The sequence below is a fragment of the Halomonas garicola genome (genome assembly GCF_031935715.1).
Taxonomy (GTDB): domain Bacteria; phylum Pseudomonadota; class Gammaproteobacteria; order Pseudomonadales; family Halomonadaceae; genus Vreelandella; species Vreelandella garicola.
Genome location: NZ_JASSZF010000002.1, coordinates 1 through 170,278, shown reverse-complemented (window position 1 = coordinate 170,278; position 170,278 = coordinate 1). Strand labels below are relative to the sequence as shown.

Sequence of the window (170,278 nt, the reverse complement as noted above, 5' to 3'; positions counted from 1 at the left end):
GGGCGACGGTCACCGCTCTCCTTGGCTTCACGCAGTTGCCGGTACCAGGTGCTGAGCGAGCCGAGATAGATCCCTTGCTGCAGCAGGTCGTGGTAGATCTCATAGACCGGCTGATCCCGGTAGGCCTCACTATGCGCGATCTCGAGCATTTTTGCTCGCTCCTCGGCCGATAGGGCTCTGGGCTGCGGACAATGCCGACGCGACGTAGATGCCTCTGTGGCGGGCTCGTGGCGCCGTTTTCGCCAGGCATACACCGTGCTGCGGTTGATGCCCAGTGCTCGGCAAGCCATGGCCAACGGGAGATGCGCCGGGCGTTCTTCGAGCACCGTGATCATGGTTCGCTCCCATTGTTCATGCGATCGAGCATCGATAACGCTTTTTTTGGAGCGAGAGGCAGTCTTCGGCGGTCGAGAGCTTCTGCTGAAGACGGGCGTTTTCACGCTCCAGTGCCTCGATACGCTTCTGCTCCGGGGTCTTGCTCGGGGGCGGCCCCGGGGCGGTCTTGTGAAGCTTCTCCACGCCGTTCTCGGCGAGTTCCTTGCGCCATGCGGTCAACTGGCTGCTGTACAGCTTTTCTCGGCGCAACAGTTCTCCGAGCTCGCCATGCCGGCAGGCATCAGCTTCCGCCAGGATGCGCAGCTTGTACTCCGTCGAGAACTGGCGACGTGTGCGCTTCTCCAGCTTGGGATTCGGCGTGACCTGGTGATCGGGCAGCTCGGTTGGCGGTTTAGGCATGATATGGGCTCCTGAACCTCGGGCTCTGAAATCGAGTTTAACTCACTGAGCCGGTGTATGGATTCAGGTTGACACACAGGGCGGTTTGCCGGCAGGTGACGCGCTGGTGGCTGACAAAGGCTATGACAGTGAACGTATCCGTGAGCAGGTCGAAGCCAAAGGAATGGCTGCCGTCATTCCACGCAGGCGTAACTCGAAAAAAGGAAATGCCAATCTGGACAGAGGGTTATATCGCTACCGGCATCTGGTTGAGAATGCCTTTGCTCGATTGAAACCGTATCGCGCCATTGCGACGCGCTACGATAAGCTCAAACGAAATTACGAAAGCATGGTGGCCTTGGCATGCGGCTTTTTATGGCTACCAATGTGAAACGTCAACAGGCCCTACTCTGCTGCCAATTTTCTGTTTCCACCTTCGCCTGAATCTTCATAGCGATGCTGACTAGGGAGGGCAGCGAGAGCTGGGCAAGCGTCAAAGCGGTTCTGGATCATGCGCAATCCGGACACCTGCACAACATTCCTCTTGTAAGAAACCGATCAAATTCTCTAGGTGCCCATACTCGGGTATACAGACAATCGTGCGGCTGTGTTTCTCCTGCCGGATCAGCCCTACCTTGGCCATGCGCGCAAGGTGATGTGATAGCGTCGAAGCAGGAATACCCAGCCCCTTCTGGATATCTCCGACCGAAGCCCCATCATGGCCAGCTTTGACCAGAAAGCGGAACACGGACAGTCGGTGACTATTCCCTAGCTCAGCTAAGCTGGCTGCAACCTTTTCGTGATCCATAGCACACTCCAATAATTCGATATTTCTAGAATTGTAGTTTACAGGTCGAGTAAACGCAATTAGACTGTGTGCATCATTTCGATAAAACTAGAAATATAGGAGTAATATTGAATGTCACCTCAACTGCAAGACGCTCTAAGCATGTTCGCCTTTCTCGCTATCGAGCTATCGGTTTTATTCATTGGCATTAGCTTGCTGGTCGGAGTTCTTCAACGTCACATCCCACCATCCAAGGTGGAAACGTTACTGACTTCCAGTGGGAAGCGAGGCTATTTTCTTGCTGCTGGTTTAGGAGCTATAACGCCCTTCTGTAGTTGCTCGACAATCCCCATGTTGAAAGGGTTGATTCGGGCACGGGCCGGGTTTGGGCCGATGATGGTGTTTCTTTTCTCATCTCCGCTGCTGAATCCTATCGTCGTCGGCCTGCTGGTTGCCACGTTTGGATGGACACTTACTGCTATTTATGTGCTCGCCGCTTTGGTAGTCGCTGTAGGTGCCGGATGGCTGCTTCACACGCTTGGCTTCGAGCGTTATGTGCGCCGGACTGCAACACAAGAGAACGGTGAATGTAGTTCATCAGCAAGTCCGTGCGGTGCTACACCGACCGCATCGAATTGCGGTACTAACAGCTGCGACACCACTCCGAAGACGGCTTCTTGCGGCGCTGATGAGAAGACAGTCTCTACGTCCAGCGGATGCTGTGACATTCAATCTCCTGTCACGGTTAAGAAAAAAGGGAAGTACAGTGGTGTGTGGTGGGAAGCCTGGTCGGACTTTGTCGATGTTTTGCCTTACCTGCTTATCGGTATTGCGATTGGCAGCGTGATCTATGGCTTCATGCCCACTGATTTATTGGAGCAGTATGCAGGCCCACATAACCCCTTCGCCATTCCGGTTGCCGCTGTCATCGGCGTGCCGTTGTATATTCGCGCTGAAGCCGTCATACCACTGGCAGCGGCTCTGATGGCCAAAGGCGTGGGTGCCGGGGCGGTGCTAGCGTTGATCATCGGCAGTGCCGGAGCCAGCCTGACTGAGCTCATTCTGTTGCGCTCTTTGTTCACGCTGAAGCTTTTAGCGGCGTTTTTAGCAGTCATCTTTGCTATGGCGATGATTGCCGGTTACGCCACCTACCTGTTTTTTTGATTAAGGCGGGAGATGATTAATTCGTTAAGCCTTCCTGGGTACCAGTTGGTGGATTCTAAGGAGCAGAATGACGACATACATTTTCGGCTTGAGGCACCTACACCAATAGCCTGCGAGGGGTGCGGCGTGCAGGGTGAATTCGTACGGTTCGGCAAGCGTGATGTTCCCTATCGTGACCTGCCCATCCACGGCAAGCGGATCACCCTCTGGGTAGTTCGTCGCCGGTACACCTGCCGGGCCTGCAAGACCACCTTCAGGCCCCAGCTACCGGAGATGGTGGATGGCTTCCGCATGACGCTGCGGTTGCATGAGTACGTGGAGAAGGAAGCCTTCAATCACCCCTACGCCTACGTGGCTGATACCACGGGCCTGGACGAGAAGACGGTACGTGACATTTTCAACGCCCGCGCCGAATTCCTGGGGCGCTGGCACAGCTTCGAGACGCCTCGCATTCTCGGCATTGACGAGTTGTACCTTAACAAGCGCTACCGCTGTATCCTGACCAACATTGAGGAGAGAACCCTGCTAGACCTGCTGGCCAGTCGCCGTCAGGACGTGGTGACCAACTACTTGATGAAGCTGAAAGACCGGCAGAAGGTCGAGATCGTCAGCATGGACATGTGGAACCCCTACCGGACTGCGGTCAAGACGGTGCTGCCACAGACCCGCATCGTGGTCGATAAGTTCCATGTGGTGCGCATGGCCAATGATGCCTTGGAGAAGGTACGCAAGGGTCTCAGAAAGGAGCTGAAACCTTCCCAGAGCCGAACCCTCAAGGGAGACCGGAAAATCCTGCTGAAACGCGCTCACGAAGTCTCAGACCGAGAGCGACTGATCATGGAGACCTGGACAGGCTCATTTCCGAAACTGCTGGCCGCCTACGAGCATAAGGAACGCTTCTACGGCATCTGGAACGCCACCACACGGCCCCAGGCAGAAGCCGCTCTGGACGAGTGGATAGCCATCATTCCGAAGGGCCAGAAGGAAGTCTGGAGCGATCTGGTCAGGGCTGTGGGCAACTGGCGCGAAGAGATCATGACCTACTTCGAGACGGACATGCCCGTCACCAACGCTTACACGGAGTCCATCAACCGACTGGCCAAGGATAAGAACCGTGAAGGGCGTGGTTACTCCTTTGAGGTGATGCGGGCACGAATGCTCTACACCACGAAGCACAAGAAGAAGGCCCCGACAGCAAAGGTCTCTCCGTTCTACAAGAAAACCATCGGTTACGGACTGCCGGACTTCGCAGAGGAACTCAACTACGGAGTCGATCTATCAACCATCTGAGGGTGGTATCAAGTTGGTGGGATGTATGTGCCCCATCAACCATTAAATCCGTATACCCTTTTTATACTGCTCTTGCCGCAGCGATTGTCGCCAGCGGCTTTCGATGTTTTCAAGCTCTGCCGGGCCGTATACGGCTCGATTCTCACCGCGGTAGTGGGCCCATAGCTGGTCGCCGTAGTCAAAATGCCACCATTCGCTGGGCAGGTTAGTGAAGCCCCGGGCGCGCATGGCGTGGTACAGCAAACGGCGGTTATCCCGAGCCTGGGAGGGCGGCTGGCTTTCCAGCGCTGCGGCGTGGGAGGCGGGCACGGCTTCGTCAAAACGCGTGCCCATGTCCAGCGGCAGGCCGTCAGCGTCGCACAGGGTAACGTCCACCGCGCCGCCGGTCAGGTGGGGGCTTGGCGCCTCAGGCGAGGTGCTGGGCAGCGAGACGAATTCCCGGGTGCGCTTGACCAGCTCCTGTTCGTCGATGCTCGGGTAGGCGTCGCGAATGGCTTCGGACAGCGTTTCGAACAGGTATTGCTGCACTCGCCAGGGCCGCCAGCCATCGAACACCAGCAGCGTCAGCTCTTTGGGCAACGAACGGGCTACGGCCAGCAGGCGACGATACACGCCTTCGCGCAGGTAGCACTCGTTGACCGCCCCGGGAACGCCCATCCGCGCGTAGGCGGGGAATACCCGGACCGGCGGTGGCGCCAGGCTGACGGGCACCAGCCGCTCGGAAGAGCCGGTGATCGGGATCTGGGTCAGCGTCGCCCAGTCGGGCTCGCTCATCGAGGGAATAGGCGTTGTTTGCCAGGTGGCGGGTTCGGTCATGACGTTATCCAAGATGGGCGGGCAGCCACAGGGCCAGCGAGGGGAGCAGGATCAGCGCTATCAGCACGACAACGGCGGTGGCGACAAAGGGCCAGATGGTACGAAAAAGCGCGGTGATCTCAAGCTTGCTCACGGCGGCCGCGACAAACACACAGGCTCCCATGGGCGGGGTTATTAGCGCGATGGTGATGTTCAGGGTAATGATAATCCCCAGATGAACCATATCGATACCGGCGAGCTCGGCAATGGGAACGAAGATCGGCGTGAGCAGCATCAGCGCGGAGACTTCTTCCATGAACATGCCGGTAATGAAGGTGATCAGGCTCAGCAGTAGCAGAATGATCACCGGGCTATCGCTATAGGGCGTGAGCAGCTCGACGAGCTGGCTGGGTACCTGGGCGTAGGACAGCAGCCAGCTAACCGTGCTGGAGGCGGCCATGATGACAAAGATGGCCGCGGTCAGCTTGGTGGTGTCGACTATCGCCTTCCATAGCCCTGCAGGGCTCAGATTACCGGCAACCACGCCGAAAAGCGCTACGTAAAGCGCGGTGAGGGCGCCGGATTCCGTCGGCGTGACCAAGCCCATGACGATGCCGGTCACAATGATAAAGGGCGCAATCAGCGCCGGCAGCGCCCTCAGAAATGCGCCCGTCAGCTCGCCTCGGCTGGGCCAGCTGACGCGCTTGGGCAGCCGGATACGCCAGGCATAGCCGGCGTTCATGGCCATGAACGCAACGCCCAGCAGCAGGCCGGGAATCACGCCGGCAAGAAAAAGATCCCCCACCGACGTATTGGTCAGCGAGGCGTAGAGGATCATGAAGATGCTGGGCGGAATGATGGGGCCGATCAGCGAGCTGCCGGCAGTCAGCCCGGCAGCAAAGGCGGTGGAGTAGCCTTCCTTGCGCATTGCCGGCACCAGCAGCGAGCCCAGCGCCGAGGTGTCGGCCACCGCCGAGCCGTTGACGCCGGCAAAGAACACGCTGGAGACCACGTTGACGTGGCCGATGCCGCCGCGCAAATGGCCGACGAGCAGCCGCGCCAGGGCCATTAACCGGTCGGTCAGTTGGCTTGCGTTCATCAGGTTGCCGGCGAGGATAAAAAGCGGAATGGCCATCAGCGAGAAGGCGTTGATACCGCCGAAAAACTGCTGCGGCATCATCCGCGGAATCATGCTCGGGTCAACAAAGAGAAAGCCGACCCCGGCAGTGGCCAGAAGCGACACGAACAGCGGCAGCCCGAGCAGCACGTGGACCAGGAACACTGCCAGCATGGTCAGCGTCATGGCGCATTCTCCGGGCCGGGGCTGTCCGCGGTGTTGTGCTCCTCGTGGGGAGTTGGCAGCGGCCTGGGGCCGTGGCTGGCGGTGAGGAGAGCCAGCAGGGCAAAGCCCACGGGCAGCGCCATGGCCGGTACGGTGCGGCTGATGCCGAGCCCCTGGCTGGTGAACATCGCTACCGACAGGGCGTAGCGATAGCCGAGCCAGGCGCCGGCCAGGGCGATGGCCAGAGTCAGCAGCCACTGGTACCAGGACAGCAGCCGGCCCAGTCTGCGCGGCAACAGCCGCTCGATGAGCGCCACGCGCATGTGGGTACCTTCAATCCATACCGCTCCCATGGCCAGCATGACCGTGCCAATAATCAGGTAGCGGCCCAGCTCGTCGGTCCAGATCGGCGCGCCGCCGGCGACGTAGCGCGTGAATACGCCGTACAGAATGGCCGCCAGGTTGACGGCCAGCATGCTGCTGGCAAGCCATAGGGAATATTGTCGAATCAGCGCGGCCGGCCTGCGCAGCAAACGAGTCATTGGGTGTTGCTGTCGTCGCCATCGTCAAAGCCTGCATCCTGCAGTGCCATGTCGATGTAGGAGGGCTCAATGTCCTGCTTTTTAAGCCAGTCAAGATAGGCGGGCTGGCCGAGCTCGCGGAAGGCAGCCAGCTGTTCGTCGTCGGGGCGGATCACCTCCATGCCGTTGTCGGCGAGATAGGCAATGCGTTCCTCTACCTTGCTTTCGTTGTAGTCGCGGGCTTTGTCCTTGGCTTCCTCTACGGCTTCCAGGAAGCTATGGCGCAGCGCTTCGTCCCAGCAATCGATCATGGCGGCGTTACCCACCAGGAATTGGTCGGAGTACTGGATGTTGGCGAGCGTCAGGTAGTCCTGCACCTCGTTGAGGCTGCCGAGGATGATGTACATCGGCGGGTTCATCTGGCCATCAGCGACGCCGGTCTTCAGCCCCATGTAGGTATCTGTCCAGGGAATCGGCGTGCCGGAAGCGCCAAAAGCCTCATAGAGCGCCACCTGGCTTGGGTCCATGGCGCGAAAGCGCAGACCCTCGAAGTCGTCCGGCGAGGCGATCGGACGTTTGTTGTTGGTAAACGCCAAAAAGCCGCCTTCTTCGACCACCGCGAGCAGTTCCAGTCCGGTACGCTCGCGCAGGTCCTCTTCTACCTGCTGCCAGTACTCCCCTTCGTCGAAAAAGGTGCGCGCGTCCTCGAAGTCATCGAACAGGAACGGAATGGCGCTGACAAAAATTTCCGGCACCACCGGCGACATGCCGGCAAAGGAGGCAACGTTCAGCGAGGGGCTATTCATCGTCTGCTCCATGCGCTCCTGCTCCTCACCCAGCATGCTGTTGGGGTAGAGCTTCAGCTCGATTTCGCCGTCGGTCTTTTCCTTGACCAGGGTCTGCAGGTTAGCAGCAAACGCATGCACGGCGTTCTTGTCCGGGTCGGGCGCCCCGTTATAGCTCAGGTTGACGGTAGTCGCGGCCTGGGCGGTGGTCAGTAGCGGGCTCAGCAGCATGGCTGCCACCAGGGGCTTGAGGCAAGACGCTTTCATGGGGTAACTCCTGAGGCCGTTATCGTTATTGGATCAGGCAAAGCGGTGAGCGGGACTCTCTTTACTGTAGGCAACCACTGCATCGCGTATATGAGACGTTCGTTGCATATAGGTGGTGCGGCTATGGCGAAAGGGGACGGCGACAGCCGAGCCACAGCGCGCCATTATTAGGCTGCAAGAGGCTGAAAGCGTTGCCATCTTCAATTATCCGGGGCGAAGGACACCGTCAGCGTGGTATTGTGCCCTCCGCTCGGCTTGATAGGAAAAGCGAGCCGTGATTCTGCTAAAGTCGCGATTACCATAGCGCCGGCATCAGCGCGCCACGGCCGGCGGTTTCCAACGTGGAGGGAGAGACGATGAGCGCCGAACAGGTTGGTTTTTCTCTGCTCATGCTGGCGGTGCTGCTGTACGTCGGCAAATGGGTACGCATGCACTGGCGGCCGGCGCAGCAGCTGTTTCTGCCGGCCTCTATACTGGCCGGCGTTGTGGGTCTGCTGCTCGGCCCCGACGTGCTCGGCGCGCTGGCGCGTCTGATCGGCGGTGAGGGGGCGCCGCTTGCCCAGGGCGTGATTCCGGAAACCATGCTCGACACCTGGAGCAAGCTGCCGGGCCTTCTGATCAACGTGGTGTTTGCCACGCTGCTGCTCGGCGTACCGCTGCCCCGCTGGAAGCGGGTATGGAACCTGGCGGGCCCGCAGCTGGCGTTTGGCGTCACCCTGGGCGCCGGCCAGTACGTGATCGGCATCCTGATCACGGCGCTGATCCTGGCGCCGTTCTTTGGCGTGCCGCTGATGGCCGGCGCGCTGATCGAGATCGGCTTTGAAGGCGGCCACGGCACCGCCGCCGGCCTGCAGGAGACCTTCGGCGAGCTGGGCTTTGCCGACGGCGCCGACCTGGCCGTGGGTATGGCCACGGTCGGGGTGATTTCCGGCATCGTGTTTGGCATCGTTCTCATCAACTGGGGCGTACGCCGGGGCAAGAGTGCGGTGCTCGACCAGAGCGTGGGCAGCATCCCTCACGATCAGCGCCGCGGCCTGGTCGCCCATGAAAACCGCCCGGTGTCGGCGGGGAGCATGACCGTGCGCGCCGAGTCCATCGAGCCGCTGACGCTGCATTTCGCCTTTATCGCCATGGCGATCCTTGTCGGCCTGGGTATCCTTGAGGCCATGGCATGGGTTGAAAGCGTGACCTGGGGCGCCGGCGACGACGGCGTCCAATTGCTGGGCGCGGTGCCGCTGTTCCCGCTGGCGATGATCGGCGGGCTTATCGTCCAGCAGCTCCTCACCCGCTTTGACAAGAATAACCTGCTCGACCGCGATCTCATGCTGCGTATCCAGGGCTTTGCGCTGGATATACTCATCGCTGCGGCGATCGCCAGCCTGTCGCTGACCGTGATCGCCGATAATTTCGTGGCCTTCCTGCTGCTGGGCGTGGCCGGTGTTGCCTGGAACATCAGCTTGTTTCTGTGGCTGGCGCCGCGCGTCATCCCCAAATACTGGTTCGAGCGCGGCATCGGCGATATCGGCCAGTCCATGGGCGTGACCGCGACCGGCCTGATCCTGATGAAGATCGCCGACCCGGATAACAGAACGCCGGCCTACGAGGCCTTCGGCTATAAGCAGATGGTATTCGAGCCGTTCTTCGGCGGCGGCTTGATCACCGGTCTTGCGCTGCCCATCATCTACAACTTCGGCCCCTGGCCGCTGTTCGCCGCCATGCTCGCGCTGGTGGTGCTGGGCCTTGCCTCCGGCCTGTTCTACTTCGGGCGGCTGAAGCACGACGACTAGATCACATTACTGACTCAGCCTACTTCAGCACGTAGCAGGGCGTGTAGGGCTGGCCGTCGAGCTTCATGCGGCCCTGGGCGACAAAGGAGGTGAGTAGGGCGTCGAGCTTTTCCATGAGTTCGGGCTCGGCGGAAAGCTCGAAAGGGCCGTGGGCGGCAATGGCGCGGATGCCCTCTTCTTTGACGTTGCCCGCGACGATGCCGGAAAACGCCCGGCGTAAACTGGCGGCAAGCTCGTGGGTGGGCTGCTGGCGGTGAAGCGCCAGGTCTTTCATGGCGGCGTGGGTGGGCTCGAAAGGGGCCTGGAAGTTGCGCGCCACTTTCAGCCGCCAGTTGTAGTGAAAAGCGTCCTGATGGTGGCGGCGGAACTCGGTGATATCGTCGATTCCCTGACGCATCTGCCGGGCGACGTCGGCCGGGCTGCCGGTGAAGATGTGGTAGTGGCGACGCACGTCTTCGCCCAGGGTGTACACCAGAAACTCGTCGATGGTGTTGAAGTAGTCCGCCGAGCTTGCCGGCCCGGTGAGAATCAGCGGGTAGGGGGTATCGGCGTTGTCCGGGTGGAGCAGAATGCCCAGCAGGTAGAGGATCTCCTCGGCGGTACCCACCCCGCCGGGGAAGACGATAATGCCGTGGCCCAGGCGCACAAAGGCTTCCAGGCGCTTTTCGATATCCGGCATTACCACCAGCTCGTTGACGATGGGGTTGGGCGCCTCGGCGGCGATGATGCCGGGCTCGGAAATGCCCAGGTAGCGGCTGTCGCTGCGGCGCTGCTTGGCGTGGGCGAGGTTGGCGCCTTTCATCGGACCTTTCATGGCGCCGGGGCCGCAGCCGGTGCAGATGTCCAGGTCGCGCAGGCCCAGCTGGTAGCCGACGTCCTTGGTGTAATCGTATTCTTCCCGGGAGATGGAATGCCCGCCCCAGCAGACCACCAGACTAGGGTCGCGGTTGGGCTGGAAGGCGCCGGCCTTGCGCAGGATGTGGAAGACGGCGTTGGTGGTGCCTTCGGCGGTGGAAAGGTCGAAGCGGTTGTGCTGCTGTATCTCGTTGTAGACGTAGACGATATCGCGGATCACCGCCGATAGATGCTCGCGGATGCCGCGGATCATGCGGCCGTCAACGAAGGCCTCGGCCGGGGCGTGGGTGAGCTTCAGGCGGATGCCGCGGTCCTGCTGCATCACCTCGATGTCGAAGTCCTTGTAGGCTTCGAGCAGGGCGATGCTGTCGTCGGTGGGCATGCCGCTGTTGAGCACGGCCAGCGAACAGCGGCGCAAGAGGTCGTGCAGCCCGGTTTTCGAGGTGCGCTTCAGCCGGTTGACTTCGTGTTGGGAAAGCACCTCAAGGCTGCCTTCCGGCGAGATGATGCTGGTGATCGTCGGGCGTTGGCTGGGGGCGTGGGTCATCGTGGGAGGCTGTCCGTGCTGACGTAAATGAATGCGCCATAATAGCATGCTGACCCCGCCGTTACAGGGCGGCGTGCCGGCGTGCGCTCGGGATGTGCTGTGCTAAGATGGGCGCTATTTGGGCAAGCCGGACCGTTATGTTCAACGCGCATTATTTCCGCACCTACATCACGCTGGTGGAGACCGGGAGCTTCACGCGGACGGCCAAGCGGCTGGAAATGACCCAGCCCGGGGTCAGCCAGCACATTCGCAAGCTGGAAGACTACCTGAAAAAGCCCCTGCTCGAGCGCCACGGCCGGCGCTTTATCCTCACCGAGCAGGGGCGGCGCACCTACGACTACGCGCTGAAGCTGTTTGCCGAGCACGAGCAGTTTCGCCACGGCCTGGACGACGACTCTCTGGACAGCGGCGAGTGCCGCCTTGCCTCGCCGGGAAGCGTGGGGCTGATGCTTTATCCCTATATTCTCGGCCAGCAGCAGATGCACTCCAACCTGACGGTGAACTACAGCTTTGCCTTTAACCACGAGATCGTCGCCGATCTGATCAGCGGCCGCCACGACGTAGGCATCGTCACCGAGGCGGTGAAGAGCCCCGACCTTGAGTGCACCCTGTGGCACCGGGAGCCGCTGTGCCTGGTAGTGCCGGCGGACTTTGCCGGCAGCACGCTGTCCGATCTCATGGGCATCGGCTTTATCAACTACTACGACGGCATCAACCAGGCAACGGCGCTTTTGCGCAAGAACTACCCCGAGGCGTTTCGCTCGATGACGCACTTTCGCCACCAGGGTTTTACCAACGAGGTGAGCATGGTGCTCGACGCCGTGGCCCGGGGGCTTGGGTTTACCGTGGTGTCGCGGCTGGTGCTGGAAACCTCGCCCTGGCAGCGCCAGGTAAAGGAGCTCGGCCTCGAGCACTCGGTCGACGAGCTATTGTATCGGGTGCATCGCCGCGACGCTGCGCTGCCCCGGCGCTATACCAAGCTGCTCGACGGCTTCAGAGAGCAGCGGCTGGGATAAGCCGGAAAAAAAACGCCCCGCCAGCATCTAGCCGGCGGGGCGTTTTGGGTCAGTCGCGATACTCGTCGATGGGCGGGCAGGAGCAGATCAGCTGGCGGTCGCCCAGCACGTTGTCCACCCGGTTGACGGCGGGCCAGTACTTGGCCGCCTTGACCGCTTCGGTGGGGAAGGCGGCCAGCGCCCGGGAGTAGGGGTGATCCCAGCCGTCATCGGCGAGGTCGGCCATGGTGTGCGGGGCGTGTACCAGGGGGTTGTTGTCCAGCGGCCATTCGCCGCTTTCGACCCGTCCGATTTCTTCGCGGATGGCGATCATGGCGTCGCAGAAGCGGTCGATCTCGTAGCGCGACTCGGACTCCGTGGGTTCGATCATCAGCGTGCCGGGCACCGGGAAGGACATGGTTGGGGCGTGGAAGCCGTAGTCCATCAGGCGCTTGGCCACGTCCTCCTCGCTGATGCCGGAGGCGGCTTTCAGCGGGCGCACGTCAACGATGCACTCGTGGGCCACGGTGCCGTTCTCGCCGCGGTAGAGGACCGGGAAGTGGTCTTCCAGCCGCTTGGCGATGTAGTTGGCGTTGAGGATGGCAAGCTCGGTGGCTTCGCGCAGCCCGCGCGCGCCCATCATCTTGATGTAGGCCCAGGAGATCGGCAGGATCGAGGCGCTGCCGAACGCCGCGGCGGCCACGGCGGTGCTTGCCGGGTCCACGCCGTCAATGGGCGTGACGCAGTGGTTGGCGACATAGGGCGCCAGGTGCGACTTGACGCCGATGGGCCCCATGCCCGGGCCGCCGCCGCCGTGGGGAATGCAGAACGTCTTGTGCAGGTTTAAGTGCGAGACGTCGCCGCCGAAGTCGCCGGGGCGGGAAATGCCGACCTGGGCGTTCATGTTGGCGCCGTCGACGTACACCTGGCCGCCGTTCATGTGGACGACGTCGCACACCGCGCGGACGTGGGTTTCAAACACGCCATGGGTCGACGGATAGGTGAGCATCACCGCGGACAGGCGTTCGCTGTGCTCTTCGGCCTTGGCGGTAAGGTCGTCAAGATCGACGTTGCCTTCGGCGTCGCACTCGGTGACCACCACCTTCATGCCGAGCATCGCCGCCGAGGCGGGGTTGGTGCCGTGGGCGGAGCTGGGGATCAGGCAGACGTCGCGGTGCGCCTGGCCCTGGGCGGCCTGGTAGCGGCGGATGGCCAGCAGTCCGGCGTATTCGCCCTGGGCGCCGGAGTTGGGCTGCATGGAGATGTGATCGTAGCCGGTGATCTCTTCGAGAAACGCCGCCAGCTCGTCGATCATCTGCTGGTAGCCGGTGACCTGCTCCCGGGGGGCGAAGGGGTGCAGGTGGGCAAACGCCGGCCAGGAGATGGGCAGCATCTCGCTGGTGGCGTTGAGCTTCATGGTGCACGAGCCCAGCGGAATCATTGCGTGGGTGAGCGACAGATCCTTGTTTTCCAGCCGCTTGAGGTAGCGCAGCATTTCGGTTTCGCTGCGGTAGCGGCGGAAGGTCGGATGGGTGAGGAAATCGCTTTCGCGCCGGCAGGCGGCGGGAATGGCGCCCTTGCCGGCCTCGATATCGGCGGCGACGGCCTCGTCCAGGGCGCTGATCGAAAGGTCGTGATCGTCACCCAGGATGACGTCCCACAGCAGGGCGACGTCCCGGGCGGTGGAGGTTTCGTCCAGGCTGACGCCGATATCGCCGCCGCCGTTTCCTCCAGCACTGTCCTTGGCAAAGTAGCGCAGGTTGACCCCGGCGCTCAGCGCCCGGCCGTGAACGCTTCCGGCATCCACGCCGGTGAGGCGCAGGGTGTCGAAAAAGCTGTCGTGGGCAAGCGTCACGCCCGCCTGCTTAAGGCCCCGGGCGAGAATCGACGTCAGCCGGTGGACGCGGCCGGCGATTTTCTCAAGGCCTTCGGCGCCGTGATAGACGGCGTAGAAGCCGGCAATGTTGGCAAGCAGCGCCTGGGCGGTGCAGATGTTGGAGGTCGCTTTCTCCCGGCGGATGTGCTGCTCCCGAGTCTGCATGGCCATGCGCAGGGCGGTTTCGCCGCGGCTGTCCTTCGAGACGCCGATGATGCGTCCGGGAATGGAGCGCTTGAGCTTGTCGGTGGTGGCAAAAAACGCCGCGTGGGGGCCGCCAAAGCCCATGGGCACGCCGAAGCGCTGGGCGCTGCCGAGCACGATGTCCGCGCCCAGCGCGCCGGGCTCCTTGAGCAGCACCAGGCTTAGCAGATCGGCGGCCACGCAGGTCATGGTACCGCGCGCGGCGGCGGCCTCGAGCAGCGGGGCGATGTCGCGGACTTCGCCGCCGTTGCCGGGGTACTGCAGCAGAGCGCCGAAGACGTCGTGGTCGGCGACGGTGTCCGCCGGGGCGACGATCAGCTCGAAGCCGAAGCAGTCGGCCCGGGTCCTGAGCACGTCAAGAGTCTGCGGGAAGACGTCATCGGCGACGAAAAAGGCGTTGGACTTGTTCTTCTTGTTGGCGCGTTTGCACAGCGCCATGCCTTCGGCGGCGGCGGTGGCCTCATCCAGCAGCGACGCGTTGGCAAGCGCCATGCCGGTAAGGTCCATGACCGTCTGCTGAAAGTTCAGCAGGCCTTCGAGCCGGCCCTGGGAAATTTCCGGCTGGTAGGGAGTGTAGGCAGTGTACCAGCCGGGGTTTTCCAGCACGTTGCGCTGGATAACCGCGGGCAGGTGGGTGCCGTAGTACCCCTGGCCGATGAAGTTGCGCGCTACGCGGTTCTGGTCGGCGAGCCCGGCGAGGTAGTCCAGGGCCTCGACTTCGCTGCGCGGGTCTTCCATGTCCAGCTCGCGGCCCAGGCGAATGTCGCTTGGCACCGTCTTGTCGATCAGCGCGGCCATGTTGGGCAGGCCAAGGGCGTCGAGCATGGCGCTGGCGTCCTCGGCATCGGGGCCGTTGTGCCGCTGGATAAAGGCGTCGTGGTCGGCCAGTTGCGCCAGGCGGGGGGCCGCCTGGGAGCGCTGTGAATCAGGCCGCGATGCAGAAAACTCGGACATAGGGCATGTTTCCAGAGAAGAGTTCCAGAGAAGGATTCCAGACAAAAAAGAAAAGCCAGACAGGAAGGCGTGCCCGCGCGGTGGCAGGCACGTAGGTACGGGCTGGGCAAGCGTAAAGGCTTTGCCGGTCGTACGGACGCTAGGCGTCGGCTTCGATGCTTGCCTGATAGGCGTCGGCGTCCATCAGGCCTTCGATATCGCCGTCGAGACGGACCTTCATGATCCAGCCGTCCTCGTAGGGCGACTCGTTGACGCTTTCCGGGGCGTCTTCGAGGTCTTCGTTGACCTCGACCACCTCGCCGCTGATCGGCGCGTAAAGGTCGGAGGCGGCCTTGACCGACTCGATCACGCCGAACTCGTCGCCCTTGGCCAGGGTCTGGCCGACTTCGGGCAGCTCGACGAAGACGACGTCGCCAAGGGATTCCTGGGCGTGGTCGGAAATGCCCACGGTGACGGTACCGTCGCCGTTGTCCTGCACCCATTCGTGGCTTTCGGCGTAGTGGATATTAGCGGGAACCTGGCTCATCTGATTTCCTGTTTTTCGTCGTGGGAGTGGTGGTGAGAGTCGTCGTTGGAAACGTCGCGCAGCGTGCGGCTAACAGTGACGCCCATGTTACCGCGTTTGCCGGTGGAAACAAATTGCCGGCAGCCCCTGTAAAAAGGGGAGGTGCTAGCTCGGAATTAGCGGCAATTCCGGCCCATGCGACATAGGTCGAATAGGCGGTAATTCAAGCCGTTATCGTGCATAACAGGACGTGACAACGCCGGCGTAGACACTCAGAATAAGCGCGCGTCGGCGGCGCTTGCCGCCCGTATTTCAACGCCAAATGCTCGTCAATAAAGCCAAAGCCGCCCGGGGCGACCCGGGCGGCGTGCCATCGGGCACTAAGGAGAACAAAATGGAAACGTTGAACAGCCTGTTCCAGGCGATAAACGGGGTCGTATGGGGGCCCTTGATGCTGCTTTTGCTGCTGGGGGTGGGGCTTTACCTCCAGGCGGGGCTCAAGCTGATGCCCATCCGCAAGCTGGGAACCGGCCTTAAGCTGTTGTGGCAGGGGCGGGACGCAAAGTCCACGCCCGGTGGCCGCCAGAAGTCCGAAGACGACGGCGAGATTTCGCCGTTCAACGCGCTGATGACGTCGCTCTCGGCGACCATCGGCACGGGTAACATCGCCGGGGTGGCCACGGCCATCGCGTTGGGCGGCCCCGGGGCGGTGTTCTGGATGTGGATTACCGCGCTGGTGGGCATGGCAACCAAGTTTGCCGAGGCGGTGCTGGCGGTGCGTTTTCGCGAAACCGACAGCACCGGCTACCACGTCGGCGGGCCGATGTTCTACATCAAGAACGGCCTGGGGCGGAAATGGCTATGGCTGGGCGGCGCCTTTGCCTTCTTCGGCGCGGTGGCGGCGTTCGGCATCGGTAACACCGTTCAGTCCAACTCCGTGGCCGACGCCATGAACTCTACCTTTGGCATTCCCGCCTGGCTCACCGGCCTTGTGATCATGGGGCTTTCCGGGGCGGTGATCCTCGGCGGCATCAAGCGGATCGCCAAGGTGGCGGGCAAGCTGGTGCCGATCATGGGGATTGCCTACATCGTCGGCGGTATCGTGGTGCTGGTGATCAACGCCGACCAGCTGCTGGGCACTCTGGGCATGATTTTCTACTACGCCTTCAACCCTCACGCGGCGGTGGGCGGCTTTGCCGGCGCGGCGGTGACCATGGCGATCCGTTTCGGCGTCGCTCGGGGCGTGTTCTCCAACGAGGCGGGGCTGGGTAGCGCACCCATTGCCCACGCCGCGGCCAAGACCAAAAACCCCGTGCGCCAGGGCCTGATCGCGATGCTCGGCACCTTCATCGACACCATCGTAGTGTGCACCATCACCGCGCTGGTGATCCTCACCGCCTCGGTGTGGGAGACCGGCGAAGAGGGCGCCTCGCTCACCGCGATGTCGTTCGATGCCGCTCTGCCGGGCATGGGCAACGAGATCGTTTCCATTGTGCTGGCGGTATTTGCCTTTACCACGATTCTGGGCTGGGCGTTTTACGGCGAGAAGTGCTGCCAGTTCCTGTTCGGCGCGCGCTCGATCCCACTGTACCGGGTGGTCTTTGTGCTGGCCATTCCGCTGGGAGCGGTAGCCAACCTGGGCCTTATCTGGCTGATGGCGGATACCTTCAACGCCATGATGGCGATTCCCAACCTGATCGCGCTGGCGCTGTTGTCGCCGGTGGTGTTCAAGCTGGCGAAAGCCTACTTCAGCGGGGAAGACATAAAGCCCGGTGAAGAGCTGGATCACGACCGCTCGTAATGCCGCGCTATGTCCAGCGGAGCCGGGGACAGGTCGAAGAGGGGGTTCTACGCCACGGATGGCGTAGGGTAGCGTCCAGGGACGGATTTATAGCGCCCCTCGGAGACCTGTTGACGGCTCAACCTGGGTTGGTACGTCAACCAAGGCGCGTGGCAATGTTATGCTGGACGCAGCCTGACGCCGGGGAGCCATCCGAGGGTGGCTCCCCGGCTTTTTTATGCATTACGTTTAACCCCTGCCAGATGAGGAAGCCGCATGAATAATCCCAAACACACGCCGCTGTATGACCTGCACTGCGAGCTGGGGGCGAAAATGGTGCCCTTTGCCGGCTATGAAATGCCGGTGCAGTACCCGCTGGGCGTCAAAAAGGAGCACGAGCACACCCGGGCCCGCTGCGGCCTGTTCGACGTGTCGCACATGGGCCAGTTTACCGTGGCCGGCGACGACGTTGCCGAGGCGCTGGAAACCCTGATGCCGGCGAACCTGGTCGACCTTAAGCCCGGCGCCCAGCGCTACGGCATTTTTACCGGCACCGAGGGCGGCATTCTCGACGATCTGATGCTGGTCAACGCCCGCGATCATTTCTATCTGGTGGTCAACGCCGCGTGCAAGGACCAGGATCTGGCCCACCTGCGCGCCACCCTGGGCGAGACCCACACCATCGAAAGTCTCGACCGCGGCCTGCTGGCGCTCCAGGGCCCCGACGCCAACGCCGTCATGGCGCGGCTGTGCCCGGCGGCCTGCGAGCTGGTGTTCATGCAGCACGCGCGCTTTGATATCGACGGCGAAGACGTGTGGATCAGCCGCTGCGGCTACACCGGCGAAGACGGCTTTGAGCTTTCCATGCGCGCAGAGGCCACCGAGGCCATTGCCCGGCGCCTGCTGGCGGAGCCCGAAGTCGAGGCCATCGGCCTTGGCGCCCGGGATTCGCTGCGTCTGGAAGCCGGCCTGTGCCTCTACGGCCACGATATGACCGCGGAGACCACGCCGGTAGAGGCCGGCCTGATCTGGGCGGTGAGCAAGCCCCGCCGCCACGGCGGCGAGCGCCCGGCCGGCTTTCCCGGGGCGGACGTGATTCTGCATCAGGTGGACGCCAAGGATCACGAACGCAAGCGCGTGGGCCTGGTCGCCGAGGGCAAGGCCCCGGTGCGCGAGGGCGCGGTGCTGGTCGACGACGATGAACGGGAAATCGGCGTGGTGACCTCCGGCGGCTTCGGTCCCAGCGTGGGCAAGCCGGTAGCCATGGGCTACGTCAAGCGCGACTTTGAGGCGCCGGATACCCGGGTGTTTGCCCTGGTGCGCGGCAAAAAGCGCGCCATGACCGTCACCAAAATGCCGTTCGTGGCGCCGGGGCACTATCGTGGCTAACGGTTAACGGCTATTTCAGCAGGCGGCCGGGGTCCATGGGCTTGCCGTTGCGGCGCATGTCGAACAGCAGCACCGGGCCCTGGCCGTCGTCGCCGTCGGCCAGGCGACACAGCGCATCGCCGGCCTTGACCGAGTCGCCGGTATTGACGCTTGGCGTATCGCACAGCGCATAGACGCTCTGCAGATTGTTGGCGTGATGGACGATAACCACCTGATCGAGCTGGCGCATGGTGTCGGCAAAGCTGACCTCGCCTTCGGCCACGGCCTTGGCCGTCTTGCCCTGGCGGGCGGCGAGCAGCATGGGCTGCAGCCGGCCGCGGTCATCCTTGCCGTAGGGGCGCATGACGCGGTAGTCGTCGAGCGGCCAGGGCCAGGTACCGGCGGAGGCGGGCAGGTCCGGCGTGCTGGCGGCCGGCTTGGCCGACGCCGTGGCACTCGAAGCCGGGCGGGCCGGGGCACCGCCGCCGCTGAGCGGCACCTGGATCAGCTGGCCCACGCGCAGCGCGCTGGCCGAGGCGTCGGCGTTGGCCGCCTGGATACGGCCCGCCCGAGTGCCAAAGTGCTGAGCAATGCCGCTGTAGGTGTCGCCCTTGCGGATGCGGTAGCGGTAGGGGCCACCGGAGGGCGCGCGCTCTTGGCGGCCGGGCACCAGAATACGCTGGCCAACCGCCAGGTGGCGGGCGCGCACGCCGGGGTTGAAGCGCTTCAGGCGCACCAGCGGTACCTCGGCACGCCGGGCAAGCTTACCCAGGGTGTCGCCGCGCTGGATGCTCACCCACTCGCCGCCGCTGCCGGCGTCGCCGCCATCCGTTGGGCTTCCGGCGCAGCCGGCCAGCAGCCAGAGCAGCAGCGCAAGCGTGATGATCAGGCCCGGCGTTCGGCGGCGTCCAGCCAGCGGTCCTTGTCTTGCCAGAGTGCGTTGATCCATGAGTGGAAGCGTTCCTTTTGCTGCGGGTCGGCGTGGTAGGGCACGCGGTGCATCCATGCCGGTATGTCGAGCCGGCGGGCGGACAGCGTAATGGGCCCTTCCCGGCCGCACAAGAAGCGCCAGAAGCTCGGGTCGGGATCGGCGTAGTGGATGGTGACGTCTACCATGCCGTCCAGGCGGTCGCCGAGCAGGCTTAGCACCTGGGCGACGCCGCCGGCCTTGGGCTTGAGCAGGTGGCGATACGGACTGCCCCGGGCGTCGCGCTTGGCCGGGGTGAAGCGGGTGCCTTCGACAAAGTTGAAGATGGTGATGGGGCGGTGGCGGGCGCGCCGGCACATGCGCTCGGTGGCGCGGCGGTCAATGTCGGCAAGCCGCGGGTTTTGCGCCATCTGCTCCCGGGTGTAGCGGCGCATGAAGGGAAACTCCAGCGCCCAGAACGCCAGCCCCACCACGGGGATCCAGATCAGCTGGGCCTTGAGGAAAAAACGCGGCATGGGCACCCGGCGGTGAAGCACCGCGAGCAGCATGAAGATGTCGGTCCAGCTGCGGTGGTTGGAGATCACCAGCCACCACCTGTCCGGGCTTAGACCCTCGGGCACTCGGGTATCAAGGGTCGGCCTGAGCCAGCGGCGCATCCACCAGAGGTTGAAGCCGATCCAGTTGAGCGCGATGGCGTTGAGGCCGTTGAGCACCGCCGGCTGCCACCGTCGGGGTGACACTACTTTGACAAGCGTCAGCGCCGTTAGCGGCAGCGTCCAGAACAGCGTGTTGCCGGCCAGCAGCAGGACGCTGACCAGCCCGGTGATCGTCGGCATTGGCGCTGGTCTCTCAGGCGCTGAGCGCGGGGTGGCGGCTGACGAACGCCTGAAACTCGCTGAAGCCGCCGATGTGCTCCTGGTCGACGAAGACCTGCGGCACCGTGTGCACCGGCTTGCCGGCGGTCTTGGCGATGTCTTCCTTGGTCACGCCCTCAGAGGGCATATCGACGTAGCGCACGCCGTCGATGCGCCCGCTTTCTTCCAGGCGTTCGGCGAGCATTCTGGCCTGTACGCAGAAGGGGCAGGACATGCGGCCGTAAATCACTACGAACATAAAAGGTCTCCTCTTGGATAAACGATAAACAGAGTGTTTCGCCACCGCCCATTGTGGCGCGCCGGCGGCCGGTATGGCCAATAGCGCGCCGCTACGCGGCCCATCAAGTCGCGTTATGATGGCAGCCGTTTTCCTCAACCGTTGTCCTCAACCGTTGTCTTCAACCATTACCTTCAACCGTTGTTTTTCAGCCTCGCAGGGAGCAAAGCTATGCAGACCGCAACGCCGAGCGGCGACGACTACGCCATGCTGGCCGCCGTGGCCCGTGAATACCGCGACGTACACCTGGTGGCGCTCAAAAAGCTTGCGCACTACAACCCGCACCTGGGCGTGGACGCGCTGTGCTTTCAGCGCTTGACCTCTGACGAAGGCGAGGCGCTGTTGGTGGGCGCGCTGATTACCCCCTGCTCGCTGTGGCTGGTGGCGCTATGGCCCGACGAACACGCCGACGCCGCGGCGGATGAATACCTGCTGGCGCTGCCTTCCGGCAGCTATCGGCTGCACCGCCACGCCTTTGGCATCCGGACCTGGTACCAGCGGCGCATTCTCGACGACTTAAGCGAGCTTGGCAGCATGCAGGAGGCCGCAAGGCTCGCCCAGCAGCTCATGACCCGACTGTTCGAGCCGCCCGCGCCGCCGTCAGACGATGAGGCCTAGCGGCGCACCGGGCGCTTTTGCAGCTTGCGCTGCAGCGTGCGCCGGTGCATGCCCAGGGCGCGAGCGGTGGCGGAGATGTTGCCATCGTGTTCCTGGAGCACCTTCTGGATGTGTTCCCAGGTAATGCGGTTGACCGAAGGCGGGTTGTCGGCCACTTCGGTGTCCGGGTCGCCCTGCTGCTGTTCGAAGGCGCTGAGCACGTCGTCGGCGTCGGCGGGCTTGCACAGGTAGTTGACCGCACCAAGCTTGATGGCCTCCACTGCCGTTGCAATGCTCGAATAGCCGGTGAGTACGACGACGCGGCACTGGGGGATCGTTGCCAGCAGGTCGGGCAGCAGCTTGAGCCCGGAGCTTTGCTCGAGCTTGAGATCCAGCGTCGCCATGGTCGGCTTGTGCTCCACGGCGAGCGCCAGCGCTTCGTCGGCGTCGTGGGCGACGCTGACCTCGAAGCCGCGCCGGCCCAGCGCCCGGCTGAGCACGTGGCAGAACATTTCGTCATCGTCGATGATGAGCAGGCGTTGTGCAGACGTTGGCATAAAGTCCTCGACAGATGTTTTTACCGGCGTCAGGCCGCGGGCGGCTTGCTGCGGGGCAGCGTCACCTCGGTCAGCGTGCCGCCGTCGGGATGATTATACAGGCTGACGCCGCCGCCGAAGCGGTTGATGGTGGCGTGGGTCAAAAACAGCCCGATGCCCATGCCCTTGCTCTTGGTGGAAACAAAGGTCTCGCCCAGCTGGTCGGCAATGGCCAGCTCCACGCCGGGGCCGTGGTCGCGAATGTCGATCACTACGCTGTCGTCCTGCCAGTCCAGGCTGATGGTGACGGCCTCGGGGTTGGCGTCGGCGGCGTTGTTGAGCAGGTTGGTCAGCGCCTGATCCAGGGTGGCATCCACCGCAAGCCAGGGGCGCCCCCGACGCTCGGCAACGTTAAGCCGGTGGCTGACGTCCGGGCGCAGCACCAGCCAGCGCTGCACCACGCCGTCAAGCCATTGGGCGGCGTCGCACACCTCGGGCTCGGCCATGCGCCGGCGATCGGCGCTTTCTACCAGGTGCTGCAGGCGCGACTTGCACAGGCCGACCTGCTGGCGCAGCAGAGCGATGTCTTCGCGCAGCGGCGTCCCGGCCTCGGCGTCGGCTTCCATTTCGTTGAGCAGAATTGCCATGGTGGAAAGCGGCGTGCCCAGCTCGTGGGCGGTGCCGGCGGCCTGGGTGGCCACGGCCAGCACCTGCTCATTGCGCAGGGCGGCCTCCCGGGTGCGCGACAGCGCGCGGTCCCGGCGGCGCAGGGCGTGGGCCATCTTGTAGATGAAAAACGTCACCAGCCCCGCCGACAGCCCGAAGTTCAGCCACATGCCGAGAATATGCAGGCTCAGCGTGGTGTTGCCGATCATGTGCAGCTGGGGAATGGCGTGATAGTAGAACAGCAGAAAGCTGTAGCCGCCCATGGCGCAGGCGGCGATGACCCAGGTGTGCCACCAGGGCAGGGTGGCGGCGGCAATGGTTACCGGCACCAGGTAATAGGTGATAAACGGATTGGTGGCGCCGCCGGTAAAGTAGAACAGCAGCGTCAGCCCGGCGATGTCCGCCAGCAGGTGGAGCAGGTATTCGGTGTGCTCGACGTCCCGGGGGCGGCCCAGCCGCCACCAGGTGGCAATATTCAGCGCGCCCATGGCGATGACCACGCCGACCACCGCGGGCACGGTCATGTTGAAGCCGAGCAGCTCCACGCCGACCACGATGGCGAGCAAAAAGCCCGTCCAGGTAATGCCGCGCACGATGGTCAGGCGCACCAGGTTGCGGTTGGGCGTGGATAGCGGCAGGGGAAGTTCGGCGGGCATAGCGGTTAACTCGCGCTAGGGTCGTGGTGACTGTCAGCGGCCTCGTTTTTAGCGCTGTGTTTTCTGGCCCGTTTGCGCTTCACGTCGTGGATGACGTATTTGATGAACAGCGTCAGCAAAAAGGTCAGCCAGCCGGCGCTGGCGAGTACGTTGACCAGCAGCATCTTCGGCGGCAGCCAGGTATCGCCGAGCACGGCGTCAATTATCAGGTGGAAGGCCATGGCCAGAAGCAGCGGCAGCACCAGCAGGTGCATCCACATGTCCGTGCGCCGCTTGCGTACCCGGAAGCGGCGCAGCAAAAAGCGCAGCGGCCGGTGAACCCAGCTGAACAGCATCACGGTGCCGGCCAGCAGCACGGCGGCCAGGATCGGCTCGTTTCTGCCCAGCCAGGCCGACAGCGAAATCGACCAGCCCAGGCCCAGCCACATCAGGCCCTCAAGCCCGGCGACGACGTCCGCTGCGCGACGCACTTTTTGCATAAGTCATTTCCCAAGACCCGAACGGCTGCCCATGATACGCCACATTTCGCCCGAATGCCGATGGGTTATACTGCGGCCGGCGATGTCGCCAACGCTGGATCATTCACTGCCCGAGAGGAAAGCCTGTGGACGCCATTACCCTGACCCGCCCGGACGACTGGCACCTGCACCTGCGCGACGGCGCCGCCCTTGAGGCCACCGTGGGCCATAGCGCCGCGCAGATGGGCCGAGCGATCATCATGCCCAACCTGACGCCGCCGGTGACGACCACGGCCGACGCCCTGGCCTACCGCGAGCGCATTCTTGCCGCGCTGCCGGCAGGGGCGGCGCTCGACCCGCTGATGACGCTGTACCTGACCGACACCACGCCGCCGGAAGAGGTCGAGCGCGCCCGTCAAAGCGGGATGGTCAAGGCGGTGAAGCTCTACCCGGCCGGGGCGACCACCAACTCGGCGTCCGGGGTGACCGATCTTGCCCGCTGCGACGATACCGTGGCGGCGCTGGCGGAGTCCGGCATGCCGCTGCTGGTTCATGGCGAGGTGACCGACCAAGGGGTAGATATTTTCGATCGCGAGGCCGAGTTTCTCGAGCGCGTACTCAAGCCGCTGCTTGAGCGCCACCCCGCGCTCAAGGTGGTCTGCGAGCATATCACCACCGCCCAGGCGGCGGACTTCGTGCTAGACGCCGGCGATAACGTCGCCGCGACCGTGACGCCCCAGCACCTGCTGCTCAACCGCAACGACATGCTGGTGGGCGGCATTCGCCCGCACTATTACTGCCTGCCGATCCTCAAGCGCGAGCGCCACCGTCGGGCGCTGCTGAAAGCGGTTACCTCGGGCAGTCGGAAGTTTTTCCTGGGGACCGACAGCGCCCCCCACGCCCAGGACGACAAGGAATCTGCCTGCGGCTGTGCCGGGGTGTTCAGCGCGCCGGCGGCGGTGGAGCTCTACGCCGCGGCGTTTGCCGAGGCCGATGCGCTGGACAGGCTGGAAGCCTTCGCCAGCCACAACGGCGCCGACTTCTACGGTCTTGAGCGCAACGCCGATACGGTCATCCTTGAGCGGCGCGACTGGCAGCTGCCGAAAAGCTACGCCTACGCCGACGGCCGGCACATTGTGCCGATGAAGGCCGGCGAGACCCTGGGCTGGAAGCTGGTCACCGGCTAGCGCCTCAGGCGCCGGCCAGCTGGCGTAGCATCTGGTCGACCATGCGCGACGAGCGCCGGGCGGCCAGCTCGAGAAACTCCTCGAACGAGAGGTGGTTGTCGCCGGCGCCGGGCAGGTCGGAAAGCGCCCGCACCACCACAAACGGGCAGCCAAACAGGTGGCAGGCCTGGGCGATGGCGGCGGCCTCCATGTCCGCGGCGAGCATGGCGGGAAACGCCGCCCGGGTGGCGCTGACGCGCTCGGGGTCGGCCATGAAGCTGTCGCCGGTAGCAATCATGCCTTCGCGCACGCGCATTTCACCGAGCGCCTCTACCGCGCTGCGGGCGGTCTGGCGCAGGCTCTCGTCGGCGGCAAAGGCGGCGGGCATGCCCGGCACCTGGCCGAGCTCGTAGCCGAAGGCGGTGGCGTCGACGTCGTGGTGGCGCACCTCGTCGGAGACGATGACGTCGCCGATGTGCAGGTCGTCGGCAAAGCCGCCGGCGGAGCCGGTGTTGATGATGGCGCGGGGGCGGTGGCGTTCGAGCAGGGTAGCGGTGCTCACCGCGGCGTTCACCTTGCCGATGCCCGACTGCAGTATGACCACCTCGACGCCGTGGCGGCGGCCGGTATGAAACACGCCGCCGGCGTGCTCGTGGCGCTGGTGGGATTCCAGCTGGCCGGCAAGAATGCTGACTTCCTGCGCCATGGCGCCAATAATACCGATAGGCTGCAAAGCGGTACCTCCTGGGTTAGCGATCACTGGGTTAGGACTCAAGAAAAACGGGAAGCGAGGATGGCTCAGGCCGCGCCGGAAGGGGCGTGGTGCTCGGCGGCTTCCAGGGTGTTTTCCAAAAGCGTGGCCACGGTCATGGGGCCGACGCCGCCGGGCACCGGGGTGATGTGGCTGGCAAGGGAGGAGGCGGTATCAAACTCGATGTCGCCGGCCAGCTTGCCGTTTTCCTGACGGCTGATGCCCACGTCGATGACGATGGCGCCGGGCTTGGTCCATTCGCCCTTGACCAGCCCCGGCTTGCCCACCGCAACGACCAGCACGTCAGCGCGGCGCACGTGCTCTTCCAGGTTGTGCGTGAAGCGGTGGCACACCGTGGTAGTGCAACCGGCAAGCATCAGCTCGAGCGCCATGGGCCGGCCGACGATGTTGGACGCGCCGACCACCGTGGCGTCCAGTCCGCGTACTGCCAGGCCGCTTTTTTCCAGCAGCGTGATGATGCCCTTGGGCGTGCAGGGGCGCAGCGCGGGGATGCGCTGGGCCAGGCGGCCGAGGTTGTACGGATGGAAACCGTCGACGTCCTTGTGCGGCAGAATGCGCTCGAGAATCGGCCGAGCGTTGAGGTGCTCGGGGAGCGGCAGCTGAACCAGGATGCCGTCGACTCGGGGGTCGTCGTTCAGCCGATCGACCAGGTCTTCCAGCGCCTGCTGGCTAGTATCGGCGGGAAGCTCATGCTGAAAGGAGACAATGCCGGCCTGTTCGCAGGCGCGGTGCTTGCTGTTGACGTAAATCCGCGAGGCCGGATCGCCGCCAACCAGCACCACCGCAAGCCCGGGAGCCCGGGCGCCGGCGTCAAACCGGGCCTGGACTTTTTCCGCCACCCGTTGGCGTACGTCAGCGGCAATGGCTTTGCCATCGATCAGTTGAGCGGTCATCAATGCGGTCCTTGTGGTGTGAGTCGCGTTGTGCAATAACGTCGGATGAATAGCGCCGCGCGGCGTCGCTGTGGCCGTGATTTTCGCATGCGGGGGCGGGAAGGCAAAGCGTCGGTCGATGGCGTGACCGATCAGGCGCTATCAGGAGTTGACTTTGAGAAACAAAACAGTAGTATATGCCTCGCTTGAGACGGGCCGTAAGGCAGTGTCTTGCTTTCTAGGCTTCGGCCCTGAAGGCAGCGTCGGTTCGGGATGTAGCGCAGCCTGGTAGCGCGCCTGCTTTGGGAGCAGGATGTCGGGGGTTCGAATCCCTCCATCCCGACCATATCGACAAGACATCGGCCGGCCGTTGACGGCTTGTTTACCCGGGCTTGTGTCCGGTGCTCGACGGGGTTGAGGCTCGATGCAGGCGGGCAGTTTTGCTCCGGCAAACGGTTTGCTTTGGCAAACAGACAGCGCGCTCATAGCTCAACCGGATAGAGCAACGGCCTTCTAAGCCGTAGGTTGCAGGTTCAATTCCTGCTGGGCGCGCCAATTCATGCGCCGCCAACCAGACGCGGTAAACAAGAGTCATATGACTCACGTCAAACGTGTATTGGCAGTTTTTGCTTTGACAGCGGTGGGTGTAGCTCAGTGGTAGAGCCCCGGATTGTGGCTCCGGTGGTCGTGGGTTCGATCCCCATCATCCACCCCAGCAAGGCAAATCAGCCAGGAAGCGCCCTACAAGCAGCGCTCCCGGCGCGCTTGAGCAAAACGGTTATGGTGGGTGTAGCTCAGTGGTAGAGCCCCGGATTGTGGCTCCGGTGGTCGTGGGTTCGATCCCCATCATCCACCCCATTAACCGTCTGCAATGTTGTGTATCTCCTCCCTTCTCCGCTTGTTTTGTCTCCCGCTCCACTTATACTTCTTGGTTGCCTTTCCGCTATCCGTGCCCTGATCGTTTTGCGTGGGTCGTTTTTGTGTGGGCAAGCCGCCGGACGCTCTGCCGCATGGCGTTTTGCCTAGTCTTTTCTCCTCGATGCCGCTTTTTCGCAGCTTTTTCTTTTGTATTAGTGCTTTAAATTAGAGCTTATGTCTGTGTTAAAGCGCTGTATTTGGTGATATTTTTGACCTCTATCCGCGCAGCGTTTTTGCGCGGCCAGCCGCAACGATATCGCCGTCGTCCCATGCCGGGCGCCGGCATCAAGGAGTAGGAAAATGGCGCGTCGAACCCTGGTACTGGGCGCAGGAATGGTAGGGGTCAGTATTGCCTGGCACCTGGCAAAGCGCGGCCGCGACGTCGTGCTGATCGACCGCCGCGAGCCGGGGCGCGAAACCTCGTTTGGCAACGCCGGTATCATCCAGCGCGAGGCCGTGCGGCCCTATGCGTTTCCTCGCGATATGAAAACGCTGCTTGGCGTGCTGCCCAACCAGCGGGTGGATATCCGCTACCGGCCCGTGGGCATGCTGCACGCGGCGACGCCGCTGCTGCGCTATTGGCACAATTCGGGGCCTTCTGCCTACCGGCATATCGTGCCCGAGTACGCCGCGCTGATCATGCGCTGCCTGGAGACCCATACGCCGATGATCGAAGCCGCCGGCGCCGAAAAGCTGATCCGCAAGGACGGCTTTCTCGAGCTGTTGCGCAGCCGACGCCACTTTACCCAGCGCCAGGCCGAGGCCGAAGACAACTACCGGCGCTTTGGCGTACGCTATGAGGTACTCGACCGTGAGGCCCTTGCCGCCAAGGAACCCGACCTGAGCGACGATATTATCGGGGCGATTCACTGGCTTAATTCCTGGACGGCAACCGACCCCGGCGAGCTGGTCGCCGCCTACGCTCGGGCCTTCGAGGCCGAGGGCGGGCAGTGCCTGCAGGACGAGATTACCGATGTGGCCCAGACCCAGGACGGCTGGCGCGTGACCACGGCGACGCAGACCCTGGACGCTGACGACCTGGTCGTAGCGCTGGGCCCCTGGGCCGGACGCTGGCTGAAGCCGCTGGGCTACCATTTTCCGACGTTTGTGAAGCGCGGCTACCATATGCACTACGACGAGTCGCAGCGGGGCCGGCTGCGCCACTGGGTCATGGACGCCGATGTGGGCTACCTGCTGGCGCCGATGAAAGCCGGCGTGCGCTTGACCACCGGCGCCGAGCTTGACGACCTGGACGCGCCGCCCCATCTGAATCAGCTGGCGGCGGCGGAGAAGGTGGCGCGGACCCTGGTGCCGCTGGGCAAGCGCCGGGATGCCGAAGTGTGGAAGGGCGCGCGCCCCTGCCTGCCGGACATGAAGCCGATCATCGGCCCGGCGCCGCGTCATGACGGGTTGTGGCTGGCCTTCGGCCACGGCCACCAGGGCTTTACCTTAGGCCCACTCACCGGCGAACTGCTGGGCGCGATGATGGACGGCGAGCCCACAAGCATTGATATGCGCCCTTACCGCGCCGACCGCTTTTGATCGGCCGGCGGGCGCGCAGCATCACAACGCCGGCAGAAAGCCGGCGTTTTGCCATATGCCTTGTTTCATCGGCTCGCATCATGCGCTTGCCTATCCCTGCCGTGGCCGGGGCGGGTATAATCCGTGCCAACGCTATTTCTGCTCGGCGACGCGGGTCGCGCCCGGCGAATGAAGCCCGAGCCCACACGATTTGCGAGGCACGATGAGTCAAGCCCAACAAGTCGCGCAGGAGGCGCAGCTGCGCCGCACCTTCGCGATCATTTCCCACCCCGACGCGGGTAAAACCACCATTACCGAGAAAATGCTGCTGTTCGGCAACGCCATCCAGATGGCGGGCTCGGTGAAGAGCAAGCGCAACGATCGCAGCGCCACTTCCGACTGGATGAAGATGGAGCAGGAGCGCGGCATCTCGGTGACTACCTCGGTGATGCAGTTTCCCTACGGCGGCCGGGTGGTCAACCTGCTGGATACCCCGGGCCACGAAGACTTTTCCGAAGACACCTACCGCACGCTCACCGCGGTAGACTCGGCGCTGATGGTGATCGACGCGGCCAAGGGCGTTGAGGCCCGGACCGTCAAGCTGATGGAGGTCTGCCGGCTGCGCACCACGCCGATTTTGACCTTCATCAACAAGATGGACCGCGACACCCGGGACCCCATCGAGGTGATGGACGAGGTGGAAACCGTGCTCAATATCCAGTGCGCGCCGATGACCTGGCCCATTGGCATGGGGCGCTATTTCAAGGGCGTTTACCACCTGTATAACGACGTTATCCATCTCTATACCCAAGGGCAGGGCCAGCGCATTCCCGAAGACAGGCGCATCGAGGGGCTGGACAGCCCCGAGGTGGACGAGGTGTTGGGCGAAGACCTGGCCGAAGAGCTGCGCATGGAGGTGGAGCTGGTACGCGGCGCGTCCCACGAGTTCGACCTGGAGGCCTACCGCCGCGGTGAGCTGACCCCGGTGTACTTCGGCACCGCCATGGGCAACTTCGGCGTGCGCGAAATGCTCGACGGCTTTGTTGAGTACGCCCCGGCGCCGCAGCCCCGGGAGACCGACGTGCGCGAGGTCGCCGCCGACGACGAACGCTTTACCGGCTTCGTGTTCAAGATCCAGGCCAACATGGACCCCAAGCACCGCGACCGCATCGCCTTTTTGCGGGTGTGCTCGGGCAAGTACGACAAGAACATGAAGATGCGCCACGTGCGCATCGGCAAGGACGTCAAGATCGCCGACGCCTTGACCTTCATGGCATCGGACCGGGCCCACGTCGAGGAAGCCTGGCCGGGGGATATCATTGGCCTGCACAACCACGGCACCATCCAGATCGGCGATACCTTTACCCAGGGCGAGGACATGCGCTTTACCGGCATTCCGCACTTTGCCCCGGAGCTGTTCAAGCGCGTGCGCCTGAAGGACCCGCTGAAAATGAAAGCGCTGCAAAAGGGCCTGCAGCAGCTCTCCGAAGAAGGCGCGACCCAGGTATTCATGCCGCTGGATAACAACGACCTGATCCTTGGTGCGGTGGGCACGCTGCAGTTTGACGTGGTCGCCCACCGGCTGAAGGAAGAGTACAAGGTCGACTGTGTCTACGAGGGGATCAACGTGCATACCGCGCGGTGGATCTACTGCGACGATGCCAAGAAGCTTGACGAGTTCAAGCGCAAGGCTAGCACCAACCTGGCCATCGACGGCGGCGGCTATCTGACCTACATCGCCCCCACCCGGGTGAACCTGCAGATGACCGAAGAGCGCTGGCCCGACGTGCGCTTCCGGCCCACCCGGGAGCACTAACTCATTGGATACACGCTGGAGCTTGTCTGGCGATAGGCCTGCGAGGAGGCGCTGTAAACCCATCCCTGGGCGCTACTTTTGCCATCCATGGCAAAAAATCTCCTCTTCGGCCTATCCCCGACGCTCCAGGATCGGTAGGACCGTTTGATGCCTTTGTGAATAGGTTGTTTCCATGCTGATTGACGCCCACTGCCATCTGGACTTTGCCGACTTCGACGCCGACCGGGGGGCGGTGTTTGACCGCGCTCGGGCGGCGGGGGTGCGCCACTTTGTGGTGCCGGGAACCACCCGCGATGCCTGGCCCGACGTGCTGGCGCTGGGCAAGCGCGTAGACGTTAGCCTGTGTCTTGGGCTGCACCCGTATTTCATGGACGCCCACCGGCTGGAAGACGACGCCGACGTCAAAGCGCTGGAGACTTTGCTTGACGCGCATCCGGACGTGGTGGCGGTGGGCGAGTGCGGCATCGACGCCCGCTTTGCAAAAACGCTTGAGGCCCAGTGGGCGCTATTTGACGCCCAGCTGCGCCTGGCCAAACGCCGCGAGCTGCCCGTAGTGATTCACTGCGTTCACGCCAATGACGACGTCGCCAAGCGGCTGCGTCAGCTGGCGCTGCCCCAGGGCGGGCTGATTCACGCCTTCGCCGGCTCGCCGGAGCAGGCCCAGCGCTTTCTCGAGCTGGGCTTTACCCTGGGCCTGGGCGGGGCGCTGACCTATCTGCGGGCAAAAAAGCTCCACCGCGTCGTCCAAAGTCTGCCGGCAACCGGCTTCGTGCTGGAAACCGACAGCCCCGATATGCCGCTTTGTGGTAAGCAAGGCGAGCGCAACGAGCCCGCTAACGTCGCCCGGGTGTGCCAACACGTCGCCGAGCTGCGTGATGAAGAAGCGGCGGCCGTAGCCGCGCAGTCCACGGCCAACGCCCGAGCGCTGTTTGGGCTGGCGCTTTAAGCCGGCGGCATCGCTTACTGTTTTCAAGGAGTCCCCGTGCTGTCCAAACAGATCACTGCCGTTGCCCTGCGCCTGATGGCGCTGTGGCTGCTGGTCAAGCTGATACTCAGCCTGCCAACGTATGCCATGATGCTGGGGGCCGCGGGAACCGTGCCCGAAGACAGCGCGCCGGCGCTGCTTTTGCTGCTCATCGGCGTTTTTTTGCTGGTGGGGTTGCTGGCCGCCTGGCTGATCCATCGAGCCGCGAACGCAGCGCTGGCCCGAGTGGAGCAGGCGGCACCCGACGCTACGGCAGCGCTGGGACCGCAGGATCAAAAGCTGCTGTTTCAGCTGCTCGGGCTCTATTTTCTGATTGCCGCGCTCGCCGGGCTGCCCGATGCGCTGGCGTTTTTACCCTACTGGCCACAGGCTTCATGGCAGTCGTTCCTGCGCCCGGCGGGGCTGCTCTTTCAGCTGGGAATGGGCCTGTGGCTGGCCGCCGGTGCTTCCTTCTGGTGCAGGCTGTTTCATAGGCTTCGTGGCCACTAGCGGCTAGGCGCTAGCCGCCGAAGCTTGTTCCTTCGCCAGATCTTCCGGATCCACGCGTTCGATGGCGTAGGGTAGATCGGTAAGTGTGAGCGTCGTACCCTCGATATCCAGCGCCGGATTCTTTTCCAGCGGCCGGGTATTGAGTACGGCGAGCACCGCCGTCTGGCCGTTATCGGCAGCGGCGCTGGCAACGACTTCGCCGATGTTCTTGCCGTCTTCATCGCCGTCGTTCGTGGCGGTAACGCCGGTACCGTTGGCCGGCGGCGTGGCGGCGTCCAGGTAGCCCAGGCTCAGGCGCTTTTTCACCTGGCCGCGAAAGTGCGCCCGGGCGACGACTTCCTGGCCGGTATAGCAGCCCTTCTTGAAGCTGATGCCGCCCAGCGCCTCCCAGTTGACCATCTGCGGCAGGTAGCTGTCCTGCTGCTCGGCGTCAAGCCACACCAGCCCCCGGCGCACGTCGGCCAGCGGCCAGCGCGCGGTGTCGCCTTGGCAGCTGAGCTTTTCCGCCTCGGCGGCGGGCAGGATGAATAGCCAGCGCCAGGTATCGTTGCCGGCGTCGCTTTCTTCCGGATAGCAAACGGCGATGGCAGCGTCATTGGCGGCCTGGCTTTGCTGCCAGGCCGATGTCGGCAGCGTAAGGTCAAAGGTGTCGGCCAGGGTCTCGGCGTCGCTGCGGCTGGCGCCCAGCAGTACGGCGTCGGCGGCGTCAAGACTGACCTTGTAGAACGGCGCGAATTTTTTCAGGTGTGCCATCAAAGGCTCTACCAGCGAGGCGTGCACGATCAGGCGGTAGTGGTTCTCTGCCATACGCGCGAGCTGACCGTTGGCCAGCATGCGGCCCTTGGGGGTGCAAAAGCAGGTAAGCGCAGCAAAGCGGCCGTCGGCCAGGTTGACCTGGGCGCTGGTCTGCCCCTGCAGGAAGCCTTCGGCATCGTCGCCCTGGATGTCCAAAGCCGCCAGGTGCTCGAGGGGCGCCGTGGCGGAAAGCGTGACGGGGGAGTCGGGGGAAGCGTGCGTTGTCATGTCATGTCCTCGCGTTGAACGCTTGAAAACTGCCCCCGAGCCTACCATGTATCCCGGCAGCGGCTTAATGGTAGATGCCCGGCGTGTGCTACACTCGCCGAGGCTGCACTGAAGCTATATGTTTTTATTTTTTGTATAATATTTGAATAGGAAAGGGCATGGCGCAGCACACACTGACGTTCAAGGGCGTGGCCAATACCGACCAGGTCAACCGGATCACCACGGCGCTAATGACGCTCGACGGCGTGGACAGCGCCGAAGTCGGGCGCCACGGCGCCGAAGTGGAAGGGCGCGCCCGGCGTGAGGCGCTGATCCGCGCGGTCGAGGCGCTCAACCTGGGTATCAGGGTATCGTAAGCACCGCCTTTCAGGAGACGACATGAGTAAAGCGTTCCGCCTGCAGTCGAAGTTTTCCCCCGCGGGCGATCAGCCAAGCGCCATCCAGGGGCTGGTCAACGGCCTGGAGTCGGGGCTGGCCCACCAGACGCTGCTCGGCGTGACCGGGTCGGGCAAGACCTTCACCATGGCCAACGTCGTCGAGACGCTGCAGCGTCCGACCATCGTCATGGCGCCCAACAAGACGCTGGCGGCCCAGCTGTACGGCGAGTTCAAGGCATTTTTCCCCGATAACGCCATTGAGTATTTTGTCTCCTACTACGACTACTACCAGCCCGAGGCCTACGTGCCGTCCTCGGACACCTTCATCGAGAAGGACGCCTCGATCAACGATCACATTGAGCAGATGCGTTTGTCGGCGACCAAGGCGCTGCTGGAGCGCCGGGACGCGCTGATCGTGGTCTCGGTCTCGGCGATCTACGGTCTGGGCGATCCCGATCAGTACCTGAAGATGCGTCTGCACTTCAACCGCGGCGAGGAGATCGACCAGCGCGCCTTTCTGCGCCGCCTGGCCGAGCTGCAGTACACCCGCAACGACGTGGACTTTACCCGGGGCACCTACCGCGTGCGCGGCGACGTCATCGACATCTTCCCCGCCGACGCCGAGGACGAAGCGGTGCGGGTGGAGCTGTTCGACGACGAGATTGACACCATCCGCTTGTTCGACCCGCTCACCGGCGACGTGCGCGGCCAGGTGCCGCGGATGACGATCTATCCCAAATCGCATTACGTCACCCCCCGGGAAACCATCCTCGAGGCCATCGAGTCGATCAAGGAGGAGCTTGCCGAACGGCTCAAGCGCCTGCGTCAGGAAGAGCGGCTGGTAGAGGCCCAGCGCCTCGAGCAGCGCACCCTCTACGACATCGAAATGATGCTGGAGCTGGGCTACTGCAACGGCATCGAGAACTACTCGCGCTATCTTTCCGGGCGCAACCCCGGCGAGGCGCCGCCGACGTTTTTCGACTACCTGCCCGACGATGCGCTGGTGTTCATCGACGAATCCCACGTCAGCGTGCCCCAGGTGGGCGGCATGTACAAAGGCGACCGCTCGCGCAAGGAAACCCTGGTGGAATACGGCTTCCGCCTGCCGTCGGCGCTGGATAACCGGCCGATGAAGTTCGAGGAGTGGGAAGCGGTGTGCCCCCAGACGGTGTTCGTCTCGGCCACGCCCGGCCCTTACGAGGCCGAGCACGCCGGCCAGGTGGTGGAGCAGGTGGTGCGGCCCACCGGGCTGCTGGACCCCGAAGTGGAGGTGCGTGCGGCGAGCACCCAGGTGGACGACCTGCTGTCGGAGATTCGCCGGCGCACCGCGGAAAGCGAGCGGGTGCTGGTCACCGTGCTGACCAAGCGCATGGCCGAAGATTTGACCGAGTATCTTGACGATCACGATGTCCGCGTGCGCTACCTGCACTCCGACATCGACACCGTGGAGCGGGTGGAAATCATCCGCGACCTGCGGCTGGGCAAATTCGACGTGCTGGTGGGTATCAACCTGCTGCGCGAGGGGTTGGATATTCCCGAAGTCTCGCTGGTGGCGATCCTCGACGCCGACAAGGAAGGCTTCCTGCGCAACGAGCGCTCGCTGATCCAGACCGTCGGCCGGGCGGCGCGTAACGCCCAGGGCAAGGCGATTCTCTACGGCGATCGGGTCACGGCCTCCATGCAGCGCACCATCGATGAAACCGAGCGCCGCCGCGCCAAGCAGATGGCCCATAACGAGGCCCACGATATTACTCCGACCACGGTGTCGCGCTCGGTGGCCGATATTCTTGAAGCCGGTCAGGCGCCCGGGGCGAAGAAGGCCAACCGCCGGGGCAGCGAGCGCAAGGTAGCCGAGCCCGCGTCCCTTTACGATCCCGCGGGTATGAGCCCCGCAGAGCTGACCAAAGCTATCGGCAAGGTAGAAGACGCGATGTTCGAGGCGGCGCACAGCCTGGAGTTCGAGCAGGCCGGCAAGCTTCGCGACCAGCTCCACGTGCTCAAGGAAAAACAGCTGGAGATAAGCTGACATGCCCGAAGGGCCGGAAATCCGCCGCGCCGCGGATCTTGTACAACAGCAGCTGGCAGGCGGGCCCGTCGACGAGGCCTGGTTCGCCTTTGCTGACCTCAAGCCCCACGCCGAGACGCTCATTGGCCGGCGGGTCGAGCGCGTCGAGACCCGGGGCAAAGCCATGCTCACGCGCTTTGACGACGGCCGGGTGCTGTATTCCCACAACCAGCTGTACGGCCTGTGGAAGCTGCACCCGGCGGGGGCGCCGCCCGACACCGGGCGCTCGCTTCGCGTCAGGCTTGAAGTCGGCGATCGCGCGGCCAGTCTCTACAGCGCTTCGGACGTGAGCATGTGGCGCGACGCCACCATTGAGAAACATCCGTTTCTTGCCCGGCTGGGGCCGGATCTGCTCAGCGAGGCGGTCACCGTTAAGGACATTGCCGAGCGCCTGGCGAGCAAGCGCTTTGCCCGCCGAGGCCTGGGCGGGATGCTGCTGGACCAGAGCTTTGTCGCGGGGCTTGGCAACTATCTGCGCAGCGAGATCCTGTTTTTTGCCGGGCTGCACTACAGGCTTCGTCCCCAGGATCTGGGTGACGACGAACGCCAGCGGCTGGCGCGGTACATCCTTGAGCTAACCTGGCAAACCTACCGCAGCGCCGGCACTACCAACGCGCCGGAGTGGGTAGTAAAAGCCAAAGCCCAAGGGGAAGCCCAGCGCCAGCAGCGCTTTGCCGCTTTTGAGCGCGAGGGATTCGGCTGCCACCGCTGCGCCACCCCCATCGAGCGGGTCTCGGTGGGCTCCCGGCGGCTGTATTTTTGCCCGCGGTGCCAGCCGTCGCCCTGATTGCGCTGGCGCGGCAAGGGCTTTTCGTCGTAAAAATATTTATACCGTTATATTGCTTTCAGCTCTTAATCTTTTCACTCCGATCGCTCCTCGCTGCAGGGCAGGGTGGCGATGCGCTATAATGGCGCAGCGCCGGGGTGCTGGGTCTGATATCGCCCGCTTTACCGCCGGCCGTCACCCCGCTATACCAGGAGCCGTTTCTCCATGACCGCGATTGCCCAGGACGACGTGATACAGAGCGTCGCCGATGCGCTGCAGTACATTTCCTACTATCACCCCAAAGACTTCATCGACGCCATGGCGCAAGCCTACGAGCGCGAGGAGAACCCGGCGGCGAAAGATGCCATCGCCCAGATCCTGATCAATTCGCGCATGTGTGCCTTTGGCCATCGCCCGATCTGCCAGGACACCGGCATCGTCACGGTCTTTGTTCTCGTGGGCATGAACGTCCGCTTTGCCGACGCCAGCATGAGCCTTGACGACATGGTCAACGAAGGCGTGCGGCGAGCCTATAAACTGCCCGATAACGTGCTGCGCGCCTCGGTATTGGCCGACCCCGACGGCAAGCGGGAAAACACCCGGGACAACACCCCGGCGATCATTCATCACCACCTGGTGCCCGGCGACAGCGTCGAGATCCACGTCGCGGCCAAGGGCGGCGGCAGCGAAGCCAAGTCGAAATTCGCCATGCTGAACCCTTCGGACAGCGTCGCCGACTGGGTGCTGGAGCAGCTGCCCAAAATGGGCGCCGGCTGGTGCCCGCCGGGCATGCTGGGCATCGGCATCGGCGGCACCGCCGAAAAGGCCATGATGCTGGCCAAGGAGGCGCTGCTGGACCCCATCGATATCCAGGCGCTTCGCGAGCGGGGCGCGCAAAACCGCAGCGAAGAGCTGCGCCTGGAGCTTTTCGACAAGGTCAACCAGAGCGGCATCGGTGCCCAAGGGCTGGGCGGGCTGACCACGGTGCTGGATATCAAGGTCAAGGACTATCCCACCCACGCGGCCAACAAGCCGGTGGCGATCATTCCCAACTGCGCGGCCACGCGCCACGCGCACTTTACCCTGGACGGCTCGGGCCCGGCGGTGCTGCCCGCGCCCAGGCTCGAAGACTGGCCGGAAATCACCCGGGAAGCCGGGGATAACGTCAAGCGCGTCGACCTGGACAGCATCACCCCGGACGACGTCAAGGACTGGGCGCCCGGCGATACGCTGCTGCTCAGCGGCAAGCTGCTCACCGGCCGTGACGCCGCCCACAAGCGTATGCTCGACATGCTGGCCAAGGGCGAGACGCTGCCGGTGGATCTGAAAGGGCGGTTCATCTACTACGTCGGCCCGGTGGACCCGGTGGGCGACGAAGTGGTGGGGCCGGCAGGGCCGACCACCGCCACGCGCATGGACAAATTCACCCGCACCCTGCTGGAAGACACCGGTCTTCTGGGTATGGTGGGCAAGGCCGAGCGCGGCGAGGCGGCGATCGAGGCCATTCGCGACAACCAGGCCGTGTACCTGATGGCGGTGGGCGGCTCAGCTTACCTGGTGGCCCAGGCGATCAAGCATTCCCGGGTAGTGGGCTTTGAGGATCTAGGGATGGAGGCCATCTACGAATTCGAGGTGGAGGACATGCCCGTCACCGTGGCCGTCGATACCCAGGGCACGTCGATCCACCAGACCGGTCCGGCAAAATGGAAAGCGATCATCGCCGAAAAGGCGTAGTAGAAGGCGTAGTAAAAAGCATAGTGTAGTATAGTGCCGCTATGCCACGGTGTCGCGGCAAAAGCCCCGCCAAGCGGGGCTTTTTACTGCCTCGCGGCATCGTTTTCTTGTTGATGGAGCCTTTATGACGTCTTCGCTATTGGGTCTGGCCATTGCGCTAAGCTATGTGTTGGGCATTATCTCGGCGGTCATGGCGCTGATGTCGAGCCGTACCTCCCAGGGGGCAGTGGCGTGGATCATTTCCATTTTGACGTTTCCCTACGTTGCCGTGCCGGCCTATTGGATGTTTGGCCGACCGCGCTTCTACGGCTACGTATCGGCTCGGGGGGCCCGGGACAGCGTGCTGCGCCAGGTGCTATCGCGCTATCGCGACAACGTCACGCCGCACCTGGCCGAGCCCGGCAGCGCCGAAATCCAGGCGGTAGAAAAGCTTGCCATGATGCCCCTGACCCGGGGGAATCAGGCCGACCTGCTGATTGACGGCAAGGCCACTTTCGATAGCCTTTGCGCCGGGCTTGACCGCGCCCGGAAATATATCCTGATGCAGTTTTTCATCGTTCGCGACGATGAGCTGGGGCGACGGGTGCAGCGGCATTTGATCCGGGCGGTGGAGCGTGGCGTTCGGGTGTACTTTCTCTACGACGGCATTGGCAGCCACTCGCTGAATGAGGGCTACCTGCGCGACCTGGCTGAGGCCGGCGTGGCGGTCAGCGCGTTTCGCTCCTCCCGGGGAGTGCGCCATCGCTTCCAGCTCAACTTCCGCAACCACCGCAAGATTACCGTGGTTGACGGCCAGCAGGGCTGGGTCGGCGGGCTGAACGTGGGCGTGGAATATCTTGGGCAAAGCCAGCGCCACGGCGCCTGGCGCGATACCCACCTGGCCCTGGAAGGGCCCAGCGTGCTGGGGCTGCAGGAGGCGTTCTGGGAAGACTGGCACTGGGCCACCGAAGAGGTGATCGAACTGGAGTGGCAGCCGGAAGCGGCCGGAACGGCCGACCACCGGGTGGTGATTGTGCCTTCGGGCCCGGCCGACCAGCAGGATACCGCAAGCCTGCTGGTGCAGAACCTGATCCATAGCGCCCGGGAGCGGCTGTGGGTAACCAGCCCGTACTTCGTGCCCGATCAGGGCGTGCAGGACGCGCTGCGGCTGGCCGCCATGCGCGGGGTCGACGTGCGGGTGATGATGCCCGAGCGGCCGGACCACTTGCTGGTGTACCTGTCGGCGCTAGCCTTTCTGCCCGACATGCTGCGGGCCGGGATAAAAATATACCGTTATCTTCCAGGCTTTCTCCACCAAAAAGTCATTCTTGTCGATGACAGCGCGGCAAGTGTGGGGACCGTGAATTTGGATAATCGCTCGTTTCGGCTCAATTTTGAAATCACCGCCTTTATTCCCAGCGCCAACTTTGCCGCGGACGTTGATGCCATGCTGCGCGAAGACTTCAGCCGCTGCCGCGAAGTCAGCCTTGACGAGCTGCGCCAGCAGCCAATGTGGAAAAAAGTGATCTCCCGAGCGGCCTATTTAACATCGCCTATCCAGTAGCCGGCGTGGCAAAATAGCGCCGCTGTGACAGACCTTTGTGACAGACCTTTGTGACAGAACTTTGTGACAGAGCTTGTTGCCGGTAGCAGCTGATGCCAGCGATCGGCAGCTATCGGAAAAACTGTCGGGGCAAAAGGAGACGCAGGTGAACCTGGAAACGAAGTGGCTGGAAGATTTTGTCGCCCTGGCCAATACGCGCAGTTTTTCGGCATCGGCGCGCCAGCGCCACGTGACCCAGCCGGCGTTCAGCCGGCGCATTCGCGCGCTTGAGCACGCCGTTGGGGTGACCCTTGTCGATCGCTCCACCACGCCCATCGGCCTGACCTCGGAAGGGCAGCTATTTTTGCTGACGGCGCGCCACCTGGTGGAGCAGCTCAACGAGTCGCTGGGGCATTTGCGCGGGCTTTCCATCGCCAACGAAGCGTTGGACATCGTGGCGGCCCATTCCCTGGCGCTGAGCTTTTTTCCGCCGTGGATATCTCTCCTGCAAAAGGGTCTGGGCGAGCTGCCCACGCGCCTGGTGGCGATGAACGTGGGCGAAGCCATCCATGTGCTGCGCGAAGGCAACTGCGACCTGATGCTCGCCTACTACGACCCCTTTGCCACCATGCAGCTGGATCAGGCCGTGTTTCCGTCGTTCTCCGTCGGCGAGGTCAAGATGCTGCCGGTGACGCTGCCCGACAGCAGCGGGGCGCCGCGCCATTCGCTGGCGGATGACGGGCCGATACCGTACCTGACCTACACCCAGGGGGCGTTTCTGGGGCGCAGCGTGCGTATGCTGCTGAAAAACGATCCGCTGCGCCTGCGGCTGCGCACCGTCTATGAAACGGCCATGGCCGAAGGGCTAAAAGGCATGGTGATGCAGGGTTTCGGGATGGCCTGGATTCCCGACTTTTGCATTCGCGAAGAGCTTAGGGACGGCTACCTGGTGCGCGCCGGCGATGAGACCTGGGATATTCCGCTGGAAATCCGTCTATACCGCTGCTCGCTGGTGCACAAGCCCGGCGTGGAAAAGCTCTGGCGGCAGATGATGGAGCTGCCGAGAGATTTCCTTCAAGCCTGATACGGATACAGGTAGAGCGATTGATATTGCCCCGCCGAGCCAGGAATAGGTCAAAGAGAGGGTTCTACGCCATGGATGGCGTAGGTAGCGTATAGGGACGGATTCACAGCGCCCTCTCGACGACCTGTTCCTGGCTCAAACAAAGTGGTTGAACTACTAACTGCCATCCCCTGCGGTGTCAGACACCGCTGCCAAAATCGGCGGGCAGGCCAAGAAAATTTTGGATGATGAAGAAGTGGTCTTCAAAGAGGCTCTCGGGCTCCAGGTCGGCAAGGGCCACCCAGCGGGCGTGATCGCCCCCCTTCACCGGTTTCAGCCGCGGCAGCTGCTGATCCGGCCGCAGAGCAAAGTAGAAGGCTTCGGCCAGGGTGCGCCCGCGCCAGCTGCGGTGAGGCTCATCGAACAGCTGCTGGCCGCGCAGCGAGCCCTTTAGCACGGGCTCGGGCACCTTGAGGCGAATGCGCTCGCGCAGCTCGCGCAGGCAGGCGTCCAAAAGCCGCTCGTTGGGGCTGATAAAGCCGCCGGGCAGCGCATACAGACCTTTACCCGGCGCTGCGGTGCGGCGCGCCAGCAGAATATGGCCCGACTGCACCACCACGGCGTTTACGGTAACGAAAATCGGCGGATAGGGGGCATCGGCCCAGGCTTTGCGGTACTGATCCAGCAGGCGCTGCTCTTCGATCAGCTGCTGGTAGGGCGCTGTCTGGCAAAAGGCTTTGATGCGCTCCACCACGCCCGGCGGCAGCTCATGGAAAGCACCGGTGCTCAGGTAGTCGGCGCTGGACTCCGGGGCGCGGAAGACACGCTCGCGGATGTGGCTTGCCGAGATGCCTTCCACCAGCGGCACGCTGACCGACTCCCACTGGGGGAACAGCGACAGATAGTAGCTGGACTGGCCGCGACTCGCGCCGATCAGCCCGATGCGCGGCAGGCGCGCGTTGGCCGCGACGGTAAGATCGCGCACGCGGCTTTGCACGTCGCGCACCCAGACGTCGTCGTTATACAGCGCGTCCAGCAGCGGGCTGATTTCCAGCCGCTGGTTGTCGGCGTCGTCAAAGCCCGAGCGCAGCATGGTCTGGCGTTCGTCGAATCGCCAGGGGTTGCGCAGCGAGCGCGCCTGCCAGGCGGAGCCCACCAGCACGATCACCTGGCGGGCGCGCTTCAGCGCTTCGCGGATCACCGCGAGATGCCCCAGGTGCGGGGGCTGAAAGCGGCCGATGAACACCAGGCAGTCAAAGTCAAAGCGAGTCGCGACCGTGCGACCTTGAGGCATGTCGGTTTCCTTTCTGGTTGAGGCGCGGGGCAGCCCGGGACCGACCATTATGGCAGCCGGCGTCCTGCATGTAATCTGGCGACTCGGCGAAACGCCGCCGGGTCAGGTATGCTGAAAACGCCCGCATGAATCACAACTCAGGCGCACCATAGCCAACCAGAGCGCACCACCACAACGGGAAGACAAATAATGAAAAGCACGCTTCTATTCTGGTTCAGAGTGTTGCAGGACGCTGTCAGCGTATGGCTTGAGCGTAACGCCTTCAGCTATGCCGGGTCGCTGGCGTTTTATACGCTGTTTTCCCTGGCGCCGACGGTGATTATCGCGGTGACCGTCATCGGCGTGGTCCTGGGCGCCGACGCCGCCCAGGGGCAGATTGTGGCCAGGCTTCAGGGCACGCTTGGCCCCGAGGTGGCGGCGGCGATCCAGCAGGCCGTGGCCCAGTCGCGTATCGAAGAAGCCGGCATCCTGCCCACGCTATTAGGTATCGGCACCTTGATGGTGGGGGCAACGACGGTGTTTGCCCAGATGCAGTTTTCCCTGAATACCATCTGGGGCGTTACCGCCAAGCCGACGTCAAACAGCCTGCTGGTGTTTTTAAAAAATCGCCTGCTGTCGCTGACGGTCGTGCTGTCCATCGGCTTTATCCTGCTGGTGTCGCTGGCGTTGGGCGTTATCGTGCGTACCATGCTGCACGCGGCCAACAACCTGTTTCCGTATGCCGCATTGCTGACCCAGGGCGCCGAGGCGCTGGTATCGCTGGTCGTGGTGGTGCTGCTGTTCGCTACCATCTTCAAGGTGCTGCCCGACGTGGTGCTGAGGTGGAAAGATGTGCTTATCGGCGCGGCGGTGACCGCGGTTCTATTTACCCTCGGACGCAGCGTCATTGCGATGTATTTGGCGTATACCGCCACGGCGTCCACCTACGGCGCGGCGGGGTCGGTGGTGATGATTCTACTCTGGGTATATTACTCTTCACTTATTCTTTTGTTTGGCGCGGCGTTTACCCGCTCGCTGCTGCTGCGCCGGGGGCATTCGCTGATACCGCGCAACAGTGCCGTGCTGGTCAAGCGTGAGCTGGTTCAGAACTGACCCCGCGGCTTCAAGGCAAAAAAGGAGGGCTGCCATGACGCAGTGTTACAGAGCAATGGTGACCGGTAAGGTGCAGGGCGTGAGCTTTCGCCAGGCCGCTCGGGAACAGGCGCTGCGGCGCCAGATTACCGGCCACGCGGTGAACCTGGCCGACGGCCGCGTCGAGGTGGTGATGTACGGCCGCCGCCAGGCGCTTGCCGAGCTGTGCGAGTGGCTATGGCAGGGCCCGACCGCGGCCCATGTGACCCACGTCGGGCTTGAGCCCCTGGAAGTGCCGGCCGAGGGGCATGCGCCGGCGGATTTTACCACGCGCTGAGTGCTGGCTCAGCGCCGGTCGCGCCACTCGGCGAGGTTATCGGCGGTCAGCGCCACGATTTTCTGCCGCGCCTCGGGGGTAATCCAGGCGGTATGAGGGGTGACGATCAGGTTCAGCGGCTTGTCAAGCGCCTCGAGCAGAGCATGGCCGTCCCGGGGCGGCTCCTGCGGCAGGGTGTCAACGCCCAGGCCCCCGAGCCGGGCGTCGCGCAGCGCTTCAAGAGCCGCGTGCTCGTCGATGATGCCGCCCCGAGCGCAGTTGATCAGCAATAGCGAAGGCTTGGCCCGCTGTAGGGCGTCGCGGCCGATCAGGTGGCGGGTGTCGTCGGTCAGCGGGCAGTGCAGGCTGAGCACGTCGGCCTCGGGCAGCAGCGCCTCAAGGGCCGGGCGACGGTCGTCGGCTTCGTTGCCCGGGCGGGCGCAAAAGCTTACGCGCATGCCGAAGGCGTCGGCGAGGCCGGCCACGGCGCTGCCCAGCTCGCCCTGGCCAACGATGACCAGATGTTTGCCGGTAAGTTCGAGCGTCGGATGGTGCTGCAGGCAGAAAAAGTCGCTTTGCTGCCACTGGCCGTCGGCGACGTCGCGCTGATAGCGGGGCAGCCGGTTGGCCAGCGCCAGCATCAGCATCATGACGTGCTGGGAGACGCTGCCGGTACCGTAGCCGGCCACGTTTTTCACCGCGATGCCCCGGGCGCTGGCGGCGTCCAGGGCGATGTTGTTGAGGCCGGTGGCCAGCACGCAGATCAGCTTGAGCCGGGGCAGGGCGTTAAGCGTCTCGGCGTCGAGTACGACCTTGTTGACGATGGCAACGTCGGCGCCTGAGAGCCTGTCGCCGGCGTTTTGGGCATTGCTTTGGTCATACACGGTCAGGCGGTCGACCCGGTCGCGCAGCGGCGTCAGGTCCACGGACTCGCCCAGGCTTTGTGCGTCCAGCAGGACGGCGTGAGTCATGGTATTTCTCCCCTGAAATGGGGCCCCGGGCGTTTTATGCCGGCGGCCTTGCTCGCCAAGGGTAACAAAAGGGTATAATGACCGCCTTGAAAACAAGCGCTGAACTGCTTGCCGACTGCCCGGCAGGCAAGCGTGAAGCGCGCTTGCGCCTGGCCGGTGTCCGGTGCCACACAGGTTTATTTGCCACGTAACACAACAGGATTTGACATGCGCAGCCATTATTGCGGCCAGCTGAACGAAACATTGGTGGATCAAACGGTGACCGTTTGCGGGTGGGTACATCGTCGCCGTGACCACGGCGGCGTGATTTTCCTCGATATGCGCGATCGCGACGGCATTGCCCAGTTCGTGGTCGACCCCGATACCGCTGAGGCGTTTGCCAATGCCGATCGTTCGCGTAGCGAATACGTGCTGCGTATTACCGGAAAGGTGCGCCTGCGCCCCCAGGGGACGCAAAACCCGGAAATGCCCACCGGCATGATCGAGGTGCTGGCCAGGGAAGTCGAGGTGCTCAACACCGCCGCTACGCCGCCGTTCCAGCTCGACGAGCACGGCAAGGTAGGCGAAGAAGTGCGTTTGAAGCACCGCTATATCGATCTGCGCCGGCCGGACATGATCGAAAAGCTGCGTCTGCGCTCGCGGATTTCCCACAGCGTGCGGGCGTTTCTCGAGCAGGAAGGCTTCCTCGACATTGAAACCCCGATGCTCACCCGGGCCACGCCCGAAGGCGCCCGGGACTACCTGGTACCCAGCCGCACGCACCCGGGCGAGTTCTTTGCGCTGCCCCAGTCGCCCCAGCTATTCAAGCAGCTGCTGATGATCTCGGGCTTCGATCGCTACTACCAGATCGCCAAGTGCTTCCGCGACGAGGACCTGCGCGCCGACCGCCAGCCGGAGTTTACCCAGATCGATATCGAGGCCTCCTTCGTCGAGGAGCGCGATATCATGGCGATCACCGAGTCCATGATTCGCCAGCTGTTTACCGAGGTGCTTGACGTCTCGCTGCCCGAGTTTCCGCGCATGACCTGGCACGACGCCATGCGCCGCTTCGGCTCGGACAAGCCCGACCTGCGCATCCCGCTAGAGCTCACCGACGTTGACGACCTGATGAAAGACGTCGACTTCAAGGTGTTCTCCGGGCCGGCCAACGCCGACGACGGCCGCGTCGCCGCGCTCAAGGTGCCCGGCGGCGCGTCGCTTTCGCGCAAGGTCATCGACGAGTACACCGATTTCGTCGGCATCTACGGCGCCAAGGGCCTGGCGTGGATCAAGGTCAACGATCGCGCCAAGGGCATCGACGGGCTGCAGTCGCCCATCGTCAAGTTCATGGGCGGCATCATCGAAGACCTGCTCGAACGCCTGGAGGCAAAAGACGGCGACATCATCTTCTTCGGCGCCGACAAGGCCGACATCGTCAACGAAGCCATCGGCGCGCTGCGCGTGCGCCTGGGCGGTGACCTTAAGCTTTACACCCGGGAATGGGCGCCGCTGTGGGTGGTCGATTTCCCCATGTTCGAAACCGACGGCAGCGGCCGCCTGACGCCGCTGCACCACCCCTTCACCGCGCCGGCCTGCACCCCGGACGAGTTCAAGGCCGATCCGGCCAACGCGCTGTCCCGGGCCTACGACATGGTGCTCAACGGCACCGAGCTTGGCGGCGGCTCCATCCGTATCCACGACCAGCAGATGCAAAGCACGGTGCTGGAGATTCTTGGCATCGGCGAAGACGAGGCTCAGGAAAAGTTCGGCTTTCTGCTCGACGCCCTGCAGTACGGCGCGCCGCCCCACGGCGGGTTGGCCTTCGGCCTCGACCGCCTGGTGATGCTGATGACCGGCGCCAACACCATCCGCGAAGTCATCGCCTTCCCCAAAACCCAGAGCGCGGCCTGCCTGATGACCGACGCCCCGGGCGAGGTCACCGCCGAGCAGCTCAAGGACTTGAACATCCGCCTGCGGCAGAAAGCCCAAAAGGCGGCCGACGCCGGCGAATAAACCGCGCCGGATGGCGTAAGCCAACTGCCTGCACCGGCGCCTTCGGGCGTCGGTGTTTTTGTCTTGGGAGGCATGATCATGAGCCAGGCAAGCCTGATGGTCACGCGCATTCTCGGCGTGGATCCCGGCTCGCGGATTACCGGCTACGGCGTGATTGACGTGGTGCAGGGCAAGCCGCGCTATGTGGCCAGCGGCTGCATTCGCACCGGCGACGGCGAGCTTGCGCAGCGCCTGGCGCGGATTTATGCCGGCCTGGCCGAAGTGGCGGGCGAGTATCGCCCGAACGGCGCCGCCATCGAGCGGGTGTTTCTGGCCAAGAACCCGGATTCGGCGCTGAAGCTTGGCCAGGCCCGAGGGGCGGCGCTGGTCTGCATGGCCAACCATGGCCTGGCAGTGGCCGAGTACGCCGCTCGCCAGGTCAAGCAGGCGGTGACCGGCCAGGGCGGAGCCGACAAGGCCCAGGTGCAGCACATGGTCGCCGCCGTGCTGCGCCTGTCCGCCACCCCTCAGGAAGACGCCGCCGATGCGCTGGCCATCGCCCTGACCCATAGCTACGCGCAGAGCGGGCCGCTGCCCGGCGCCGGTGCCCGGCGCGGCCGCCGCGCCGGCGGGCGCTGGCGGCTCTAGGTGCGAGGCCTGGCCGGCAGACACTGGTCAGACGTACAGAGGGGCATTATAGTAAGGTTCGTTCGCTGTGCCCGGCCCGTAAAGGGGCCGCTGGCAGGCGGCAGGCAGACTGGCGATAACAGGATTCCTCCATGATCGGACGTTTGACCGGGCAGCTGCAGGAAAAAAAGCCGCCCTGGCTATTGCTTGACGTGAGCGGCGTTGGCTACGAAATTGAAGCGTCGATGACAACGCTGGTAGCGCTACCCGCGGTGGGCGACACCGCCATGCTTTATACGCACCTGACCGTGCGCGACGATGCCCACCTGCTTTACGGCTTTGTCCGCGAACGCGAGCGGGCGCTGTTTCGCGCGCTGATCAAGGTCAACGGCGTGGGCCCCAAGCTTGCGCTGGCGATACTCTCGGGGATGGACGAAGACGCCTTCATGCGCTGCGTTCACGATGACGACACCAAGGCGCTGACCAAGCTGCCCGGCGTGGGCAAGAAAACGGCCGAACGCTTGATCATCGAAATGCGCGACCGCTTTCCCGAGTGGCAGCAGGGCGAGTCGCCGCTGCCGCTGGAAGCCGCCGCCGCGCCCGCCCGGGACAACATCGCCGAGGCCGAGGCGGCGCTTACCAGCCTTGGCTACAAGCCCACGGAGGCGGCGAAAATGCTCGCCGACCTGGACCGCGGCGAGACCACCGAAGCGCTGATCAAGGCGGCGCTGACCCGGCGGATGGGCCGCTAGTCTGAGTCGCTGCCAGGGCTGAAATCTTCATGAAAAGAGCGTCTTTATGATCGAGCATGACCGGCTGATTGCTGCCGAACCGGAGCAGGGCGAAGTCAGAATCGACTATGCTATCCGCCCCAAGCGTCTTGTCGACTACATCGGCCAGCCCCGGGTGCGCGAACAGCTGGAAATTTTCATCGGCGCGGCCCGCCTGCGCGAGGAAAGCCTGGACCATACGCTGGTATTTGGCCCGCCGGGGCTGGGCAAGACCACCCTTGCCAACATTATCGCCGCGGAGATGGGCGTGGGGCTCAAGTCGACGTCGGGGCCGGTGCTGGAACGTGCCGGCGACCTGGCGGCGATACTTACCAATCTCGAGCCCGGCGACGTGCTCTTCATCGACGAAATCCATCGCCTTTCGCCGGTGGTTGAAGAAGTGCTGTACCCGGCCATGGAAGACTTCCAACTGGATATCATGATCGGCGAGGGGCCGGCGGCGCGCTCGATCAAGCTCGACCTGCCGCGCTTTACCCTGGTCGGCGCCACTACCCGGGCCGGGCTTTTGACCTCGCCGCTGCGCGACCGCTTCGGCATCGTTCAGCGCCTGGAGTTTTATGACCTGGAGGAGCTTGCCACCATCGTCACGCGCTCGGCAGGGCTGCTGGAGGTGGCGGCAAGCAACGACGGTGCGGCCGAAATTGCCCGGCGCTCCCGGGGCACGCCGCGCATCGCCAACCGGCTTCTGCGCCGGGTGCGCGACTACGCAGACATCAAGGGCGATGGGCATATTGACGTCACCATGGCCGATGCCGCGCTCAACATGCTCAACGTCGATCACCACGGTCTTGACCACATGGATCGCCGGCTGCTGCTGGCGATGATAGACAAGTTCGACGGTGGCCCGGTGGGGGTGGATTCGCTTGCGGCGGCTATCGGCGAGGAGCGCGACACCATCGAAGACGTTATTGAACCCTACCTGATCCAGCAGGGGCTGATGATGCGTACGCCGCGGGGGCGAGTCGTCACCCGCCAGGCCTGGTCGCACTTCAGCCGCGTACCCCACGAAAACGCCGCGGAAGCGGCGGGGGAGATACGCCCGTGAGCCAGGCTACCGCCCCCGCCGATAGCTTTACCCTGCCGGTGCGCGTCTACATCGAGGACACCGACGCCGGCGGCATCGTCTATTACGTCAACTATCTGAAGTTCATGGAGCGCGCCCGCAGCGAGTGGCTGCGCGAGCGCGGTTTTACCCAGGCCTCCCTGCTGGCCGAGCAAATTCAGCTGGTGGTCTACCGGCTGGACTGCCACTATGCCCGCCCGGCAAGGCTTGACGATGCCCTGGCGGTTACCGCCAGAGTGGTAGCGCAGAGCCGCTGCCGCATGACGTTTGCCCAGGAAGTCTGGCATGACGGCACGCGGCTGTGCGACGCCAACGTCGAGATTGCCTGCCTGGATGCGCGCCGGCTGCGCCCCCGGGCCTGGCCCGAGGCCCTTGCCGGGATTGCGCAAGCAACATGAAAATAGCCTGGATACAGGCGTTTTTGTCGGCGCCAACGTTTAAACTCGTGACGTTTTGCCTGGATGATCGGCCCGTCGCCGGACCAAACGGACACCGTATTCAACACCCCCTGGAACTGGAAAGAGGACGACCGTGAACGAAACGACCCTGTCCATCCCCCACCTGATTGCCAACGCAAGCCTGGTGGTGCAGCTCGTCATGCTGCTGCTGATTGCGGCATCGCTCGCTTCCTGGGTGGTGATCTTCCAGCGTAGCTTTGCCCTGCGCCGCGCGGCCAAGGCCCATGAAACCTTCGAAAACACCTTCTGGTCCGGCGTGGATCTCAACGAGCTGTACGGCGAGATTCCCGCCGACGACGCCCGCCAGGGCGGCGAACACATCTTCCAGGCCGGGTTTCGCGAGTTTCATCGCCTGGCACCCAAGACCTCCCGCGCCGACACCGTCCTTGAAGGCGTGCAGCGCAGCATGCGCGTCGCCTGGTCCCGGGAAGAAGAGCGCCTGAATCGCCACCTGGTCTTTCTTGCCACGGTAGCCTCGGCAAGCCCCTATGTCGGCTTGTTCGGCACCGTGTGGGGCATCATGGGCTCGTTTCAGTCGCTGTCCATGTCCCAGCAGGCGACTCTTGCCACCGTTGCACCCTGGATCGCCGAGGCGCTGATCGCCACCGCCATGGGCCTTCTGGCAGCGATTCCAGCAGTGATCTTCTATAACCGTCTGGCAAGCCAGGCAACGACCTTGCTCGGCCGCTATGAAGACTTTGCCGAAGAGTTTTACGCCATACTGCATCGCAATCTGCAAGGGCGCGGTGACGCCTCCGCCCGTTAAACCCGCCCGTTAAAGAGGGGGCCTTCCATGCAGGGACCTTTTAACCGCAGCGGCCAGCGCCGCCCGATGGCGGAAATCAACGTGGTACCGTTCATCGACGTGATGCTGGTACTGCTGGTCATCTTCATGATTACCGCACCGATGCTCAATCAGGGGGTTGACGTCGAGCTGCCCCGGGCCACCGCCGAGCCCATCGATACAGAGGACGACACCGAGCCGGTGATTGTCTCGGTCGACAAGGCCGGCGATTATTACATTACCCTGGGGGAAGACAGCACCGCGGTGGCCCCGGACGAGCTTTCCAAGCGGGTCACCGCGATTGTTCAGCGCCGCCCGGATACGCCGGTCATGGTGCGCGGCGACCGCCACGTCGCCTACGGCCAGGTGGTGACGCTGATGACGACGCTGCAGCGCGCAGGCGTTGCCAATGTGGGCTTGATCTCCGAGCCGGGCAGCGATGAGTAAACGCCCCGCGGAAAGCTATTTCTGGCCGACGGTGCTGGCCGTTGCCCTGCACCTGGCGGTGGTGCTGTTCAGCCTGGTGAAGTTTCCCTGGGGGGAAGAGGAGCCGCCGTCCTCATCGGTGGTGCAGGCCACCCTGGTGAGCACCGAAACCCGCACGGATCAGGCCCAGCAGGTGGATGAGCAGCAGGCCGCCGCCGGCGCCCCAAAGCCCGAGCCAAGGCCTGAACCCGCGCCCAACCCCGAGCCGGAGCCCGAGGACGAAGCCCCGGACGAGCTGGAGCAGGCGGTCGTGGACCAGGCCGAGGAGATGGCCGACGCGCGCGAGCAGCAGGCGCTGGAGGAGGCCCGCGAGAAGGAGCAGGCCGAGGCCGAGCGCCGCGCGGAAAAGGCGCGCCGGGAAGAGCAGGAGGCCGCCGAGCGCAAGGAGGAGCGCGCCCGCCAGCGGGCCGAGGAAGAGGCCCGGCGCGCGCGCGAAGCCGAAGAGCAGCGCAAGAAAGAAGCCGCGGAAAAGGCCGCAGCGGAAAAAGCGGCCAGGGAAAAGGCCGAAAAGGAGCGCGCCGCGGAAGAAAAACGTAAGCAGGAAGAAGCCGAGCAAAAACGCGCCGAGGAAGCCCAGCGGAAAAAGGAAGCCGAAGAGCAGCGCAAGAAAGAAGAGGCCGAGGCAGAAGCGCGGCGCGAGCGCGAAGCGGAGGAGAAGCGCCAGCAGGAAGAGGCCCGCAAAAAGCGCGAGGCGGAACAAAAGCGCCAGCGGGAAGAGGCCGAAGCCGCGCTGCAGCGTAAAATCGAGGGCCAGCAGGAAGCGGCCGCCAAGGCCAAGCAGGCCCAGGAAGCGGCCAACAGCTTTATTGCCATCGTGCGCAGCGCGGTGGAGCAGGCCTGGCGCATTCCGCCCCGGGCAGGCGACAGCATGAGCGCGAAACTGAACGTGCGTCTGGGGCCCTCGGGCGAGGTGCTGGCGGTGACCGTTGCCACCTCGAGCGGCGACGGCGGCTTCGATAACTCTGCCGTTCAGGCCGTGGAAGCCGCCGCACCGTTTACCGAGCTGCTTGACTTACCCTCGGCGCAGCAGTCTGAATTACGTCAGTTCAACCTACGTTTCACACCGGGAGAGATTCGCTGATGACAACGCCAGGAAGTACCCCCTTGCGCCGCTCATTGTACGCGGTTCACGCCGCGCTACTGCTTGCCCTTGTGCTGTTCAGCACGACGGCGAGCGCCAACCTGACCATCGAGATCACCCGGGGCAGCGACAGCGCCCTGCCCATCGGCGTGGTGCCGTTTGACGGCGCCGAGGGCATGTCGGAAGACGTGGCCCAGATCGTCCAGGATGACCTTGAGCGCAGCGGCTATTTTGACCCCCTTGAACGCGGCGCCATGTTTGCCCGGCCGCACCGCGCCGACGACGTCGCCTTTGGCGAGTGGCGCTCGCTGGACGTGCGCTACCTGCTGGTCGGGCGCGGCGAAAAAACCGCCAACGGCTATGAAATTGGCTACGACCTGCTGGACGTCAGCGGCGGCCGCCCGGTGCTCCAGGAGCGGATCACCGCGGGCGGCAACCAGCTGCGCGGTGCGGCGCACCGCATCAGCGACGCGGTATTTGAAGCCATCACCGATATTCCCGGGGCGTTTTCCACCCGTATTGCCTACGTCACCTCCCGCGGCGTGGGCGACAACATCGACTACGGGCTTTACGTAGCCGACGCCGACGGCCACAACAGCCAGGAGGTGCTGACCTCGGACGAGCCGATTCTTTCGCCGGCCTGGTCACCGGACGGCGAAAAGCTGGCCTACGTGTCGTTTGAAGGCGAACGCCCGGCCATTTACGTGCAGCAGATGGCAAGCGGTAATCGCATCCAGCTCACCGACTTTGAAGGCATCAACGGCGCGCCGGCCTGGTCACCGGACGGGCGCAAGCTGGCTATGTCGCTGTCCAAGGACGGCCAGCCGGAAATCTACGTGATGAACCTGGCCGACCGCTCGCTCAACCGTCTGACGCAGAATTCGAGCATCGACACCGAGCCCGACTGGGCGCCGGACGGCCGCAGCCTGCTGTTTACCTCGGACCGCAGCGGTGGCCCCCAGCTGTATCGCTACCGCCTTGGCAGCGGCGAAGCCGAGCGGCTGACGTTTACCGGCAAGTACAACGCCCGCGGCCGGTTCGGCCCGGACGGCGAGCAGATCCTTATGGTGCATCGCTCCCAGGACGGCTATCAGATCGCCCGCCAGGAGCTGGAATCCGGTCGCCTGGTGGTTCTCAGTGAAACCACTCACGACGAGTCGCCCAGTGTTGCGCCCAACGGCACCATGATACTCTTTGCTACCCAGCAGGGCGGGCAGGGCGTATTGAGCGCGGTGTCCGCCGACGGTCGCTCCTCGTTCCGCCTGCCGGCGGCCCGCGGAGACGTGCGTGAACCCGCATGGTCACCGTTTTTATAACCTGATCCCCCAGCCAATGGAGTGACACCATGTTCCCATCTACCCCGACTTTCTTATCTCGGCGGTACGCACCGCTGGTCCGCACCTTTGCCGTCGCGCTTTCCCTTGCGGTCATGGCCGGCTGTTCCAGCACCGGCGGCACCCAGACAGGTGAGTCTTACGGCGACGGCACCCGCGGCGACGGTACGGCCGGCGGCGCCAGCACCGCGGGCACCGGCAGCGGCGGCCAGTACGGCTCGGGCACCGGCACCAGCGGTACCGGCCAGCAGGCCGACTCGCGTATTCCCGAGGTGCGCACGATCTACTTCGACTTTGACCGCGACACCATCAAGGACGAGTACGAGTCCGTGGTCATGGCCCATGCCCGCTACCTGCGCGCCAACGGCAATGCCAACGTGGTGCTGAAGGGCCATACCGACGAGCGCGGCACCCGGGAATATAATCTGGCGCTGGGCGAGCGGCGGGCCAACGCGGTGAAGCGCTTTTTGCGCGTGCAGGACGTGTCAAGCTCCCAGATCAGCGTCGTGAGCTACGGCGAAGAGCGCCCGGCCACGCGTGGCTCGAACGAGTCGGCGTATTCCGAGAACCGTCGTGTCGAATTCAGCTACTGAGTTGCCGCCGCGCCATAGCGCGCATTGAGCACGGGAGCCACCATGACATCTAGTTGGGTAACGGCCGAACCCGCCATCGCCAGATGGCGCGGCGCGGCGCTGAAAAGTCTCTGCTACCTGGCGCTTGCCGGCGCCCTGGGGCCGGGGCAGGCCCTGGCGCAGGGGCCTTCTGTGGATGATTTGTCCGGCTCGCCGGACGGGTTTTATGATCAGACCGAAACGCGCTCGTCGGGCAGCCTGGTGCTGTTTAATCAGGTTCAGGAGCACCAGCGCGAGCTGAAAGAGCTGCGTGGCGACGTCGAAGAGCTGCGCCACGAGCTCAAGCAGCTGCGCCGCCAGTCGCAAAAGCGCTATCTTGACCTTGACGAGCGGCTGGCCAACGCGGCCAGTGCTTCAACGGCCGCGCCGGCGAGCGGCGAAGACGAGGCGGCAGACGCAGACGATGAGCCAACCGCAAGCGATAGGGCCAAGGCGGAAAGCAACGCCGAGGCGCTGTCCGACTCCGCCGGCGCTGAGTCTGCCGGCGCCGAACAGGCAGCCGGTCAGGCAGACAACAAGGAGGCCCAAAAAGCGTATCAGCAGGCCTTCGCTCACGTTCAAGCCCGGGAGTTTGACGAAGCGACCGCCGCCTTCAAGCAGTTCGTCAGCGACTATCCGGACACCCGGCTGACGCCCAACGGCTATTACTGGCTGGGCGAGCTGTACGCGGCGGGGGATAACCTCGACGCGGCGGATCAGGCTTTTACCCGGGTCATCGAAGAGCATGCCGACAGCAGCAAGGTGCCCGACGCCATGTATAAGCTGGGGCTGATGAAGGCCCGGCAGGGCGACAGCGAGCGCAGCCGCGAGCTGCTCGAAAAACTCAGGGACGACTACCCCCAAAGCAGCGCCGCCGGGCTCGCCGGCGATTTCCTGCGCCAGTCGCAATGACGGAAGGCATTGACCCCGAGGATTACCATGCTTTGCAAAATCGATTATCAGCCCGCAGCTGACCTGCTGCAGGGGCGCACCATCCTGGTCACCGGCGCCGGAGACGGCATCGGCCGAGCCGCCGCGCTTGCCTATGCTCGCCACGGGGCAACGGTCATTTTACTGGGGCGCACCATCGCCAAGCTGGAAAGCACCTACGACGCCATCGAGCAGGCCGGCGGCCCCCAGCCGGCGATTTTTCCGCTGAACCTGGAAGGCGCCACCCACGCCGACTATCTGGATATGGCGGAAACCCTGCACCAGGAGTTCGGCCGCCTGGACGGCGTACTGCACAATGCCGGGCTGCTCGGGCGTATCACGCCTTTCGAGCAGTACAATCCCGAGCTCTGGGAGCAAGTCATGCAGGTCAACGTCACCGGGCCTGTGTGGATGACCCAGGCGCTGCTGCCGCTGCTCAAGGAGTCCGCCGACGCCTCGGTGGTGTTTACCTCGTCCGGGGTGGGCCGCAAGGGGCGGGCCTACTGGGGCGCCTATGCGGTGTCCAAGTTCGCCACCGAAGGTTTCGTCGAAGTGCTGGCCGACGAAGTGGAGAACCAGCACGCCATCCGCGTCAATACGCTGAACCCGGGAGCCACGCGGACCCAGATGCGGCGCACGGCGTTTCCCGGCGAGGATCCGGAGGCGCTGCGCACCGCCGAGGACATCATGCCCACCTACCTGTGGCTGATGGGGCCGGACAGCCAGGGCGTCAACGGCGAGAAGATCGACGCTCAGCCGCCGCGCCAGTAGCCGACGCGCCCTGGCCGGCGCTCAGCGCCTTCACCAGGGCCGCGCAGTCGTCAAACCAGACGTCGGCCGGCCACTGGCGGTAATCTTCCTCTTCGGCGATATAGCCGTAGCCCACGGCCACCGCGGTCATGCCCGCGGCCTTGGCCGCCTGCATATCGCGCACGTGATCGCCGACGTACCAGCAGGCCTTCGAGGCCGTATCCAGCCGTTTGGCCGCTTCCCACAGCGGCTCGGGGGCAGGTTTTTTCGTCGGCAGATCGTCGGCGCACAGCAGTACGCCCGGGCGCAAACCGAGCGTCTCGATGAGCGGAGCGGCGTAGCGGCGGGGCTTGTTGGTGACGATGCCCCAGGGGCGCTTCTCGCGATGCCAGCCGTCGAGCCAGGTATCCAGCGGGGCGAACACCCGGCTGTGGGTGGCAAGGGCCTGCTCGTAGGCGTCGAGCAGAATCACCCGGGCGGCGCTATGATCCGGGTGTTCAGCCTCGAGCCCCAGCGCCAGGGTGACCAGGGCGCTGCCGCCGTTGGAGACCTGGCCGCGAATCACCTCGAACGGCAGCGGCAAAAGGCCGTGATGGCGGCGCAGGGCGTTGGTCGCGGCGGCCAGGTCTGGGGCGGTGTCGACCAGGGTGCCGTCAAGGTCGAACAGCACGGCCTCGGGGGCAGCCATGGGCGTCATGCGTCCTCCTGCTTGCGGCAGGCCATCATATAGTTGACCGATACGTCCCGGGGCGCCAGGCGGTAGCGGCGCGTCAGCGGATTGTAGGTCAGGCCGGTCTGTTCGCTGACGTCAAGCCGGTGGCGGCGGCACCAGGCGGCCATTTCCGACGGGCGGATAAACTTGGCGTAGTCGTGGGTGCCCCGGGGCAGCAGGCCAAGAATGTACTCGGCGCCGACAATCGCCAGCGCCCGGGCCTTGGGCGTGCGGTTCAGGGTGGAGAAGAACACCGTGCCGCCGGGGCGCACCAGCCGCGAACAGGCCTCGACGATTGATGCCGGGTCGGGGACGTGTTCGAGCATTTCCATGCAGGTGACGACGTCAAACTCGCCCGGCTGCTCGTCGGCCAGGGTTTCCACGGCCACGTTGCGGTAGCGAACGTCGACGCTGTGCTCGGCTGCGTGGCGCCGCGCCGCCTCGAGGGGGGCTTCGCCTAAGTCGATGCCGGTGACCTCGGCGCCGCGGTGGGCCATGGACTCGCTCAGAATGCCGCCGCCGCAGCCCACGTCCAGCACGCGCTTGCCGGCAAGCCCGGCCCGGGCATCGATAAAATCCAGCCGCAGCGGGTTGATATCGTGCAGCGGCTTGAACTCGCCGTCGCGGTCCCACCAGCGCTCGGCCAGCGCTTCAAACTTGGCCACTTCCGCGGCATCCACGTTGCCGCGGGGGGTATCCTGGGCGTTGGCATGCATGTATCGGCTCCTTGGGGACAGTGTGTCGTGTATGATGGCCATTCTAACCACTCTCGGTTCGTAAAGCATGAACGATAAGCATCAATAAGGACCGCTATGATTCGCAAGGCTGTACTTCCCGTTGCCGGATTCGGCACCCGCTGCCTTCCCGCCTCCAAGGCGATCCCCAAGGAAATGATTACCGTGGTCGACCGCCCGGTGATCCAGTACGTGGTCGAGGAGGCGGTAGCGGCGGGCATTCGCGACATCGTGCTGGTGACCAGCGCCAGCAAGGGTGCGATTGAAAACCACTTTGATACCCAGGCCGAACTGGAGGCCAGCCTTGAGGCCAAGGGCAAGCAGGCGCTGCTGGAAAGCATTCGCGATATCGTCCCGGACGACGTCAATATCATCAGCGTGCGCCAGGGTGAACCCCTGGGGCTGGGCCATGCGGTGCTTTGCGCCCGCCCGGTAATCGGCGACGACGAGCCCTTTGCCGTGCTGCTGCCGGACGTGCTGGTGGACTCAGCCGAGGGCCAGGCCCACGGTGCCAGCGATTTACGCGGCATGCTGGCGGCGTTTGAGCTCACCCGGAAAGCCCAGCTGATGGTAGAAGAGGTCGACTGGGCGGACGTCGAGCGCTACGGCATCGTTTCGCCAAGCGACGCTGCCCCCGCACCGGGCGAGGCGGCAGCGCTTGCCGGCATGGTGGAGAAACCCGCCCGGGACAAGGCGCCGTCCAACCTGGCGGTGATCGGTCGCTACGCGCTCTCCGGGGCTATTTTCTCGCTGCTCGCCGAGACGCCGCCCGGAGCGGGTAACGAAATCCAGCTCACCGATGCTATCGAGGCGCTGCGCGTTCGCCAGGGCGTTCAGGCCTACCGCATGCAGGGCTTGACCTACGATTGCGGCCAGCCGCTGGGCTACCTGGAAGCGACCCTGGCCTTTGGCCGGCGCCACCCGACGCTGGGCGAGGACTTTCGCGCGCTGCTGTCGCGCTACCGGGGGAAGTAAGTTGGGCAAAGTAAAGTGAGGGAAGCACGATGAGGGAAGTATGATGAGGAAAGCAAGATGAAGGTTCTGGTTTACGGCAGCGAGCTGAGCGCCGCCACCGCCGCCGCCGCGCTTGCCTGGGTGGGGCACGAGGTAAGCTGGCTGCCCCACGCGGGCCAGCCCTGGCGGATGCTGCGCGAGGCCGACTGGCTGCGCCGGGAGCCGCAGCTGTTCGAGCAGATCGAGCATAGCCGGGCCGACGGCCACCTGACGCTGGTGGACAGCGCCGAGTCGGTCGCCGACATCGATGCGCTTTGGCTCGGGCTATCGTCGTCCCAGCGGGACGACGCCGCCACGCTTCTGCGCCACCCGGCCGTAGGGCGCAAGGCGCGTCTGGTGCTGGTCAACAACTCGACGTTTCCCGTGGGCGAAACCGAGCACCTTGAGCGCTGCCTGGGCGACCCCCATATCGGGGTCGCCTTGCCCGACATGCTCGAGGAAGGGCGCGCCTGGACTACCTTTACCCGGCCCACGCGCTGGCTGCTGGGCTGCGACGATGCCGATGGCGAACGCCAGGTGCGCGAACTGCTGCGCGCCTTCAACCGGCGCAGCGAGGTGTTTCAGTGCATGCCGTGCCGGGACGCGGAGCTGACCAAGCTGGCGATCAACGGCATGCTGGCCACCCGCATCAGCTACATGAACGAGATCGCCGGCCTTGCCGATACGCTGGACGTCGACGTGGAGCACGTGCGCCAGGGCATGGGTGCGGACACCCGCATCGGCTTTGAGTATCTTTACCCCGGCTGCGGCTTTGGCGGGCCGAGCTTTTCCCGGGATCTCATGCGCCTGGCCGATGCCCAGCTGTCCAGCGGCCGCGCCTCGGCGCTGCTGGACCGGGTAATGGACATCAACGAGCAGAAAAAAGAGACGCTGTTTCGCAAGCTCTGGGCGCACTTTAGCGGCGAGCTGCAGGGCAAAACGGTGGCGATCTGGGGTGCTGCCTTCAAGCCCGGCACCGTGCGTATTGATCACGCCCCGGTGCTGACGCTGCTCGAAGCGCTGTGGGCCCAGGGCGTGCATGTAAAGCTGCACGATCCCGCCGCCATACCGGCGCTTATCGATACCGTCGGCGAGCGCGATGACCTGACGACCTTCAGCGACGATCCGTACCGCGCCTGCGAAGGCGCCGACGCGCTGATGCTGGTGACCGAATGGAAAACCTACTGGAATCCGGATTGGGAACGGCTGGCCGGCACGTTACGCGCTAAGCTGATACTCGACGGGCGCAATATTTATGATCCCGACTTTGTGGCAAGCTGTGGGCTATGCTACCGGGGCATCGGCCGCCGCGCAGACCCGGCTCCCCCCGGGGCCTGGGGGTCGTCACCGCAGGAAGCGTAAGCGCCGGGGGATACCAGGAGCGCAAGGAGAGTTCATGTCAGAGAACGCCGCATCTTCGCGTATTGTTCCCGACGCCGGCCAGAGCCTGGGGCCGGCGCGTCGCCGCCCGCCGCCCCGGCCGCGCCTGTGGCCGCTGTGGCTGTTGATCGTACTGCTGGTGGCTGCCATGGCCGCGCTGGCTGCCGGCGCCTGGTTCGAGCGTGAACGGCTGCTGGACGAGCTTTCCCAGGTCAAGGGCGAGGTCTCCAACGTCCACGCGCGGCTGGCCTCGGGGGACGGCGAGGTACAGGACAGGATCACGCTGCTCCAGGCGCAGCTGAGGACGCTGTTCCAGGAGCAGGATCAGCTGTCGGTACGCTTCAACGGCATGCGCGAAGAGCTACTGGACCTGGTGCCGGCAAGCGAGGATATTGTCTCGGCCGAGGCCATCGAGTCGCTGTTGGTGCAGGTCAGGGAACAAGAGCAGGCGGCAAGCCTGCGTGACGATCGCCTGGCCGCCCTCGGCGCCTCGCTCGAGTCGCTCGAAAGCGCCGCCGAAAGCGAACACGAGCAGCTCGACGACGACATCGTCCACCTGGAATCCACCATCGCCAGCCGCCTTGAGCGCCAGGCGCAAGCCTACGATGAACGCCTGACCGCGCTCAGCGAGTCGGTGGCGGCGCTGGCCGACGATATAGCCGCGCTCGACCAGGGGCGCGACGGCGGCCGGGAAACGCTGGACAAGCGGCTCAACGCTCTGGAAAGCGACATACGCCAGCTACGCCAGTCCCAGCTGGCGTTCAGTGCCCAGCTGGAAATGCTGCGCTAATTGATACGGCTACGCTTTCGACGGAGCACAAGACACGTAATGGAAAAATACTCCCGAAGCCCCGGCGCCGGCCGGCTTGCGCGCTATGCGATGGTGCCGCTTCTGTGCGCCGCGCCGCTGGCATTTGGCCTGAGCGCGACGATCAAAGGCGTTGACGGCGAGCTGGATGAAGACCTCAAGGCCAACGTCGAGGCGTATCTGGAAAACGTCGACGGCGAGGCCTATACCAGGGCGCGCCTGGCCGGCGAGGTCAAGCGGCGCAGCGGCGAAGCCATGCGCGTCTACGGCTATTACGAGCCCGAGATCAACGTCACCGTTGACGAGCCGAAAGGCAAGCAGGTCGTCAGTATCGCCATCAAGCCCGGCGAGCGGGTGAGCATTGAAACCCTGTCGATTACGCTTGAGGGCGATGCCAAAAACGATCCGCCGTTTCAGGAAGCGATCGACGACTTTCCGCTGAAGGAGGGCGACCCGCTGCTCCACGCCCCTTGGGACAAGCTGCGCGGCAGCCTTTCGGCCTCGGCGCTCGAGCGCGGCTATTTCGACTGGCACTTTGCCCAGCGGCGCATGGGAGTGCGCCCCTATAAGCAGAGCGCACGGCTGTATCTGGATTTTGACAGCGGGCCGCGCTACCGCTTCGGCGACGTCGTCGTCAGCGGCAGCCATATCGAGCCCGAACGGCTTGAGTCCATGCGCACCTTCGAACCCGGCAAGCCCTATCTGGCGCGCTCGATTGCCGAGTACAACCAGCGGCTGGCCGAGACCGGGTGGTTTGGCTCAGTGATGGTACGCCCAAGGCTTGACAGCGCCCGGGAACTTGCCATGGCGCCGTCGGACGGCTCGCAAAGCTGGTGGCACCGCGCCACCGCGACCCAGCCGCAGACCGCGTGGCTTGAGCGCGACGCCCTGGGCAGCGCCATGCGCGTGCATCGCCACAATAATACCCGGCTACCGGTGGACGTGGTGGTGACGCCCGCCGAGCGCCACCAGTTCGAGGTCGGCGTGGGTTACGCCACCGACGTAGGGCCGCGCACGCACTTCTCCTGGAACCAGCCCTGGGTCAACCGCTACGGCCACAGCCTCGACCACGACCTCTATCTTTCCGGCCCCGAGCAGCGCTTTTCCGGCACCTACAACGTACCCCTGGAGGATCCGCTGCGCGACAGCTACCGCCTGCAGTACGGGGTCAGAAACCTCGACGACGGCGATACCCACTCCCTGGAAAGCACGGTGGAGCTGGCCCGGCGCTGGAAGTTTGACAACGACTGGGTGCAGTCGGTCTACGTGCGCACCACCTACGAAGACTTTACCCAGGGCGGCGAGAGCGAAAAAGTCTGGATCTATTACCCCGGCATTCAGTGGTCGCGCACCCGCACCCGGGAGCAGCGCTTTCCCGTTTGGGGCGACCGCCAGCAGCTCTCGCTGGAGTATTCGGATACCGCCTGGGGCTCGGATGCGCAGTTCTTCCGCGCCACCGGCGATAGCGAGTGGATCCGCATGCTGGGCGAAAAAAACCGCTTTGTCGGCGGGGTGAGCGTAGGCGCTATCGAAACCGACGATTTCAGCAAGATTCCGCCGTCGCTGCGCTTTTTTGCCGGCGGCGACAACAGCGTGCGCGGCTATTCCTATGAAAGCCTGTCGCCGCGCAACGCCAAGGGCAAGCGCCGCGGCGGCCAGCAGATGTTCACCGCCAGCGCCGAGTACCAGCGTAACGTTACCGGCAACTGGTGGGGTGCTGCCTTCGTTGACACCGGCGATGCCTTTGACAGCTGGGGACCCGCCGATCTGAAAACCGGCGCCGGTCTGGGCGTGCGCTGGGTCTCGCCCGTGGGCCCCATCCGCTTCGACGTCGCCCACCCGTTTGACGATGATGACAGCGACTTTCGGATTCATTTCTCCATCGGACCGGAATTCTAGGAGGCGCGCGTGCCTGATACTCGACCCCCGTCGGCCGGGCGCCGCCGGATGAGCGGCCGGCAGCGCGCCGGTCAGACCGCCTGGGCGCTGGTGCGCCTGCTGTTCTGGCTGCCGCTATGGCTTGTGGCCCTGCTGCTGCTGGTTCTGGGGCTTGCCCTTGCGCCTTTCGGCACCGGCTTTCTGCTGTCCCAGGCGGAGAAACACGAGCTGATCCGCGTTGAGCACCACGAAGGCGGGCTGCTGGACGAATTTCGCCTGCAAGGCTTTGCCATGGACGCGCTCGGCGTGCATGCCCGGGTGGACGAGTTCGAGCTTGCCTGGGCCGACGACTGCCTGCTGTCGGGCCGGCTGTGCCTGGACATCCTGCGCGTGGTAGGCGCCGATATTCGCCTGGATCCGTCAGAGAAGGAGGCTCCTGCGTCCGAGCCCGAGGACGACGCCCCGGCCGGGGAGATCATCCTGCCGTTTCCCGTGGAGCTGCGCCGGCTTGTGCTGGACGACGTCAGCGTCCAGCTGGGCAACGGCACCCGCCTTGGCTGGGCGCATTTTGACAGTGCCCTGACCGCCGAGGGCGGCCAGATCGAGGTGGCGCCGTCCAGGCTGCAAAAGCCGCGCCTGTACCTGCCGCCAAGCCCCGGGGTGCGCCTGACCCAAAGCGTGGACACGCCGCTTTATGCCGAAGGCATCGACGCCGCCATTGCGGTGCAAACGCTGCCCGAGGCGCCGACGGAAGCCGCCGATGCGTCTGTCCCTCTGGACGAAGCCCTCGCCGCGCGAAAGCCCCTGGAGCTGCCCGCGATCAGGCTGCCGGTCAACGTCAACCTTGAGCTACTCGAAGTCGAGGACTTCGTGGTCAGCGGCGTGACCGACTATACCGTCAACGAGCTGCGCCTGGGGTTCGAAGGCGACGGCGATCGGATCACCCTGACCCGGTTCAACCTGGTCACGCCGGACGCCAGCGCTCGGCTTGACGCCAACACCACCCTGAGCAATGCCTATCCGCTATCGGCCAGGCTTCACCTGGTGCTGTTTTTGCCCGAGCTCATGCCCGAGCTCAGCGGCGAAGAGCTGACGCTTGAGCTTTCCGGCGCGCTCGACGATCTGCACGCCGAGCTCAACGCCAGCGGTACGGTGAACGCGCGCCTTAGCGCCAGCGCCGATCTTCTGGCTCCGGCGATTCCGTTCGAGCTGCGCCTGCAAAGCGAAGCGCTGCAGTGGCCGCTGCCGCCTAGAGATGCCGCCGCGCTTGCCGAGAGCACGGCGGTGAATGCCGGGGCGGCGGTAGAAGCGGCGCCCGCACCCGCCCCCGAGCCGCCGGCAAAGGCGGAGGAAGACGTCCGCCCGTATCACCTGCGCGCGCTGGATCTCGCCGCCAGCGGCAGTCTGGAAGGCTATCGAGCGACGCTCAGCTTTCAGGCCGAAGGGCCAGAGGTGCCTAAAACCGACGTGGCGCTCGCCGGCAGCGGCGATATCACCCGCTTTGCCTGGGATTCACTCGACGTCGACACCGGTGACGGCCGGCTGAGCAGCCAGGGGCAGGTGGAGTGGCAGGCGCCGTTTCGCGTCGATGCCACGCTTGCGCTGGACGACTTTGATCCCCACCGCTTTGTCGACGCGCTGGAAGGCCGGCTGAGCGGCAACGCCGAGTTCAGCCTGCGCCAGCTCGACGACCAGTGGGCGGTTGACGTGCCGAGGCTGAACATCGACGGCACGCTCCAGGGCTATCCGCTGATGCTTGACGCCGCGCTCGAGGCCAACAGCAACCTGAACCTGAATATCCGCCGGCTCGACTTCGCCCAGGGCGACAACCGCCTGAACGCTCGCGGCCGGGTCAGCGAGAGCGATATCGACCTCGACGCCGATATCGACCTGCGCGAGCTGGACAGCATTTCCGCGGAGCTTGGCGGTACTCTGACCGGCGACATCACCGCCCGGGGGAGTTTCACCGCGCCCGAGGTCACCGCCAAGCTGAACGGCGACGCGCTGCGCTTTGCCGACAACACCCTGCGGCGGCTGCGCCTTGACGCCGACGTGCGCGGCATTGACGATCCCGCGCTCGACGTGGGGCTGGAGCTTGCCGGCGTTGATGCCGGCGGGCAGGCCCTCGAAAGCGTGATGCTCGACCTTGACGGCAAGCTGTCTCGGCACCGGCTCACGCTCGAGGCCCGGGGCGGAGCGGACAACGATACCCTGAGCCGGGCGCGACTGGCCTTGTCCGGCGGCCTTGATCAGGCGCGTAGCCGTTACCAGGGCACGCTCTCGACGCTGGAGGCCGATTCAAGCGCCGGGGACGTGCGCCTGGAATCGCCGGTGGATATCCGTTACGCCCTGAGCCGCGGCGAGCTTGAGCTCACGCCGTTCTGCCTGCGCCGGGAGCAGGGCGGCGTGGTGTGCTCACAAAAGCCGCTGACGGCCTCCGCGCAGCAGGGCGAAGCGTCGCTTTCCCTGCGCGAAGTGCCCATGGACGCCGCCGAGCCGTTTCTGCCCGAGGGCTGGCAGCTTGACGGCGATACCACCGCGGACTTGACCGCCTCGTGGTCGGCGGGCGGAGCCCGCTGGCAGGCCGACGGCCAGCTGGCAAGTCGGCTATCGATCACCGCGCTCAACGACTACGGCCAGCCGGTGGAGCTTCCGCAGCTCAGCCTGGACGCCGACCTGGACGCCGATACCGCCCGGGCGGGCGCCGATATTACGCTGTCGCTTGCCGAGGCCGGAGACGCCCGGCTGCAGGTGGCCGTGGACGATCCGCTGGGCGCCGGCACTCTCGACGGCGCGCTGACGATCAACGGGGTCACGCTGGAGCCGTATCGGCCGCTGGTGGTAGGGATGGACGAGCTTGCCGGGACGCTGCACGGCCAGGTCAACATCGGCGGCTCCACGCGGCAGCCCGATTTGCAGGGCGCGCTTGAGCTAACCGGCATCAACGCCTCCGGGCCGGATATCCCCGTCTCCGTGCCCGACGGCGAAGTGAACGTCTCGTTCAACGGCGAGCGCGGCAGCATCGACGGCTTCCTCAACGCCGAGCGCGGCCGGCTGGATATTGACGGCGACGCCGTATGGCCGAGCGGCGATGCCTGGCGGGTTAGCGTTAACCTCAACGCCGCCTCGCCGCTGCTGGTGACGCTGCCGGCGTTTGGCCGCCTGGAGGCCTCGCCGGATATCCGCATCCGCGCCACGCCCGAGCAGCTGCAGGTGCGCGGCGACGTCAGCGTGCCCTGGGCCCGGCTGGAAGTCGGCGAAATCCCCCGTTCGGCCACGGCCCCAAGCGCCGACGAAGTCATCATTACCGAGCGCGAGGACAAGGAAGCCGAGCGTGCAGCCCGGCAGCGTCGCCGCAACCCCGACGCGCCCAGCGCCGCCGACGAGCTGGAAAGCGCCGGTATGGCTATGGACGTGCACCTGACCGTTACCCTGGGCGGCGATATGGAGATCTCCGCCTACGGGCTGGAGTCCGGCCTTGCCGGTTCGCTGGAGGTGCGCCAGGACAGCGGCGGGCTGCAGCTCTTTGGCGACGTCAACCTGGAAGACGGCCGCTTCAAGGCGTTCGGCCAGGACCTGCTGATCCGCCGGGGTAAAATCTACTTCAGCGGCCCGCCGGGGCTGCCGTCGCTGGATTTCGAAGCGATTCGCAACCCCGAGGTGACCGAAGACGATGTGATCGCCGGGGTGCGGGTGACAGGGATTGCCGCCGAGCCCAATATCGCCATCTTCTCGGAGCCGGCCATGGACGAAACCCGGGCGCTGTCGTACCTGCTGCGCGGCCGCGCGCCGGATGCCTCCGGTGGCGGCCTGGACAGCGCCCTGACCACCGCGCTGATCGGCATGTCGCTTGGCCGCGCCGGCGGCGCGGTGGGCTCGGTGGGCGAAGCCTTCGGCATCGAGGATTTGACCCTTGATACCACCGGTGCCGGGGACGACAGCCAGGTGGCGGTTAGCGGTCAGCTGAGCGACAGGCTGCGGGTCAGCTATGGCGTGGGTATTTTCTCGCCCATTGCCGAGCTCACGCTGCGCTACACCCTGTGGCGGGATCTGTACCTGCAGGCGGTGTCCGGCACCAGCCAGGCGGTGGATCTGATCTACCAGTTCAGCCGCAAGGGCAATCCTCGGGTGCTTGAGGACGACAATTGAACATCGGCGCCCGAGCAGGAGTCAGACGTGAGAGTAAGCCTTTAGAAGACGGAGGAAAGACAGTATGACGCTATTTTCCGGCGCGCTTACCGGGCGCGAAACGCCGATCAGCACCAGCGAAACCCACGCCGTCAGCGGCGCGCCGCTGCACCCGCCGTTCCCCGAAGGGCACGGAGTCATCGTGGTGGGCATGGGTTGTTTCTGGGGCGTAGAGCAGCTTTTCTGGGAGCTGCCCGGGGTGTTCGTCACGGCGGCGGGCTATGCCGGGGGGCAGACGCCCAACCCGACCTACGAAGAAACCTGCACCGGACGCACCGGCCACGCCGAAACGGTGCAGGTGGTGTATGACCCCGCGGTCTTCGGTATCGGGACGCTGCTCAAAACGTTCTGGGAAAACCACGATCCGACCCAGGGCAACCGCCAGGGCAACGACATCGGCCCCCATTATCGCTCGCTCATTCTGACGACCACCGAGGCCCAGCGGGCCGCGGCCGAGCAGAGCGCCGCGGCGTTTCAGGCCTCCCTTGAGCAGGCGGGGCGCGGCGACGTAACCACCGAGATCCGCCCGCTGGAGTACTTTTACTACGCCGAGGGCTATCACCAGCAGTATCTGGCGAAAAACCCGGGCGGCTACTGCGGCCTGAAAGGCACCGGCGTCAGCTGCCCGGTGGCGTAGCGGGTAGCGGCCGGCTCAGTCGCTCGGCGCCAGGCGATCGATGCGGTAGAGGGTCTCTACCTGATCGAGCCCGGAGACGGTGCAGTTGAGGTTTTTCACTCGGCCGTCGCTGAGCCCGTAAACCCAGCCGTGAACCGCCACTTCCTCGCCGCGCTGCCAGGCGCGCTGGAGGATCTTGGTGCGGCACAGGCTGTTGACCTGGGCCTTGACGTTGAGCTCGCACATGCGATCCACCTGTTCGCTCATCGGCAGGTGGTCGAGGGAGTCGCGGTGGCGGTTATAAAGCTCGCGCACCGAGTGCAGCCAGTAATCCACCATGCCGCACTCGCCGCCCTCGATAGCGGCCTTGATGCCGCCGCAGCCGTAGTGGCCGACGATGAGGATGTGCTTGACGTTGAGCACGTCCACGGCGTACTGGACCACGGAAAGCGCGTTCATGTCGGTGTGGTTGAGCAGGTTGGCCACGTTGCGGTGGACAAACACTTCCCCCGGCGGCAGGGCGATGATCTGGTTGGCCGGTACGCGGCTGTCCGAACAGCCGATCCACATGTAATCGGGATTTTGCTGGCGGGACAGGCGGGCAAAGTAATCGGGGTCTTCCTCGCAGATGTGCTCGGCCCATTCGCGGTTGTTGTCCAGAAGGTGGTTCAACGAGTCTGGCATGAGAATCTCGGCTAATAGTCTCGGTAGGTAGCAAAAATGATAGAACGGCAGCAGAGGGCGGGCCTGGCGCCCGGAATACCCCGTGACGTTCCCGGCATACGCTGCTAGCGTAGCGGCAGCATAAACGCCGGTACGGTCGCTGGTGTCGACCAGCAGAAAGTATCGACAAGTGCCATCGCACAGGAGCATATAATGGCAGACGCAGCATCCTATGAGTATGATCTTTTTGTTATCGGCGCCGGCTCCGGCGGCGTGCGCGCCGCGCGCATGGCCGCGGCGGAAGGGGCGAGCGTAGGTATCGCCGAAGACCGCTACCTGGGCGGTACCTGTGTCAACGTTGGCTGCGTGCCCAAAAAACTGTATTCCTACGCCGCGAACTTCCACGACAGCTTCGACGATGCGGCGGGCTTTGGCTGGGAGCTCGATACGCCGGCGCGCTTTGATTGGCCCACCCTGCGGGAGAACAAGAAAGGCGAGATCAAGCGGCTGAACGGCATCTATCAGCGCCTGCTGGAAAACGCCGGCGTGGCCCTGTTCAACGCCCGGGCCACGGTAGTCGATGCGCATACGGTCATGCTGGTCAGCGATCAGGGCGAGCAGCGCGTGACCGCGGCGAAGATCCTCGTAGCGACCGGCGGCTGGCCCTGGGTGCCGGACTTCCCCGGCTGCGAATACGTCGTCGATTCCAATCAGGTCTTTGATCTGGACACCTTTCCCGAGCGCTTCCTGGTGCTGGGCGGGGGCTATATCGCCGTGGAGTTTGCCAGTATTTTCAGCGGGCTTGGCAGCGACACGCACCTGATCTACCGGCGGGATTTGTTTCTACGCGGTTTTGACCACGAAGTGCGCGAATTCACCCGGGACGAAATGCAGCGTAAGGACGTCCAGCTGCACTTCAACGTCAATATCGTTCAGATCGAGAAGGGCAGCGGCGGCTACCGCGTGACGCTCACCGACGGCGAGGTGCTCGAGGTAGACACGGTGCTTGCCGCCACCGGCCGCCACGCCAATATCGAGGGGCTGGGGCTCGATACCCTGGGCATTACCCCCGACGCCCAGGGCAAGGTGCCGGTCAACGAGCGGTTTGAAACCGCCGTGCCCTCGATTCTGGCCCTGGGCGACTTGATCGATACGCCGGAGCTTACGCCGGTGGCGCTGGCGGAGGCTATGCAGCTGGTGGATATTCACTTCAAGAGCGAAACGCCGCCGCCGCTGGACTACTCGACCATTCCCACGGCGGTATTCTGCCATCCCAATATCGCCACCGTGGGCCTTTCGGAAGAGGCGGCGCGAGACGCCAACGACAATATTCGCGTGTATTCCACGGATTTCAGGGCCATGAAGCACACGCTCTCGGGGAGCGGCGAGCGCACGCTGATGAAACTGGTGGTCGACGATGCCAGCGACGTGGTCGTCGGGGCCCACATGGTGGGCGAGGATGCCGGCGAGCTGATCCAGGGCATCGCCATCGCCGTGGGCGCCGGCCTGACCAAGGCCGACTTCGATCGCACCGTGGGCATTCATCCCACCAGCGCCGAAGAGTTTGTCACGCTGCGTACGCTGAGCCGTCGCTGAGACGGCAGGGCGATAAAACGTCGCGGCAAGCTATAAAATAAAATTATGGAAAAGGTCGTGGTGAATAATAGCGCTTTTGAACTCACCACAAGCGACTGTTATCATTGACTCGACATCGCAACAGCGAAGTAACTACATGAATAAACCAATACAGCCCTTTACGCCCTCCGCCGATCTTGTGAAGCCCACCGTTGCCGATGCCGTGGTGGGCCGGGCGGAAATGCCGCTGTTTATCCGCAAGCCCAACGCGGCAGACGGCTGGGGGATTTATGAGCTGATCAAGTCCTGCCCGCCGCTGGATGTTAACTCCGGCTATGCCTACCTTTTGCTTGCTACTCAATTTCGTGATACCTGTGCAGTAGCGACCAATGAAGAAGGTGAGGTAGTGGGCTTCGTTTCCGGTTACGTCAAGGATAACGCCCCGGACACGTTCTTTCTCTGGCAGGTTGCCGTTGGCGAAAAGGCCCGGGGAACGGGCTTGGCTCGCCGTCTGGTAGAGGCCATCATGACGCGTCCGGAGCTTGAAGACGTACATCACCTCGAAACCACTATCACCCCGGATAACATGGCATCCTGGGGGCTGTTCCGTCGCTTGGCAGCACGCTGGCAGACGCCGCTGAACAGTCGTGAATACTTTTCGACCGAGCAGTTGGGAGGCGAGCACGATCCGGAAAACCTTGTACGCATCGGTCCTTTCCAAACGGATGCCATTCAGACATGACCCCGTTCAACCTGTCGGGTCGGGCGCTTTTGGCCTGATCCCGGGGCGGTGGGGCTTGTCGGCAGTGGCAGCCGCTAACTCTGTTTTGCATAACTCGTTTTGCATAACCCGTTTTGCATCATCCTGTTTATTGTCCGGAACACGATCCAAAAAGGAGATCGCTCATGCAGACCCAGACGTTTGAACGCATGGAATCGAATGTTCGCACCTATTCACGCTCTTTCCCGGTGGTTTTCAGCAAGGCCCAGGGCGCACGCCTGACCGATGAAAACGGCCGCGAATACATCGACTTTCTGGCCGGGGCAGGCACGCTCAACTACGGCCACAACAACCCGGACCTGAAAAAGGCGCTGGTGGACTATCTAGCCACCGACGGCGTCGTGCACGGCCTCGATATGTGGACGTCGGCCAAGCGCGACTACTTTGAAGCCCTCGAGGAGCTGATCCTCAAGCCGCGCAATCTGGACTACAAGATCCAGCTGCCGGGGCCCACCGGCACCAACGCGACGGAAGCGGCCATTCGTCTGGCGCGCAAGGTCAAGCAGCGTCACAACATTGTGGCGTTCACCAACGGCTTCCACGGCGTCACCATGGGCGCGCTGGCTCCCACGGGTAACCGCAAATTCCGCGAAAATACCGGCGGCGTACCCACGGTAGGCGGAAGCTTCGTGCCGTACGACGGCTACATGGGCGACGCCATCGACACGCTGGACTACTTTGAGAAGCTGCTCGGCGACAAGTCCGGCGGCCTCGACCTGCCGGCGGCGGCCATTGTCGAGACCGTACAGGGCGAGGGCGGTATCAACGTTTCCGGCCTCGAGTGGCTCAAGCGCCTCGAAGGCATTTGCCACGATAATGACATCCTGCTGATCATCGACGACATCCAGGCCGGCTGCGGCCGTACCGGCAAGTTCTTCAGCTTTGAGCACGCAGGCGTAGTGCCCGACATGGTTCTCAACTCCAAGTCGCTGTCAGGCTTTGGCCTGCCGTTCTCCCACGTTCTCATGCGCCCGGAGCTCGACCAGTGGGAGCCCGGCCAGTACAACGGTACCTTCCGCGGCTTCAACCTGGCCATGATCACCGCAGCGGCGGCGATCAAGCAGTACTGGTCCGACGACACCCTGGAAAAGGACGTGCAGCGCAAGGGCAAGATCGTCGAAGAGCGCTTCCAGAAGCTGGCCTCCCAGCTGACCGACGCCGGCATGCCGGCGAGCGAGCGCGGTCGTGGCCTGATGCGCGGTATCGACGTGGAGTCCGGTGACATTGCCGACAAGATCTCCGGCAAGGCGTTCGAGCACGGCTTGATCATCGAAACCAGCGGCCAGGATGGCGAAGTGGTCAAGTGCCTGTGCCCCCTGACCATTACCGACGAAGAGCTGGAGAAAGGCCTTTCCATCCTCGAAACCGCGGTGAAAGAGGTGATCGGCAGCTAACGCTGCTATTATTCATTTGCCTGTTAATTTTCACGAGGTGGCGATTAACAGCGCAATGACTTTCCAGGCACACCTAGTCTCAACATTCTGCCAGCGGCCCGGTAGCGGGCCGTTTTTTTTGGAGCTCATCTTATGATCGTTCGCAATCTTGAAGAAGCCCGCAAGACAGACCGCAAGGTAACCGCGGCAAACGGCAACTGGGACAGCACGCGCCTGTCGCTGGCCGACGACGGCGGTCACTGCTCGTTTCATATCACGCGCATTTTCGAGGGCACCGAAACCCATATCCACTACAAGCATCACTTCGAGGCCGTGTACTGCATGGAAGGCGAAGGCGAGGTGGAAACCCTGGCCGACGGCAAGATCTGGCCGATCAAGCCGGGCGATATCTATATCCTCGACCAGCACGACGAGCACCTGCTGCGCGCTTCCAAGACCATGCACCTGGCCTGTGTGTTCACACCGGGGCTGACGGGCAACGAGAATCACCGCGAAGACGGCTCTTACGCGCCGGCCGGCGAATAATTATCGCCAACGCTGCCTGACGGTAGGCGCCGGCCGTTGTCTGCCGGCAACCGAAAGCCTCGCTTCGGCGGGGCTTTCGTGTATCCGATATTAGAAGACGGCGCGCTTGGTCATGGCATGGTAGGTGCCATAAGTTCGCATAATATATATTATGTTAAATACTGCACCATAAGTCCGCGGAGTGACCGCGCTGCAGTGTCTTTCATACGTCCCCAGGCTTCTCGCCCATACCGCTTAAACCAGATCTCGCGGGATCTGTTCATCCCAGATCTTGGAAAAGATACGATTCTCCCCTTCGTAGGCGTCCAGCGTCGCATGCAGATGAAAATTTTCGGCGTCGGCCGTCATCAGTGTGCGTGTCACGGTCCGCACTTTCCAGTCGCCACGCTGGAAGGTGCGCTGCCATTCGGTCCAGCCGCTCAGGCTGTCGTAGTGGTCATAGGAATAGCGATAGCGCTCGACTACCTGGGCGGCGACGGTGAGGTCGATATCGTCCAGGCGATAGCTGCCCTCATCGTTGATGACCTCGAGAAAGTTATTGTCGCTGGCCAGGTCGCGAATCACTCGCCATTCTTCCTGGCTTGGCCGGGTGAGAGTCCGCGCTAGCGGCGGCGCCCCTTCGGGTTCGCCGAAGGCGTGCAGTGATGCCTCCTCACTGGGCTGCGGTTGGCGACAAGGGAGCCGCAAATAGCTGGCAGCGGGGTTGATCGTCAGCTTGACCGGCTTCGGTGACGGCCAGGCCAGGGGCCAGTAACTGGTGGATAGCGACAGACGAATGGCATGCCCCGCGGCAAACTGCTGGGCGATGTGCTTGAGTTTGATGCGTACGCGGTAGCGCTTGCCCGGCGTCAGCGGTTCGGGAAACTCATCGCTGTCACGATGTGTCAGGTTAAGCAGTCCGTAGGAGACCCGGGTTGCCTTGTCATCCATGGCGATATTGGATAGACGCAGCGCCACCATGGCGACCGGCTGATCGGCTTCGATATCGAGCTCGACCTCGGGCTGGCCGCAAATCTCGATGGCCTCTTTCAACCGTAACGTCTGGAAAATAAGCGAACCGCCGTCCTCGTCACGCTGGTCATGGGGCAGATCCGGCGGCGCATTGTAGGAGCACCACTTGCCGGCATACAGGCCCACGGAGAGCGGCGAGCTAATCGCTAACAGCGCTTCATCGGCGGGTGCCAGGGGCGGCGAGTCAGGCGACTCGGGCTCGAGACCATGGCCATCGGTCAGGCGCAGCGTGTGCGTCGCGATACGCGGCGATGGCCAGGTCGGCTCGCTCACCCAGCGACCCGGGCGCGTGTCGTAGCGTGCCGAGGGCGGCACCGAGTCCTGCATCCAGACCCGCAGCATCGGCTCGTCCATGATGCCGGTCTCCTCGCCCTTCAGCCACTTGTCCCACCAGCGCAATGACTCCTGTAAAAAACCGATAGCCGGCCCGGGCACGCCCAGGTGCGGGTACTTGTGCGCCCAGGGACCCACCAGCCCCTTGCGCGGCACGTCAAGCCCGGCGAGCAGATGAAATACGGCGTTGCAGTAACCATCGGCCCATCCGCTGATGGCATACACCGGGCACTGAATGCGCGAGAAGTCCTCGCACACTGAACCATGCTTCCAGTACGCGTCGCGGCGCTGATGCTCGAGCCATTTGATCAGCCACAAACCGCTGCCTTCGAGACGCTCGAGCCACATGTCGCGCCAGCGCTCGCCCACCAGCGCCGGGTCCGGCGGAGAGGCGTTGCCATCGAACATAGTCGACGCCCAGGACAGGTTGTCGCCGAGCAGGCAGCCGCCCATATGGTGAATGTCGTCAGCGTAACGATCATCCGTGGAACACAGGGTAATCACCGCTTTTAGCTCCGGCGGCTGCAGCGCGGCGATCTGCAAACCGTTGAAGCCTCCCCAGGAGATGCCCACCATGCCGACATTGCCGGTACACCAGGGTTGCTCGCCCAGCCAGCGCAGAATCTCGACGCCATCTTCTTGTTCTTGCGGCAAGTATTCGTCCGTCAGCACCCCATCCGACTCGCCGCTGCCGCGAAGGTCCACGCGCACCCCGGCATAGCCGTGGCCCGCCCAGTAAGGGTGCATCTGAGCATCGCGCAGCGCCGTGTGGTCGCGCTTGCTGTAAGGCAGGTATTCGAGAATCGCCGGCACCGGATGGCGTTCCGCATCCACCGGCCGCCAGATGCGTACGCCCAGACGGCAGCCATCCGCCAGGGTGATCCAGGTTTCTTCCTCTTGAATTTGGCGAGGAAAGTCGCTGACGATATGCATAAGCGGATGTCTCCCGGGTGCTGGTTTTCGGTGAAGCGTTTCTTGGTCAGTGTTGCGTAAAGCGCTTTTCCTGTTCCACGATGTCTGCGAACTCGAAGTGCAGCCGGTCGGCCAGGCGCCGATAGTTGTCCTCGAGCGTCTCGTCGCTATCTGCCCCCATCCAGATATAGGCCAGGGCAAAGCTGTAGCTATCCTGCTCCAGCACCGTGGAGAGTTGCACACCGACCTCGACCTGCAACGCGATAAGGGTCCCCGGGTATTCTTCCTGCAAGGCCGCGATTTCCGCCTCGCTGGGCACCCGGGTCACCACGGCATCGACGAAGAACACCCGGTAGAAGAATTTCCCTGCCACGGCGAACTCGCCATGGCGCGATGGCATATCGGGCAGTTTGCCCAAGACAAGGTCGACAGTAACCTGCTGGTTACTGATCCCATCGACCTTCTCAAACAGATCGCAGTGCGACTGGGAGATGCGGGCATTGATTTCCAGCAGCCAGATGCAGTTCTGCACCTCATCCCAGAAATACTCGATATTGAAGGCGGCATTGTCGTAGCCGATATGGGGCATGATGGTAGCGGTCAGCTCGCGCATCTTGTCCTGGATGGACGCCGGCAGGCGCGAGGGGTAGCGGTAACAGAAGAAGCTCAAGACTCGGGGATAGCGAATCGAATCGACGATGCCGTAGGGGACAACCTTGCCCTGGTAGACATAGCCCTCGACGGTACACTGCCAGCCCCCAATGATCTCCTCGGCCATGCAATGTCCGCCATCGACGTCGCGCACTGCCCGGGGTAGGTTGGCCTGGTCGAGCACATAGTTGAATGGCCCGGAAATCAGACCGATATTGTCGCGCAGGCGCTTCACCGCGGCGGTGAAGTCTTCGGGTTTGTCGATGCGAAAGCCCAGCCGCGAGCCGGAGGATTTGATCGGCTTGACGAAAAAGGGATAGCACAGCCCCTCCTCGCCGATATGCGACAGCGCCCTGTCATCGAAGGGATCGAAAGCGGTAAAGCGCGGGATGTAGTTGCCGATCACCTCGCGCTGGGCCAGGCGGCTCCAATACTTGTGCTCGCATTTGAGTAGGCTTTCGAGGCTGGTGGAGCGGGTCCCGAAGCGCTCGCATAAGAGCGGCAGCATGGTCGAGACAGGAAAATCCATATACCCCGCGATAGCATCGACGGACCCGTCAAATGACCGCAGCTGAGCCTCTGCCCGGTTGAGCATGTCCTCGATGGGGAAAAAATCCGTCTCGTAGACCTCCTCGGGTGCGATGACGCCGTGAAAGCGATAGTTCCTGGCGCCCCGCAGCTGCTCAAGGCGCTCACGGTTGAAGGTATTAAGCCCCACGACGAAGATGTTACGCTGTTCCATGGTCCCCCCCCTGACGCCCTTTTGCGTAAAGTGCTTGCCGTCAATGGCGAGACAAAACGGCATGTCTCCGCCGAATACCTCAGAAGCCGCTGTATATAAAGCGTAGACCCTTATTCAAGACGGGTGTAGTCGCTGAGCGAAACGATGTGCCCTCTGTCTGCACCGATGGACAACTCCACCGCATTGTCTTTATCATTCCCTTTCTCTACGGCTTCAGGATACGTTCACTATGCGTTACGGTTTTGTTGGGCTAGCGATGTTCTCGCTCGTGCTGGTCGGTTGTTCCATGACACCACACGAAACATCCTCGCCTGCTCCGCTGACCGAACCGGACTTCCGGATGCGCATGGGTGAGCTGGAAAGCCGTATTGCCCGCCAGTGCGATACCTCCGCCATGCGGCAGGATCAGCTTGACTCGCGCCAGGAAATGACCGCCGACGTGCGCGAGCTCGGCGGCCTTCTGCGCCGCCTGCGCGGCGACGTGGCGGCGCTGCAGGCCCGCCAGGAAAGCGAGCCTCAGGTAATCCGCAAGGCCTGCGAAGCCGACAGCCTGCTGAGCACCAAGACGCTGGTGGGCCGCAGCGAATGGGTCGGCCTGCCCAAGCTTGAGACGTATCTCAAGGCGCGCATTGATTCCGGCGCCAAGACGTCGTCGCTTTCAGTCCGGGAAATTACCGACTTTGAGCGCGACGGTGACGACTGGGTGCGCTTCAAGCTGTCGTTGAAAGACGATGACGAAGTGGTCGAAGCGCGCCGCGACGAGTGGGTCGAAGCGCCGGTTGAGCGCCGGGTGCGTATCATCCAGGCCACCGGCGAAGCCTCGCGTCCGGTGATTTCGCTGCTCATGACGCTGGGCCCAATCCGCCAGAAGGTGGAATTCACTCTCAACGACCGCTCCCACCTGGACTATCCGGTGCTGCTGGGACGACGGTTCCTGCTGGATATTGCACTGGTCGACGTCGCCCAGCGCTATGTCCACGAGCGCCCTTCCTATGAAACGCCCGACGACGATGACGACGTTGACGACGACGAGTAACGCCCGGCGCCCCTCCCTGCCGCCGCTTTTGCCCCATAAGGATTTTTTGCATGTCACGGCTACCGTTTTACCTGATCGTCGGGTTTTTGCTGATTGTCGGCATTGCCATGACGGCCCATCGCCATCTGCAGTTCGAGATCCCCTGGCTGCCCGGCGAGCAGCGCCAGGTCTGGGAAGTGGAAGCGGTGGTGACCTACAACGCCGACGACGGCCCGGTAGCGGTGAATTTCGCCCTGCCCTCGCAGCAGCAAGGATTTCGCGTGCTGACCGAAAACACGGCGTCTTCGGGCTACGGCCTGGCCTATGCCGCCGACGAGCAGGGCCGGCGCGCCGAGTGGACAACGCGCGATGCCGAGGGCGAGCAGCAGCTGTATTATTCGGTGCAGCTGCTGGTGGCGCCCGAGTCGAGAGCCAAGGGGCCGCCGCCGCCGGAGCTTTCGTCCGCCACTACCTGGGAGCGCCCTTACGATACCGCGGCAAGCCAGGTGATCGAGCGCGCCTGGGCGCGCAGCGCCGATAACGCCACCTTTGCCCGGGAGCTGATGCGTGACATCAGCGGCGAGCAGCAGGGAGAAAACGCCCGCCTGCTGCTGACCCAGTTCGACGCTACCGAGCTGATCGTGCGTCTTTTAAACCAGGCCGACGTCAAGGCACGGGTGGTCAGCGGGCTTGAACTCGAGGACGGACGCCGTCGGCAGACTCTGAGCAGTTGGATACAGGTCTATAGCGACGACGAAAAGCAATGGTGGCTGTTCAATCCGGTGACCGGCGAGCAGGGCAAGCCGGAGAACCTGCTGCTGTGGGAAATTGGCGGTCAGGCGGTGCTTGAACTGCAGGGCGGAAGCGATTCGCGCGTGACCTTCTCCATGCTGACCCACTCCCAGCCGGCCGCCGCCGCGGTGCGCAACCATCATTCCGACGACACCCTGCTGAACTTCTCGATTCACAGCTTGCCGCTGGGAGAGCAGGCGCTTTTTCAGACCATTCTGCTGTTACCCATTGGCGCGCTGGTGGTCGTATTCCTGCGCGTGCTGGTGGGTATCAAGACCTCGGGGACCTTCATGCCGGTGCTGATTGCCCTGGCCTTTATCCAGACGTCGCTGCTCACCGGCCTGCTGGGTTTTCTGCTGGTCGTCGCTGTGGGGCTGGTGATACGTAACTATTTATCATATTTGAATCTGTTGCTGGTCGCCCGAGTGTCGGCGGTGATTATTACCGTTATTGCGATCATTTCGATATTCTCGGTGATTGCCTACCGCATGGGGCTCAACGCCGGCCTGACCATTACCTTCTTCCCCATGATTATCCTTTCCTGGACCATCGAGCGGATGTCGATCCTCTGGGAGGAAGAAGGCCCCAAAGAGGTGCTGATTCAGGGCGGCGGCAGCCTGATGACCGCGGTAATCGTCTATCTGGCCATGAACAACCCCTTAGTGCGCCACATTACCTTTAACTTTCTGGGCGTACAGCTGATTCTGATGGCACTGATACTGCTGCTGGGTAACTACACCGGCTATCGGCTGCTCGAGCTGCGCCGCTTCAAGCCCATTACCGATGACGAGTCCGGGTTATGAGCTGGCTAAAGGACTGGACCCGCCCTTCGCGCCTGAAAGCGAAGGGCATTATCGGCATGAACCGGCGCAATATTTACTATATCGGCCGCTATAACGACCGCCGGCTGTATCCGCTGGTGGACGACAAGCTGCAGACCAAGTTGCTGGCCCAGACTTATCACATCACCACGCCGGCGCTGATCGGCACGGTGACCACGCAGTTTGGGATCAAGCGTATTGGTACCATGCTCAAGGGGCATCCGGGGTTTGTGATCAAGCCGGCCAAGGGCAGCGGCGGCAAGGGTATCCTGGTCGTGGACAAGTCCGACCACGACGGCTATTTCAAGCCCAGCGGGGCGGAGCTTTCGCTGACCGATATCGAACGGCACGTATCCAATATCCTCTCCGGGCTCTACTCCCTCGGTGGCTCACCGGACGTGGCCGTGGTCGAAACGCTGATCAACTTTGAAGATAGCCTGATGGCCTATACCTATGAAGGCGTGCCGGATATCCGCGTCATCGTGTTCAAGGGCTATCCGGTCATGGCGATGATGCGGCTTTCCACCGCCGCCTCGGACGGCAAGGCCAACCTGCACCAGGGCGCGGTTGGCGTGGGCATCGATATCGCCAGCGGCCACGCGCTGCGCGGCGTGCAGTTCGACCGCCCCTGCCAGCGCCATCCGGATACCGGGCAAGGCCTGGCGAGTCTGATTGTCCCCCAGTGGGATACTCTGCTCAATCTGGCGGCGAACTGCTACGAAATGACCGGCCTTGGCTACCTGGGGACCGATATGGTACTTGACCGCGAGCACGGGCCGATGCTTCTGGAGCTTAATGCCCGCCCCGGGCTTGCCATTCAGATGACCAACGGTGAAGGGCTGCGCCGCCGCCTCGACCTGGTCGAAAGCCAGCCCGACAACGTGCCATCTGCCGAGCGCGTGGCCTTCGCCCAGCGGCATTTTGCTCGGCGAAGCGAGCTTGTCGAGCCTGCCGAACTGATTGATGCGTAGCCGTTTTTTCCGCTGAGCCGCCTATGAATCAGCTACACACCCTGCTGCAGCAAGCCGATGCCCGCTGCCGGGCCCGCGGCGCGCGCTTTACTCCGATACGCCGGCGCGTGTTCGAGCTGATTGCGCGCAATAGCGGTGGCCTGAAAGCCTATGACCTGCTTGAGCAGCTGTCGGCCGAGCATGCCGCTGCGCGCCCGCCGACCGTTTATCGCGCGCTTGAATTCTTGATTCAGCAGGGGCTTGCCCACCGCATCGAGTCGCAAAATGCCTACGTGGCCTGCGCCTGCCCCGAGCATGCTCACGGGTTTCAGCTGTTGATCTGCCGGGCCTGCGGGCACGTGGAAGAAATCCACTTTGACGATATCAGCCGGCAGCTGGCACGCCGCGCCGGCCGCGAGGGGTTTCGGGTAGAGCACCAGACCATCGAGCTGATCGGGCTGTGCGCGCCCTGCCTGGCGTCACCCCGCCCCCCTGCGTCCCGCCCGGAGTGAGTCCACCATGTCAGACATTGCACGCGAGCCCATGAGCACGTTGTTCAAACGCCTGGAAAGCGCCCTCCCCGACGATACCCTGCCCGCCGCCGCTGACGTTTTGCGCGCGGTGCGCTTTAACGCCGACGGGCTGATTCCTGCCATCGCCCAGCAGCACGACAGCGGCGAGGTGCTGATGATGGCGTGGATGAACCGCGAGGCGCTGGAGGAAACCCTGCGCACCGGGCGCGTATGCTATTTCTCCCGCTCCCGGGGCAAGCTCTGGCGCAAGGGCGAGTCCTCCGGCCAGCAGCAGCGGCTCAGGGCCGCTTTCCTTGACTGCGACGGCGACACCCTGCTGGTGCAGGTCGAGCAAACCGGGGCCGCTTGCCACAGCGGCCGGCGCAGCTGTTTTTATCTTGACGTCACCGCGCAGCCGCAAATTACGCGCGCCCCGCTGGTCGACCCGGCACGCCTTTACGGGGGCAAGGCGTGATACGCCTGCTGCAACGCTGCCTGACGGCGGTATTGGTTGGGCTGGTGCGAGTGTATCAGTGGGTGATAAGCCCGGTGCTGGGGCCGCGCTGTCGTTTCTGGCCCAGCTGCAGCGCCTATACGGTAGAAGCACTGCAGGTGCACGGCCCGTTAAAAGGCGGCGCCATGGCGGTCAAACGTATGGGCCGCTGCCACCCGGGCAGCGATGGTGGGATTGACCCGGTACCCGGCGGCCCCAGCGAAACCCTCTGCCGGGAAGACCCCGAGCTTGACGATAATTTCCGCCCGCGTAACCCCGATGAGTAGCGCGCCTAGCCGGCACGGCGACGAAAGATCACGCTGAGGTTATTGGCCGGCATTTCCACGACGTCTGCAAGCACCAGGCCGTTGGCCGCCGCCTCCGCCTCGACGCTTTCCAGGTCACGTACGCCCCAGGCCGGATTCCGCGCCTGCAGATTCTGATCGAACGCCTCGTTGCTGGCCGCCGTATGCCGGCCGCCGCGCCGATAGGGGCCGTAAAGAAACAGCACGCCGCTATTCGTGAGGTGCTCGCCGGCCCGGCGCATCAGCGCCGACGTTACGTTCCAGGGCGAGATATGGATCAGGTTGAGGGCGACAACGGCGTCGAACGCGGTGCCCTGCCACTGTTCAGGCCAGCGGGCGGTGACGTCCAGCGCTACCGGCGCCAACAGGTTGGCGCCCCGCCCTTCTTGGCTCTCGTAACCGCGCCAGGCCGCAATGGAGGCAAGCGCTTCGTCGGCCGTGTCGCTTGGCTGCCACTGCCAGCCGGGCATGGCACGGGCAAAATAGACGCCGTGCTCGCCGCTGCCGCTGGCAAGCTCCAGCACCCGGGCCCGAGGCGGCAAATGCTCGCGCAGCACCGCCAGAATCGGGTCGCGGTTGCGCGCCGTAGAAGCACTTGTTAACCGCTTATCATCAGCTGCTGACATCTTCTGACTCGTTTATCATCATGGCAGGGGCTTCAAGGATGCCCTTCTTTAACCCAGTAGGTAAACTGACGCGATCCAACTGCAAGGAATGCCAAGACGTCATGGGCAAAACGCTTCCTCTCTACCTCCAGATTCAACAGCATCTGCTGGAGAAGATCCAGAGCGGCAACTGGGCAGCAGAGCACCAAATTCCTCCCGAAGAGCAGTTGGCACGCGATTTCGGCGTCAGCCGCATGACGGCTAACAAGGCCATTCATGATCTAGTCCAGCAGGGTTATCTGGTTCGTCAGGCGGGAGTCGGCACTTTTGTGACTGATCACAAGGCCGAGTCTTCGCTGGTCGAAGTACACAATATCGCCGACGAAGTGCGTAACCGCGGTCACGAATACAGCTGCGACGTGCTGATTGTCGAAGCGAAAAGCGCCGATGATGAGGTATCTCTGCGGCTGGGGGTGCGGCTGAGCACACGAGTGTTTCACACCCTGATTCTGCATTATGAAAACGGGATTCCCATTCAGCTTGAGGATCGCTATGTAAATCCGCGCCATGCGCCACGCTATCTGGAGACTGATTTTCACCAGCAGACCCCCAATGAAGTTCTGGTAGAAGCCTGTCCGATCACCGACGTGGAGCACGTAGTCGAGGCAATGCTGGTGGATCCGGAAACAGCTGCTCTGCTAGATATTGATGCCCAACAACCCTGTTTGCAGTTAATACGACGCACCTGGTCGGGTGAGCAGCTGATCAGCTATGCGCGCCTGACTCATCCCGGTGATCGTTACAAGCTACGCTCTTCATTGCATACTTCGTGAACCTTCGTAAGCATTGGACAGGTCCCGCCTGCGCTGCTAGCCGATGGCGTTTACTATCATGGCTGTCGGCACGGCCAGCAGCAGGCTGAGTGCCACCCTGATAAACCAGACGATGACGATACGGCCGACGCTGAGTGGAATACGCGTCGACACGATGCAGGGAATCGACGCCGAAAAGAACAGTACGCCCGACACCGAGATGACGCCGGCAGCAAAGCGCGCCACGAAGCCGGCATCGCCCATCAGCAGCGCGGGCAAAAACATTTCGGCAAGCCCGGCCGCCGACGCCTGGGCCAGCTGGCGTGCTTCCTCCAGACCCCAGATTGCGACGAACGGATAGAACAGCCAGCCCACCCAGTCGAAAAACGGCGTGTATTTGGCCACCAGCAGGCCGGCAAGCCCTACCGACATGATCGACGGCAGAATGCTGATGGCCATCAGCAGCCCTTCCTTGAAGTTCAGCGCCACGCTTGCTGAAAGCGTAGGTGCCTTGGCGGCCACCGGCTCACCGTCTTCGCTTGTGTCATCCATTGTTGCCAGCGGCGGCAGGCGCACTGTGATTGCCGTGACCGCGAAGGTAATGAGCAAGGTCAGCCAGAAATAAGTATTCCACACGCTCATCAGGTCGAGGGTTTTGGCGACAATAATCATGAAGGTCGCCGATACCGTCGAGAAACCGGTCGCGATGATCGCCGCTTCGCGGGCCGAGTAGTGTCCGGCAATGTAGACCCGATTGGTGATCAACAGGCCAATAGAGTAGCTGCCGACAAAGGAGGCGACCGCATCGATGGCGCTGCGCCCCGGGGTGCGCCAGATTGGCCGCATTACCGGCTGCACCAGAACGCCGATCAGCTCAAGCAGGCCAAAGCTGACCAGCAGCGCGAGAAAGACAGCGCCGATCGGTACGATCAGCCCTACCGGTATGACCAGCTTGTCAAACAGAAACGGCAACATGTCCGGGGTATGCAGAAAGTCCGGTCCCCAGCCTGTCAGCGCCATCCCGGCGACCGGGATGCCGATCAGTTTGAGTACGGTGAATACGCCGCTGGTCAGGCTTTCACGCCAAGTGCCGCTGAGCAACGGGTAAAACCCGCCGGCGATAATCATGGCCATGGCATACAGGCCGCTACCCTCGCCAAGCAGCGAACGCGCACCGGTAACCATATGATCCAGTGCAATGGTGGTATGCCCGCTGAGGGTTATCGGCACGAAGAAGATGAAAATACCCAGTAGGCTGGGCAGCAGCAGTTTGATAACGGTAATGCGCGAGTAGCGTCGTGGCTGTGAAGTGTCAGAGGGTGACATTGGCTGGCTCCGCAGTGAGCAGTACAGGGGCAGGTATAGATAACGGAAGCGGACTTCTCTCCCTGTTTGTATATACACAAAATAGCACTATCTCTGACCCTTTTGCGTCATCCATAAAGTTAGACTTTAGTCTATTTACGAATATTTTTAGTTCTCTAAAATTCGAAAAAAACCGTTAACATTCAACAACATAATAAAAATAATGCGCTGTCTTATCCACTTTTTTTACTAAAACCAGTATCCGATATTGGCATGCGCTGCGTAAGTCAGCTAGCTTGTATTGTATATACATAATCAAGCTAAATTCAGTAAACCAGAGGATGCTCAGCCATGGTCAGCAGTGATAGAAGTCGCCGCGTCTGGCGAGATGCCACCGTTTTTGATGGCGAGCGGACCCTTGAGGGCCTCCATGCCGTGATTGTCGAGGGCGATACCATTGCCGATGTGCTGCCCATGGCCAGCGCCGATACCGCCCTGCTCGATAACGGCGAGGATATGGGGTCAGGCGGTGTCATCACGCCGGGGCTGATTGACTGCCACACCCACCTGGTGTTTGGCGGCAAGCGTGCCGAGGAGTTCGAAGCACGCCTGGAGGGCGTGAGTTACGAAGAGATTGCACGCCGCGGCGGCGGCATTCTCAGCACCGTCAACGCGACCCGTCAGGCAAGTGAGGAAGAACTGGTGGCAAGCGCCCTGCCGCGCCTGGATGCGCTGATCGCCGACGGCGTCACCACGATAGAGATCAAGTCGGGCTACGGGTTGGACGTCGAGCACGAAATGAAAATGCTGCGCGCAGCGCGGCAGCTGGGTGAGCTGCGCCCGATACGCGTTGTCACCACCCTGCTCGGCGCCCACGCCCTGCCGCCGGAGTTCAAGGACAGCAGCGACGGCTATATCGATCTGGTATGCAACGAGATGATTCCGATGGCCGTCGCCGAAGGCCTGGCCGATGCGGTCGACGTGTTCTGCGAAAAAATCGCTTTCTCGGTGGCACAGTGCGAGCGCGTCTTCGAGGCCGCCAACGCCCATGGCCTGCCGATCAAGGCCCACGCGGAACAGCTTTCCAATCTCGGCGGCAGCGCCGCCGCCGCACGACACGGCGCGCTGTCGGCGGATCACATCGAATATCTCGACGAGGCCGGCATCGAGGCCATGCGCGTGGCCGGTACGCTCGCCGTCATCCTACCCGGCGCCTTTCATACTCTGTGCGAGACTCAAGCGCCGCCCATCGACGCCCTGCGCCGTGCCGGCGTACCAATGGCCGTCGCCACCGATGCCAACCCCGGCACCTCGCCGCTATTTCAAGCCACGCTGATGCTCAATCTGGCCTGTACGCTGTTTCGTATGACGCCAAGTGAGGCGCTAGCCGGCATGACCGCGCACGGCGGCCAGGCGTTGGGGCTTAACGATCTGGGCCGTATTGCTCCCGGAAAGCCGGCCGACCTGTGCCGCTGGAACATCGAAACGCCGGCCGAGCTGGCCTATGCCGTCCAGCCCGGCCGGTTGGCCCAGCGCCTCTATCGCGGGGAGCTGACAGAGGGGCTATCCAATGAGCGCTGAGATCGATATGAAAATCTGGCAGGGTCGCACCGACCCCGAGCCCAACAGCGAGCGCTGGCATCAGCGCGTCCAGCCGCTAACCGAGAACGCGGCAGCAGGCTGCGCTCTGCTTGGCTTTGCCAGCGACGCCGGTGTCGCGCGCAACCAGGGCCGCGTCGGCGCTGCCAAGGGCCCTGCCGCGCTCCGCCGCGCCCTGGCCCCCCAGGCCTGGCATCGTCAGGGGCCGGCCTATGACGCCGGCGATGTGATCTGCGACGGCGATGCCCTGGAGCAGGCCCAGCAGCAGCTTGGCGAGCGCCTTGCTTCACTGCTTGATGCCGGCCACCTGCCGGTGGTGCTGGGCGGCGGCCATGCGATTGCCTTTGGCAGCTGGCAGGGGCTGACGTGCCATCTGGAAAACCAGGGCAACGAGGCGCCCAAAGTCGGCATCATTAACCTGGATGCCCATTTCGATCTGCGCGACCCACAGCACGTGCGCTCCTCCGGCACGCCCTTTGCTCAAATTGCCGAGCAGTGCGAACAGCGCGGCTGGCCGTTTGACTATGCCTGCCTGGGCGTTAGCCGGGCCAGCAATACTCGGGCGCTGTTCGAGCGCGCCCGCGAGCTCAAGGTGCTGGTGCGCGAGGATCGTGAGTTTGTGCCCACGGCCATTGAGACGCTGATACAGGATATCGAACGCTTCATCGTCTCCTGCGACCACCTCTATCTGACCATCGATCTCGACGTTTTTCCGGCCTGCGAGGCGCCCGGCGTCAGTGCTCCTGCCGCCCGCGGGGTTTCGTTTGCTTTGCTTGAGCCGCTAATCGAAACAATCCGCGATAGCGGCAAGCTACGTCTGGCCGATTTGGCTGAGCTCAATCCCGATTACGACATCGATAACCGTACCGCCAAGCTGGCGGCGCGATTGGTCCATCTGCTGACACTGAACGGCTGATTTCACTACAGCGACTGACAACACAAGGAAACCGATAGATGAGCATCCAGGACAAGCGCCACGACCCCAGCCGCAAAATTGCCGCCCCTACCGGTACCGAGCTCAGCTGCAAGAGCTGGCTGACCGAGGCGCCCATGCGCATGCTGATGAACAACCTGCACCCGGATGTGGCCGAGCGCCCCGAAGACCTGGTGGTGTATGGCGGTATCGGCCGCGCCGCCCGGGACTGGGAGTGCTACGATAAGATCATCGAGACCCTGCAACGTTTGGAAGACAATCAAACTCTGTTGATCCAGTCCGGCAAGCCGGTGGGCGTGTTCGAGACCCACAAGGATGCCCCGCGGGTGCTGATCGCTAACTCCAACCTGGTACCGGCCTGGGCCAACTGGGAGCACTTCAACGAACTGGATCGCAAGGGGCTAATGATGTACGGCCAGATGACCGCCGGTTCGTGGATCTACATCGCCTCCCAGGGCATCGTCCAGGGCACCTACGAAACCTTCGTCGAGGCGGGCCGCCAGCACTATGATGGCGAGCTCAAGGGCCGCTGGATTCTCACCGCCGGCCTCGGCGGCATGGGCGGCGCGCAGCCGCTAGCAGCCAGCATGGCCGGCGCCTGCTCGCTGAACGTCGAGTGCCGGCAGTCGGGCATCGATTTTCGCCTGCGCACCCGCTATCTGGATGAGCAGGCCGAGGATCTCGACGACGCTCTCAAGCGCATCGAGAAATACACGCAGGAAGGCAAGGCCGTTTCCATCGGCCTGTGCGCCAACGCCGCCGATGTGCTGCCGGAGCTGGTCAAGCGCGACGTGCGCCCGGATATGGTCACCGACCAGACCAGCGCCCACGATCCGCTGCACGGCTATCTGCCCTCCGGCTGGACCTGGGACGACTATGTCGCGCGTGGCAAGACCGAACCCGAAGCGGTGGTCAAGGCCGCCAAGCAGTCCATGGCGGTGCATGTACGCGCCATGCTCGACTTTCAGAAAATGGGCGTGCCGACTTTCGACTACGGTAACAACATCCGTCAGATGGCTCAGGAAGAAGGCGTCGAGAACGCCTTCGACTTCCCGGGCTTCGTGCCGGCCTATATCCGCCCACTGTTCTGTCAGGGCGTCGGCCCCTTCCGCTGGGCGGCGCTATCCGGCGACCCGGAGGACATCTACAAGACCGATCAGAAGGTCAAGGAGCTGATTCCCGACGATCCGCACCTGCATAACTGGCTCGACATGGCCAAGGAGCGTATTTCTTTTCAGGGACTGCCGGCGCGTATCTGCTGGGTCGGTCTTAAGGATCGCGCGCGTCTCGGCCAGGCCTTCAACGAAATGGTCAAAAACGGCGAGCTCAAGGCCCCCGTCGTCATCGGCCGCGACCACCTGGACTCCGGCTCGGTAGCCAGTCCCAACCGCGAGACCGAGGCGATGCGAGACGGGACGGACGCGGTTTCTGACTGGCCGCTGCTCAACGCTCTGCTCAATGCCGCCGGCGGCGCCACCTGGGTGTCGCTGCACCACGGTGGCGGTGTGGGCATGGGCTACTCCCAGCACGCCGGTGTGGTGATTGTCTGCGACGGCACCGACGACGCCCATGCGCGACTCGGCCGAGTATTGCGCAACGACCCGGGCACCGGTGTCATGCGCCACGCCGATGCGGGCTACGACATCGCTATCGAGTCCGCCAAGGAGAACGGCCTCGACCTGCCGATGATCAACGCACAGGAGAACAAGTGATGAATCATCTGGAAATCACTCCCGGCAAGATGACTCTGGCGCAGATGCGCCAGATGTTCGAGGCGCCTGTCCGGGTTAGTCTGCCGGACAGCGCCAATGCAGCCATCCAGCGCAGCGTGGATCGTGTCAATCAAGTCGTGAAAGAAGGCCGCACGGTGTACGGCATCAACACCGGCTTCGGCCTGCTGGCCCAGACCCGCATCGCCGACGACGAGCTGGAGGATCTGCAGCGTTCGCTGGTGCTGTCCCATTCTACCGGCGTCGGTGCGCCCATCGATGATGCCCTGGTGCGGCTGATCATGGTGCTCAAGGTCAACGCCCTGGCGCGGGGTTTCTCGGGCATTCGCCGCGAGGTGCTGGACGCGCTGATTGCTTTGATCAATGCCGGAGTGTATCCGCGCATTCCACTCAAGGGCTCTGCCGGTGCTTCGGGTGACCTGGCGCCGCTGGCGCACATGAGCGCCCTGCTGTTGGGCGTAGGAGAGGCGCGCCATCAGGGAAAGTGGCTTCCCGCGGCCAAGGCGCTGGAAGTTGCAGGCCTGACACCGCTGCGCCTGGCGCCCAAGGAGGGACTGGCGCTGCTCAACGGCACCCAGGTATCTACCGCCTATGCCCTCAAGGGCCTGTTCGAAGCCGAGGACTTGTTCAGCGCCGCCACGGTGAGTGGCTCGCTGACCGTCGAGGCGACGCTGGGCTCGCGTGCCCCTTTTGACCCACGCATCCATGAGGCTCGCGGCCAGCGCGGCCAGATCGACGCTGCCGCGGCCTATCGCCACCTGCTCGGTGAGAGCAGCGAGTTCAGTGCTTCACATATCGACTGCGACCGGGTGCAGGACCCCTACTCGCTGCGCTGTCAGCCTCAGGTGATGGGTGCGGTACTAACACAGATTCGCCAGGTCGCCGAGGTGCTGGAAGTCGAGGCCAACGCGGTATCGGACAACCCGCTGGTGTTTGCTGTGGAAGGCGACATCATCTCTGCCGGCAACTTCCATGCTGAGCCGGTAGCCATGGCCGCCGACAACCTGGCGCTGGCCATCGCCGAAATCGGTGCGCTGGCCGAGCGGCGTATTTCCTTGATGATGGACAAGCACATGTCGCAGCTGCCGCCGTTCCTGGTAGAAAAAGGCGGCGTCAACTCCGGTTTCATGATCGCTCAGGTTACCGCTGCGACGCTGGCTAGCGAGAATAAGGCGCTGTCTCATCCTCACAGCGTTGATAGCCTGCCAACCTCGGCCAACCAGGAAGACCATGTTTCCATGGCGCCGGCCGCGGGCAAACGTCTATGGGAAATGGCCGACAACGTGCGTGGCATTGTGGCCGTCGAATGGCTGGCCGCCTGTCAGGGCCTCGACATGCGCCGCGGTCTATCTACCTCACCGAAGCTGGAGCAGGCTCGCCAAACGCTGCGCGAGCGCGTTACCCATTACGATCAGGATCGCTTCTTCGCTCCGGATATCGAAGCGGCCACCGAACTTTTGCTCAAACGCACCCTGAACGGTTTGATGCCTAACTCACTCTTGCCTAGTCGCTGAGGAAATACTAGTGCCCTTTTTCTTTTGATACCATGATGCCAGCCTTTTTACACTTTGCTATCTCGCTGGGTGCCTTTGGCTGGGTCGCGGCTGCCATGATCTAACAAAACAAAAAAGGCAGCACCAAAAATCGGATAAACTACAGAAACTCGTTAATCATATTATAGCCCGCGACCGAATCGTAAACGACACAATAAAATAGATCTGATAAAAGGGGCCAGTTATTATGCCGTTGCCACAAACTCTAAATCAGGAAGAAAGAAAAGACTTGCTTTTAAAGCGAAGAGCGATTCCTGGTATTCTTATGTTCAGCATGATTTATTTAATTGCATTTGCGATTGGTTACCATATAAATGCTGTAATTCTGACGATCGCATTGATGATCACGCTATGTTTATTGCAGGTGCCAGTTGCTATATCGCTGATCACAGCCGCCTTACTCGGTGGCTTACATAGCGGGATGGACATGACTAGCGCGATCGCCGCTTTCAACGATAACCTATTGATTGGCGCGCAGGTGGGACTCACCTATGTAATGATCGGTGCCTTTGCTGTCGCAGTTGCACGTAGCGGTCTACTGGATATACTCGCTCACAAAATTGCTTCACGACTTGATCTTAGAGAAGGTGCTACTAACAAGGGAGTGAAGTGGATTATCTTCTTGACCTTTATCACTGCCTCCGCAATGTCACAGAACCTGGTGCCCGTACATATCGCGTTTATTCCCATCCTGATCCCGCCGCTGCTAGGAGTGATGAATAGGCTCCAAGTCGATCGGCGTGCCGTGGCCTGTGTCCTTGCCTGCTCAATCAGTGCTAGTTACTTATTGCTACCTACCGGTTTCGGGGCGATCTATTTGAATGAAATTCTGTTGGCGAACGTTAATGACGTCGGTCAAGCCTATGACCTCACGGCGACAGCCAGCATGGTACCTAAAGCTATGTTCCTACCGGTGATGGGGATTTTAGTCGGTATGCTTGTCGCCGTTTTCTACACTTATCGAAAGCCAAGGGATTATCAGACCGTCCCACTGACAGACCTTCATGTGGAACAGTCACCGCAAACGCTAAAAATCACACAGCTCGTTACCACGCTTTTAGCGCTTGCGGTGGCCTTGATCTGTCAGCTGAAATTCGATTCTCTCATGGTAGGTGCCATGATAGGATTTATTATCCTCAGCTTCACTGGCATCTTCCGCTGGAATGAGCAGGACGATGTCTTCACCGAAGGACTTCGTATGATGGCCCAGATTGCTGTCATCATCACTATTGCCTCCGGCTTCTCCGGTGTGCTGAGCGCAACAGACGAGATTGCCCCATTGGTCTCCGCTACGGCCGACATGGTCGGTGGCAATATGGCGCTTGGCGCTGCGCTAATGTTGATTGTCGGCTTATTTATTACTATAGGGTTTGGTGACTCCTTTGCCAGCGTGCCTATTCTTGCACCAATTTATATACCATTGGCCATCACTCTGGGTTTTTCCCCAATGGCTACAATAGCTCTACTGGGGGCTGCCGCCGCGCTTGGCGATGCAGGCTCTCCTGCTTCCACCATCACGCTTGGCGCCACTGCAGGGCTCAATGCCGATGGGCAGCATAACCATATTAATGACAGCGTTATCCCTACTTTTTCTCATGCTAATTTTGGCATGCTACTATTTGCCTGGATAGCGGCAATGCTGCTATAAACCATTCGATTTAACGCTATAGGGTTGCATACTTTTGCCACAGCGCCACTATTCTTCAAATAAATGTTACGATTATTCATAATAGGTTAATGTCAATAAATTACTTCGCAAACATCCCAACGTATAGGGAGGTAAATTTAACGGGATATAGCAGGAATAAAATCATACCCAATAAAGGGTGTCAAAATAACCACTTCTGCCACTGCGCCAATAGCGTTATCTGATTGCTACCAACGATTATATACCGTTCCCAATACAACAAGAAATCGGAGAATTAAACCATGAACTCTATTGTCATAGCCGTGGTCATCATGATGGGCCTGAGCCTGTCGCGGGTGCCGGTCATCATGGCCCTTATTATCGCCACCTTTGTCGGCGGCATTGCCGCTGGGATGGATACCACGGAAATACTGTCCACCTTTGAAGGCGGTCTGGGGAATGGCGCCAACATCGCGCTCTCCTACGCGCTGCTGGGGGCGTTTGCAGTCGCCCATCGCGTTCCGGGATAACTCATTTGTTATCGGAAAAGATTATTCACCTCCTTGGCGCTAAAGATAGTGCCACCAATATGCTGTTTGCCCAGGTCGTGCTTTACGGCATGCTGCTGCTCTGTGCCAGCGTGGCCGAAACATTAATCCCTGTGCATATAGCCTTTATACCGATTCTGGTACCGCCGCTTCTGGAAGTGATGGACCGTCTGAAACTGGATCAGCGCGCTGCCGCCTGTGCGCTAACTTGCGGGCTGATCCTAGCCTATATGCTATTTCCGATAGGCTTCGGATCGGTATATCAGCGCAATGTTCTGGGCGAAAATATCAACCTGGCAGGAGAGGCGTCAGATTTCGCCATTTCGCTAAACTCTATCCCGCTGGCTATGCTCATTCCCTCAATTGGCATGTTTTTAGGTTTGGTAATAGCGGTCTTTATTACGTATCGCAAGCCTCGGGAGTACCAGACAAGGGCCATCGCCGACACTGACCAGAAACCCCAGAAGGTCGAGCTCAAAATGAGCCAGATCGGCCTCAGCCTGGTTGCCATTGTGGCCGCATTGGTGGCACAGCTCATGCTGGGTTCAATGCTGCTGGCGGGCCTGATCGGCTTTGCCATTTTGAGCCTTTCCGGTTTTTTCCGTTGGAATGAAGTCGATGACGTTTTCGTGATCGGCTTACGCATGATGGCGCTGATTGGCTTCATTATGGTCACCGCCCAGGGATTTGCAGCAGTGATGGTAGCAACGGGTGAAGTCTCCAGTCTGGTAGAAAGCTCAACTGCACTGATTGGCGATAACCAGGCTCTAGCAGCGATCGTAATGTTACTTGTCGGGCTATTGATTACCATGGGTATCGGATCGTCTTTTTCGACAGTGCCGATTATCGCTGTGATCTATGTACCGCTGTGTATTGCTTACGGTTTTTCGCCGCTAGCGACGGTCGCCTTGATCGGTACTGCGGGTGCTTTGGGCGATGCCGGCTCGCCAGCATCCGACTCTACTCTGGGGCCAACCGCCGGTCTCAATGCCGATGAGCAGCACGACCATATCTGGGATACCGTGGTGCCCACCTTCCTGCACTTCAATCTGCCCTTGCTGGCAGCGGGGTGGCTGGCCGCCATGGTGCTCTAGCAGTGGACAATATAAGCGGCCGAACCTGTTGCTCGGCCGCCTCAACTTGTGAGATGCCTTTTCATCAAACCGCCCCGACGCTCAAGCGTTGTCAGCTGGCAGCTTCTTTTTCCGCCACCTGAAAGATCCGCTGCAGCATGGCGTGAAGGCCGTTGCTGCGCGTGGGCGAAAGGTGCTTGTCCAGCCCCAGGTCGGCAAGAAAATGCGGCTCCGCCGCGCGGATTTCTGCCGGGCTGCGCTCGCTGTAAATGCGCAGCAGTACCGCAATCAGCCCCGACACAATGGCCGCATCCGAGGTGGCGTAAAAGGTGAGCTGGCCGTCCTGCTTTTCGTGGTTCATCCAGACGTTGGACTGGCAGCCCTTGATCTTGTACTCCTCGATTTTCCACGTCTCGGGGAAAGCCGGCAGCTGTTTGCCCATGTCAATAATGTACTGGTAGCGGTCCATCCAGTTGTCAAACAACTCGAACTCTTCGACGAGCTCTTGCTGAGCTTCTTCGGCGCTCATGGCGAGTCCTTTTTCGTCAGGTGAATATATCGGCATTATAACGCGTTAACGCACCGGTGAAACGCCGGGAGCGCCTTCATCCGGTGCCGGCGTCAGGCGGTGGCGCTGCTGCTCGGCGTGCCAGCGCGCATCCTCGGTGTGCAGATAGCGCGAGGTGGTGTCCAGCCGGGAGTGGCGGGCGCTTTCGGCGAGATAGTGCAGCCCGATACCGGCCTGAGCCTGGTGGGTGATGGACGTATGGCGTAGCCAGTGCGGCGTCGCCCGGCGCAGGGTTTCCACCGTCGCGGCCGAGCCGCCCTCGTTTGCCAGCGCCTCGGTACCCTGGGTAAACGCCCGGCGGATCAGTCGGTATAGCTGGTTATCGCCAACGGCACGCTGGCCGTCCAGCGCGCGGATCAGCGGCGTGTCTTCGGCGTGCGCCGGCAGCGCTGAAAGCCCCAGCGCGCCGCGCCACTGCTTGAGGCAAGCAATAAAGTCGTCCGGCACCGGCACCTCGGCAAGCTTGCCGCCCTTTCCTACCACTCGCCACCAGAGGCGCCCTTCCCGGGTAAAAAAATCTTCCATCCGCGCCGCCGCCATTTCGGCAATGCGGGGGGCCAGCAGATAGGCAAAGCCAAAGACAAAGCGCAGCCGTTCGTGTTCAAAGCGCGCCCGCGGCGCAGCGTCGGCCGCCGGCGGCCGGCTCAGCCACTGCCAGAACCAGTCCCACAACTCCTTTTCCAGATAGCGCTCGATGCGCCCGCCCTGATTGTTCAGCCGGCGGGATTTATCGCGCATCAGCCGGAACGGGTTATGTGCCACCCAGCCGGCTTCAACCAGCCAGCCGTAAAGCCCCTGCAAAATTACCAGCGCCTGGCGACGGCTGGCGGGAGATAGCGCGCCGCGAAACGGCCGCCAGTCAGGATGCCCTTCGGGCCGCGTAGCCCCTCTCCAGCTCGCCGGCGGGTCGGCCAAAAACGCCTCGAAGCGGCGCAGCGCTTCGCGGTCAACGTCTCCAAGGCCAGTGCCCTTCTCGTCAAGCCACAGCAGCAGGCGCCGGGCTTCCCGCCGGTAGGCCCGCCAAGTCTGCGGCGTGTCCCGGTATTCCGCGAGCCACTGGGCCACGGCCTCGGCGTCGTTTGAGGCGCGAATCAGCGGGCCGCCGCTGCCCTCTTGTTTGCCTACCCGTTTACTTTTCTGCGCCGGCGCCAATACGGCCGGCGGCGCTGAAGGGTCGATGAAGCGATCGCTGGAGAGCGCATTATCCAGCTTGGTGCGCGTATCCGTCATGGCGGCGGCTGGCCCTTAGTGAAAGGTGGAAGGCTCAGTCTGGCGCTACGCGTTTAAAAATTCAAGATAAGGCGGGTAATCTTGAATTTATTGCTCAAAATGTAAATAAAATTACGTAATATGTATTATGTAATAATTGCTTTTTGCCGGCGCGAGATCGACAATGGGCTTCGTAAATAGATGGCCTTTTAACAGCAGCGCCACGGCCAACGACAACCAGGGAGGGCGAGAGATGGCACGCACCGGTATCCAGTACGCCGACGTGCGCCGGGCGATTGATGAGCTGATCGCCCGGGGCGATAACCCGAGCGTGCAGCGCATTCGCGAGGTGCTCGGCACCGGCAGCTTCACTACCATCAGCGAGCACTTCCGCTACTGGCGCGATGAGCGTGAGAAAAACCGCGACGCGCCTCCACCCCGGGAGATTCCCGAAGCCGTTGTGACGCTGGCAACGGACATGTGGCGCCAGGCACAGGACGTCGCCAACGAGGGCCTGGCCCACTATCGAGAGGAAGCCAATCGCGAAGTGGAGGCGGCTCGTGATGAGGCACAGAAGGCCCGGCAGGAAGCCGACAACGCGGCCCAGCGGGAAAGCGCCCTGGCCGAGCACCTTCGCCACCGCGAAGCACACATTGAAGGGCTGGGCACACAGCTCGCCGAAAGCCGCGCGCAGCAGAAGCAGCTGCAGTCGCGCAGCGACAGCGCAGAGCAGGCGTGCCGGGCGCTGAGAGAAGAAAGCGCCGAACAGGAAGCAAAGCTTGAGCAGCAGGCCCGGGCGCATAGCGATGAGGCCAGGCAGCAGCGCGAGGCGTTCGACCGCCAGCTCGCCGAGGAGCAGCAGCGCAACGAGGCGACCGAAGGCAAGCTGCTTGCCCTGCTGGATGGCGTACGCCAGGAACGCGCCGACGACGACAAGGCGCATCAAAAGCGTGTGCGGCAGCTTGAGGTCCGTCTGGAAAAGGCCGGTGAGGAGAACGACCGAGTGGGCAGGGAGTTAAAGGCAGTTCGGGAAGCCGAAACCCAGTGGCAGCATAGCCATGGGCAGCTGGAAGAGGCACTCCAGGGCCAGCAACAAGCCGCAGAAGAGGCCCACCGCGAGCGGGAGCGCCTGCAAGAGCGGCTGAACCAAGCGGAGCGCGCCCTGGAGCAGGAGCGCGAGCGCTACCGACACGAATGCGATTGGCAGGCGTCGCTGAGCCAGCGCCTCCAGGCGCTGCAAGAGCAGGTGGCTACCCTGCCCGCCGTCGTGCCCGACGAGTCTGATGCAAAGAAACGATAAGCGCTTTATGCAAAAAGCCCCGCTGAAAAGCGGGGCTTGGAGCTAAGCATATCGAGACTAAGCTTACTGGGGCTAAGCTTAATGGGGCTAAGCTTAGTGGGACTCAGCCTACCGAGCTAGCGCTCGATATGGCCAGGCCTCAAGTTAGTAGTAAGCGTTGGTGGTATCGGAGTGGTCGGTGACGTCGCGGATACCGCCCATTTCGGGAATGCGCTCAAGCAGGGTGCGCTCGACGCCGTGTTTGAGCGTGATGTCCACGGCCGCACACCCCTGACAGCCGCCGCCGAAGGACAGCACGGCCACGTTGTCGTCGGTCAGCTCGACCAGGCGAACCTCGCCGCCGTGGGCGGCAAGCCCCGGGTTGATCTCGCTGTAGAGCACGTAGTTGACGCGGTCTGCCAGGGGGCTGTCGGCGTTGACCTTGGGCATCTTGGCGTTGGGCGCCTTGATGGTCAGCTGGCCACCCATGCGGTCGGCGTTGAAGTCGACCACCGCCTCTTCCAGAAAGTTGACGCTGTTCTTTTCCAGAAACACGCGGAGCTTTTCCAGCTCCAGCGCCACGTCGTCGGGCTCTTCTTCGCCCGGGCGGCAGTAGGCCAGGCAGGTCTCGGCGTAGGGCGTGCCTGGCTGGGTAATGAAGATGCGCACGGCGATGCCTTCGACGTTCTGCTTTTCCAGCAGTTCGGCGAGGTACTCCTGGGCGCTCGGCGTAATCTCGATGCCCTGCTTGGCTTCTTCAGCGACGTCCTGCCGAGTCTGCGAATCTTGTACTTCAGCGGTCGTGGTCATGGGACTTGTCTCCTACGGTGGCAGCGTACTGCGCACGGCGAACAATATTCGCCTCAATGATAAGCAAAACCGGGCGCCGACACAATCCTGAGTGTTTTACTCGGCTTTGACGGCAAGCTGCGCGCAAGAGGATACTTTGGTATCATACGCGCCCGCCCGTCGTGCCCGCTCACCTGCCGATGGCGCAACAAGACAACCTGTTTTCTTTACGGTGACGCTGGAGATTTCCCTTCGCTATGGCTGCTAGTGCTTTGACTGCGACCCTTGAAGAGCGCCTTGCTCAACGCATCCTGATTCTTGACGGCGGCATGGGCACCATGCTGCAAAACGCGCAGCTAAGCGAGGCGGAGTTTCGCGGCGAACGCTTCAGCGACTGGCCGAGCGATCTAAAGGGCAACAACGACCTGCTGGTGTTGACCTGTCCGGACGTCGTGACGCGCATCCATCGCGACTACCTTGAAGCCGGCGCCGACATCATCGAGACCAACACCTTCAACAGCACCCGGCTCTCCCAGTCCGACTACGGCATGGAAGACCTGGTTAGCGAGATCAACTTCGAGGCGGCCCGCCTGGCCCGGAGCGCGTGCGACGCCGTGGCCAGTGAGACCGGCACGCCGCGCTACGTCGCCGGGGTGCTCGGCCCCACGTCGCGCACCGCCTCGCTCTCCCCGGACGTCAACGATCCGTCCAAGCGCAACGTCACCTTTGACTCGCTGCGCGAAAACTATCTGGAGGCCGCCACGGCGCTGGTCGAGGGCGGCGCCGACCTGATTCTGATCGAGACGATTTTCGACACGCTCAACGCCAAGGCGGCCATCTACGCGCTGGAGGAAATGTTCGAGGCCCGGGGCGAGCGCACCCCGGTGATGATCTCGGGCACCATTACCGACGCTTCCGGGCGCACCCTCTCCGGCCAGACCACCGAGGCGTTCTGGAACTCCGTGCGCCACGCCAACCCGTTTTCCGTCGGCCTCAACTGCGCCCTGGGGGCCAGCGAGCTGCGCCCCTACCTGGCCGAGCTTGCCGACAAGGCCGATACCTTCGTCTCCGCCCACCCCAACGCCGGGCTTCCCAACGAGTTTGGCGAATACGACCAGTCCGCAGAGGAAATGTCGTCGATCGTCGCCGAGTTTGCCCAGAGCGGGCTGGTCAACATCATCGGCGGCTGCTGCGGCTCAGCGCCCGAACACATCCGCATGATTGCCGAGGCCGTGGCCGACATGCCGCCGCGCGAGATCCCCAAGCGCCCCGCTGCCTGCCGCCTGTCGGGCCTCGAGCCGTTCAACATCGCCGCCGACTCGCTGTTCGTCAACGTCGGCGAGCGCACCAACGTCACCGGCTCCGCGCGCTTCAAGCGGCTGATCAAGGAAGAGGACTACACCACCGCCCTGGAGGTGGCCCTTGAGCAGGTCGAAAACGGCGCTCAGGTCATCGACATCAACATGGACGAAGGGATGCTCGAATCCCAGGATGCCATGGTGCGCTTTCTCAACCTGATCGCCGGCGAGCCCGACATTGCCCGGGTGCCGATCATGATCGACTCGTCCAAATGGGAAATCATCGAAGCGGGTCTTGCGTGCATTCAGGGCAAAGCGATTGTTAACTCCATCTCGCTCAAGGAAGGCGAAGCGGACTTTCGCGAGCAGGCCACCAAGTGCCGGCGCTTTGGCGCGGCGGTTGTCATCATGGCCTTCGATGAAGACGGCCAGGCGGATACCTTCGCCCGCAAGACCGAGATTTGCGCGCGGGCCTATCGCCTGCTGGTCGACGACATCGGCTTCCCTGCCGAAGACATCATCTTCGACCCCAACATCTTCGCCATCGCCACCGGCATCGAAGAGCACAACAACTACGGCGTGGACTTCATCCAGGCCACGGAGTGGATCCGCGACAACCTGCCCCACGCCATGGTCTCCGGCGGGGTGTCCAACGTGTCGTTCTCGTTTCGCGGCAACAACGCCGTGCGCGAGGCCATTCACTCGGTATTTCTCTACCACGCGGTGCGCGCGGGTCTGACCATGGGTATCGTCAACGCCGGCCAGCTGGGCGTGTACGACGATTTGGACGCCGAGCTCCGCGACGCCGTGGAAGACGTGGTCCTCAATCGCCGCGAGGATGCCACCGAGCGCCTGCTGGATCTTGCCGAAAGCTATAAGAACGCAGCCGCTGGCGGCCCCAAAAAGGAAGACCTCGAGTGGCGCGAGTACGACGTCGCCAAGCGCATCGAGCACGCGCTGGTCAAGGGCATTACCAGCCATATCGTCGACGATACCGAAGAGGCCCGCCAGCAGTTCGACCGCCCCATCGAGGTTATCGAAGGCCCGCTGATGGACGGCATGAACGTGGTCGGCGATCTGTTCGGCGCGGGCAAGATGTTTCTGCCCCAGGTGGTCAAGTCCGCCCGGGTGATGAAGCAGGCCGTAGGCCATCTGCTGCCCTACATCGAGGCGGAAAAGGACGAGAACACCCAGTCCAAGGGCAAGATCGTGATGGCCACGGTGAAAGGCGACGTTCACGATATCGGCAAGAACATCGTCGGCGTGGTGCTGCAGTGCAACAACTACGAGGTGATTGATCTTGGCGTGATGGTCCCGGCGGCGAAGATCTTGCAAACCGCCATCGACGAAAACGCCGACATGATCGGACTGTCCGGGCTGATCACGCCGTCCCTGGACGAGATGGTCAGCGTGGCCAAGGAAATGCAGCGCCAGGAGTTTGATCTGCCGCTGCTCATCGGCGGCGCCACCACGTCCAAGGCGCACACGGCGGTGAAAGTCGACCCGCAGTATCAGAACCCGGTGATTTACGTCACCGACGCCTCCCGGGCGGTGGGCGTGGCCAGCCGCCTGCTGGCCGACAACCTGAAAGAGGCCTACGTCGCCGAAATCAGCGCCGACTACGACAAGGTGCGCGAGCGCAACGCCAAGCGCCGCCCCAAGGCCGCCGATCTCACCTACGAGCAGGCGCGCAAGCGTCGCTTTCGCACCGACTGGGACGCCTATACCCCGCCGGCCCCCCACACCCAGGGCGTGATTGCCTTCGACGATTACGACCTGGAAGCGATTGTCGACTTCATCGACTGGACGCCGTTTTTCATGAGCTGGCAGCTCACCGGCAAGTATCCGAAGATTCTGGATGACGAGGTCGTCGGCGAAGCGGCGCGCAGTTTGTTTGACGATGCCCAGGCCATGCTCAAAAAGATGGTCGACGAAAAGCGCATTCGGGCGCGCGGCGTTATCGGCCTGTGGCCGGCCAACAGCGTGGATGACGACGAGATCGAAATCTATCGCGACGAATCCCGCGGCGACGTGGTCGAGCGGCTTTTTCATATCCGCCAGCAAACCACCAAGGGGCGCGACGGCCTGTGCTATAGCCTGGCCGACTTTGTCGCCCCGAAAGATACCGGCAACCCCGACTGGATCGGCGGCTTTGCCGTAACCACCGGCCACGGCGTGGAAGAACTCGGTCAGAGCTACAAGGACGCCGGCGACGACTACAACGCCATTATGGTGCAGGCGCTTACCGACCGCATGGCCGAAGCCTTTGCCGAGCTGCTCCACGAGCGCGTGCGCCGGGAGTACTGGGGCTATGTGCCGGAAGAGACCCTGGATAACACCGCGCTGATCGCCGAAAAATACCAGGGGATTCGCCCGGCGCCGGGCTACCCCGCCTGCCCGGATCACACCGAGAAAATCAAGCTGTTCGAGCTGTTGAATGCCACGCAGCACACCGGCCTTGAGCTAACCGAGAACTTCGCCATGTGGCCCGCGGCGGCCGTGGCCGGTTGGTATTTTTCCCACCCGCAGTCGAAGTATTTTGCCACCGGCAAGATCACCCGAGACCAGGTCGAAGTGCTGGCCGCGCGTAAAAATCGCCCCCTGGACGACATGGAGCGCTGGCTGGCGCCGGTGCTCTCCTACGACCCGGAATAAGCGGTGACGCTTCTGCCCCCGCGCCGGCGCCGGGTCATGCGCCTGGCGCTGCCGGTGATGCTGGGCATGCTGTCGCAAAGCGTGCTCAACCTGATCGACGCGGCCATGGTCGGCTCGCTCGGCGAGGTGGCGCTGGCCGGTGTGGGCGTCGGCGGCTACGCCATGTTCATGATGACCGCGCTGGTATTCGGGCTGTCGTCCGCGGTGCAGTCGCAAACCGCCCGGCGGCTCGGTGAAGAGGCCGCCGCCCCGGCCGGGCCGCTCAACGGCGGGCTGATGTTGGCGATCCTCATCGCCGCCCCCATCAGCCTGCTGGCCTGGTGGCAGGCGCCCGCGCTGATCGGGCTGATTACCCCGGCGCCCGACGTTCAGGCGGTGGGGGCTAGCTACTTTCGCTGGCGCGTCGCCGCCCTGCTGGCGGTGGCCATGACCCTGTGCCTGCGCGGCTACTGGAACGGCCGCCAGCAAACCGGCATGTATCTGCGCATCATTCTTTGCGTCCACGCCTTTAACGTGCTGGCAAGCCTGGGGCTGATCTTTGGCCTGGCGGGCCTTCCCGCCATGGGCGCAGAGGGCGCCGGGGCCGGCTCGGCGCTGTCGCTGTGCCTGGGGCTGGTGCTTTGGGTCGGAGTGAGTCTCAAGGGCGCGCGGGCGCACGGGTTTCTCACCCGCCTGCCGACGCCGCGCGCCGTCGGACGCCTGGCCGCGCTGGTCTGGCCGCACTCGCTGCAGCAGCTGTGCTTTGCCGCCGGCTACGCGGTGCTGTTCTGGATGCTAAGCCGGGTAGGCACCCAGAGCGTGGCCGTGGGGCATATCCTGATCAACCTTTCCCTGCTGCTGGTGCTGCCCGGCGTGGGCGTGGGCGTGGCCGCCATGAGCCTGGTCGGTGACGCGCTGGGCCGTGACGCCCGCGGCGATGCCCACCGCTGGGGGCTGGACGCGCTCAGGCTTGCCTGGCTGTTGCTCGCCACGCTTGCGCTACCCATGCTGGCTTTCCCCCGGCTGATACTCGGGCTGTTTTTGCACGATGCCGCGCTGATCGAGCTGGGTGCCCTGCCGCTGCGGCTGACCGGGGCGATGATCGTGCTGGATGCCGCCGCCCTGGTACTGGCCCAGGCGCTAATGGGCGCCGGCGCCCAGCGTACGGTGATGACGCTTACGCTTTCCATGCAGTGGCTGGTGTTTTTGCCCGTGGCCTGGGCCGTCGGCGTCGCCGGCGGCTACGGGCTGTTGGGCATCTGGCTTACCCAGCTTGGCTATCGGGTGCTCAATTCCCTGGGGTTTCTGTGGGTATGGCAGCGTCGCCGCTGGGCGATACCGGCGGCTGAGCCCGCCTAGCCGCGGCGTTTCTGCTGGCGTTCGCGGTTGTTGGCCTTGGCGCGCTGGCTTTTACGCAGCATCACCCAGGTTGCTCCCAGCCCGCCGTCGGCCTGCTGGGCCGAGACGTAAGCCTGTACCTGGTCAAACTGAGTCAGCCACTTGGCCAGATACGAGCGCAGCACGTTGGCCGGGCTGTCGATTTCCCGCCCGCGGCCGTGCACAATCAGCACCGAGCGCAGGTCGTTATGGTAGGCGTCTTCCATGAAGGCAAACAGCCTCTGCCGGCACTTGGCCAGCGGCAGACGCAGCAGGTGCAGCTGGGCCTGCACCGGGTAGCCGCCGTGCTTGAGCTTGTCAGCCACGCCCCGCTGGATGCCGTCGCGGCGAAATGCCATGGGGTCGGCGGGCGGCAGCAGGTCGACGAAATCATCCGAGAGAAAGTTATGCTCGCCGATGTTTTCTTCGGCGGCGGCGCGACGGGCCTGCCCGCCATCGGCTGACGCCGGCGGTGCTTTACCCGGGTCGGCGCGATTGTCGCGCTTGAGCGGGGCCACGTCGCCGACCACCGCGGCAAAATCCGTCTGGTCACGCAGTGACTGATTCATCTTCCTACCTCCGGCTGACGGCACATGACGTTATTCAGCTTATCCCGGGCAAGCGTATCAAAACCTTCACAGCGGCTTAAGCGTGCGATAAAAACCGGCCTCGGACTTGCCGGCCTTTTGCTGCTGGCCGCGGCGACCTGGTGGTGGTTTATCTGGCTGAGCCCCTGGGGCTATGACCGCCCGGCTCATCTTGCCCCGGTGGCGCCGGGCTCGCACCAGGTTTTTGTTTACGGCACCCTGCGCTATGCGCCGGTGCGCTACCTGGTCATGGGCTCGGCCGGCAGTACCGATGACGCTACCCTGGTCGACTACCGCCGCTGCGGGTTGAACATCGCCCCGGCTCCGGGCGGGCGCGTCGCCGGCCAGGTGTTCAGCGTGTCTGCCGCCGAGCTTTCCCGCCTGGACCGCTACGAGCGGCTCGGCAGGCGCTACGCTCGCCTTGCGGTCACGCTTGCCAACGACACGCGGGCCTGGGTCTACCGCCGGCTCGACGCCAGCGCTGCCGGGCAAACGCCCATCGGCTGTCCGGGCTCTGATACCATGGGCGCCGATACCTCATTCCTTAACGCACACCGCGACTGACGCTCACCAGGGAGCCCGTTAATGAGTGCCGAACTGCCGTATATTCTTGTGTTGTACTATTCCCGCTCCGGAGCGACGGTCACCATGGCGCGCCAGATCGTCAAGGGCATCGAAAGCGTTCCCGGTATTGAAGCGCGTCTGCGCACGGTGCCGCCGGTATCGCCGGTGTCCGAGGCAGTGGCGCCGGAAATTCCCGAGGAGGGCGCGGTTTACGTCGACCACGATGACCTCCGCCACGCCAGCGGCCTGGCGCTGGGTAGCCCCACCCGCTTTGGCAACATGGCCTCACCGCTCAAGTATTTTCTTGATACCACCAGCGGGCTCTGGCTCAACGGGGCGATGGTCGACAAACCCGCCTGTGCCTTTACCTCAACCGCTAGCCTTCACGGCGGGCAGGAAACCACGCTGATTTCCATGCTGCTGCCGCTTTTGCACCACGGCATGGTCTATGCGGGGATTCCGTACAGCGAAACGGCGCTGCTCGAAACCCAGGGCGGCGGCACGCCCTACGGCGCCAGCCACGTGGCCGGCGCGCGCGGCGACCGCCCGGTGGACGACCACGAGCGCGAGCTCTGCGTAGCACTCGGCAGGCGCATTGCCCGTTTGGGGCTTGCGCTGCATGCCATGCGGGAGGCCGAATAATGCGTCAGTGGCTGGAAGAGCTGGAGCGTCGGCGGGGCCTGGCTACCCTCACCCGGCATTCACGTCGCCTGGTCGTGGCAAGCTTTGCCCTGCTGCTGATGCTGATGGTGTATCGCGGCCTGCTGATTCAGGGCGACGCCGACTTCAACTGGCGCCCTATCGTCGCGTTTGTGCTGCCGCTGGTGCTGTTTTTGCCCTCGATTCTCGGCAGGCGGCCGCGCGGGCACGCCTGGCTTGCGTTTGTCAGCCTGCTGTATTTCATGCAGGGCGTCATGGTCGCTACGCTACCCGGACAGCACCTTCGCGGCGTGCTCGAAGCCGGGGTGGCGCTGGCGCTGTTTACCGGCTGCATGGGCTACGCGCGGTTTCGCAGCCGGCTGCTGCGCGAACGTGACGCCAGCTGAGCAGGCACCGGCCCTTCACGCCCGACAAAGGCGCCCGTGTTTTACATCTTCAAGTGATAAGCTTATTAGGCTAAGGTGATGGGACGTTACCGCGTAACGCCATGTGTCAAAGGCATATTGAGCACAAAGAGAATCCGGCCGTCATGACGATGCCGTCATGACGATGCCGTGATGACGATGCTGTGATAACGACAAGGGAGAAGTTTTGATGCGTATCATGAAAACCGGCCTGAGTGCCGCAGTCTGTGCCGCGCTGCTAACCGCAAGCGTTACCGCCAGCGCCGCCGAGCCTGAAGATGCTATTCATTATCGCCAGTCGGCGCTAGGGGTCATGGGCTGGCATTTCGGCCCGATTGCGGACATGGCCAAGGGCGATATCGAGTATGACGGCGACGAGTTCGCGCGTCGGGCACAGAACGTCGCCAACCTGGCAAGCATGCCCTGGGAAGGCTTTGTTGACGGCAGCTATCAGGACGACGGCCACGGCGTGGACACCGATGCGCTGGCAAAGATTGCCGATAACCCGGATGATTTTGAGCAAAAGCAGCAGGATCTGATCGACGAGTCGCAGAAGCTGGCGACGGTCGCCGAGGACAAGGACTTTCAGACGTCGCGCGCCCAGCTGTCGAAAGTCGGCAAGACCTGCAAGAACTGCCACGACGACTACCGCGCCGAGTAAGCCGGCAGGAGTCCAAATAGATCAGCTTGCCTGACCGCAGGCAGCGTATCCAGACGGGAAGCTACGGCTTCCCGTTTTTGTGTCCGCTGCCCTGGCGCGCGCTACCAGTACCACCAGGTCAGGCTGACACCCGCGGCACAGGCAATGGCCAGCAGGCCAAGCCACAGCGGACGCGGCGTCAGTGGGGAGGCGCTCGGGTCGGCGTCCATCGGCGGGCCGGGCAAGCGCTTGTTGCCGGTAAACATGGCCCCCACCAGCCTCTCGCCCAGCAGCCGATGAAAGACGATGGCACCAATATGCAGGCCGATCAGGACCAGCAGCAGCGTGCTGTTGTAGCGGTGCAGGGTAAGCAGCGTTTTGCTGATGTCGGCCCCCAGCGCGCCGTAGAGCGGCGCCTCAAAGAAGATATCGTCGCTTAAAAAAAGCCCGCTGGCGCCCTGGAACGTTAGCGACAGCAGCATGACAAGCACCATCCACCCGCCAATCGGATTATGCCCGGCGTAGGGCTTGGGGCGGCGCTTTAAAAGGCTCCAGGCATAGCCAAGCGAAATGCGCGGCGAGCGCAGGAAGGTGGTAAAGCGGGCAAAGAAGCTGCCGAAAAACCCCCACAGCCAGCGGAAGGTTAAAAGGCCGAGCGTGACGTAGCCGGCCTTGGCGTGAACCGCGGCGGGGAACAGAAACGGTTCGCCTGCGGTTTTCATGGTGTAAAATGACACCAGCACGGAAATCACCAGCGCCCAATGAAAAAGCCGCACATAGACGTCCCAGACACGAATACGCTGCATCGCTCCACTCCCGTTTAAGCCCGCCCTATATTGATATAACAGTTTCGCATTTATTCAGGCTTTCTCATAGAATACGGCGTGGTTATTGGCCGTGGCTCGGTGCCGCAGCAGCGCGGCTAACGACTTCGGCTGCAAACAGAGTGATTGGCGACAGGCCGATAAAAACAGGCCAGCAGCTCGGAGTCAGTAAGTCCAACCAGTAAACCCAGGGCTACCAAGGAGGCAGAGGCGTGAACAGCCAAACGTGGCGCGACGCCGGCAAGCAGACGCTGCCGGTCATGTTCGGATATTTGCCGCTGGGAGCCGCGTTCGGCATCGTGGCCATCGAGGTAGGCATTCCCTGGTATGCGGCGGCGGCGATGTCGATCATCATTTATGCCGGGGCCGGCCAGTTTCTGGCGACCACGTTACTGGCCGCCGGTGCCGGGCTGACCGAAGTCGCCGTGGCGACCATGATGCTCAACTCGCGCCACGTGTTTTACGGCCTGTCGCTATTAAAGCGCTTTCAGGGCGCCGGCTGGCGCAAGCCCTACATGATTTTTGCCCTGACCGACGAAACCTATTCGCTGCTGACCAGCCAGCAGGCCTATACTCATGCGCTGGGGTTTCGGGTCAGCCTGCTCAATCATCTCTGGTGGTTCTCCGGTACCCTGATCGGCATTGCCGTGGGCAGCGCGCAGCTGTTCAATAGCCAGGGGATCGAGTTTGCCCTGACCGCCCTGTTTATCGTGCTGACGCTTGAGCAGGCCAGGCGGCTGAAGCAGGCGCTACCCTTCGCCATCGCGCTGGCTACCGGTCTTGGTGCCGTGCTGCTGCTGCCGGACCGGCATTTGCTGCTGGGGGCGATCGGCAGCGCCAGTTTATTGCTGCTGGCGCATTATCGTCACGACCAGCGCCGGGAGAAACGCCATGCTCACTGATCCGCTATGGCAGCTGATCATGGTCTGCGCACTGGCCACCTTCGCCACCCGTGTGCTGCCCTTCGTGGCGCTGTCGCGCCAGGCTGATCATCCTTTGATCCTGCACCTCGGGCGCTACCTGCCGCCGGCGGTTATGCTGATTCTGGTGATCTACGCGCTGCGCGACTTTACCCCGCTGGCATCCGACTGGCAGCTCAACATGGGGGACAACGGCCTGCCGCTGATAGTGGCCTCGCTGCTGGTGGCGGGGCTTCACCTGTGGCGCCGCAACGCCCTGCTTTCGATCGTGCTGGGCACCGCTAGCTATATGCTCATGGTCCAGCTGAGCTGGGCGGGTTGAGCTTTGTTTTTATAGCAGCCAACATGGCTCCTACATTCAAGAGAGAAAACCCATGACACGCAACATAGCCGATATCAGGCGTGACTATGAAGGCGGTCGTCTCGACGAGTCGCAAACGCCCGACGACCCGTTTGCGCTATTTGACGAATGGCTGACCCTCGCGCTGGAAAAGGAAGGCGAGGACGGTAACGTCATGACGCTTGCCACCACCGACAACCAGGGGCGCCCCCACGGGCGGATCGTGCTGCTCAAGGGCTTTGACGATGCCGGCATGGTCTTTTATACCAACTATCACAGCCACAAGGGCAGCGAGCTTAGCAACGTCCCCTTTGCCGCGCTGACTTTCTGGTGGCCCTCGCTTTCCCGTCAGGTGCGCATTGAAGGCAGCGTCGACCCGGTCGGCAGTGACGAGTCTGACGCCTACTTCCACGGCCGCCCGCGCAACAGCCAGCTGAGTACCTGGATTGCCACCCAGAGCGTTGTAATTCCCGACCGCAACTGGATCGAGGAGCGTCAGCAGCGTTTTGAGCGGGCCTACGACGGCCAGGAAATCCCCCGGCCCATCCACTGGGGCGGATACCGCGTGGTGCCCGACATGATCGAATTCTGGCAGGGCCAGCCCAGCCGGCTGCATGACCGTATCCGCTACGAGCGCCGCGACAGCGAAAGCTGGCAGCAGTTTCGCCTGGCGCCCTAACGGCAAGCGGCGCATCGACCGTCAGCTCGAGGTTTCCAGCCGGTGGCGCTGCCACTCGTTTTCCGGCTCGTTCAGGCGTAGCGTGGCCTCGACCACCTGCTCTTCCATGTCAAAGCGGCACTTGAACCCCAGGTGCCTCATCAGCGCGCGCATGGGGTGGTTATCCATCATGATGGTGCCGGTCATCTCGATGATACCGATGTGACGGCAATAGCTGATCATCTTGTGCATCAGCAGGCTGCCGATGCCGAGCCCCTGGAGATCGTCGCGGATGATAATGGAAAACTCCGTGCGCAGATTGTCGGGATCGTTCCATACCCGCACCACACCCAGCATCTGGCGCTCCCCCGCTTCGGGCCGGTGCTCGGCGATAAACGCCATCTGGCGATCGTAGTTGATGTGGGACAGGATCGATAAATCCCGCTGGGACAGGTCCGCCTTGTTGTGAAAGTAGCGAAAGCGGATGCTCTGCTCGGAGAGCTTGCGGTGAAAGGCGCTGATCAGCGGCGCGTCTTCGGCGCGAACCGGACGCACCTCGACCGGCCAACCGTTGTTCAGCGTCGTCCATTCCCGCAGCTCTTCGGGGTACGGCATGATGGCAAAGCGGGCCGGCTTGCCCAGGTCCATGGCAAAGTCTACTGCCACCATGCCGTCGCGGTTGAGCAGCAGCGGATTCAGCTCAAGCCCCTGCAGTTCCACCAGGTCCGTTGCCATTTGCGAGAGCTTGACCAGCAGCTCGCACAGCCGCTCGATGTCGCGCTCCGGCGCGGCCGAATGCTCGCGTATCAGCGAGGCCACGTGAGTGCGCCCCACCATGTCAGCGGACAGGCTCATGTTTAGCGGCGGTAACGCCACCTGCCGGTCGGCCAGCACGTTGACCTTGTACCCCCCGATACCGAAGACAATCAGCGGACCGAAGACAGGGTCCCGGGTAATGCCGGCGCACACCTGCATGGAATGCTTGCCCCGCTGCATGGGCTGCAGGCAGTACTCGCGAATGGCGTAGTCGGGAAATTTCTCGCGCACCTTGTCGCCGAGGCGCGTGAGGCCGTCGGCGACCTGCTCCGGGGTTTGCAGGTCCTGAAGCAGGCCGGCGGAAAGCTTGTGCGGATGTCGGCGATAGCGAAACGGCCGGCAGTTGCCCTCGTGAACAATTTTCAGCGCTTTGGGCCCGGCAATCCGGCCGGCCTTTTCCAACGCCTCTTCCGCCGTATGTAGATACAGGCTGGGCGCTGCCGGTATCCCGTAGGCTTCCAGCACCTGGGCCGTTTCGCCGTGGGTCAGCGACTTCCGGCCTTCGGCCCGGGCTGCCTGGATCAGCGCGTGGCAGCGGGCGCGTATTTCGGCGCTGGTGGCAAACGGCAGGCTCGGCGGGGTCTCCTGCAGCAGCGTCTGTACGCGCTGGTAGTCCACCATGTGCATGAACGCCTTGACCGCCTTTTCCGGGGAAATATAGGTGGGAATGCCGGCTTGATTACAGGCCAGGCGAGCGGCCTGGGCTTCCTTAAGGCCCATCCAGCTGGTCAGCAGGTTGCGCCGAACCTTGGGCCGCTGGTCAATCAGGGCATCGGCCGTCTCTCGGGAAGGTGCCAGGCGAGTCGCGGCGTGAACCAGCAGCACGGCATCGACCCCGGGGTCGGCGCTGACGATGGCTAGCGCTTCGACCAGGCGCGACGGCGTGGCGTTGCCGCTGAGATCCACCGGGTTTTCCCCGGGCTTGCTGATGTCAAGGCCCTGCTGCTCGAGGGCCTGGCGGGTATCGTCGCTGAACATGGCCAGCTTGCCCCCGGCACTGACCAGTTTGTCGATCGCCAGCATGGCCGGCCCCAGGCCGTTGGACACCACCGCCAGCCGGTCGCCCTTCAGCGGCCGCATGCGCGAGAGCGTCTCCAGCGCGTCGAGCAGCTCGTCGGAGTCGTCGACGCGCACCACGCCCGCGCGGGAGAAAGCCGCGTCGAAGATGGTATCGCGGTGGGCAACGCCCGGCGTGACCAGCGGCTTGTTAAGCTCTGACTCCGGCGTGCGCCCGCTCTTGATGGCCACCACCAGGCGGTTGCGCGAGGCATCCCGCAGCGCGGTCATGAAATGCTGGGCATCGCGGACGTGCTCAAGGTGCAGAAGGATCGCCTGCGCCGGCGAATACTGATTGATGTAGTCCAGCACGTCGGGGAGCAGCACGTCGACGCTGTTGCCAACGGTGACCACGTGAGAGAAGCCCACGTCGCGCCCGGCCGCCCAGTCGATCATGGCGTTGGCCAGCATGCCCGACTGGCCCAGGTAGGCGACCCGCCCCGCCTTGACCGGCTGGCTGGCGTAGGAGGCGTTCAGCTTTTTGCCGGGGACGATAACGCCCATGCATTCTGGCCCCAGCAGGCGAATGCCCGATGCCCGGGCGGCTTTGAGCATGCGCGCCTTGAGCGAGCCGTGGTAATGGGTGTCACGGTCCAGATGGGCGCCGCCGGAGAGCACCAGCGCCGCCTTGACGCCAAGCTCCCCCAGCTCGTCGATCAGCGCCGGCACCCCTTCGATGACGGTACAGATGACCGCCATGTCGGGAATGGCCGGCAGGTCGTGCACCCGCGACACGCAGGGAGCACCGAACACGTCGGCATAGCCGCGCCGGTTGACCGCCCAGAGCTTGCCCCAGAAGCCGCCTTCCTGAACGTTGCGCAGCACCAGCCCGCCCAGGGATTCGGGCTTTTCCGACGCGCCGATAACGGCAAGCGATGCCGGCTGTAAAAAATGATGCAGAAATTTCGTGCTCATTTGGGTACTCCCCCGGGAAATAGCGCCGTTACGACCTATGGGCACTATGACACATCCCGGCTTTTTGCTTAAGCTGTCCAGAACCACAGCGGAGCGCCGACATGATCACTGCCTATATCACGCATCCTCATTGTGCCCTGCACCACATGGGGCCGGAGCATCCCGAATCGCCCCAGCGTCTGGAAGCGATAAGCGCGCGCCTGGCGCTTGCCGGACTGCTGCAGCAGACCATGCAGTCCGAAGCCAAAGAAGCCAGCCGGGAAGACCTGGCAAGGGTACACCCTAGCCAACACTTGCAGGCGCTCAAGAACGTGGTGCCCCATCAGGATATTGTCATGCTCAATGACGATACGCTGATGAACCCCGAGAGTCTGAAGGCGGCGGCGATGGCCGCCGGGGCCGCGCTGCGGGGTGTGGATCAGGTGTATCGCCATCAGGCGGATAACGTTTTCTGCGCGGTCCGCCCGCCGGGCCATCACGCTGAGGCAGCGGCGACCATGGGCTTTTGTTTTTATAATAACGTCGCCGTGGCGGCGGCCTATGCGCGCAAACGGTACTCGGCGCGGCGCATTGCCATCCTCGATTTCGACGTGCACCAGTGCAACGGCACCATCGATATTTTCAAAGAGGATCCGAACGTGCTGATATGCACTAGCTTCCAGGCGCCCTTCTATCCCTGGCGCTATATGGAAGACGACTACCACAACGTGGTGAATACGCCCCTTGAGGCAGGCGCAAACGGGGAGACGTTTCGCCAGGCCATCGAAGACCAGTGGCTGCCGGCGCTGCACGCCTTCAAACCCGACCTGGTGCTACTATCGTCGGGGTTCGACGCCCACCGCAACGATTCCATGTCGGATCTCGAACTGAGCGATGGGGACTTTTACTGGATAACGCGGCTGGCGATGGAAATGGCCACGCTGTATGCGGACGGCCGGCTGGTGTCGGTGCTGGAAGGCGGCTACCACCTGGAGTCGCTGGCAAGCGCTACCGAGGCCCATCTCAAGGCGCTGCTGGGGCTGCCCTTTGCCGATACCGCCTGAGCCGTCGCCAGGCGTGTTTTAACGGTTAGCGCTCAAAGGCAGTGGGTCGGCTTGGGCAACCCGGCAATGCGGGCGGCGCGCTTGGCCGGGCTGCCGGGAAAAAGCGACATCACATAAATTGAGTGCCCCTTCTCCTCGCCCAGCTGCTGCTTTACCGCCTTGATCCAGGCGCGCATGGCCGGCGCCATTTCAAAGCGGGCGTAAAAATTGCGCAGCACCCAGATAAGCTCCCAATGGGCCTTCGTTAGCGTAATGCCGTCCTCTTCGGCCAGGGCTTCTGCCACGCTTTCCGTCCAGTCACCCATGTTGACGAGATAACTTTCGGGATCGAGTGGGATTTTTTTGTTTTCACATTCAAGATAACGGTATATTTTTGCTTCGACCATACTTAGTACCAGCTAACAGTTTGCCGTGCCCTGGCGGTCAACGCGACGAAGGCTTCCATGCTGACCGTTTCAATGTTTCGTTCGTGTGCCCGGCTGCCAAGCCCCCGGGCGGCAAGGTCGTCCTCGAGCGCGTAAAGACGTCCGACGTCAAGCCGGTGGCCTTCCCAGCCGGCATCGAGCACAGCATAAACGCCGTCTTCGATCAGCAGCAGCGCATCTTCCGCCGCCATGGCCGCGAGCGCCTGGGCGCTTGCCTGGCCGTCGCCCGGGGGGCAGTTAAGGATATGCAGTATCATCATCGGCCCTGTGTCATCGCTACTGGGGAAAAATCTGAGCAGTCAAAACGTCAGAACCTGCCCGGCCTCATGAAACAGCGCCTGCACGGCGTCGGCGTCGAGCAGCTGCGTATTGGCGACCAAGTCACCCTCGGTAAGTCCGCGGGCGGTGGCGTCTGCGGCGGGCAGGTAAAGCGTATCGATATCGTACATTTCCAGCATATCGATAATCGGCAGCGTGGCCTTCTGGCCCGGGGCTCCGGGCGTTTGCCCGGGCAGCAGCGCAAAGAGGCCCTGCCCCATGAACAGCGGCACTACCGGCTTGCCAAACGCTGCCCCGACCAGCAGCGCATCCAGGCTTTCGCGCAGCCTGACGCCCTGGTAAGGCGCGCTGCGTATCACAACAAGTAGCGTATCATCCATGGCGCGTGGTCACTTCACAGAAGGGATAGGTAACAAGCTGACAGAAGTCTCAGGCGGCAAAGGTGATGACCCGGTCGCAGCGCTGCTGGATATCAAGCAGCTGCCCAAGCCCGGTCAGCGCAAAGGGCGAGGCGACGCTGTATTCACCGTGGCCGTGCCGCGCGGCCTCCTCGGCGTTAATCAGGCCGCGGCGCAGCGCCGCGGCGATACAGACGTCGAGCTTTACGCCATGCTCTCGATTCAGCTCGCACCAGAGCCTGTGCAAATTCGCCTCGTCCTGGGGCGGCGTCATCAGAAAAGAGGCGTTGTGCACCCCGTCCCGGTAAAAGAACACGCTGTCCAGCGTGTGCTCCCCGTCCAGCAGCGCACGGGCGAAGCGTAGCGCCGAATGCGGCGCCTGACTGCTATAGGGCGCGCCCATGACCAACAGCGCGTATTTCATGCGTCACCTCCATCGTCCTAAAACAACGCAGGCCCTGGCATCAGAAAAGCTGACGCACAAGGCCCGGCTGGCTTGGGTATAGCAGAGTGCTTAATCGCTGCTCATGATGCCCAGCAGGGAAAGCAGGCTGATAAAGAGATTGTAGATGGACACGTACAGCGTAATGGTCGCGAGAATATAGTTGGTCTCGCCGGCGCGGTGCACCATTTCGCTGGTCTGGTAGAGGATCGCCGCCGAGGAAAACAGCACGAAGCCCGCCGATACCATCAGCGACAGCGCCTGAATCTGGAAAACCAGCCCCGCCACCATGGCAAGGATCAGCACGATGGCACCGGCCATCAGGAAGTTGCTTAAAAAGCTGAAGTCCTTCTTGGTCACTAGCGCCACTGCCGACAGACCAAAGAAGGTCAGCCCGGTCATGGCAAGCGCCGTCATGATCAGCTCGGCGCCGTTGGGCAGGGTCAGGTAGGCCGAGAGAATAGGACCGAGGGTAAAGCCCATGAAACCGGTAAAAGCAAAGGTCGCCAAAAGCCCGGTGGCGGAGTTGGCCGTCTTGTGGACGAGAAACATCAGCCCGTAGGCGCCGATGAAAAACACCAGGATATTGATCCGCTCGATACCCATGGCCATTGCGGCACCTGCGGTTGCCGCAGAAAACAGCAGCGTCATGGCCAGAAGCGCGTAGGTATTACGCAGCACCTTGCTGGCACCAAGATCGCTTACGCCCTGTGTCGACTGCGATCTGGAAAGGCGTGATTCGTTGTAAGCCATGTAAACATGCTCCGTTGGTCGTTTACTCAACAATCGACAAGCATGCCGCCCACAGGTTCCATACGCAAGCCTGAAAAGCCTCTGTCGCTACATGCGCATTCAACGCGGGCAGGTTTTTGCGCTCTGCCTATCCGCAACCGTCTTCCCAGAACGTCTCGAAACGCCACCGCCGTCGGCACCGGGACACACCGCCCCACGGCCAGGCCAAGGACCGTATAAAACAAAAAAAGCGCCCGCAGGCGCTTGATTTGCAATGAGTTTTTGGCGGAGGGACAGGGATTCGAACCCTGGGTAGGCTACAAACCTACGCCGGTTTTCAAGACCGGTGCAATCAACCGCTCTGCCATCCCTCCGACGTGGGGCGCATCTTACCAGCCTGCCGTTGGAAGTCAATGCTTTTCGTCGAGCCCAGGGTCCGCCCCCGGGGATAACGTCGCCTTCCATTTTGCTGATCGTCCAGCGAAAAAAAGCGCCCGCAGGCGCTTGATTTACAATGTTTTTGGCGGAGGGACAGGGATTCGAACCCTGGGTAGGCTACTCACCTACGCCGGTTTTCGAGACCGGTGCAATCAACCACTCTGCCATCCCTCCAACACGGGGGCGAATTTTACCGGTTTTCCGCTGGAAATCAATGCGTTTAGTAAAGCCGGAGGCCCACCCGAGTGATGAGGTTGCCGTTCATTTCGCTGACCACCCACTGGATGCCGTGCCAGTCCACGTCGTCGCCTACCACCGGGTGCCCGCCGACCCGCAGCGCCATGAAATCGGCCAGCGTCATGTCGGGAGTACCTGACCCCAGAGTGAGGCCGTACGCTTCGGCAATGTCCTTCATTCGCGCGCTGGCATCCAGGGTAAAGGCCCCAAAGAAGGCCCGCTCCTGCTTGAAGCGCGCGTCGCCGTTGAACAAGCGGTTAAGCGCCACGATGTCCTCTTCCCGCCCGATCACGCAGAGGACGTCGCCGATCTTCAACCGTGTATTGCCCTTCGGGTGGAGCATGGCATGTTGACGAAACAGCGCGGAAATCAACGCACCGGAGGGAAACCGCAGCAGGCGGATGGGAACGTCGTCGAGATCAAGGTTTTCCACTTCATACACAAACATCTCGAAGTCGTTTTCCGGCAGAATGCCCAAGGGTCCCCGGCGATTGGGCGTGGCGCCGTCGGGCACCTCGAGCTTGAGCCAGCGCGCCACCCAGGCAAGCGAGCCGCCCTGGACCAGCAGCGACATGAGCACCACGGCAAAGGCCACGTTGAAGTACAGCGAGGCATTTTCCACCCCGCCAATCAGCGGAAAAATGGCCAGCACAATGGGCACCGCCCCGCGCAGCCCGACCCAGGCAATAAACAATACCTCCCGGGTGCGAAACTTGAAAAACGGCTTGATGATGGCAAACACGGCAATGGGGCGGGCGACAAAGATCAGCGCCAGCGCCACCAGGGAGGCGGGCAGTGCTACGTCCCACAGCTGGCTTGGCGTCACCAGCAGCCCCAGCACCAGAAACAGGCCAATCTGGCTTAGCCAGGCCAGACCGTCATGCACCGGGAGGATAGAGCTGAGATGGCGCCCGGGCTGATTGCCAATCATCAGCCCGGCCAGATAGATGGCGAGAAAACCGCTGCCCCCGAGCACGCTGGTCAACCCGAAGACGCTGAAACCCAGCGCCAGCGCCAGCATGGAATAAAGCCCCGGGGCCAGGTCCATGAAGCGCAGCAGCTTGGCGCTGAGCCAGCCCCCACCGATCCCCACGGCAAGCCCGATGCCGAACTGAGTAACGAAAAAAAGCGCCGTTTCACCGACGCCGCCGATGTCCCCGCGCAGCACTTCGATGAGCATCAGCGTCAGAAAGATCGCCATCGGGTCGTTGGTACCCGACTCGATCTCAAGCGTAGCGCCCACCCGCTCGTTGAGGTTGACGCCGTGCCCCCTGAGCATGGAAAACACCGCAGCGGCATCGGTCGAGCCGACGATGGCGCCCACCAGCAGCCCCTGGATCAGCGTCAGGTCAAAAATCAGCATGGCAATCGCGCCGACAATGGCGCTGGTCACCAGCACGCCGAAGGTCGCCAGCAGCAGCGCCGGCTTGAAGGCCACGCGGAAGGTTTTCAACCGCGTGCGCAAACCGCCGTCGAGCAGGATCATGGCCAGCGCCAGATGACCGATGATGAAGGCCATGGAATAGTTGTCGAACTCGATCCCAAGGATGCCTTCTTCGCCGGCCAGCATGCCGAGGCCAAGGAAGATCAACAAAAGCGGCAGGCCGAAAAGCGATGACAGGCGGCTGGCCAGAATACTCAGCGTCATCAGGCCGCCGCCCAGTAAAAAGAAGGTATATATTGCGTCCATGTCTCCCCGTCTCGACCGCGTGATCCGGGCCATTATGCCATGCCGGGCACGGCTTTACCGTGACAATCTATGCCCCAAGCGCATCACACGACGCTAGCCAGGCCGTTTATCATGCGGATACACTTCGCTTCATGACATCGACAACATCTTCCCGGTTACGTTGCCTCCCCGGCACAGGATCCTGCCTGCTGGCGCTGCTGTGGCTGGTCAGCGTCGGCCTCTGGGCGCAGGACGGCTCCGCGGATGACGACGCCCTGACGCTGGACGGCGACGTAACGTTGCCCGACAACCTCTGGCCGCCGGCCAACATCGTGATCCCTGCCCCCAGCATCGCCGTGGCGACGCCCGAGCCGCTTCCGCCGCCGCCGATGGAATCGCTGACCATCATGCTCGACTGGTTTTTAAGCCCCCAGCACGCGCCGCTGCTGGCAGCCAAGGCGCGGGAGCTTTATCAGGCGCAGGGGCTTGACGTCACGCTCAAGCCGCCGGCCGACCCCTCCCTGCCCGCCAAGCTGCTGGCCGCCGGCGAAGTCGACGCGGCCCTGGCCCGTCAGCCGCTCCTGCATCTGCGCGATCACGACGATGACCGTCTGATACGTATTGCTACGCTGATGGCAACGCCGCTCAACGCGGTCATCGTCACCGGCAACTCCCAGCCGGATGACATCGACGCGCTGGCCACTCTGCCCTACGGCTATGCCACCCGGGAAGGCGCCGAGCTTATCGTGCCGCTGCTGGTTCCCGGCAGCGTGCGCCAGACCGATGGCTACAGCGCCCCGCTCAACGTGCACTACGGCAGCGAGCGCCACCTTCAGGAAAGCAACATTCAGGTCATGGCCGACGGTTTTTACCACTCGCTGCCCGCACAGCTGGCAACCGACGGCATCAATGCCAGCGTCATTCCCTATACCGAGCTGGGGCTGCCGGTCCACGACGGGCTGATTCTAATGGTTAACGCCAAGACGCTGAAAGAGCGCAAAGACACCTGGCAACGCCTGACCATCGCTCTGGAAAACGCCGCCCGCTGGATTGCCGACGACCCCGCACGCGCCTGGAAAACGCTGATTGAGGCCTACCCGGTGCTGGATAATAGCGTCAACAAAGCCGCCTGGCCTTCGATTGTGCGGCGCATGGCGCTGCGCCCGGCGGCGGTGGATACAAGACGCTACCGACGTATGGAAACGTTTTTGCAGGAGCGCGGCATCACCGACATGCGCCTGCCCACCCGCGCGTTAGCCGTGGACCCCCATACGCTATAGACCGCTGCGTGCCGGCCGTGCGGGCTAAGGACATTGCGGCCTTGAGATCGGCACCGCGACTGACTCACTCACCGTGCGGATGCGCAGCCAGAAACGTCGCCACCGCCTGCTGAAAGGCCTCGGGCTGATCGGCGTGCAGCCAGTGACCGGCTTTTTTGAGCGTGACGACGCGTGCTCTGGGCAGCACCTCGCGAAGCGTTGGCAGCATGTCGTCCTGCACGTAGTCCGACTCCGCCCCACGCAGCACCATGGCCGGGCCGTCGAAGGGGCTCTCCCCGGCCGGCGGCGCGATGATATCGGGATAGCCCGCGATAATACGGTCCAGGTCTATCCGCAGCGTCATCTCGCCGTCGCCGCGCTGAAGGTTGGTGGCCAGAAAAAGCCGGATGGGGCGCGAATCGATATACCGCGCCAGCAGCGCATCGGCCTTCCGGCGATCCGTCGGATGCCCCTGCTCAAGCTCGCGCATGGCGGCAAAAATGTCGTCGTGGCCGTGGTCGTAGGCGACCGGGGCGATATCTGCCACGATCAGGGAGGCCACCCGCTGGGGCCGCCGACGTGCCAGAGTCATGGCAACCTTGCCGCCCATGGAGTGGCCCAGCACGTGCACCCGCTCAAGGCCGAGCCTGTCCAGCACCGCCAGCACGTCGTCGCTCATCGCCGCATAGTCCATGCCGTCGGCATGGGGCGAGCGGCCGTGGTTGCGCAAGTCCACCGCGATCACCCGGCGCGCGCCCCGCCAGTCGCGGATATGCGAGCGCCAGTTATCGGCGCTGCCCAGCAGGCCATGAACAATGACCAGCGGCAGCTCGCCGCTGTCATCCGCCCCGCTATCAATGCAGTAAAGCTCAACGGGGGAAGGCTCGGCCGCAGACGGCATAGTGGCTCCTTGTGATGATGGTCAGGCTGCGCTTTATACCAAAGCGGATTCAGGCGGTGCTGGGAGTGGCATCGGCGGTCTCCGTCCAGGCCACCATTTTACGCGTCAGCCAGGCCAGCAGCACGCCGTAAAGCGGCAGGAACAGCACCATGCTGATTCCCAGCTTGATGACGTAGTCCACCAGGGCGATCTCCAGCCAGTTGGCCGCCATGAAAGCATCGGGGCTTTGATAAAAAGCGGTGAAGAAAAACGTCAGGGTATCGGCAAAGTTGCCCACTACCGTGGAGAACACCGGGGCCACCCACCACACCATCCGACGCAGGCGGTTGAAGACATGGACGTCGAGGGTTTGCCCCACCACATAAGCCATAAAGCTTGCCAGCGCGATACGCGCAACGAAGGTATCCCACTCGGTAAGGGCGGCCAGGCCGGCATACTCCCCCCGGGGAAATACCACCGAGACCACGTAGGACACGATCAGCGCCGGGAGCATCACTCGCCGCACAATGGTTCTGGCAGGCTCTTTACCAAACAGCCGCACGGTGAGGTCCGTTGCTAGAAAGATGAACGGAAAGCTGAACGCGCCCCAGGTGGTATTCAGGCCGAACAGCGTAAACGGCAGCTGCACCAGATAGTTGCTGGCGGCAATGATCGAAATGTGGAAGGTCACCAAAAGAAACAGGCAACGGCGGTGCTGAAGATCAGGCAGGACAAACATCGGCTGGCAGGCATCCTTTTTACTGAGTGAAAACGAAGGGGTGAGGGAACCCTCCTGCCCGTACGGGCGGCGGCCGTCATTATACCCAACGGCCAGAGGAAGAAAAGCCGGGCGCGCCGGCCGTTGAAGAAACGCTGCCGTACCGTTGAATCACCATTGGGAAAATTAAGCTAATGTACGGAAACGTAAATCAAGATCTTTTCACGGACGCCAGGAGCGATATGCCAGGAGCCAATCATGCCTAGCTTTCCCCGCGCCGCTATGCACCTGCTGGATGATAACGGTGACGCCATCGAGACCAGCGCACGGATACTCAAGGCCATGGCCAACGCCAAGCGACTGCACATTCTGTGCCTGCTCGCCGAAGGCGAACTGTCGGTTACCCAGCTCAACCAGCAGCTGGCGCTGAGCCAGTCCGCGCTATCCCAGCACCTGGCCATTCTTCGCCAGCAGTCGCTGGTGACCACGCGGCGGGAATCCCAGACGATCCACTACTCCCTGGCAAGCGATGCCGTCAAGGCCGTTATCCAGGCGCTGGCCGACCCCAGCGGCTAGCCGCCGGCCCTCAATGCCGGTGCCAGCGCGTCGCGCTCAGGGCGCCCAGCCCCCTGACGACGGCGCTTTCGGCCCCTCGGGCAAGCGCAATGCCCAGCCGATCGCTCAGTCGCCGGGGCGCTTCCAGCCAGACGCTGATCACCCGGGCGTCGGCCATGCGCTCGACCAGGTAGGCTTCGCTGGTTTGCACGCTATCCACCAGCTCGCGCTTGAGCGCCTCGCTGCCGTACCAGATCTCGCCGGTAGCGAGCGCTTCGATGTCGACTGCGGGGCGGTGGCCGGCCACATAGTCCTTGAACAGGCGGTGGGTGTTCTCCAGGTCCTCGATAAACTTGGCGCGCCCTTCTTCGGTGTTTTCGCCCAGCATCGTCAGGGTGCGCTTGTGTTTCCCCGCGGTGAGCAGCTCGACGTCCACGTCGTGCCGCTTGAGCAGACGGTGCACGTTGGGCACCTGGGCGACCACGCCGATAGAGCCGATCACGGCAAAGGGCGCAGCCTTGATATGCCCGGCGCTGCACGCCATCAGATAGCCGCCGCTGGCCGCCACTTTATCGATGCACACCGTGGTGGTAAGCCCTGCCGCCGTCAGCCGCTCGAGCTCTGCCGCGGCCAGGCCGTAGGCGTGCACAAGCCCGCCGCCGGACTCTAACCGCACGACAACGTCATCCTCTTTTCCCGCTACGCGGATCACCGCCGACACTTCCTCGGCAAAGTGCTCGGTGGCCGACGCCTGAAGATCGCCGTGAAAATCAAGCACCCAGACTCGAGGCCCGGCGCCCTCCCCGGTCTTGCCTTCGGGCGCCGCCGAGCCGGGCAGATCATCCGCCTTGGCCGCCGCTTTTTTCCTGCGCCCGGGGCGAAGCGCGCGCAGCAGCCGACTACGCCGCTTTCTAGGGGCCCGTCCGGCCTGGTCAAGGTGGCGATGACGCTTGTCACGCTGCTCGTTGAGCACCTCGGTATGCAACGTCAGCTCGTCGTCGCCGTCGCTTTTCCCCCGTCTGAACAGCAGCGCCGCCAGCGTACCCAGGCCAATGACGATAATCGCCTGGATAAGAAAGGTGACGATATTGATGATCCACTCGCCCACTGAGTCTCTCCTCGTTGTGACGCATTTTGTTGCTAGTCGATTTTTTGCTAATAAACCGGGCGACCGCGCTTTAGCGCACGCGCGACCATTGGTGTTAGGCTATTTGACGAACATTCGCCAACCGTAGAGTATCGCCGATGGCCTCCCCCACGCCGCTCGAGAAACTGCACGCCCGCTTTGACCCCGAGGCTGCCCGGGACATGCACGAAATTTTCCAGTTTCACTTCACGGACCTGGGCGACTATCACCTCTGCGTGGACGACGGGGCACTGGCCGTGGAAGACGGCGAGCACGACGACCCGTCAGTGAGCCTGAGCCTGTCAAGCGATACCCTGAGGCGCCTGATGCGCGGCGAGATCAGCGGCATGACCGCGCTCATGAGCGGCCAGCTCAAGGCCACGGGCAACGTCATGCTGGCCACCCGTCTAAGCGCGCTGTTTCCCGGCGACTGACTCCCGGGAACTGGACGACACGCCCTACTCCCGCCACCGGGTCAGGTGCGCCTCGATCAGCTCCCGGGCGATGGAGTAAGGCGCCGGCAGGCCCGGCAGCCGGCGCGGGGTAAACCAGGCCGCGTCGCTGATTTCGTTTTCGTCGATGCGGATACGCCGGGTGGTGGCCTCGGCAAAAAAGCCCATCATCAGCGAATGCGGAAACGGCCACGCCTGGCTGCGGTAATAGCGCAGCTGATCGATATGTACGCCGACCTCTTCATACACCTCGCGGTGGACCGCCTCTTCGGCGGACTCGCCGGGCTCGATGAAGCCGGCCAGGGTCGAATACTGCCCCGGCCGAAAACGCGGGCTGCGCCCCAACAGCATGTTCTCCCCGGACGTCACCAGGGTAATGATGCACGGCGAGATGCGCGGATAGTTACGGTGGCCGCAGCTGTCGCAGTGCATGGCAAACTCGGCGGAAAGCCGGGTAGCTCTCGCCCCGCAGCGGCCGCAAAAGCGGTGATTCTGCAGCCAGGCACCCACCTGCAGCGCCGTGGACAGCAGGCTGAACCAGCGGTTGGACACCAGCGCCAGCCATTCCCGGCCGCTCGGCCAGCTGTCCCTGGGCCCTGAGGCGAAGGCCAGCGCCACCGGCTCATCCTCCCAGTAGCACAGCGGCTGCATGGTCTCATCCCAGCGCTGCCAGGGCTGCAGCGGGATTTCCGCGCTTTCTCCGCCGCCGTCTCCCGGCGCCGGCGCCACCCGGTTATTCGCCATCACGATCACTCGGCCGGCGCCGGCGCCGTCCGGTATCTCACGTCTGAGCATTATCGCCCCCGGCATTGTCCCAGCGCAGCCCGTGGGCGGCGCATTTGGCGCGGTGGGCGTCTTCTTCTTCCGCGCTGGGGGCAATCACGCGCAGCTGCCCCGGCGTCAGCGACAGCCGGCGTATGGCAAGGCCGCCCTGGGCGTTGGCCGCGTGGCTGTCGGCGGCGGCAGCCGGTTCGGCATCCAGCGTCAGCGCCGTCTGCCCGCCAGTCATCGCCAGATACACGTCGGCGAGTATCTCTGAGTCAAGCAGCGCGCCGTGGAGCACGCGGTGGGCGTTGGCGATATCGTAGCGCTTGCACAGCGCATCGAGGGTGTTGCGCTGCCCCGGATGCATCTTGCGCGCCATGGTCAGCGTATCGAGAATCCCGCAGTGCTCGGCTACCGGCCCCAGAATCGGCGTCTGGCGCTGCTCGTTCAGCGCGCGCGTCTCGTGGTCGATAAAGCCGACGTCAAAGGGCGCGTTGTGGATGACCAGCTCGGCGCCCTCGATGAACGCCCAGAACGCGTCGGCAATCTCGGCAAATACCGGCTCGTTGGCGACTTTTTCGTTGTCGATGCCGTGTATCGCCACGACCTCGGCGTCAATGTGGCACTCGGGATTGATGTACTGGTGGTAAGTACGGCCGGTCAAACGCCGGTTGACCATTTCCACCGCGCCGATTTCTACCAGCCGGTGCCCCTGTTTGGGGTCGATGCCGGTGGTTTCGGTATCCAGGACGACCTGGCGCATATTACCTCTCCTGCAAATCAACTAGCCTGCGAACCCACTAGCCTGCCGTTCAAGTGTTCTCGTCGATGGCCTGGTTGGCCAGGGCATCGGCACGCTCGTTGCCGGGATGGCCGCTATGCCCTTTAACCCAGTGCCACTGCACCCGGTGGCGCTGAGTTTCGGCGTGCAGCGTCTGCCACAGCTCGGCGTTTTTCACCGGCTTTTTGGCCGCGGTTTGCCAGCCGCGCTTCAGCCAGTTATGGATCCACTGGGTGATGCCCTGCCGAACGTACTGGGAGTCGGTCCACAGCGACACCTCGCAGGCCGTGTTGAGGGTGCGCAGCGCGCTAATCGCGGCCATCAGCTCCATGCGATTATTGGTGGTATGGGCTTCAAAGCCGTAGCGCGTGGTCTCATGGTCACCGCTTTGCAGCACAAAGCCCCAGCCGCCCACGCCGGGGTTGCCCCGGCAGGCGCCGTCAGTATACACCGTCACGCGCGGCAGCCGCGCGTTATCCTGTTCGCTCAACGCTTGTATTCCTCGTGCTGTGGGTGGTTCTTGACGCCGGCGTCTGGCGCCCGGGCGTCGTCGGACCGGCCGGCACGCGGGGAGCGCTGCCCCGATGCCGCCTGGCCCCGGGTGACGCCCATCGGCCCCGCCGCTGCGGGCGGCTGCAGGCCAAAGCGAAGGCGCTGAACGGGGGCCTGGCGGCGCCGACGACGGGCGCGGATCATATAGCTGGTACCCAGCGGCACGTTATACCGCCGCCCCAGCGTTTCCCGGCGCTCGTGGCAAACGCCCCCTCTACCCGGGCCAAAACCGCAATAGTCTACGCCTTCGATTTCAAAATCGACAAATGCCAGCCAGTCGCGCAGCCTGCGAGGTGTATACCAACTCCCGTTGCCCGGGTAGTGCCGGCGCTTTTTGCCCAGCCGATAGGCAAGCGTTGCCAGGCCCAGCGGCTGAAAGCCGAAAATCACCAGCAGGCCGCTGTCCCGGGTCACCCGGGCCGCTTCCACCAGGGCCTGGTGGGCATCGGGGCAGTGTTCGAGGAAGTGATGCAGCAGGGTAAGATCCAGGCACTCATCGGGCAGCGCCAGCGCCCGGGGCGGGCAGATCAGCGTGGCATCGCTTTCGGCTTCGGCACGAGCCGGCGCCCACTGCATTGCATGCGCCGGGCCCGCAGCGGGCATTCGCGACAGCAGCGAAGCACCCAGGGAAAGCTCCAGCCCATGCCGGTCGCGGCGCGGTTCGAGCACCGGCCCCAGGCAGGCGGCTTGCGCCGTCGCCAGCGCCCGGCCTCGTCCGGAGGCCCAGTAGCGCCGGCTCAGAGCCAGCCGCTCACGCCACTCGGCCTGTGCCTGCGAAGTTGACATAAACAGCGCTCCCCTCCAAAGTATCGGCGTTTTTCATGTCCCATGACAGGAAGGATCTCGCCCCATGCTGAGCGTGACACCGATACCCGCCTTTAGCGACAATTATATTTGGCTCCTGCGACAAGATGCGAGCCAGAAGGTTTGCGTGGTGGATCCCGGTGACGCCGCTCCGGTGATAGACGTGCTGGAGCGCGAAGCGCTGGAGCTGGAAACGGTGCTGATCACCCATCACCACCACGATCATACCGGCGGGCTCGAGGAGCTGATCAAGCGCTACTCGCCCAGGGTGATCGGTCCGGACAACCCAACCATTGCCGGCATTACCCAAACAGTCGGCGAAGGCGATGAAGTCCGCGTCATGGGGCGCCTTTTCGAGGTCATGGCCACCCCCGGCCACACCCTGGATCATATCAGCTTTTTCACGCCGGGCATTCCGTCGCTTTTGTTCTGCGGCGACACGCTCTTCTGCGCCGGCAGCGGGCGACTGTTTGAAGGGACGCCGGAGCAGCTTTATCAATCGCTTCAGCGGTTTGCCGCGCTGCCCGAAGAAACCCTGGTGTTTGCCGCCCACGAGTATACCCAAGCCAACCTGACCTTTGCCCGTAAGGCCGACCCCGACAACGACGAGGTTGCCTCTGCGCTGGAGGATTGCCGCCGAGCGCGCGAGGCCGAACGGCCGACGCTTCCCAGCACGATCGGCCGCGAATTGAACATTAACCCCTATTTGCGTGTCCATACCGCCAGCGTGCGCAAGGCCGCGGCTGCCCAGGGCGCCGACGATAGCGACCTTGCCACCTTTACCACGCTTCGCGAATGGAAAAACCGCTTCTAGCTTCTGCCGGTTTGTCGGCAGGTGGCAAAGCGGCTGTTTAACGGACTTTTTACACGCTATGACCTACCACACTTTGCGCCAACGCTTCATGCTGAGCGCCGGCAGTACCCTTATCGTCAGTTTACTGATCGCTGCCACCGTCGAAAACGCTTCGGCCATGCCCCGGCATCCCGAAGGCAACGCCGCCCCGCCGCTGCTGTCTACCGACACGCCGTCTACCGCGACCCCCGCGGCCGCTGATCCGGCTCCGCTCGATCTCTTCTGGGAAGCGCTGGATGCCCGGCCGCAAAACGCCTGGACGCGCCTTCGCGACAGCTTCGCCTGGGATATTGATGCGCTGCCGCCCAAGGCCCGGGCGCGCGTGGACAAGTGGATTGCCCGTTATCGCCAGAGCCCGGAAAACATCGCCAGCATCACCCGCGAAGCCAAGCCCTGGCTTGCCTGGATCACCCAGCAGGTAGAAGAGCGTGGCCTGCCGGGGGAAATCGCCCTGCTGCCTTTTGTCGAAAGCTCGTTTAACCCCGCCGCGCGCAGCTATCGGGGCGCCGCCGGGCTCTGGCAGTTCATGCCCCGCACCGGTGACGCCCTGGGGCTTTTGCGCAACGGCCGCTACGACGGCCGGCTGGACGTGACCGCCTCAACCCAGGCTGCCCTTGGCTATATCGAATCCCAGGCCCAGCGCTGGTACGGCGGCGATATCGCCCTTTCCCTGGCGGCCTATAACGCCGGGGCAGGCACGGTCAACAAGGCGCGGCGTCGGGCGCAGCGCCAGGGCCGAGGCAACGACTACTGGTCGCTGAGCCTTCCCGGCGAGACCATGCAGTACCTGCCCAAGCTCTACGCCATCGCCGAGATCATCGGCCACCCCAACCGCTACGGCGTCAACCTGCCGGATATCAACGCGGCGCCGGCCTTTGCCAAGGTGGAGCTTGACCGCTCGATGACGCTTGCCAACCTGTCGCGCCGCCTGGGCGTCAGCGCTTCGCAGCTGGCAAGACTAAACCCCGGCGCGCTGCGGGGCTCCATCAATCCCGACCACGGCGCCACGCTGCTGGTCCCAAGCGACGCTGACCGCCAGACGCTGGCCGCCATCAGCGACGCCAACCCTGCCTCCGGGCAAGCCACCCACCGGGTTGAAAGCGGCGATAGCCTCACAACCATTGCCATGCGTTATGATGTCAGCCCTAATGAGCTCATCCGCTGGAACGCCATCGAGCGCTCCAGCACGCTGCGCCCGGGCCAGCTCTTGACGCTTTCGGAGGGCTAGGCGCAACTGACCGGCGGCGTGACGCCTGTGGTAAAGGCGTCACGTCTTGCAGGGGAGGCAGGCCGCCATGCACCAAAGAACGCCATCACTTCGCCGCCGGCTTGCCTCTATGGGCCTGTGCCTGACGCTGTGCCTTTCGGCGACGTCTGCGCTGTCGGCACCCGACACGACGGCAGACAGCGTCGCCACGGTTGCCGCCATGTCACTTTACGGCACGCCCGAGCTCGACGAAGGCTTCACTCACTTCCCCCACGTCAATCCCGACGCCCCCAGGGGCGGCACCATGGTGCGCACCGCCGTGGGAAGCAGCTTCGACTCCACCAACCCCTTTATCGTCCGCGGCACCCCGGCAAGCAACGTCAGTCTGATTTACGACACTCTGATGGAAACCAACCCCGGGGAGCCGTTCAGCCTTTACGGCCTGGTGGCCAGCGGCGCAAGAATTGCCCCCGACCGCTCCTGGATCGAGTTTGACCTGCGCCGGGAGGCGCGCTTTCAGGACGGCGAGCCGCTCACCGCCGACGACGTGGTGTTCAGCCTGAATATCCTGCGCGAAGAGGGTAACCCTTTTTACCGCAGCTACTACGCAGGCGTCGATGAGGCCGTCGCGCAGTCTCCCCATCGGGTGCGCTTTACTCTCAGCGACACCGACTCCCGGGAGCTGCCGCTAATCGTTGCCCAGATGCCCATCCTGCCTCGGCACTACTGGGCCGAGCGCGACTTCACCAAGCCCACCCTTGCCGCCCATCCGGGCTCCGGCCCCTACCGCATTGCCGAGGTCGACCCGGGCCGCCGCATCGTCTACGCCCGGGACCCGGACTACTGGGCAAAAGACCTTCCGGTCAACGTCGGCCGGCACAACATCGGCCGGCTGGTGTTTGACTACTATCGCGACCGGGATATCGCCTGGGAAGCGTTCAAGGCCGGGCTCACCGACTACCGCACCGACGCCCGGGCGGCCACCTGGGCCATTGGCTACGACTTTTCCGCCTATGAGGAAGGGCTGGTCAAGCGCTTAACCGTACCCGACGTCAACCCGTCGCGCATGCAGGCGTTCGTGTTCAACCTGCGCAAGGATAAATTTGCCGACCCCAAAGTGCGCGAGGCGCTGAGCCTGACCTTTGACTTCCCCTGGCTCAACACCAATATTTTTTACGATACCTATCGGCGCACCCAAAGCTTTTTCCAGAACTCACCCATGCAGGCCGAAGGGCTGCCCTCAGACGACGAGCTCGCCCTGCTCGAGCCGTTTCGCGAGGCGCTGGTCGAGTCCCACGGCTCGGCTAACCTGTTTGACCAGCCGCTGCCCGTGGAGCAGCCCGACGCGCTTCGCGCCCGGCTGAAAAAGGCGCTGGGGCTATTGCGTGAGGCCGGCTATACGGTGGAAAACGGCACGCTTACCGATGAAGATGGCAAAGCGCTGCGCCTGGAAGTCTTGCTCTACGACTCGGGCCTTGAGCGAGTGGTGCAGCCGATGCTTCGCAACATGGCGCGTCTTGGCGTGCAGACCTCGATCCGCATCGTGGATATCAGCCAGTACCTGAACCGGCTGCGAAGCTTTGACTTTGACATGGTGATCAGCCAGTTTCCCCAGTCCAACAACCCCGGCAACGAGCAGCGCGATTTCTGGACCAGCGCCGTGGCCAATCGCCCTCAGAGCCGCAACGTCATGGGACTTCAAAGCGAGGCGGTGGATGCGCTGGTGGAAGAACTGATTACCGCCGACAGCCGCGAAGAGCTGAATACCGTGACCCACGCGCTGGACCGGGTGCTACGCTGGGGCTTTTACGTGATCCCCCACTATCATTCCGGTGAAACCCGCATCGCCGTGTGGGACAAGTTCGGCTACCCCGAGCCGTTTCCCGAGTACGGCATGGATCTGGACGCCTGGTGGATCGACCCCGAGCGCGCGGCCAAGCTGGAACAGCGGCGCTAACGTCGTCCCACCGAGCGCAAACCGGAGCCGGAGACAGGTCCGCGAGAGGGTTCTACGCCAGGGATGGCGTAGGTAGCGTCCAGGGAAGGATTTACAGCGCCCTCTCGCGCGTCCTGTCTGCGGCGGCGCTAACGCTAATTGCTGGAAAGGACGGTCTAAAAGGAGCTGCCCGTGGCCCGCTATACCCTGCGCCGACTGCTGCTGATGATTCCCACCCTGGTGGGTATTTTGCTGCTGAACTTCGTGATCGTTCAGGCTGCCCCCGGCGGCCCTATCGACCAGATGCTGGCGCGCTTTGAAGGCGGCGATGCCATGGCCAGCACCCGGCTGGATACCGGCGGCGCAGATATCCAGGTAAGCGACGAGTCTCGGGGCGCGCGGGGTATCGACGAGCGCTTCATCCAGCAGCTCGAAGAGCAGTTCGGCTTCGACAAGCCCGCCCACGAGCGCTTTCTAGGCATGCTCGCCGACTACGCCACTTTCGACTTCGGCACCAGCTTCTTCCGAGACCGGCCAGTGATCGATCTCATGATCGAACGGCTGCCGGTGTCGATTTCGCTGGGGTTGTGGAGCACGCTTTTGGTGTATCTGGTGTCGATCCCGCTGGGGATTCGCAAGGCGCTGCGCCACGGATCAACGTTTGACGTCTACTCCTCGGGGTTTGTCATCGTGGGCTACGCCGTGCCCGGCTTTCTGTTCGCCATTTTGCTCATCGTGCTGTTTGCCAGCGGCGCCTACTTCGACTGGTTCCCCCTGCGCGGGCTAACCTCGCCGGACTTTGCCGATCTTAGCGCCTGGGGCAAGGTCAAAGACTACGCCTGGCACATGACGCTGCCGGTACTGGCCGCCTCCATCGGCAGCTTTGCCACCCTCACCATGCTGACCAAAAATAGTTTCCTGGATGAAATTCACAAGCAGTACGTGCTCACCGCCCGGGCCAAGGGCGCTGGCGAGCAGCGCATTCTCTACGGCCACGTGTTTCGCAACGCCATGCTGATCATCATCGCCGGGCTGCCCGCCGCGCTGGTGGGCATCTTCTTCACCGGGGCGCTATTGATCGAGGTGATTTTCTCCCTGGACGGCCTGGGGCTTCTGGGCTTTGAGGCGGTGATGCAGCGCGACTATCCGGTGATTTTCGGCACGCTGTTTTTGTATACCCTGGTGGGTCTGGTGCTCAAGCTGGTCTCGGACCTGACCTATGTGTGGGTGGACCCGCGCATCGACTTTGCCACCCGGGAGGCCTGAGCCATGCGCCTGTCACCCATTACCCGCCGGCGCATCGCCGGGTTCAACGCCAACCGCCGGGCGCGGGTCTCGCTGTGGCTGTTCGTGGCGCTGTTTGTGCTTAGCCTTGGCGCCGAGCTGATCGCCAACGACAAGCCCATCGTCATGCAGTTTGACGGCGAGTGGTACACGCCGCTGCTTCACGACTACCCGGAAACCGAGTTTGGCGGCTTTTTGCCCACCCGGGCGGACTACCTTGACCCTTTCATGCAGGAGCAGATCAGCGAGCACGGCTGGGCGCTGTGGCCGCCGGTGCGCTTTTCCTACCAGACGCTAGATATGCAGATGACCCGGCCCTCGCCCGCACCGCCGAGCGAGCGCCACTGGCTGGGCACCGACGACCAGGGCCGGGACGTTCTCGCCCGGGTGATCTACGGCTTTCGCCTGTCGGTGGTGTTTGCCCTCGTCCTGACCGCGGGCTCGCTGGTGCTCGGGGTGGTGATCGGCGGCGTACAGGGCTACTTTGGCGGCAAGGTGGATTTGATTGGCCAGCGGGTGACCGAGATCTGGTCCGGGCTTCCGGTGCTGTTTTTGCTGATTATTCTGGCAAGCTTCGTCCAGCCCGGCTTCTGGTGGCTTTTAGGGGTCATGCTGCTGTTTTCCTGGCTGGGGCTCGTCGATATCGTCCGCGCCGAGTTTCTCCGCGCACGCAACCTGGAGTACGTCCGCGCGGCCAAGGCCATGGGGCTGCCCTCGCGGCTGATCATGCGGCGCCACGTGCTGCCCAACGCCATGGTGGCGACGCTTACGTTCATTCCGTTTTTATTTACCGGGGCGATCAGCACGCTCACCGCGCTGGACTTTCTCGGCTTCGGCCTGCCGCCTGGCTCGCCGTCGCTTGGGGAGCTCGCCGCCCAGGGTAAAAACAACCTGCACGCGCCCTGGCTTGGCATCACCGCCTTTTTAACGCTGGGGATCATGCTTTCGCTGCTGGTGTTTATCGGCGAGGGACTGCGCGACGCCTTTGATCCGCGCCACGCTCAGGGGGCCCTCACATGACGCCATCCATCGCGCCACCGCTTTTGTCCACCGAGGGGCTATCCATTGCGTTTGACGGCGTACCCGTGGTGGAAGCGCTGTCGCTACACCTGAACGCCGGGGAAACCCTGGCGCTGGTCGGCGAATCCGGCTCGGGCAAGTCGGTGACCGCCCTTGGGCTTTTGAACCTGCTGCCGCCCAACGCCCGGGTGCAGGGCGCGCGCACCCTTGAAGGCACCGACCTTGCCCGGCTGAGCCGGAACCAGTGGAACGCCGTGCGCGGCGGCCGGGTGGGGTTTGTCTTCCAGGAGCCCATGACCTCGCTCAACCCGCTGCATAAGATCGGCAGGCAGATTGCCGAGACCCTGCGGCTGCACCAGGGGCTTACCGGCGCGGCGGCCCGGGCCCGGGTGCGAGAGCTTTTGGAGCGGGTCAAGCTGCCTCGGGCCGGCGAGCTTGTGGACGCCTGGCCGCACCAGCTCTCCGGCGGCCAGCGCCAGCGGGTGATGATCGCCATGGCCATTGCCAACAGCCCCAGGCTGCTGATTGCCGACGAGCCCACTACCGCGCTCGACGTCAGCGTCCAGCAGGAGATTCTTGCGCTTTTGCGCGAGCTGCGCGACGACTACGGCATGGGGCTTTTGTTCATCACTCACGATTTGAACCTGGTGCGCCGCCACGCCGACCGCGTCTGCGTGATGCGCGCCGGCCGCGAACAGGAAACCGGCGCGGTCGACGACGTCTTCAGCGCGCCGGCAACCGACTACACCCGGGCGCTTTTAGCCGCCGAGCCCGACGGCCGCCCGGCCCCGGTGACAGACAACCCGCCGCTGCTCACCGCCCGGCAGCTCGCCGTGAGCTTCCCCCGGCCTCGGCGCGGGCTCTTTCGCCCGGCGCCGCCGGCCTTTGCCGCCGTCAAGCCGCTGGATCTTACCCTGCGGCCGGGGGAAACCTTGGGGATTGTCGGCGAGTCCGGCTCGGGCAAGACCACCCTTGCCTCGGCGATTATGCGGCTGGTGGCAAGCCGGGGCCAGATTACGCTGGGTACCGCGCGGCTGGATACGCTTTCCGGCGGCGCCCTGCGCCGCCGGCGCCACCGCCTGCAGATGGTGTTTCAGGACCCCTACGGGGCGCTGTCGCCGCGGATGCCGGTGTTTGACATCATAAGCGAAGGCCTGCGCTTTCACTTCCCCAAACTCGGCGAGCAGGCCGTACGCGAGCGGGTCTATCAAACGCTTGAAGACGTTGGCCTGCCCCGGAGCGTGGCGGCGCGCTACCCCCACGAGTTTTCCGGCGGCCAGCGCCAGCGCATCGCCGTGGCCCGGGCGATCATCCTCGAGCCCGAGCTTCTGGTGCTGGACGAGCCGACCTCGGCGCTCGACCGCCAGGTACAAAAGCAGCTGATCGAGCTTTTACGCCGGCTCCAGGCCGAGCGCGGGCTGGGCTACGTCTTCATCAGCCACGATCTCGCCGTGGTGCGCGCCATGGCCCACCGGGTGATGGTGCTCAAGGACGGCGAGGTGGTAGAAGAGGGCGAGTGCGAGGCGCTGTTTGACGCGCCCCGCCACCCCTATACCCGCCGGCTGATCGAGGCGGCAAAGCCCGAGCGCGACACGCGCGTATAGCGACATCCCGGGCACAATGATACAGTGCGCGCCCTTGTTTGACGGCCTCGTATAACAGCCTCGCTGCCTGGGCCATTTTTCCACACTCCGGGACGCCCCATGACCGCTACGTTTATCCCCGGCAAGGATGCCGCCCTTGAAACCTCGCTGGATACGCTCAAAGGCCACATCGAGGGCCTCGGCTTTCACATCGTGGAGGCGCGCTGGCTGAACCCGGCGCCCTATATCTGGTCGGTGCACATCCGCGACCGCGACTGCCCCCAGGTGTTCTCCAACGGCAAGGGCGCTACCCGCAAAGCAGCGCTGGCCAGCGCCTACGGCGAGATGCTCGAACGCCTGGCCACGCGCTATCTGTGGGCGGATTTTTACCTGACCCCGGCGCAGAACCACTTCCCCTTCATTCATCAGGCCGAAGAGCAGTGGTTTGCCCCGGAGACGCCGCTCGCCGACGTTCTCGATGACGTTTTTTATCGGCGCTACGGCGACGACCTGACCCTGGCCGAGCTCCGCGACATGAACGGCGGCGATGCCGCCCAGAGCGTCTGCACCCTGCCCTACGTGCGCCAGCGCGACGGCAAGACCGTCAACGTGCCGGTTAACCTGATCGGCAACATGTTCGTCTCCAACGGCATGTCCGCGGGCAACACCCGGGACGAGGGCCAGGTCCAGGGGCTGTCGGAGATCTTCGAGCGCGCGATCAAGGAGCGCATCATCCGCGATGCGATCACGCTGCCCGAGATTCCCGCCGAGGTGCTGGCGCGCTACCCCCGGGTACAGCAGGGCATGGCCGCCCTCGAAGCCAGCGGCTTTCAGCTGCGCGCGCTGGACGCCTCCCTGGGCGGCAAGTACCCGGTGATCAGCGTGGTGCTGCTGAACCCCGACGACGGCGGCCTCTACGCCTGCTTTGGCGCCCACCCGCGCTTTGAAGTGGCGCTGGAGCGCGCGCTCACCGAGCTGGTTCAGGGCCGGGCGCTGGACGAGCTGGGCGGCTTTCCTCCGCCGACGGCGGATATGGACCTGGTCACCGATCCGCACAACCTCGAGCTTCACTTCATCGATGCCAGCGGCTACGTCAGCTGGGCGCTTTTGGGTGAGACGCCGGACGTGGCGTTCAGCGACTGGGACGACTCGCACAGCAACGCCGAGCAGCGGGAGAGCCTGATCGAGCTTTTGCACGACGAAGGCCACGACGTCTACATCGCCGAGCACACCGAGCTTGGCGCCTACGCCAGCCGCATTCTGGTCCCGGGCTTTTCCGACATCTACCTGCCCGACGAGCTGAAGTGGCACAACAACAACCAGGCCGTGCCCCACCGCGCTACCCTCTTTGCCCTGCGCGATGCCGGGCAAAACGCCTGGCAGGCGCTGCTGGACTGCCTGGAGGACGAAAACGTCAACGACCAGATGAGCGTGCTGGAGTGGGCCGGCATTGTGCCCGACCCCAACACCGCCTGGGAGCGGCTGCGGATAGGCGAACTCAAGCTGTGGCTGCTGCTGGCGCTGGGCGAGCCGGACGCGGCGTTTGAGCAGCTGGGTATGGTGCGCGCCTCGGGCAACCTGGTCGCTGAAGACGTGCGCCGCCTTGACGCCCTGGCGAGCGTGCTGGAGCTGACGGTGGCCGATGAGCCCATCGACGACTACGCCCGGGCGCTTTCCTTCTACCACGGTGAGGCCTTTGCCGACGCCAGGGCGCTGGCCGACGGAGTCGCGACGTTCCCCGGGCTTGACGCCATGAATCCGGACGCCCCTACCGTTGGCCACAAGCGCCTGCTGGAAGGCTACGCCAAGGTGCTCAGGGGCCAGCAGCGCGCCGCCCGCGCCTAGTTTTATTCCGCAGCCAGCGGCTCGACCTCCAGGACGAGGCCGTCGACCGCGGTCACGCGCACCGCCTGATCGCGGCTCAGCGGGCCCGCGCTGCGGGCCTTCCAGCGCTCGCCTTTCAGGCGCACGTGCCCGCTGCCCGAAAACGCCGCCTCCACCCGGGCCCGGCAGCCGACAAGCTCATCCTGGCCGGTGCGCGGCGGATGCCGGCGCAGGGCGAGAAAGCGGGTCACCACCCACAGCATCAGCCCCGCCGCCAGCAGGGCGATGCCGCCGATTATCGGCAGCGAGATCCTCAGGGACTCCGCGTCCATCAGCATAACTGACCCCATCACAAAGGCGACGATGCCGCCTATTCCAAGAATGCCGAAGCTGGGCATCAGCGCCTCGCCCACGATCAGCCCCAGCCCCAGGAGTATCAGGCCCAGCCCCGCATAGTTGATCGGCAGCACCTGGAAGGCGAATAACGCCAGCAGCAGGCTGACGGCGCCGATGGTGCCCGGCACCAGCGCCCCCGGGCTCATCAGTTCAAATACCAGCCCGTAAAAGCCGATGATCATCAGCAGATAGGCCACGTTGGGGTTGGTGATCACCGCCAGCAGCTCGGTTCGCCAGTCCGGATCGAAGCGCTCGAGGGTCAGATCCGCGGTGGCAAGCGTTTGCGTGCCCTCGGCCATGACCACTTCCTGGCCATCGATCTGGGCGAGCAGCGCTTCGATATCGCCCGCGACCACGTCGATGACGTTCTGCTCCAGGGCCTGGCGGGCGCCCAGGCTGACCGCCTCGCGCACCGCCTCTTCGGCCCAGTCGGCATTGCGGTCGTGACGCTCGGCCAGCGAACGGATATAGGCCACCGCGTCTTCCAGCACCTTGCGCTCCATGGCCGTCTCGCCGCGACGCTTCTCGGGCTCGGCTTCGTCGCTCCCCTCAGCGGGCGCCTCGCCCTCCGACGTATCCTCATCCTCGCCGTTGTCGGGCGTCTCCGGCTCGCCCAGGCCCGGAAGCCCACCGCCGCCGAGCTGCACGGGCGTGGCCGACCCCAGATGGGTGGCCGGCGCCATGGCCGCTACGTGGCTGGCATAGAGCAGGTAGGTGCCGGCGCTGGCGGCTCGGGCGCCGCTGGGCGCGACGTGGAAAACCACCGGCACCTCGGAGGCCAGCATGGCCGAGATCATAGCGCGCATCGAGGCGTCGAGGCCGCCGGGGGTATCCAGCTGCACCACCACCAGCTCGGCGTCATCCTCGGCGGCGATATCAAGGCCGCGCTGGAAATAGTCGCCGATGGCCGGCCCGATGGCGCCGTCGATTGTCATCACCAGCGCGCTGCGTTCGTCCTGCTGGGCCTGGGCCTGCCAGGCCAACAGGGCACCCAGCGCCAGACACAGCAGGCTTGCCAGCAGCAGAAAGCGCCCGGTCACGCCTTGGCGAAGTGGAGTCGTCATCTCGTGCCTACCCTGAAAAACTCAGTCGTTGCCGGTCTCAGCGTAGCACACGGCCTTCAAGGGCATGCCCTCCAGAAGAGAGAACGCCGGCCTAAAACAGGGCGATTTCGTCCTCGGTCAGCGCCCGCCACTCGCCGGGGGCGAGATCCGCATCCAGCTCAAGCGGGCCGATGGCCCGTCGGTGCAAATCCACCACGCGGTTGCCCAGGGCAGCGAACATGCGCTTGACCTGGTGGTAGCGGCCTTCGCTGATGGCAAGCTCGGCCTCCCTGGGGCCCAGCATCCGCAGGGTCGCCGGCCGAGTGGGCGTCTCGTCGCCGTCAAGCCACAGGCCTTCGGCCACCCGGGCAATGGCGTTCGCGGCCGCCTCGCCTTCCAGCGGCTCGGCCAGGGTGGCACGGTAGACCTTGCCGCAGCGGCGCTTGGGCGCGGTAATGCGGTGCAGCCACTGGCCGTCGTCGGTCATCAGCAAAAGCCCGGTGGTATCCACGTCGAGCCGGCCCACCGGCTGCAGCCGCTCGACTTCGGGTACGTCCAAAAGGTCGATGGCGCGCGGGTAAAGCCCGCGGCGGGCCGTGCACTCCACCTCCAGCGGCTTGTGCAGCATAAGGTAGCGCTTGCCCAGAAGCGCCAGCGGCTCGTCCTGCCAGGTAACGGCGTCTTTTTCAGGGTCGATTTGCCGGGCGCCCTGCTTAACCGGCTCGCCGTTAAGCGCAACCTCCCCGGCCTTGAGCGCACGTTTGGCCAGGCTGCGGGTCAGCGGCGTGGTTTCGCTTAAGAAGCGGTCAAGACGCATGGTGGCGGGTTGGCTCATAAAGGGGCACTCGCTTGGCTGTGTTTCATGCTTGGCTATTTATAGCTCATGGGGAAGTGACGTCGTCGGCAGCGGTACCGGGCAGCAGCTGAAAGCGGTCGGCGTCCTGCCAGGCGGGAAACTTCTCGCGGAAGGCCGCCAGCGCTTCGGTATCCAGGGTGCCGGTTTCAATGCAGGCCGTCTCTGCCGGCGGATCGATCACCGCCTCGCCCTTGAAGTCCACCAGCATCGAATCCCCGCTGTAGGACAGGCCGTTGCCGCCTTCGCCGACGCGGTTGACGCCGATGACGTAGCACAGGTTCTCGATCGCTCGGGCCTGGAGCAGGGTGCGCCAGGCATGGCGGCGCGGCGTGGGCCAGTTGGCCACGCACAGAAGCGCATCGTACTCGAACGGCGCCTCGCCTTCGGGCTGCTGGCGAAGCCAGACGGGAAAGCGCAGATCGTAGCAAACGGTCAGCAGCAGGCGCACGCCCTTGTACTCGATTACCGGGCGCTCGCTGCCGGCGGCGTAGCGTTCGTGCTCTCCGGCCATGCGGAACAGATGGCGCTTGTCGTAAAGGATCAGCTCGCCGTCGGGCTGCGCCCAGACCAGGCGATTATAGTGCTTCCCGCCGTCTTCGACGGCCACGCTGCCGGTGATGACGCAGCCGCGCGCCTCGGCCTGGCGGCAAAGCCAGGCCACGCTTTCGCTCTGCGCCATGGGCTCGGCCATCTCCCGAGAGTTCATGGTAAAGCCGGTGGCGAACATTTCCGGCAGCACGATCACGTCGGTTTCGTGACTGCCAAGCTCGCCCAGCTGATCCTCCAGCTGCCGGTGGTTGGCGTCCGGGTTCTCCCAGCGCAGGTCGCACTGCACCAGGCTCACGGTTAGCTTGCTCATTGTGTTCTCCCTGACTCTCGGGTGAATGTGGTAGGTTAGCGCGGTTCTGCCGTGCTTTTCCGGCGCTGTCCGCCGGGTTTGTCAGGCACGAAGTCGCATCCGCTATCCTGCAGCCACCATCTCCCTAGCGAGGCCGCCATGTCCAGCCATTCCGTTCGTGACCCCGAGGCCGCCAAGGGCGTCGGCTTCGGGCTCGTTGCCTATCTTATGTGGGGCTGTTTCCCGCTGTTTTTTGCCCTGTTCGACGGCGTGCCGGCGTTTGAGATCGTGCTGCACCGGATCATCTGGTCGTGTCTGTTTCTCGCCGGGCTGATCACTCTGCTGCGGCGCTGGTCGCCGGTCAAGGCAGCGCTGCGCCACCCCGAGCGCCTGGGACGGGTGCTGGCCTGCGCTATTCTTATCGGCCTGAACTGGGGCATTTACATTTACGCGGTGGAAACCCGGCACGTGCTCCAGGCGAGCCTGGGCTATTTTCTGACGCCGCTGGTCAACGTCGGCCTAGGCGTTATCGTGCTGCGCGAAACCATGGTCAAGGCCCAGCTGGTGGCCCTGGGCCTTGCTACCCTGGGCATCGGCATGCAGTTTTTGCTGCTCAACGAGCTCCCCTGGCTCAGCCTGATGCTGGCGTTTTCCTTCGGCACCTACGGGCTCTTTCGCAAGCAGGTTCCCCTTGATGGCCTTTCCGGGCTGTTTGTAGAAACGCTGCTTCTGCTGCCGGTGGCGCTGCTGGTCTTTGCCTGGCTGGAAACCCAGGGGCTTTCGCACTTTACCCAGTCGACGCGCTCCATGACGCTGCTCATGGCCGCCGGGGTGGTCACTGCCCTGCCGCTGCTGGCCTTTGCCGGCGCGGCGCGGCGGCTGCGCCTGGCAACGCTTGGGTTTTTAATGTATCTCAACCCCAGCATCCAGTTTTTTATCGCCCTGCTGGTGTTCCAGGAGCCGCTGAGCCCCGTCCAGCTGGGCACCTTCGCGCTGATCTGGACGGGGCTTGCGCTCTACTCCTGGTCCGCCTGGCAGCAGTCGCACAGCGAGTAACGCCGCCTGCTTAGCGGCTGGCGGCAAGCGCCTGGTCGAGATCGGCGAGGATATCGTCCCGGTGCTCGATGCCGATGGAAAGACGCACCATCTCCGGCGTCACACCGGCGCTTTTCAGCTCCTGCTCGTCGAGCTGGCGGTGGGTGGTGGCGGCGGGAATCGACGAGCAGCTCTTGGCATCGCCGATGTTAACCAGCCGCAGGATCAGCCCCAGGGCATCGTAAAAGCGCTCGGCGGCGGCCTGCCCGCCCTCGATGCCGAAGCTTAAAATGCCCGACGCCTGGCCGTTCATGTAGCGCTTGGCCAGGGCGTGGTCCAGGTGGCTCTCAAGGCCCGCGTACTGCACCCAGCTGACCCGGGGGTGGGCTTCCAGGTGGCGCGCCACGGCCAGGGTGTTGTCACAGATGCGCTCGATGCGCAGCGACAGCGTTTCCAGCCCCTGGAGCAGATTCCACGCCGCCTGGGCGGAAAGCGCCGCGCCCATGTTGCGCAGCGGCACCACCCGGGCCCGGGTGATGAACGCCGCCTCGCCAACGTCCCGGGTATAGCTGATGCCGTGGTAGGAGGCGTCGGGCTCGGTAAGCAGCGGGAAGCGGTTGGCATTCTCCGCCCAGGGAAACTTGCCGCTGTCCACGATCACGCCGCCAAGGGTAGTGCCGTGGCCGCCGATATACTTGGTCGCCGAGTGGATGACGATATCCGCCCCGTGCTCGATGGGCCGCCAGAGAAACGGCGTGGCCGTGGTGTTGTCGACGATCACCGGTACGCCGTGGCGATGCGCCACTTCGGCGAGGCCGGCGATATCGACAACGCCGCCGGAGGGATTGCCCACGCTTTCGCAGAATATCGCCTTGGTACGGCCGTCGATGCATGATTCGATGGCGTCCAGGTCGTCCTTGTCGGCAAAGCTGACGCTGATGCCCTGACGCGGCAGCGTGTGGGCAAAGAGGTTATAGGTGCCGCCGTAGAGCTCGCTGATGGAGACGATGTTATCGCCGGCCTCGGCAAGGGTCTGGATCGCGCAGGTAATAGCGCTCATCCCCGAAGCCAGGGCCAGGCCCGCGATGCCGCCTTCCAGCGCCGCCACGCGCTGCTCGAGCACGCCGCAGGTGGGGTTCATGATGCGCGAATAGATGTTGCCTTCTTCTTTCAGGTCAAACAGGTCCGCGGCGTGCTGAGCGCTGTCGAAGCTGTAGGACGTGGTTTGATGAATGGGAACGGCAACGGCGTTCTGGCTATCCGCCGAATAGCCGTGGTGCAGGGCAATAGTATCGCGCTTCATGTGAGCTCCTTGGGAGACAAAAACGGGCCTGATAAAAGCCCAATGCTAATCAACCCTCAACCTTCAGGCCAATATCGTTTAGGCTTATCGCCATGTTATTCGATGCTGCGCTGATTCCATGCTGAAACGCTACCTGCCCGCGCTGGCCTGGCTGCCGCACTATCAGGCACGACTTTGTGGCGCCGACCTGCTGGCCGGGGCCATCGTCACCGTCATGGTGATACCGCAGTCGCTGGCCTATGCGCTGCTGGCCGGCCTGCCGGCCGTCGTCGGGCTATACGCCAGCATTCTCCCCCAGCTGGTTTACGCAGTCTTTGGCACCAGCCGCACACTGGCGGTAGGACCCGTGGCGATTATCGCGCTGATGACCGGGGCGGCGCTGAGTCAGATCGCCGTGCCCGGCAGCGCCGAATACCTGGAAGCCGCGCTCGTACTGGCGCTGCTTTCCGGCGCCATTCTGGTGGTCATGGGCGCGCTGCGCATGGGCTTTTTCAGCAACTTCTTGAGCCACCCGGTGATTTCCGGCTTCCTTACCGCCTCGGGCATCCTTATTGCCACCAGCCAGCTCGGCGGCCTGCTGGGCGTGGAAAGCGACGGCTTTACCCTCTGGGAACGGCTGGCGTCGCTGTGGCGCAACCTGCCCGGGGCTAGCCTGCCCACCCTGCTGATGAGCGTTCTCGTGCTGGGCTTTCTGGTCGGGGTGCGCCGCTACGGCAGCACGCTGCTCAGGCGGCTGGGACTGGCCGCCGGCACGGCCAACCTGCTGGCCCGAGCCGGGCCGATCCTTGCCGTGGTGGCCACAACCCTGGCAACCCGACAGTGGCAGCTGCAGGACGCCGGGGTAGCGGTTGTCGGCGCGGTGCCCGGCGGACTGCCGCCGCTTGCCCTGCCCTGGCCCGACGCGGCGCTGTGGCAAACGCTGCTGGTACCGGCGCTGCTGATCAGCCTGGTAGGATTTGTGGAGTCGGTCTCCATGGGCCAGATGCTGGCCGCCAAGCGCCGCCAGCGGATCTCGCCTAACCAGGAGCTCATCGGGCTGGGGGTTGCCAACCTCGCTGCCGGCGTTTCCGGCGCCATGCCCGTCACCGGCGGCCTGTCGCGTACCGTGGCCAACTTCCACGCCGGCGCGCAGACCCCCGCGGCGGGGGCCTTTGCCGCGCTGGGCATTGGCGTGGTCACCTATACGCTGACCGACTGGCTCTACTACCTGCCCATCGCTACGCTTTCAGCGTTCATCACGGTGTCGATTCTGACCCTGGTGGATATCGCCACGCTGCGCGCCACCTGGCGCTATTCGCGCAGCGATTTTGCCGCTCAGGCCATCACCATCGGCCTGACCCTGGCCGAAGGCATCGAGGCCGGCATCATCGGCGGCATCGCCGTCTCCGTGGCGCTGTTTCTCTACCGCACCAGCCGTCCGCACAGCGCGCTGATCGGGCGCGTGCCGAACAGCGAGCATTTTCGCAACATGGCCCGCCACGAGGTGGAAACCACGCCCGGGGTCGCCCTGCTGCGCATCGATGAAAGCCTCTACTTTGCCAACGCGCGCTATCTCGAAGACACCCTGTACAACCTGGTCGCCAGCCGGCCGGCGCTGGAAAACGTGGTGATTGTGTGCTCGGCAGTGAATCTGATCGACGCCTCGGCGCTGGAAAGCCTCGAGGCGATCAACGCCCGCCTCAAGGATTCCGGCGTCACGCTGCACCTGGCCGAGGTTAAGGGCCCGGTGATGGACCGGCTGAACCACAGCAGCTTCCCCGAACAGCTCACCGGCCGGGTCTTCCTGAGTACCTACGCCGCCTGGCAGGCGCTGCGCGATCGATAAACTGATGTCGGAAAGGCACAGTTTTAGTGGGAGCGCTGCAGAAGATAACGGTATAAATTTCATCCCTGAGAAGCACCCGCTCGACACACTGCCCTCAGGTGCGCCGCATCCGCTGCTGCCATACGCTGAACAGGCTATCTACGCTCAGGGCCAGCAGCGCAATCATCACCGTTCCCTGCACCACGTAGGCGGTATTGCCGTTGACGATGCCGGCGATAATCGGATCGCCCAGGTTGCTCGCGCCCACGGTGGCCCCCAGCGCCGCCGTGGCAATATTGATGGTGATCGAGGTGCGCACTCCGGCAAGAATCACCGGCGCGGCCAGCGGCAGCTCGACCTGCCAGAGCCGCTGGCCGGCGGTCATGCCTACGCCCCTGGCCGCCGTTATCGCGGCGGCATCGACGCCCTTGAGCCCGGCGATGGTATTACGGACCACGGGCAGCAGCCCGTAAAGCGACAGCGCCACCACGATGGGAAACAGGCCAAAGCCCAGCGCCGGCACCGCCAGCGCGAGTACCGCCACCGGCGGAAACGTCTGCCCTAACGACGCCAGCTGAGCCACCAGCGGCAAAAAGTCTCGCCCGGCGGCGCGGGTTACGGCAATGCCCGCGGCAAGGCCCAGGCTCACCGTAATCGCCGCGGCCAAGCCGACGGTCAGCGCATGGCGGCCCAGCAGAGTCAAAAACGCCGCGCGCTGGTAAACCAGCTGACGAGCGTCCGGCGCCAGCCACTGCCACAGCGGCTCGGCCAGCGGCATGGCCCAGCCGGCGAGCAGCAGTAGCCCAAGCCACGCCGCGGGCATCAGCCAGCGACTCGGGGGGGCTTCAAGTCTCAGCGGCATCGGCCTGCTCCGTTCGCGCGTTGGCGACCAGTCGGCCAAGGGTCAGCTCGCCCACCGGCGCGTCGTGCTCGTCTACGGCAATCACGCGCTCGCAGCGATCGCGCAGCATCACCGACAGCGCCTGGCGCAGGGTATAGCTAGCGGGCAGGCGCGGGGCATCGGCGGAGGCAGGCCCCAGGGGGGCCAGGTGATCGCGTACCCGGGCCAGCGACGCCTGCTTGAGCCCCCGCTCAAGGCCGCCCAGCAGCGACTCGACGAAGGCGTTCGCGGGCTGCTGCAGCACCGTCAGCGGGCTGCCCTGCTGAACGATCCGACCGTCGCGCATGACCACCAGGTGATCCGCCAGGCGCAGGGCTTCGTCCATGTCGTGGGTGACCAGCACCACGGTTTTATGCAGGCGCGCCTGGAGCTTTGCCAGCATGGTCTGCAGCTGCTCCCGGGTAATCGGGTCCAGCGCGCCGAACGGCTCGTCCATCAGCAGGATATCGGGGTCCGCCGCCAGCGCCCGGGCAACGCCTACGCGCTGGGCCTGGCCTCCGGACAGCTGGTGTGGGTACTTGTGCGCAAACTCGGCGACCGGCAGGTTGAGCATGGGCATCAGCTCTTCCACGCGTTCGCGCACTCGATCGCTCGACCACTGCAGCAGCCGCGGCACGGTGCCGATGTTGCGCGCCACGCTCCAGTGGGGAAATAGCCCGGTATCCTGGATCACGTAGCCGATGCGGCGGCGCAGCTGCACCGGATCGTAGGCGCCGATCGCCTGACCGTCGAGCACAATCTCGCCGCTGCTGTGCGCGGTCAGCCGGTTGATCATGCGCAGCGTAGTGGACTTGCCGCACCCCGAGGTGCCCACCAGCGCGCAAAATTTGCCCCGGGGGACGCTAAGGCTGATGTCGTCCACCGCCGGCGTTTCGCCGAAGCGTTTGCTGACGTTGCGTAGCTCGATCACGGCGCGTCTCCCCGGCGAAAGTGGTCGGCCAGAGCGCCCAGCAGCATATCGGCCACCAGCGCCATGGCAATGATCGGCAGCGCGCCCAGCAGCACCATGTCCATGGCGGCCTGCCCCAGCCCCTGAAAGATGAAGTCGCCCAGCCCGCCGGCGCCGATCAGCGCGGCCACGGCGGTAAGCCCAATGGCCTGCACCGTGGTAATCCGCACGCCTTCGAGCAGCACGGGAAGCGCCAGCGGCAGGCGCACCTGCCAGAAACGCTGGATCGGGCGCATGCCCATGCCGCTGGCGGCGTCCAGCACCGCCGGATTGACCGCCTCCAGCGCCACGCAGGTATTGCGCACCACCGGCAGCAGGCTGTAGACCGTCAAGGCCAACAGTGCCGGCGTCCAGCCGATGCCGCTAACGCCCAGCGCAGCCAGCCACTCGACGTTGGCCCCCAGCCAGGCAAGCGGCGCCAGCAGCAGGCCAAAAAGCGCCAGGCTGGGCACGGTTTGCAGAAAGTTGAGCACCGCAAAAGCCGCCGACTGGCTGGCGTTGAAGCGGCGAATCAAAAGCGCCGTGGCCACGCCGAGCACAACGCTTGCGCTAACGGCGATGCCCACCAGGGCCAGGTGCTCCCCAAGGGCACGGTAAAACAGCGCGCTGCGCGCCTGGAACTCCTGCACCAGCGCCAGCGGCTCGAGCCAGAGCGCCGCGCACAGCCACCAGACGCCGGCGACGCCGGCCAGCAGTAGCGCCATTCGGCTTCGCGTCAGGCCCATGGTCAGGCGCAACTCCACCAGGCAAAGGGAGAGCACAAACAGCATCACCCAGCTCGCGGGGCCCAGGCTCAGCCTGGCCTGGGGCATATCTGCGCTGATCAGGCGCTGGGCGGCCAGCATCAGGCCAAACGGCAGCAGCACCAGCAGCAGCGTGCCAAGCGCGAGCAGCGCCGGATAGCGGTAGCGCGCCGGATACGCGGCGAGCGCCGCCATCGCCCCCCACAGCAAGGTAGCGAGCCCGGCGGCGGGCCAGCCCAGCGCCTGCCACAGCGGATAGCCGGTACTTTCCACGATGCGGTTCGGCGCCACGCTTGCCGCGTCCAGCCCCCAAAGTGCGACCAGCATGGCCACGGCCAGGCTGAACAGCACCCGGTTGGGCAAAAAACGCCCCTGATGCCCCGACCGGGCTTTCCTCAATAGCACAGGATCAGCGATCCAGGCCGTCGAGATAGTCGCCGGCCACCTTGTCGGCGGCCCGGCCGTTCACCGCAACGTCGGCGTTAAGCCCCTGCAGGGTGGTTTCATCGAGGGTATCGAACACGCTTTCCAGCGCCGCTTCTACCTCAGGGTAGGCCTCGAGCACCCACTCCCGCGCCACCGGCGCCGGCTGATAAATCGGCTGCACGTTGCGGGTGTCCTCCAGCACCGTAAGCCCAAGGGCAGCGAGACCGCCGTCGGTGCCATAGGTCATGGCGCCGTTGACGCCGCTGGTCTGGCGAGCGGCGGCGCGCATGGTCGCCGCGGTGTTGCCGCCGGACAGGACCAGCAGCTGATCTTCGTCCAGAGTGAAGCCGTAGGCCTCCTGAAACGCCGGCAAGGCCTGCTCCGACTCGATGAACTCAGCGCTGGCGGCGAACTTGAACTCGCCGCCGTCGGCCAGGTAGCCGGCCAGGTCGTCGAGGGTGGCCAGGTCGTGCTCTTGGGCCAGATCCTCGCGCACGCTCATTGACCAGGTGTTGTTGGCGCTTGCCGGCGACAGCCACACCAGCCCGTTGTCGGCGTCTTTATCGCGGACGGTCTGCCAGGCTTTCTCGGCGTCGTTCCACACGGGGCTTTCGGTCATGTCGAAGAAAAACGCGCCGTTGCCGGTGTATTCGGGGTAGAGATCGATTTCGCCGGTCTTGAGCGCCTGGCGCACCACGCTGGTCACGCCGAGCTGCAGCCGGTTTTCCACGGGCACGTCATTGCGCTCAAGCGTCTGCAGCACCAGCTCGCCGAGCACGGCCCCTTCGGTATCGATCTTGGAGCCAATCACCACGGCCCTGTCTTCCGACGTCGAGGCGGCAACCGCCTGAGTGCCGATCGCCGGCGCCATCAAAACCGCCGCCCCGAGGCCGGCGTACATCCAGGAAAGAGACCAGCGCATTGTCATCGTCCTTTTTATCGTGGCGTGAGGAGTCTGGGTTCGTGCCGAGCCCTGCCGGCACCAACCATAACCGCACTATAGCCGCACAGGCCGGCCGGTAATAGCCAAAAGTCATTCAAATGACGCTCAGGCGTCACCCGCCTGAAAGACCCAGCGCGTGCCTTCCCGGGAGTCCTTGAGTATCACGCCTTCGGCGGCGAGCTCGTCGCGGATGGCGTCGGCCAGAGCAAAGTCTCTCTCGGCCTTGGCCGCGGCCCGCCGGGCGATCTGCTCCTCGATATGGGCTTCATCCAGCGCCGCGTTTTCGCCGTGGAGGAAAGCCCCCGGCGGCTGGGACAAAATCCCCAGCACGCCGCCGAGTGCGCGCAGCTCGCCGGCCAGCCGAGGGGCACTAGCGGCGCTTTCGGCCTTGGCGCGGTTCAGCTCCCGGGCAAGCTCGAACAGCACCGCCAGCGCTTCCGGGGTGTTGAAGTCGTCATCCATGGCCTGGACAAAGCGCCGGGCGCAAGGGCTCTGCGGGTCGGCCACGTCGGTAGCCATCGGCTCGGCCTCGACGCCTTCCAGCGCCGTGTACAGCCGCGTCAGCGACCTGCGCGCCTCAACCAGGGAATCCGCCGAGTAGCTGATCGCGCTGCGGTAGTGGCTCGCCACCAGCAGGTAGCGCACCACTTCGGGGTCGTGCTCGGCCAGCACGTCGCGGATGGTAAAGAAGTTGCCCAGCGACTTGGACATTTTTTCCTCGTCGACCCGCACGGCGCCGGCGTGCATCCAGGTATTGACGTAGGTCTGGCCGGTAGCCGCCTCGGACTGGGCGATCTCGTTTTCGTGATGGGGAAAGGTCAGATCCGGCCCGCCGCCGTGGATGTCGAAAGTGTTGCCAAGGCTGCAGGTGGACATGGCCGAGCACTCGATGTGCCAGCCCGGCCGGCCCTTGCCCCAGGGCGACGGCCAGTGCGCCTCTTCGGGCTTGGCCGCTTTCCACAGCACAAAGTCCAGCGGGTCTTCCTTGTTATCGTCCACCTCGACCCGGGCCCCGGAGCGCATGTCGTCGAGCCGTCGATTGTTGAGCTTGCCGTAGTCGGCGAACTCGCGCACGCGGTAGTAGACGTCGCCGTTGGCGGCCGGGTAGGCGTAGCCTTTATCGATCAGCACCTCGATCATGGCGATGATCTCGTCGACGTGGCCGGTGGCCCGGGGCTCGGCGTCCGGAGGCAGTACGCCGAGCCGCGTTTCGTCTTCGTGCATGGCACCGATCATGCGCTCGGTCAGCGCCTCGATGCTTTCGTTATTGTCGGCGGCGCGCTTGAGGATCTTGTCGTCGATATCGGTGATGTTGCGCACGTAGGTGACGTCGTAGCCCCGGGCGCGCAGATAGCGGCTGATCAGGTCGAACGCCACCATGACCCGGGCGTGGCCCAGGTGGCAGTAGTCGTATACCGTCATGCCGCAGACGTACATGCCGATTTTTCCCGGCTCGCGCGGCGTCAGCGGCTCCTTGCGCCGGGTCAGGGTGTTGTAAATTTGCACAGCGGTCTCCTCGGTCCTTGCCGTTTAGCCTTTTTTTCGGATCTTCGCCCAGGTGTCCTTGAGCCCCACGGTGCGGTTGAACACCAGGTGCTCAGGCGTTGAGGCGTGACGGTCGGTACAGAAGTAGCCCACGCGCTCGAACTGGAAGCGCGTTTCGGGCGCCGTGCCGGCAAGGCTCGGCTCGCCGATGGCCCGGTAGGTAATCAGCGACTCGGGATTCAGGTGATCGAAAAAGTCGGCGTCCTTGTCGCGGTCGGGCTGCTCTTCGGTGAACAGGTTGTCATATAGCCGCACTTCCAGGGGCACGCCGTGCACCGCGCTGACCCAGTGAAGCACGCCCTTGACCTTGCGCCCTTCGGGGTTCTTGCCCAGGGTGTCGAAGTCGACCGAGCAGCGCAGCTCGACCACCTCGCCGCTGGCGTCCTTGATCACCTCATCGCAGCGGATGACGTAGCTGTTGCGCAGGCGTACTTCCTTGCCCGGCGCCAGACGGAAGAACTTCTTCGGCGGCTCTTCCATAAAGTCGTGGTGGTCGATGTAAAGCTCCCGGGTGAGCGGCACCCGGCGCACCGCCATGTCGTCCCGGGCGGGGTGGCCGGCGACGTCGTAGGTTTCCTCGAAGTCCTCCGCCACGTTGGTCAGTACCACCTTCAGCGGCCGCAGCACGCACATGGCCCGGGGGGCGTTGTCTTCCAGGTCCGAGCGAATGGCGTGGGTCAGCATGGCGATATCCACCAGCCCGCTGTCCGAGCGGCTAACGCCGACCATGTCGCAGAACTTGCGGATCGAGGCCGGCGTATAGCCCCGGCGGCGCATGCCCGAGATCGTCGGCATGCGCGGGTCGTCCCAGCCGTCGACGATGCCCTCGTCCACCAGCAGCTTGAGCTTGCGCTTGGAGGTCAGGGTGTAGTTGAGGTTCAGCCGGGCGAATTCGATCTGGCGCGGCCTGGCGGGCACCGGCAGGTTGTCCAGAAACCACTCGTAAAGCGGCCGGTGATCCTCGAACTCCAGCGTGCACAGCGAGTGGGTAATGCCTTCGATGGCATCGGACTGGCCGTGGGTGAAGTCGTAGGACGGATAGATGTGCCACTTGTCGCCGGTCTGATGGTGGGTGGCGTGGCGGATCCGGTAAAGGATCGGGTCGCGCAGGTTGATATTGGGCGAGGCCATGTCAATTTTGGCGCGCAGCACCTTGCCGCCTTCGGCGAATTCGCCCTGGCGCATGCGCTCCAGCAGGTCGAGGTTTTCGTCAACGCCGCGCTCGCGGTACGGGCTCGGCGTGCCAGGCTCCGTAAGCGTCCCGCGGTACTCGCGAATGTCGTCCGGCGAGAGGTCATCGACGTAGGCCTTGCCTTCGCGCACCAGGTGCTGCGCCCAGGCGTAAAGCTGGTCGAAGTAGTCCGAGGCAAAGCGCACCGGGCCTGCCCACTCGAATCCCAGCCAGTTGACGTCCGCCTTGATCGCATCGATGTAAACCTGCTCTTCCTTGGCCGGGTTGGTGTCGTCAAAGCGCATGTGGCACTGCCCGCCGGTCTCCTCGGCGAGGCCGAAGTTCAGGCAGATCGACTTGGCGTGACCAATATGCAAAAAGCCGTTCGGCTCCGGGGGGAAGCGCGTCACGATGCTTTCGACCTGGCCGCCCGCAATCTCTTCGCGTACCTGATTGCGGATAAAGTTGGGCGCTTTAGGGGTCTCGGTGGTCATGGTGGCGTTGAAAACCTCATAGTCGATGGCGTGCCGGCCTTCGCGGTACCGGGCAAAACCCGTATTATAACGTGACGCCGCTGCCGAGGGCCAAGGCAAATGCCCTGCCGGGCAGGGCGAACGCCCTTATTGAACAGGAATTTATCCATGATCGTACTACAGACCAATCGCGGTGATATCACCGTCAAGCTGAATCACGACAAGGCCCCCAAGACCGCGGCCAACTTCGAGCGCTACGTGCGCGACGGCTTTTACGACGGCACGCTGTTTCACCGGGTCATCGACGGCTTCATGGTCCAGGGCGGCGGCTTTGATCAGGACTTCAACCAGAAGCCCACCCGCGCGCCCATCAACAACGAAGCCGACAACGGGCTGAAGAACGTCAAGGGGGCGCTGGCCATGGCGCGTACCCAGGACCCGCACTCGGCTACCGCGCAGTTTTTCATTAACGTCGGCGACAACGACTTTCTCAACCATACCGGCAAGAATCTCCAGGGCTGGGGCTACGCCGTGTTTGCCGAGGTGGTGGACGGCATGGACGTGGTCAACGACATCAAGGGTGTCGCCACAACCCGCCGGGGCATGCACGCCGACGTGCCCGCCGATGACGTGATCATCGAGCGCGCCTATGTAAAGGACGCGGCCAAGGACGCCGACTGATACGGAGCTTCCATGCGCACGCTACTGGTCGCCGACCTGCACTTGAGCGAGCACACCCCGGCCATGACCCGGGGATTTATCCGCTACCTGAAAACCACCGCGCCCGGCGCCCGGGCCCTTTATATCCTCGGCGATCTGTTCGACGCCTGGCTTGGGGATGACCTGCTCGACCAGCCCCACCCGATGGCCGAAACGGCCTGGCGAGTGATCGACGCGCTGCGCCACCTGGCCGACAGCGGCACCGCGGTGTACTTCACCCACGGCAACCGCGACTTTTTGATCGGCGAGCGTTTCGCCGGCGCCTGCCGGGCGACGCTGCTGCCCGACGTGCAGGAAGTCGAGCTGCACGGCATGGCCGCGGTGCTGCTGCACGGCGATAGCCTGTGCACCCGGGATAGCGCCTACATGGCGTTTCGTCAGCAGTCCCGGGACCCTCAATGGCAGGCGCAGATGCTGGCCATGCCCATCGCCGAGCGCGCGGCGCTGGCGCGGCAGCTGCGCGAGACCTCCGGCGAAGCCAACGCCGCCAAGGCGGAGGACATCATGGACGTCACGCCGTCCGAAGTCGTCGAGCTGATGGACGCCTACGGCGTGGCCACCATGATTCACGGCCACACCCACCGCCCCGACGTTCATGACGTCACCGTGGCAGGCGCGCCCGCCAGGCGCTACGTGCTCGGCGACTGGAGCGACGAGTACGGCTGGGACATCGTGGTTGACGAAGGCGACACGCCCTCCCCTCGGCTGCGCCGGTTTTCGCTGGACGCTCCGCCCGACGCCGATTGAGCTTTTAGCAGATTGAGCCTTTAGCAGACATCAAAACGCCGGCTTGAAAGCCGGCGTTTTTTTACGCGCGTTCTCTACTGCTTACGTTGCCAGGCCCCCAGGGGCTTGGCTCAGAGGTCCGACTCGATCGAGCCTTCCTCGCGCAGATAGTCGACCAGCCCCTGAACCGCCGCCTGGGAGCGCATCTGCTCGGCCATCCGGGAGACAAAGGCTTCCACCTCGTCATTGGGCTCACCTTCGGCGACGCGCTCAAGGGCAATGACCGCCACGCCGTCGGGCGTGATGACATGCCCGTAGGTGGTCTGCCCGCCGTCGGGCTTGGGCAGGCGGAAAGCGGCGCCGACGATATCGCCGGGGACAGAAGTCTCGGCCTGGCGGGAAACGTCGTTGGCCTGCTGCCAGCGAAGATCGACGTCTTTGTCCGCTTTGAGACGCTCAATCAGCGTCTCTGCCCGACCGGCCAGCGCTTCTTCCTGCTGCTGCGCCGTGACCCGCTGCTCAACCTCGTCGCGCACGTCGGCAAGCGGTAGCGTAGTGGCGTCGCGATGTTCGGTCACGCGCAGCACCAGGCGCCGGTCTTCATCCAGCTCGATCACATCGCTATTATAGCCGTCTTCCAGCACGTCTTCGGCAAACGCCTTGTCCATGACGCCGGGTTCGGACAGCACGCCGTCGCCGCCTTCCCGGGAGACCCAGCCGCTGTGCTGCACGGTGAGGCCGATGTCGTCGGCCACGCCCTGCAGATCGTCGGCGGCAAAGCTTTCGTCGATCAGCTGCTGGGCGCGGTCGTTAAACTCGCCCTCTACCTGGCGAGCCGCGAGCATCTGGCGCAGCTTGTCGCGCTGCTCGTCAAACGGCGGCCGGTCAATATCGGTCACCTTGATGATGTGCAGGGCATTGTCCATGACCACCGGCTCGGAGACGTCGTTTTCCTCGAGCGAGAACGCCGCTTCGTCAAAGGCGTCGCCGAAAAAGCCGCGGCTGATCTCGCCCAGGTCGCCGCCGTTTTCGGCGCTGGCGGTATCGTCCGAGTAGCGCGCGGCGGTATCGGCAAAGCTTTCCCCGGCTTCAAGATCAGCGCGCGCCTCGTCGGCAATGGCCTTGGCGTCTTCGCGGCTGCGCTCGTCGCCAAAGCCGACCATGATGTGGGAAATGCGCCGATCGGCCTCGTCGTTTTGCTCGCGCCACACCTGGCGCAGCTTCTCTTCGCTGACCTCGGCGGTATCGGCCATGGTCTGGCGATCGAGCACGACGTAGTTGAGCTTGACCTGTTCCGGCCGGCGGAAAAGCTCGGTGTGGGAATCGTAGTAGGCCTGGAGGGCCTCTTCGTCGGGGCTTACCTCGACGTCTACGCTGTCCGGCGTCAGCAGGGCGTAGCGAAAGCTGCGCGACTGGCGCTGCAGACCGGCCAAGCGTTCGCGCTCCGCGTCAAGGGTAAAGTCGCTGAGGGCAAGCCCCTGCTGCAGCTGGCGGCGCATGATATCGGCGCGCAGCTCGTTACGAAACGCCAGCGGCGTATAGCCGGCGCTGGACAGACGATTGCGGAACAGCTCGGATGAGAAGTTGCCTTCCTGGTCCTCGAACTCGTCCAGGTTGACGATGAGCTGATCCAGCTGGTCGTCGGAGACCCGGAACCCGCCGTCTTCGGCATACTGGGTCAGCAGTTTTTGCGTGATCAGCTGGTCGAGCATGTCCCGGCGCAGCGCCTTTTCCTGCTCGGGGGGTACCTGCCCCGAACGCATGGTGCGCTGCACTTCCAGCTCGACCTGCTGGCGGGTAATGGTCTCGCCATTGACCTTGGCCGTCTGTTCGGGGTCCTTGCCGAAGACGCTGAACAGCGACTCCACGCCAAACAGCGCCATGGCAGCGACCATGACGCCGATGATGATTTTCGCGGCCCAGCTTTTGGCCCCGTCTCGAATACTTTGCAGCATGCTTGCCTCAGATAAACACGACCCGTTCCGCGTTTTTTCCCGCGTTAAAAAATGACATGGGCGCACCGCTGTGGCGATGCGCCCATGTCACCATGTCTTGAGAGCGTTGTTGACAGCGCCACCGTTATCCGCGCCGCTCAAGTCTCGCCACAGCGCCCGACATCGTTAGTTGACGGCATCCTTGAGCGCCTTGCCGGCCTTGAAACTGGGCACCTTGGCAGCGCTGATTTCGATCGGCTGGCCGGTTTGCGGGTTGCGGCCGGTACGCGCGGCACGCTCTTTGATCGTAAAGGTACCAAAGCCTACCAGTGACACGCTCTCGCCTTGCTTGAGGCTATCGGTGACGGATTCCACCATGGCATCCAGCGCGCGGGTCGCCGCTGCCTTGGGTATATCGGCAGAGGCCGCAATGGCTTCAATCAGCTCGGACTTGTTCACTCTTCACCCCTTGACTGGTTCAAAAAATGGCTCTGAAAGGCACGGTTAGCGGTTGGCTTGACGATCAAAGCGTAGCTGCAATTTATAGCAACGCGGCGAAATGACTGTCAAGCGACCGTGCCGCAAAATGCCCGCCATACAAGGCTTTGGGCGCTACTCGGTTATCGAAAAGCCGCCACCTGGGCGGCCCCTCGATGCGTATTAATGGGTGTTGACCAGCGCTTCGTCTGCCGCCGCCTTGCTTCCCTGATCGGCCACCACACGGCTATCCTCGCCGCTTTCGCTCAAGGCAACCTCGAGCACGTCGTCGATCCAGCGCAGCGGGCGGATATCCAGCGCGTCCTTGATATTATCCGGCACTTCCTTGAGGTCCCGACGGTTTTCCTCGGGGATCAGGACGGTCTTTATACCACCGCGCCGGGCCGCCAGCAATTTCTCCTTGAGCCCGCCGATGGGCAGCACTTCGCCGCGCAGGTTGACTTCGCCGGTCATCGCCACTGCCGAGCGCACCGGGCGCTTACTGTAAGCCGACACCATGGCCGTGACCATGGCGACCCCCGCGCTGGGTCCGTCCTTGGGCGTGGCGCCTTCGGGCACGTGGATATGCAGATCTTCCTTTTCGAAGCGCTCGGCGTCGATACCATACGCCTCTGCGCGGGCGCGCACCACCGTATGAGCGGCACTGACGGATTCTTTCATCACGTCGCCAAGCGAGCCGGTCTTGTTGACCCGCCCCTTGCCCGGCGTGACCACCGACTCAATATTCAAAAGCTCGCCGCCTACGGACGTCCAGGCAAGCCCGGTCACCCGGCCGACCTGATCGTTCTGATCGGCCAGGCCGTAGCTGTAACGGCGCACGCCGGCGTAGCCCTCGATGTCCCGGGCGGCCAGCACGCTGTCCGTTTCGCCGTCTTTTTTCGCCTCGCCCTTGCGCTCCTGCTCGACCTGCTCGCGCAGCACCTTGCGCGCCACCTTGGCGATCTGGCGCTCGAGCTCGCGCACGCCGGCTTCGCGGGTGTAGTAGCGGATCAGCTCCAACAGCGCCTCGTCGTCCAGGTCGAACTCGCCTTTTTTCAGGCCGTTGGCCTTGATCTGCTTGGGCAGCAGGTAGCGTTTGGCAATAGCCAGCTTTTCGTCTTCGGTGTAGCCCGGCAGCCGGATGATTTCCATCCGGTCGAGCAGCGGCTCGGGAATGTTCATCGAGTTGGCGGTGCAGATGAACAGCGTTTCCGACAGGTCGTAATCCAGCTCCAGATAGTGGTCGCTGAAGCTGTTGTTCTGCTCCGGGTCCAACACTTCCAGCAGCGCCGACGACGGGTCGCCGCGATGGTCCATGCCCAGCTTGTCGACCTCATCGAGCAGGAACAGCGGGTTTTTCACCCCCGCCCGAGTCATCCGCTGAATCATCTTGCCGGGGAGCGATCCGATATAGGTGCGCCGGTGTCCGCGAATTTCGGACTCGTCGCGCACCCCGCCCAGCGCCAGACGCACGTACTTACGGTTGGTGGCTCGGGCGACGGACTGCCCGAGCGAGGTCTTGCCCACCCCGGGCGGGCCGACCAGGCAGAGCACCGGCCCCTTCATCTTGCGCACGCGCTTCTGGACCGCCAGATACTCGAGGATACGCGACTTGACTTCGTCCAGGCCGTAGTGGTCTTCGTCGAGCACCTGCTGGGCCTTGACCAGGTCGTGCTTGATCCGGGTGCGCTTCTTCCACGGCACGGCGACCAGCCAGTCGAGATACGAGCGTACCACCGTGGCTTCGGCGGAGTTGGCCGACATCATCTTGAGCTTGTTGAGCTCCTGGGTGGCCTTCTCGGCGGCCTCTTTGGGCATGCCGGCAGACTCGATGGCCTGTTCGTACTTTTCGACCTCGTTGGGCACGTCATCCAGCTCGCCCATTTCTTTCTGGATGGCCTTCATCTGCTCATTCAGATAGTACTCGCGCTGGGTCTTTTCCATCTGCTCCTTGACCCGGGAGCGGATGCGCTTTTCTACCTGCAGAAGGTCGATTTCCGACTCGATCAGCGCCATCAGATGCTCGATGCGATCGCGAACGCGATCCATCTCCAGCAGCTCCTGCTTGTCACCGATCTTGAGCGACAGGTGCGCGCAGATGGTGTCCACCAGGCGGCTGGGATCTTCAATATCCGAAAGCGAATTGAGTACCTCGTTGGGCACTTTCTTGGACAGCTTGACGTACTGCTCGAACTGGTTGAGCAGGACGCGCACCAGGGATTCGCGCTCGCGATCGGTCAGCGGCTCGCTGTCCCGGGGCGTAATATACGCCTGGGTATAGCCTTCTCCGTGCTCTTCGATGCCGTCGACATCGGCGCGAAACCCGCCCTCAATGAGCACCTTGACCGTGCCGTCAGGCAGCTTGAGCAGCTGCATGATGTCGGCCACCGTGCCCATGGCATAGAGGTCGTCGTTGTCGGGTTCGTCCTGGGACGCCTCGCGCTGGGCCACAAGCAGCACGCGCTTGTCGGCCTCCATGGCCGCTTCGAGGGCCTGAATGGATTTTTCGCGTCCGACAAACAGCGGAAGAACCATCTGCGGGTAGACGACTACGTCCCGCAGCGGCAACAAGGGAAAACACTGTGACTTTTCGGCGTTCTGCTGCATCGCAGACGTTCCTCAACAAATCGGGTGAGCTCCCGGACGGGCAAGGGCGCCCGGGAAAAACTGAAGCGAATACCGGATACAGGCACGCCTCAACCGGCAACGCCGGCCGGGCAAGCGCCGCCGGCCAAACAAAAGGGGCCGCCAAGGCGACCCCTTCAACTGGCGCAAGCGGTATCAGCCAGGCCGGCACATGAGCGGCTTCAGCCGTCGGTGCCGTCGCTGCGTGCCTGCTCCTGTTGCGCATAGATCAACAGCGGCTCGCTTTCCTTGGCAATCACCGACGCGTCGATGACGACTTTGCTGACCCCTTCCAGCGAGGGAATCTCGTACATGGTATCCAGCAGCACCGACTCCAGGATGGAGCGCAGCCCGCGAGCCCCGGTCTTGCGCGACATGGCGTTGGCGGCCACGGCGCGCAGCGCGTCCTCGCGGAACTCAAGCGTGACGTCTTCCATTTCGAACAGCTTGACGTACTGCTTGATCAGCGAGTTCTTGGGCTCGGTCAAAATCTGGATCAGCGCGTCTTCGGTCAGCTCGGTCAGCGTGGCGATGACCGGCAGGCGGCCAACGAACTCGGGGATCAGGCCAAACTTGACCAGATCGTCGGGTTCCACGTCGGCCAGGATCTCGCCAACGCCGCGCTCGGTGTCCTTGCTCTTGACGCTGGCATTGAAACCGATGCCGGCCTTGTCGGAGCGGTCGCTGATGACCTTGTCCAGACCGGCAAAGGCGCCGCCCACAATAAACAGCATGTTGGCCGTATTGACCTGCACAAACTCCTGCTGCGGGTGCTTGCGACCGCCCTGGGGCGGTATCGAGGCCGTGGTGCCCTCGATCAGCTTGAGCAGCGCCTGCTGCACCCCTTCACCGGAGACGTCCCGGGTAATGGAGGGGTTATCGGACTTGCGGGAAATCTTGTCGATTTCGTCGATATAGACAATGCCGCGCTCTGCTTTTTCGACGTCGTAGTCGCACTTCTGCAGCAGCTTCTGGATGATGTTCTCGACGTCCTCGCCCACGTAGCCGGCTTCCGTCAGCGTGGTGGCATCGGCGATGGTAAAGGGTACGTTCAACAGCCGCGCCATGGTCTCGGCGAGCAGGGTCTTGCCGCTGCCCGTCGGGCCAATCAGCAGGATGTTGGACTTGCCGAGCTCGACATCATCCTCCGCTACGCCGGATTTCAGCCGCTTGTAGTGGTTATACACCGCGACTGACAGCACCATTTTGGCGCGATCCTGCCCGATGACGTAGTCATCCAGGGTGTAGCGGATCTCGCGAGGAGTTGGCAGACGCTCATCATCGCTCTCGGCATCGGCTTCGAGAACTTCCTCGCGAATGATGTCGTTACATAGATCGACACACTCATCGCAGATATACACGGACGGACCGGCAATCAGCTTGCGTACTTCGTTCTGGTTCTTGCCACAAAACGAGCAGTACAGCAGCTTGCCTTCTTCGTCCTTGCCTTTGCCGTCGGCCATTGGCGTACCTCTTTCGCTGCGGCGGCAACTGCCGCCGGAAAAGCTCGTTGGAAAAGCGGGCCCATCACGCTATCAGGATGTCGGCCGCTTATCCAGCACTGCGTCGATCAGGCCGTATTCGGTGGCCTGTTCGGCGTTCATGAAGTTGTCGCGGTCGGTATCGCGCGCCACCGTATCGATATCCTGGCCGGTATGGTGGGCCAGGATCTGATTGAGGCGGTCACGGATGCCGAGAATCTCGCGGGTGTGGATTTCGATATCCGACGCCTGACCCTGATAGCCGCCCAGCGGCTGGTGGATCATCATCCTTGAATTGGGCAGGCAGAAGCGCTTGTCCGCCGCGCCGCCGGCCAGCAGCAGCGCGCCCATGCTCGCCGCCTGGCCAATGCATACCGTGGAGACATCGGGCTTGATGAACTGCATGGTATCGTAAATCGCCATGCCGGCCGTTACCGAGCCCCCCGGCGAGTTGATGTAGAGATGCACGTCCTTGTCGGGGTTCTCCGACTCAAGGAACAGAAGCTGAGCAACGATCAGGTTGGCCGTGTAGTCTTCTACCGGGCCCACCAGGAAAATCACGCGCTCTTTGAGCAGGCGCGAATAGATATCGTAGGATCTTTCCCCTTTGGCGCTTTGCTCAACCACCATGGGCACTAAACCGCCGGCGTTTTGAATATCCAACTCACTCATTCGGGTGATTCCTTGCGTCCGGTCAGGGAAAGGCGCGCCGTTGGCACAGCGCGCCGCGTAGGGTCAGCGGGCGTCAGGCCTCCGCTTGTTCTTCGGCGCCTTCTTCCCCGCCCTGCTGCTGGGCCGCGGCAAGGGCCTGCTGGTAGCTCATCTCGACATCGCTCACCTGAGCCTGATCCATCAGCTGGGCCACGGCCTTGTCTTCGAGGATGGCGGACTTCACCTGGGTCTTCAGCTGGTCGTTACCCATGTAGTAGTCAACGACCTCCTGGGGGTCCTGGTACTGGCCGGCAAGCTCTTCGACCTTGGCCTTGATTTCGTCGTCGCTGGCGTCAAGCTCGCTCTGCTTGATGACCTCGGCCAGCAGCAGGCCGGTCTGAACCCGGCCCTTGGCCTGCTCTTCAAACAGCTCGTTGGGCAGCTGGCTGACGTCAAAGTCTTCGCCCAGGCCAAACTGCTGCGCGGCCTGGCGCTTCATGCCGTCGGTCTCCTGCTGCACCAGCGCGCCCGGTACCGGAATATCGTTGGCCGCCTTGAGCGCGTCGAGCACCTGCTGCTTGACGCGGTTGTCCACCGCCTGCTCGGCCTCGCGGGTCATGTTCTTCTTCACTTCCGCACGGAATTCGGTGGCGTCTCCGCCTTCCACGCCGAAGCGCTCGATGAACGCGGCGTCAACCTCGGGCAGCACCTGCGCCTTGACCTCGTGAACCTTGACCTTGAAGGAGGCTTCCTTGCCGGCCAGATGTTCTGCCTGGTAGTCCTCGGGGAAGGTAACGCTGATGGTCGTTTCGTCGCCGGGCTTGGCACCTTCCAGCTGCTCTTCAAAGCCGGGAATAAAGCTGTTGGAGCCCAGCACCAGCTCGTGGCCTTCGGCGCTACCGCCCTCGAAGGGCTCGTCGTCGATGAAGCCCTGGAAATCGATCTTGGCCTGGTCGCCTTCGGCGGCGGCGCGCTCGACGTTTTCCCAGTCGGCGTTCTGCTTGCGCAGGGTTTCGATCATTTCCTCGACGTCGGCATCGGTAACCTCGACGACCGGGCGCTCAACGGCGGTGCCCTCAATAGAGGCCAGCTCTACCTTGGGGTACACCTCCATGGTAGCAACAAACTCCAGATCCTTGCCGGCTTCGTTGACGGTGGCGTCAATGGAGGGATAGCCCGCCGGGTTCAGCGCCTCATCGGTAATCGCGCGAACGTAGCGCTCGCGCATGACTTCACCGACAATCTCGTCGCGCACGCTCTGACCATAGCGCTGCTCGACAACGGACATCGGCACCCGTCCCTGGCGGAAGCCATTCAGGCGCACGTTCTTCGCGGTGTCTTTCAAGCGAGCGCTGACGGCCTCGTCGATTTCGGCGGCCGGTACCTGGATGGTAAGGCGGCGTTCAATCGGGGTGGTCGTCTCGACGGAAACTTGCATGAAATGTCCTCTAGCGGCTGGGCGATATGGTGTTGGCGAAAAAGATCAAGGGATCGATTTTAAGAATCCTTGAGCACGCTGGCAAGCGCCATGCGCGTAATGATGGGGGCCCTTGCGTGGATTACAACCCTGCCGGCGCGGTGAGGGGCGTTTTTCGGCATCGCAAGGCGAAGCGGGCGTACCCGCAAGCCTGAAAGGCGCTCAGCGGCGCCACAGCGTAACGGCATAAAGCAGTAGCCCAAGCGTGGCCCCGTGGGAGAGCCCTACGGCCATCAATCCTTGAGCAGTGCCCACCGCCGCGTACCAGCCCAGGGCCAGCACAACGCCCAGGGCCAGCAGCCCGGCCAGGCGCGCAAAAAGCCCCGGCAGACGCTGCCTGCCGGCCTGATCCAGCCAGCGCCACTGTACCGCCGTCACCACCAGGATGGCGACTGCCCCCCCCAGCATGAGCACCAGGCGGGTGTCATGGCCGCCGGCAACGTAGCGCGGCAGCGTCGCCAGCATGATCGCGCAAAGCCCCGCGCCCAGACTGATCCGCTCGGGAGATGTTGGCTGTGCGTTCATTCAGGCGACCTTGAGCTGCTGCTCTTCGATCCACTCTTCCACCCAGGGAACCGCAGCATCGTCGGCCATGAAGGTCTCCATGGCGTCAACTTCCAGACGCTCGCCCAGCCGCGTAGCGCCCAGGTCTTCGAGCAGCGCATTAAGCGTACGCCCGGCGCCGCAGAAGCTCTCCCCGTAGGAGCTATCGCCCAGGGCGATAAGGCCGTAGCGAAGCCCGCCAAGGAAGGGGCTTTGCTCCTGCAGCGCGCGCGCAAAGGGCATAAAGTTGCCGGGAAAGTCGCCGCTGCCGGTGGTGGAAACGCAAAACAGCACCAGCGTTGTGTCCTGCGCGGTCAGCATGTCCGGCGTTGCCTGCTCGGTAATCTCGACGCTGTAACCGGCCTCTTCAAACAGCGGCATGACCTGCTCGGCCACGTCCAGCGCGCCGCCGTACATGGTGCCGACCAGTATTTTGAGCTGCGACATGTAACGTTTCTCTCCTTTTCATGGCATGACTGCCGAAGTTGCTGCGGCAAAAGTCGACAAATACCCGATGAATTTGCTCAAATATTAGCACGTTGATATTTGTTGGCACACGCCGCGAAGGCGCGCACACAAACCTAGCCGAGGACCCCATGTCACCCACCCTGCAACAGACATTCGAAGCCTGGATCACGCCGCTGATGATTGGCGGGCTCATTATCTTCATGTGCTTTATCATCTGGGATCTAGCCAAGAAGTCCAATGCCGGGCGCTTCGGCACCATCATGCTGTTTATCATACTGGGAGCGGGCATGTTCGGCTACGTGCTCAAGGTGGTGATCACCTGGATCCTTGAAGGTGGCCTGGGCTGACCGCATCGACGTAGCGCGCAAATCCGGCATTTTTTCACGCCGACCTGTTGGCGGCGGAAGCACTTTCCTTTATCGTCCCTCTAGCTCAGGAATAAGAAAAACCACTTTAATTCCTGTAAAGAATATAAATAGAGATGAATTGCTGGAGTACTCATGCTACGAACCTTTAGCCTGCTTCCCCTGCTGACCTCCACCGCCCTGGCGCTGGCCGGTACTGCTCACGCGGATGATGACGTGCTGAAGGTCGGCATGTCGGGCAGCTACTTCCCCTTCACGTTTGTCGAAAAAGACACGCTGCAGGGCTTTGAAGTCGATGTCATGCGCGCTGCTGCCCAACAAATGGATACCGACGTTGAGTTCGTCACCGCCAGCTTTTCGGGGCTGTTCGGCATGCTCGAGTCGGGGCGCGTGGATACCATTGCCAACCAGATCACCATCACCGATGAACGCCAGCAGAAATATCTGTTTTCCGAGCCCTACGTGTATGACGGCGCCCAGGTGGTAGTAAAGCGCGGCAACAAGGAGATCAAGGGCGTCGAGGATCTGGCCGGCAAAACTGTGGCCGTCAACCTTGGCTCCAACTATGAACAGCTGCTGCGCGAGCTGCCCTACGCCGACGACATCGAGATTCGCACCTACGAAAGCAACATCGAGCAGGATACGGCGCTGGGCCGCGTGGATGCCTTTGTCATGGACCGGATCAGCGCAAGCCAGGTCATCCAGGAAAAGCCGCTCCCCCTGGCGCTAGCCGGCAAGCCGTTTTCCAAACTGCGTAATGCCCTGCCCTTCCGCGACACGCCGGCCGGCCGCACGCTGCGCGATCGGGTCGACAGCGCTCTGGAAAAACTTCGCAAGTCCGGCAGGCTCGGCGAAATATCCAAGCGCTGGTTCGGCAATGATATTACTCGCCCCTGAGGGAACGTTGATTTTTCATGAACCTGCTTGACGTTCCCTACATGCTCGAGCTGGTGCCGATCCTGCTGCGCTACCTGCCCCTGACGCTGGGCATGGCCGCCGCGGGAATGGTGCTGGCGCTGTCGCTAGCCGCCGGACTGGCCGTCATTCGCGTGTTGCGCCTGCCGGTGCTTAACATGGCGACGCTGCTGTTCATCTCGTTTTTTCGTGGCACACCGCTGCTGGTCCAGCTTTTCCTGTTCTACTACGGCCTGCCCCAGATCATGTCGGTGCTGACCACCATTAACGGCATAACGGCTACCATCATGGGGCTGACGCTGCATTTTTCTGCCTATATGGCAGAGTCGATTCGCGCCGCCATTGTCGGGGTGGATCGCAGCCAGACCGAGGCGGCGCTGTCCATCGGCATGACCCAGGGCCAGCTGATGAGGCGCATCGTACTACCCCAGGCCACGCGTATTGCGGTACCCACGCTGATGAACTACTTCATCGACATGATCAAGGCCACCTCGCTGGCTTTCACACTGGGCGTGACGGAGCTGATGGGGGCAACGCAAAAGGAAGCAGCGGGCAGTTTTCTATATTTCGAAGCCTTTATTGTGGCGGCGGTGATCTACTGGGCCATTGTCGAACTGCTGGCCTGGTGTCAGCGGCGGCTGGAATATCGACTCAACAAGGCATATCGCCGATGATTCGGATAACCAACCTCGTCAAGCGCTTTGACGGCACCGCGGTCCTCGACGGCATCGACATGGATATTGCCCGGGGCGAGATTATCGTGGTGATCGGCCCTTCGGGCACCGGAAAGTCGACGCTGCTGCGCTGTTTGAATTTTCTCGAACGCCCCGACGCCGGGCACCTTGTACTGAATGATCTCGACATGGACGTGGCGACGGCCAGCGCGCGCTCGATACTTGCGGTCAGGCGACGCACGGCCTTTGTCTTTCAGAACTATGCGCTGTTTGCCAACAAGACAGCGCTGGAAAATATCGCCGAAGGTCTGCTCGTGGTCCATCGCTGGCCCAGACACAAAGCCCATGCCCGAGCGCGTGACATTCTCGAGCGTATCGGGCTGGCCGACAAGGGTGACGCCTATCCGGCCTCCCTGTCCGGCGGGCAGCAGCAGCGCGTCGGCATCGGGCGAGCCATGGCCGCGCGGGCCGAGGTCATTCTCTTTGATGAGCCCACCTCTTCGCTGGACCCCGAGTGGGTGGAAGAAGTCCTGGAACTGATGAAGCAGCTGGCCGCCGAGCGGCAGACCATGCTGGTGGTCACCCACGAGATGAACTTTGCGCGCGACGTGGCCGACCGGGTCATCTTCATGGAAGGCGGACGCATTGTTGAGCAGGGCCCGCCATCGCAGCTGTTCAGCGCGCCGCAGGATCCGCGCACCCGCGCTTTTTTACGCAAGATGCTTGCCGGTCAGCCCGCGGAAACCCTGCCGGACACTCCGACGGCAACGCTCTCCGATTTATAGCCGCAGCGGGCCGGGGAGACCATGACATCAGGCGTCCTGGTCAGAATCCTTTTTCGCCGTGAGCTCCTCGACCTGCTGCTTGAGCTTCTGCCCGGGACGAAAGGTCACCACCCGGCGGGCCGAAATCGGGATCTCTTCGCCGGTCTTGGGGTTGCGCCCCGGCCTTTCACGCTTGTCGCGGAGCTCGAAGTTACCGAACCCGGACAGCTTGACCTGCTCGTTTTCCCGCAGACAGCTGCGGATTTCCTCGAAAAAGGTTTCTACCACCGCTTTGGCTTCGCGCTTCGACAGCGCAAGCTCGGTGTGCAGATGCTCAGCAAGCGCTGCTTTGGTTAATGCACCCATATGGCCTCTCCTCCCGCCGGCGCCACCTTGCATGATGGCGCCGGCTTTCGGCGGCAGACTCAATTATCCGCGCAGCCCGGCATTAAACTCGCGCTTTACCTGCTCGACGATTGAATCCACCAACTGATTGATTTCATCGTCATTTAGCGTGCGCGATGGATGCTGCCAGGTCAAGCCCAGGGCCACACTCTTGCAGCCGTCGGCCACGCCCTCTCCGGCATAGACATCAAACAGGCGCGTTTCGCTCAGGTACTCTCCGGCGTGGGCACTGGCCACATCCAGCAGCGCCTGCACGGGCACGGAGTCGGCGACGCTGAAGGCCAGGTCGCGGCGCACTTCGGGGTAGCGCGACAGCGGCTCGAACCCGGGCACCCGGCCTTGGCTCAGGGCGTCGAGGCTGACCTCAAACCCGACCGCATCGACCTTGAGCCCTACCCGGCGGCGGACCTCGGGGTGCAGCGTTCCCAGCCAGCCGACGGCCTCTCCCCGGTAGAGAATGCGCGCGCGCTGCCCCGGATGCAGCGCCGGATGATCGCCTGGCTCCATACGCCAGTCCGTGGGGCAGCTGCCCAGGGCAAACAGGCTTTCCAGATCGCCCTTCACGTCGTAAAAATCCAGCGGCTCGGCGCTCTCGCTCCAGCTTTCGGGGTAACGCGACCCGCAGGCCAGCGCGCCGAGCATCGGCGTCTGGCGCAGGTTGTCGAGGTGGCCGTTGAAAACAAGGCCGGTCTCAAATAGCCGCACGCGCGGCTGCTGGCGCTTGAGGTTGTAGTCCATGGCCCGAACCAGTCCGGGAAGCAGACTTGCCCGCATCACGGAGAGATCGCTGGAAATCGGGTTGGCCAGCGCCGGCGCCACGGCTTGCGGCAGCAGGGCTTCCTGAAGCTCGGGGGCCACAAAGCTGTAGGTAATCGCCTCCTGGTAACCCCGGGCTACCATTTGCCGGCGCAGCTGTGCCTGGCTGACGCCGGCCTCGTTATCCGGGCGCAGCGCCAGGCGCGCCGCCGGCCGACGGACCGGGAAGTTATTGTACCCGTGGATGCGCGCCACTTCCTCGATCAGGTCTTCCTCGATCGCCGCATCAAAACGCCAGCTGGGCGCGGTCACGTCCCAGCCGTCGGCCGTTGCCGCCACGTCAAAGCCCAGCCGAGCCAGGATGTCTTCCACGTCCCCGGCGTCAAGCGCCTTGCCCAGCACTTTTTCCAGCCGCCGAGCGCGCAGGCTGATTTGCCGGGTATCGGGGCAGTGCGTTTCGCTTGTCACTTCGGTCAGCGGGCCGGCCTCGCCGCCGCAGATCTCCAACAGCAGCGCGGAAGCCCGCTCGATGGCCACCGCGGTCAGCCGGGGGTCCACACCGCGCTCAAAGCGGTGCGAAGCATCGGTGTGCAGCCCGTAAGAGCGCGCCTGGCCGGCAACGGCCAGCGGCGTGAAAAAGGCCGACTCAAGAAAAATGGTGCGAGTGGCCGGGCTGACGCCGGAATCCTCTCCGCCCATAACTCCGGCGATCGCCAGCGGCTTCTGGTGGTCGGCAATCAGCAGCGTTTCCGGGCGCAGCGAGATCTCCTGGCCGTCGAGCAGCGTCAGGCGCTCGCCGTCCCGGGCCTTGCGTACAACGATACCGCCGTCAAGGTTATCGCGATCGAAAGCGTGCAGCGGCTGGCCAAGCTCGAGCATGACGTAGTTGGTCACATCCACCACCGGATCAATGGCGCGAAGGCCGCTGCGGCGCAGGCGTTCGGTCATCCATAGCGGGGTCTCGGCGCCCACGTCTACGCCCCGGATGATCCGCCCCACATAGCGGGGGCACAGCGCCTCCGCCTCGACGTCAATCGGCAGCGCCGTATCGTGGCCGGCCGGCACCGGCGTCATGTCAGGCGGTGTGACAACCAGGCGATTCAGCGCGCCGACTTCCCGGGCCAGCCCTTTCAGGCTCAGGCAATCGCCGCGGTTGGGCGTCAGGTCGACTTCGATGGCGTTATCATCGAGAGCCATATAGCGGCGGAAGTCTTCGCCCACCGGCGCCGCCGCCGGCAGCACCAGAATGCCCGGCGAGGCTTCTTCTTCAAGTCCCAGCTCGGACGCGGAGCAGATCATGCCGCGGGATTCCACGCCGCGCAGCTTCGCCTTTTTGATCTTGAAGTCTCCGGGCAGCACTCCGCCCACCCGAGCAAAAGCCACTTTCTGCCCGGCTTCGACGTTGGCCGCGCCGCACACCACCTGCACCGGCTCCGCCGAGCCGTCGTTGACGGTGCAGAGGCTCAGCTTGTCGGCATCGGGGTGCGGCTCCCGAGTCAGCACTTCGGCCACGACAACGCCGGTAAACGCCTTGGCTACTGGCTCAATGGCATCGATTTCCAGACCTGCCATGGTGACCTGATCGGCCATGGCCTGGGTATCCAGCTGCGGAGATACCCACTCACGCAGCCACTGTTCAGAAAACTTCATGTTCTATCCCGTATTCAGCGCAAGGCTCAGGCAAACTGCTGCAAAAAGCGCAGGTCGTTATCGAAAAACAGGCGCAGATCGTTCACGCCGTAGCGCAGCATCGCCAAACGCTCGGCGCCCATGCCGAAGGCAAAGCCGCTGAAGCGCTCGGCATCGATAGCCGAGTGGCGAAACACTTCGGGGTGCACCATGCCGCAGCCCATGACTTCAAGCCAGCCGCTGTGGGAGCACACGCGACAGCCTTCGCCGCTGCACATCACGCATTGAATATCCACTTCCGCCGAGGGTTCGGTAAACGGAAAGTACGAGGGCCGAAAACGAACGGATAAATCCTCGCGCTCGAAAAAGCCGTGGAGGAAATCCTCGATGGTTCCCTTCAGGTCGGCAAAACTGATGCCTTCATCGACCAGCAGCCCCTCTATCTGATGGAACATCGGCGTATGGGTCAAATCCGAGTCGCTGCGATACACTCGCCCCGGGCAAACAATGCGGATGGGCGGCGCCTTGGCTTCCATGGTGCGCACCTGCACCGGCGAGGTGTGGGTGCGCAAAAGCCTTGTGGCATCAAAGTAGAACGTATCGGCCATGCCCCTCGCCGGATGGTGCGCAGGAATGTTCAGCGCCTCGAAGTTGTGATAGTCATCTTCGATTTCCGGACCCACGGCCACGTCAAAGCCGATCCGGGTAAAAAGCCCCTCGATGCGCTCGAGCGTGCGCGTCACCGGATGCAGACCGCCAGGCGACTGGCCGCGGCCGGGCAGCGTGACGTCCAGCGTTTCGGCAGCCAGCCGGGCGTCGAGCGCGGCCTTTTCCAGTTCCCGGCGCTTTTGTTCGATATCGCCTGCAAGCGCCTGCTTGGCCTGGTTGATACGCTCACCGGCGGCGGGACGCTCTTCCGCCGACAGCTTGCCCAGCCCCTTGAGCAAGGCCGTAACCTCGCCTTTTTTCCCCAAATAGCGGACACGCAGTTCTTCGAGCGCCGCGACGCTTTGTGAAGCCTGTATGGCGGCACGCGCGTCAGCGACCAGGCTAGGAAGATGATCCATCCGATTGACTCCGAGTTAGGCGTTTGCCTTTGCAGCAAAAAGTATCAAAAAATGGCGCGCTGGCAGTGACAAAAAAACAGGGGAAGAGCGGCTGCTCTTCCCCTGTATGGGTCACGTGATGAGACCTATGGCATTGCGTACACGCCGGTACGCAGTGCGTTATTGGGCAGCCTTGGCTTTTTCCACGATGGCCGCAAAGGCCGCTTTCTCGTGAACAGCCAGGTCAGCCAGCACCTTGCGGTCGATTTCGATGCCGGCTTTCTTCAGGCCGCCAACGAAACGGCTGTACGACAAGCCGTGCTGACGGGCGCCGGCGTTGATCCGCTGGATCCACAGGGCACGGAACTGACGCTTGCGGTTGCGGCGGTCACGGTAGGCATACTGGCCTGCCTTGATGACGGCCTGTTTGGCCACGCGGAAAACGCGCGACCGGGCACCGTAGTAGCCCTTGGCCTGCTTCAATACTTTTTTATGACGACGACGGGCGACAACGCCACGCTTGACACGAGTCATAACACACTCCTGACTTGGATAGGCTGGATGAGCGCAGCGATGCGCTCCCAGAAAATTCGACCTTTACAGATTCGGCAGCATACGCTGGATCAACGGCTTGTCGGCTTCGTGGATCTGCTTCATACCACGCAGCTGACGCTTACGCTTGGTCGACTTCTTGGTCAGGATGTGGCTACGAAAGGACTGCTTGTGCTTGAAACCGTTAGCGGTTTTCTTGAAGCGCTTGGCAGCACCGCTGTTACTCTTGATTTTCGGCATGAGGATATACTCCGCTCGATATTCTTTAGAAAACCCAAGGCCTGCCAGCGTCACCGCTGGCCCGTTTAACCGGCCGCTGGATCACTTCTTCTTGGGGGCAAGAATCATGATCATCTGGCGCCCTTCCATCTTGGGGAAAGACTCCACTGACCCTAAGCCCTCGAGGTCTTCGGCGATCCGTTCCATCAGCTTGCGGCCGATATCCTGGTGCGCCATTTCACGACCCCGGAAGCGCAATGTGACCTTACCCTTGTCACCACTTTCCAGAAAGCGCGTCAGGTTTTTCAGCTTCACCTGGTAATCGCCTTCATCAGTGCCAGGCCGGAACTTGACTTCCTTGACCTGGATGTGCTTCTGCTTTTTCTTTTGAGCCGCTTTTTGCTTTTTCTGCTCAAAAACGAATTTGCCGTAGTCCATGATCTTGCAGACGATGGGGTCGGCATTCGAAATTTGCACGAGATCCATACCCGCTTCCCCGGCACGCTCAATGGCGTCGCGCGTGGGCACAATGCCCAGCTGCTCGCCGTTGCTATCAATGAGGCGTACCTGGTCATCGGTAATTCGCTCGTTCATTGGTGGGCGTTTGTCTTGTGGACGCCCGCGCTGGTTGCTTCGCTTGATTGCTCCGTCTCCTTAGGCAATTGACGATGTCGTCAGAACCGCTCTCTCAGTGTCAAGACGCTGAATAAGCGCATCAACGGTCATGGTACCAAGATTTTCGCCGCCGCGCGTACGTACGGCGACCGAGTCAGTTTCAACTTCCTTATCTCCTACCACCAGGAGATAGGGAACTTTTTGCAGCGTGTGCTCACGGATTTTAAAGCCGATTTTCTCATTCCTCAAGTCGGCGTTGATCCGCAGCCCGGTTTGCGCCAGTCGCTGCTCCACGGCCAGGGCATAATCCCGCTGGGCATCGGTAATGGTCATGACCACGGCCTGCTGAGGGGCGAGCCACAGCGGCATGGCCCCGGCGTAGTGCTCAATCAGGATGCCCAGAAAGCGCTCGAAGGAGCCCAGAATGGCGCGGTGAAGCATAACCGGCACCTGGCGGCTGCCGTCTTCATCCACGTACTGGGCACTCAGCCGGCCGGGCAGATTGAAGTCGAGCTGTAGCGTACCACATTGCCACACGCGATTGAGACAGTCACGCAGAGAAAACTCGATTTTGGGGCCGTAAAACGCGCCTTCACCCGGCTGCAGCTCCCATTCGAGCCCGGTCGCGTCGAGCGCCGACTCCAGCCCTTTTTCTGCCTGGCTCCACAGCTCCGGCTCGCCCAGAAAATCATCCGGCCTCGTGGACAGCTTCAGCTCGACGTCTTCAAAGCCAAGCGTCTTGTAGACTTCCAGCGTTTGCGCAATAAACGCCTCGGCCTCGGACTGGATTTGCCCCTCGGTACAGAAGATATGCGCATCGTCCTGGGTAAAGCCGCGCACGCGCATCAGGCCGTGCAGCGAGCCCGAAGGCTCGTTGCGGTGGCAGCTGCCGAACTCTGCCAGGCGCAGCGGCAGATCGCGATAGCTTTTCAGCCCCTGGTTGAACACCTGGACGTGACACGGGCAGTTCATCGGCTTGACCGCGTATTCGCGCTTTTCCGACTCCGTGGTGAACATCAGCTCGCTGTAGTGCCCCCAGTGGCCGGACTTTTGCCACAGGGAAAGATCAACGACCTGAGGCGTCTTGATCTCCTGGTAGCCGTGCCGCAGCTGGACGTCGCGCATATAGTCCTCAAGCGCCCGATACATGCTCCAGCCGTTGGGATGCCAGAACACCATGCCCGGCGCTTCTTCCTGGAGGTGAAACAGGTCCATCTTGCGCGCAAGCTTACGATGGTCGCGCTTCTCGGCTTCTTCGAGACGCTTGAGGTAGGCCTTGAGCTGCTTCTTGTCTCCCCAGGCGGTGCCGTAGATGCGCGTCAGCATGGGGTTTTCCGCATCCCCGCGCCAATAGGCACCGGCCAGCTTGGTCAGTTTGAACGCCTTCAGGTGGCGCGTGTTGGGCACGTGGGGCCCGCGGCACATGTCAATATATTCTTCGTGATGATAAAGCCTGATGGTGGCGCCTTCGGGAATATCCCGCACAACTTCCTGCTTATAAGGCTCGTCACGGTGCAAAAACGTCAGCATCGCCTGGTCGCGATCGACGTACTCGCGAACTACGTCGTATTCCCGCTTGATCAGGGATTCCATGCGCGCTTCGATGGTTTCCAGGTCTTCCGGCGTTACCGATTGCCCGAAGTCGACGTCATAGTAGAAGCCGTCGTCAATGACCGGCCCGATTGCCATCTTCGCATCCGGATAGAGCTGCTTGACCGCATGCCCGACCAGATGGGCGCAGGAGTGGCGAATGATGTCCAGCCCTTCGGTATCGCGCGACGTAATGATGGCAACCTCAGCATCGTGCTCGATGACATCGGCGGCATCCACGAGTACGCCGTCAATTTTTCCGGCAATGCAGGCTTTGGCCAAACCTGGGCCGATGGACTCAGCCAGCTGCATAATGGAGCGGGGTTCATCAAGCGTGCGCTGGCTACCGTCAGGCAGGGTAACAATGGGCATTCAATTTTCCTTGAGCGCAGTGGTGATCCATACCAAGGATCACATGTCGCTATCAATGGGCTTTATCAGCGATATAGCAACAGCAAAAGCTGCAGCGGACAAAAGACTAACAAAAATAGCGGGCGGCTTAAATAAAAGACGGGAGGCATCAATGCCTCCCGTCCATTAGGTGACGCGGCTATGCCGCTATCAGCTTTCAACTGAGTGAGTTAGTTCCACTCATCGAGCTCTACACGGCGGTTTTCAGCGCGGCCGGCGTCGGTATCGTTGGACGCTACCGGACGCTCTTCACCGTAACCGGTGGAGTTCATGCGATTTTTCTGAATGCCGTGGCTCTGCAGGTAGCTGGCAACGGACTCAGCGCGACGCTGGGACAGTTCCTTGTTGTACTGCGCGCTGCCTACGGAGTCGGTGTGACCGTCAATGCGCACGCGTACGTCGGTGTTGTGCTCAAGCTTCTCGGCCACTTCGCTCAGCTCCTGCTCGGCCTGGCGAGTCAGCTTCGCCGAGTCAAACTCGAAGTTGACGCCTTCCAGCACCAGGCTTTCCTGGCAGCCAAGCGCGTTGACTTCTACACCGGCCGGCGTGTTCGGGCACTGGTCACGGAAGTCCGGAACGCCGTCGTTATCGGAGTCAAGCGGGCAGCCCTTGGCATCGACTTCAACGCCTGCCGGTGTGCCGGGGCACTCGTCGCGGTAGTCCGGAACGCCGTCGTTGTCGGAGTCGAGCGGGCAACCTTCGGCATCAACGGCGACGCCTGCCGGCACCTCACCGTAGCTCGGGCACTGCGGCTTGACTTCTTCGCTCTTGTCGGCACACAGGTAGGCTGCCAGGGCCGCACCAGTCGTTGCGCCAATGGCCGCACCGCTTTCCTCGTCAGAGTCACCGCTGGTGGCATAGCCCAGGCCGCCACCGATCAAACTGCCAGCGAGGCCACATACCGCAGGATGCTGGTACCAGCTGTTATCGGCATCGCTGCCCGACGTCTGACCGCCGGTTTGTGACGCTGAGTTAGCACAGCCGGAAAGCCCCAAAGCCAGAGCGGAACCGAGCAGCAAGCCAGTCGTTGATTTCTTCATGTATGACTCCTTTTTGATCCAATGCGTGAGGCCATATGATGCCAGCCTCGTTGTTCGTGCTTCTTCTGTTCAAACGGCTTTTTACTCAAGCACCCTCATCATTACCCTTTCATCCGGCAAAAGGCGACGTCTTTTTGACCCACGCAGTGATGGTTCGCGTCACCGCACACTCATGAGAAGGCACAGGTAGCCTAGCATAAAGCCCACAGATGTATTTTCAATGGTATATCGCTTAATGCAGCGTTTTTCCACCCTTCGAGCGCCAGAGCATCACGGCTTTTGCCGCGTCAATGACTGGCTGGTGCATTTCCTCTTCCACCTGCAGTCGTTCTTTATCTTCCCCCATACGCTCACGAGGGGAAAGACCCCTTCTCGCCGAATGGGTCTTCAAATGACGCGTTCTGCTATAAACATCGGAGAAAGCGCGAAATTCTTCGCGCTCGACCAGAGTAGGCTCTATTATTTCGAGCAGCACCTTGCAACGCCAGGCACCCTCGGTGATATTTACCTGTTCCTGCACTAGAGCAGCCGACACGTAATCCAGGTTTTCCAGGCTGTTGGTAATGGCCCGCGAATCTTCTTCCTTGCGAAACGCATCGCGCCGCCTTACTTCCCGGCGCAGCCGTGCGGCGTAGGCGGCTAATAGCAGAATGATGATAACGCCAGCGGCCAAAAGTATCATCGCTGTGCCTGAGCTCATAAGATCACCATCCCGACGGGTTGAAATTTCTACATCAATTGTACACAACGCTACTGCCCGAGAACACCTGGCCACGCTATTTTATGCCAGCCCCCATCGGCAACCTCAGCGGTCGGGCCTGTGTTTACTCCTTGCCTGTGTTAACTTTTCATAACCGCTGCCCGCAGCACAACGCGATAGAAGGAACTAACCGTGCGCCAACTCTACCTGACTTTTTTATGTGGCTTTTTAATAGTCGGCGCGGCCGGCTGTACTACCTATACCTGGCCTGACGGCTCAAAGGAAACCGTGCTCGGCGTGCCGGCAGAAAAAGAAAATGCGCGCTACGAGGATGACCGTAATGAGGCTATACGCTATCGCCTTCCCGGGGAAACTGACGATGAGGAAAAAGGCACTAGCCGCCCGATCCCTTGATTACTCGCCATGCCACAGCCACGCACACAAAAAACCCGGCGCGGGGCCGGGTTCTTTGCGTATAGATGCCTGACGATGTCCTACTCTCGCATGGGGAGGCCCCACACTACCATCGGCGCTGAGCGGTTTCACTGCTGAGTTCGGCAAGGGATCAGGTGGTTCCCGCTCGCTATGGCCGTCAGGCGTAAC

At 63.2% G+C, this 170,278-nt stretch carries 157 protein-coding genes, 6 tRNA genes, 1 rRNA gene and 3 pseudogenes; 90 read left to right on the top strand and 77 right to left on the bottom strand.

What is annotated here, in order from left to right:
* Together RS027_RS01805 and RS027_RS01800 are read right to left on the bottom strand one after the other, a co-directional pair.
* Positions 1–335, bottom strand: a pseudogene (locus RS027_RS01805) (helix-turn-helix domain-containing protein); the annotation flags it as partial.
* 16 nt (positions 336–351) lie between these two features.
* A complete protein-coding gene (locus RS027_RS01800; protein ID WP_311953057.1) occupies positions 352–735 on the bottom strand; it encodes a transposase in 384 nt (127 codons plus the stop codon).
* A gap of 97 nt (positions 736–832) precedes the next feature.
* On the opposite strand from RS027_RS01800, the pseudogene RS027_RS01795 reads away from it, so the two are divergent.
* Positions 833–1,105: pseudogene (locus RS027_RS01795) on the top strand (transposase); the annotation flags it as partial.
* 102 nt (positions 1,106–1,207) lie between these two features.
* Here the strand turns inward: RS027_RS01795 and RS027_RS01790 are convergent.
* Complete coding sequence (locus RS027_RS01790; protein WP_110651700.1) at positions 1,208–1,522, bottom strand: ArsR/SmtB family transcription factor; 315 nt, start codon at positions 1,520–1,522, stop codon at positions 1,208–1,210.
* Positions 1,523–1,633: 111 nt separating this feature from the next.
* Between RS027_RS01790 and RS027_RS01785 the strand changes: the two genes are divergently transcribed.
* Positions 1,634–2,665, top strand: a complete 1,032-nt coding sequence (locus RS027_RS01785) for a permease (protein ID WP_311953054.1) — start codon at positions 1,634–1,636, stop codon at positions 2,663–2,665.
* Positions 2,666–2,677: 12 nt separating this feature from the next.
* Positions 2,678–3,955, top strand: coding sequence for an ISL3 family transposase (locus tag RS027_RS01780; protein ID WP_311953051.1), 1,278 nt, complete (start codon positions 2,678–2,680; stop codon positions 3,953–3,955).
* A 42-nt stretch (positions 3,956–3,997) separates the two neighbouring features.
* On the opposite strand, the gene RS027_RS01775 is transcribed toward RS027_RS01780, so the two are convergent.
* Genes RS027_RS01775 through dctP form a run of 4 tightly spaced genes read right to left on the bottom strand, consistent with a single transcriptional unit; the run spans position 3,998 to position 7,605 of the window.
* Positions 3,998–4,771 (bottom strand): M15 family metallopeptidase, encoded by a 774-nt coding sequence (locus RS027_RS01775; RefSeq protein WP_311953037.1) that lies wholly within the window; start codon positions 4,769–4,771, stop codon positions 3,998–4,000.
* A 4-nt stretch (positions 4,772–4,775) separates the two neighbouring features.
* Positions 4,776–6,053: a TRAP transporter large permease gene (locus RS027_RS01770; protein WP_311953034.1), complete on the bottom strand. Its 1,278-nt coding sequence runs from the start codon at positions 6,051–6,053 to the stop codon at positions 4,776–4,778.
* Positions 6,050–6,574 carry a TRAP transporter small permease gene (locus tag RS027_RS01765; RefSeq protein ID WP_311953032.1) on the bottom strand — a complete coding sequence of 175 codons (525 nt, stop codon included), beginning with the start codon at positions 6,572–6,574 and terminating at the stop codon, positions 6,050–6,052. Before RS027_RS01765 ends, RS027_RS01770 begins: the two co-directional genes overlap by 4 nt.
* Positions 6,571–7,605, bottom strand: a complete 1,035-nt coding sequence (gene dctP / locus RS027_RS01760; protein ID WP_376717568.1) for a TRAP transporter substrate-binding protein DctP — start codon at positions 7,603–7,605, stop codon at positions 6,571–6,573. Before dctP ends, RS027_RS01765 begins: the two co-directional genes overlap by 4 nt.
* 356 nt (positions 7,606–7,961) lie before the next feature.
* Between dctP and RS027_RS01755 the strand changes: the two genes are divergently transcribed.
* Positions 7,962–9,392, top strand: a complete 1,431-nt coding sequence (locus RS027_RS01755) for a sodium/glutamate symporter (RefSeq protein ID WP_311953029.1) — start codon at positions 7,962–7,964, stop codon at positions 9,390–9,392.
* Positions 9,393–9,411: 19 nt separating this feature from the next.
* On the opposite strand, the gene ppnN is transcribed toward RS027_RS01755, so the two are convergent.
* The gene (ppnN, locus tag RS027_RS01750; RefSeq protein WP_311953026.1) at positions 9,412–10,794 is read right to left on the bottom strand and encodes a nucleotide 5'-monophosphate nucleosidase PpnN; all 1,383 of its coding nucleotides are present in this window, start codon (positions 10,792–10,794) and stop codon (positions 9,412–9,414) included.
* Positions 10,795–10,931: 137 nt separating this feature from the next.
* On the opposite strand from ppnN, the gene RS027_RS01745 reads away from it, so the two are divergent.
* Positions 10,932–11,810 (top strand): LysR family transcriptional regulator, encoded by an 879-nt coding sequence (locus RS027_RS01745; protein ID WP_311953023.1) that lies wholly within the window; start codon positions 10,932–10,934, stop codon positions 11,808–11,810.
* A gap of 49 nt (positions 11,811–11,859) precedes the next feature.
* Here RS027_RS01745 and gcvP read toward each other — a convergent pair whose 3' ends face one another.
* Both gcvP and gcvH read right to left on the bottom strand, forming a co-directional pair.
* Complete coding sequence (gene gcvP, locus RS027_RS01740) at positions 11,860–14,823, bottom strand: aminomethyl-transferring glycine dehydrogenase (RefSeq protein ID WP_311953021.1); 2,964 nt, start codon at positions 14,821–14,823, stop codon at positions 11,860–11,862.
* A gap of 139 nt (positions 14,824–14,962) precedes the next feature.
* Complete coding sequence (gene gcvH / locus RS027_RS01735) at positions 14,963–15,349, bottom strand: glycine cleavage system protein GcvH (protein ID WP_311953018.1); 387 nt, start codon at positions 15,347–15,349, stop codon at positions 14,963–14,965.
* A 373-nt stretch (positions 15,350–15,722) separates the two neighbouring features.
* Between gcvH and RS027_RS01730 the strand changes: the two genes are divergently transcribed.
* Complete coding sequence (locus tag RS027_RS01730) at positions 15,723–17,129, top strand: alanine/glycine:cation symporter family protein (protein ID WP_311953014.1); 1,407 nt, start codon at positions 15,723–15,725, stop codon at positions 17,127–17,129.
* 255 nt (positions 17,130–17,384) lie between these two features.
* Positions 17,385–18,497 (top strand): glycine cleavage system aminomethyltransferase GcvT, encoded by a 1,113-nt coding sequence (gcvT, locus tag RS027_RS01725; RefSeq protein WP_311953009.1) that lies wholly within the window; start codon positions 17,385–17,387, stop codon positions 18,495–18,497.
* A 10-nt stretch (positions 18,498–18,507) separates the two neighbouring features.
* Here the strand turns inward: gcvT and RS027_RS01720 are convergent, their stop codons facing one another.
* The 3 genes from RS027_RS01720 to RS027_RS01710 are packed head-to-tail and all read right to left on the bottom strand — an operon-like array spanning position 18,508 to position 20,517.
* Entirely contained in the window at positions 18,508–19,425 is a 918-nt protein-coding gene (locus RS027_RS01720) for a LysM peptidoglycan-binding domain-containing protein (protein ID WP_311953005.1), read from the bottom strand.
* Complete coding sequence (gene yihG / locus RS027_RS01715; RefSeq protein WP_311953002.1) at positions 19,362–20,240, bottom strand: 1-acylglycerol-3-phosphate O-acyltransferase, YihG family; 879 nt, start codon at positions 20,238–20,240, stop codon at positions 19,362–19,364. The genes RS027_RS01720 and yihG overlap by 64 nt, the downstream gene beginning before the upstream one ends.
* 13 nt (positions 20,241–20,253) lie before the next feature.
* Positions 20,254–20,517 carry a GrxA family glutaredoxin gene (locus RS027_RS01710; protein WP_311952999.1) on the bottom strand — a complete coding sequence of 88 codons (264 nt, stop codon included), beginning with the start codon at positions 20,515–20,517 and terminating at the stop codon, positions 20,254–20,256.
* Positions 20,518–20,727: 210 nt separating this feature from the next.
* On the opposite strand from RS027_RS01710, the gene hybE reads away from it, so the two are divergent.
* Positions 20,728–21,174 (top strand): [NiFe]-hydrogenase assembly chaperone HybE, encoded by a 447-nt coding sequence (hybE, locus tag RS027_RS01705; RefSeq protein ID WP_311952996.1) that lies wholly within the window; start codon positions 20,728–20,730, stop codon positions 21,172–21,174.
* Here hybE and RS027_RS01700 read toward each other — a convergent pair.
* From RS027_RS01700 to RS027_RS01690, 3 genes are read right to left on the bottom strand one after another with little or no spacing between them, the layout of a single operon-like run.
* Positions 21,171–21,710, bottom strand: coding sequence for a response regulator transcription factor (locus RS027_RS01700; RefSeq protein ID WP_311952992.1), 540 nt, complete (start codon positions 21,708–21,710; stop codon positions 21,171–21,173). The genes hybE and RS027_RS01700 overlap by 4 nt on opposite strands.
* 29 nt (positions 21,711–21,739) lie before the next feature.
* Positions 21,740–23,011, bottom strand: a complete 1,272-nt coding sequence (locus RS027_RS01695) for an ATP-binding protein (RefSeq protein ID WP_311952980.1) — start codon at positions 23,009–23,011, stop codon at positions 21,740–21,742.
* Between the two features lie 5 nt (positions 23,012–23,016).
* On the bottom strand, positions 23,017–23,490 hold the full coding sequence (locus RS027_RS01690) for a hypothetical protein (protein WP_311952976.1): 474 nt from the start codon (positions 23,488–23,490) through the stop codon (positions 23,017–23,019).
* 125 nt (positions 23,491–23,615) lie between these two features.
* Between RS027_RS01690 and pyrC the strand changes: the two genes are divergently transcribed.
* Positions 23,616–24,656: a dihydroorotase gene (pyrC, locus tag RS027_RS01685; protein WP_311952974.1), complete on the top strand. Its 1,041-nt coding sequence runs from the start codon at positions 23,616–23,618 to the stop codon at positions 24,654–24,656.
* A gap of 4 nt (positions 24,657–24,660) precedes the next feature.
* Here the strand turns inward: pyrC and mtnN are convergent, their stop codons facing one another.
* Together mtnN and folD are read right to left on the bottom strand one after the other, a co-directional pair.
* The gene (mtnN, locus tag RS027_RS01680; protein ID WP_311952972.1) at positions 24,661–25,368 is read right to left on the bottom strand and encodes a 5'-methylthioadenosine/S-adenosylhomocysteine nucleosidase; all 708 of its coding nucleotides are present in this window, start codon (positions 25,366–25,368) and stop codon (positions 24,661–24,663) included.
* Between the two features lie 65 nt (positions 25,369–25,433).
* The gene (gene folD, locus RS027_RS01675) at positions 25,434–26,300 is read right to left on the bottom strand and encodes a bifunctional methylenetetrahydrofolate dehydrogenase/methenyltetrahydrofolate cyclohydrolase FolD (protein WP_311952969.1); all 867 of its coding nucleotides are present in this window, start codon (positions 26,298–26,300) and stop codon (positions 25,434–25,436) included.
* Positions 26,301–26,548: 248 nt separating this feature from the next.
* Between folD and RS027_RS01670 the strand changes: the two genes are divergently transcribed.
* The 8 genes from RS027_RS01670 (at position 26,549) to RS027_RS01635 (ending at position 32,008) form a co-directional block, all read left to right on the top strand.
* A tRNA-Pro gene (locus RS027_RS01670) sits at positions 26,549–26,625 on the top strand.
* 132 nt (positions 26,626–26,757) lie between these two features.
* Positions 26,758–26,834: transfer RNA gene (locus RS027_RS01665), tRNA-Arg, on the top strand.
* A gap of 85 nt (positions 26,835–26,919) precedes the next feature.
* Positions 26,920–26,994 (top strand) — tRNA-His (locus RS027_RS01660).
* 68 nt (positions 26,995–27,062) lie between these two features.
* A tRNA-His gene (locus RS027_RS01655) sits at positions 27,063–27,137 on the top strand.
* A gap of 360 nt (positions 27,138–27,497) precedes the next feature.
* Entirely contained in the window at positions 27,498–28,739 is a 1,242-nt protein-coding gene (locus RS027_RS01650) for an NAD(P)/FAD-dependent oxidoreductase (RefSeq protein ID WP_311952966.1), read from the top strand.
* A 202-nt stretch (positions 28,740–28,941) separates the two neighbouring features.
* On the top strand, positions 28,942–30,534 hold the full coding sequence (locus RS027_RS01645) for a peptide chain release factor 3 (RefSeq protein WP_311952963.1): 1,593 nt from the start codon (positions 28,942–28,944) through the stop codon (positions 30,532–30,534).
* Between the two features lie 172 nt (positions 30,535–30,706).
* On the top strand, positions 30,707–31,480 hold the full coding sequence (locus RS027_RS01640) for a TatD family hydrolase (protein ID WP_311952960.1): 774 nt from the start codon (positions 30,707–30,709) through the stop codon (positions 31,478–31,480).
* Positions 31,481–31,516: 36 nt separating this feature from the next.
* Positions 31,517–32,008, top strand: a complete 492-nt coding sequence (locus tag RS027_RS01635) for a hypothetical protein (RefSeq protein WP_311952955.1) — start codon at positions 31,517–31,519, stop codon at positions 32,006–32,008.
* 3 nt (positions 32,009–32,011) lie between these two features.
* Here the strand turns inward: RS027_RS01635 and ygfZ are convergent, their stop codons facing one another.
* Positions 32,012–33,031, bottom strand: coding sequence for a CAF17-like 4Fe-4S cluster assembly/insertion protein YgfZ (gene ygfZ, locus RS027_RS01630; protein WP_311952952.1), 1,020 nt, complete (start codon positions 33,029–33,031; stop codon positions 32,012–32,014).
* A gap of 158 nt (positions 33,032–33,189) precedes the next feature.
* On the opposite strand from ygfZ, the gene RS027_RS01625 reads away from it, so the two are divergent.
* From RS027_RS01625 to RS027_RS01600, 6 genes are all read left to right on the top strand, one after another.
* Positions 33,190–33,387 carry a hypothetical protein gene (locus RS027_RS01625; protein ID WP_311952949.1) on the top strand — a complete coding sequence of 66 codons (198 nt, stop codon included), beginning with the start codon at positions 33,190–33,192 and terminating at the stop codon, positions 33,385–33,387.
* A gap of 22 nt (positions 33,388–33,409) precedes the next feature.
* Positions 33,410–35,434, top strand: a complete 2,025-nt coding sequence (gene uvrB / locus RS027_RS01620; protein WP_311952947.1) for an excinuclease ABC subunit UvrB — start codon at positions 33,410–33,412, stop codon at positions 35,432–35,434.
* A gap of 1 nt (position 35,435) precedes the next feature.
* A complete protein-coding gene (gene nei / locus RS027_RS01615; protein ID WP_311952944.1) occupies positions 35,436–36,260 on the top strand; it encodes an endonuclease VIII in 825 nt (274 codons plus the stop codon).
* 204 nt (positions 36,261–36,464) lie between these two features.
* Positions 36,465–37,973: a fumarate hydratase gene (locus RS027_RS01610; RefSeq protein ID WP_311943905.1), complete on the top strand. Its 1,509-nt coding sequence runs from the start codon at positions 36,465–36,467 to the stop codon at positions 37,971–37,973.
* A 124-nt stretch (positions 37,974–38,097) separates the two neighbouring features.
* Entirely contained in the window at positions 38,098–39,516 is a 1,419-nt protein-coding gene (gene cls / locus RS027_RS01605) for a cardiolipin synthase (RefSeq protein ID WP_311943903.1), read from the top strand.
* A 145-nt stretch (positions 39,517–39,661) separates the two neighbouring features.
* Positions 39,662–40,579 (top strand): LysR substrate-binding domain-containing protein, encoded by a 918-nt coding sequence (locus RS027_RS01600; protein ID WP_311943900.1) that lies wholly within the window; start codon positions 39,662–39,664, stop codon positions 40,577–40,579.
* A gap of 178 nt (positions 40,580–40,757) precedes the next feature.
* Here RS027_RS01600 and RS027_RS01595 read toward each other — a convergent pair whose 3' ends face one another.
* The gene (locus RS027_RS01595; RefSeq protein ID WP_311943897.1) at positions 40,758–41,852 is read right to left on the bottom strand and encodes a bifunctional nicotinamide-nucleotide adenylyltransferase/Nudix hydroxylase; all 1,095 of its coding nucleotides are present in this window, start codon (positions 41,850–41,852) and stop codon (positions 40,758–40,760) included.
* A 189-nt stretch (positions 41,853–42,041) separates the two neighbouring features.
* Between RS027_RS01595 and RS027_RS01590 the strand changes: the two genes are divergently transcribed.
* The gene (locus tag RS027_RS01590; protein ID WP_311943895.1) at positions 42,042–42,944 is read left to right on the top strand and encodes a YihY/virulence factor BrkB family protein; all 903 of its coding nucleotides are present in this window, start codon (positions 42,042–42,044) and stop codon (positions 42,942–42,944) included.
* Between the two features lie 34 nt (positions 42,945–42,978).
* Complete coding sequence (locus tag RS027_RS01585; protein ID WP_311943893.1) at positions 42,979–43,260, top strand: acylphosphatase; 282 nt, start codon at positions 42,979–42,981, stop codon at positions 43,258–43,260.
* A gap of 8 nt (positions 43,261–43,268) precedes the next feature.
* On the opposite strand, the gene RS027_RS01580 is transcribed toward RS027_RS01585, so the two are convergent.
* Positions 43,269–44,210, bottom strand: coding sequence for a D-2-hydroxyacid dehydrogenase (locus RS027_RS01580; RefSeq protein ID WP_311952940.1), 942 nt, complete (start codon positions 44,208–44,210; stop codon positions 43,269–43,271).
* A 207-nt stretch (positions 44,211–44,417) separates the two neighbouring features.
* Here RS027_RS01580 and aspS point away from each other — a divergent pair, with 207 nt between their 5' ends.
* From aspS to RS027_RS01520, 12 genes are all read left to right on the top strand, one after another.
* On the top strand, positions 44,418–46,202 hold the full coding sequence (aspS, locus tag RS027_RS01575) for an aspartate--tRNA ligase (RefSeq protein ID WP_311943888.1): 1,785 nt from the start codon (positions 44,418–44,420) through the stop codon (positions 46,200–46,202).
* Between the two features lie 78 nt (positions 46,203–46,280).
* Positions 46,281–46,829, top strand: a complete 549-nt coding sequence (gene ruvC / locus RS027_RS01570) for a crossover junction endodeoxyribonuclease RuvC (RefSeq protein ID WP_376717154.1) — start codon at positions 46,281–46,283, stop codon at positions 46,827–46,829.
* A 131-nt stretch (positions 46,830–46,960) separates the two neighbouring features.
* Positions 46,961–47,560, top strand: a complete 600-nt coding sequence (ruvA, locus tag RS027_RS01565; RefSeq protein ID WP_311943884.1) for a Holliday junction branch migration protein RuvA — start codon at positions 46,961–46,963, stop codon at positions 47,558–47,560.
* A gap of 46 nt (positions 47,561–47,606) precedes the next feature.
* Complete coding sequence (gene ruvB, locus RS027_RS01560) at positions 47,607–48,644, top strand: Holliday junction branch migration DNA helicase RuvB (RefSeq protein ID WP_311952936.1); 1,038 nt, start codon at positions 47,607–47,609, stop codon at positions 48,642–48,644.
* A complete protein-coding gene (gene ybgC, locus RS027_RS01555; protein ID WP_311952932.1) occupies positions 48,641–49,060 on the top strand; it encodes a tol-pal system-associated acyl-CoA thioesterase in 420 nt (139 codons plus the stop codon). Before ruvB ends, ybgC begins: the two co-directional genes overlap by 4 nt.
* 133 nt (positions 49,061–49,193) lie before the next feature.
* Positions 49,194–49,886 carry a protein TolQ gene (gene tolQ, locus RS027_RS01550; RefSeq protein ID WP_311952930.1) on the top strand — a complete coding sequence of 231 codons (693 nt, stop codon included), beginning with the start codon at positions 49,194–49,196 and terminating at the stop codon, positions 49,884–49,886.
* A 27-nt stretch (positions 49,887–49,913) separates the two neighbouring features.
* Complete coding sequence (tolR, locus tag RS027_RS01545) at positions 49,914–50,351, top strand: protein TolR (protein ID WP_311952928.1); 438 nt, start codon at positions 49,914–49,916, stop codon at positions 50,349–50,351.
* Positions 50,344–51,471, top strand: coding sequence for a cell envelope integrity protein TolA (tolA, locus tag RS027_RS01540; RefSeq protein WP_311952926.1), 1,128 nt, complete (start codon positions 50,344–50,346; stop codon positions 51,469–51,471). The genes tolR and tolA overlap by 8 nt, the downstream gene beginning before the upstream one ends.
* Entirely contained in the window at positions 51,471–52,787 is a 1,317-nt protein-coding gene (tolB, locus tag RS027_RS01535; protein ID WP_311952918.1) for a Tol-Pal system beta propeller repeat protein TolB, read from the top strand. The genes tolA and tolB overlap by 1 nt, the downstream gene beginning before the upstream one ends.
* A 29-nt stretch (positions 52,788–52,816) precedes the next feature.
* Complete coding sequence (gene pal, locus RS027_RS01530; RefSeq protein WP_311952916.1) at positions 52,817–53,398, top strand: peptidoglycan-associated lipoprotein Pal; 582 nt, start codon at positions 52,817–52,819, stop codon at positions 53,396–53,398.
* Positions 53,399–53,440: 42 nt separating this feature from the next.
* Positions 53,441–54,328, top strand: a complete 888-nt coding sequence (gene ybgF / locus RS027_RS01525) for a tol-pal system protein YbgF (protein WP_311952913.1) — start codon at positions 53,441–53,443, stop codon at positions 54,326–54,328.
* A gap of 27 nt (positions 54,329–54,355) precedes the next feature.
* On the top strand, positions 54,356–55,117 hold the full coding sequence (locus RS027_RS01520) for a YciK family oxidoreductase (protein ID WP_311952911.1): 762 nt from the start codon (positions 54,356–54,358) through the stop codon (positions 55,115–55,117).
* On the opposite strand, the gene RS027_RS01515 is transcribed toward RS027_RS01520, so the two are convergent.
* Positions 55,077–55,793 carry an HAD-IA family hydrolase gene (locus RS027_RS01515; RefSeq protein ID WP_311952909.1) on the bottom strand — a complete coding sequence of 239 codons (717 nt, stop codon included), beginning with the start codon at positions 55,791–55,793 and terminating at the stop codon, positions 55,077–55,079. The two genes, RS027_RS01520 and RS027_RS01515, sit on opposite strands and share 41 nt — an antisense overlap.
* The gene (gene ubiG / locus RS027_RS01510) at positions 55,790–56,524 is read right to left on the bottom strand and encodes a bifunctional 2-polyprenyl-6-hydroxyphenol methylase/3-demethylubiquinol 3-O-methyltransferase UbiG (protein WP_311952907.1); all 735 of its coding nucleotides are present in this window, start codon (positions 56,522–56,524) and stop codon (positions 55,790–55,792) included. Before ubiG ends, RS027_RS01515 begins: the two co-directional genes overlap by 4 nt.
* A 96-nt stretch (positions 56,525–56,620) precedes the next feature.
* On the opposite strand from ubiG, the gene galU reads away from it, so the two are divergent.
* The 6 genes from galU to msrA all read left to right on the top strand — a co-directional run bounded on the left by galU (position 56,621) and on the right by msrA (position 66,426).
* The gene (gene galU, locus RS027_RS01505; protein ID WP_311952904.1) at positions 56,621–57,517 is read left to right on the top strand and encodes a UTP--glucose-1-phosphate uridylyltransferase GalU; all 897 of its coding nucleotides are present in this window, start codon (positions 56,621–56,623) and stop codon (positions 57,515–57,517) included.
* A gap of 57 nt (positions 57,518–57,574) precedes the next feature.
* Positions 57,575–58,897: a nucleotide sugar dehydrogenase gene (locus tag RS027_RS01500; RefSeq protein ID WP_311952901.1), complete on the top strand. Its 1,323-nt coding sequence runs from the start codon at positions 57,575–57,577 to the stop codon at positions 58,895–58,897.
* Positions 58,898–58,931: 34 nt separating this feature from the next.
* Positions 58,932–59,705 carry a hypothetical protein gene (locus RS027_RS01495; RefSeq protein ID WP_311952898.1) on the top strand — a complete coding sequence of 258 codons (774 nt, stop codon included), beginning with the start codon at positions 58,932–58,934 and terminating at the stop codon, positions 59,703–59,705.
* Positions 59,706–59,744: 39 nt separating this feature from the next.
* The gene (gene tamA, locus RS027_RS01490) at positions 59,745–61,622 is read left to right on the top strand and encodes an autotransporter assembly complex protein TamA (protein ID WP_311952896.1); all 1,878 of its coding nucleotides are present in this window, start codon (positions 59,745–59,747) and stop codon (positions 61,620–61,622) included.
* Positions 61,623–61,631: 9 nt separating this feature from the next.
* Entirely contained in the window at positions 61,632–65,750 is a 4,119-nt protein-coding gene (tamB, locus tag RS027_RS01485) for an autotransporter assembly complex protein TamB (protein ID WP_311952894.1), read from the top strand.
* A gap of 64 nt (positions 65,751–65,814) precedes the next feature.
* Positions 65,815–66,426, top strand: a complete 612-nt coding sequence (msrA, locus tag RS027_RS01480; RefSeq protein WP_311952891.1) for a peptide-methionine (S)-S-oxide reductase MsrA — start codon at positions 65,815–65,817, stop codon at positions 66,424–66,426.
* Between the two features lie 15 nt (positions 66,427–66,441).
* Here the strand turns inward: msrA and can are convergent, their stop codons facing one another.
* Positions 66,442–67,089, bottom strand: coding sequence for a carbonate dehydratase (gene can / locus RS027_RS01475; RefSeq protein ID WP_311952889.1), 648 nt, complete (start codon positions 67,087–67,089; stop codon positions 66,442–66,444).
* A 192-nt stretch (positions 67,090–67,281) separates the two neighbouring features.
* On the opposite strand from can, the gene gorA reads away from it, so the two are divergent.
* The 4 genes from gorA (at position 67,282) to RS027_RS01455 (ending at position 71,343) form a co-directional block, all read left to right on the top strand.
* Positions 67,282–68,664 carry a glutathione-disulfide reductase gene (gene gorA / locus RS027_RS01470; RefSeq protein WP_311952887.1) on the top strand — a complete coding sequence of 461 codons (1,383 nt, stop codon included), beginning with the start codon at positions 67,282–67,284 and terminating at the stop codon, positions 68,662–68,664.
* Positions 68,665–68,800: 136 nt separating this feature from the next.
* On the top strand, positions 68,801–69,385 hold the full coding sequence (gene ectA, locus RS027_RS01465) for a diaminobutyrate acetyltransferase (RefSeq protein WP_311952885.1): 585 nt from the start codon (positions 68,801–68,803) through the stop codon (positions 69,383–69,385).
* A gap of 164 nt (positions 69,386–69,549) precedes the next feature.
* Positions 69,550–70,818, top strand: coding sequence for a diaminobutyrate--2-oxoglutarate transaminase (gene ectB, locus RS027_RS01460; RefSeq protein WP_311952883.1), 1,269 nt, complete (start codon positions 69,550–69,552; stop codon positions 70,816–70,818).
* 132 nt (positions 70,819–70,950) lie between these two features.
* The gene (locus tag RS027_RS01455; protein ID WP_311952880.1) at positions 70,951–71,343 is read left to right on the top strand and encodes an ectoine synthase; all 393 of its coding nucleotides are present in this window, start codon (positions 70,951–70,953) and stop codon (positions 71,341–71,343) included.
* Positions 71,344–71,577: 234 nt separating this feature from the next.
* Here the strand turns inward: RS027_RS01455 and RS027_RS01450 are convergent, their stop codons facing one another.
* Complete coding sequence (locus RS027_RS01450; RefSeq protein WP_311952877.1) at positions 71,578–73,620, bottom strand: CocE/NonD family hydrolase; 2,043 nt, start codon at positions 73,618–73,620, stop codon at positions 71,578–71,580.
* 46 nt (positions 73,621–73,666) lie between these two features.
* Positions 73,667–74,992 carry an ATP-grasp domain-containing protein gene (locus RS027_RS01445; RefSeq protein ID WP_311952873.1) on the bottom strand — a complete coding sequence of 442 codons (1,326 nt, stop codon included), beginning with the start codon at positions 74,990–74,992 and terminating at the stop codon, positions 73,667–73,669.
* Between the two features lie 286 nt (positions 74,993–75,278).
* Here RS027_RS01445 and RS027_RS01440 point away from each other — a divergent pair, with 286 nt between their 5' ends.
* The 6 genes from RS027_RS01440 to yidD are packed head-to-tail and all read left to right on the top strand — an operon-like array spanning position 75,279 to position 79,862.
* Entirely contained in the window at positions 75,279–76,028 is a 750-nt protein-coding gene (locus tag RS027_RS01440; RefSeq protein ID WP_446497133.1) for an ATP-dependent zinc protease family protein, read from the top strand.
* A gap of 50 nt (positions 76,029–76,078) precedes the next feature.
* Positions 76,079–77,602: a UUP1 family membrane protein gene (locus tag RS027_RS01435; protein ID WP_311952863.1), complete on the top strand. Its 1,524-nt coding sequence runs from the start codon at positions 76,079–76,081 to the stop codon at positions 77,600–77,602.
* Positions 77,599–78,591 (top strand): alpha-L-glutamate ligase-like protein, encoded by a 993-nt coding sequence (locus RS027_RS01430; protein ID WP_311952860.1) that lies wholly within the window; start codon positions 77,599–77,601, stop codon positions 78,589–78,591. Before RS027_RS01435 ends, RS027_RS01430 begins: the two co-directional genes overlap by 4 nt.
* A gap of 23 nt (positions 78,592–78,614) precedes the next feature.
* Positions 78,615–79,082, top strand: a complete 468-nt coding sequence (locus RS027_RS01425; RefSeq protein ID WP_311952856.1) for a Fur family transcriptional regulator — start codon at positions 78,615–78,617, stop codon at positions 79,080–79,082.
* A gap of 7 nt (positions 79,083–79,089) precedes the next feature.
* Positions 79,090–79,557, top strand: coding sequence for a phosphoribosyl-AMP cyclohydrolase (hisI, locus tag RS027_RS01420; RefSeq protein WP_311952852.1), 468 nt, complete (start codon positions 79,090–79,092; stop codon positions 79,555–79,557).
* Positions 79,554–79,862, top strand: a complete 309-nt coding sequence (yidD, locus tag RS027_RS01415) for a membrane protein insertion efficiency factor YidD (RefSeq protein WP_311952848.1) — start codon at positions 79,554–79,556, stop codon at positions 79,860–79,862. Before hisI ends, yidD begins: the two co-directional genes overlap by 4 nt.
* 5 nt (positions 79,863–79,867) lie before the next feature.
* Here yidD and RS027_RS01410 read toward each other — a convergent pair whose 3' ends face one another.
* A complete protein-coding gene (locus RS027_RS01410; protein WP_311952843.1) occupies positions 79,868–80,506 on the bottom strand; it encodes a DUF938 domain-containing protein in 639 nt (212 codons plus the stop codon).
* 101 nt (positions 80,507–80,607) lie between these two features.
* On the opposite strand from RS027_RS01410, the gene hutC reads away from it, so the two are divergent.
* Positions 80,608–81,318 carry a histidine utilization transcriptional repressor HutC gene (gene hutC / locus RS027_RS01405; protein ID WP_311952840.1) on the top strand — a complete coding sequence of 237 codons (711 nt, stop codon included), beginning with the start codon at positions 80,608–80,610 and terminating at the stop codon, positions 81,316–81,318.
* 36 nt (positions 81,319–81,354) lie between these two features.
* On the opposite strand, the gene RS027_RS01400 is transcribed toward hutC, so the two are convergent.
* The gene (locus RS027_RS01400) at positions 81,355–82,623 is read right to left on the bottom strand and encodes a YjiH family protein (RefSeq protein WP_311952838.1); all 1,269 of its coding nucleotides are present in this window, start codon (positions 82,621–82,623) and stop codon (positions 81,355–81,357) included.
* Positions 82,624–82,953: 330 nt separating this feature from the next.
* On the opposite strand from RS027_RS01400, the gene hutI reads away from it, so the two are divergent.
* From hutI to RS027_RS01370, 6 genes and pseudogenes are all read left to right on the top strand, one after another.
* The gene (hutI, locus tag RS027_RS01395) at positions 82,954–84,183 is read left to right on the top strand and encodes an imidazolonepropionase (protein WP_311952833.1); all 1,230 of its coding nucleotides are present in this window, start codon (positions 82,954–82,956) and stop codon (positions 84,181–84,183) included.
* Entirely contained in the window at positions 84,173–85,117 is a 945-nt protein-coding gene (hutG, locus tag RS027_RS01390; protein WP_311952829.1) for a formimidoylglutamase, read from the top strand. The genes hutI and hutG overlap by 11 nt, the downstream gene beginning before the upstream one ends.
* 38 nt (positions 85,118–85,155) lie before the next feature.
* Complete coding sequence (gene hutU / locus RS027_RS01385) at positions 85,156–86,847, top strand: urocanate hydratase (protein ID WP_311952826.1); 1,692 nt, start codon at positions 85,156–85,158, stop codon at positions 86,845–86,847.
* Entirely contained in the window at positions 86,847–88,379 is a 1,533-nt protein-coding gene (gene hutH, locus RS027_RS01380) for a histidine ammonia-lyase (protein ID WP_311952821.1), read from the top strand. Before hutU ends, hutH begins: the two co-directional genes overlap by 1 nt.
* 226 nt (positions 88,380–88,605) lie before the next feature.
* Positions 88,606–90,066: a Na+/H+ antiporter family protein gene (locus RS027_RS01375; protein WP_311952817.1), complete on the top strand. Its 1,461-nt coding sequence runs from the start codon at positions 88,606–88,608 to the stop codon at positions 90,064–90,066.
* A 281-nt stretch (positions 90,067–90,347) separates the two neighbouring features.
* Positions 90,348–91,687 (top strand): annotated as a pseudogene (locus RS027_RS01370) (Na+/H+ antiporter family protein).
* Positions 91,688–91,778: 91 nt separating this feature from the next.
* Here RS027_RS01370 and RS027_RS01365 read toward each other — a convergent pair.
* Both RS027_RS01365 and RS027_RS01360 read right to left on the bottom strand, forming a co-directional pair.
* Complete coding sequence (locus RS027_RS01365) at positions 91,779–92,195, bottom strand: SufE family protein (RefSeq protein ID WP_311952812.1); 417 nt, start codon at positions 92,193–92,195, stop codon at positions 91,779–91,781.
* 45 nt (positions 92,196–92,240) lie between these two features.
* Positions 92,241–93,464, bottom strand: a complete 1,224-nt coding sequence (locus tag RS027_RS01360; protein ID WP_311952808.1) for a tyrosine-type recombinase/integrase — start codon at positions 93,462–93,464, stop codon at positions 92,241–92,243.
* A 232-nt stretch (positions 93,465–93,696) separates the two neighbouring features.
* Between RS027_RS01360 and RS027_RS01355 the strand changes: the two genes are divergently transcribed.
* On the top strand, positions 93,697–94,743 hold the full coding sequence (locus tag RS027_RS01355; protein ID WP_311952805.1) for a DNA-binding protein: 1,047 nt from the start codon (positions 93,697–93,699) through the stop codon (positions 94,741–94,743).
* A gap of 144 nt (positions 94,744–94,887) precedes the next feature.
* Here RS027_RS01355 and nfuA read toward each other — a convergent pair whose 3' ends face one another.
* On the bottom strand, positions 94,888–95,532 hold the full coding sequence (gene nfuA / locus RS027_RS01350; protein ID WP_311952803.1) for a Fe-S biogenesis protein NfuA: 645 nt from the start codon (positions 95,530–95,532) through the stop codon (positions 94,888–94,890).
* Between the two features lie 236 nt (positions 95,533–95,768).
* Here nfuA and metH point away from each other — a divergent pair, with 236 nt between their 5' ends.
* Both metH and RS027_RS01340 read left to right on the top strand, forming a co-directional pair.
* Complete coding sequence (gene metH / locus RS027_RS01345; protein ID WP_311952800.1) at positions 95,769–99,464, top strand: methionine synthase; 3,696 nt, start codon at positions 95,769–95,771, stop codon at positions 99,462–99,464.
* 36 nt (positions 99,465–99,500) lie between these two features.
* On the top strand, positions 99,501–100,802 hold the full coding sequence (locus RS027_RS01340; protein ID WP_376717569.1) for an MATE family efflux transporter: 1,302 nt from the start codon (positions 99,501–99,503) through the stop codon (positions 100,800–100,802).
* Here the strand turns inward: RS027_RS01340 and smrA are convergent.
* A complete protein-coding gene (smrA, locus tag RS027_RS01335) occupies positions 100,799–101,389 on the bottom strand; it encodes a DNA endonuclease SmrA (RefSeq protein WP_311952779.1) in 591 nt (196 codons plus the stop codon). The two genes, RS027_RS01340 and smrA, sit on opposite strands and share 4 nt — an antisense overlap.
* A gap of 24 nt (positions 101,390–101,413) precedes the next feature.
* Between smrA and RS027_RS01330 the strand changes: the two genes are divergently transcribed.
* The 4 genes from RS027_RS01330 (at position 101,414) to RS027_RS01315 (ending at position 103,696) form a co-directional block, all read left to right on the top strand.
* A complete protein-coding gene (locus RS027_RS01330; RefSeq protein ID WP_311952775.1) occupies positions 101,414–101,971 on the top strand; it encodes a gamma-glutamylcyclotransferase family protein in 558 nt (185 codons plus the stop codon).
* A gap of 21 nt (positions 101,972–101,992) precedes the next feature.
* The gene (gene wrbA / locus RS027_RS01325) at positions 101,993–102,613 is read left to right on the top strand and encodes an NAD(P)H:quinone oxidoreductase (RefSeq protein ID WP_311952772.1); all 621 of its coding nucleotides are present in this window, start codon (positions 101,993–101,995) and stop codon (positions 102,611–102,613) included.
* Positions 102,613–103,017, top strand: coding sequence for a DUF2069 domain-containing protein (locus tag RS027_RS01320; protein WP_311946983.1), 405 nt, complete (start codon positions 102,613–102,615; stop codon positions 103,015–103,017). Before wrbA ends, RS027_RS01320 begins: the two co-directional genes overlap by 1 nt.
* A gap of 208 nt (positions 103,018–103,225) precedes the next feature.
* A complete protein-coding gene (locus tag RS027_RS01315; RefSeq protein ID WP_311952769.1) occupies positions 103,226–103,696 on the top strand; it encodes a c-type cytochrome in 471 nt (156 codons plus the stop codon).
* A 101-nt stretch (positions 103,697–103,797) separates the two neighbouring features.
* Here the strand turns inward: RS027_RS01315 and RS027_RS01310 are convergent, their stop codons facing one another.
* Complete coding sequence (locus RS027_RS01310; protein WP_311946979.1) at positions 103,798–104,481, bottom strand: cytochrome b/b6 domain-containing protein; 684 nt, start codon at positions 104,479–104,481, stop codon at positions 103,798–103,800.
* A 230-nt stretch (positions 104,482–104,711) separates the two neighbouring features.
* Here RS027_RS01310 and RS027_RS01305 point away from each other — a divergent pair, with 230 nt between their 5' ends.
* Genes RS027_RS01305 through pdxH form a run of 3 tightly spaced genes read left to right on the top strand, consistent with a single transcriptional unit; the run spans position 104,712 to position 106,438 of the window.
* Entirely contained in the window at positions 104,712–105,401 is a 690-nt protein-coding gene (locus tag RS027_RS01305) for an AzlC family ABC transporter permease (RefSeq protein WP_311952765.1), read from the top strand.
* Positions 105,391–105,741 carry a branched-chain amino acid transport AzlD family protein gene (locus RS027_RS01300; RefSeq protein ID WP_311952762.1) on the top strand — a complete coding sequence of 117 codons (351 nt, stop codon included), beginning with the start codon at positions 105,391–105,393 and terminating at the stop codon, positions 105,739–105,741. Before RS027_RS01305 ends, RS027_RS01300 begins: the two co-directional genes overlap by 11 nt.
* Before the next feature lie 52 nt (positions 105,742–105,793).
* Complete coding sequence (pdxH, locus tag RS027_RS01295; protein ID WP_311952759.1) at positions 105,794–106,438, top strand: pyridoxamine 5'-phosphate oxidase; 645 nt, start codon at positions 105,794–105,796, stop codon at positions 106,436–106,438.
* A 21-nt stretch (positions 106,439–106,459) separates the two neighbouring features.
* Here pdxH and RS027_RS01290 read toward each other — a convergent pair whose 3' ends face one another.
* Positions 106,460–109,204, bottom strand: a complete 2,745-nt coding sequence (locus RS027_RS01290; RefSeq protein WP_311952756.1) for a bifunctional acetate--CoA ligase family protein/GNAT family N-acetyltransferase — start codon at positions 109,202–109,204, stop codon at positions 106,460–106,462.
* Positions 109,205–109,305: 101 nt separating this feature from the next.
* On the opposite strand from RS027_RS01290, the gene RS027_RS01285 reads away from it, so the two are divergent.
* The gene (locus RS027_RS01285; protein ID WP_311952754.1) at positions 109,306–110,247 is read left to right on the top strand and encodes a histone deacetylase family protein; all 942 of its coding nucleotides are present in this window, start codon (positions 109,306–109,308) and stop codon (positions 110,245–110,247) included.
* A gap of 32 nt (positions 110,248–110,279) precedes the next feature.
* On the opposite strand, the gene RS027_RS01280 is transcribed toward RS027_RS01285, so the two are convergent.
* The 8 genes from RS027_RS01280 to RS027_RS01245 form a co-directional block, all read right to left on the bottom strand.
* Positions 110,280–110,633, bottom strand: a complete 354-nt coding sequence (locus RS027_RS01280; protein ID WP_311952752.1) for a TusE/DsrC/DsvC family sulfur relay protein — start codon at positions 110,631–110,633, stop codon at positions 110,280–110,282.
* 2 nt (positions 110,634–110,635) lie between these two features.
* The gene (gene tusB, locus RS027_RS01275; RefSeq protein ID WP_311952750.1) at positions 110,636–110,932 is read right to left on the bottom strand and encodes a sulfurtransferase complex subunit TusB; all 297 of its coding nucleotides are present in this window, start codon (positions 110,930–110,932) and stop codon (positions 110,636–110,638) included.
* Positions 110,933–110,971: 39 nt separating this feature from the next.
* On the bottom strand, positions 110,972–111,331 hold the full coding sequence (gene tusC / locus RS027_RS01270) for a sulfurtransferase complex subunit TusC (RefSeq protein ID WP_311952747.1): 360 nt from the start codon (positions 111,329–111,331) through the stop codon (positions 110,972–110,974).
* Between the two features lie 49 nt (positions 111,332–111,380).
* Positions 111,381–111,773 carry a sulfurtransferase complex subunit TusD gene (gene tusD / locus RS027_RS01265; protein ID WP_311952744.1) on the bottom strand — a complete coding sequence of 131 codons (393 nt, stop codon included), beginning with the start codon at positions 111,771–111,773 and terminating at the stop codon, positions 111,381–111,383.
* A gap of 90 nt (positions 111,774–111,863) precedes the next feature.
* Positions 111,864–112,544 carry a Bax inhibitor-1/YccA family protein gene (locus RS027_RS01260; protein WP_311952741.1) on the bottom strand — a complete coding sequence of 227 codons (681 nt, stop codon included), beginning with the start codon at positions 112,542–112,544 and terminating at the stop codon, positions 111,864–111,866.
* Positions 112,545–112,806: 262 nt separating this feature from the next.
* Positions 112,807–112,897: transfer RNA gene (locus RS027_RS01255), tRNA-Ser, on the bottom strand.
* Between the two features lie 147 nt (positions 112,898–113,044).
* Positions 113,045–113,135, bottom strand: a tRNA-Ser gene (locus RS027_RS01250).
* A 46-nt stretch (positions 113,136–113,181) separates the two neighbouring features.
* The gene (locus RS027_RS01245; protein WP_311952738.1) at positions 113,182–114,888 is read right to left on the bottom strand and encodes a potassium/proton antiporter; all 1,707 of its coding nucleotides are present in this window, start codon (positions 114,886–114,888) and stop codon (positions 113,182–113,184) included.
* A gap of 131 nt (positions 114,889–115,019) precedes the next feature.
* Here RS027_RS01245 and RS027_RS01240 point away from each other — a divergent pair, with 131 nt between their 5' ends.
* Complete coding sequence (locus tag RS027_RS01240; protein ID WP_311952735.1) at positions 115,020–116,147, top strand: ABC transporter substrate-binding protein; 1,128 nt, start codon at positions 115,020–115,022, stop codon at positions 116,145–116,147.
* 64 nt (positions 116,148–116,211) lie between these two features.
* On the opposite strand, the gene RS027_RS01235 is transcribed toward RS027_RS01240, so the two are convergent.
* Positions 116,212–117,027 (bottom strand): alpha/beta fold hydrolase, encoded by an 816-nt coding sequence (locus RS027_RS01235; RefSeq protein WP_311952732.1) that lies wholly within the window; start codon positions 117,025–117,027, stop codon positions 116,212–116,214.
* Between the two features lie 49 nt (positions 117,028–117,076).
* A complete protein-coding gene (locus RS027_RS01230) occupies positions 117,077–117,745 on the bottom strand; it encodes a 7-cyano-7-deazaguanine/7-aminomethyl-7-deazaguanine transporter (RefSeq protein ID WP_311952729.1) in 669 nt (222 codons plus the stop codon).
* Positions 117,746–117,982: 237 nt separating this feature from the next.
* Between RS027_RS01230 and RS027_RS01225 the strand changes: the two genes are divergently transcribed.
* Positions 117,983–118,300 (top strand): ArsR/SmtB family transcription factor, encoded by a 318-nt coding sequence (locus tag RS027_RS01225; RefSeq protein WP_311952725.1) that lies wholly within the window; start codon positions 117,983–117,985, stop codon positions 118,298–118,300.
* A gap of 10 nt (positions 118,301–118,310) precedes the next feature.
* Here RS027_RS01225 and sohB read toward each other — a convergent pair whose 3' ends face one another.
* Positions 118,311–119,387 carry a protease SohB gene (gene sohB / locus RS027_RS01220; RefSeq protein ID WP_311952722.1) on the bottom strand — a complete coding sequence of 359 codons (1,077 nt, stop codon included), beginning with the start codon at positions 119,385–119,387 and terminating at the stop codon, positions 118,311–118,313.
* A gap of 137 nt (positions 119,388–119,524) precedes the next feature.
* Between sohB and RS027_RS01215 the strand changes: the two genes are divergently transcribed.
* Positions 119,525–119,839: an SCP2 sterol-binding domain-containing protein gene (locus tag RS027_RS01215; RefSeq protein WP_311952720.1), complete on the top strand. Its 315-nt coding sequence runs from the start codon at positions 119,525–119,527 to the stop codon at positions 119,837–119,839.
* A gap of 24 nt (positions 119,840–119,863) precedes the next feature.
* On the opposite strand, the gene nudC is transcribed toward RS027_RS01215, so the two are convergent.
* Genes nudC through RS027_RS01195 form a run of 4 tightly spaced genes read right to left on the bottom strand, consistent with a single transcriptional unit; the run spans position 119,864 to position 122,741 of the window.
* On the bottom strand, positions 119,864–120,652 hold the full coding sequence (nudC, locus tag RS027_RS01210) for an NAD(+) diphosphatase (protein WP_311952717.1): 789 nt from the start codon (positions 120,650–120,652) through the stop codon (positions 119,864–119,866).
* A complete protein-coding gene (gene dnaQ / locus RS027_RS01205; protein WP_311952714.1) occupies positions 120,639–121,385 on the bottom strand; it encodes a DNA polymerase III subunit epsilon in 747 nt (248 codons plus the stop codon). The genes nudC and dnaQ overlap by 14 nt, the downstream gene beginning before the upstream one ends.
* A gap of 49 nt (positions 121,386–121,434) precedes the next feature.
* Complete coding sequence (rnhA, locus tag RS027_RS01200; RefSeq protein ID WP_311952711.1) at positions 121,435–121,893, bottom strand: ribonuclease HI; 459 nt, start codon at positions 121,891–121,893, stop codon at positions 121,435–121,437.
* Positions 121,890–122,741 carry a methyltransferase domain-containing protein gene (locus tag RS027_RS01195; protein WP_311952708.1) on the bottom strand — a complete coding sequence of 284 codons (852 nt, stop codon included), beginning with the start codon at positions 122,739–122,741 and terminating at the stop codon, positions 121,890–121,892. The genes rnhA and RS027_RS01195 overlap by 4 nt, the downstream gene beginning before the upstream one ends.
* Positions 122,742–122,805: 64 nt before the next feature.
* Here RS027_RS01195 and gloB point away from each other — a divergent pair, with 64 nt between their 5' ends.
* The 7 genes from gloB to ycaO all read left to right on the top strand — a co-directional run bounded on the left by gloB (position 122,806) and on the right by ycaO (position 132,487).
* The gene (gene gloB, locus RS027_RS01190) at positions 122,806–123,573 is read left to right on the top strand and encodes a hydroxyacylglutathione hydrolase (protein ID WP_311952705.1); all 768 of its coding nucleotides are present in this window, start codon (positions 122,806–122,808) and stop codon (positions 123,571–123,573) included.
* Between the two features lie 58 nt (positions 123,574–123,631).
* Positions 123,632–124,840, top strand: coding sequence for a transglycosylase SLT domain-containing protein (locus RS027_RS01185; protein ID WP_311952700.1), 1,209 nt, complete (start codon positions 123,632–123,634; stop codon positions 124,838–124,840).
* A 67-nt stretch (positions 124,841–124,907) separates the two neighbouring features.
* Positions 124,908–126,776 carry an extracellular solute-binding protein gene (locus RS027_RS01180; RefSeq protein WP_311952698.1) on the top strand — a complete coding sequence of 623 codons (1,869 nt, stop codon included), beginning with the start codon at positions 124,908–124,910 and terminating at the stop codon, positions 126,774–126,776.
* Between the two features lie 171 nt (positions 126,777–126,947).
* Entirely contained in the window at positions 126,948–128,021 is a 1,074-nt protein-coding gene (locus tag RS027_RS01175; protein WP_311952695.1) for a microcin C ABC transporter permease YejB, read from the top strand.
* 3 nt (positions 128,022–128,024) lie between these two features.
* Positions 128,025–129,059 (top strand): ABC transporter permease, encoded by a 1,035-nt coding sequence (locus RS027_RS01170; protein ID WP_311952693.1) that lies wholly within the window; start codon positions 128,025–128,027, stop codon positions 129,057–129,059.
* Entirely contained in the window at positions 129,056–130,663 is a 1,608-nt protein-coding gene (locus tag RS027_RS01165; protein WP_311952691.1) for an ABC transporter ATP-binding protein, read from the top strand. The genes RS027_RS01170 and RS027_RS01165 overlap by 4 nt, the downstream gene beginning before the upstream one ends.
* 99 nt (positions 130,664–130,762) lie before the next feature.
* On the top strand, positions 130,763–132,487 hold the full coding sequence (gene ycaO, locus RS027_RS01160) for a 30S ribosomal protein S12 methylthiotransferase accessory factor YcaO (RefSeq protein ID WP_311952689.1): 1,725 nt from the start codon (positions 130,763–130,765) through the stop codon (positions 132,485–132,487).
* Positions 132,488–132,489: 2 nt separating this feature from the next.
* On the opposite strand, the gene RS027_RS01155 is transcribed toward ycaO, so the two are convergent.
* The 3 genes from RS027_RS01155 to RS027_RS01145 form a co-directional block, all read right to left on the bottom strand.
* Positions 132,490–133,926 (bottom strand): NfeD family protein, encoded by a 1,437-nt coding sequence (locus RS027_RS01155; RefSeq protein WP_311952683.1) that lies wholly within the window; start codon positions 133,924–133,926, stop codon positions 132,490–132,492.
* Positions 133,927–134,017: 91 nt separating this feature from the next.
* Positions 134,018–134,722, bottom strand: coding sequence for a pseudouridine synthase (locus RS027_RS01150; RefSeq protein WP_311953079.1), 705 nt, complete (start codon positions 134,720–134,722; stop codon positions 134,018–134,020).
* Between the two features lie 64 nt (positions 134,723–134,786).
* A complete protein-coding gene (locus tag RS027_RS01145) occupies positions 134,787–135,620 on the bottom strand; it encodes an amidohydrolase (RefSeq protein ID WP_311952676.1) in 834 nt (277 codons plus the stop codon).
* Positions 135,621–135,758: 138 nt separating this feature from the next.
* Here RS027_RS01145 and rarD point away from each other — a divergent pair, with 138 nt between their 5' ends.
* Positions 135,759–136,655, top strand: coding sequence for an EamA family transporter RarD (gene rarD / locus RS027_RS01140; RefSeq protein WP_311952673.1), 897 nt, complete (start codon positions 135,759–135,761; stop codon positions 136,653–136,655).
* A gap of 10 nt (positions 136,656–136,665) precedes the next feature.
* On the opposite strand, the gene RS027_RS01135 is transcribed toward rarD, so the two are convergent.
* Positions 136,666–137,937 carry an O-acetylhomoserine aminocarboxypropyltransferase/cysteine synthase family protein gene (locus RS027_RS01135; RefSeq protein WP_311952669.1) on the bottom strand — a complete coding sequence of 424 codons (1,272 nt, stop codon included), beginning with the start codon at positions 137,935–137,937 and terminating at the stop codon, positions 136,666–136,668.
* 118 nt (positions 137,938–138,055) lie between these two features.
* Here RS027_RS01135 and RS027_RS01130 point away from each other — a divergent pair, with 118 nt between their 5' ends.
* Positions 138,056–139,762: a SulP family inorganic anion transporter gene (locus RS027_RS01130; protein WP_311952666.1), complete on the top strand. Its 1,707-nt coding sequence runs from the start codon at positions 138,056–138,058 to the stop codon at positions 139,760–139,762.
* Positions 139,763–139,856: 94 nt separating this feature from the next.
* On the opposite strand, the gene RS027_RS01125 is transcribed toward RS027_RS01130, so the two are convergent.
* The 6 genes from RS027_RS01125 to RS027_RS01100 form a co-directional block, all read right to left on the bottom strand.
* Positions 139,857–140,603, bottom strand: coding sequence for an ABC transporter permease (locus tag RS027_RS01125; protein ID WP_311952663.1), 747 nt, complete (start codon positions 140,601–140,603; stop codon positions 139,857–139,859).
* Entirely contained in the window at positions 140,587–141,552 is a 966-nt protein-coding gene (locus tag RS027_RS01120) for an ABC transporter ATP-binding protein (protein ID WP_311952660.1), read from the bottom strand. Before RS027_RS01120 ends, RS027_RS01125 begins: the two co-directional genes overlap by 17 nt.
* On the bottom strand, positions 141,549–142,697 hold the full coding sequence (locus tag RS027_RS01115) for an ABC transporter permease (RefSeq protein ID WP_512699023.1): 1,149 nt from the start codon (positions 142,695–142,697) through the stop codon (positions 141,549–141,551). Before RS027_RS01115 ends, RS027_RS01120 begins: the two co-directional genes overlap by 4 nt.
* Positions 142,698–142,743: 46 nt before the next feature.
* Complete coding sequence (gene osmF / locus RS027_RS01110; RefSeq protein WP_311953068.1) at positions 142,744–143,631, bottom strand: glycine betaine ABC transporter substrate-binding protein OsmF; 888 nt, start codon at positions 143,629–143,631, stop codon at positions 142,744–142,746.
* 177 nt (positions 143,632–143,808) lie between these two features.
* Positions 143,809–145,209: a cysteine--tRNA ligase gene (gene cysS / locus RS027_RS01105; protein WP_311952656.1), complete on the bottom strand. Its 1,401-nt coding sequence runs from the start codon at positions 145,207–145,209 to the stop codon at positions 143,809–143,811.
* Between the two features lie 24 nt (positions 145,210–145,233).
* Entirely contained in the window at positions 145,234–146,913 is a 1,680-nt protein-coding gene (locus RS027_RS01100) for a glutamine--tRNA ligase/YqeY domain fusion protein (protein ID WP_311952652.1), read from the bottom strand.
* Between the two features lie 147 nt (positions 146,914–147,060).
* Between RS027_RS01100 and RS027_RS01095 the strand changes: the two genes are divergently transcribed.
* Both RS027_RS01095 and RS027_RS01090 read left to right on the top strand, forming a co-directional pair.
* Positions 147,061–147,573, top strand: a complete 513-nt coding sequence (locus RS027_RS01095; protein WP_311952647.1) for a peptidylprolyl isomerase — start codon at positions 147,061–147,063, stop codon at positions 147,571–147,573.
* 12 nt (positions 147,574–147,585) lie between these two features.
* Positions 147,586–148,359, top strand: coding sequence for a UDP-2,3-diacylglucosamine diphosphatase (locus RS027_RS01090; RefSeq protein WP_311952644.1), 774 nt, complete (start codon positions 147,586–147,588; stop codon positions 148,357–148,359).
* A 110-nt stretch (positions 148,360–148,469) separates the two neighbouring features.
* Here the strand turns inward: RS027_RS01090 and RS027_RS01085 are convergent, their stop codons facing one another.
* From RS027_RS01085 to RS027_RS01050, 8 genes are all read right to left on the bottom strand, one after another.
* Positions 148,470–150,293 (bottom strand): SurA N-terminal domain-containing protein, encoded by a 1,824-nt coding sequence (locus RS027_RS01085; protein WP_311952639.1) that lies wholly within the window; start codon positions 150,291–150,293, stop codon positions 148,470–148,472.
* A gap of 165 nt (positions 150,294–150,458) precedes the next feature.
* Positions 150,459–150,731 carry a non-specific DNA-binding protein Hbs gene (hbs, locus tag RS027_RS01080; protein ID WP_079550908.1) on the bottom strand — a complete coding sequence of 91 codons (273 nt, stop codon included), beginning with the start codon at positions 150,729–150,731 and terminating at the stop codon, positions 150,459–150,461.
* Between the two features lie 201 nt (positions 150,732–150,932).
* The gene (gene lon, locus RS027_RS01075) at positions 150,933–153,356 is read right to left on the bottom strand and encodes an endopeptidase La (RefSeq protein ID WP_311952631.1); all 2,424 of its coding nucleotides are present in this window, start codon (positions 153,354–153,356) and stop codon (positions 150,933–150,935) included.
* A gap of 200 nt (positions 153,357–153,556) precedes the next feature.
* The gene (clpX, locus tag RS027_RS01070; protein WP_311952628.1) at positions 153,557–154,837 is read right to left on the bottom strand and encodes an ATP-dependent Clp protease ATP-binding subunit ClpX; all 1,281 of its coding nucleotides are present in this window, start codon (positions 154,835–154,837) and stop codon (positions 153,557–153,559) included.
* Between the two features lie 72 nt (positions 154,838–154,909).
* A complete protein-coding gene (gene clpP, locus RS027_RS01065) occupies positions 154,910–155,527 on the bottom strand; it encodes an ATP-dependent Clp endopeptidase proteolytic subunit ClpP (RefSeq protein ID WP_311952626.1) in 618 nt (205 codons plus the stop codon).
* Positions 155,528–155,600: 73 nt separating this feature from the next.
* Positions 155,601–156,944 carry a trigger factor gene (gene tig / locus RS027_RS01060; protein WP_311952622.1) on the bottom strand — a complete coding sequence of 448 codons (1,344 nt, stop codon included), beginning with the start codon at positions 156,942–156,944 and terminating at the stop codon, positions 155,601–155,603.
* 201 nt (positions 156,945–157,145) lie between these two features.
* Entirely contained in the window at positions 157,146–157,508 is a 363-nt protein-coding gene (locus tag RS027_RS01055) for a hypothetical protein (protein WP_311952619.1), read from the bottom strand.
* Complete coding sequence (locus RS027_RS01050) at positions 157,509–157,973, bottom strand: flavodoxin domain-containing protein (protein ID WP_311952616.1); 465 nt, start codon at positions 157,971–157,973, stop codon at positions 157,509–157,511. It abuts the gene before it with no gap.
* Positions 157,974–158,122: 149 nt separating this feature from the next.
* Here RS027_RS01050 and RS027_RS01045 point away from each other — a divergent pair, with 149 nt between their 5' ends.
* The 4 genes from RS027_RS01045 (at position 158,123) to RS027_RS01030 (ending at position 160,733) form a co-directional block, all read left to right on the top strand.
* On the top strand, positions 158,123–158,341 hold the full coding sequence (locus tag RS027_RS01045; RefSeq protein ID WP_311952614.1) for a DUF2788 domain-containing protein: 219 nt from the start codon (positions 158,123–158,125) through the stop codon (positions 158,339–158,341).
* 153 nt (positions 158,342–158,494) lie between these two features.
* Positions 158,495–159,256, top strand: coding sequence for an amino acid ABC transporter substrate-binding protein (locus RS027_RS01040; RefSeq protein ID WP_311952609.1), 762 nt, complete (start codon positions 158,495–158,497; stop codon positions 159,254–159,256).
* 17 nt (positions 159,257–159,273) lie between these two features.
* Positions 159,274–159,948 carry an amino acid ABC transporter permease gene (locus RS027_RS01035; protein WP_311952606.1) on the top strand — a complete coding sequence of 225 codons (675 nt, stop codon included), beginning with the start codon at positions 159,274–159,276 and terminating at the stop codon, positions 159,946–159,948.
* A complete protein-coding gene (locus RS027_RS01030) occupies positions 159,945–160,733 on the top strand; it encodes an amino acid ABC transporter ATP-binding protein (RefSeq protein ID WP_311952603.1) in 789 nt (262 codons plus the stop codon). The genes RS027_RS01035 and RS027_RS01030 overlap by 4 nt, the downstream gene beginning before the upstream one ends.
* A gap of 27 nt (positions 160,734–160,760) precedes the next feature.
* Here RS027_RS01030 and RS027_RS01025 read toward each other — a convergent pair whose 3' ends face one another.
* The 9 genes from RS027_RS01025 to RS027_RS00985 all read right to left on the bottom strand — a co-directional run bounded on the left by RS027_RS01025 (position 160,761) and on the right by RS027_RS00985 (position 169,675).
* Complete coding sequence (locus RS027_RS01025; RefSeq protein WP_311952598.1) at positions 160,761–161,078, bottom strand: integration host factor subunit alpha; 318 nt, start codon at positions 161,076–161,078, stop codon at positions 160,761–160,763.
* A gap of 63 nt (positions 161,079–161,141) precedes the next feature.
* Positions 161,142–163,523 carry a phenylalanine--tRNA ligase subunit beta gene (gene pheT, locus RS027_RS01020; RefSeq protein ID WP_311952595.1) on the bottom strand — a complete coding sequence of 794 codons (2,382 nt, stop codon included), beginning with the start codon at positions 163,521–163,523 and terminating at the stop codon, positions 161,142–161,144.
* A gap of 26 nt (positions 163,524–163,549) precedes the next feature.
* The gene (gene pheS / locus RS027_RS01015) at positions 163,550–164,569 is read right to left on the bottom strand and encodes a phenylalanine--tRNA ligase subunit alpha (RefSeq protein ID WP_311952592.1); all 1,020 of its coding nucleotides are present in this window, start codon (positions 164,567–164,569) and stop codon (positions 163,550–163,552) included.
* A gap of 159 nt (positions 164,570–164,728) precedes the next feature.
* Positions 164,729–165,082 (bottom strand): 50S ribosomal protein L20, encoded by a 354-nt coding sequence (gene rplT / locus RS027_RS01010; protein WP_311952587.1) that lies wholly within the window; start codon positions 165,080–165,082, stop codon positions 164,729–164,731.
* Between the two features lie 63 nt (positions 165,083–165,145).
* Positions 165,146–165,340, bottom strand: a complete 195-nt coding sequence (gene rpmI / locus RS027_RS01005) for a 50S ribosomal protein L35 (RefSeq protein ID WP_311952584.1) — start codon at positions 165,338–165,340, stop codon at positions 165,146–165,148.
* A gap of 81 nt (positions 165,341–165,421) precedes the next feature.
* Positions 165,422–165,961, bottom strand: coding sequence for a translation initiation factor IF-3 (gene infC / locus RS027_RS01000; protein WP_311953064.1), 540 nt, complete (start codon positions 165,959–165,961; stop codon positions 165,422–165,424).
* Positions 165,962–165,973: 12 nt separating this feature from the next.
* Entirely contained in the window at positions 165,974–167,896 is a 1,923-nt protein-coding gene (gene thrS / locus RS027_RS00995) for a threonine--tRNA ligase (protein WP_311952581.1), read from the bottom strand.
* Positions 167,897–168,105: 209 nt separating this feature from the next.
* Positions 168,106–168,975, bottom strand: a complete 870-nt coding sequence (locus RS027_RS00990) for an OmpA family protein (RefSeq protein ID WP_311952578.1) — start codon at positions 168,973–168,975, stop codon at positions 168,106–168,108.
* A gap of 232 nt (positions 168,976–169,207) precedes the next feature.
* Positions 169,208–169,675 (bottom strand): DUF2489 domain-containing protein, encoded by a 468-nt coding sequence (locus tag RS027_RS00985; protein WP_311952575.1) that lies wholly within the window; start codon positions 169,673–169,675, stop codon positions 169,208–169,210.
* A gap of 192 nt (positions 169,676–169,867) precedes the next feature.
* Here RS027_RS00985 and RS027_RS00980 point away from each other — a divergent pair, with 192 nt between their 5' ends.
* Positions 169,868–170,089 (top strand): hypothetical protein, encoded by a 222-nt coding sequence (locus RS027_RS00980; protein WP_311952572.1) that lies wholly within the window; start codon positions 169,868–169,870, stop codon positions 170,087–170,089.
* Between the two features lie 67 nt (positions 170,090–170,156).
* On the opposite strand, the gene rrf is transcribed toward RS027_RS00980, so the two are convergent.
* Positions 170,157–170,272 (bottom strand): 5S ribosomal RNA (rrf, locus tag RS027_RS00975).
* Positions 170,273–170,278: the final 6 nt, after the last annotated feature.

What these genes read in the sequence shown, in the direction of transcription:
- RS027_RS01800 (WP_311953057.1), bottom strand. Translation starts at nt 735, where the DNA reads ATGCCTAAACCGCCAACCGAGCTGCCCGATCACCAGGTCACGCCGAAT.
- RS027_RS01790 (WP_110651700.1), bottom strand. Translation starts at nt 1,522, where the DNA reads ATGGATCACGAAAAGGTTGCAGCCAGCTTAGCTGAGCTAGGGAATAGT.
- RS027_RS01785 (WP_311953054.1), top strand. Translation starts at nt 1,634, where the DNA reads ATGTCACCTCAACTGCAAGACGCTCTAAGCATGTTCGCCTTTCTCGCT.
- RS027_RS01780 (WP_311953051.1), top strand. Translation starts at nt 2,678, where the DNA reads ATGATTAATTCGTTAAGCCTTCCTGGGTACCAGTTGGTGGATTCTAAG.
- RS027_RS01775 (WP_311953037.1), bottom strand. Translation starts at nt 4,771, where the DNA reads ATGACCGAACCCGCCACCTGGCAAACAACGCCTATTCCCTCGATGAGC.
- RS027_RS01770 (WP_311953034.1), bottom strand. Translation starts at nt 6,053, where the DNA reads ATGACGCTGACCATGCTGGCAGTGTTCCTGGTCCACGTGCTGCTCGGG.
- RS027_RS01765 (WP_311953032.1), bottom strand. Translation starts at nt 6,574, where the DNA reads ATGACTCGTTTGCTGCGCAGGCCGGCCGCGCTGATTCGACAATATTCC.
- dctP (WP_376717568.1), bottom strand. Translation starts at nt 7,605, where the DNA reads ATGAAAGCGTCTTGCCTCAAGCCCCTGGTGGCAGCCATGCTGCTGAGC.
- RS027_RS01755 (WP_311953029.1), top strand. Translation starts at nt 7,962, where the DNA reads ATGAGCGCCGAACAGGTTGGTTTTTCTCTGCTCATGCTGGCGGTGCTG.
- ppnN (WP_311953026.1), bottom strand. Translation starts at nt 10,794, where the DNA reads ATGACCCACGCCCCCAGCCAACGCCCGACGATCACCAGCATCATCTCG.
- RS027_RS01745 (WP_311953023.1), top strand. Translation starts at nt 10,932, where the DNA reads ATGTTCAACGCGCATTATTTCCGCACCTACATCACGCTGGTGGAGACC.
- gcvP (WP_311953021.1), bottom strand. Translation starts at nt 14,823, where the DNA reads ATGTCCGAGTTTTCTGCATCGCGGCCTGATTCACAGCGCTCCCAGGCG.
- gcvH (WP_311953018.1), bottom strand. Translation starts at nt 15,349, where the DNA reads ATGAGCCAGGTTCCCGCTAATATCCACTACGCCGAAAGCCACGAATGG.
- RS027_RS01730 (WP_311953014.1), top strand. Translation starts at nt 15,723, where the DNA reads ATGGAAACGTTGAACAGCCTGTTCCAGGCGATAAACGGGGTCGTATGG.
- gcvT (WP_311953009.1), top strand. Translation starts at nt 17,385, where the DNA reads ATGAATAATCCCAAACACACGCCGCTGTATGACCTGCACTGCGAGCTG.
- RS027_RS01720 (WP_311953005.1), bottom strand. Translation starts at nt 19,425, where the DNA reads ATGGATCAACGCACTCTGGCAAGACAAGGACCGCTGGCTGGACGCCGC.
- yihG (WP_311953002.1), bottom strand. Translation starts at nt 20,240, where the DNA reads ATGCCGACGATCACCGGGCTGGTCAGCGTCCTGCTGCTGGCCGGCAAC.
- RS027_RS01710 (WP_311952999.1), bottom strand. Translation starts at nt 20,517, where the DNA reads ATGTTCGTAGTGATTTACGGCCGCATGTCCTGCCCCTTCTGCGTACAG.
- hybE (WP_311952996.1), top strand. Translation starts at nt 20,728, where the DNA reads ATGCAGACCGCAACGCCGAGCGGCGACGACTACGCCATGCTGGCCGCC.
- RS027_RS01700 (WP_311952992.1), bottom strand. Translation starts at nt 21,710, where the DNA reads ATGCCAACGTCTGCACAACGCCTGCTCATCATCGACGATGACGAAATG.
- RS027_RS01695 (WP_311952980.1), bottom strand. Translation starts at nt 23,011, where the DNA reads ATGCCCGCCGAACTTCCCCTGCCGCTATCCACGCCCAACCGCAACCTG.
- RS027_RS01690 (WP_311952976.1), bottom strand. Translation starts at nt 23,490, where the DNA reads ATGCAAAAAGTGCGTCGCGCAGCGGACGTCGTCGCCGGGCTTGAGGGC.
- folD (WP_311952969.1), bottom strand. Translation starts at nt 26,300, where the DNA reads ATGACCGCTCAACTGATCGATGGCAAAGCCATTGCCGCTGACGTACGC.
- RS027_RS01650 (WP_311952966.1), top strand. Translation starts at nt 27,498, where the DNA reads ATGGCGCGTCGAACCCTGGTACTGGGCGCAGGAATGGTAGGGGTCAGT.
- RS027_RS01645 (WP_311952963.1), top strand. Translation starts at nt 28,942, where the DNA reads ATGAGTCAAGCCCAACAAGTCGCGCAGGAGGCGCAGCTGCGCCGCACC.
- RS027_RS01640 (WP_311952960.1), top strand. Translation starts at nt 30,707, where the DNA reads ATGCTGATTGACGCCCACTGCCATCTGGACTTTGCCGACTTCGACGCC.
- ygfZ (WP_311952952.1), bottom strand. Translation starts at nt 33,031, where the DNA reads ATGACAACGCACGCTTCCCCCGACTCCCCCGTCACGCTTTCCGCCACG.
- RS027_RS01625 (WP_311952949.1), top strand. Translation starts at nt 33,190, where the DNA reads ATGGCGCAGCACACACTGACGTTCAAGGGCGTGGCCAATACCGACCAG.
- uvrB (WP_311952947.1), top strand. Translation starts at nt 33,410, where the DNA reads ATGAGTAAAGCGTTCCGCCTGCAGTCGAAGTTTTCCCCCGCGGGCGAT.
- nei (WP_311952944.1), top strand. Translation starts at nt 35,436, where the DNA reads ATGCCCGAAGGGCCGGAAATCCGCCGCGCCGCGGATCTTGTACAACAG.
- RS027_RS01610 (WP_311943905.1), top strand. Translation starts at nt 36,465, where the DNA reads ATGACCGCGATTGCCCAGGACGACGTGATACAGAGCGTCGCCGATGCG.
- cls (WP_311943903.1), top strand. Translation starts at nt 38,098, where the DNA reads ATGACGTCTTCGCTATTGGGTCTGGCCATTGCGCTAAGCTATGTGTTG.
- RS027_RS01595 (WP_311943897.1), bottom strand. Translation starts at nt 41,852, where the DNA reads ATGCCTCAAGGTCGCACGGTCGCGACTCGCTTTGACTTTGACTGCCTG.
- RS027_RS01590 (WP_311943895.1), top strand. Translation starts at nt 42,042, where the DNA reads ATGAAAAGCACGCTTCTATTCTGGTTCAGAGTGTTGCAGGACGCTGTC.
- RS027_RS01585 (WP_311943893.1), top strand. Translation starts at nt 42,979, where the DNA reads ATGACGCAGTGTTACAGAGCAATGGTGACCGGTAAGGTGCAGGGCGTG.
- RS027_RS01580 (WP_311952940.1), bottom strand. Translation starts at nt 44,210, where the DNA reads ATGACTCACGCCGTCCTGCTGGACGCACAAAGCCTGGGCGAGTCCGTG.
- aspS (WP_311943888.1), top strand. Translation starts at nt 44,418, where the DNA reads ATGCGCAGCCATTATTGCGGCCAGCTGAACGAAACATTGGTGGATCAA.
- ruvC (WP_376717154.1), top strand. Translation starts at nt 46,281, where the DNA reads ATGAGCCAGGCAAGCCTGATGGTCACGCGCATTCTCGGCGTGGATCCC.
- ruvA (WP_311943884.1), top strand. Translation starts at nt 46,961, where the DNA reads ATGATCGGACGTTTGACCGGGCAGCTGCAGGAAAAAAAGCCGCCCTGG.
- ruvB (WP_311952936.1), top strand. Translation starts at nt 47,607, where the DNA reads ATGATCGAGCATGACCGGCTGATTGCTGCCGAACCGGAGCAGGGCGAA.
- tolR (WP_311952928.1), top strand. Translation starts at nt 49,914, where the DNA reads ATGCAGGGACCTTTTAACCGCAGCGGCCAGCGCCGCCCGATGGCGGAA.
- tolA (WP_311952926.1), top strand. Translation starts at nt 50,344, where the DNA reads ATGAGTAAACGCCCCGCGGAAAGCTATTTCTGGCCGACGGTGCTGGCC.
- tolB (WP_311952918.1), top strand. Translation starts at nt 51,471, where the DNA reads ATGACAACGCCAGGAAGTACCCCCTTGCGCCGCTCATTGTACGCGGTT.
- pal (WP_311952916.1), top strand. Translation starts at nt 52,817, where the DNA reads ATGTTCCCATCTACCCCGACTTTCTTATCTCGGCGGTACGCACCGCTG.
- ybgF (WP_311952913.1), top strand. Translation starts at nt 53,441, where the DNA reads ATGACATCTAGTTGGGTAACGGCCGAACCCGCCATCGCCAGATGGCGC.
- RS027_RS01520 (WP_311952911.1), top strand. Translation starts at nt 54,356, where the DNA reads ATGCTTTGCAAAATCGATTATCAGCCCGCAGCTGACCTGCTGCAGGGG.
- RS027_RS01515 (WP_311952909.1), bottom strand. Translation starts at nt 55,793, where the DNA reads ATGACGCCCATGGCTGCCCCCGAGGCCGTGCTGTTCGACCTTGACGGC.
- ubiG (WP_311952907.1), bottom strand. Translation starts at nt 56,524, where the DNA reads ATGCATGCCAACGCCCAGGATACCCCCCGCGGCAACGTGGATGCCGCG.
- galU (WP_311952904.1), top strand. Translation starts at nt 56,621, where the DNA reads ATGATTCGCAAGGCTGTACTTCCCGTTGCCGGATTCGGCACCCGCTGC.
- RS027_RS01500 (WP_311952901.1), top strand. Translation starts at nt 57,575, where the DNA reads ATGAAGGTTCTGGTTTACGGCAGCGAGCTGAGCGCCGCCACCGCCGCC.
- RS027_RS01495 (WP_311952898.1), top strand. Translation starts at nt 58,932, where the DNA reads ATGTCAGAGAACGCCGCATCTTCGCGTATTGTTCCCGACGCCGGCCAG.
- tamA (WP_311952896.1), top strand. Translation starts at nt 59,745, where the DNA reads ATGGAAAAATACTCCCGAAGCCCCGGCGCCGGCCGGCTTGCGCGCTAT.
- msrA (WP_311952891.1), top strand. Translation starts at nt 65,815, where the DNA reads ATGACGCTATTTTCCGGCGCGCTTACCGGGCGCGAAACGCCGATCAGC.
- can (WP_311952889.1), bottom strand. Translation starts at nt 67,089, where the DNA reads ATGCCAGACTCGTTGAACCACCTTCTGGACAACAACCGCGAATGGGCC.
- gorA (WP_311952887.1), top strand. Translation starts at nt 67,282, where the DNA reads ATGGCAGACGCAGCATCCTATGAGTATGATCTTTTTGTTATCGGCGCC.
- ectA (WP_311952885.1), top strand. Translation starts at nt 68,801, where the DNA reads ATGAATAAACCAATACAGCCCTTTACGCCCTCCGCCGATCTTGTGAAG.
- ectB (WP_311952883.1), top strand. Translation starts at nt 69,550, where the DNA reads ATGCAGACCCAGACGTTTGAACGCATGGAATCGAATGTTCGCACCTAT.
- RS027_RS01455 (WP_311952880.1), top strand. Translation starts at nt 70,951, where the DNA reads ATGATCGTTCGCAATCTTGAAGAAGCCCGCAAGACAGACCGCAAGGTA.
- RS027_RS01450 (WP_311952877.1), bottom strand. Translation starts at nt 73,620, where the DNA reads ATGCATATCGTCAGCGACTTTCCTCGCCAAATTCAAGAGGAAGAAACC.
- RS027_RS01445 (WP_311952873.1), bottom strand. Translation starts at nt 74,992, where the DNA reads ATGGAACAGCGTAACATCTTCGTCGTGGGGCTTAATACCTTCAACCGT.
- RS027_RS01440 (WP_446497133.1), top strand. Translation starts at nt 75,279, where the DNA reads ATGACACCACACGAAACATCCTCGCCTGCTCCGCTGACCGAACCGGAC.
- RS027_RS01435 (WP_311952863.1), top strand. Translation starts at nt 76,079, where the DNA reads ATGTCACGGCTACCGTTTTACCTGATCGTCGGGTTTTTGCTGATTGTC.
- RS027_RS01430 (WP_311952860.1), top strand. Translation starts at nt 77,599, where the DNA reads ATGAGCTGGCTAAAGGACTGGACCCGCCCTTCGCGCCTGAAAGCGAAG.
- RS027_RS01425 (WP_311952856.1), top strand. Translation starts at nt 78,615, where the DNA reads ATGAATCAGCTACACACCCTGCTGCAGCAAGCCGATGCCCGCTGCCGG.
- hisI (WP_311952852.1), top strand. Translation starts at nt 79,090, where the DNA reads ATGTCAGACATTGCACGCGAGCCCATGAGCACGTTGTTCAAACGCCTG.
- RS027_RS01410 (WP_311952843.1), bottom strand. Translation starts at nt 80,506, where the DNA reads ATGTCAGCAGCTGATGATAAGCGGTTAACAAGTGCTTCTACGGCGCGC.
- hutC (WP_311952840.1), top strand. Translation starts at nt 80,608, where the DNA reads ATGGGCAAAACGCTTCCTCTCTACCTCCAGATTCAACAGCATCTGCTG.
- RS027_RS01400 (WP_311952838.1), bottom strand. Translation starts at nt 82,623, where the DNA reads ATGTCACCCTCTGACACTTCACAGCCACGACGCTACTCGCGCATTACC.
- hutI (WP_311952833.1), top strand. Translation starts at nt 82,954, where the DNA reads ATGGTCAGCAGTGATAGAAGTCGCCGCGTCTGGCGAGATGCCACCGTT.
- hutG (WP_311952829.1), top strand. Translation starts at nt 84,173, where the DNA reads ATGAGCGCTGAGATCGATATGAAAATCTGGCAGGGTCGCACCGACCCC.
- hutU (WP_311952826.1), top strand. Translation starts at nt 85,156, where the DNA reads ATGAGCATCCAGGACAAGCGCCACGACCCCAGCCGCAAAATTGCCGCC.
- hutH (WP_311952821.1), top strand. Translation starts at nt 86,847, where the DNA reads ATGAATCATCTGGAAATCACTCCCGGCAAGATGACTCTGGCGCAGATG.
- RS027_RS01375 (WP_311952817.1), top strand. Translation starts at nt 88,606, where the DNA reads ATGCCGTTGCCACAAACTCTAAATCAGGAAGAAAGAAAAGACTTGCTT.
- RS027_RS01365 (WP_311952812.1), bottom strand. Translation starts at nt 92,195, where the DNA reads ATGAGCGCCGAAGAAGCTCAGCAAGAGCTCGTCGAAGAGTTCGAGTTG.
- RS027_RS01360 (WP_311952808.1), bottom strand. Translation starts at nt 93,464, where the DNA reads ATGACGGATACGCGCACCAAGCTGGATAATGCGCTCTCCAGCGATCGC.
- RS027_RS01355 (WP_311952805.1), top strand. Translation starts at nt 93,697, where the DNA reads ATGGCACGCACCGGTATCCAGTACGCCGACGTGCGCCGGGCGATTGAT.
- nfuA (WP_311952803.1), bottom strand. Translation starts at nt 95,532, where the DNA reads ATGACCACGACCGCTGAAGTACAAGATTCGCAGACTCGGCAGGACGTC.
- metH (WP_311952800.1), top strand. Translation starts at nt 95,769, where the DNA reads ATGGCTGCTAGTGCTTTGACTGCGACCCTTGAAGAGCGCCTTGCTCAA.
- RS027_RS01340 (WP_376717569.1), top strand. Translation starts at nt 99,501, where the DNA reads ATGCGCCTGGCGCTGCCGGTGATGCTGGGCATGCTGTCGCAAAGCGTG.
- smrA (WP_311952779.1), bottom strand. Translation starts at nt 101,389, where the DNA reads ATGAATCAGTCACTGCGTGACCAGACGGATTTTGCCGCGGTGGTCGGC.
- RS027_RS01330 (WP_311952775.1), top strand. Translation starts at nt 101,414, where the DNA reads ATGACGTTATTCAGCTTATCCCGGGCAAGCGTATCAAAACCTTCACAG.
- wrbA (WP_311952772.1), top strand. Translation starts at nt 101,993, where the DNA reads ATGAGTGCCGAACTGCCGTATATTCTTGTGTTGTACTATTCCCGCTCC.
- RS027_RS01320 (WP_311946983.1), top strand. Translation starts at nt 102,613, where the DNA reads ATGCGTCAGTGGCTGGAAGAGCTGGAGCGTCGGCGGGGCCTGGCTACC.
- RS027_RS01315 (WP_311952769.1), top strand. Translation starts at nt 103,226, where the DNA reads ATGCGTATCATGAAAACCGGCCTGAGTGCCGCAGTCTGTGCCGCGCTG.
- RS027_RS01310 (WP_311946979.1), bottom strand. Translation starts at nt 104,481, where the DNA reads ATGCAGCGTATTCGTGTCTGGGACGTCTATGTGCGGCTTTTTCATTGG.
- RS027_RS01300 (WP_311952762.1), top strand. Translation starts at nt 105,391, where the DNA reads ATGCTCACTGATCCGCTATGGCAGCTGATCATGGTCTGCGCACTGGCC.
- pdxH (WP_311952759.1), top strand. Translation starts at nt 105,794, where the DNA reads ATGACACGCAACATAGCCGATATCAGGCGTGACTATGAAGGCGGTCGT.
- RS027_RS01290 (WP_311952756.1), bottom strand. Translation starts at nt 109,204, where the DNA reads ATGAGCACGAAATTTCTGCATCATTTTTTACAGCCGGCATCGCTTGCC.
- RS027_RS01285 (WP_311952754.1), top strand. Translation starts at nt 109,306, where the DNA reads ATGATCACTGCCTATATCACGCATCCTCATTGTGCCCTGCACCACATG.
- RS027_RS01280 (WP_311952752.1), bottom strand. Translation starts at nt 110,633, where the DNA reads ATGGTCGAAGCAAAAATATACCGTTATCTTGAATGTGAAAACAAAAAA.
- tusB (WP_311952750.1), bottom strand. Translation starts at nt 110,932, where the DNA reads ATGATGATACTGCATATCCTTAACTGCCCCCCGGGCGACGGCCAGGCA.
- tusC (WP_311952747.1), bottom strand. Translation starts at nt 111,331, where the DNA reads ATGGATGATACGCTACTTGTTGTGATACGCAGCGCGCCTTACCAGGGC.
- tusD (WP_311952744.1), bottom strand. Translation starts at nt 111,773, where the DNA reads ATGAAATACGCGCTGTTGGTCATGGGCGCGCCCTATAGCAGTCAGGCG.
- RS027_RS01260 (WP_311952741.1), bottom strand. Translation starts at nt 112,544, where the DNA reads ATGGCTTACAACGAATCACGCCTTTCCAGATCGCAGTCGACACAGGGC.
- RS027_RS01245 (WP_311952738.1), bottom strand. Translation starts at nt 114,888, where the DNA reads ATGGACGCAATATATACCTTCTTTTTACTGGGCGGCGGCCTGATGACG.
- RS027_RS01240 (WP_311952735.1), top strand. Translation starts at nt 115,020, where the DNA reads ATGACATCGACAACATCTTCCCGGTTACGTTGCCTCCCCGGCACAGGA.
- RS027_RS01235 (WP_311952732.1), bottom strand. Translation starts at nt 117,027, where the DNA reads ATGCCGTCTGCGGCCGAGCCTTCCCCCGTTGAGCTTTACTGCATTGAT.
- RS027_RS01230 (WP_311952729.1), bottom strand. Translation starts at nt 117,745, where the DNA reads ATGTTTGTCCTGCCTGATCTTCAGCACCGCCGTTGCCTGTTTCTTTTG.
- RS027_RS01225 (WP_311952725.1), top strand. Translation starts at nt 117,983, where the DNA reads ATGCCTAGCTTTCCCCGCGCCGCTATGCACCTGCTGGATGATAACGGT.
- RS027_RS01215 (WP_311952720.1), top strand. Translation starts at nt 119,525, where the DNA reads ATGGCCTCCCCCACGCCGCTCGAGAAACTGCACGCCCGCTTTGACCCC.
- nudC (WP_311952717.1), bottom strand. Translation starts at nt 120,652, where the DNA reads ATGCTCAGACGTGAGATACCGGACGGCGCCGGCGCCGGCCGAGTGATC.
- dnaQ (WP_311952714.1), bottom strand. Translation starts at nt 121,385, where the DNA reads ATGCGCCAGGTCGTCCTGGATACCGAAACCACCGGCATCGACCCCAAA.
- RS027_RS01195 (WP_311952708.1), bottom strand. Translation starts at nt 122,741, where the DNA reads ATGTCAACTTCGCAGGCACAGGCCGAGTGGCGTGAGCGGCTGGCTCTG.
- gloB (WP_311952705.1), top strand. Translation starts at nt 122,806, where the DNA reads ATGCTGAGCGTGACACCGATACCCGCCTTTAGCGACAATTATATTTGG.
- RS027_RS01185 (WP_311952700.1), top strand. Translation starts at nt 123,632, where the DNA reads ATGACCTACCACACTTTGCGCCAACGCTTCATGCTGAGCGCCGGCAGT.
- RS027_RS01180 (WP_311952698.1), top strand. Translation starts at nt 124,908, where the DNA reads ATGCACCAAAGAACGCCATCACTTCGCCGCCGGCTTGCCTCTATGGGC.
- RS027_RS01170 (WP_311952693.1), top strand. Translation starts at nt 128,025, where the DNA reads ATGCGCCTGTCACCCATTACCCGCCGGCGCATCGCCGGGTTCAACGCC.
- RS027_RS01165 (WP_311952691.1), top strand. Translation starts at nt 129,056, where the DNA reads ATGACGCCATCCATCGCGCCACCGCTTTTGTCCACCGAGGGGCTATCC.
- ycaO (WP_311952689.1), top strand. Translation starts at nt 130,763, where the DNA reads ATGACCGCTACGTTTATCCCCGGCAAGGATGCCGCCCTTGAAACCTCG.
- RS027_RS01155 (WP_311952683.1), bottom strand. Translation starts at nt 133,926, where the DNA reads ATGACGACTCCACTTCGCCAAGGCGTGACCGGGCGCTTTCTGCTGCTG.
- RS027_RS01150 (WP_311953079.1), bottom strand. Translation starts at nt 134,722, where the DNA reads ATGCGTCTTGACCGCTTCTTAAGCGAAACCACGCCGCTGACCCGCAGC.
- RS027_RS01145 (WP_311952676.1), bottom strand. Translation starts at nt 135,620, where the DNA reads ATGAGCAAGCTAACCGTGAGCCTGGTGCAGTGCGACCTGCGCTGGGAG.
- rarD (WP_311952673.1), top strand. Translation starts at nt 135,759, where the DNA reads ATGTCCAGCCATTCCGTTCGTGACCCCGAGGCCGCCAAGGGCGTCGGC.
- RS027_RS01135 (WP_311952669.1), bottom strand. Translation starts at nt 137,937, where the DNA reads ATGAAGCGCGATACTATTGCCCTGCACCACGGCTATTCGGCGGATAGC.
- RS027_RS01130 (WP_311952666.1), top strand. Translation starts at nt 138,056, where the DNA reads ATGCTGAAACGCTACCTGCCCGCGCTGGCCTGGCTGCCGCACTATCAG.
- RS027_RS01125 (WP_311952663.1), bottom strand. Translation starts at nt 140,603, where the DNA reads ATGCCGCTGAGACTTGAAGCCCCCCCGAGTCGCTGGCTGATGCCCGCG.
- osmF (WP_311953068.1), bottom strand. Translation starts at nt 143,631, where the DNA reads ATGGCGCCGGCGATCGGCACTCAGGCGGTTGCCGCCTCGACGTCGGAA.
- RS027_RS01100 (WP_311952652.1), bottom strand. Translation starts at nt 146,913, where the DNA reads ATGACCACCGAGACCCCTAAAGCGCCCAACTTTATCCGCAATCAGGTA.
- RS027_RS01095 (WP_311952647.1), top strand. Translation starts at nt 147,061, where the DNA reads ATGATCGTACTACAGACCAATCGCGGTGATATCACCGTCAAGCTGAAT.
- RS027_RS01090 (WP_311952644.1), top strand. Translation starts at nt 147,586, where the DNA reads ATGCGCACGCTACTGGTCGCCGACCTGCACTTGAGCGAGCACACCCCG.
- RS027_RS01085 (WP_311952639.1), bottom strand. Translation starts at nt 150,293, where the DNA reads ATGCTGCAAAGTATTCGAGACGGGGCCAAAAGCTGGGCCGCGAAAATC.
- lon (WP_311952631.1), bottom strand. Translation starts at nt 153,356, where the DNA reads ATGCAGCAGAACGCCGAAAAGTCACAGTGTTTTCCCTTGTTGCCGCTG.
- clpX (WP_311952628.1), bottom strand. Translation starts at nt 154,837, where the DNA reads ATGGCCGACGGCAAAGGCAAGGACGAAGAAGGCAAGCTGCTGTACTGC.
- clpP (WP_311952626.1), bottom strand. Translation starts at nt 155,527, where the DNA reads ATGAGTGAGTTGGATATTCAAAACGCCGGCGGTTTAGTGCCCATGGTG.
- tig (WP_311952622.1), bottom strand. Translation starts at nt 156,944, where the DNA reads ATGCAAGTTTCCGTCGAGACGACCACCCCGATTGAACGCCGCCTTACC.
- RS027_RS01055 (WP_311952619.1), bottom strand. Translation starts at nt 157,508, where the DNA reads ATGAACGCACAGCCAACATCTCCCGAGCGGATCAGTCTGGGCGCGGGG.
- RS027_RS01050 (WP_311952616.1), bottom strand. Translation starts at nt 157,973, where the DNA reads ATGTCGCAGCTCAAAATACTGGTCGGCACCATGTACGGCGGCGCGCTG.
- RS027_RS01045 (WP_311952614.1), top strand. Translation starts at nt 158,123, where the DNA reads ATGTCACCCACCCTGCAACAGACATTCGAAGCCTGGATCACGCCGCTG.
- RS027_RS01040 (WP_311952609.1), top strand. Translation starts at nt 158,495, where the DNA reads ATGCTACGAACCTTTAGCCTGCTTCCCCTGCTGACCTCCACCGCCCTG.
- RS027_RS01035 (WP_311952606.1), top strand. Translation starts at nt 159,274, where the DNA reads ATGAACCTGCTTGACGTTCCCTACATGCTCGAGCTGGTGCCGATCCTG.
- RS027_RS01030 (WP_311952603.1), top strand. Translation starts at nt 159,945, where the DNA reads ATGATTCGGATAACCAACCTCGTCAAGCGCTTTGACGGCACCGCGGTC.
- RS027_RS01025 (WP_311952598.1), bottom strand. Translation starts at nt 161,078, where the DNA reads ATGGGTGCATTAACCAAAGCAGCGCTTGCTGAGCATCTGCACACCGAG.
- pheT (WP_311952595.1), bottom strand. Translation starts at nt 163,523, where the DNA reads ATGAAGTTTTCTGAACAGTGGCTGCGTGAGTGGGTATCTCCGCAGCTG.
- pheS (WP_311952592.1), bottom strand. Translation starts at nt 164,569, where the DNA reads ATGGATCATCTTCCTAGCCTGGTCGCTGACGCGCGTGCCGCCATACAG.
- rplT (WP_311952587.1), bottom strand. Translation starts at nt 165,082, where the DNA reads ATGACTCGTGTCAAGCGTGGCGTTGTCGCCCGTCGTCGTCATAAAAAA.
- rpmI (WP_311952584.1), bottom strand. Translation starts at nt 165,340, where the DNA reads ATGCCGAAAATCAAGAGTAACAGCGGTGCTGCCAAGCGCTTCAAGAAA.
- thrS (WP_311952581.1), bottom strand. Translation starts at nt 167,896, where the DNA reads ATGCCCATTGTTACCCTGCCTGACGGTAGCCAGCGCACGCTTGATGAA.
- RS027_RS00990 (WP_311952578.1), bottom strand. Translation starts at nt 168,975, where the DNA reads ATGAAGAAATCAACGACTGGCTTGCTGCTCGGTTCCGCTCTGGCTTTG.
- RS027_RS00985 (WP_311952575.1), bottom strand. Translation starts at nt 169,675, where the DNA reads ATGAGCTCAGGCACAGCGATGATACTTTTGGCCGCTGGCGTTATCATC.